Source organism: Prevotella sp. P4-67 (genome assembly GCF_002251325.1).
Classification (GTDB): Bacteria; Bacteroidota; Bacteroidia; order Bacteroidales; family Bacteroidaceae; genus Prevotella.
Map to the genome: position 1 here is coordinate 1 of NZ_NPJL01000057.1, position 230,686 is coordinate 230,686.

Annotated in this window: 194 protein-coding genes, 8 tRNA genes, 1 other RNA gene and 3 pseudogenes; 109 read left to right on the forward strand and 97 right to left on the reverse strand. The window is 45.5% G+C overall.

Going from position 1 to position 230,686, the window contains the following annotated elements; genetic code table 11:
- Positions 1-412, forward strand: a 412-nt coding sequence (locus CIK92_RS08880) for a transposase (protein ID WP_254046041.1), incomplete at its 5' end; no start/stop codon positions are given.
- 1,107 nt (positions 413-1,519) lie between these two features.
- Here the strand turns inward: CIK92_RS08880 and CIK92_RS08885 are convergent.
- Both CIK92_RS08885 and CIK92_RS13910 read right to left on the reverse strand, forming a co-directional pair.
- Complete coding sequence (locus tag CIK92_RS08885) at positions 1,520-2,437, reverse strand: FimB/Mfa2 family fimbrial subunit (protein WP_022311524.1); 918 nt, start codon at positions 2,435-2,437, stop codon at positions 1,520-1,522.
- 125 nt (positions 2,438-2,562) lie between these two features.
- On the reverse strand, positions 2,563-2,724 hold the full coding sequence (locus CIK92_RS13910) for a hypothetical protein (protein ID WP_173823503.1): 162 nt from the start codon (positions 2,722-2,724) through the stop codon (positions 2,563-2,565).
- Positions 2,725-3,064: 340 nt separating this feature from the next.
- Here CIK92_RS13910 and mtaB point away from each other — a divergent pair, with 340 nt between their 5' ends.
- From mtaB to CIK92_RS08900, 3 genes are read left to right on the forward strand one after another with little or no spacing between them, the layout of a single operon-like run.
- A complete protein-coding gene (gene mtaB / locus CIK92_RS08890) occupies positions 3,065-4,405 on the forward strand; it encodes a tRNA (N(6)-L-threonylcarbamoyladenosine(37)-C(2))-methylthiotransferase MtaB (protein WP_094388860.1) in 1,341 nt (446 codons plus the stop codon).
- Positions 4,402-5,895 (forward strand): glycosyltransferase, encoded by a 1,494-nt coding sequence (locus CIK92_RS08895; RefSeq protein WP_094388861.1) that lies wholly within the window; start codon positions 4,402-4,404, stop codon positions 5,893-5,895. Before mtaB ends, CIK92_RS08895 begins: the two co-directional genes overlap by 4 nt.
- Positions 5,896-5,907: 12 nt before the next feature.
- Positions 5,908-6,177: a PqqD family protein gene (locus tag CIK92_RS08900; RefSeq protein WP_022311521.1), complete on the forward strand. Its 270-nt coding sequence runs from the start codon at positions 5,908-5,910 to the stop codon at positions 6,175-6,177.
- A 108-nt stretch (positions 6,178-6,285) separates the two neighbouring features.
- Here the strand turns inward: CIK92_RS08900 and CIK92_RS08905 are convergent, their stop codons facing one another.
- Positions 6,286-8,490: a S9 family peptidase gene (locus tag CIK92_RS08905; protein WP_094388862.1), complete on the reverse strand. Its 2,205-nt coding sequence runs from the start codon at positions 8,488-8,490 to the stop codon at positions 6,286-6,288.
- Positions 8,491-8,583: 93 nt separating this feature from the next.
- Between CIK92_RS08905 and CIK92_RS08910 the strand changes: the two genes are divergently transcribed.
- Entirely contained in the window at positions 8,584-9,495 is a 912-nt protein-coding gene (locus CIK92_RS08910) for a TIGR01212 family radical SAM protein (protein ID WP_094388863.1), read from the forward strand.
- Here the strand turns inward: CIK92_RS08910 and CIK92_RS08915 are convergent.
- The 5 genes from CIK92_RS08915 to CIK92_RS08935 form a co-directional block, all read right to left on the reverse strand.
- Positions 9,474-10,277: a gldB family lipoprotein gene (locus CIK92_RS08915; protein WP_022311518.1), complete on the reverse strand. Its 804-nt coding sequence runs from the start codon at positions 10,275-10,277 to the stop codon at positions 9,474-9,476. The genes CIK92_RS08910 and CIK92_RS08915 overlap by 22 nt on opposite strands.
- Positions 10,278-10,428: 151 nt before the next feature.
- Positions 10,429-11,322: a hypothetical protein gene (locus tag CIK92_RS08920; protein WP_022311516.1), complete on the reverse strand. Its 894-nt coding sequence runs from the start codon at positions 11,320-11,322 to the stop codon at positions 10,429-10,431.
- 18 nt (positions 11,323-11,340) lie between these two features.
- Complete coding sequence (locus CIK92_RS08925; protein ID WP_022311515.1) at positions 11,341-11,811, reverse strand: hypothetical protein; 471 nt, start codon at positions 11,809-11,811, stop codon at positions 11,341-11,343.
- An 11-nt stretch (positions 11,812-11,822) separates the two neighbouring features.
- On the reverse strand, positions 11,823-12,686 hold the full coding sequence (locus tag CIK92_RS08930) for an RNA polymerase sigma factor RpoD/SigA (protein ID WP_022311514.1): 864 nt from the start codon (positions 12,684-12,686) through the stop codon (positions 11,823-11,825).
- 155 nt (positions 12,687-12,841) lie between these two features.
- Positions 12,842-14,299 carry a Do family serine endopeptidase gene (locus CIK92_RS08935; RefSeq protein WP_022311513.1) on the reverse strand — a complete coding sequence of 486 codons (1,458 nt, stop codon included), beginning with the start codon at positions 14,297-14,299 and terminating at the stop codon, positions 12,842-12,844.
- Positions 14,300-14,641: 342 nt separating this feature from the next.
- Here CIK92_RS08935 and rnpB point away from each other — a divergent pair.
- Both rnpB and CIK92_RS08945 read left to right on the forward strand, forming a co-directional pair.
- Positions 14,642-15,035: RNase P RNA component class A (gene rnpB / locus CIK92_RS08940), an RNA gene on the forward strand.
- A gap of 51 nt (positions 15,036-15,086) precedes the next feature.
- Positions 15,087-15,494, forward strand: a complete 408-nt coding sequence (locus CIK92_RS08945) for a YkvA family protein (RefSeq protein WP_094387478.1) — start codon at positions 15,087-15,089, stop codon at positions 15,492-15,494.
- A 550-nt stretch (positions 15,495-16,044) separates the two neighbouring features.
- Here the strand turns inward: CIK92_RS08945 and CIK92_RS08955 are convergent.
- The 3 genes from CIK92_RS08955 to CIK92_RS08965 form a co-directional block, all read right to left on the reverse strand.
- Positions 16,045-16,434, reverse strand: a complete 390-nt coding sequence (locus CIK92_RS08955; RefSeq protein WP_254046042.1) for a rhodanese-like domain-containing protein — start codon at positions 16,432-16,434, stop codon at positions 16,045-16,047.
- Positions 16,435-16,496: 62 nt separating this feature from the next.
- The gene (locus tag CIK92_RS08960; RefSeq protein WP_022311509.1) at positions 16,497-18,053 is read right to left on the reverse strand and encodes a DUF4301 family protein; all 1,557 of its coding nucleotides are present in this window, start codon (positions 18,051-18,053) and stop codon (positions 16,497-16,499) included.
- 145 nt (positions 18,054-18,198) lie between these two features.
- Positions 18,199-19,383 carry a sugar MFS transporter gene (locus CIK92_RS08965; RefSeq protein ID WP_022311508.1) on the reverse strand — a complete coding sequence of 395 codons (1,185 nt, stop codon included), beginning with the start codon at positions 19,381-19,383 and terminating at the stop codon, positions 18,199-18,201.
- A gap of 318 nt (positions 19,384-19,701) precedes the next feature.
- On the opposite strand from CIK92_RS08965, the gene CIK92_RS08970 reads away from it, so the two are divergent.
- Positions 19,702-21,912, forward strand: coding sequence for a bifunctional (p)ppGpp synthetase/guanosine-3',5'-bis(diphosphate) 3'-pyrophosphohydrolase (locus CIK92_RS08970; RefSeq protein ID WP_094388864.1), 2,211 nt, complete (start codon positions 19,702-19,704; stop codon positions 21,910-21,912).
- Here the strand turns inward: CIK92_RS08970 and CIK92_RS08975 are convergent.
- The gene (locus CIK92_RS08975; RefSeq protein WP_094388865.1) at positions 21,909-22,532 is read right to left on the reverse strand and encodes a TetR/AcrR family transcriptional regulator; all 624 of its coding nucleotides are present in this window, start codon (positions 22,530-22,532) and stop codon (positions 21,909-21,911) included. The genes CIK92_RS08970 and CIK92_RS08975 overlap by 4 nt on opposite strands.
- Positions 22,533-22,663: 131 nt before the next feature.
- Between CIK92_RS08975 and CIK92_RS08980 the strand changes: the two genes are divergently transcribed.
- Positions 22,664-24,955 carry an NADP-dependent malic enzyme gene (locus tag CIK92_RS08980; RefSeq protein ID WP_094387459.1) on the forward strand — a complete coding sequence of 764 codons (2,292 nt, stop codon included), beginning with the start codon at positions 22,664-22,666 and terminating at the stop codon, positions 24,953-24,955.
- A 60-nt stretch (positions 24,956-25,015) separates the two neighbouring features.
- On the opposite strand, the gene kdsB is transcribed toward CIK92_RS08980, so the two are convergent.
- Positions 25,016-25,774 carry a 3-deoxy-manno-octulosonate cytidylyltransferase gene (gene kdsB / locus CIK92_RS08985; protein WP_094388965.1) on the reverse strand — a complete coding sequence of 253 codons (759 nt, stop codon included), beginning with the start codon at positions 25,772-25,774 and terminating at the stop codon, positions 25,016-25,018.
- A gap of 98 nt (positions 25,775-25,872) precedes the next feature.
- On the opposite strand from kdsB, the gene CIK92_RS08990 reads away from it, so the two are divergent.
- Genes CIK92_RS08990 through CIK92_RS09000 form a run of 3 tightly spaced genes read left to right on the forward strand, consistent with a single transcriptional unit; the run spans position 25,873 to position 29,546 of the window.
- Positions 25,873-26,988 carry a phosphatidylinositol-4-phosphate 5-kinase gene (locus CIK92_RS08990; RefSeq protein WP_094388866.1) on the forward strand — a complete coding sequence of 372 codons (1,116 nt, stop codon included), beginning with the start codon at positions 25,873-25,875 and terminating at the stop codon, positions 26,986-26,988.
- 16 nt (positions 26,989-27,004) lie between these two features.
- Positions 27,005-27,454: a YhcH/YjgK/YiaL family protein gene (locus CIK92_RS08995; protein WP_094387461.1), complete on the forward strand. Its 450-nt coding sequence runs from the start codon at positions 27,005-27,007 to the stop codon at positions 27,452-27,454.
- Between the two features lie 4 nt (positions 27,455-27,458).
- On the forward strand, positions 27,459-29,546 hold the full coding sequence (locus CIK92_RS09000; protein ID WP_094388867.1) for an alpha amylase C-terminal domain-containing protein: 2,088 nt from the start codon (positions 27,459-27,461) through the stop codon (positions 29,544-29,546).
- A 91-nt stretch (positions 29,547-29,637) separates the two neighbouring features.
- Here the strand turns inward: CIK92_RS09000 and CIK92_RS09005 are convergent, their stop codons facing one another.
- The 4 genes from CIK92_RS09005 to rsmG are packed head-to-tail and all read right to left on the reverse strand — an operon-like array spanning position 29,638 to position 31,957.
- Positions 29,638-30,072: a hypothetical protein gene (locus tag CIK92_RS09005; RefSeq protein ID WP_254046043.1), complete on the reverse strand. Its 435-nt coding sequence runs from the start codon at positions 30,070-30,072 to the stop codon at positions 29,638-29,640.
- A gap of 54 nt (positions 30,073-30,126) precedes the next feature.
- The gene (gene ruvC / locus CIK92_RS09010) at positions 30,127-30,705 is read right to left on the reverse strand and encodes a crossover junction endodeoxyribonuclease RuvC (RefSeq protein WP_022311499.1); all 579 of its coding nucleotides are present in this window, start codon (positions 30,703-30,705) and stop codon (positions 30,127-30,129) included.
- The gene (locus CIK92_RS09015; RefSeq protein WP_022311498.1) at positions 30,702-31,343 is read right to left on the reverse strand and encodes an MBL fold metallo-hydrolase; all 642 of its coding nucleotides are present in this window, start codon (positions 31,341-31,343) and stop codon (positions 30,702-30,704) included. Before CIK92_RS09015 ends, ruvC begins: the two co-directional genes overlap by 4 nt.
- Positions 31,337-31,957 (reverse strand): 16S rRNA (guanine(527)-N(7))-methyltransferase RsmG, encoded by a 621-nt coding sequence (rsmG, locus tag CIK92_RS09020; protein WP_022311497.1) that lies wholly within the window; start codon positions 31,955-31,957, stop codon positions 31,337-31,339. Before rsmG ends, CIK92_RS09015 begins: the two co-directional genes overlap by 7 nt.
- Positions 31,958-32,066: 109 nt before the next feature.
- Here rsmG and CIK92_RS09025 point away from each other — a divergent pair, with 109 nt between their 5' ends.
- Positions 32,067-32,699 carry an HAD family phosphatase gene (locus tag CIK92_RS09025; RefSeq protein WP_094387464.1) on the forward strand — a complete coding sequence of 211 codons (633 nt, stop codon included), beginning with the start codon at positions 32,067-32,069 and terminating at the stop codon, positions 32,697-32,699.
- Complete coding sequence (locus CIK92_RS09030) at positions 32,669-33,844, forward strand: MFS transporter (RefSeq protein WP_144007796.1); 1,176 nt, start codon at positions 32,669-32,671, stop codon at positions 33,842-33,844. Before CIK92_RS09025 ends, CIK92_RS09030 begins: the two co-directional genes overlap by 31 nt.
- Before the next feature lie 64 nt (positions 33,845-33,908).
- On the opposite strand, the gene CIK92_RS09035 is transcribed toward CIK92_RS09030, so the two are convergent.
- Positions 33,909-34,292: a DUF1573 domain-containing protein gene (locus CIK92_RS09035; protein ID WP_022311494.1), complete on the reverse strand. Its 384-nt coding sequence runs from the start codon at positions 34,290-34,292 to the stop codon at positions 33,909-33,911.
- A 146-nt stretch (positions 34,293-34,438) separates the two neighbouring features.
- Positions 34,439-34,512: transfer RNA gene (locus CIK92_RS09040), tRNA-Asp, on the reverse strand.
- Positions 34,513-35,075: 563 nt separating this feature from the next.
- Here CIK92_RS09040 and CIK92_RS09045 point away from each other — a divergent pair.
- From CIK92_RS09045 to CIK92_RS09105, 13 genes are all read left to right on the forward strand, one after another.
- Positions 35,076-35,645 (forward strand): hypothetical protein, encoded by a 570-nt coding sequence (locus CIK92_RS09045; protein WP_094388868.1) that lies wholly within the window; start codon positions 35,076-35,078, stop codon positions 35,643-35,645.
- A 2-nt stretch (positions 35,646-35,647) separates the two neighbouring features.
- Positions 35,648-35,977 carry a helix-turn-helix domain-containing protein gene (locus CIK92_RS09050; protein WP_094388869.1) on the forward strand — a complete coding sequence of 110 codons (330 nt, stop codon included), beginning with the start codon at positions 35,648-35,650 and terminating at the stop codon, positions 35,975-35,977.
- Positions 35,978-36,075: 98 nt separating this feature from the next.
- Positions 36,076-36,636, forward strand: coding sequence for an ORF6N domain-containing protein (locus tag CIK92_RS09055; protein ID WP_094388966.1), 561 nt, complete (start codon positions 36,076-36,078; stop codon positions 36,634-36,636).
- A gap of 16 nt (positions 36,637-36,652) precedes the next feature.
- Entirely contained in the window at positions 36,653-36,886 is a 234-nt protein-coding gene (locus CIK92_RS09060) for a hypothetical protein (RefSeq protein ID WP_144289392.1), read from the forward strand.
- Positions 36,879-40,052, forward strand: coding sequence for a DNA primase (gene dnaG / locus CIK92_RS09065; protein ID WP_094388871.1), 3,174 nt, complete (start codon positions 36,879-36,881; stop codon positions 40,050-40,052). Before CIK92_RS09060 ends, dnaG begins: the two co-directional genes overlap by 8 nt.
- 1,077 nt (positions 40,053-41,129) lie before the next feature.
- Positions 41,130-41,747 carry an antirestriction protein ArdA gene (locus CIK92_RS09070; protein ID WP_254046044.1) on the forward strand — a complete coding sequence of 206 codons (618 nt, stop codon included), beginning with the start codon at positions 41,130-41,132 and terminating at the stop codon, positions 41,745-41,747.
- A 179-nt stretch (positions 41,748-41,926) separates the two neighbouring features.
- A complete protein-coding gene (locus CIK92_RS09075; RefSeq protein WP_094388872.1) occupies positions 41,927-42,430 on the forward strand; it encodes a hypothetical protein in 504 nt (167 codons plus the stop codon).
- Between the two features lie 36 nt (positions 42,431-42,466).
- On the forward strand, positions 42,467-42,874 hold the full coding sequence (locus tag CIK92_RS09080; RefSeq protein WP_094388873.1) for a hypothetical protein: 408 nt from the start codon (positions 42,467-42,469) through the stop codon (positions 42,872-42,874).
- Between the two features lie 85 nt (positions 42,875-42,959).
- Entirely contained in the window at positions 42,960-43,994 is a 1,035-nt protein-coding gene (locus CIK92_RS09085; RefSeq protein ID WP_094388874.1) for an ATP-dependent Clp protease proteolytic subunit, read from the forward strand.
- A gap of 39 nt (positions 43,995-44,033) precedes the next feature.
- Positions 44,034-44,996, forward strand: coding sequence for a hypothetical protein (locus CIK92_RS09090; protein WP_094388875.1), 963 nt, complete (start codon positions 44,034-44,036; stop codon positions 44,994-44,996).
- 38 nt (positions 44,997-45,034) lie between these two features.
- Positions 45,035-45,610, forward strand: a complete 576-nt coding sequence (locus CIK92_RS09095; protein ID WP_094388876.1) for a hypothetical protein — start codon at positions 45,035-45,037, stop codon at positions 45,608-45,610.
- Positions 45,611-45,708: 98 nt separating this feature from the next.
- On the forward strand, positions 45,709-46,365 hold the full coding sequence (locus tag CIK92_RS09100; RefSeq protein ID WP_254046045.1) for a phosphoribosyltransferase: 657 nt from the start codon (positions 45,709-45,711) through the stop codon (positions 46,363-46,365).
- Positions 46,366-46,411: 46 nt separating this feature from the next.
- Entirely contained in the window at positions 46,412-48,058 is a 1,647-nt protein-coding gene (locus CIK92_RS09105; protein ID WP_094388877.1) for a hypothetical protein, read from the forward strand.
- A gap of 275 nt (positions 48,059-48,333) precedes the next feature.
- Here CIK92_RS09105 and CIK92_RS09110 read toward each other — a convergent pair whose 3' ends face one another.
- From CIK92_RS09110 to CIK92_RS09125, 4 genes are read right to left on the reverse strand one after another with little or no spacing between them, the layout of a single operon-like run.
- Positions 48,334-49,629 carry a Y-family DNA polymerase gene (locus CIK92_RS09110; protein WP_094388878.1) on the reverse strand — a complete coding sequence of 432 codons (1,296 nt, stop codon included), beginning with the start codon at positions 49,627-49,629 and terminating at the stop codon, positions 48,334-48,336.
- Positions 49,630-49,650: 21 nt separating this feature from the next.
- Positions 49,651-50,049 carry a hypothetical protein gene (locus tag CIK92_RS09115; RefSeq protein ID WP_094388879.1) on the reverse strand — a complete coding sequence of 133 codons (399 nt, stop codon included), beginning with the start codon at positions 50,047-50,049 and terminating at the stop codon, positions 49,651-49,653.
- 2 nt (positions 50,050-50,051) lie between these two features.
- Entirely contained in the window at positions 50,052-50,489 is a 438-nt protein-coding gene (locus tag CIK92_RS09120; RefSeq protein WP_094388880.1) for a LexA family transcriptional regulator, read from the reverse strand.
- Positions 50,490-50,497: 8 nt separating this feature from the next.
- Positions 50,498-53,275: a UvrD-helicase domain-containing protein gene (locus CIK92_RS09125; RefSeq protein ID WP_094388881.1), complete on the reverse strand. Its 2,778-nt coding sequence runs from the start codon at positions 53,273-53,275 to the stop codon at positions 50,498-50,500.
- Positions 53,276-53,659: 384 nt separating this feature from the next.
- On the opposite strand from CIK92_RS09125, the gene CIK92_RS09130 reads away from it, so the two are divergent.
- The 9 genes from CIK92_RS09130 to CIK92_RS09170 are packed head-to-tail and all read left to right on the forward strand — an operon-like array spanning position 53,660 to position 67,944.
- Positions 53,660-56,527, forward strand: coding sequence for an ATP-dependent DNA helicase (locus CIK92_RS09130; protein WP_094388882.1), 2,868 nt, complete (start codon positions 53,660-53,662; stop codon positions 56,525-56,527).
- A 17-nt stretch (positions 56,528-56,544) separates the two neighbouring features.
- Positions 56,545-58,467, forward strand: coding sequence for a site-specific DNA-methyltransferase (locus tag CIK92_RS14195; RefSeq protein ID WP_094388883.1), 1,923 nt, complete (start codon positions 56,545-56,547; stop codon positions 58,465-58,467).
- Positions 58,468-58,472: 5 nt separating this feature from the next.
- Positions 58,473-61,115 (forward strand): TnsA endonuclease N-terminal domain-containing protein, encoded by a 2,643-nt coding sequence (locus CIK92_RS09140; protein ID WP_094388884.1) that lies wholly within the window; start codon positions 58,473-58,475, stop codon positions 61,113-61,115.
- A 15-nt stretch (positions 61,116-61,130) separates the two neighbouring features.
- Positions 61,131-62,075, forward strand: coding sequence for a DUF4268 domain-containing protein (locus tag CIK92_RS09145; RefSeq protein ID WP_094388885.1), 945 nt, complete (start codon positions 61,131-61,133; stop codon positions 62,073-62,075).
- A 14-nt stretch (positions 62,076-62,089) separates the two neighbouring features.
- Complete coding sequence (locus CIK92_RS09150; RefSeq protein ID WP_094388886.1) at positions 62,090-63,322, forward strand: DUF4433 domain-containing protein; 1,233 nt, start codon at positions 62,090-62,092, stop codon at positions 63,320-63,322.
- Entirely contained in the window at positions 63,322-63,993 is a 672-nt protein-coding gene (locus CIK92_RS09155) for a hypothetical protein (RefSeq protein WP_094388887.1), read from the forward strand. The genes CIK92_RS09150 and CIK92_RS09155 overlap by 1 nt, the downstream gene beginning before the upstream one ends.
- Positions 63,994-63,998: 5 nt before the next feature.
- Positions 63,999-65,579, forward strand: coding sequence for a hypothetical protein (locus CIK92_RS09160; protein ID WP_216822222.1), 1,581 nt, complete (start codon positions 63,999-64,001; stop codon positions 65,577-65,579).
- Between the two features lie 2 nt (positions 65,580-65,581).
- Complete coding sequence (locus tag CIK92_RS09165) at positions 65,582-66,274, forward strand: hypothetical protein (RefSeq protein ID WP_094388888.1); 693 nt, start codon at positions 65,582-65,584, stop codon at positions 66,272-66,274.
- A gap of 2 nt (positions 66,275-66,276) precedes the next feature.
- The gene (locus CIK92_RS09170; protein ID WP_094388889.1) at positions 66,277-67,944 is read left to right on the forward strand and encodes a hypothetical protein; all 1,668 of its coding nucleotides are present in this window, start codon (positions 66,277-66,279) and stop codon (positions 67,942-67,944) included.
- Positions 67,945-68,559: 615 nt separating this feature from the next.
- Here the strand turns inward: CIK92_RS09170 and CIK92_RS09175 are convergent.
- Positions 68,560-68,751 carry a hypothetical protein gene (locus tag CIK92_RS09175; RefSeq protein WP_094388890.1) on the reverse strand — a complete coding sequence of 64 codons (192 nt, stop codon included), beginning with the start codon at positions 68,749-68,751 and terminating at the stop codon, positions 68,560-68,562.
- 15 nt (positions 68,752-68,766) lie between these two features.
- Between CIK92_RS09175 and CIK92_RS09180 the strand changes: the two genes are divergently transcribed.
- The 11 genes from CIK92_RS09180 to CIK92_RS09230 all read left to right on the forward strand — a co-directional run bounded on the left by CIK92_RS09180 (position 68,767) and on the right by CIK92_RS09230 (position 74,950).
- Complete coding sequence (locus tag CIK92_RS09180) at positions 68,767-68,988, forward strand: hypothetical protein (protein ID WP_144289393.1); 222 nt, start codon at positions 68,767-68,769, stop codon at positions 68,986-68,988.
- A gap of 34 nt (positions 68,989-69,022) precedes the next feature.
- Positions 69,023-69,424: a hypothetical protein gene (locus tag CIK92_RS09185; RefSeq protein WP_094388892.1), complete on the forward strand. Its 402-nt coding sequence runs from the start codon at positions 69,023-69,025 to the stop codon at positions 69,422-69,424.
- Positions 69,425-69,785: 361 nt separating this feature from the next.
- Positions 69,786-70,700, forward strand: coding sequence for a YafY family protein (locus tag CIK92_RS09190; RefSeq protein ID WP_094388893.1), 915 nt, complete (start codon positions 69,786-69,788; stop codon positions 70,698-70,700).
- A gap of 52 nt (positions 70,701-70,752) precedes the next feature.
- The gene (locus CIK92_RS09195) at positions 70,753-71,823 is read left to right on the forward strand and encodes a hypothetical protein (RefSeq protein ID WP_094388894.1); all 1,071 of its coding nucleotides are present in this window, start codon (positions 70,753-70,755) and stop codon (positions 71,821-71,823) included.
- A gap of 8 nt (positions 71,824-71,831) precedes the next feature.
- On the forward strand, positions 71,832-72,062 hold the full coding sequence (locus tag CIK92_RS09200) for a hypothetical protein (RefSeq protein ID WP_094388895.1): 231 nt from the start codon (positions 71,832-71,834) through the stop codon (positions 72,060-72,062).
- A gap of 40 nt (positions 72,063-72,102) precedes the next feature.
- Positions 72,103-72,624 (forward strand): hypothetical protein, encoded by a 522-nt coding sequence (locus CIK92_RS09205; RefSeq protein WP_094388896.1) that lies wholly within the window; start codon positions 72,103-72,105, stop codon positions 72,622-72,624.
- A gap of 6 nt (positions 72,625-72,630) precedes the next feature.
- A complete protein-coding gene (locus CIK92_RS09210; RefSeq protein ID WP_094388897.1) occupies positions 72,631-72,906 on the forward strand; it encodes a hypothetical protein in 276 nt (91 codons plus the stop codon).
- Between the two features lie 32 nt (positions 72,907-72,938).
- Entirely contained in the window at positions 72,939-73,562 is a 624-nt protein-coding gene (locus tag CIK92_RS09215; RefSeq protein ID WP_094388898.1) for a hypothetical protein, read from the forward strand.
- Positions 73,563-73,572: 10 nt separating this feature from the next.
- Complete coding sequence (locus CIK92_RS09220; RefSeq protein ID WP_094388899.1) at positions 73,573-74,124, forward strand: hypothetical protein; 552 nt, start codon at positions 73,573-73,575, stop codon at positions 74,122-74,124.
- A gap of 2 nt (positions 74,125-74,126) precedes the next feature.
- A complete protein-coding gene (locus tag CIK92_RS09225) occupies positions 74,127-74,522 on the forward strand; it encodes a hypothetical protein (RefSeq protein WP_094388900.1) in 396 nt (131 codons plus the stop codon).
- A gap of 68 nt (positions 74,523-74,590) precedes the next feature.
- Complete coding sequence (locus tag CIK92_RS09230; RefSeq protein ID WP_254046046.1) at positions 74,591-74,950, forward strand: hypothetical protein; 360 nt, start codon at positions 74,591-74,593, stop codon at positions 74,948-74,950.
- 49 nt (positions 74,951-74,999) lie between these two features.
- Here CIK92_RS09230 and CIK92_RS09235 read toward each other — a convergent pair whose 3' ends face one another.
- Positions 75,000-75,860, reverse strand: a complete 861-nt coding sequence (locus CIK92_RS09235; protein WP_094388902.1) for an agmatine deiminase family protein — start codon at positions 75,858-75,860, stop codon at positions 75,000-75,002.
- A 124-nt stretch (positions 75,861-75,984) separates the two neighbouring features.
- On the opposite strand from CIK92_RS09235, the gene CIK92_RS09240 reads away from it, so the two are divergent.
- A complete protein-coding gene (locus CIK92_RS09240; RefSeq protein WP_094388903.1) occupies positions 75,985-77,142 on the forward strand; it encodes a hypothetical protein in 1,158 nt (385 codons plus the stop codon).
- A gap of 109 nt (positions 77,143-77,251) precedes the next feature.
- Complete coding sequence (locus tag CIK92_RS09245) at positions 77,252-78,595, forward strand: hypothetical protein (RefSeq protein WP_254046047.1); 1,344 nt, start codon at positions 77,252-77,254, stop codon at positions 78,593-78,595.
- Between the two features lie 63 nt (positions 78,596-78,658).
- Here CIK92_RS09245 and CIK92_RS09250 read toward each other — a convergent pair whose 3' ends face one another.
- Positions 78,659-78,880, reverse strand: coding sequence for a hypothetical protein (locus CIK92_RS09250; RefSeq protein ID WP_094388904.1), 222 nt, complete (start codon positions 78,878-78,880; stop codon positions 78,659-78,661).
- 52 nt (positions 78,881-78,932) lie between these two features.
- Here CIK92_RS09250 and CIK92_RS14240 point away from each other — a divergent pair, with 52 nt between their 5' ends.
- The 10 genes and pseudogenes from CIK92_RS14240 (at position 78,933) to CIK92_RS09305 (ending at position 93,723) form a co-directional block, all read left to right on the forward strand.
- On the forward strand, positions 78,933-79,658 hold the full coding sequence (locus tag CIK92_RS14240) for a hypothetical protein (RefSeq protein ID WP_371594171.1): 726 nt from the start codon (positions 78,933-78,935) through the stop codon (positions 79,656-79,658).
- Between the two features lie 514 nt (positions 79,659-80,172).
- Positions 80,173-80,436: a hypothetical protein gene (locus tag CIK92_RS09260; protein WP_144289394.1), complete on the forward strand. Its 264-nt coding sequence runs from the start codon at positions 80,173-80,175 to the stop codon at positions 80,434-80,436.
- Between the two features lie 1,102 nt (positions 80,437-81,538).
- Positions 81,539-82,609: pseudogene (locus CIK92_RS09265) on the forward strand (zincin-like metallopeptidase domain-containing protein); the annotation flags it as partial.
- Between the two features lie 140 nt (positions 82,610-82,749).
- A complete protein-coding gene (locus CIK92_RS09270) occupies positions 82,750-83,607 on the forward strand; it encodes a DUF6712 family protein (RefSeq protein ID WP_094388908.1) in 858 nt (285 codons plus the stop codon).
- 67 nt (positions 83,608-83,674) lie between these two features.
- A complete protein-coding gene (locus CIK92_RS09275; RefSeq protein ID WP_094388909.1) occupies positions 83,675-84,409 on the forward strand; it encodes a hypothetical protein in 735 nt (244 codons plus the stop codon).
- A 4-nt stretch (positions 84,410-84,413) separates the two neighbouring features.
- Positions 84,414-85,241: a hypothetical protein gene (locus CIK92_RS09280; RefSeq protein WP_094388910.1), complete on the forward strand. Its 828-nt coding sequence runs from the start codon at positions 84,414-84,416 to the stop codon at positions 85,239-85,241.
- Between the two features lie 18 nt (positions 85,242-85,259).
- On the forward strand, positions 85,260-85,505 hold the full coding sequence (locus CIK92_RS09285; protein WP_094388911.1) for a hypothetical protein: 246 nt from the start codon (positions 85,260-85,262) through the stop codon (positions 85,503-85,505).
- Positions 85,505-85,912, forward strand: a pseudogene (locus tag CIK92_RS14075) (N-acetylmuramoyl-L-alanine amidase); the annotation flags it as partial. The gene CIK92_RS09285 and the pseudogene CIK92_RS14075, both read left to right, overlap by 1 nt.
- 1,809 nt (positions 85,913-87,721) lie before the next feature.
- Entirely contained in the window at positions 87,722-91,918 is a 4,197-nt protein-coding gene (locus CIK92_RS09300) for a phage tail tape measure protein (RefSeq protein ID WP_094388914.1), read from the forward strand.
- Positions 91,915-93,723: a hypothetical protein gene (locus CIK92_RS09305; protein ID WP_094388915.1), complete on the forward strand. Its 1,809-nt coding sequence runs from the start codon at positions 91,915-91,917 to the stop codon at positions 93,721-93,723. Before CIK92_RS09300 ends, CIK92_RS09305 begins: the two co-directional genes overlap by 4 nt.
- A 125-nt stretch (positions 93,724-93,848) precedes the next feature.
- Here CIK92_RS09305 and CIK92_RS09310 read toward each other — a convergent pair whose 3' ends face one another.
- From CIK92_RS09310 to CIK92_RS09345, 8 genes are all read right to left on the reverse strand, one after another.
- The gene (locus CIK92_RS09310; RefSeq protein ID WP_094388916.1) at positions 93,849-95,003 is read right to left on the reverse strand and encodes a site-specific integrase; all 1,155 of its coding nucleotides are present in this window, start codon (positions 95,001-95,003) and stop codon (positions 93,849-93,851) included.
- A 413-nt stretch (positions 95,004-95,416) separates the two neighbouring features.
- Positions 95,417-95,490 (reverse strand) — tRNA-Asp (locus tag CIK92_RS09315).
- 73 nt (positions 95,491-95,563) lie between these two features.
- Positions 95,564-96,088: a GNAT family N-acetyltransferase gene (locus CIK92_RS09320; RefSeq protein ID WP_094387466.1), complete on the reverse strand. Its 525-nt coding sequence runs from the start codon at positions 96,086-96,088 to the stop codon at positions 95,564-95,566.
- Positions 96,069-97,250: a glycosyltransferase family 2 protein gene (locus tag CIK92_RS09325; RefSeq protein ID WP_022311492.1), complete on the reverse strand. Its 1,182-nt coding sequence runs from the start codon at positions 97,248-97,250 to the stop codon at positions 96,069-96,071. The genes CIK92_RS09320 and CIK92_RS09325 overlap by 20 nt, the downstream gene beginning before the upstream one ends.
- Positions 97,225-97,653 carry a hypothetical protein gene (locus CIK92_RS09330; protein ID WP_094387468.1) on the reverse strand — a complete coding sequence of 143 codons (429 nt, stop codon included), beginning with the start codon at positions 97,651-97,653 and terminating at the stop codon, positions 97,225-97,227. The genes CIK92_RS09325 and CIK92_RS09330 overlap by 26 nt, the downstream gene beginning before the upstream one ends.
- Positions 97,654-97,655: 2 nt before the next feature.
- Positions 97,656-98,267 (reverse strand): recombination mediator RecR, encoded by a 612-nt coding sequence (gene recR, locus CIK92_RS09335; RefSeq protein WP_094387469.1) that lies wholly within the window; start codon positions 98,265-98,267, stop codon positions 97,656-97,658.
- A 5-nt stretch (positions 98,268-98,272) separates the two neighbouring features.
- Positions 98,273-98,767: an outer membrane beta-barrel protein gene (locus tag CIK92_RS09340; protein WP_094387470.1), complete on the reverse strand. Its 495-nt coding sequence runs from the start codon at positions 98,765-98,767 to the stop codon at positions 98,273-98,275.
- Between the two features lie 7 nt (positions 98,768-98,774).
- Entirely contained in the window at positions 98,775-100,295 is a 1,521-nt protein-coding gene (locus CIK92_RS09345) for a carbon starvation protein A (RefSeq protein ID WP_094388917.1), read from the reverse strand.
- Between the two features lie 103 nt (positions 100,296-100,398).
- Here CIK92_RS09345 and CIK92_RS09350 point away from each other — a divergent pair, with 103 nt between their 5' ends.
- The 4 genes from CIK92_RS09350 (at position 100,399) to CIK92_RS09365 (ending at position 104,852) form a co-directional block, all read left to right on the forward strand.
- Entirely contained in the window at positions 100,399-102,045 is a 1,647-nt protein-coding gene (locus CIK92_RS09350) for a glycoside hydrolase family 10 protein (protein ID WP_094388918.1), read from the forward strand.
- 112 nt (positions 102,046-102,157) lie between these two features.
- Positions 102,158-102,763 (forward strand): DUF4840 domain-containing protein, encoded by a 606-nt coding sequence (locus CIK92_RS09355; protein WP_144007795.1) that lies wholly within the window; start codon positions 102,158-102,160, stop codon positions 102,761-102,763.
- A gap of 67 nt (positions 102,764-102,830) precedes the next feature.
- Positions 102,831-103,103, forward strand: coding sequence for a hypothetical protein (locus CIK92_RS09360; RefSeq protein ID WP_144289395.1), 273 nt, complete (start codon positions 102,831-102,833; stop codon positions 103,101-103,103).
- 51 nt (positions 103,104-103,154) lie between these two features.
- Complete coding sequence (locus CIK92_RS09365; RefSeq protein WP_022311485.1) at positions 103,155-104,852, forward strand: putative transporter; 1,698 nt, start codon at positions 103,155-103,157, stop codon at positions 104,850-104,852.
- Positions 104,853-104,879: 27 nt separating this feature from the next.
- Here the strand turns inward: CIK92_RS09365 and CIK92_RS09370 are convergent, their stop codons facing one another.
- The 7 genes from CIK92_RS09370 to CIK92_RS09400 form a co-directional block, all read right to left on the reverse strand.
- Positions 104,880-105,671, reverse strand: a complete 792-nt coding sequence (locus CIK92_RS09370) for a DUF4738 domain-containing protein (RefSeq protein WP_094387475.1) — start codon at positions 105,669-105,671, stop codon at positions 104,880-104,882.
- Positions 105,668-106,984: a UDP-glucose/GDP-mannose dehydrogenase family protein gene (locus tag CIK92_RS09375; protein ID WP_022311483.1), complete on the reverse strand. Its 1,317-nt coding sequence runs from the start codon at positions 106,982-106,984 to the stop codon at positions 105,668-105,670. Before CIK92_RS09375 ends, CIK92_RS09370 begins: the two co-directional genes overlap by 4 nt.
- Complete coding sequence (gene rfbC / locus CIK92_RS09380; RefSeq protein WP_022311482.1) at positions 106,984-107,532, reverse strand: dTDP-4-dehydrorhamnose 3,5-epimerase; 549 nt, start codon at positions 107,530-107,532, stop codon at positions 106,984-106,986. The genes CIK92_RS09375 and rfbC overlap by 1 nt, the downstream gene beginning before the upstream one ends.
- A gap of 437 nt (positions 107,533-107,969) precedes the next feature.
- Complete coding sequence (locus tag CIK92_RS09385; protein ID WP_094387476.1) at positions 107,970-108,293, reverse strand: hypothetical protein; 324 nt, start codon at positions 108,291-108,293, stop codon at positions 107,970-107,972.
- A 72-nt stretch (positions 108,294-108,365) separates the two neighbouring features.
- Positions 108,366-109,166, reverse strand: coding sequence for a hypothetical protein (locus tag CIK92_RS09390; RefSeq protein ID WP_094387123.1), 801 nt, complete (start codon positions 109,164-109,166; stop codon positions 108,366-108,368).
- A gap of 1 nt (position 109,167) precedes the next feature.
- Positions 109,168-110,451: a Na+/H+ antiporter NhaC family protein gene (locus CIK92_RS09395; protein ID WP_094388921.1), complete on the reverse strand. Its 1,284-nt coding sequence runs from the start codon at positions 110,449-110,451 to the stop codon at positions 109,168-109,170.
- A gap of 4 nt (positions 110,452-110,455) precedes the next feature.
- Complete coding sequence (locus CIK92_RS09400) at positions 110,456-111,523, reverse strand: LacI family DNA-binding transcriptional regulator (RefSeq protein WP_094388922.1); 1,068 nt, start codon at positions 111,521-111,523, stop codon at positions 110,456-110,458.
- Between the two features lie 168 nt (positions 111,524-111,691).
- Here CIK92_RS09400 and CIK92_RS09405 point away from each other — a divergent pair, with 168 nt between their 5' ends.
- From CIK92_RS09405 to CIK92_RS09515, 24 genes are all read left to right on the forward strand, one after another.
- Positions 111,692-112,717 (forward strand): sugar kinase, encoded by a 1,026-nt coding sequence (locus CIK92_RS09405; RefSeq protein WP_022311475.1) that lies wholly within the window; start codon positions 111,692-111,694, stop codon positions 112,715-112,717.
- 19 nt (positions 112,718-112,736) lie between these two features.
- Positions 112,737-113,408 (forward strand): bifunctional 4-hydroxy-2-oxoglutarate aldolase/2-dehydro-3-deoxy-phosphogluconate aldolase, encoded by a 672-nt coding sequence (locus tag CIK92_RS09410; protein ID WP_094387140.1) that lies wholly within the window; start codon positions 112,737-112,739, stop codon positions 113,406-113,408.
- Positions 113,409-113,438: 30 nt separating this feature from the next.
- On the forward strand, positions 113,439-116,954 hold the full coding sequence (locus tag CIK92_RS09415) for a DUF5112 domain-containing protein (RefSeq protein WP_254046048.1): 3,516 nt from the start codon (positions 113,439-113,441) through the stop codon (positions 116,952-116,954).
- 12 nt (positions 116,955-116,966) lie between these two features.
- Positions 116,967-117,689 carry a DUF5932 domain-containing protein gene (locus CIK92_RS09420; protein ID WP_094387126.1) on the forward strand — a complete coding sequence of 241 codons (723 nt, stop codon included), beginning with the start codon at positions 116,967-116,969 and terminating at the stop codon, positions 117,687-117,689.
- The gene (locus tag CIK92_RS09425) at positions 117,679-118,269 is read left to right on the forward strand and encodes an AbgT family transporter (RefSeq protein WP_094387127.1); all 591 of its coding nucleotides are present in this window, start codon (positions 117,679-117,681) and stop codon (positions 118,267-118,269) included. The genes CIK92_RS09420 and CIK92_RS09425 overlap by 11 nt, the downstream gene beginning before the upstream one ends.
- 99 nt (positions 118,270-118,368) lie before the next feature.
- Entirely contained in the window at positions 118,369-118,584 is a 216-nt protein-coding gene (locus CIK92_RS09430; RefSeq protein WP_022311470.1) for a hypothetical protein, read from the forward strand.
- 650 nt (positions 118,585-119,234) lie between these two features.
- Entirely contained in the window at positions 119,235-122,852 is a 3,618-nt protein-coding gene (gene ileS, locus CIK92_RS09435) for an isoleucine--tRNA ligase (protein WP_094388923.1), read from the forward strand.
- A gap of 70 nt (positions 122,853-122,922) precedes the next feature.
- Positions 122,923-123,303, forward strand: a complete 381-nt coding sequence (locus CIK92_RS09440; protein ID WP_094387130.1) for a molecular chaperone DnaK — start codon at positions 122,923-122,925, stop codon at positions 123,301-123,303.
- A gap of 1 nt (position 123,304) precedes the next feature.
- Positions 123,305-123,973 carry a lipoprotein signal peptidase gene (locus tag CIK92_RS09445; RefSeq protein WP_094388924.1) on the forward strand — a complete coding sequence of 223 codons (669 nt, stop codon included), beginning with the start codon at positions 123,305-123,307 and terminating at the stop codon, positions 123,971-123,973.
- 55 nt (positions 123,974-124,028) lie between these two features.
- Positions 124,029-124,913, forward strand: coding sequence for a DUF4296 domain-containing protein (locus CIK92_RS09450; protein ID WP_256387333.1), 885 nt, complete (start codon positions 124,029-124,031; stop codon positions 124,911-124,913).
- Positions 124,914-124,949: 36 nt separating this feature from the next.
- Positions 124,950-125,798, forward strand: coding sequence for a carboxylating nicotinate-nucleotide diphosphorylase (nadC, locus tag CIK92_RS09455; RefSeq protein WP_022311465.1), 849 nt, complete (start codon positions 124,950-124,952; stop codon positions 125,796-125,798).
- A 61-nt stretch (positions 125,799-125,859) separates the two neighbouring features.
- On the forward strand, positions 125,860-127,449 hold the full coding sequence (locus tag CIK92_RS09460) for a dipeptidase (protein WP_371591407.1): 1,590 nt from the start codon (positions 125,860-125,862) through the stop codon (positions 127,447-127,449).
- Positions 127,450-127,634: 185 nt separating this feature from the next.
- A complete protein-coding gene (gene ftsY / locus CIK92_RS09465) occupies positions 127,635-128,585 on the forward strand; it encodes a signal recognition particle-docking protein FtsY (protein ID WP_094387134.1) in 951 nt (316 codons plus the stop codon).
- Between the two features lie 16 nt (positions 128,586-128,601).
- Positions 128,602-129,912 (forward strand): 30S ribosomal protein S12 methylthiotransferase RimO, encoded by a 1,311-nt coding sequence (gene rimO, locus CIK92_RS09470; RefSeq protein WP_094388927.1) that lies wholly within the window; start codon positions 128,602-128,604, stop codon positions 129,910-129,912.
- Complete coding sequence (locus tag CIK92_RS09475) at positions 129,909-130,202, forward strand: HU family DNA-binding protein (protein ID WP_022311461.1); 294 nt, start codon at positions 129,909-129,911, stop codon at positions 130,200-130,202. The genes rimO and CIK92_RS09475 overlap by 4 nt, the downstream gene beginning before the upstream one ends.
- Complete coding sequence (locus CIK92_RS09480; protein WP_094388928.1) at positions 130,195-131,493, forward strand: HU family DNA-binding protein; 1,299 nt, start codon at positions 130,195-130,197, stop codon at positions 131,491-131,493. The genes CIK92_RS09475 and CIK92_RS09480 overlap by 8 nt, the downstream gene beginning before the upstream one ends.
- A 53-nt stretch (positions 131,494-131,546) precedes the next feature.
- Positions 131,547-132,191, forward strand: a complete 645-nt coding sequence (locus tag CIK92_RS09485) for a WG repeat-containing protein (RefSeq protein ID WP_022311459.1) — start codon at positions 131,547-131,549, stop codon at positions 132,189-132,191.
- Between the two features lie 74 nt (positions 132,192-132,265).
- Entirely contained in the window at positions 132,266-132,451 is a 186-nt protein-coding gene (locus CIK92_RS13460) for a hypothetical protein (RefSeq protein WP_144289396.1), read from the forward strand.
- A gap of 487 nt (positions 132,452-132,938) precedes the next feature.
- Positions 132,939-133,014: transfer RNA gene (locus CIK92_RS09495), tRNA-Lys, on the forward strand.
- A 29-nt stretch (positions 133,015-133,043) separates the two neighbouring features.
- A tRNA-Lys gene (locus tag CIK92_RS09500) sits at positions 133,044-133,116 on the forward strand.
- 115 nt (positions 133,117-133,231) lie between these two features.
- Entirely contained in the window at positions 133,232-135,796 is a 2,565-nt protein-coding gene (locus CIK92_RS09505; RefSeq protein WP_094388930.1) for an ATP-dependent Clp protease ATP-binding subunit, read from the forward strand.
- A 42-nt stretch (positions 135,797-135,838) separates the two neighbouring features.
- Entirely contained in the window at positions 135,839-136,726 is an 888-nt protein-coding gene (locus CIK92_RS09510; RefSeq protein WP_022311455.1) for an RluA family pseudouridine synthase, read from the forward strand.
- A 5-nt stretch (positions 136,727-136,731) separates the two neighbouring features.
- Positions 136,732-136,890: a hypothetical protein gene (locus CIK92_RS13915; RefSeq protein ID WP_173823497.1), complete on the forward strand. Its 159-nt coding sequence runs from the start codon at positions 136,732-136,734 to the stop codon at positions 136,888-136,890.
- A gap of 390 nt (positions 136,891-137,280) precedes the next feature.
- Positions 137,281-139,341, forward strand: coding sequence for an AAA family ATPase (locus CIK92_RS09515; protein ID WP_022311452.1), 2,061 nt, complete (start codon positions 137,281-137,283; stop codon positions 139,339-139,341).
- 7 nt (positions 139,342-139,348) lie between these two features.
- Here the strand turns inward: CIK92_RS09515 and CIK92_RS09520 are convergent, their stop codons facing one another.
- Positions 139,349-144,463, reverse strand: coding sequence for a DUF4062 domain-containing protein (locus tag CIK92_RS09520; RefSeq protein ID WP_094388931.1), 5,115 nt, complete (start codon positions 144,461-144,463; stop codon positions 139,349-139,351).
- Between the two features lie 179 nt (positions 144,464-144,642).
- Between CIK92_RS09520 and CIK92_RS09525 the strand changes: the two genes are divergently transcribed.
- Positions 144,643-144,978 carry a cupin domain-containing protein gene (locus CIK92_RS09525; RefSeq protein WP_094386873.1) on the forward strand — a complete coding sequence of 112 codons (336 nt, stop codon included), beginning with the start codon at positions 144,643-144,645 and terminating at the stop codon, positions 144,976-144,978.
- Here CIK92_RS09525 and CIK92_RS09530 read toward each other — a convergent pair whose 3' ends face one another.
- From CIK92_RS09530 to CIK92_RS09595, 15 genes and pseudogenes are all read right to left on the reverse strand, one after another.
- Positions 144,979-146,013 carry a hypothetical protein gene (locus CIK92_RS09530; RefSeq protein ID WP_022311449.1) on the reverse strand — a complete coding sequence of 345 codons (1,035 nt, stop codon included), beginning with the start codon at positions 146,011-146,013 and terminating at the stop codon, positions 144,979-144,981.
- Positions 146,010-147,152, reverse strand: a complete 1,143-nt coding sequence (locus tag CIK92_RS09535) for a glycosyltransferase (RefSeq protein WP_022311448.1) — start codon at positions 147,150-147,152, stop codon at positions 146,010-146,012. Before CIK92_RS09535 ends, CIK92_RS09530 begins: the two co-directional genes overlap by 4 nt.
- Positions 147,149-148,306, reverse strand: a complete 1,158-nt coding sequence (gene lysA / locus CIK92_RS09540) for a diaminopimelate decarboxylase (RefSeq protein ID WP_022311447.1) — start codon at positions 148,304-148,306, stop codon at positions 147,149-147,151. The genes CIK92_RS09535 and lysA overlap by 4 nt, the downstream gene beginning before the upstream one ends.
- Positions 148,307-148,341: 35 nt before the next feature.
- The gene (locus tag CIK92_RS09545; RefSeq protein WP_094388932.1) at positions 148,342-149,664 is read right to left on the reverse strand and encodes an aspartate kinase; all 1,323 of its coding nucleotides are present in this window, start codon (positions 149,662-149,664) and stop codon (positions 148,342-148,344) included.
- Between the two features lie 44 nt (positions 149,665-149,708).
- Entirely contained in the window at positions 149,709-150,428 is a 720-nt protein-coding gene (locus CIK92_RS09550) for a cell division ATP-binding protein FtsE (protein WP_022311445.1), read from the reverse strand.
- A 16-nt stretch (positions 150,429-150,444) separates the two neighbouring features.
- Complete coding sequence (hisIE, locus tag CIK92_RS09555; RefSeq protein ID WP_022311444.1) at positions 150,445-151,086, reverse strand: bifunctional phosphoribosyl-AMP cyclohydrolase/phosphoribosyl-ATP diphosphatase HisIE; 642 nt, start codon at positions 151,084-151,086, stop codon at positions 150,445-150,447.
- Between the two features lie 3 nt (positions 151,087-151,089).
- Positions 151,090-151,854, reverse strand: a complete 765-nt coding sequence (hisF, locus tag CIK92_RS13920) for an imidazole glycerol phosphate synthase subunit HisF (RefSeq protein WP_254046051.1) — start codon at positions 151,852-151,854, stop codon at positions 151,090-151,092.
- Between the two features lie 21 nt (positions 151,855-151,875).
- Positions 151,876-152,562 (reverse strand): annotated as a pseudogene (hisA, locus tag CIK92_RS14080) (1-(5-phosphoribosyl)-5-[(5-phosphoribosylamino)methylideneamino]imidazole-4-carboxamide isomerase); the annotation flags it as partial.
- The gene (hisH, locus tag CIK92_RS09565; protein WP_094386880.1) at positions 152,559-153,152 is read right to left on the reverse strand and encodes an imidazole glycerol phosphate synthase subunit HisH; all 594 of its coding nucleotides are present in this window, start codon (positions 153,150-153,152) and stop codon (positions 152,559-152,561) included. The pseudogene hisA and the gene hisH, both read right to left, overlap by 4 nt.
- A 78-nt stretch (positions 153,153-153,230) precedes the next feature.
- A complete protein-coding gene (locus CIK92_RS09570; RefSeq protein WP_022311441.1) occupies positions 153,231-153,764 on the reverse strand; it encodes an FHA domain-containing protein in 534 nt (177 codons plus the stop codon).
- The gene (locus tag CIK92_RS09575; protein WP_022311440.1) at positions 153,764-154,780 is read right to left on the reverse strand and encodes an SPOR domain-containing protein; all 1,017 of its coding nucleotides are present in this window, start codon (positions 154,778-154,780) and stop codon (positions 153,764-153,766) included. Before CIK92_RS09575 ends, CIK92_RS09570 begins: the two co-directional genes overlap by 1 nt.
- Before the next feature lie 328 nt (positions 154,781-155,108).
- The gene (locus tag CIK92_RS09580) at positions 155,109-156,410 is read right to left on the reverse strand and encodes a glycoside hydrolase family 28 protein (RefSeq protein WP_022311439.1); all 1,302 of its coding nucleotides are present in this window, start codon (positions 156,408-156,410) and stop codon (positions 155,109-155,111) included.
- Between the two features lie 54 nt (positions 156,411-156,464).
- Positions 156,465-158,801 carry a GH92 family glycosyl hydrolase gene (locus CIK92_RS09585; protein WP_094388934.1) on the reverse strand — a complete coding sequence of 779 codons (2,337 nt, stop codon included), beginning with the start codon at positions 158,799-158,801 and terminating at the stop codon, positions 156,465-156,467.
- Positions 158,802-158,840: 39 nt separating this feature from the next.
- Positions 158,841-159,311 carry a 23S rRNA (pseudouridine(1915)-N(3))-methyltransferase RlmH gene (gene rlmH, locus CIK92_RS09590; RefSeq protein ID WP_094388935.1) on the reverse strand — a complete coding sequence of 157 codons (471 nt, stop codon included), beginning with the start codon at positions 159,309-159,311 and terminating at the stop codon, positions 158,841-158,843.
- Positions 159,308-159,592, reverse strand: coding sequence for a DUF4491 family protein (locus tag CIK92_RS09595; RefSeq protein WP_094388936.1), 285 nt, complete (start codon positions 159,590-159,592; stop codon positions 159,308-159,310). The genes rlmH and CIK92_RS09595 overlap by 4 nt, the downstream gene beginning before the upstream one ends.
- A 122-nt stretch (positions 159,593-159,714) precedes the next feature.
- Between CIK92_RS09595 and CIK92_RS09600 the strand changes: the two genes are divergently transcribed.
- Positions 159,715-161,460: a phospho-sugar mutase gene (locus tag CIK92_RS09600; RefSeq protein WP_094388937.1), complete on the forward strand. Its 1,746-nt coding sequence runs from the start codon at positions 159,715-159,717 to the stop codon at positions 161,458-161,460.
- Positions 161,461-161,520: 60 nt separating this feature from the next.
- Here the strand turns inward: CIK92_RS09600 and CIK92_RS13790 are convergent, their stop codons facing one another.
- Positions 161,521-161,691 (reverse strand): hypothetical protein, encoded by a 171-nt coding sequence (locus CIK92_RS13790; RefSeq protein ID WP_158214773.1) that lies wholly within the window; start codon positions 161,689-161,691, stop codon positions 161,521-161,523.
- 122 nt (positions 161,692-161,813) lie between these two features.
- Between CIK92_RS13790 and CIK92_RS09605 the strand changes: the two genes are divergently transcribed.
- Positions 161,814-162,635, forward strand: coding sequence for an MBL fold metallo-hydrolase (locus CIK92_RS09605; RefSeq protein WP_094388938.1), 822 nt, complete (start codon positions 161,814-161,816; stop codon positions 162,633-162,635).
- Here the strand turns inward: CIK92_RS09605 and CIK92_RS09610 are convergent.
- The 7 genes from CIK92_RS09610 to mltG form a co-directional block, all read right to left on the reverse strand.
- The gene (locus tag CIK92_RS09610) at positions 162,610-163,491 is read right to left on the reverse strand and encodes a glycosyltransferase (protein ID WP_158214774.1); all 882 of its coding nucleotides are present in this window, start codon (positions 163,489-163,491) and stop codon (positions 162,610-162,612) included. The genes CIK92_RS09605 and CIK92_RS09610 overlap by 26 nt on opposite strands.
- Positions 163,492-163,495: 4 nt before the next feature.
- A complete protein-coding gene (gene uvrA / locus CIK92_RS09615; protein ID WP_094388940.1) occupies positions 163,496-166,309 on the reverse strand; it encodes an excinuclease ABC subunit UvrA in 2,814 nt (937 codons plus the stop codon).
- Between the two features lie 120 nt (positions 166,310-166,429).
- Positions 166,430-166,990 carry a pyridoxal 5'-phosphate synthase glutaminase subunit PdxT gene (pdxT, locus tag CIK92_RS09620; protein ID WP_094388941.1) on the reverse strand — a complete coding sequence of 187 codons (561 nt, stop codon included), beginning with the start codon at positions 166,988-166,990 and terminating at the stop codon, positions 166,430-166,432.
- Positions 166,987-167,862 carry a pyridoxal 5'-phosphate synthase lyase subunit PdxS gene (pdxS, locus tag CIK92_RS09625; protein WP_094386890.1) on the reverse strand — a complete coding sequence of 292 codons (876 nt, stop codon included), beginning with the start codon at positions 167,860-167,862 and terminating at the stop codon, positions 166,987-166,989. Before pdxS ends, pdxT begins: the two co-directional genes overlap by 4 nt.
- Positions 167,859-168,800, reverse strand: a complete 942-nt coding sequence (locus tag CIK92_RS09630; protein WP_094388942.1) for a bifunctional hydroxymethylpyrimidine kinase/phosphomethylpyrimidine kinase — start codon at positions 168,798-168,800, stop codon at positions 167,859-167,861. The genes pdxS and CIK92_RS09630 overlap by 4 nt, the downstream gene beginning before the upstream one ends.
- Before the next feature lie 109 nt (positions 168,801-168,909).
- Positions 168,910-171,714 (reverse strand): prolyl oligopeptidase family serine peptidase, encoded by a 2,805-nt coding sequence (locus CIK92_RS09635; RefSeq protein ID WP_094388943.1) that lies wholly within the window; start codon positions 171,712-171,714, stop codon positions 168,910-168,912.
- A 119-nt stretch (positions 171,715-171,833) separates the two neighbouring features.
- Positions 171,834-172,886 carry an endolytic transglycosylase MltG gene (mltG, locus tag CIK92_RS09640; RefSeq protein ID WP_094386893.1) on the reverse strand — a complete coding sequence of 351 codons (1,053 nt, stop codon included), beginning with the start codon at positions 172,884-172,886 and terminating at the stop codon, positions 171,834-171,836.
- Positions 172,887-173,093: 207 nt separating this feature from the next.
- Between mltG and CIK92_RS09645 the strand changes: the two genes are divergently transcribed.
- Positions 173,094-173,732: an HAD family hydrolase gene (locus CIK92_RS09645; protein WP_094386894.1), complete on the forward strand. Its 639-nt coding sequence runs from the start codon at positions 173,094-173,096 to the stop codon at positions 173,730-173,732.
- Positions 173,733-173,744: 12 nt separating this feature from the next.
- On the opposite strand, the gene CIK92_RS09650 is transcribed toward CIK92_RS09645, so the two are convergent.
- The 7 genes from CIK92_RS09650 to CIK92_RS09680 all read right to left on the reverse strand — a co-directional run bounded on the left by CIK92_RS09650 (position 173,745) and on the right by CIK92_RS09680 (position 180,943).
- Positions 173,745-174,347, reverse strand: coding sequence for a riboflavin synthase (locus CIK92_RS09650; RefSeq protein ID WP_094388944.1), 603 nt, complete (start codon positions 174,345-174,347; stop codon positions 173,745-173,747).
- A 299-nt stretch (positions 174,348-174,646) separates the two neighbouring features.
- On the reverse strand, positions 174,647-175,894 hold the full coding sequence (locus tag CIK92_RS09655; protein ID WP_022311424.1) for an NAD(P)/FAD-dependent oxidoreductase: 1,248 nt from the start codon (positions 175,892-175,894) through the stop codon (positions 174,647-174,649).
- Complete coding sequence (gcvPB, locus tag CIK92_RS09660; protein ID WP_094388945.1) at positions 175,881-177,338, reverse strand: aminomethyl-transferring glycine dehydrogenase subunit GcvPB; 1,458 nt, start codon at positions 177,336-177,338, stop codon at positions 175,881-175,883. The genes CIK92_RS09655 and gcvPB overlap by 14 nt, the downstream gene beginning before the upstream one ends.
- Positions 177,328-178,650: an aminomethyl-transferring glycine dehydrogenase subunit GcvPA gene (gene gcvPA / locus CIK92_RS09665; RefSeq protein WP_094388946.1), complete on the reverse strand. Its 1,323-nt coding sequence runs from the start codon at positions 178,648-178,650 to the stop codon at positions 177,328-177,330. Before gcvPA ends, gcvPB begins: the two co-directional genes overlap by 11 nt.
- Before the next feature lie 34 nt (positions 178,651-178,684).
- Complete coding sequence (gcvH, locus tag CIK92_RS09670; RefSeq protein ID WP_022311421.1) at positions 178,685-179,062, reverse strand: glycine cleavage system protein GcvH; 378 nt, start codon at positions 179,060-179,062, stop codon at positions 178,685-178,687.
- Positions 179,063-179,115: 53 nt separating this feature from the next.
- Positions 179,116-180,210 (reverse strand): glycine cleavage system aminomethyltransferase GcvT, encoded by a 1,095-nt coding sequence (gcvT, locus tag CIK92_RS09675; RefSeq protein ID WP_094388947.1) that lies wholly within the window; start codon positions 180,208-180,210, stop codon positions 179,116-179,118.
- 19 nt (positions 180,211-180,229) lie between these two features.
- A complete protein-coding gene (locus CIK92_RS09680) occupies positions 180,230-180,943 on the reverse strand; it encodes a lipoate--protein ligase family protein (protein WP_022311419.1) in 714 nt (237 codons plus the stop codon).
- A 659-nt stretch (positions 180,944-181,602) separates the two neighbouring features.
- Between CIK92_RS09680 and CIK92_RS09685 the strand changes: the two genes are divergently transcribed.
- The 3 genes from CIK92_RS09685 to CIK92_RS09695 are packed head-to-tail and all read left to right on the forward strand — an operon-like array spanning position 181,603 to position 183,683.
- A complete protein-coding gene (locus CIK92_RS09685) occupies positions 181,603-182,208 on the forward strand; it encodes a TetR/AcrR family transcriptional regulator (RefSeq protein ID WP_094386897.1) in 606 nt (201 codons plus the stop codon).
- Between the two features lie 42 nt (positions 182,209-182,250).
- A complete protein-coding gene (fabG, locus tag CIK92_RS09690; protein WP_022311417.1) occupies positions 182,251-183,009 on the forward strand; it encodes a 3-oxoacyl-[acyl-carrier-protein] reductase in 759 nt (252 codons plus the stop codon).
- Entirely contained in the window at positions 183,009-183,683 is a 675-nt protein-coding gene (locus CIK92_RS09695) for an RluA family pseudouridine synthase (protein WP_094386898.1), read from the forward strand. The genes fabG and CIK92_RS09695 overlap by 1 nt, the downstream gene beginning before the upstream one ends.
- Positions 183,684-183,702: 19 nt before the next feature.
- Here the strand turns inward: CIK92_RS09695 and CIK92_RS09700 are convergent, their stop codons facing one another.
- From CIK92_RS09700 to ppdK, 4 genes are all read right to left on the reverse strand, one after another.
- Positions 183,703-184,383: a tetratricopeptide repeat protein gene (locus CIK92_RS09700; protein ID WP_144008161.1), complete on the reverse strand. Its 681-nt coding sequence runs from the start codon at positions 184,381-184,383 to the stop codon at positions 183,703-183,705.
- Positions 184,384-184,400: 17 nt separating this feature from the next.
- Positions 184,401-185,906: a replicative DNA helicase gene (dnaB, locus tag CIK92_RS09705; protein ID WP_022311414.1), complete on the reverse strand. Its 1,506-nt coding sequence runs from the start codon at positions 185,904-185,906 to the stop codon at positions 184,401-184,403.
- A 399-nt stretch (positions 185,907-186,305) separates the two neighbouring features.
- Positions 186,306-186,812, reverse strand: a complete 507-nt coding sequence (locus tag CIK92_RS09710) for a hypothetical protein (protein WP_094421311.1) — start codon at positions 186,810-186,812, stop codon at positions 186,306-186,308.
- An 86-nt stretch (positions 186,813-186,898) separates the two neighbouring features.
- Positions 186,899-189,619: a pyruvate, phosphate dikinase gene (gene ppdK, locus CIK92_RS09715; RefSeq protein ID WP_094386901.1), complete on the reverse strand. Its 2,721-nt coding sequence runs from the start codon at positions 189,617-189,619 to the stop codon at positions 186,899-186,901.
- 199 nt (positions 189,620-189,818) lie between these two features.
- Between ppdK and rlmD the strand changes: the two genes are divergently transcribed.
- Both rlmD and CIK92_RS09725 read left to right on the forward strand, forming a co-directional pair.
- A complete protein-coding gene (rlmD, locus tag CIK92_RS09720) occupies positions 189,819-191,276 on the forward strand; it encodes a 23S rRNA (uracil(1939)-C(5))-methyltransferase RlmD (RefSeq protein WP_094388949.1) in 1,458 nt (485 codons plus the stop codon).
- 15 nt (positions 191,277-191,291) lie between these two features.
- Positions 191,292-192,404 carry a porin gene (locus tag CIK92_RS09725; protein WP_094388950.1) on the forward strand — a complete coding sequence of 371 codons (1,113 nt, stop codon included), beginning with the start codon at positions 191,292-191,294 and terminating at the stop codon, positions 192,402-192,404.
- 753 nt (positions 192,405-193,157) lie between these two features.
- Here the strand turns inward: CIK92_RS09725 and CIK92_RS09730 are convergent.
- The 3 genes from CIK92_RS09730 to CIK92_RS09740 are packed head-to-tail and all read right to left on the reverse strand — an operon-like array spanning position 193,158 to position 196,812.
- The gene (locus tag CIK92_RS09730) at positions 193,158-194,708 is read right to left on the reverse strand and encodes a peptide MFS transporter (RefSeq protein WP_094388951.1); all 1,551 of its coding nucleotides are present in this window, start codon (positions 194,706-194,708) and stop codon (positions 193,158-193,160) included.
- A 5-nt stretch (positions 194,709-194,713) separates the two neighbouring features.
- Positions 194,714-195,457 carry a porin family protein gene (locus tag CIK92_RS09735; protein WP_094385385.1) on the reverse strand — a complete coding sequence of 248 codons (744 nt, stop codon included), beginning with the start codon at positions 195,455-195,457 and terminating at the stop codon, positions 194,714-194,716.
- Positions 195,457-196,812, reverse strand: a complete 1,356-nt coding sequence (locus tag CIK92_RS09740) for a LysM peptidoglycan-binding domain-containing protein (RefSeq protein WP_094388971.1) — start codon at positions 196,810-196,812, stop codon at positions 195,457-195,459. The genes CIK92_RS09735 and CIK92_RS09740 overlap by 1 nt, the downstream gene beginning before the upstream one ends.
- 108 nt (positions 196,813-196,920) lie before the next feature.
- Between CIK92_RS09740 and CIK92_RS09745 the strand changes: the two genes are divergently transcribed.
- From CIK92_RS09745 to CIK92_RS09800, 12 genes are all read left to right on the forward strand, one after another.
- On the forward strand, positions 196,921-197,628 hold the full coding sequence (locus tag CIK92_RS09745; protein WP_094388952.1) for a gliding motility-associated C-terminal domain-containing protein: 708 nt from the start codon (positions 196,921-196,923) through the stop codon (positions 197,626-197,628).
- 19 nt (positions 197,629-197,647) lie between these two features.
- Entirely contained in the window at positions 197,648-200,476 is a 2,829-nt protein-coding gene (uvrA, locus tag CIK92_RS09750) for an excinuclease ABC subunit UvrA (RefSeq protein ID WP_094388953.1), read from the forward strand.
- Positions 200,477-200,618: 142 nt separating this feature from the next.
- Complete coding sequence (locus CIK92_RS09755; RefSeq protein WP_094388954.1) at positions 200,619-202,241, forward strand: ABC-F family ATP-binding cassette domain-containing protein; 1,623 nt, start codon at positions 200,619-200,621, stop codon at positions 202,239-202,241.
- A 48-nt stretch (positions 202,242-202,289) separates the two neighbouring features.
- Entirely contained in the window at positions 202,290-202,865 is a 576-nt protein-coding gene (locus tag CIK92_RS09760; protein ID WP_022311400.1) for a nucleotide exchange factor GrpE, read from the forward strand.
- 19 nt (positions 202,866-202,884) lie between these two features.
- Positions 202,885-204,033 (forward strand): molecular chaperone DnaJ, encoded by a 1,149-nt coding sequence (gene dnaJ, locus CIK92_RS09765; protein ID WP_022311399.1) that lies wholly within the window; start codon positions 202,885-202,887, stop codon positions 204,031-204,033.
- Positions 204,034-204,039: 6 nt separating this feature from the next.
- On the forward strand, positions 204,040-205,326 hold the full coding sequence (locus CIK92_RS09770) for a folylpolyglutamate synthase/dihydrofolate synthase family protein (RefSeq protein ID WP_094385391.1): 1,287 nt from the start codon (positions 204,040-204,042) through the stop codon (positions 205,324-205,326).
- Between the two features lie 177 nt (positions 205,327-205,503).
- The gene (locus CIK92_RS09775) at positions 205,504-206,595 is read left to right on the forward strand and encodes an aldose epimerase family protein (RefSeq protein WP_094388955.1); all 1,092 of its coding nucleotides are present in this window, start codon (positions 205,504-205,506) and stop codon (positions 206,593-206,595) included.
- Positions 206,596-206,629: 34 nt separating this feature from the next.
- Positions 206,630-207,946, forward strand: a complete 1,317-nt coding sequence (locus CIK92_RS09780) for an MFS transporter (RefSeq protein WP_094388956.1) — start codon at positions 206,630-206,632, stop codon at positions 207,944-207,946.
- A 44-nt stretch (positions 207,947-207,990) separates the two neighbouring features.
- The gene (gene galK, locus CIK92_RS09785; RefSeq protein WP_022311395.1) at positions 207,991-209,151 is read left to right on the forward strand and encodes a galactokinase; all 1,161 of its coding nucleotides are present in this window, start codon (positions 207,991-207,993) and stop codon (positions 209,149-209,151) included.
- 181 nt (positions 209,152-209,332) lie between these two features.
- Entirely contained in the window at positions 209,333-210,493 is a 1,161-nt protein-coding gene (locus tag CIK92_RS09790) for an aldose epimerase family protein (protein ID WP_094388972.1), read from the forward strand.
- 43 nt (positions 210,494-210,536) lie between these two features.
- Complete coding sequence (locus CIK92_RS09795; RefSeq protein ID WP_094388957.1) at positions 210,537-212,555, forward strand: transketolase; 2,019 nt, start codon at positions 210,537-210,539, stop codon at positions 212,553-212,555.
- A 4-nt stretch (positions 212,556-212,559) separates the two neighbouring features.
- Positions 212,560-213,003, forward strand: a complete 444-nt coding sequence (locus CIK92_RS09800; protein ID WP_094385399.1) for an RpiB/LacA/LacB family sugar-phosphate isomerase — start codon at positions 212,560-212,562, stop codon at positions 213,001-213,003.
- Positions 213,004-213,064: 61 nt separating this feature from the next.
- Here CIK92_RS09800 and CIK92_RS09805 read toward each other — a convergent pair whose 3' ends face one another.
- The 9 genes from CIK92_RS09805 to CIK92_RS09845 form a co-directional block, all read right to left on the reverse strand.
- Positions 213,065-214,099, reverse strand: a complete 1,035-nt coding sequence (locus CIK92_RS09805; protein WP_094388958.1) for an esterase-like activity of phytase family protein — start codon at positions 214,097-214,099, stop codon at positions 213,065-213,067.
- Positions 214,086-214,691 (reverse strand): 4'-phosphopantetheinyl transferase superfamily protein, encoded by a 606-nt coding sequence (locus CIK92_RS09810; RefSeq protein WP_094388959.1) that lies wholly within the window; start codon positions 214,689-214,691, stop codon positions 214,086-214,088. Before CIK92_RS09810 ends, CIK92_RS09805 begins: the two co-directional genes overlap by 14 nt.
- A gap of 2 nt (positions 214,692-214,693) precedes the next feature.
- Complete coding sequence (gene gldE, locus CIK92_RS09815; RefSeq protein WP_254046049.1) at positions 214,694-216,022, reverse strand: gliding motility-associated protein GldE; 1,329 nt, start codon at positions 216,020-216,022, stop codon at positions 214,694-214,696.
- Positions 216,023-216,039: 17 nt separating this feature from the next.
- Positions 216,040-216,456: a single-stranded DNA-binding protein gene (locus tag CIK92_RS09820; RefSeq protein ID WP_094388960.1), complete on the reverse strand. Its 417-nt coding sequence runs from the start codon at positions 216,454-216,456 to the stop codon at positions 216,040-216,042.
- Positions 216,453-217,016 (reverse strand): hypothetical protein, encoded by a 564-nt coding sequence (locus CIK92_RS09825; protein ID WP_094388961.1) that lies wholly within the window; start codon positions 217,014-217,016, stop codon positions 216,453-216,455. The genes CIK92_RS09820 and CIK92_RS09825 overlap by 4 nt, the downstream gene beginning before the upstream one ends.
- Positions 217,017-217,058: 42 nt before the next feature.
- Positions 217,059-217,131: transfer RNA gene (locus CIK92_RS09830), tRNA-Gly, on the reverse strand.
- Between the two features lie 22 nt (positions 217,132-217,153).
- A tRNA-Leu gene (locus CIK92_RS09835) sits at positions 217,154-217,237 on the reverse strand.
- A 28-nt stretch (positions 217,238-217,265) separates the two neighbouring features.
- Positions 217,266-217,347 (reverse strand) — tRNA-Leu (locus CIK92_RS09840).
- A gap of 36 nt (positions 217,348-217,383) precedes the next feature.
- A tRNA-Gly gene (locus CIK92_RS09845) sits at positions 217,384-217,456 on the reverse strand.
- Positions 217,457-217,870: 414 nt separating this feature from the next.
- Between CIK92_RS09845 and CIK92_RS09850 the strand changes: the two genes are divergently transcribed.
- Positions 217,871-218,962: a hypothetical protein gene (locus CIK92_RS09850; protein ID WP_022309601.1), complete on the forward strand. Its 1,092-nt coding sequence runs from the start codon at positions 217,871-217,873 to the stop codon at positions 218,960-218,962.
- A gap of 3 nt (positions 218,963-218,965) precedes the next feature.
- Here the strand turns inward: CIK92_RS09850 and CIK92_RS09855 are convergent, their stop codons facing one another.
- The 9 genes from CIK92_RS09855 to gyrA all read right to left on the reverse strand — a co-directional run bounded on the left by CIK92_RS09855 (position 218,966) and on the right by gyrA (position 230,539).
- Entirely contained in the window at positions 218,966-219,553 is a 588-nt protein-coding gene (locus CIK92_RS09855) for a YigZ family protein (protein ID WP_022309600.1), read from the reverse strand.
- Positions 219,546-220,796 (reverse strand): DUF1015 domain-containing protein, encoded by a 1,251-nt coding sequence (locus CIK92_RS09860; protein ID WP_094388962.1) that lies wholly within the window; start codon positions 220,794-220,796, stop codon positions 219,546-219,548. Before CIK92_RS09860 ends, CIK92_RS09855 begins: the two co-directional genes overlap by 8 nt.
- A 69-nt stretch (positions 220,797-220,865) precedes the next feature.
- The gene (locus CIK92_RS09865; protein ID WP_094385415.1) at positions 220,866-221,783 is read right to left on the reverse strand and encodes an NAD(P)-dependent oxidoreductase; all 918 of its coding nucleotides are present in this window, start codon (positions 221,781-221,783) and stop codon (positions 220,866-220,868) included.
- Positions 221,784-221,793: 10 nt separating this feature from the next.
- On the reverse strand, positions 221,794-222,861 hold the full coding sequence (serC, locus tag CIK92_RS09870) for a 3-phosphoserine/phosphohydroxythreonine transaminase (RefSeq protein WP_022309597.1): 1,068 nt from the start codon (positions 222,859-222,861) through the stop codon (positions 221,794-221,796).
- A 120-nt stretch (positions 222,862-222,981) separates the two neighbouring features.
- The gene (locus CIK92_RS09875; RefSeq protein ID WP_022309596.1) at positions 222,982-224,307 is read right to left on the reverse strand and encodes a DEAD/DEAH box helicase; all 1,326 of its coding nucleotides are present in this window, start codon (positions 224,305-224,307) and stop codon (positions 222,982-222,984) included.
- On the reverse strand, positions 224,304-225,497 hold the full coding sequence (locus CIK92_RS09880; protein ID WP_094388963.1) for a lipopolysaccharide assembly protein LapB: 1,194 nt from the start codon (positions 225,495-225,497) through the stop codon (positions 224,304-224,306). Before CIK92_RS09880 ends, CIK92_RS09875 begins: the two co-directional genes overlap by 4 nt.
- Positions 225,498-225,508: 11 nt before the next feature.
- Positions 225,509-226,324 (reverse strand): hypothetical protein, encoded by an 816-nt coding sequence (locus CIK92_RS09885; protein ID WP_158214775.1) that lies wholly within the window; start codon positions 226,322-226,324, stop codon positions 225,509-225,511.
- Between the two features lie 362 nt (positions 226,325-226,686).
- Complete coding sequence (locus CIK92_RS09890; protein ID WP_022309593.1) at positions 226,687-227,922, reverse strand: hypothetical protein; 1,236 nt, start codon at positions 227,920-227,922, stop codon at positions 226,687-226,689.
- A 28-nt stretch (positions 227,923-227,950) separates the two neighbouring features.
- On the reverse strand, positions 227,951-230,539 hold the full coding sequence (gene gyrA, locus CIK92_RS09895) for a DNA gyrase subunit A (RefSeq protein WP_094385424.1): 2,589 nt from the start codon (positions 230,537-230,539) through the stop codon (positions 227,951-227,953).
- Positions 230,540-230,686: the final 147 nt, after the last annotated feature.

Here is a 230,686-nt window from a genome sequence, read left to right on the forward strand (position 1 = left end):
CATGTTGCCGTGTGGCCTCATGGAGTGTAGAGTCCAGGTCGTGGAGTTCAGGAAACATATAAAGGGCGGAGAGAATATCAAACACAAGGCCCGTATTGTCACCTATGTCGATCCTGCGAAGAAAAAGGCGAAAGTCATATCGTTGCTCACCAACGACATGACCATGGAGGTGGAAGACATCATTGACATATACCGCCAAAGATGGGAAATAGAGTTGCTGTTAAAGCAGTTGAAACAAAAATTCCCGCTTAAATACTTCTATGGGGAGAGCGCCAACGCCATCAAGATACAGATTTGGGTCACCCTAATAGCCAATCTCCTTCTGATGGTCATAAAAAAGCGCATCAAACCCTCTTGGAGCTTTTCTGAGAATCATGCTCATGTATTATGTGAACTGCTATACTTTCCTTGAGGAACCAGAAAAAGACTGGGCAAAAATGGTTCAGGAGGCTCTGGAAACACCCCCTGAACCAAGCATTTTCAGAGGACTTCGGGAGGGGATTTGTGCTCTTTAGAGTTTTAGCGGACAGCAATAATATAGAATGAAGAGTTGATGTTTGACTTATCTCTTAAAAACCAAGTGATAACCTATGCCTCTATAGAGTTGGCTGTTAGAAGAATGAGCGCTTCTGGTTTCAGAAACTGTTCTTTGGATGAATAAAGTGCACTATATCGTCATTTGGTCGGGCGTTTTTTTACCAATTGCTTTGCGTTTTTTAGGCAATTATAGACATGTTGGCTAAGAATCATTGATTTATATGTATAACCAACTTGCTTTAGTGGGCTTTTGGGTGTAATTTTGCAATGTTTCAATAAGGCATAGTATTATGATAGATTTCTTCAAATTCAAGTTGTTCATTTCTCTCGTCAACTACTTCACTACTAAGGATTTTACTATATGTTCTAGCAGTCAATAGGTGCTGTTGACTATAGAGCTGTTAAAATTGGAATGGCAGCATAAGATATATATGAAATTCTCTTGTTACAAGAAAACTGCTGTGTTTTTGAATATTTTAAAGGGATACTAATGATAGTAAGTCATTTCGAACACGGATGGTAGCGTGAATTACTCTTTTTGAAGGCTGAAATAATGGTTGCTGGTATGTATTTTCATAATTCACGATTTGAATTCAGGAAATACGCGTGTCTGGAGAATGACAGTGTATGCCATCGAAAGATATGTTCTATGTAGTGTTATATAACCGTTATTATTGAGGTTGGTCCTTTGCGATGTGTTATGGCTTAAGTAGTGGTTAGACAAAAGGGACCAACCTCTTGGTAAACCTTGTTAGTTTAGAATCTTGGCACTGTATTGTCTTTTTTCGAAACAATCGGAAACGTAGTTCTAAGTACCATTAGAAAGATGATGAATGCGGCTTCTTTTTACAGGATTTCAGTTGCTTTCGAACGGACAAGGACAAAAGATAGGGCTGAATCCCAAGCGCGGAATCCAGCCCTATCATTAATGTATATGAACTTTAATCAGTAACTTATAGTCTAAAGCGATGATATTGGTGTGTTAGTAGCAGTTTGTTATATCAGTTATATTGCTACTATTGATGGGGATATGGATATCTGGTTTAACGTTTATGTTATCGTCGTTTCCCCCTCCAGTATTATCTCCTTTGAACAGTGTGGAGTTTATTATTATGCACGTGTTTTTGGAAATAGGTACGTCTTCGTATTGGATGCTTTTGACGGTTGATTTGTCTTTATCCAGAGCTTTAATGGTTAGTTTTACCTCTCCATTCTCGTCTCGTGGGAATGTGTATATATTAAATTCTGAATTTTTGCCAATCATATCATCGGTTACATTGCGGTATTCCGTCTGTCGAGAGTTGACTGACCCATATCCGGATAAACTGCTATAGGTTGAGCTTCCACCCGTGTAATAGAATTCCATCTGCTTCACCTCTTTGGGCATGGGATCGGGTATGGTAACACGTATGTTGGCCACAATACGTTCAAGTTCAACAGAAATAGTCTTATCTGATTCTACATCAATGTTGGTAGAATAGGCAAATGTGTCTGTAATTTTGTTGTCTTTGAACTTGATTTTTTCTTCTGACTCAACGCTGATATTGCCCAGTCCATTATGTGCAATAATCACTAAATGATATTGTCCATCTTCTATAGTAAGCGTAGGGGAGCCAAAGTCTTTGTCGGTGATACCTTGGTGCCTTATGGAATATAGTTTACCATTATTACTGAAAACACAATAGCTGATGCGTGTGCAAACTTGCTTCAGGTCAGTCAAATCATCAATTGTTGTGATATTGACTTTGACCTTTCGGCCATTTTGGATTTCTGTTCCAGGAGAGTCCTCTCCATTATTGGGGATATTTGCTTTTTCGCATCCAGCTAAAAAGAGCAACGAACATACAATCAGTATTTTTTGTGTTACCCAAGCATATATAAAAGAGGGTGGCTTGTTCATTTCGGCGGTTTTATAGTTGATAAACTGGTAGTAATGGTAGATAAGATAGTAGAAAAATAGGATAATGAACAAAAAAACCGCTTAGAACAATGTTCCAAGCGGCCATTTCCTTTAGTTCGTGCTAATTACTCAGCAACTACACTATCAGCAACTGCTGTATCAGCAACAACTGAGTCAACTACTGCAGTGTCAGAGTCTGCGTTAGCAACGGGCTCAGCAGTTTTGTTACCACAAGATGCGAAAGAGATAGCAGCGATAGCTACGAACATCAAAACTAATTTCTTCATTTTCTTTGCTTTTTAAATCTGTAAAACAATCATTTGTTTATTAAAACATTGCAAAGGTACATATTTTTTCAATAGGTTGTTCATCTTTTTGAGTTTTTTTTTAGTGTTAATTGTAACTTTTTTGAAAACAGCTGAAATACAGTTTATTACAAACTGTGAAATAAAGTTAATTTCCTGCGGGTTGATTCATGTCATCTAAAAAACCTTCTTTTGGAGCTGAAAAATGTGGTCTCGGTTACTGGATTATTGGCCAGTGTTTTGTATACAATCATTAAAATTGATGCCAAATCAGTCAAATAGCTCTAAAGTTTTTGCTAACTTTGCATTATAATTAATTAATATGATAGATACATCTGCATTCCAAGGGAAAAAGGCAGCTTACTATACTTTAGGGTGTAAGTTGAATTTTTCCGAAACGTCCACCTTTGCAAAGACGCTTGAAGCTATGGGTGTCGGTACTGTTGAAAAAGGTGAGCGTGCCGACATATGTCTCGTTAATACCTGTTCGGTTACAGATGTTGCCGATCGTAAGTGCCGTTCTATAATTCGTCGCATGGTAAGGGAACATCCTCATGCATTTGTGATTGTGACGGGGTGTTATGCCCAGCTTGAATCTCAAAAGGTTGCCAATATTGATGGGGTGGATTTGGTCTTGGGCATTAATGAGAAGGCAAACCTTGTGCAGTTCTTATCCGATGCATGGAGTAACCGGACGGATGGTGCACATTTACATATATATCATTCTGTCAAAACCAAGGATATCAAAACATTCCAGCCTTCCTGTTCGCGAGGAAACAGAACTCGCTATTTCTTGAAAGTCCAGGATGGTTGCAGTTATTTCTGTACGTATTGTACTATACCTTATGCCCGTGGTTTTTCGCGTAATCCTTCTATCGAATCTTTAGTGGAGCAGGCACGGCAGGCAGCTGACGAAGGTGGAAAGGAAATTGTGCTTACGGGTGTTAATATAGGTGATTTCGGAGCCACCACGAAAGAGCGATTTATCGATTTGGTAAAGGCCCTGGATAAAATCGAGGGTATCAAGCGATACCGTATCAGCAGCTTGGAGCCCGATTTGCTGGACGACGAACTGATAGAGTATTGTGCCCAAAGTCGTGCTTTCATGCCGCATTTTCACATACCCCTTCAGAGTGGCTCTGATCATGTATTGCGTCTGATGCATCGTCGTTATGACAAAGCACTTTTTGCGCATAAAATCAATCTTATCAAGCGACTTATGCCTGATGCCTTTATAGGTGTAGATGTGATGGTCGGATGTCGTGGAGAACATCCTGAACATTTTGAAGAGTGTTATGATTTTCTTGATGGATTGGATGTCACTCAGCTGCATGTATTCCCATATTCTGAACGCCCTGGAACTTCAGCGCTTTCGATTCCCTATGTGGTCGATGATGCTGAAAAGAAAAAGCGGTGTAACAGACTCTTGGCGCTGAGCGATAGCAAAACCATCGACTTCTATAGCCGAAACATCGGTAAGGAAGTTGACGTATTGTTTGAGAAATCCACTCGTGGCAGATTCATGCATGGTTTTACAGAAAATTATATTCGTGTAGAACTATCCCCCAAAGATGCTAAAGCCGAATATGACAACCAGATTCTGCGTGTGAGATTGGGTGATTTCAACCACGACAAATCAGCTCTAAAGGCGGAATTGATATGAAAATAGCCATTGTTATATTGAATTGGAATGGGCGGAATATGCTGAAACGCTTCTTGCCCATATTACAGTCCAATCTTATCGCCGATAGTGTCGTCTTTGTGGCGGACAATGCATCGAGTGACGATTCGCTTCAACTGTTGAAGAGCGATTTTCCAGATGTGCGTGTTATCGAATTGGATAAGAATTATGGTTTCGCTGACGGATATAATAAAGCTCTGCAGCAGATTGATGCTGAGTATTATCTCTTGCTGAATTCGGATGTCGAAGTGACATCTGATTGGATTGAGCCGATGTTGTGGTTTATGGAAGCAAATCATGATGTGGCAGCATGCCAGCCTAAAATTCTCTCTATCTCCGATCGTCATAGTTTCGAGTATGCGGGTGCTTGTGGCGGATTCATTGATAAGTATGGTTATCCCTATTGTCGTGGCCGCATATTTGATACGATAGAGTATGACAAGGGCCAATATGACAATCCTATGGAAATCCAATGGACAACAGGGGCCTGTATGCTTATTAGAAGCTCGGACTACTGGGCTGTAGGCGGCTTGGATGGTCGCTTCTTTGCCCATAGTGAGGAAATCGATATGTGTTGGCGCCTGCGATTGATGGGACGCAAATTGTATTGTATTCCACAGAGCAAGGTGTTCCATGTAGGTGGTGGCACTCTGAATAAAAGCAATCCCAGAAAGACATTCTTGAATTTCCGCAACAACCTTACGATGCTTTATAAGAATTTGCCCGACAAGGACTTAAGACATGTTATGGCTGTCAGATGGTGGCTTGATTACCTTGCTGCATTCCAAATGTTGATACTTAATCGTAGCTGGGGTGACTTCAAGGCTGTAGTTAAAGCTCGTCGTGCTTTTCACAAATGGAAGAAACAATTTCTTTCCGAACGTCAGGAAATTCAGCTTCGACAGGAAAGCGCTCCGGATGTCCAGGTGAGATCTTCTTATAGTATCTTGTGGCAGTATTATTTTCATCGTAAAAAAGAGTTTAGTAGATTGCATCCTTCTGTCAGCAAAGGAACAAAGCAGTTTCCTAATGTTGTTCTGCTACCACAAATAGAGGCGCTCCTTAATGAGGGGCATACGGTTACGCTACAATTAAGGGGTTACAGTATGCGCCCGTTCCTTGAAGACAATCGAGATAAGGCTTTGCTCATTAAGGCTTGTCATATTGCCGTTGGCGATGCAGTCTTGGCCAGGCTTCCGCAAGGAGGTTATGTCTTACATCGTATAGTAAAAATCAAAGGAGATGAAATAACCCTGCTGGGTGATGGCAATCTGGTGCCGGAACATTGCAAACGCAGTGATATCATTGGTTTTGCAGTCGGCTTCTATCGCAAAGGGCGCTCTGCCATCGACAAGACGAATGGCATCAAGTGGGGGCTGTATTCCATTATATGGATGCTGCTCAGACCATGTCGAAGATATCTGTTGGCTTTCTATCGGCGTGTTTGGTTGAAAATGTTTAAACCCATTTAAGAATAATTGCATATGAGAACAAAGAAAGGATTCAAGCTCCGCGAAGTATGTGGAGAGAAGATATTGCTGGCGGAAGGCGTAGAGAATATTGACTTTAGTGATATCATCAGTATGAATGCCAGTTCGGCATATCTCTGGGAACAGGTAGACGGAAAAGACTTCACGGTAGAGGAGATGGCCCGACTGCTCACGGAACAATATGAGGTTGAAGAAACTGTGGCGTTGGAAGATGCCAAGGAACTGGCCAATCAATGGTTCAAATGTGGTATCATTGAGATTTAACGCAATCAATGCCTTGGCTTTGAACTGACTGCCAGACAATAATAATGCCCGTTACAAGCGTTGAACGATGTAACGGGCATTTGTTGTCTATTGTCAGTGGTAATACTGTTACTTGAGATTGGTGATGAAGAAGTTGGCAATCTGTCTCATTAAGTGATTGCGCGTATTTCCACCATATATACTGTGATTGCGGTTGGTGTACAACAGTTCGGAGAAATCTTTGTCGGCTTCTATCAGCGATTCTGTGTATTCAAATGTATTCTGTGGGTGAACGTTGTCGTCGGCCAGTCCATGGCAAATCAGCAATTTGCCGTTAAGTTTGTTGGCCCATCCTATAGGTGAGTTGTCATAACCCTGCGGATTCTCTTTGGGAGTACGCATATAACGTTCGGTATAGATGGTGTCATAATATCTCCAGTCTGTAGGAGGTGCGACAGCTACGCCGGCATAGAAGACATTGCGGCCTTCACTCATGCTCATGAGGGTGTTAAAACCTCCGAAGCTCCATCCCCAAATGCCTATGTGCTGTTTGTCGATATAGGTTTGGTTGCCTAACCAAAGCGCAGTTTCTACCTGGTCCTTTGATTCAAGGACGCCCATCTGTTGGTAAATGCATTTTTCAAATTTGGCTCCTCGACCACCAGTGCCTCTGCCATCTACGCATACTACAATAAAACCTTGCTGAACAAGATATTGGTCAAATGCTCCGCCGTTGCCTAATGAACCGGCTTTCCAAGAATCAACCACTTGCTGGCTGCCTGGGCCACTGTATTGGAACAGGATAACGGGATACTTGTGAGATGGGTCGAAATTGTTCGGTTTTAGCATCCATCCATCCAGAGATATTCCTTCAGAAGTAGTGAATGTAAATGGCTCTCGTTTGCTCCATCCATATTCTGCCATTTTGTCCTTTAGCTTGCTGTTGTCGAGCAGCACGGACAAAACCTTGCCTTTCTGTGAACGCAATGTGAATGTATAAGGTGTGTTGTAGTTGCTCCATGTATTGATAAAGAACTGATAGTCGCCAGAGAAGATAGCGCTGTTCCATCCTTCCTGGTCGGTCAGTCTTTCTACTTTGCCGTTTTTATGAGAAACAAATACTTGGCGGTCGTGTGGATTTAATGCAGCTGCTTGATAATAAACATCTCCATTCTCCTCATTATATCCATATATGGAAGTAATGTCATGTTTGCCGTCACCGATTTTTCTTATCATTGTACCATTCTGATTGTAAAGGTAAATCTGCATATAACCGTCACGATCACTTGGCAAGAGGATAGTGCTCCGCCCAATGATAATATCTGCCATGGCCTGTTCTTGTATATAGCAATCTGCTTTTTCTTTAATAAGCAGCTGGGCTGTAGTGCTCCTCGGATTGACGGCATACAAATTCAGTTCATCCTGATGACGATTCATGGTGTATACAATTATCCGATGAGGGTCGTTGGTCATCTTTATTCTTGGCATGTAGCTGTCATTATCTGAAGGAACGTTAAGTCTCTTGGTTTGTCTGCTCTTTATGTCAAAGCTCCATGCACTGACAACAGAATTGTCTTCTCCGGCTTTAGGATATTTATATGAATATTCACCAGGATAGGTGCTATATTCATTACGAGTAGGATGTTTGCCCTTGAACATTTGCAGAGAGTATGATTTCACCTTGCTTTCATCGTATTTTATCCAGCAAAGCATAGTTCCATCCCCGTTAAAGCAGAAAGAGCGATTGTTGCCAAATTCTTCTTCGTTGACCCAGTCGGGGATACCATTGATGGTCTCGTTAAATTTGCCATCTTTTGTGACCTGGCTCTCCGCATTGTCGTATAGTAGCTTGATGAGGAACAGATTGTTGTCGCGGACGAAAGCAATCTGGTTCCCGTCAGGCGACCATAGGGGAACTTGCTGCTTGCCGCCGTCGGAAAGACGCTCCAGTTTTGTGGATTTTATCGTATAGATATAATAGTCTGCCTTGAAAGAGTGGCGGTACACTTTCTCGGTATTTGTCTGTATGAGAAATTTGTCACCCTTGGGCGATAGAATGTATCCGTCGAACTTTGTTATCTTTTCACCTATGGTCTTGTTGACATCAAAAAGAACGGCCGTTTGTTTGCCGGTCTTAAATGAGTTTTGTATAATCTGTTTGCCATCATCGCTGATGCGTGCATACTGGTCTGTACCAGGTATGGGGTCAATTCCATGGATGGTCTTTGCGGAAAAGTATCCAGATGCAATGGTTTTGATGTCCATCTTTTTTGAAGCGGTCAGTTCTGTACAAGTCAATGCAAGAACTGCAAGTATTAATAATTGTTTTCTCATATTGGTGATTATATGTATATGACTGTATGCAAAGTTACAAAATCTTCGTTATTATCAGTCCGAAATTGTTGTTTTTTTGTAATTTTGCATACTATGCAGCAGGCTTATAATGATTTCGGCGCTTGGATACGCCGCCGCTTCCCGTTTAGGGTTCAGAAAATATCGGTTGATGCAGGTTTCTCTTGTCCTAATCGGGATGGGAAGATTTCGCGTGGAGGTTGTACGTTTTGTGACAACCATACATTTAACCCCTCATATTGCAATAGCTGTAAGAGTATAACAGAACAGTTGGGTGAGGGGAAGGCATTCTTTGCCCGTAAGTATCCGGATATGAAATACCTTGCTTATTTCCAGGCCTATTCCAATACATATGCTCCTGTGCCAAGGCTTAAGCAGCTGTATGAGGAGGCTCTGAGTGACGAGGATGTGGTGGGTATTGTGATAGGAACTCGTCCGGATTGTTTGTCGCCAGAGATTTTGGACTATCTGGAAGAACTGAATAGGCGAACCTTCGTAATCGTTGAATTGGGAGTGGAGAGTGCTAATGACGAGACGCTATTGCTGGTCAATCGGGGGCATACCTTTGCAGATAGCGTCAATGCCATAGAAGCCGTGCATCGTCGGGGAATTCTTGTAGGTGTTCACATTATACTTGGACTTCCAGGGGAAGATAGGGAAGAAATCTTGCGACAAGCCTCCGTGATATCTAGCTTGCCTCTGGATATCCTCAAACTGCATCAGTTGCAGATTATCAAAGGTACATGTATGGCGCGACAATACTCAGAGGCTCCTTTTCATCTTTTCAGTGTCGAAGAATATATCGAATTGATAGGAGAGTACTTGCCATTACTGCGCAAAGATATAGTTCTGGAGCGCTTTCTTAGCCAGTCACCTGGCGAGATGCTTCTGGCCCCAAAATGGGGATTGAAGAATCATGAGTTTGTACATCTTCTTAACAAATATCTCGAGAAGAACAACATTTGTCAAGGAAGCAAGGTGGTGTAATCATCCTGACTGAGCAGTTGCTCGACAGTTCTGCTTCTGTGCTTGCGCATATAATTGTCAATCAGCAGCACATATTTCGTTTGGAAGATTTTCCGCTCGAGCGCCTTGTTCGTAATCCACATGATTTTTGCGATGTGTAAATCTCTTTCAAGCTGAGTGCGCTTGTCTATATTTGACAGGGGATAAAAACTGAGCAGGTAGAAAACCATTGCATCCGGTACAATGTATGCGCGGGTCATGCTTGTACGTTGTTGGTATGAATAGTACTTTTTGTACAATGGGTAGTTGATACCAAGATATTTGTCCAGACAGATACCGATACTCTTGTTGCCAATGATGACACTTTGGTCCAAAGCGCCTATTTGGGCGTAGACCTTGGGAAGTGGTATGTTGGGCAGGCTTTTACGTAGTCTGGAAAAACTCTTGCTGAAATCCTTGTTCAAGTCATCCATATCAGCAAACTCGGCTTCGGTGTCAGATATGAGAATCTGCAGTGTGGAGTCTTGGTAAAATCTTAGGTATTTGGAACTTATGTCAGGCTCAACCACCTCGCCAATCTGCAATACTTTTTCTATGAGAGTACGTGTCTCTACAGGGTATTCTGTGTTCATTTCCTGCAAGGCAGAATAATCACCGGTCGTGAGATACCGGCTTTGCAATCTGTCATATCTGGCAATCGTGATGTTGCCCTTTTGAAGGTCATCTTCAAAAGGTTTAATCTTTGGTTCGCATGAAACGAAGAGCAAAGCTGACAGTAATATGGTGGCGATACGGTTTCTCACTTGCTAATTCTCCCTTATTCACTTGCAAAAATAGTAAAAAAATGAATAAAACCAAAGGCAATGTATAAAAAATATAAAAAGCAGCCCAATAAATCTGCATATTTATTAAAAACCGTTATACTTCTGCGTGGTAAGTATGCCACGATTTATGCTAAGTGCGCGAAATGGTCTTGTTACAGATAACGGCAGCCTCTTTGTTGGGCAGGCAATGCAATATATAGAATGGCGTTTTTTCTATTACCTGGGTAATATTTTTTATAATGTCATCGTAGATATTCTCATCCCACCTGATGCTTGAGCATGCTGGGATAAAGTTTACCAGTGCATCTATAGGGGATAATCGGTCTATGCTGTTTTGCGGTGCACGGTCAATTTGAGTTATTGCTCCTAAATGGGCTTTGATATTGCGGTAGCATGGAGTCTTGCCACTCCAAGGACTTCCATAGATTACGGGAACGTTGTCTATAATTCTGATAATGGGGTTATCGTCATTCATCAGGTCGCAGTTTGGAAGGTGTTTGAGCCACATGCTGACCTGTGTGCTCTTTCCGGTACCGCTTTTAGCGATAAATGCATATCCATAACCGTTTTGCCTTACCAGGGATGCGTGTATTAATAAGGTGTTATATTTGCAACTGGCAAAAGCATAAGCAATCATGATGGCATTGTTCAGACCGAAACTACGCATGTCATAGTTGCCGTTGAGTGCGCACTGGCAGACGGAAAACTCTTTGTTGGCAATCAATAGGCAACAACTATTTCCATTAATGTCTTTGATGATAAACTGGTGTCTTCCATCATTTGTCTGGTCAACTATGATGTTGCCATTGCCAGTGTCAATGGTCTTTATGCGTACCCGTTCACTTTTTGCAATGGGTGCGGTCTTGTCATCTATGGTAAGCTCAAAGAGGTTGTCCTCTTTGGAGGGTTCGGCAATCTCAAATGGAGAAAAAGAGGGTAGTAGAGACAAATTATTAAGCCCATCCTCTTTGAAGATGAGCTTAATAGTCAGCTCGGCTATCGAGAACCAGTAGTTGCTGTTCATAGTTCGGGAAGTCGTACTTTATTTATCCTTTTTCTTGTTCTTCTTTGCTTTCTTTGTCTTCTTGGTTGGGCTTTCGGCCTGTTGCTCTTCGTCTGATTCTATTGCCTTGAATTGGAACTCGTTGGCGCCTACATATTTCAGTTCGTATTTCCCGTTCTTGGCATACTTCTTCTTGAGCTTGGTAAACTGCTTCTCTATATTCTTGAGTTTGGCATCAAAGAAAATTACGCACACTCTCGCAGGCATTCCTTGGTCCGAAAGGTGCTGACTCAACTGTTTTGAATATAAGTCCCGGTTCTCCAGAAAATGGCTTTTGTGCTCGATAGTTACATCTTTAACCAACTGTATATCTGTAAAATATACCGTTGAATCATTAAATGATGCCGAAAAACCAAATGCATAAATGTCACTCTTCTTGTTGGCAGCGCTTACATTACCTGAAACAATTGCGCATATCAGAATAAGTGTAATGGTAATAATTTTGTTCATTGTTCTTTCTTTTATCTTCCTAAATAACTCTTTAGAAGTTTACTCTTTGTATTATTTCTTAATTTACGTATAGCCTTTTCTTTGACTTGTCTTACCCTTTCACGAGTCAGCCCACACTTTGTGGCGATTTCTTCAAGGGTCTGTTCTGCTTGATTGATGCCAAAAAATGATTTGATGATGATGCGCTCCCTGTCATTGAGAACACTCAATGCTCTGCAAATCTCTTCTCTTAGAGATTCCGCAACCAGTTCATTGTCTGCTTCTGCACCCTCATCACTTGCAATAACGTCAAGTAGGCTGTTGCCTTCGTCGTCATTTATTGGGGCATCAACCGAAACGTGTCTTCTGGTTGCCTTGAAGGCATCTTCGATTTTATCTTCCGGCATATTCAGCTCATCGGCCATTTCATTGAGACTCGGACGGCGCTCGTGCTCTTGTTCGAAAACGCTGGATGCGTGGGATATTTTATTGACGGCTCCAACTTGATTGAGCGGGAGCTTTATCATATTGCTCTTTTCGGCTATTGCCTGCAGTATACTTTGTCTAATCCACCACACAGCATACGAAATGAACTTGAAGCCTCGGGTTTCGTCAAATTTTTCGGCAGCCTTGATGAGTCCCACATTGCCTTCATTGATAAGGTCGGGGAGACTCAGTCCCTGGTTCTGGTATTGTTTGGCCACAGAAACGACGAATCTTAGATTGGCTTTGGTGAGCTTTTCCAATGCTTTATGATCGCCCTTTTTGATGCGCTGAGCCAGCTCGACCTCCTCTTCAACCGTTAGCAATTCCTCACGGCCGATTTCTTGCAGATACCTGTCAAACGAGGCGTTCTCGCGGCTTGTTATTGATTTTGTGATTTTCAGTTGTCTCATAAAGCTATTGTTTGTCACTTTTCTGCAAATGTAGTATTTTTGCTTTATATATGCAAGTATTTTCGTTTTTATTTAACAAAATGGACGCAACTCTGAGCTTGTCTGGCTTGGAGTTGCGTCCATTATACTCGTTGGTAACTGAATTGTTATATATCCTAATTTACTTCTATTGCAAAGTAGTCACGTTTGCCAGTGGGCCATATACCTTTTATATATAGTACGGGGTCCTTGCTTGTCGATGCCTTCTTGACAGTCTCTTGCAGGTCGTTGATGGCCTTTATGGGAGTGTCATTGGCCTGAAGGATAATGAATCCTTTTTCAATTCCCTTCTTCTTCAGCGGACCATCGGTCACCTTGATTACTTCGAGACCATAGTTGATGCCAAGTTGTTCCTTTGTATCTTTGTTGACCGGTGCAAACGAACCGCCCAATACATCCAAGTCAGCAGTCTTTACCACTTTGGTTGTACCTTGCGCATTCTTGAGAGTGACGGTCTTGGTCACTTTCTTCTTCTTGTGAATGTAGGTTACGCTGAGCTTGTCGCCAGGACGCTTGTTGGCCATATGCTCCTGGAGTTCAGCCATCTTGCCAATCTTCTTTCCATCGATACTTATGATGACATCGCCTTCCTCAAGTCCGGCTTCGGCGCCAGCGCCGTCGGGATCCACCTTAGACACATAGACACCTTCGTTTGTGCCGAAATCAGCATCTTTGCCACTGTCTTTGAGCGCGTTGATCTGGTTCAGCAGGTCGCCACCGGTGATTCCGAGATATGCACGCTGAACGGTTCCATATTCTTTCAAGTCGCTTACCACTTTGTTCATGATGGTGGTAGGTATGGCAAAACCATAACCAGTAAACGAACCTGTCTGAGAATATAGCATGGCATTGATACCGACCAATTCTCCCTTGGTATTGACCAGGGCGCCGCCGGAATTACCGGGATTGATGGCCGCATCGGTCTGTATGAAACTCTCCACGCCATTCTGCTGGGCATACAGCGAGCGTGCCTTGGCGCTTACGATACCTGCTGTCACAGTATTGTTCAATCCATAGGGATTACCTACGGCTATCACCCATTCTCCCACCTTCAGCTTGTCGGAATCGCCAATGGGGAGGGTGGGTAAATCCTTGCCGTTGACCTTAATCAGTGCCAGGTCGGTAGAGGGGTCAGTGCCGATGATGCGTGCCGAGAACTCGCGGTTGTCATTCAGGGTCACAGTCAGTTCGTCGGCTCCGTTAACTACATGATTGTTGGTAACGATGTAGCCGTCGGAAGAGATGATGACACCAGAACCGGTAGCTTGCTTCTTAGGGGTTTGGATCTGCTGCTTGCGCTTGCCCCCGTTGCCCTGGCCGAATCCGAAGAAATCGCCAAAGAAATCATCGAATGGAGAGCTTGGAACTTCCACCGTCTGCACCTTGGAGTTCTGCACATATTTTATATGTACTACCGCCGGCAATGATTTCTCGGCGGCATAAGTTAAATCTACCGGCTGACCAGCAATGGCTACACTGGCAGGTGTGGCATAGGCTTTGATGAAAGAGCCAGCAGAGAGAGCTATGGCAACAATGCTCAAGGCCCCAAAAAGATACTTTGAATACGTTTTCATACTCGTTTGTTTTTAATCTTATGTTTATTTTGTTCTTTCTATTGGTTGAGGTTGTCAATCCTCTTTGTAATTATATCTGCAAATATACTCCCAAAGTTTGTGAAACTGCCATTTTGGCAGTCCGCTTTATTTCAATTTAACACTTTTATTTGCCCACTTAACGGCTATTAAGCGCCATCATCACGATTTTTACATCTTTTTATTATCCTTGTCAATGCTGTTTTTGGAGGGCTGGAGCATAAGAATGGCAAGCTATTTGGCTGATAAACGAGGTAAAAAGTGATTTTTTTGAAGTATAGTTGTGGTTTTTCATGAAAAAAATCTAATTTTGCAGAAAGAAAGGCAGTTTCCCGGCCCTGCCGCTGGCTCTCTTGCGAGGGCGAGAGGAAAGTCCGGGCAACGCAGAGCGCTCCACTTCCGAAAATAGAAGCTATTGGTGACAGTAGGGGAAAGTAGAAGAAAATAACCACCATGATACTATATGTTGTTTTGACAGCGTATGTGTCGGGAAAGGGTGAGAAGGTAGTGTAAGAGACTACCAGTCGGCGGGTGATCGTCGAGCTGTACTTCCTGGAGGTTGCAAGTTCATGTAAACCGTCGTCTGAAAGCTGCTCGCTTGATGTCTTTGACAACGGCGGAGGGTAGAATGCTTGAGCTGTGAGGTGACTTGCAGACTAGATAAATGACAGGGCTCCACTTGTGGATACAGAACCCGGCTTATCAGGAAACTGCCTTTCTTTTAATCTTTAGATTTATTACTGATAAAACGAACATTGATATGGCAAATATCGAACTTCCCGATTTCATGAGCTATAAGGACAAGTTTTCGAATAGCAAGTTTGTTGAAAAGATTCAGCGCGTGGCCAAGCGTGCCGGTGCCAAGTTGGTTTACGTGGCATTGATTTTGTTTTATACCTTGCAGAGCGATAAGGTGTCGCTCAAAGACAAGGCAATGATTGTCGGCGCGCTCGGATACCTTATTTCTCCTTTGGATGTGGTGCCCGACGCGATCCCTATAGCAGGATTGGGCGACGACCTCGTTGTGTTGCTCTATGTGCTTCATAAGATTTGGGGCGAAGTGTCCGAGGATGTCAAGGACAAGGCTAAGGCCAAGCTGGCTACCTGGTTTGACGGAGATGAAACCTCGAAGATTAACGACCTGTTCCGCGACGACCCCACAGATACTCCTGTATAGAATTATTTCAAACATCCATAGCCACAAGCCGTTTCCATGCTTGTGGCTTTTTTCTGTCCCTACGTTTGGAGTGGCATTTCGGCAAGGGCCATACCTTGTCCTTTTGACTGTAAGCCAACCTATCTGGCGTCGCTTATCTTGTCGATGGTTTTTCTTATGGGCAGATTATAGTTATTTGCAAGTTTTGAAACGGATGATTCGAACCTTGCAATGAACAGATCTAAGTCTGCAAAGAATAAATCAAGTCTTGCAATATAGATTTGTGTGATTATGGCCGTCTTTGACGGGTGGGAGAGTTGTTTCCACTCCTTGGGTGGTTTTTGGTCCATGGATTGTTGCTTCGATATGGGGCTGTTGATATCCAGGATGGCACGGACTGTTGGCGTATGAGGGCCTTGGGGAAAAATAAAACTCCTTATATGTGAATAAGGAGTTGTCTTGTGCTTGTCTGATAAAAGTGGTGTTGTGGCCTATCTTTATGGCATGCTGTCTTGGGGTGCTTCTGGCATGGCCGTAACTGTGAGCGGAATGGGGGAGTATGGTGGCCTTGTCATTTGGTAGTAACTGGCAGCTTGGCCTTAATCCATCCCAAATATCCCGAATCAAGTTCTATCACTTTGTAACCATGACCGGCTAATATCCGTGCGGCGGTTTTGCTGCGCTTTCCGCTGCGGCAGTTGACGGCAATGGTCTGACCTTTGGGCAACTGCTTAAGGGCTTGTTTCTCAAAATCGTCTTTGAGCACATCGATATTGATGGCATGTGCAATGTGGCCTTCGGCAAATTCGGCTGCAGTCCGCACATCCAATCTCACAATAGACGTGTCGGCAATGGCTGTTGCAAATTCTTCTGCGGGTAAACTGCGGAAGGTGCCGTTCTGGGCTTTACATCCCAACAGGCAGCATAGCATGGTCAGGAGTGTCATATATCTGTTCATCATTAATTATAGATAAATATGCGGCGACTATCTCTGTTGAAATAGTCGCCGCTAATGGTAGGTCTTTAATCGTGGTGGCAACTATGTGTTACTTCTCCTTCAGCAGGCTGGTGCTGCGGACGCAACAAGTCGTTGACGGTCTTTACGGGGTTGAATGTGTCGAGTGGGACTTCCACAAAAATTGTGTTCCAATCGCTCATAGCTCCATTCCAAAGGCCAGGCAATTCCAGTGCTTTCAGTTCGCGGCCGCCCTTACTCTTGCTGCTGATGAAGCCGGTGTTGTGGTCAACGTAGTCGGGCAGATGGAAGTGGTTGCCTTTATAGTCGCGGGTGGCACAAACCAAGTCAACTGGGTTGAAATGTGTACCCTCGGTAAACATCTTGACATACTCGGGGTTGGACTTGTCTATCTGGCTCGATTCCAATATCTGTAAACTTACGGTGCCGTCTTGGTTGTAAGCCAGGAAAGGACCACCACCAGGCTCGCCTACATTCTTGACTACTCCGCAGACGCGCATCGGGCGGTTGAGTTTGCTTCTCAGATAACTTACCAGTTCTGCATCTTCGAGTTCCTTGATATCGGCACGGCGGCAGCAAAGGTCGCGCTGTACAAAGCGGATGATTTCCTCAAGGTCCTTATGATTGTAGTTGCCGCTGTCGAGCAACTCAAGATATTCAAAAGCCCGCTTCTGGTTTTCAACCAGTACACCAGCCAATACATTTTTATAAAGTACGGTGTCGCCTTTGAGGCGGTCAGGCACAACATTGTCTATATTCTTGATGAATACAACATCGGCGTCAATGTCGTTGAGGTTTTCGATGAGCGCACCATGTCCGCCCGGACGGAAAAGCAATGATCCGTCATCGTTGCGGAATGGGGTGTTGTCTGTATTGACCGCAATGGTATCTGTCGATGGCTTCTGCTCAGAGAATGATACATTAATCTTTATGTCATACTTGGCTTCGTACTTTGCAATGCAATCTTCTACTTTTTTGCGGAAGAGCGGTAGGTGCTCGTGGCTGACGGTGAAATGGACATTGGCCTCGTCATTGCTTGCTGCATAGAGTGCGGCCTCAACCAGATGTTCTTCCATAGGTGTGCGAGCGCCGTCGGCATAGGCGTGGAACAAAAGCAATCCTTTGGGCAGTTGTCCATAATTCAGTCCCTTTTCCTCCAACAGATTGGCAACGACATCTTTATATTTCTCCTCCTTGAGCAGGGCACGTACACCCTTGCCATTATTCTTCTTGCATTGGTCGCACAGGGCTTCACGGAAAGCAAAGTGGGGAATGTTGTCAAAGAACTTGTGTTCAAACTCAGTGGTAGGAGTGTCATATTCGGCAGTAAGGAATCCGAAAAGGTCCTTAAACATGCGGCTGGCTGCACCGGATGCGGGCACAAATTTAACTACACGATGTCCGTGAGCCTTGTATTCGTCCCAAGATTCAATGGCATGCTGGCGTTCAACCTCGTCAAGGGCAAGAATGCCTTTTTCGATAGAGGCTGCGGCTTCTAATTTAAGAAATGGAAAGCCCTTCTCAAACTGGTGAAGTTGCCCCATTACTTTTTCTTCGCTTATCCCTCTCTGGGATATCTGGTTAAGATCTGTTTGTGTTAGCATTATCTTTGATATTTTAATAATTATATGACAAATTTAGGTACTTTATCTGATATGCCCAAGTGTTTTGGGCGTTTTTTTTCAGTATATTGACGGCTTATGTCGTAAAAACTATTTCTCTGGCGGGTGGTATCTTCATGGGCTGGAGTTATAACCTGGCGCTTTTTCTGCGAAGAATGAGCAGGCATACGACCAGAAGAGCGGGGAAGAATGTTGCGGCCAAAATGCCACCATGTATATCGTCGCCTGTAAAATGGGTACAAAGCCCCACAAGAGATGGCCCAAAAGTGCCGCCGGCATCGCCGGCAAGGGCCAGAAGGGCAAAAAGAGCAGTACCGCCGTTGGGTATCCGTGCCGATGTAAGACTGATGGAACCCGGCCACATGATGCCTACAGCCAGACCGCTGACCATGCAGCCGGCCAGACTCAGTAGCGGAACAGAGGCTAAAGAAGCTGTCAGGTAAGCGACCAGACTCAGAAGCCCGGCCCATGTCATATAGGCGGACAGGTCCAGATTCTGTCCCTTCTTGCTATACCATAGACGGCCGAGACCCATACAAAAGGCAAATCCACAGGGACCGGCCAGATCACCAATCGCCTTTTCTACTCCCAGAGAGGCTTCGGCAAAGGCCGATGTCCACTGTGCCATAGTGGCTTCTGAGGCTCCGGCAGCTACCATCAGCAGTAGGAATATCCAGAACATTCCATTGCGCAGCAGTTGACCCATGCTCATACTCTCGGCATCGGGCACAATGGGTTCAATAGGGCATGTCGCGAAATTGATGATGTTGTAGAGCGGTATCAATGCCCATAGGCAGGCCAGAAACCTCCAGTGGTCCAATCCGAATAGGGAAAAGAAAAGCGTAGAGCCGACTATCACTCCCACGGCTCCCCAACAGTAGAAGGAATGGAGCAGGCTCATCATGCCCTCCTTGTTTGGGAAAGGGCAAGCCTCGATAATGGGGCTGCACAACACCTCTATCAACCCGCTACCTATGGCATACACGCATACACAGAGGAGTATTCCCACCAGCGGATTGGGGAATAGTTCTGGCAGAAATGCCAGCCCCATCAAGCCTGTGGCTGATGTTATCCCAGAGATGATGATACTTTTGCGGTAGTTGATGTTCTTGAACTTGGCGCACAGCAAGTCTGTAATCAGTTGGATGATGTAGAATACAGCAGGAATCAACGCCAGACTGGCTATAGGTATCTTGTACTCATGGTGGAAGGCCATGAATAGTAGAGGGGTGAAATTGGCCACGATGGCCTGTGTTACAAAACCAAGGTAGCAAGCCCGTTTGGTCTTCCTGTAATCTTTTCCTTTCTTCATGTTTTTGTCTACTTGTTTTATCTTCCAATGTATTCCTGCTATATTGCATTCGTATTTCTGCATTTATATTAGGATAGCGATGATTTCTGACGTGTGCTGCAAAGTTAACTGTTTGTCGGGAGAAACAGACGAATTATATTAAGTTTTTTCCCTTAATCATTAACTTATGTCAAACAGCCGTAAAAAGCCTACGGTTTTGCTTTGCCGTTTCTGCTAAAAGACGTACCTTTGCACCCTATACTTTGGTGTGTTACAGGTGCATTGACAGCAGATATGGACACCATAAAGGATTACTAATTATATAGAGAAGACATACGTATGAACGATGTATTTGCATTTTCGGATAACGAGCGCAGCGCAGCGATAAAACTGATATTTCAGATACGGGAGGCCATAGCCGACTCGCTGGCTCCCGGTGACGAACAGCTGATGCGCCAGCATATAGAGCAAGCCATCAACAGCCAACGTATCCAGCGTGATATGTTCGGTCTCAACCCCATTCTGCATGCCCTACAGACGGCTTGGCTGGCCGTAACAGAGATAGGGCTTAAGCGTGATGGCGTATTTGCCATTCTGCTCTATGAGGAAGTGATTGGGGGTAACGAGGACATTGACCACCTTACCTCGCTCTTCGGTGATAATGTAGGACGCATCCTGCATGGTCTGTGCCGCATACATGACTTGTATAAGAAAAATCCTGTAATAGAAAGCGAAAATTTCCGTAATCTGCTGCTGTCTTTTGCTGAAGATATGCGCGTGATTCTCATCATGATTGCCGATCGCGTGACGTTGATGAGGCAGATTCGTGACAATTCTAATCTTGAAGCCAAACGCCAAGTAAGCGAGGAGGCCAGTTATCTATATGCGCCATTGGCTCATAAGTTAGGTCTGTATAAGCTGAAAAGTGAACTTGAGGACCTGAGTCTGAAATATCTTGAGACCGATGCCTATTATATTATTAAGGAGAACCTTAATGCCACCAAGCGTTCACGCGATGCTTATATTGAGCGCTTTATCTCCCCTCTCAAGGCTAAACTGGACGAGGCAGGTCTCGTCTATCATATGAAAGGTCGTACCAAGAGTATACATTCCATCTGGCAAAAGATGAAGAAGCAGCAATGTGGCTTTGATAAAATATATGACCTCTTTGCCATTCGCATCATCCTTGACTCGCCTTTAGACAAGGAAAAGATGCTCTGCTGGCAGACATTCTCTATCGTTACCGATATGTATCAGCCCAATCCCAAACGATTGAGAGACTGGCTGAGTATGCCAAAGTCCAATGGATATGAATGTCTTCATATCACGGTGTTGGGCCCAGAAGGCAAGTGGGTGGAAGTGCAGATACGTACTCAACGCATGGACGATATTGCCGAGCATGGTCTTGCCGCCCATTGGCGCTATAAAGGCGTTAAGAGCGAGGGCAATATGGATACCTGGCTTGCCAGTATCCGTTCGGCGCTTGAAGCCGGTGATGACCTGCAGGTTATGGATCAGTTCAAGATGAACTTGCAGGATGAGGAAGTCTATGTCTTTACGCCCAAGGGCGATCTGTTCAAGTTCTCACAAGGTGCCACCGTACTTGATTTCGCTTATTATGTACATACCGCTGTCGGTAATTCTTGCATAGGTGCCCGTCTTAATGGGCGCATCGTGTCTATACGCGAGACATTGCATTCCGGTGATACGATAGAGATTCTGACGCAAAACAATCAGAGGCCCAAGCCCAGTTGGTTGGGTATTGTAAAGACGCCAAAGGCAAAAGCCAAGGTCAAGTTGGCGCTCAAGGAGACTCAGGCTAAAGAGGGACTTCTCGCCAGAGAAATGCTTGAGCGTAGGTTCAAGAATCGTAAGATTGAGATAGATGAAACGCTTGTTAATATCCTTATCAAAAAGATGGGATTTAAGGAGCGCTCTGATTTCTATAGAAATGTGGCCGATGGGAAACTTGACATCAACACCATTATTGAGAAATATGTAGAGCTGCGCGACCATCAGTCTGCTATGGCGCAGCAACGCCAGATTCAGTCTGCGGAAGAGTTCAATTATGATGGTACTGATTTCAAGTCTAAAGGGAATGATGACGATGTTCTGGTAATTGACCGCAATCTGAAAGGCATAGAATATAGTCTGGCAAGATGCTGTAGTCCTATTTATGGTGATGATATTTTCGGTTTTGTCACCATTAATGGTGGTATAAAGATTCACCGCACAGACTGTCCTAATGCCCCTGAATTGAGGAGGCGTTTCGGTTATAGATTTGTAAAGGCGCGTTGGAGTGGAAAGGGCAACTCCCAATATAGCGTGACTTTACGTATTATCGGCAATGACGATATAGGTATAGTAAGCAATATTACTAATATTATATCAAAGGAAGAACGCATTGTCATGCGGAGTATCAATATAGACAGTCATGACGGGTTGTTCAGCGGCAATCTGGTCGTAATGATAGATGACACATCGCGCATGGCAAGCCTGATTAAGAAGTTGCAAACAGTAAAAGGCGTTAAGTCGGTGGCCCGACTTTAACGCCTTCGGCTTGATTTCTCATCCACAATTTGTATGCCTTTTTCCGTACACATACCGCGGATAAATACAAGAATGGTATTGTCGAAGATACTCTGAAAGGAGTATTTGTTGTACATGCCCGTTTCGATAATATATGTCATGGCGTTTTGTACAACTTCAGTGATAAGGGCAAAGTTGGTTCCTTGCCTGAAGTACCCGTCTTCAATGCCCCATTGGAAAAAATCACTAATGGTCTTTTCGCGCTCCTTACGTCGTTTGGCGTGCATCTCCATTACTGTCTTATATTTGGGTATGTCTATGAAAAACTGTGGATTAATGTGGGAGAATGCGTCAACTTGTATGTAATACGATTCCATCAGGATTTCGACGGCATTGCGCTTTCCTCCTTGGGCATAGTTAAGCAGGTAGGCGTCGATGTGTTCTTCGGTCTCTAATAGACCTTCGTATAACAATTGCTCTTTATCCTGGTAGATTTCATATAGCGTGCGCTTTGAAATACCAAGTATCTTGGCAATGTCATCCATCTTGATTTTCTTGATACCATGCAGGAGAAACTGCTCCATTGCGGTCTTGAGAATCTTGCCTTTAAGTTCCTTTCTGTAAATCGTTTCGTTTGCCATGATGACATTATATATTTTCTAAATGCAAAAGTATAAAAAAAAGATAAAAACTTGTCCTTGTTTGTGGGTTTTTTGTTAACTTTGTCACATTATTATTTCAGATGGTAACATAAATAAACTCTAAGATAAAGATGGTAAAGATTACGAAAGAGGCCGCTTTGGAGTATCACCAAAATGGCAGACCTGGAAAGATTGAGGTTAAACCAACCAAACCATTTCATACTCAAACTGATTTGAGCTTGGCTTATTCGCCAGGTGTAGCATTCCCGTGTTTGGAAATCCAGAACAATCCGGACGATGCATACAAATATACCGACAAAGGTAATTTGGTGGCTGTTATCTCTAATGGTACGGCAGTTCTTGGATTAGGAGATATCGGCGCCCTTAGTGGAAAGCCAGTTATGGAAGGTAAGGGATTGCTATTCAAAATCTACGGAGGTATTGATGTCTTTGATATCGAAGTTGACGAGAAAGACCCGGAAAAGTTCTGTGAGGCAGTTGAGCGCATAGCCCCTTCATTTGGTGGTATTAATCTTGAGGACATCAAGGCTCCCGAGTGTTTCTATATAGAAGAGCGTTTGAAGAAAAACCTTGATATCCCAGTAATGCATGACGACCAGCATGGTACTGCAATTATCAGCGCTGCGGGACTGAAAAATGCCTTGGAGGTTGCTGGCAAGGATATTGCCAAGGTAAAAATCGTTGTCAATGGTGCGGGAGCAGCAGCAATCAGCTGTACAAAACTATATGTTGCACTTGGCGCACGCCGTGAGAATATAGTAATGCTTGATTCAAAGGGCGTGATTACGACCGATAGAGAAAAACTGACTCCGCAGAAAGCATTGTTTGCAACCGAGCGCAGAGATGTACATACTCTGGAAGAAGCTATAAAGGGTGCCGATGTCTTCGTGGGACTGTCCAAGGGCAATGTGCTTACTCAGGACATGATACGTTCGATGGCGAAAAGTCCTATTGTTTTTGCTCTGGCAAATCCTGTGCCTGAAATCAGCTACGAAGATGCCATGGCAAGTCGTCCAGATGTGTTGATGTCAACAGGTAGAAGTGATTATCCTAATCAGATAAACAATGTAATAGGTTTCCCATATATATTCAGAGGTGCGCTTGATGTGCATGCGCGCGCCATAAATGAAGAAATGAAAATGGCTGCTGTACACGCAATAGCTGATTTGGCCAAGCAGCCTGTTCCTGATGTCGTCAACGAGGTATATCACGTAAACGAATTGGAATTCGGTCCTGATTACTTCATACCGAAGCCCGTTGACCCCAGATTGATTACGGATGTTAGTGCCGCTGTAGCTAAAGCCGCTATAGAAAGTGGTGTGGCCCGTCTGGAGATAAAGGATTGGGATGCATATAAGGATCATTTGCGGCAGATGTTAGGTCAGGAGACCAAGCTCACTCGTAATCTGCATGCCACTGCAGCTTTGCATCCTCAACGTGTGGTATTTGCGGAAGGTGGACACCCAACGATGATGAAGGCGGCAGTGCAGGCCCGTCAAGAAGGAATCTGCCAGCCAATCTTGCTTGGTAACCCTGACCGCCTGAATCGCCTGGCCAATCGCTTGAAGCTCGACCTTGCAAACATAGAGATTGTGGATATGCGCGCCGATAAAGAGCAGGGCCGCAGAGCTACTTATGCCAAGCATTTGGCAGAGAAACGTGCACGTCAAGGATATACTTTTGAAGAGGCATACGACAAGATGTATGAGCGTAATTACTTTGGAATGTCTATGGTGGAGCAGGGGGATGCCGATGCATTTATAACCGGACTTTACACCAAGTATTCCAATACTATCAAGGTGGCGAAAGAGGTTATTGGAATACGTCCCGAGTACAACACATTTGCCACTATGCATATTCTGAATACTAAGAAAGGTACGTATTTTATAGCTGATACGCTGATTAATCGACATCCGGACCAGAATGTGCTTTATGATATTGCTAAGTTGAGCGCTAATGCTGTTAAGTTCTTTAATGTAGAACCCGTCATTGCCATGATCAGTTACTCTAATTTTGGAACGGATGACGCAGGTAGTCCCCAGAAAGTTCATGCTGCAGTGGAGCAACTCCAGAAAGATTTCCCCAACTTGAAAGTGGATGGAGAAATGCAAGTGAATTTTGCTCTGAATAAGGAATTAAGAGATGACAAATATCCATTTACCCGTCTGAAAGGAAAGGATGTCAATACGCTTGTCTTCCCAAATATGAGCAGCGCCAATGGTAGTTACAAACTACTCCAGGCCCTTGATCCTGATGCGGAAATTATAGGTCCGATTCAGATGGGATTGAACAAACCGATTCACTTTACAGATTTTGAGAGTTCGGTGCGAGACATAGTGAATGTTACTGCGGTGGCAGTGATTGACGCGTATGTTCAAAAAATTATAAACAAAAACAAATAAGCAATTATCTTAGAATAAACGGTCATCTGCATTAACTTCAGATGGCCGTTTATGTAATAATTATCTGTTGTCTTTCTCGTGTTGGGCAAGGAATGCTTCTGCACGTTCGAGGTCTTCGGGTGTGTCTATGCCGACAGTCTCAACAGAGGTTGTTCCAACCTTAATCTTATATCCGTTTTGAAGCCATCTTAATTGTTCCAGACTCTCTGCGATTTCCAATGATGATTGTGGAAGTTTGGTTATTTGCGAAAGTACCTCTTTTCTATATGCATAGATGCCCAGGTGTTTTAAGAAGGGATAGCGGTTAATCCATTCCTGTTTCTCGACTCCACGGACAAAGGGTATAATGCTTCGTGAGAAATACATGGCATAACCACTATTGCTTACTACGATTTTGGGAGAATTAGGGTTCTCGACGGCTTCTATTGTAGTAAATGGTTTGCCAAGGGTGGCTATTTGGGTATCTTCATCGTCAAAGCATTTGCATAGAGTTTCAATTTGACTTTGCTGGATGAATGGTTCGTCACCCTGGATGTTAACAACGACATCGGCATCAATATTGATTTTGGTGAGAGCTTCCTGTATGCGGTCGGTGCCACTCTTATGGTCACTCCGTGTCATAATGGCATTTCCACCAAATTTAACTACCGTATCAAAAATGCGCTGGTCGTCTGTTGCCACGTATGCATGGGGCAATACAGATGTAACCTGTTCGTAAACTCTTTGAATAACTGGTTTTCCACCGAGAATTGCCAATGGTTTGCCCGGAAAACGGGTAGAGGCGTATCGGGCGGGAATGATTGCAATAAACTTTGTCATAATTTGGTTTTTTATAGATGCAAAGGTAGTGATTTTTAAGAATATATTTTGCCGTATCATCGTTTTTTGCTAATTTTGGCAATAAATTCTATTAATTTATGACTAAGAAAGCAATTGTTATATATATACTTCTATTATTTCCGTTATTCCTTTCTGCGCAGAAAGTTTATTTAGGTTCGTGTACAACTTCTGATGGAGGTCAATATAAAGGAGAAATGGTGGGTGGGAAGCCCAATGGTAAAGGTTCTGCAGTATATACAAACGGAGACACTTATGAAGGGGAATATGTAAAAGGAAAGCGCAATGGTTATGGCGTATACTCTTTCTCCGATGGTGAGAGATATGAAGGTTCGTGGTTTCAAAATCAGCAACACGGACGCGGAACTTATTATTTCCGTACCAACAATAAGTATGTCGGGCTTTGGTTTCGCGATGAACAGCAGGGCCATGGAGTTATGTATTATTATAATGGTGACAAATATGACGGCAATTGGCAGAAGGATAAGCGCCATGGCAAGGGAAAATATACTTTTGCAAGTGGTGCATATTATAATGGCAATTGGGATAATGATAAAAAATCGGGTAAGGGATTCTTTGATTGGGGAAATGGCACCACGTATGATGGTATGTGGCTTGACAATCAGAGATCTGGAAAGGGAACTTTCAGATATGCCGATGGGGATGTTTATATAGGTGAATGGAAAGACGATATACAGGACGGCTTGGGTATCTACAAATTCCAGAATGGTGATTACTATGAAGGAAAGTATGTTCAAGGAGAGCGAACAGGGGAAGGAATATTCAAGTATTCTAATGGTGACAAGTATGTCGGAAACTTTCAGAATGGAGAGAAAAATGGATATGGTTCATTCTATTGGTCCAATGGAGACACCTATACTGGATATTGGAGCAATGACCGTCAGCATGGCAAGGGTAAGCTGGTCAAGAAAAATGGCGATGTATTTGAGGCCAATTTCAAAGAAGGTTTGTTTGATGGGGAAGTGATAATCCATTTCGCAAATGGTTCGCGCTTTAAAGGAATGTACAAGAAAGGACTTCGTAATGGTCCTGCAATTGAAGAAGATAAAGATGGAAAACGCTTTGAGGGTGTTTATGCAGATGGTCTGCGGAATGGCCGTTTTTTGGAAAAAGACCGCAACGGAAAAATTGTCGCTCAAGGCAAATATGAACATGGACGAAGAATAGTAGATTAATTTAATAAACGAAATTATGATAATTGATAATTTGACTAATCTTACCAAGTATGTCGCTCTCAACCGTTCTTTTCAAACAGTCATTGATTATCTTAAAGCCAATGATTTGAAATCAATGGAGCCTGGTCATTATCCAATTGATGGTGACAATATATTTGTGAACATCCAAGAGGGCTTTGGAAAAACAAAAGATGAGGCCAAGGTAGAGTGTCATCATGAAATGATAGACATACAGATTCCTTTGACCGAAGTGGAGACATACGGATACATAGATATTACCTACAGAGATGTTAAAGGTTTTGATGCCGTTAATGATATAGGCTTTTTCCCAGACTTGACGCCTTTGTGTTATCCTGTGTGTCAAGTTGGTATGTTTGCCATCTTTTTCCCTCAAGATGGTCATGCACCTATGATAGGTGATACCGCCCGAAAGATAAAGAAAGCAATTTTTAAAGTAAAAATCTAAAGTTATGGTGACTTCAAGTAAAACTTGTAGAAAAGGCTTGAAAGTTGACTCTCCAGCAAAGCAGGCCAAGAGTCAGCGAGTTAAACATTTAGGAATCGTCAAGCGCGATGGCTATCTTGCTCCTTTTGAGGATGCTATTCGTGGCAGGCATGAACATGCTCAGTGGAAATATTCTCAATATACCGATAATGGCAAGTCCACATTATCAGACTTTGCTAATGGACATGAATATTACGGATTGCATAAACTTGAAAAAGGCTGGGTGTTCCGCGAATGGGCTCCCAATGCTACTGACATTTATCTGATAGGTGACTTTAATAAATGGAAGGAAAGTCCCAAGTATAGATGCAAGCGCATCAAAGGTACCGGCAATTGGGAGTTGAAATTGTCGGAAAACAGCATAAATCATGGCGACCTCTATAAGATGCATGTCTATTGGGAAGGTGGCGAGGGAGAGCGTATCCCGGCATGGACTCGTCGCGTCGTTCAGGATGAAGAAACGAAGATTTTCTCCGCCCAAGTCTGGAATCCGGAACAGCCTTACAAATGGAAAAAGAAATCGTTTGTACCTAAAACCAATCCACTCTTTATTTACGAGTGTCATATCGGCATGTCCCAGGATGCAGAGAAGGTTGGAACCTATGATGAGTTTAGACTCAATGTTCTGCCTCGTATAATCAAGGATGGCTATAATTGCATTCAGATTATGGCGATACAGGAACATCCTTATTATGGAAGTTTCGGTTATCATGTCAGTTCGTTCTTTGCTTCATCGTCGCGTTTCGGTACTCCGGAGCAACTGAAGCAGCTCATTGACGAGGCCCATCAGCACGGAGTGGCTGTAATCATGGATATTGTTCATTCCCATGCTGTCAAGAATGAGGTAGAAGGTCTTGGAAATCTTGCAGGTGACCCCAATCAGTACTTCTATCCGGGAGAGCGTCACGAGCATCCCGCTTGGGACAGCTTATGCTTTGATTATGGCAAAGACGAGGTCGTTCATTTCCTGCTTTCCAATTGTAAGTATTGGTTGACGGAATTCCATTTTGATGGCTTCCGTTTTGACGGAGTAACGTCCATGTTGTATTATAGCCATGGGTTGGGTGAGGCATTCACCAATTATGGAGATTATTTCAATGGGCATCAGGATGACAATGCAATTTGTTATCTTACATTGGCTAACATTCTTATTCATGAGGTAAACAAGCATGCGATTACTATTGCTGAAGAAGTAAGTGGCATGCCTGGCTTAGCGGCCAAATTCGCTGACGGTGGTTATGGCTTTGACTATCGCATGGCAATGAATATCCCTGATTATTGGATTAAGACCATCAAGGAGTTACGCGATGAGGACTGGAAACCAAGCTCCATTCTTTGGGAGGTTACCAATCGCAGGTCTGATGAGAAGACGATATCCTATTGTGAATCCCATGACCAGGCGCTTGTCGGAGACAAGACCATAATATTCCGTCTTGTTGATGCCGATATGTATTGGCATTTTAAGAAAGGTGATGAGAATATGTGCGCCCAACGTGGTATCGCTCTTCATAAGATGATTCGCTTGGTTACGGCCTCTACCATTAATGGAGGGTACCTGAATTTCATGGGAAATGAGTTTGGACATCCTGAATGGATTGATTTCCCGCGTGAAGGTAACGGATGGAGCCATAAGTATGCTCGCCGACAGTGGAACCTTGTAGACAATAAGGAATTGGATTATCACTATCTTGGCGACTTTGACCATGATATGCTTAGTGTATTGAAGTCAGAAAAGAACATCAACAAGACAGCTGTGCAAGAAATATGGCATAATGATGGTGATCAGATTCTCGCATATATGCGTGGGGATCTGGTATTTGTATTCAATTTCTCTCCATCCCGCTCATATTCTGATTATGGCTTTCTCGTGCCCGAGGGAGCGTATGAAGTGATGCTAAACACTGATTCTAAATTGTATGGAGGAAATGGATTGGCTGATGATACCATTACCCATTTCACCAACTCCGACAAGTTGTATGCTAAAGACCATAAGGGGTGGTTGATGCTTTATATTCCAGCCCGCTCTGCGGTCGTATTAAGACGAAAAGAGTAATACTTTCCTATAAAAAGAATGGCACTGTGGTTTTCCACAATGCCATTCTTTTTTATTTCATGACTGAGATTAAGCCCAGTCGTGTATTGGCTTAGTTGTTGCGGCGAACTTCTTCAAGTGCCTTAACCCAGTTTGTGTCCAAGGAGAATTGGGTAATGAAGTTGTCGTTGTCAACATAGGCATAAATAATGTCTTTGTCCATGTCGTTGAACAATGCGTTTTCGATAGTGACTTTTTTAAATCTGCTCATAATGATGTCTCGTTGATTCTTTTTCTTTTCCATTGACAGTCTCTTTATGTACAGATTGACAAAGTCTATCATTGCGCTCGTCTGGTTGCCTAATTCGTAGGCTGTTACATGGTTGTCGCCAGCCTTCACCATCATATAATATATGGCATCATACTTGAATGTTGCGATTTTCCTTTCGTCAAGCGTCTTCTTGGGATCCGACTTGATGACTTCTTGATTTTGCATGATGCGCTTAATCTCTTTGTAGATTTCCTGAGCGCTTGCGTTTGTTGCCATTGTCAATAGCAACAACATTGATACTAAAAATGTTCTCATATTTTCTTCTGCTGTTTACTTCAACTTTGATATATTGTTTATTCTGTCTTGGTTTCTTGTCGCGAAATCTTTCCAACTCCCGTATTTATGCTCGCTTTGTGGCGCATTCTGTTGCAAAAAATGACAATAAGCGACACCTAATGCGTCAGTTGCATCCATAAACTTGGGCATTTCCTTCTCGTCCATTTTGAGAAGTCGTTGTAGCATTCCTGCCACCTGCTCTTTGCTTGCCTGACCTTGTCCGGTTATGGCCATCTTTATTTTAAGAGGAGCATATTCATGGATAGGGATTTCGCGCCTTATAGCTGCGGCAATTGCCACTCCTTGAGCTCTTCCCAATTTCAGCATAGATTGGACATTTTTCCCAAAGAACGGAGCTTCTATAGCCATCTCGTCGGGCAGATATTCGTCGATAATTCCCGTAATCCTTTCGAAAATCTTGCCTAATCTTATGTAAGGGTCGTGCATTTTTCGTAAATCTATTACTCCTAAAGCCATAAGTTGGGCTTTATTGCCGACGGCTTTCAAGACGCCATAACCCATTACATTTGTGCCAGGGTCTATACCAAGAATGATGCGTTCATTATCTGTCATCTATCAAGATACGGGTTGCTGGCCAATTCATTGCCTATAGTAGTCGTTTCGCCATGACCAGGATATATTTTCGTAGTATCTGGAAGCTGGCAAATCATTCGAAGGCTTTGTATTATCTGGAACATTGAGCCTCCTATAAAATCCGTGCGACCAATGGCATGTCTAAACAATGTGTCGCCAGAGAAAGCAACGTTTTCTTCTTTGCAATAGAAGAACACGCTACCAGGAGAATGGCCGGGTGTTTCAATAATTGTAAACTCATGTGTTCCAAATCTGATGACATGATTCTCGTCAAAATACACGGGATTGGGCATCTGGTAGTCAAGGGTCACATTGACCAAACCTTCCGCTTGCTTGTCGAGCATTTCCATCAGTTGTTCGTCTTCCTTGTGCACTTCTGGCATTAAACCGTATTGCTCATAAATAGTATTATTACCGAAATTATGATCAATATGGCCATGTGTGGCAATGAGGTGCACCGGTTTGAGCTGCTGCTCTTTGATATAGTCTATTATGCTTTGGCGTTCATGTTGTGAGTATGCTCCGCAATCACAGATAACACACTCCTTTGTGTCATCGCTTATCACATAGCAATTCTCTTGCAACATGTTGCATGTAAATCGTTTTATTGTCAGCATGGAATGTATAATATGTTTTTTTCTTTGAACCATTCTTCTTCAAACCAATTACTGATGGGGGCAATTTCAGCAATATTGGAGTAGGGCTTTATCTCTGCTTGCAAGTCACCTCCTTTGAGGCAGATAATACCATTGGGGAGGGCATTGCTTTGTTTCTTGGAAATATTTTTGGCCACAATCTTGGCGAGGTCAGGTAGAGGCATGACCGCTCTGCTCACGACAAAGTCGAATTTTCCTTTTTCTTCCTCGCCGCGGAGATGGACTGCGTTGACGTTCTTCAGCCCTATTGCTTTGGCTACTTCTGTTGCCACCATGATTTTCTTTCCAGTTCCATCGATGAGCCTGAACTTACATTCGGGAAATAGTATAGCAAGAGGAATACCTGGAAAGCCGCCACCAGTACCAAAGTCAAGAAGGGTAGTACCGGGCTTGAAATGAATAAACTTTCCAATTGCGAGAGAGTGAAGAACGTGGTGTTCGTAGAGATTGTCAATATCTTTGCGTGATATTACATTTATCTTTGCATTCCAATCTCTGTATAAATCCTTGAGTTTGGCAAACTGTTGAATTTGTTCCTCACTCAGTTTGTTGAAGTATTTGGTTATAATCTGCATATAGTCTGATGACAATTAAACGGCTAATTATCAATTTCTTTTTGTTCCTTGCAAAGTTACGATAAAAATGTCGTAACTTTGCATAATAATAGTAATTATTTAGTGAATAATGATTAAAGCAGCGCTTTTTGACTTGGATGGTGTCGTATTTGATACCGAGCCACAATATACGCTCTTTTGGGGAGAGATTGGCAGGCAGTATCATTCTGATATTCCTGATTTTGCAAAGAGAATCAAGGGACAAACCTTGACTCAGATATTTTCGGCGTATTTTTCTCATCTTCAGTCTGAACAATCGCAGATTGTAAGTCGTCTTAATGAATTTGAGCGGAATATGCATTTTGATTATGTTCCCGGATTTCAGCAATTTGTTTTGGCATTGAAAGAGAAAAATATCAAAACGGCAATTGTCACAAGCAGTAATAATGAAAAGATGAGAAGTATCTACGCGGCTCATCCTGAGTTTCGGGATTATTTTGACGCCATTCTTACTTCTGAAGACTTCTCCCATAGCAAGCCCCATCCCGAATGTTACCTTAAGGGTGCCGAAGTCTTGGGTGTACTTCCTGACGAATGTATTGGCTTCGAAGATAGTTTTAATGGTCTGAAGGCGGCGCGTGCTGCCAATTTGTATGTTGTAGGACTGGCTACCACAAATAGTGCTTCAGCCATATCAGATTATTGTGATTTAGTAATCAATGATTTCTCAAATTGGACACACAGAATACCTCCATTCATCTGAGCCATTGGCATAAAGAATTCTGGTTTTTGGCTATAGCCAATTCTTTACTTTCAATAGGCGTATATATGTTGATACCTGAAATGTTGACATATATGCGAATCAATGGTTTCTCTTATCAGGCACAGGCTCTTGTAATGGGGGCGTATGTGCTGGGTCTATATGCTTTTGGGCCATTTGTAAGTTATTTGGTAGAGCGTTATCGTCGCAAAAGGGTGTGTCAATATGCGATTTTGCTGTTAATTGGCGATATCCTTATGATGTTGTATTTGCGCACGTCTCCAATGGCTGCTCGATTTGAACTTGTAGTGGCCTTACGATTCATATTAGGTGCCGTTTACGGGTTGGCACAGATGGTCTTGCTTTCTACTCTGGTCGTTGATTCTGTTCAGTCTTATTTCCGTACAGAGGCTAATTATCATATCAACTGGTTCGGTCGGCTTGCTGTTGCTTTGGGCCCGCTGATCTCTCTTGTGGTGGTTTCTCATGTAAGTCTTGAGCGCGCGTTTCTTTTATCTGTGCTGTTGTCAGTATTGGCCCTCTTGCTTATTTCGGTTATACGCTTTCCTTTCAAGACCCCTCCAGATAATATAGAAAGATGTAGCTTGGACCGTTTTCTCTTGCCAGGCGGAGTTATGCTCTTTGTGTGTTTGGCACTGATTATGGTAGTTGTAGGTATGCTTTACACCTTGCGGTTGCCTGCTGCTTTTTTTGCTTGGATGTTGTTGGGATTGTTTGTGGCAGTCCTTGTAGAGAGGATTGCGTTTGTCAATGCCGAGTTAAAGAGTCAAGCGGTAACAGCTCTTCTTGCCATGATTATAGCATTGTTTTTACTCATTGAGCGTTCTGGTTGTCATGAGGTCATATCTATTTCAGCCACATTGCTTGGGTTGGGAGTAGGGGTGATAGGTACGCGTTTTCTCTTGTTCTTTATCAAACTTAGTACTCATTGCCAACGTGGCACTTCTCAGAGTAGTTACTTTCTGTCTTGGGAGACGGGAATTGGACTTGGTGTAGTCGGTGGCTTGGCGGTATGTCACGGAGAGATGTATCTCACCTTATGGATTGCGCTTGCCATTAGTATTATGGCATGTATGCTATATGTATTCTACTTGCATCGTTGGTTTATGAAACACAAGAATAGGTAATAAGCAAAAAACTCATTCAAGACCTGCTTGAATGAGTTTTTTGCTTATCGTATAGGACTGTTTGTTACTCTTCTTTCATATCTCCTTCTATATATAGACGGACCATTTCTACTTTTCCGTTAGTCCTAATGGTAATCGATTTCTTGAAATGTCCAGGGAATTTGCCTTTCCCGTTATAGGTAACTTTTACAGTTCCCTTTTCGCCGGGCATGATAGGCTCTTTTGTATATGAGGGGATGGTGCATCCGCAACTGGCTATGGCCTGGTTGATGATGAGAGGGGCTTTGCCGATATTAGTGAATGCAAAAACGGCAGTCTGGACAGGTGTCTTTTCACTGAACGTGCCGAAGTTATGTACGGTCTTGTCAAACTTTATTTCTGGCTGTTCCTGCTGCGCGTAGGCGACAAGGCTTGCCAGCATCATTAACAATAAAAATATCTTTTTCATATCAATCATTATTTAATATTGTGCAAAGTTAGGGATAAATTATGAATATAGGCAGTTTTCGGCGGTTATTTATAATTTATTAATTAACTTAGTGTTTGTTTGCTATAAACGAAAAGAGTCTTAAGTAAGAACTTAAGACTCTTCTGCGGTGTGTACGGGACTCGAACCCGTGACCCCATGCGTGACAGGCATGTATTCTAACCAACTGAACTAACACACCTTGTTAGTTTTTTGCATCTGAAGAACTTGCGGTGCGTACGGGATTTGAACTCCTTTTGCACCTTATCTGTTATCCCTAAGCGCTTCAGCGACTTACAAGGGTAAAAGTCTTACTACCATATGTGTTTATGAAGCTGGTAACAAAATAGGAACAAATTTTGTTCTTCTTTTTTGCTTTATGTCACCTTACGAACTTCGGTAAAGTTCGGCGAGGAAACATTTGTCACCATCTCTTCAACTTTTTAGGAAACAGATTCCGCTTGGTTCTGGAATCGTCCCCATGACAGCTTTTCTCTAAAAGTTGCCAGCATTTTGATGTGTCCGAGGTTAAGATTTGTTAATCTTTTCGAGGTTGTCCTTCTATGTCCCACATCATGGGACAGACACCTATTTACCTTTGCCGGCCCGTTTTGGTAATTCAGAGAAAAAGACTACGTTTGATGTAGTTCTTAAACCCTTGAACATCGCAGCGGTTCATCCAAATGCGACGCAAAGGTACAAATAATTTCTGAAAGTACCTCAGAAAAACGAGAAAATTTAGCAAAAAGGACAAAAAAAGTTGCTATGGCAAGTAAAAAACTGAATTCTGAGCTGGAAAACTGGCTTTTTCTGCATTTCCCCGAGAAAACTAACAGGGAATTAGCAGACGCCTTGACGGACATGATCCGAAAGGAAAACGAGAAGCAACTGGCTCGACTGAGAAAACTTTTGGAGGAGGATTTCACTGATGCCGCAAGGAAAGTGATTACTCGCAAGATTGAGGCTATTGAGAAGTTTACCGGCGTGTCAGAGTCATTAGTAAAAAGGTACGCGCGTGAACTCCACTGCCCTCCCAAGTCAAGGAGGCATCTGGTGCTATGCAACCAGGAGAAGGCTAAAGCCACAAATCTGAAAAGGTGGTTGAAGAAAGCTGAGAAGGTGGAGCACATCATGGACTGGCTGCGTACCTTCGATGACAGAGACGTGCGCTTCTGCTTGGTTGACAGCGAGGGCCAGCTGAAAAGTTTCAGGGTTTCCATCAATAGGTTCAATCGCTATGAAGGATATAACAGAGGTGTGTTTCTGACTTCTCAGTTTATTCCTGAGGTCAACCTGCTCCGCGTAAATGGTAATCTTTATAGGACAACACTATAGTTATGGGACAGCAGCAGAGTGAAAGCAGTAAGGAGTTCGAACGGCGAATCCTAAAAATGCAGGTTAAGGAAGAGGTGATTGAAGAAGTTGAAGGTATCATCTCTGAGAAAGTGAAAGAGCTGATTGGCCCTGCTGTGGCCGATACGCTAGGGACAATTCTCGACTTCCCTCTCACCGTGAAGCAACTGGCTTCGATGACAGGGAGGACACAGGCTAATATATATAAGATGTGTCAGCGCGGACAGATACCTTATACCAAGGTGGGCACACAGATTCACATCAACATCAAAGATGTAAACGACCAGCTGCTGTGCCTTAAACGGCGCGAGTAAGTTGGCGCTCTTGATTATCAAAGTCCATCCCCTACCGTCCGGGAGGATCGTCTGGGATGGCAATTTTCAATGTCACACCTATTATAATATATATGTATATGGCTAACGAAATCATTAACTCAGACGTCGTGCAAGGTTTGATTATCTCCTTGCGTAATCAACAGGTGCTGCTGGACAGAGACGTGGCTATGCTCTACGGAGTGTCCACGAAAGTTATCAATCAGGCAGTAAAGAACAACCCCGAAAAATTTCCGGCAAGGTATCTTTTCACGCTGGAAGACAGGGAGAAGATTGAACTGGTCAAAAATTTTGACCGGTTCGAGAGTATGAAACATTCCACCGTCAATCCCACTGCCTTTACGGAACGTGGCTTATATATGCTGGCCACGATTCTGAAGTCCAAACGCGCGGTGCAGACTACCATTGCCATCATCGACACCTTTGCCCAGGTCCGTGAAATGGCACGGACGATGGAAGCTCTGCAGAAGGTGACGAATGACCGTGAGAAGCAAGCCTCACTGCTGCATCGCTCCGGGGAGTTGATGGGTGAAATCATCGGGCAGAATCTATCCACGAAGTCTGTAGAGACGGAGATTGAGCTGAACTTCGCCCTGGTCAAAATCAAGCATAAGATTATCCGTAAAGATGGGGAGGAATAGCATGGAACAAAAGAAAATGGAAACAAAGGAATGCCTCGTGCAACCGAAGATTGCTTCTAAGATACTGGAGCTGAATCAGGAACATGGGTTGCCCGTGAACATAGTCGTGGGTGGTGTCATTGAGGGCCTGAAGAAACTGACTTTTGAATATGAGCTGATTGACCATCATCTCGTGGCATGGCTTATCAATAAAGGTACGGCTTATTATACGGGTCTTCCCTATGAGGAGATAATGGACGACGATGATTAAACAACAGACCATAGACAGGGTTCTGGACTGCTGCAACATCCTCGATGTGGTGGGCGATTACGTCACGCTGAAGAAACGCGGCGTGAGGTACTTCGCCTGCTGCCCCTTCCATTCAGAGAAGACGGCTTCGTTTGCTGTGTTCCCCGAGACGGGCACTTACAAGTGCTTCGGCTGCGGGGAACAAGGTAACAGTGTGGGCTTTCTCATGAAGCATGAGAATATGACCTACCCCGAGGCCATCCGCACACTGGCGAAGAAATACAATATCGAAATTGAAGAATCGGAGCCATCTGCAGAGGAACAGGAAACACAGCGCAAGAAGGAAGCGATGTGGATTGCACACGACCTTCTTGCCAAGGAGTACCAGCGGCAGTTGCTAAGCCATAAAGCAGCACGCGATTATGCCTACCAACGATGGGGCAAGGAATACTGCGAGCTTCGGGGTGTCGGGTACTGCCCTGCAGATGCGCACCTCGTCGATGCGGTGCATATCGCTCCAGAGGTGGCAGAGGAGCTGCACCTGAAGAATCGTGGAGGATTTGATTTCTTCTGTGGCCGTATTACCATTCCCATCCGTGACAGACAGCAGCATATCATCGGCTTCACGGCACGGGCTTTCGACGATGCTTCTCAGGCTAAGTATATGAACAGCAAGGATAGTCTCATATACAACAAGTCGAAGTCTGTATTCGGCATCGATACGGCGTGGCGTGAAGCAGCACGGACGGAAAGGTTCTACCTCGTGGAAGGAGCACCGGATTGTATGCGGCTTCAGAGCATAGGCATTCATAATACGGTGGCTCCATTAGGTACAGCATGGACGGAGGAACACTTTACCCTGCTGAAACGCTGTGCCTCGCATCTGTGCTTCTTGCCGGATGCTGACCCACCCAAGCCAAACGAGCGTTTTGGTCCTGGCATCAAAGCAGTGATGAAGTCCGGAGAGCTGGCCATGCGACACGGGTTCTCGGTGTCAGTGAAGCAGATTCCCGTCACGGAGGAGAAACAGGATCCTGATACGTTCTGCACAAGCCGGAATATCTTTGCTTCTATCGAGGAGCAGGACTTCATCCTCTGGCTGGCGGCCTATCTCTTTGAGGAGGGCATGACCACGGAGCAGCAGGGTAAGGTCATCAAGCAGGTGGCTTCGCTCATGGCACTCATCGAGGATGACACCACGATTGAGATGTATATCGCCCAGCTGACACGCTTTGCTGCAGGGAAGTCGATGTGGAAGAAGGCGGTGGACAAGCAGCGGAAAGCAGCTGCAGAGGAGGAAGAGAAGGCAAAGGCGGAAAAGGACTCTGCCCTTTACCGGCAGTTCGGCTTCAACGTAGAGAAGGATAAGTACTACTACTCGATCTCTGAGAATGGCGGCTACTTCGAGTGGAGCAATTTCACAATGACTCCGCTTTTCCACATCAAGGACAGCGTCAATCCGAAGCGTATCTATAAGCTGAAGAATGTATTCGGAACGGAAGAGCTTATAGAAATGAAGCAGGAGGACCTGGTTTCTATCGCTAAGTTCAAGCAGCGCATCGAGGGATTGGGTAATTTCCTGTGGAAGGCCACGGAGCGCGAACTGACAAAACTGAAGGCGTTCCTGTATGAGAAGACGGAAACGGCCATCATGATTACGCAGCTTGGATGGCAGCGGCAAGGATTCTATGCTTTCGGCAATGGCATCTTCCATGACGGACGCTTCCTGAAAGTGGATGACTTCGGCATCGTGCGCATCAAAGATAAGGGGAATTTCTACCTCCCTGCGAACTCGAAGATTTACCGCGACGACATCAAACTGTTTCAGTTTGAGCGTCGCTTTATTCATATTGGGTACTCTTCGGTGCCGCTACGGCAGTTTACCGACCAACTGTTTAAGGTGTTCGGGAATAACGGACGCGTGGGGTTCCTCTTCCTCTTGGCTACGCTGTTCAGGGATGTGGTGACACGCTCCACACGCTCATTCCCTATCCTGAATCTTTTCGGCCCGAAGGGTTCGGGTAAGTCGGAGCTGGGCCACACGCTGATGTCGTTCTTCATCATCGAGAACGTACCGCCGAACATCCAGAACTCGACACTGCCGGCACTTAATGATACGGTGGCAGCGGTGGCGAATGCCTTGGTCCATATTGATGAGTACAAAAATAACCTGGACATCAACAAGCATGAGTTTCTGAAAGGCTTGTGGGATGGTACTGGACGCACACGCATGAATATGGACTTGGACAAGAAGAAAGAGACTACTTCTGTCGATGCGGGTATCATCCTCTCCGGTCAGGAGATGCCAACGGCGGACATCGCGCTATTCTCGCGTCTCATCTTCCTGTCGTTCTCTACTTCTACATTCTCGAACGAGGAGAAGAAGAATTATCAGGAGCTGAAGAATATACGCCAGCAAGGGATGTCTCATCTGACACTGGAAATCCTGAAACTACGCCACAAGATTGAAGCGGACTTCCCGGCCATCTACCAAAGGACGATGGACGAGGTTTCAGCACAGCTGGCTGACCTCGTGATAGAAGACCGCATCCTTCTGAACTGGGTGGCGCCGTTGGCGGTGTTCCACTGCCTGGAAACAGACCTTGATACATCACTCTCCTATAAGCAGATGCTGGAGATCTGCGTCGAGGGTATCAAGTTCCAAAATGCTCAGTGCAAGCAGAACAATGAACTGGCGGCGTTCTGGAACATGGTGCAGTATCTGATGAGCGAAGGGGAAATCATTGAAGGTGGCGACTTCCGTATAGAATACGTGCGCCACCTGAAGACAAACATCGCTAACGTGAACTGGAGCGAGACACGCCCCGTTCTCTATATTCAGAAGACACGCCTGTTCATGTTATATAAGAAGAACGGCAAGGCAGTTGGTGACACGCTGCTGCCGGAGGGGTCACTGAAATACTACCTCGAACACTGCCGCGAATATCTCGGTGAGAAGCCGGGCATTCGCTACAAGGTGTATCACCATGGCATCCTGCAATACCAAAAAGTGGGAGAACAAAGCAAGGAGGCTTCCACGGTGCAACGGTCGTACTGCTTCGACTACCGAATGCTGGCCGAGTCATTTAACATCAACCTGGAGCGTGCGTCGGACAATGCAGAGGACACGGCACACAAGGAAGATGAGGAAGATGCTAACCCCCAACAAGGGGAATTGCCGTTTTGAAAGGTTAAACAATATATATAGTCAATGATTTTGTAAGTCATCATCGCAGTACTCAAAGGCTTTCTTTTCATACTGCAAGGCAACCACCTGTCGGGAGACACGTGGTTGTTTTTTTGTTTTTGCGCTCTGCGAATTTTGGGATAGAAAAGTATGCAACATTTACAACAAATGCAACATACTATAAACAAAGGAGTTGGATGCTTTTATCACAGCAACATCTTGCAACATTTCGCAACAAAACTCCGGCTTTGCAACAAATGGGGATATTCTGCAACATTGTTTTGGGATTGTTGCAGAATTTATTCTTTCTATCTTATTGTTTATCAATAGAATAGAAAGCAAAGCCGTTTGTTGCGCTTGTTGCAGCTCAAAAGGTGTCTCGTGCGCGAGGAATTATTTTTTCCATTTCTACACCTCAAATCTCTTTGCCCATAGCCTTTATTCATGCCTGCCCTCTCGTTGTCACAGCTGATGTGCAATCTACCACACTGCCCTGCTTCGCACTTTCCAGTAGTCATGCCAAGGGGTTTCGTAGGCTTCCGTCATCGGCTGCGCTCATTCAGCATCCTCCATTTGCCCTCACAGAGATACAGCCTCTATCTTGCAGCACTGGCTTCATCGGCACGGACGGCAAGAGTGGTATCGTAACACCGAAACTGCCCTGCACCTACTACCTAATTTAATATACGCGCACGCGCACACACGCCCATCCACGTTATATAGCCTATCTCCTTATGGCATCTTTCACGCCATTCTCGGCGGTTCTCCTGGCTGCAAGCGGTCTGGGAACACATCTTGCTTCATTTCGCTCTTTAGTTTTGATTTCATGTCATACGTCCCCGAACGAGCCGGTAACATCATTTTCCGCTGCAAATTTAATGCGAGCCGTTTACGCCCAATACCAGTGCCTTATTTGCTGGCACAAAATCACAACACGCTTTCCTGATTTACTGCATAAATAAGGTTTTTCGTGATTTTGCTGGCAAATTCTTGGTTGTCTCTTTCCTCGCTAAATTCTTTAGGCACCGTAAAATAATCTTCCCTTCGGGGCATGTATAACAATCAAATTCTAAAGAAATGAAAGATTTAGTTTCCATTCAGACAGCTTCTCAGCAAGCACAGGAAGAACAGCCGATGGCTGAGGTGATGACATTACAGGAGATATTGGATGCCTACGGCTCCGAACTCGATGGTTCCCCGAGTGTTTATTGCGGCACGTATCGCAAGTATAACGAAGGTAGTATCTTCGGTGCATGGCTGGACATAGCCAAGTTCGATAGCTACGATGAATTTATTGATGTATGCCGTCAGCTTCATGCTGATGAAGAGGATCCAGAGCTGATGTTTCAAGATTACGAGGGCTTCCCTGAATCTCTCTATTGTGAGAGCTGCATGGGTGAGGACACCTTCGATAAGATTCTCGAATATGCCAGGCTGGAAGAGAATGACAGGGAGGCCTTCGATGATTACCTGGATCTCGGACATGATTACGATTTGGAGAAGTTCCGCGAAGCTTATTGCGGGCAGTTTTCTTCAAAGGTAGATTTCGCTGAGCACATCATCCATGAATGCTATGACATCGAGAGGACAATGGGCAGCTTGGCTTCTTACTTCGATTACGAAGCCTTCGCAAGAGATTTGTTTATGGGTGATTACGAAATGGGGTACAACAGTCATGTATTCCGGGTCTTCTGACTCGGAATATATTGATGTTGTCCAGGGGTGCGAAAAGCATCCCTTTTTTTATGCTCCGTGGACATGGTTTGACAGGTCGGAAAAACTTTATTAAAAAGAGTTATTTTCGCTCGTTTTCAAGCACTTGTCTTGTTCCATTCAAGTAAAATTTTGGTATCTTTGTCCCCTAAACAACGCCTATGGTCTATACTGTTTTTCTCTCACTTGAACCGTACCTCGCCCAGTGGCTCTGTCACCACCACGGAGGGGAATACCCCATTCGTATCAAACGGGGGTCTGCGGAAGCGGACCTGCTGGAGCTTTTCCTCAAAAAGCAACCGACAGACCCTGACTATCGCCCACAGACAAAACTGCTCCCCGGACAGGTGGAGATTGTGCTGCCTTATTTCAAGCATAAGGACATACGCACTTATAACTACCTGCCGCCGCGTGGGGAGGTGTGTCTTCATGCCTGCATCCGCAACCGCTTCAAGGTGGCGCTCTGGAAGGATCTGCACACCGTAGGAAATGTGGTGAAGCGGACGGACATCACTATCTCACAATGGATGGCGGATAACGGCATTCAGGATGATGATACGAACTGGAACACCATCGCGAAAATCTTACAGCGGAAAAGGGCTGTATATTGCCCGAATAACCGGCTGACAGACCGCAAGACAAGCAAACATCGCAAGAAAGAATGATATTTTTACACTACCTCAAACAGCTTTTGTCCACTTATGCATCAGTCCTTACCTAACATCGTCGGTATCTCCACCGTGCCATGCAGCGAACTTCCGCCGAACATCACCGAGAAGTTCATGGCTGGCATCCCTATCGGGGTATTCCCTATCCCAACGGCCATAGAGCACTATGGCACCGCAAAATGCGAGGCGGAACAGGAATACGTCAATGGTGGCTACTCGGAGAAAACGGTGCTGCAGTTTTCTTCTACGGCTGACATCAAGCAGTTTCCTCACCTGGCTTTCGTCATCAAGGATGCACAAGGGGCAACGTTTCTCATCGGGACACGGGAAGCTCCGCACCCGATGGTGGAGAAAACGGCTACGATTGACAAGGAAACGAACATCAAGGCTTACAAGGTATCGTTCACACGCAGAAAATCGCTCATTCCCTGCTCTGTATAAGGGTTTTCCACGCCTAACCCTGTCTTTTCCTACCTATTTATTAAGGAGTACTTTTGCATCATAACGCATAAGGTACTCTTTTTTTATGGCTAAATCAAAATACCACCTTCACCTCAAAGGGTATGTCGGAGGATATGACTTCGACAGCGATTATGTGGACTATGTCCTTAACCGCAATCCCGATACGGAAGTGCATGTGCTCATCGACTCACTGGGTGGGTCGCTGGCAACGGCACTTTCTATCGTGGCAGCATTCCGCAACCATGGTAACGTGCATGTGCATTTCGTAGGCATGAATGCATCGGCGGCTACCATCGCTTCACTCGGTGCCAAGCACGTCACCATCGACTCGTCGGCCATGTATCTCGTTCACAAATGCTCCATGGAGTTCTTCCGCTGGGCATCAGCGAACAGCGACAAGCTGGCGGACATCATCAAGGAAGCAAAGCAGATGAAGTCCGACCTGGAGAAAATGGATGCGAATGTCGCTCAGATGTATGCCGACAAGTGCAACAAGTCACAGGACGAACTGCTGGCACTGATGAAGAAAGGGGGATGGCTCACCGCACAGGAAGCACTGGAATGGGGCTTCGTGGATGAAATCACCCACTACGACGAGGATGCTGCACCGGTTATCACGGACAGCATCGCCGCAGACATGGCTTCGTCGGGCATTCCGGTGCCTGCACAACTGGCTTCGCAGGTGCAGCCTACACCTCTGCTCTCTCGCTTCATCGAGGCACTGACAAATCTATTTAAGTCTAACTCTAACTCTCAATCTGACATGAATCCAAACAACCAACAGCAGGAGCAGCAGCAACAGCAGGCTCCTGGAGCATCGGCACAGCAGGAAACAACAACACAGGAAAGCACACAACAGTCCGCCGAGGAGCGCATCACCGCTTTGGAACAGGCACACCGCGAGGCTCTGGCCGCTAAAGATACGGTGATTGCATCACTCCAGGCACAGATAGCGGAACTGAAGAAGGCTCCGGGCGATTCTACTTCTCACGTCGTAGAGGACGAGAAGAAGGAGAATAAAATGTCTGAGCGTTCTTCAGCTGAAGACTACTGCGACACGTTCAACCGCGCAAAGGCGCTGTTTGACTCCATCGGCTGACTCTATTCCCTAATCTCAAATCTATAATCATTCATCATCATGGCAGGAAAACTTCAATTTACGCCGGAGGAGTTCAAGGAAGCGGCAACCAAGTACCGCAAGGACCTCCTCATGCTGCCCATCATCGGTATTCAGGACACGCTGCAGTACATGACTGCTCGCCCTGGCATACGCTATAAGGAGAATGTGGGCGCTCTGTCCGGAGATGCACAGTTCGGCCCTTACAAGCCCTCGCGCTCCACGGACTTCAATCTCAATGTGGACTACCGCACCCTGGAGACATTCATGGGTAGTGTCGTGGCCAAGTTTGAACCGAACACCGCGGTTTCTACACTGCTCGGTCAAATCGGCGACACTAAGGGCGACGGGCAGATGAAGGCTCCCACAGCACTTCATGTACTGGCGCTTATCGCGCGTGGTCTCTCGGAACACCTCAATGCGGCTATCTGGGCTGGCAAACGTAACGCAGCCGGTGACACCACAATGGACCTCTTCGATGGCTTCGATACCATCACCAAGGCAGAGGTCACAGCGGGCAAGCTGTCCAAGGAAGAGGGCAATTACCTCAAACTGACGGACACCATCACCAAGGACAATGCGTGCGACATCGCAAAGGATATCCTCTTCTCTCTCGACCCGCGCCTGCGTGCAATGGATCTGAATATGTACTGCACTCAGGAGTTCGCGGATGCCTACAATGAGAGCTATCTGCTCAACCACGGGGGCGTCACCTACAACACGCAGTACCAGCAGACCACCGTCGAGGGCAGCAATGGCCGTCTGCATATCGTGCCGCTCTATAACAAGATTGGCTCTAACTACATCCATATCGCACCGAAGACAAACATGCTCGTGGGCTATGACCAGATGGGTGACGTCGAATCGGTGACCGTGGAGAAGTACGAGCCTTTCATCCTCTCTTACATCGCCACTATGTTCTTCGGCTGTCAGTTCGAGTCTATCGACAAGCGCAGAATGAAGGTCATTGAGCTGGCGGGCTAACTTTCAACTTTCATTTTTCAACTTTCAACTTGAATGTTATGGCTGTAGAATGTTCTCCCCTTCAAAAGTCGCTCGAATGGTGCATGGGCACGCCTGAGCTGCCTGGCATCAGAAAGCGCATCTACTATATCGCTAAAAGCCAAATCGCTAAATGGCCTCCCTATAGCAGGGAGGACAACCGCAGGGCGAATACGGCTGTTCTCTCAGGTAGCTTCACCCTCGTGGCTGATGCGAAATGGAAGTTCATCGACATCCTGGCGGATAAGTCGCAACTGACCTCGGAGGCACAGGGTGAAGTACCCTCGCAGACGCAGTTGAACAAACTGACTGCAGTGCATCCGGGCGTAGGTCCTGAAGCATCGGCTGCTGCTTGCTACCTCAATAACAGCGACAACGTGTTTGTCGTGGAGGATACCAAGGGCTATTTCCGCGTCGTGGGTAGCGAGAAGTGGATTACCAAGACGACCGTCGCACAGGATAACGGACAAGGCCCTACCGGGGCTACGTCCACCACTATCTCTGTGGAAGCTACGGACGAGGTTCCATCTCCCTTCTACATGGGTACCCTTGACACGGAGGAAGGGACTATCGACTGCAACGCTTTCGAAGAGTGATTCCCACTCAATAACGTGCTAAAAAATTTTTATACAGGATGCCCGATGGTGTGTGATACATCGTCGGGTATTTTAAGTTTGACTTTTTAACGCTCAGCATGATTGAAGAACTGCTCAATGAAATCCATTCTCCCGAGGACATCGGCTCGATAACCTCGGAGATTGTAGTGCCCGGAATGCCGGACTTCTCACTCTCTGAAAATGCCCCTGCTGGCAAGGACTTATTCAGCGCGAAGTCCCGAAAGGCATGGGATAAGTCGGAGGAGGCACGGTGTGATTTCCAGTACCACCTGCGCCTTACCCGACGGGCTTCCACTAACTTCATCACGATTTGGCAGAAGTCGGTGTTCGGACGTACCCTCACTGACATCAAATCGGATGACTCAATGGTGCCGTTCTTCATTGAGAACTTGGTGCCGGTCATTCACGAGATGATTGGGTTTCATCTCGGTAATGGCTCATGGGCGTTGGTGACAACACCGATGCGAAGGCACAAGGAGAGGAATTTTGCTTCGCGCATCGCAGAAGGTCTGGCTGCAGAGCTGGGCATTCCCTTTTACTTCGATTGCGCTCACTGCCGCTCGAAGCAGCGCATCGGGGCTGTGTTTGACGCAAACAACATCCCACACGAAGGGAATGTCATCGTGTTTGATGATTTTGTCACTACGGGTTCTACGCTCCAGTCGATGAAGAATCTGCTCCTCAAAGAGGGGAAGAATCCGATTTTCATCTGCGGAATCAATAATAAGCTCTAAAAATCACTGTTTTTCGTCACTACCTCAGAAGCATTTTGTCCACCTCATGAATAAAGTCTATTTCAACAAGCCACAGCGTCTGACGCAACTCATCGGAGCGAACATCTCGGTTATCGTGGCTGGCCGACGAACAGGAAAAACGGACTCTATAGCGGCTCCGTTTGTACTGCGCAACATGCAACGGATGCCTGGCAGCACAGGGGGCATCGTGGTACCGACATTCAAGCATGGCCTGACAAACACGCTGCCGGGGTTGTTCGCGGCATGGAAGCGATGGGGTTATATCCGGGGCGTGCATTATGTCATCGGACGGAAACCGCCGAAGACGTTTGCGAAGCCTATCATTGAGCCGGCGGAGTTTGAACATGTGATTTCGTTCTATAACGGCTCGTGTGCTGTGATTATCTCACAGGACAGGCCGGGCTCCTCAAACTCCCTGACCCTTTCGTGGCTGCTGATTGACGAAGCGAAGTTCATTGATTACAACCGCCTGAAGGACGAGACGCTTCCGGCGAATGGTGGTATCAAGTCACACTTCGGACGTCATTCGTGCAATCACTCTATCCTGATTCTCTCGGATATGCCGCAGACACAGAAAGGGTCTTGGTTCCTGCACTACAAAGAGAAGATGGACGTGGAGGTGATACGGGCCATTGAGGGGCTGGTGTATGACATCTGGAAGCTGAAGGAACGGATGAAGAAAGCCAAGGCTGATGGGCAGAAAATTCCTCGTGCCTGGATCTATCAGCTGCGGCACAAGGACAGGCAACTGAATCAACTGCGTTCTGTAGCGACATACTACAAAGAGTATTCTTCCATCGAGAACTTGCAGCTGCTCGGCGAGAATTACATCCGACAGATGAAGCGCGACCTTACGCCGCTGACATTCCAGACTTCCATTCTATGCCAACGCATAGGCATCGCAAAGGATGGCTTCTACTCTTCCATGAAGGAGCGGCATAAGTACGACGCTTCTAACTTTGAATACCTCGATGAGGTGGCGCAGTCGTTCTATGCCGAGAATGAGGCGCAAAGCTTTAGCGGTGAACTGGATTGCCGCGCTGACCGCGACTGCAACCCTCTCGCTCCTATCTGCATCGGCATGGACTATAACGCGAACATCAACTGGATTGTTGCAGGTCAGCCGTCGGGCAGAAGGCTGAACGTCCTGAAGTCGTTCTACGTCAAATTCGAGCGGAAACTTCCCGCTCTCATTGACGACTTCTGCCAGTACTACGCTTTTCACCAGAATAAGACGGTGATTTTCTATTATGACACTACGGCCCTGGGGTCAAACTATGCGGTCAACGAACAGGACTTTCGTTGGGTGATCATCCATGAGTTTGAACGCCATGGATGGACGGTCATTGACGTGTATCTCGGAAATCCGATGCGACATGATGAGAAATACTTACTCATCAACCAGGCTTTCGCAGGGAAGCAACGGCTCATGCCGTTCTTCAACCGCCAGAATAACGATGACCTTATCCTCGCTGTTCAGGCGGCGGGCGTTAGCCGTGGGCGCAATGGATTTCACAAGAACAAAGCCGGTGAAAAGCTGGCTGAGACGGAAGAGGACCTGCTTGAACACCGTACCGACGGCACAGATGCCTTCGATACGTTGTATATTGGTTGTGAGAAGTTCCCACAGAGTGATACCTTCAACACAGTAGATGTAGGAGGAGTGGTATAATGAATTCCACCACTGCCTCTATATCTAAGATGTTCTCCACTGCCCAAAAGATGGGTTCCCTGTACTTCCCCACGAAGCACATTGCGCTATTGTATGTTTGACGAATATGTAACATACAATGCGGGCAAAATGCTGTTTCAGGTTTACCCGAATGAAATCAAAGAAATTTGGCTAACTCTTTGCTTTATAAAGAATTAGCCAAATTCTGCTTCTTTTTCAGGCGTTTTATGTACCTTCAAAAGAATAAAGATTTATGTTTTATTAACGTAATTTGCTTATTTTAACTTTATAATATCACTCCACCTTGTAGTCGGATTCTTACTTCTGAAGTCATGTTTTATGGCGTTGGCAAAGACTTCGGCTTTACCCTTGCCGTCCTTCTGTGTGTACTGCTGACTACCAAGGACAATAGTCTCGGTACCATTGACTTTGTTGATGCGGTCGATGACTGCATCAAGCCGTTTCATCTTCTGAAACTGTTCGGCATTGTAGTCAAACAGGTCTAACTGCATGGGCGAATTGGGACCAATGCCCATGACGATGACACCGGCTTTCTTATAGTGATAGCCTTGAATGTAGATGCTCTCCAGCACTTCGTTGGCGGCTTTCACTATGTCAATGGTGCTGTTGGTGCCAACAGTCAGCCGTTTCTCCCTAAAGTTCCAATACTGAGGCAAGTCTTCACGAAAAGCATTGGTGTAAAGGAACACGCTGACAATACTGGCAACAGTGCCTTGCTGTCGCAGTTTCTCAGCACATCGCGCAGCATAGTTCGAGACATGGGTCTTCAATGTGTCAAGGTCAGTCACCATGCCAGTGAAACTACGGCTCGTGCAGATGCTTTTCTTCTTTGCCATCTCCTCATTGGGCACGGCATCCACACCGTTGAGTTCCTGCCATGTTCTATAGATGACAATGTTATTGAAGATAGTGCGCACCCAGCCCCCATGGTGCTCTGCAAAGTCGTAGGCCGTCTGCACTCCGAGGCTCTGCAGCTTGGCGGCATACCTCCGTCCGATGCCCCACACTTCATCTATGGGATAAAGTTTCAACGCCTTTTTCCGCTTCTCGTCGGTGTCGATGAGACAGCAGTGACGATAGCCAGGGTACTTCTTCGCGAAGTGACTGGCCATCTTCGCCAAGGTCTTTGTCGGGGCAAGGCCGATGCTGACTGGCATACCGACACTGCGCTTGATGCGCTTGTGCAGGTTCTCGCCCCATTCCTTCAGGTTTGCATCCGCAAAACCATCGAAATAGACAAAGCACTCGTCGATGCTGTAGCGGAAATAGGCAGGGGCTTCCTGACGGATAATCTCCACTACTCGCCCCGTGAGTTCACCATATAGCTCGTAGTTACTGGAGAACACGGCTATCTTCTGATTGGGGAATTGCTGGGCAAGCTGGAAATAAGGAGTTCCGGCTTTGATGCCCATCTTCTTTGCCTCGTTGCTGCGGGCCACTACGCAACCGTCGTTGTTCGACAAAACAACAACGGGTACTCCGTTCAGGTCTGGGCGAAAGACTCTTTCGCACGAGACATAGCAGTTATCGCAGTCCACGATGCCGTACATAAGTTCACAAATCTTGCATTATCACTTCTTAATACAATCTAATACCATGCCCAGCCATTTGCCATATAGAATATGAGGCGGTATTTCGAGAAGTTCACCTTTAAGGTGATTATATATGGGTTCTGCAAGAACTAAAAAATTGCCCATACCTAATCTTGCCCCCTTCCATCCTTTCGGTGTTTTTTCTACATCAAACATTCCAAATTTGCAATCTTTCAATGGAGGACAGACTTCAAAGCACATTTCAATTGTCATGTTCCCATAAACGTAATTCATGCTATAAACAAGTGCTTCTTTGGAAACAACCAAAATCTCCCCGGGGCTGCCCATGGCTCCCCCAAAAGCAAGAGAAAAGGCGACGATGTTTAGGTTTCGATAATCACCGTAGTTCTTCTCGTCGATGTTTATCACTTCATTCATAATTATCTTTTCCAGTTCTTAATAGTCCAAACAACTACGCCCCACACCTCGAATTTGGTGTTCTCGTCAATGCGGATAGGTTGATAGTTTTTGTTGGCCGGACGAAGTTCAATATAGCCTTCTTCCCTGTGAGTCAAGTCAAGAAACTTAATAGTGAACTCTCCATTGACATAGCCCACCACAACGTCCCCATGCTGAGGTTCTACGCTACGGTCAATAACAGCTATATCTCCGTTATTGATACCGGCATCCTCCATGCTGTCACCCTCTACCTTTCCGTAGAAGGTGGCTTCTGGATGGCGTATCAGGTCACGGTTGAAGTCAAGGCTCTCACGCAGGTAGTCCTCCGCAGGCGAAGGAAATCCGGCACGAATGCCTGGTGCTAAGAGAAGGTCAACCTTCTCTTCAAACTCACCCTTTATCAGTTTTATACTTTTCATTGTTCCTATTAGTTATCAAAAACATACTTTTGATATTCACATCCAGCTTGATAATTGCTGCATCGATACAACGTGTATGGAGTGCCGTTTTTCGCCACATTGCTTCTAACAGGTTCTAAGTGTCCTATCTTACAGACAGGGCAAACCTCCATTTCATCTGGAGTTACATCATATAATTCTTCGACAAAAATTGATGAATTGTTCTTTTCGTAAAGAACGTAAGTATCTTTGCGGCCTCTTGTTATTGCAACGTAAAACAGTCGTCGTTCCTCGGAATACTCATATTCGTCCTTATTGCTCAAAACATAGCGGAGTAATGGATCATCTTCAACCAATGAAGGGAAGCCGTACACTCCTTGATTGCAGTTCACCAAAAGAACATGATCTGCTTCAAGCCCTTTCGCTGAATGACAAGTTAGGTATTGAACTTTTCTATCTCCTATTTTGACGAATATGTTTTTTCTATTTACATCGTTCAAAGGAAACTCATACCCGATTGAACGAGCATCATAAATATATCTGCCAATAATCAATACTGACTCTTCTGCTGGAATGGTTGCAATAATCGAAGAAACAGCATCAAGCATTCCATCCTTTTCAACTTCTTTGAAATATAGGTTTGTTAAAGCATCTGCTTTACCCTGGCGCAAATTCTTTTTCTTTTGTATTGGATTCTTTTGGATAAATTCAGACGAAATATCCATAAGTGGGTTGCCAAAGCGGTATGTCGTTTCAATACGGCTTTCTTCTGTATAGCCAAAATAGCGTTGGAACTCATTAAAAAGCGACATGTCGCTTCCAGTGAAACGATATATTGACTGCCAATCATCGCCTACGCAAAAAAGTTTTGTCAAAGGGCGTTTACTCCTTAAAGCCTGTAAAAACCTGTATCTGTCGAGGGAAATATCTTGGAACTCATCCACCAAAATGTGAGAGTATTCTTCAAGCCACTTTCCTTCTTCACAAAGTTCTGTAGCTTCTATTATACAATCTGTGAAGTCCTTTTCACCACGTTTGAGCTTAATAGCCTCGTATTGCTCATAATATGGTTTAACAATTTCTTTAATAATGAAACGGTTGCGTTTCTCATCTTCGTTCTCACAATCACTGATGAGCTTATCTATATCTATCTGATTTGCTTTCAAAAGGTTTGCGAACGATGTTATCAGCTGAACTACCGATTTTTCAATCTGCTTACTACGGCTAACTAACATCGTGCGAAGTTCTTCACTGGTTCGTTCTTTAATAGGCACTCCAACACGTCGTAATTCATCAATCAGAACTTGCCTAATCCTTTTTTCATGAAAATCATAACTATGTGTCTTTATAAGAGTTGTTCCATGCTCTGCATGAAGCTCCTCTTTCCACAAGATGCCTTGATTATATATTCTATTTGCTTCTGTCCAGCCACCTTTTTTTCCTTCACCAAACCAGCGTGGTACTCTATTATTCTTGTCTATTGCATAATGCTCCAAATAAACGGTGTGCAGAAGTCCTGCTGAATCGGTCCAATAGATGGTAAAATCTGGGCGATATTGACGATGCTCTTTTGTGAAAGTCTTATAGATATAGGGCTTCTCATAAACATAAGAAACGCCTAACTCAGTCAGAAAAACGGCAATCTGATACTCTTCCTCACTTTTCGTGAAACTGATATCGCCCTGCATATCACGATATAGAGACTGTATGCCGTATTTCTTACGATCGGCATAATACTGTTCTGCGGTTTCATATTGATGGGCAAACAACATGAAACGCTGCATGTGGTTGATGTAATGTATTACAGCATCACGAAAATGCTCTGTTTTCATCAACCTATTGAAAACATTTAGTTTCAATCCCTCATCTGTTATAGATGGCTTCTCATCATTTACAATGGATAATATCTTGTAAGCTAATCCGTGAAAAGTGCTGCATTGAACATCTTCGTAACCTAAACGGTCTCGAAGTTCTTCTGCCGCTTTTCTCGTGAATGATATAAGCAATATCTTATTTGCTTCGATATGTTCTTGCTCGATAAGATATTTGCATCGTCCAATGATAGTACTTGTCTTGCCACTTCCTGCGCTACTGACAACCAATCCATTATCCTCCAGTTTTACGATTGCAGTTCTTTGTTGGTCATCAAGAGGGTAATCTAAAGCGTTATCAAAGAAATCTTTCCTCTCTACTAGCATATCGCGCACATAGCGAACATTATGCTGCTTCCGTATTTTAACAATGCCATCTATGGTTTCATTATACTTTTGAATATCATCAAGGTTCGTTACATACTCCTTCGCTTTTCTTAAAACCAAAGATATATCTCCCAACAAACTTCTCCAATCACTAAGGAAATCATCCTTCTCTGAACATGCGAAATAATGTTGTTCTGATAATAAGCTGTTCAACTGAGTTGAGCTGCGAGTAAAATCTCTTTTTATATTTTCCAATGCATGGAAACACTGATTATTTTCGTTAAATCTTGCTTCCATACCATCATACGCAATGATAAGATTTTCCAATTCTTCAGTTATAAGACTCTTAGGACAGTGAACAAGAGTGTCCTTCAATTCTTGAAGAGGTGATTTGTATTTCTCTTTGAATTTGAGAAATTCATCTTCGCCCAGTTCTTTTGTAGGGTTGCTTATCGAATTGAATTCTTCACAACCATTCTTCAAAACACCATGCAGCCTATCGAGTATGGCTCGATATTTTTTTACAGTGTTTTGTTTCCTTACTACAGTGCAAAGAATTGTCAACAATATAAGGAAGCCTGCTATGATGGCAGCTATTATGTAAGTCATCTAACTAATCCTTTTTAGAACGCAAAGGTACAAATTTTCGGGCACTTTTTCCCAGCGTAAAGGTACTTTAACGCGGATGCTATCCAAATTCCCTGTTTTTACCCTTCTTTATGCGTCAAAAAAGACGTTTTCCGGTCGCTAAGAGAATAAAATGCTACGGAAATACATAAAGAACGCTAAAATTCTAATCTCTTTTAGAGATTTCTCAGGGAAAATTTGTACTTTTGCAAGTTATACATGAGCGCACACGCACCTGCATACGCGCACATGCTCGAAAATAGACCTCAATAGCCGAAAGGCAAAACAATATAAAAGACTCCTCCGCAGTGTTATTAAGGGTTTGGTCGCCCGTCGAGACACTGTCGGGGGAGTTCCTTTTTGAATATGGAGTTAAATAAAGACCAGCTACAAATAGTTAACCAGACTGAAGGTCCTGTCCTCGTCATCGCGGGTCCTGGTTCAGGAAAAACCAAGACTCTCGTTGATCGTATAGTTAACCTTGTACAAAAAGGTGTGCAGCCTGAGGAGATTATGGTCGGTACTTTCACGGAAAAGGCCGCAAAGGAGTTGATAACTCGTATATCTAACCTCCTCTTGCAAAACGGCATTCAGGCAAACTTGAATGAAATGTACATCGGCACATTGCATTCTATTTTCCTCCGCTTTCTGGAAGAAAACCGTGAGTTCACACGCCTTAAACGCTCTTACCGCCTTTTTGACCAATTCGAGCAGGTCTTTACGATCTTCCGCCATATAAACGAGTTTATGGCTGTGGAAGATATAACTGAGTTAATAGGTGACCACCGCGTATCCTACTGGAGGAAAGCTGCAAGCATCGCTGAAAAGTTGAATACCGTTTCAGAGGAAATTCTTGATGTCGAACAACTGAAACAATCTGACTTTCCTTCTGTGAAGGCTCTTGCTGCTTGCTATTCTATCTATGAGCAAATCCTAGAAGAAGAAAACGCTCTCGACTTTTCTTCTATTCAGTTTGCTACATACCAGCTCTTCACCGAACACCCAGATGTCCTGTCTAAAATCCAAGACAAGGTGCGTTATTTCATGGTGGACGAGTACCAAGATACCAACACCATTCAGGAGCGCATCTTATTGATGCTTGCTTCAAAGAACAATAACATCTGTGTTGTTGGAGACGATGACCAAGGTCTCTATCGTTTCCGTGGTGCCACCATCCGAAATATCCTGGAGTTTGACAAGAACTTCCCGGAAGGCGAATGTAAGGTATTCTTCCTGCAAACTAACTACCGCTCTGACCCTCAAATCATCGAGTTTTACAATCGGTGGATGCAGAACCAGACTTGGACATTTAACGGCCAGACATTCCGTTTTGATAAGACGATCGTTCCTCGTGAAGATATTTTCCCTGATACTCCTACTGTTTTACGCCTAAGTGCGGAAAATGACACCGAAGAATACCATGCTGAAGTGCTGCGCTTCATTCGCTATCTGGAGAATGAGCACATTATCACCGACTACAACCAAATAGCTTTCCTTTTCCGCTCTGTCAAATCAGACAAAGCCAAAGCCTTGGCAGACTACCTAGAGGAAAACGGCATAAAAGTTTTCTCTCCTCGCTCTGACATGTTCTTTGAGCGTGAAGAAATTCGTCTCATGCTGGGATGTCTTGTGTCTCTCTTCCCACAAGTAGAAGCTCTCTTTGAGCAAGGTACTACTACTTCGGGGCTTTGTCTTCAATGGTCAGACTTCTTTATACAGACATTGCAGGAAGACCCGGAAGGTAACAAGGACCTTATCAGATGGGTGATGGCTACTCAGCAGAAACATGCTTTCCTTGATAAGGGAACGGACTACGGTATGACTTCTTTGGTTTATCGTATGTTCCAATATCCTTTATTCGCAAAATACCTAAAGGTTGATTTGGATGCAAACAAGACCGACCTCCGCGCTGCTTATAACATCGGTATGTTTACCAGCCTTGTGTCGAAGTTTGAATATCTCTATGGCATCACTATTTTCACGCCAAAGAACATCGAACAGGTGCTGAAGAATTTCTTCAACTACTACCTTCGTTTCTTAGTGCAAGGTGGTATGTCTGAGTTTGAGGACTTTGATGAAACGCTGCCCTCTGGTTGCGTCTCATTTATGACCATCCACCAGTCGAAAGGGTTGGAGTTCCCAATCACGATAGTTGGTTCGATGAATGCTGTGCCAACAAAGGGTTACACAGATTTAGACGAAATTCTGCAAACGCATTATTTTCATAAGCCTATATATGAGCCTTTGGATGAAATTAAATACTTCGATTTTGCACGTCTCTACTATACGGCTTTTTCGAGAGCACAGAACTTACTCTTACTGACTGGTTGCGAGCAGTCAACGGGTCGCAAGACTCCCTCTGCCTACTTCGCCCATTACTGGAACAATCTTCCTAAATGGAATGCCCCACAAGTTGATTTGCACAAGGTTGATTTGGCTAAGGTCAAGCCGACTAATGTAAAGCATGAGTACTCTTTTACTTCTCACATCTTGCTTTACGAGAACTGCCCACGCCAGTACGAGTTCTATAAGGAACTTCAGTTCGTGGAGGAGCGGAAGGGTTCTACCATGGGTGGCTCGCTGTTGCACCAGACCATCGAGGACATCCATAAAGCAGTCCTCAGAGGTGAAAGTAATTTGCTGACCAACGAAAATATAGAATCGTGGTTCAATACAAATTACCAGCTTCTCATAAAGCAGCTACATTCTTACTTGAATGAACCACAGCGTGAAGCCATCCTTCGACAAGTCTTGAACTATCGCGATGTGAATGCTGAGTTCTGGCATCGCATAAAAGAGGCAGAAGTGGATGTCTCACTTGTTAAGGAAGATTATATCTTGAAGGGTAAGATAGACCTGGTTGAGGGCGAAGATGGAACTGTGGAGCTTGTGGACTTCAAATCTGGTGACAAGCCGGATGTGAACACTCGCGACGAATACAAACGACAAATCCTGAACCAATACCGCCGACAACTCGAAATCTATGCATACCTTATTGAACAGCGTTATGGCCACAAGGTAAGTGCAATGCATCTGTACTATCCGAAAGTAGAGGATGGCAACCCTCGCATTACGTTCCGCTATCAGCAGCAGAACGTGGATTCTACCATACAATCATTCGAGGAGGTGGTCTCCAAAATTGAGAAGAAAGACTTCTCTATGGAGAATGTCAGAAGAAACGAGCGTCACTGCTCCGACTGTGACCTACGCTTCTTCTGCAACTTTAATTGTTAAACATAAAAATACAATATATGAACGAGCTTAATCTTAAAGCAGAGCAAAACATCGAGTCCGTAGAAGACTTCAAGTTTGAGCCAATTAAGGGGCAGCCGATGCTCAACTGGCGCGGCAAGCGTCCCTTTACTTCTACCCAGTTCTATCCGGCACAGCAGAAGGAATCTTTTGGAGAGGAAACAAACGGTTGGATAAATAAAATCTTCTGGGGAGACAACCTTCAAGTGATGTCACACCTCTTGAAGAAATACCGTGGGCAGGTGGATCTCATCTATATAGACCCGCCATTTGATTCGAAAGCGGACTACAAAAAGAAGATAGAACTTCGTGGGAAAAAAGCAGAAAACGACAAAACTGCTTTTGAAGAAAAGCAATATACGGACATTTGGAGCAACGACGAATATCTACAATTTATGTATGAGAGGCTAATTCTCATGCGCGAATTGCTTTCAGATAGCGGTACTATATATTTGCATTGTGACTGGCATAAATCTCACCTTTTAAGACTTATTCTTGATGAAGTATTTGGAGCAGAGAACTTTAGAAACGAAATTACATGGAGGCGACAAATACCAAGAGGTATGAAAGTCTATGCTGAGTATTATGCTTTTTCGTCAGATTATATTCTTATCTATTCAAAAAAAGCATCATCATCAACATGGCACAGGCAAGTAAAAATTAATAAAATCACACAAGAAGAAGCCGAAAAGAAATACCAAAAAGACGATAAAGGGTTTTTCAGAACATCAGACCCTGGAAGTTATACCTTTGAAAGCTTATATGAGTTGTATAACCAAGGGAGATTATATGCACCCAAAAATGGTGAGATTATTATTGACGAAGAAAATAAACGCGTTTATGCAAGTAAAGGAGGTAAGGTAGCAGTCAAATATTATAGAGATATAGATGAAAACGGACTTGTCAACGAAGAAATTACCGTTGATAATATTTGGAACGATATCCCGGGGATGGGTATTGTCTCATCTGAATATTTGGATTACCCTACCCAAAAGCCTGAAGCTTTACTAAGAAGAGTTATTTCTGCTTCAACAAATCCTGGAGACTTGGTTTTCGATTGCTTCATGGGAAGTGGTACAACGCAGGCTGTGGCCATGAAGCTTGGTCGTAGGTTCATCGGGGCTGACATAAACCTCGGTGCCATTGACACCACAGTTAAACGTCTTAACAAAGTAGCGAAAGAAATAAATGAGTCATTGCCCGATGAGGAAGCTCGTTACACCGGTTTTGAGGTTTGGAATGTCAATAACTACGACGTTTTCCGCAATCCTGTGCAGGCAAAAGACTTGCTGATACAAGCACTCGAATTGCAACCGCTCCCAGGCAATGACCTATACGACGGTGAGAAGGATGGACGTATGGTGAAAATCATGCCGATAAACCGTATAGCTACAAAAGCAGACCTTAACGAGTTAATCAATGGCTTCCCACGTGATAGGTTTGACAAACTAAAAGCTGAATCTCCCGGAAAGCCTGTCGAACTGGTTACGCTTATCTGTATGGGACACGAGCCTGACCTTGCTGCAAACCTGAAGCTGGCCATGCAGAATGAGGGGTACAAAATTGACGTGGAGGTTATAGATATCCTACGTGACAAGGTGAACTTAGAGTTCAGACGTGACTCTGAAGCAGATATTCATATCGAAGGTGACCGTCTTGTTATTCGTGAATTCTACCCGATGAATCTCTTGCAAAAGCTCTCTATCGAGAAGCAAGATGTTGATAACTGGAGGGAGTTAGTGGACTCCATCAAAATTGACTTCAACTTCGATGGCGCCGTTTTCTCGCCTTCGGTAATAGACATCCCTGAAGGCTCTACAACAGTGAAAGGCATCTACAACATACCTGCAGATGCGGGGACCATAAAAGTGAAGATTACAGACGTACTATCTGAATCGTGCGAAGTCGAAATTAACTCTTAAAAGTTATGGCGAAGAAAAGAAAAACTGCAACGATAGATTTTCCGTTCTACCAATACCTTCAGCTATTTGTTAGGTCGGAACATAGAAAAGTGTACGCTGCGTTCAAGCCTCTTTCTAAGAAGTTCTTAAACTTCAACAACCCGAAAGAGAACGCCAAAGCATACCTTCGCGTGCCTCAGTTTGAAGCACTTGAAATGTATGTTTTCCTGAAAGAGTTTTGTGAGAACGAAAAACTCTGGCAAATCTTCAACGAATGGTATACTAAAACTGGTAAGTTTGAAGGACGTACAACTGCAGGCGTAGAAAAGAGCGGTCAGCTATCTATGTTTGATGTTACTGAAATAGGACAAGACGAAACAAAAGGATACTTCCAACAAATCTTCGACCAGATTAAGGCTATGGAACAGGACTACCCTAACTACATCTTTGCCCTTACAATGGGATTAGGAAAGACAGTCCTGATGGCCACCTCTATCTTCTATGAGTTCTTGTTGGCAAACAAATACCCTCGCACTCCGCTTTATTGTCATAACGCTTTGGTATTCGCTCCGGATAAAACCGTTCTCGAATCCCTGCGTGAAATACAGACTTTCGACAAGTCTAAAGTCGTACCTGCAGAATATCTCTCGTGGCTTGATGCCAACTTGAAGTTCCATTTCCTTGATGATACTTCTACGCAACTATCTACGATAGATAACTCGATGTATAACATCATCATCACGAACTCACAGAAGATAATTCTTAAAAAAGAGCACAAACAAAAGTCTGCTGCTCAGACGCTCTTTGGAGAAGAAACAGGTAAATACACCGCACTTTCTCTGATGAGCAAATTCGCTGCCCTTGGAGAAGAAGCTGGAATCGAAGACATCGAGAATGAAATACAGCTGATAGACAACCACCGTTTCACAAAACTCTCGCGTCTGAAGCAGCTGGGAATCTATGTCGATGAAGCTCATCACGTCTTCGGCAACAAGTTGTCTGAAGACTTGATGACCACATCTAAGACTACAAGCCTTCGTGTTACTATCAACGAACTGGCGGCAAGCCTTGCACAAGCAGGATCGCGCGTCGTTGCTTGTTACAACTATACAGGTACTCCATACGTCAAAAACCGCCTCCTTCCTGAAGTCGTTTATGCCTATGGCCTTCGCGAAGCGATAGACCACGAGTACCTGAAGAAAGTTCTCCCGTTTGCTTACGAGAACATCCGGGAAAACGTACAGGCTTTCTGTCGGGCTTCAATCACCGACTTCTGGGAAAAGTGCGGTGAAAAACGTGTCGAGAATATGCTGCCTAAAATGGCTTTCTTCGCATCATCAATTGAAGAAGCCACTCACGAGCTACGTCCTGCAATAGAGGCAGAACTTATTCGTTTAGGAATCCCTACATCCCGAATTCTTGTGAATGTGGGTGACACTACCGTTACTTCTAACGATGACCTAAGAGAATTCAACAATCTTGACACACCACGCTCTGAAAAGCAATTCATCATCCTGGTTGGTAAAGGTAAAGAAGGATGGAACTGCCGTTCTCTGTTCGCCGTTGCAATGTACCGCCGTGCGAAATCTACTGTTTTCGTCTTACAGGCTACCATGCGTTGCTTGCGCCAGATAGGCGACTACCAACACACGGCATATCTCTACTTCTCGAACGAGAACATGGACATTCTTAACAATGAGTTGAAAGAGAACTTCAACATCTCTCTTGATGACATGGCTGGCACAAATGATTCGAACATCGCTGAAGTTCGTTTGGTTCCACCGCCCATCAAAGTGACTGTTAAGAAAATCCGCAAGCTCTATCAAATGAAAAAGAAAACGCTTGCAAACAACTTGGACCTTCAGCTTGAAACAGTTGATGTTGAGAAATACCGCATAAAGAAGACAAGGCGCTCTATCGACAACCTCTCAACTGTTGTCGGCCATGCTGAAGATATATCAGAAGTGAAGGACCAGCGTCACTTCTCACCTTTTACCCTTGTTGCTGAGATTGCAAGATACTTGCAGATGTCGCCTGTTGAGATTAAGGGCATCATGTCTTCAGCAAAAGAGTCACTTGAAGATGTTTGCACTCGCGTAAACGAGTTCAACGAACTGCTTTACGACGAAGTAATACCACGCCTTTTTAAAGAGTTATATGACATCGTAGAATTCAAGCACGAAGAAGACCAGGTGCTTGAACTCGTAAAAGACCCGAAGGAAAAAGGCATGGACTTCTACCAAGTAAAATATAAACACGGTTTGCTCGCTTCATACAACTCCGACGAGTACAAAGATTACAGAGAAAAGTCCTTCAATGTCGACAACTACTGCTTTGACTCGAAGCCTGAAATTGAAATGTTCTGGACGCTCCTCAAAGATGAGCGACTTACCAAAGTTTGGTTCACGGGTATGCTCACCGCAGGACAGACTGATTTTGCAATTAACTACATTGACCCGGAGTCAAATGCTGTCCGTTCTTACTATCCTGATTTCCTTATCCAAAAGAAAGATGGTTCTTACGTCATCATTGAGGTTAAAGGCGATCACATGATTGATGATGCTGTCGTTCAAGCAAAAAAGGAGTACGCTCAACAAATCGCATCTTCATCGAAGATGGAATATGTAATCGTGCCTGGAACCAAAGCCAAACAGCGATTAGTTTTATAAAGTCCTATACTATATATGAAGCAATTAGGTAAACTTGAAAAGATAGAAGATCTTCGCTCCATCTGGAAACATGAAGCGAAGGACTTCACACCATGGCTCGCTGAGGAAGAAAACCTTTCTATGCTCAGCGAGGCTATTGGTATTGACATCGTTCTTGAAGAGCAGGAATCAAACGTGGGAGAATTCAGTGTTGATGTTTTCGCTTCCGAAGAAAGTACTGGAAGGAAAATTATCATTGAAAACCAGTTGGAAGATACCAACCACGACCAACTCGGTAAGATTATCACCTATGCTTCAGGCAAGGATGCCGAAGTTATCATTTGGATTGTAAAGCGTGCTCGTGACGAACACAAGCAGGCTATCGAATGGCTGAATAATCATACCGATGATCAATGTGCCTTCTTCCTCATTGAAATTGAGCTGTGGCGCATCGGTAAGTCGGAGCCTGCAGTTAAATTCAATATCGTTGAACGCCCCAATGATTGGGCTAAGAGCATGAAGAAATCTTCTTCTCTTACGCAAGGAGGAGCTCAGAAGTTGGATTTTTGGCAACAGTTTATTGAGTACAACCAGGCAAATAACGGGATTTATGCTAAGTCGAGACCTACATCCGATGCATGGATAGGAAAATCTATCAAAGGTATTCCTGCCACAAATGTTAATCTTGTTATCACCAAAGACAACTGCCGCATTGAAGCATACATCAATTCCGGCAATCAGGAAAAAAACAAAAGTATCTTTGATGCTTTGATAACTCAGAAGGATGCTATCGAACAGGAATATGGTTCTTCTTTGACATGGCAGCGTCTTGATGACAAGGTAACTTGTCGCATATACGAGGACCGCCCTTTGTCATATATCAATGAAGATGATCGACAGGCCATTTTCCAGTTCTTCTGTGACGCCACTAACAGAATGCTTGCATCCTTCGGTCACCAAGCTAAATTATTCAAGAAATAAATAAAGCCATAGGCATGGGGTTTTTAGATAAATTAAAAAGCATATTCTTCGGACCAGATTACGACAAGGAATTGAGTGATCTGACAAAGCGCATATCTGAACTCAATGCACAGAAAAGAAAGACTGATGCTGAATTAGAGAAGCTAAAAAATCGAAAAGTAGAAATTCCGAGCTTTGAGATAAAAAGCCTCTCTGATATAAAGCCAATAGAAATCAAGCCTTTCAATCCACCAAAGAAGCGTCAGGTTCGAACAATGAAAGACCTGATGCAGAAACGCAAAGAGGAAGAGGCGGAAAGAAGAAGGCAACTACAGCAGCAAGTAGCCAAAAACTTTGATTCTGTTCGAGATTTCATAGAGGCTGAAGAACCTGAGCGAGCTGAAGATTTGCTTTTCAGTACTTCTTCAGCATTGCAAGAACTGAGAGATAATCAGTTGAGTAGCCTGTACGAAGAGCTTCTCAATGACATCAGCCTGCTTAAAGAAGAGCTGCGCCAACGTGAAATACGTCGACGTGAAGAAGAGGAAAGGCGTAGGGCTGAAGAAGAGGCTCGTCGGCTGGAACAGGAACGTATCAGAAGACAGCGCGAAGAAGAAGAAAGGCTTGAAAGAGAACGTAAAGCAAAAGAATATGAAGAGAAACTTGCCCGCGAAGAGCAAAAACGCCAACTCGAAGTTGAGCGTCTAACTGCTATCGTTACACAGAAGAAAGAAGATGGCGATTCCATCCTTCAGTACCTGAGGATGAAGGGTATAACTAGATTCTATCACTTCACCGATAAAGAAAATCTTTATCAGATTAAGAAATTAGGAGGGTTGTACTCATGGGAATACTGCGAAAATAACGATATAAATATTCCTAATCCTGGAGGAGACCCTGATTCACGGAGATACGACAGAAGACATGGTTTACAAGATTATGTGCGCCTAAGTTTCTGTGATGACCACCCAATGGCATGGAGAAAACATAATGAAGGTTCATCCTTAGTCCTATTATATGTAGATATAGAAGTTGCGGCATTCAAAGAAACTCTATTTACCGATAGGAACGCCGCATCTAGCTCATTCTCATGTGGTGGTGAAATTGAAGATTTACAGAGAGTAAATATAGCTGCTACTCAAAGAAATTATGTGAGCAGAGATGAAGGTGAAATATTCTTCCAGCATCAAGCTGAATGTATGATAAAAACATTTATTCCTTTGAGATACATCACAAATATAGACAACCCAAGAAAAATGAGATTCTGATGATATACGTTGAAAACAAAAAAAGGAAACTGGAAAAAATCCAGGAGCAATATCCAAATGCTGATATATTGGATATTACATCTGCATCTGAAAAGCGCTATGCTCAGATGCTAAGTCCTTTTTACCCTCATGGAAACATTCCTGTTCCATTTACTCCAGGAATGACTGCTACCTGTGTCGAAGCTATATGGCAAGGACTTAAGGTTTTCCAAACGGCTGATGTCGATGTGGAAATGTTTAAGAACGATACCATGAAGGGGCTTAAAAGAACAGTAAGACACTTTGGGCCACCTCTTGGGCATCGTAAAGGTGTCTATGGTAAAGAATTGCTTAACTACTTTGATGCGAGAATGCTTATCTATCTTCCTACTTACAAATGGGTGTTGGATAATGTTCCTGAAGTTCATGAGATAGTTTCTCGCATTGCGGAAAGAGCAAAAACGAATGACATCGTTTTCTTGGACTATAATACAAACATCGAGTTTAGGGATATTACTTCGCCTCTTTCACATGCTGGTTTAGTGAAGTTGTATATAGAAGGAAAATATCCAAATGAGAACGAAACTTATACCCCTCTAACGCCTGAAGAAGCAAAAGCTCGTAAAGACGCTTTGAAGGAAGAAAAGAAAAATAATAAGAACAATCATCAACAGCAACTTAATTTATTCTAAATAGTATGGAACCAATCACTATTTTCGGAATGGGACTTCTTGAATTTGTCCTTATCGTATTGGCAGTGGTCATCGTTACCGTAGTTTTATTTTATCAAAGTAAGTCTTTCAAAGAGACTAAGGAAAAAATCGCTCAGTTGGCAGGATTCTTCCCTAATGAAGCATCATTTGAGCTGGTACAATCATCTATTACCAAAGATATTCTTCAATCTAAGACAAAGCTTGAGCAATTTATCAACAATCCTCCCAAAAGGCATGTGCCAGAACCTCCTACCATACAATCAGTCAATGATGAAGATGACGAGGAGGAAGAGAGCTTCGAAGAAGTAGCACCTATTGAGAAAATTGAATATGCTGACGTTGATTTAATTAGAATCAAAAATAACGCGGGTAGTGCTGCATTCAGAGAAGTTATAAATGAAACGAACGCCTACCTTTGTAAGAATGTGGGAACATCTGCTGACTTCTCCATTATTCAAGATATTTGCGAAAGGAAGATAGACTCCCTTGAAACGCAAATTTCTAATACTGTTAATGTTCCTCTTTACCTTGGTCTAGCGGGTACATTCATAGGTATCATCACTGGTCTTGCTGGAATAGCATTTAATGTTGATGCATTATTCAACGCTGGTGAAATGTCACCATTAAGAAACCTTCTTATTGGTGTCGTTATAGCAATGGTAGCTAGCTTCGTTGGTCTTTATTTAATGATTCGGAATTCATCCGTTAATTACAAAAAAGCACTTATTGAATGTGATAAAAATAAAAACGGATACTATGATTTCGTGCGTAGAGAGCTGATGCCGGTTCTTTCTAACAGCATGGCTTCAAGTCTTAACTCCCTGAAGGGTGTCCTTGGAGAGTTCATTGGCAAATTTGGACATAATCTTGATGCCTATGCCAACTCTGCTGAACTACTCAATGATAACATTCAAAAGCAGCATCTTCTCTTAGTCGAAATCAATAAAATGGACCAAACGAGAGTTGCCACACAAATAGCTGAAACCTTCAATACATTGAAGGAATCTTCGGAGTCCCTTGACGCTTTCCATGGTTATCAAGATTCACTGAACACAACCATTCAGGAGGTGAATACAGCTGTCTCAAAGATTGATACTATCGTCCAGACTTTTGAAGATTTCTCTAAATCTCTAAAGGTGGTTGTAGAAAACCAAGAGACGGCAGGAAAGCTTCAGGAACAATTCAAATCTGCTATAGAGACACATTTCCCAACAGGTTCTGAAGCACGCGAAATGTGGAGAAAACAGTTTGATGAATTAACAACAGATGCTTCTACAGTTTCTGAAGAACTGAATGGTCAGCTTAGAGCTTCTACTGACTATATTAGAACATTCGTTCAAGACAACCAGGCCGCATTTACTTCTTTGTCTAAACTGAAAGACGTTCTCGATTCTCTCATTGAATACGCTAATGTTCAAGCTACCTGCTACAAAGATTTGAAACAGGAGATTCAAAACTTGAAACAGTCACAGGTCAAGGCTCAATCAGACAGTGCAAAGTTGAATGCAGACCTTCTGACTGCTGTGAAAGAAATGATTTCCGCTATTAAATCTATCAAGAACTAATCATGGCAAAAGGAAAACAAAAGGATCCGTTTTGGACCAGTTATTCTGACTTGATGACAAGTCTCTTCTTTGTCATGCTTGTCCTCTTCATTATATGCCTTGTTAAAGTAGGAGGTATGAATGGAGAGTTAAAAAGGGCATACAAGGAAGCTATAGCAGATAAACAAGACCTCGAAAACATCCTTCACCTTGAAGACCAATTCAAGGTCCTCAGTGAATCGTCTTCTTTGGAATATGATTCCATAAGAAAGATGTTTTACGCTAAGGACTTTCAAGAGAAAGAAATCTTCTACTCTAATGATGACAAGATCAAACCTGAGTACCTTGAGATTGTTGACACTGTTGGAAATGACATTTTACAGATATTGCAGTCCCTTAATGAGAACGAGAACTTCAATTATCAAATGGTTATTGAAGGTAATGCTGCGATTAAATGGCAAAATCTGAAAAGCGGAAACTACAACCCTGACAATGTGGAGATGTACCACTTAAGCTATAACCGCGCATTAGCTCTATACCTTTATTGGAAATCTAAGGGTATTGACTTTAGAAAGTACAATACCGAGGTTATTATAGCTGGTAGTGGATTTAATGGAATCAACCGCGACAACAAAGTGGAAGATTACAACAAACGTTTTATCATCCAAATCATACCGAAGATAAATAGACCTAAAGCAAAGAAACAGGCTGAATAGAAATGGCGATAAGCGACATCATAGCAATAGCTCTAATCGTTGCTGTAATCATTGCAGCGATAGTATATCTCATTATCAAATATAATGGGAAAAAAAGTCGTGTTTGTTCTATATTGAAATCGCATCCATTCCTAACTAAGGTTTTACTGGATTGCGAAAAAGTTCATTCCATCTCTTCTATAACAGATGAGCAGTCTAAAAAATTGCTCTCCTTATCTGATAGTGACTGGGAGGAATGGGAATCCTTAGCCAAAAGAGTAAAGAATCTCGCTGATAAATATCCTCAAACATTGTTCGAGTTTATTGGCGAATCTTTCCCGAAATGCAAGGATAGAGTTAATTACAAAAGTGGTATAAAACTTTTCATGCCCATTCCTCAAAAGGTAAAGATTGCAGTAGCATCCTTATTATTAGATGAGTTAAGGCAAATAGATGCTGACTCTGAGGAGGTATGGAAACAAAGAGACGACCTTCGTATTTTTGCGACCAAAATCAGGCAGAAATACCCTGAAGGGTATAAAACATATTGTCTTGTTCATAAAATCAGAACACCGAAAGATAACGAAGTCGTCATTAGCAAAAAACATATTGCTGAATTGCAAAAATTGTACGACGAAAGCAAAGGTTACGAAGGGTGGGAAAAGAAACAAGACGATTTCTCTTCTGAATATTGGCAAATTCTCAAAGACGTTCGTTCAAATGACGGACGGTACGTCTATAATGTGCATTTCAACAAACCAAACCGTTTGGGTTCCTATGTAGATTCAGAGTTCAAAGTTTGGCAAGGATTCTGCGAAAGCTTTAGCTCTTTCCTAATGGATCGCCAAACTGATTGGTTAAAATCAAAATATAGAAAAATTTCTGAATTTAGAAAGCGTACAAGATACTTCTATGATAGTGTCTATGACCAAATTTTTGAGATTATCTCGAAATTTGACGAACAGGTAGAAAAGGATTTATATGTCATTCTGATAGATAAATGTAAGCGTAACTGGTCTAAGTTGACATACGATTATCATTACAGACGTATTAGAGAGCAGCTTGATGATAATGAAGTTAAAAGAATCGATTTTAGTGCCCTGCCCTCGATTACTGACAATGGTAATGTTGGTGGCATATTCATTTTGGACTTCATTACATCTAATGAAGAGTTAAAGAGTAATTGTAAGCTCATTATCGAACATTTCAACAAATCAGTTCCACTTATAGGTTATTATTCCTTAATAAAAGAATATGATGAGGAAGAATTATTAGAAATAGCAAAGAATAATGATGGATACCTGACTTCAGAAGAAAATGATATAGAATTTATAAAGAATTGTTTGCTTCAAGTTAAGAAACATTCTTTCTTTTCATATATTGCAATTCCAAATACATGGATAGGAGAAGCTGGTCAAGCCGAACAAACCAAAAGAACATGGTTGGAAAATCCTACAATGTATGATTTTAAGACTAAAAAGGAAAAGGGATGTATTTCTGGTGAATATTCTATAGACGGGGGCATGAATTATGAAGACATATCAATAGAAGGAGACGGTTTTGATATTGATGACACGGCTAAATTCACCTACCTTTTATTCAAAAAGATGGGAGTACTTGCCCGATTTAAGGAAGAAGGTCACAACGCTATAGAATATATGAATGAACATGATATTCTTACATACCACTAATTTCGTCACTTCCGAGCCGTGAGGCTCCATCAAGCGCGGACGTTTGCACTTATTCATCGGTATTCTTCTTTGAATTTGCACGTTTCTGACGCTCCGAATAACTGCTGATGCTGAGGGCTGCCGTGAGGGTGGCCCTCTTTGCTTTCCCCATCGAGAGGCGTGGCTTTGTTTTGCGCTGCGCTGTCAGCATTGGCAGAAAGCCGCATAGCCCGAGCACGCTTGTTCTTGTACTTCCTTCTTATCACTGGCACCGCCCATTACGTTCTCTTGATTTGCACGAACACTACGAGGATAGAAAGTTGCCACAATGATTTTTCCTTTGTTCTATATCATTGGCATCTGACACCCTTCGCTGAACGTCTCACCATGCAGCGAGGCTTTCACGGCTTGCTTTATCCGAGGCCGGCTTCCTCTTCATCTTCATTCTCCTGCCCTCCCCCAAGACAACAACAGAGATTGGGGCTGCTCGTCACATGCGTACCACTGCCGTCATTTTCCCATTGCACGATGTACCTTTTTGCCTTTCAATAAGATTTCCACTACTGCGGCTTCTTTATTTTTCCTTTGCAAAGATAGCCCAGCCCGTGCCCTGCAAGTACCGTTGCTGAAACAGGTTCATTCACATATCTCTGCACAAAATTTCAACACGCTTTCCGCATTTTCTTCTTCACGCCATGCCGTACCGTGGCTAAACAAAATGTGGTTTTTCAAAATTTTCCTGGATATTCCTTGCATTTCGCACTTTCCACTGTTGGCTCCTATATGCACGTAAAAATTACAAAAGCCCAGTGCTTCAATCTTTAACATTAAAATTCAAAAATTATGGTACACGTTACATTGGAATCGAAAATGAGCTTCGGCAGCAGAAAGCATAGTTATATGACAAGCAGCAATCTCTATCGCGTTGTCGTCAATGGCGAAGAGGGAGAATACTACGAATACGAAGTGGAAGCTGATTCGTTCTCGGATGCAAGCCGTCAAGGTGAAAGTCTCGCTGCTGGTATGGTGGATGTTCAGTATATCGAAGTTTATCAGATAGCTTAATCAATATATGTCTAACAATAAAAATCTTACAATTATGGCAACAACAAATTCAATCCTCGTTTCAAGTGTTCGCTCGAACAAGTCTGAGAACAATGTATGGGCAGTGTATGTCCAGGGTCAAGAAGAAAACAAGAGCTACTGCAAGAGTGCTTACAAGGCCATGCGTTACGCTTTCTACCTGAAGAAGCTGACAGGATGCCGCATCGCGGATAACAGCCTCGCTATTCTCTCGATGGAGATAAAGCGCATCAAGGAGGCTGCTCTCACTGCGGAGCAGAAGGCAGCAAAGGAGCACCTCGATGAAGTGGTAGAGCAATTCGTCGAAGAGCACAGTGTAGATAACGTCCTCGCCAAGGCTGAGGAAGAGAAGAAGCAAAAGGCTGCGAAGAAGCGCAAGCCTTCTGCAAGGAAAGCAAAGAAAGAGGTGGCTGCATAAGCCCCTCTTTCTGCTTTCTTTTCGCGCTTTTCAATGGCTCGGTTGCTCGCAATCGGGCTATTTTTGTGCTGTTTGCTATCTGAACTTGCTGAAAGTTTGACTTTTTGAGCGTTATTCTAAGATTTTTCAGTACCTTTGCACTTGCATTCAGCGCTTTGTGCTGTCTGTATGAAGCGTTTTGCCCACCTGAACTCAAATTCCTAAAACCAACACAGGGGAGGCATAAGCAGGACGCTCGTGTTGTATATAAGCTAAATTGTATACGGCATGAGTGGATTGTTTTTGTCTGTCCCCGAAGGCCCTAGGAAGCCTGAGTTCGCAGCCTTGGCATGAAACTCATGCTTTTTTATATATAGAGAGTATGGTTTCAATATATCAAATCAGACGTTACGCCTGGGTGGTCGACTTTCTGATGAGACGGAAATCGGCTACTATACAACAGATAAACGAGGCATGGCTTCGCTCGCCTCTAGCAGAGAATGACAAGGAAGCACCCAGTAGAAAGCTTTGGTATAGGTGCTTTGAACATATCGCTATCATATACGGCATCCTCATTGATGCAGAGAAACGGGGGGAACGTTCACGATGGCGCATCACAAACCCGGAAGCCATACATCAACATGATATTGAGAAATGGATGCTGGCTTGTGTGTCGTACCGCAACCTCATCGAGGAATGCCTGGATCTTCACCAGAGAATTGACATCGAGAGCTTCCCTTCGGAAAACAACCGACTGCGACCCATCGTAAGGGCGATGCACGAAAGCGTTCTACTTGAAATTGGATACCGGAAGTATGGCTGTGATGATATCAAATTCTTCCGAGTAGCCCCATACTTCATCAAAACATACAAACATCGGTTCTATGTCCTGTGCCAGAATGGTACGGGGCTTTTTTGTATGTTTTCTTTGGACCGTATCGTGAATATCTCCTGTACCACGGAGAAATTCGTGTTTCCACAGGATTTTACAGTGCATGACTTCTTCGCACACTCTTATGGTGTGATGCTGCCGCCGAAAGGAATGGAGGTGGAGGAAATCATTGTTCGCGCACGAGGCGACGAACAGTGTTACCTACGTGATGTGCCGCTGCATAAGACGCAGGTGGAGCTGGAGGCGCATGAGGACTACACGGACTTCATGGTTTCTATCTATCCCACAAATGACTTTATCGGGGATATTCTGCAGCAACAGACGCGACTTGAAATTATCAAGCCGGAATGGTTGCGCTCGAAAGTGAAGTCCTGCATCGAGAAGATGCGACTGCTGTATGCGTAGTGTCTTTCCTGCATCCACTCGCTGAGCCTATCTTTGCAGAAAAATTCTGCAAATGATAAATCTCTATCTCAGTGACTATTCCACGCTGTATGAGGTGCCGGACTACTTCACCATTACGCAGGTGGATAAGTACGTCGATGTCACCATCCGCGTGCAAAACCAGGATATCTATTCCACGACATTGTATGAGGACGGCAATGGAAAGGCGTACTTCTATGGCTTCCGGCAATTGCTGACACAGAACATGGAAGGACGTTACCTGACACTGGCTTCACTGGCGGTCTATGCCGCGCATGAGGACGGCATGGAGTCCTACGAGGATAAGTATATCCTCTTTTCAAAGGTGTTCTTCTATGAGGATTCGAGTGGTTACATGAAGAATATCTTCCTGAATACGCGCTCTTACTATGTGGTGCCACGCTCCGAGTACATGCCGCTGTCGCTCTTCATGGATGGCTCAGAAGTGCCTGGACTCTCAGGCACGGCGGTATTCAAGATGGAGGATGGCAGGATATATACCTATGACTTTACGCGGACTACGTACAACTACAACCTTCCGCACATCTATTACTTCTATCTCTGTGCGGATGCTATTCAAAGGCAGATTGAGCAGGCTGAGGGTGCAGACAGCGGCGAATTGGGCACACTGGTCTCGTTCTCTGTTCGCGCAGGGAAGCGGTCTGTCACCATCTATGTGACGGATGAGGAACCGGCCATCTACTTCGACTTCCGAAATGCTTTCAACGTGGATGAACGTATCTTCATCTATGGCTCCATGAAACTGAAGACTTCCTTCGACCGCAAGGAGGCTTCCTTGGGTGGGAACACCACTTTCTATAACATGTCGGAGGAACGGAAGTATGAGGTGGAAACGGTGCCTATGTCCATGGAGGAAGCGGAATGGTTTAATGAGTTCCTTGGCTCACACTACGTCGAGCGGGAACTGAACCAGGACTGGCAACCGACCGTGCTTATCAGTGATATTTCATCGGAAATCAGTGACAGCGCAAAGGATCTTATCAAGATGAAGTTCTCTTGGCGCTATCAGATTAACGCTCGGTGGATAACTACAGACCGTTACCCACAGCAGTTCACCGCTCCATTTAATGATACGTTCAAATAGATAATCCCATGCAAGCTATTCATCTTTCTACGGCAAGGCGCATACTGCAAGCGCCGGAACCCGTCTCACTGCGCGTCTGGGCGAAGGACGGACGCATACTGGAGTTCAATAACGCCATTCCCCTGCGATACAACTTCTACGAAGGTACGCAGCAGTTCAAGCTGTTGGCTTCTCAGCAGATACGCACTATCCGCTTAGCCTGCCTCTTTGAACTGAATGGAATGACCGTGTTCCTGTAGCGTCTTTTCTGCGCAGCGCCTGGCGTTGTACTTTTGCATTATGAAGCGAACGACATCCATAGAGAATATCTTCCGCCCGCTCTCGGAATGTACCGTGCAGTCTGCCCTAACCAATGAGGTGCAGATTGCGGACATCCTGGAATGGGTGCTGAAACAAGTGGGCACATCTGAGGTGTGGCAGACATCGTTCTCTATCAGCGAGGAGTTCTTGCGCCGACTGTACTTCATCACTCGTGATGGTAGTGCATCGGCTATTCACCTGGTACTGGATTTCAAAGCAACCAACAAGACGCTTTCGCTGTGGTGCTTCATCAATCAGGTGATTGCTTCTACCTTCCTCGCTGACAACCACTCCAAGATTCTGCTCATCCGCTCCGAACGCGGGGATAAGGTGTCTATCATCACATCGCAGAACTTGACACGAGGCAACCGTAATGAGTCGTACATCATTACTACTGCCCCGGACGTGTTTGACAAGTTCCTGGCTGAAGTACAGGACTTGATTAAGAATCATGCCGTCCCACTGTCAGAGATACTAAATCAACGTATAACCAAAGAATAATTCACTATGACATTTTCAAAAGAACAACTGGAAGAAATCGAGAAGTGGGCTTCTATCTATCTGCCTATCTCGGACATGGCTACACTCATGGGGATTCCGGCGGATATGCTCCGCGACGAAATCCGTAACAAGAACACGGACGTTTCTAAAGCCTACCACAAGGGTAAAGCTGCGTCGCGTGTGAAGCTGCATCACCAGGAGATGCTGCTGGCGCAGGTGGGGTCGCCTGTCGCAATAGAGAATGCTCACCGCAATTTGCTCGACATGGAAGATGACGAGTAAATCGTTCTTCTCTCTTAACTCTTAACTCCCTCATGCCTTTCCCTTCTATCCACGAAATAGTGCAGTCCGACTTCTTCGCGCCTGAAGACGTGCTGAGAGATAAATTCCCAGCAACTTCAGTCGAGCGCGTACTGCGGCTCCGGGCTCTTTACAACTGGGTTATCTCTAACCCCGACTGTAAAGACAAGGAGTTCGTGGATGAAGCCATCTGTCGATACGCCATCAGCAAGACGCTGGCTTACGATGACCTCAAAATCATTAAGTCGGTGTTGCCGCATATCACCGAGGCTTCACGCGACTACCACCGATGGAAGTACAATGAAATGATTTTGGAGACATACCAGATGGCAAAGAAGCGAAAGGATACGAAGACAATGGAGCGTGCGGCTACGTCTTATGCCAAGTTCAATAACGTGAACGTGGAGGATGAGCAGTCTGTCCCCTACGACATGATCGTGGTGCAGCCATTCACCGCGACGGATGACCCGTCGGTGCTTGGCATCCAGCCGATACCGAACATCGAGAAGAAGATTGCGGCACTCATTGACAAGTATCGCGCGGAGTCCATGGACATCGACGACATTGAGTTTGAAGATGCGGACATCATCGATCCTGCATTTGAGGAGATTGCGGAGTCGGACTTCGATAACAATTAAATCGTTATCTATGACTATCATCAAAAACATAAACTGGGATGCCACGCCGTTCTTTGAGCGTCTGACAGCGCAGAACAGGCTGGCACGACAGGAACACTTCACCTTTCATCGGGTGAGTGGACTGGAGGGCTTCGAGGAAGCACTGCATACCCTTCAGTCGTGTACGGCCTTCGTCTGTGTCTCGGACATCGCTCAGGGCTACACGGAACTGAATAACACACCGCACACGCGACGCGTGAAGACGGTGTTCTTCGCTATGCGTCACGCGCTCGATGACATGACAGCCAGGCAGGAGTGCATGGATATCATGCGGGAATTGTTCCGGCAGTTTATGTCTGTCCTCATGCAGGAGAAAGTGCGCATCGAAAGGGAACATATCTATCTCGACCCGCGTATCTCGTTTCAGGAGATTGATACGTTCTTCTTCTCGGGCTGCGCCTGCGCTTTCTTTCAAGTGGCCACGGATGTTTATACCGACCTTCGGTTTAACATCAATGAATGGGAGGATGATGTGACATCGGACCGCATCTTCAATGATTGTTTCACTAATCAATATGCCTAATCATGGATATAAAGGAAATCAAAGCTCAGTTGGCTGAGTTCAAGAACATCAAAGCAAAAGGTGCCATCACGCCGGAGTCTTTGGGCGCTTTGCTGGAGAATATGCTTGCTGTACTGTCTAACCCGCAGGCCACCGCAACGGTGCTGCAGGTGAATGTTTTCGACAGCAAGACGAAGTTCGTGCAGGATGAAAACTTGACATTGGTACTGGAGAACCTGGAGCAGCTGCAGAACTTACGTATTGCCGTGCATGTGAACTACGCTTCGGGGTCTAAAGTTCTCTTTCACGCTACCTGCGTGAAACCGAACTTTATCAGCCTACACGCGAAGGCTGGCTCTTGTGAGCTGCACCTGGCTCCGAATGGCTCGTTCACCATCAGCGGCACTAATCTTTGGTGATGGAACAGCGTACCGAACAACAGGCCATTGATGAGCGCGGTAAATATGTCCGGGCTTTCAATGACACAATGATTAAAATCTGGAAGGAGCAGATTACGCTGCTGCATGTCATCGACACGCAGCGGCTGCTCCGTTCTCCCATCGCAATAGGTATGAATGCTGATGGGAAATTCTCGGAAGTGCACCTCTCTCAGGCGTTCCTCGAATATGGCCTATGGCAGGACTATGGCACGGGAAAGGAGGTGCCACGAGGGAACAGTGGCGACCTTGGCCGTCCGAAGGTACGCAAGGAACGCCACTGGTTCAGTCGCAAATACTATATGTCTGTCATGAATATCAAGGAATTCATGGGCGACAGCCTCGGTAGGCAGTTCCAGGGCATCATATCTGATGCGCTGGACCAAAAGAAGTTCAGCAGAAATCATTAGAAAAGGCCGTGCGGTTGCACGACCTTTCTATTTAATTATTGTTCCTCTATTAAGGGCAAGCCACATCCTTCTTCTCTATATATTCCCAAGTTACGCAATGTAAAGCACCACCTTCCTTTATAAGAGGCTGTGCAAAAATTTGTATTATTGTATTCCCTGGGAATAACTTTTCAAATAATTCCTTTGCTGCTATATCACTATCGCAATCAAAATTTTCAGATAAACATGGAAGCAGTAAGCCATTGGGAACTTTAAGAAAATTGAGATAGCACCAGGAATCATTAAGTTCCTTACATCCATAATCCAGTTCTACTATATCGAAATGGGCTTCCAATATCTTCAAGAGTCTTCTATGAAACGACTTAGATTTATCTCTCCAACAACTATTCAATAGTATTCTTCCATCTTCGAGAGGTGCGACCATTCCATCAGAATGACCGCAGAAGTCTTTCATATCCCAAGGTAATAACACAATGTCAGCGCATAATGCATCCCTTAGACGCTGCAAAAGTTCATGCACCGGCCATTGAGGATTTTCACTGAAAATCTTATCTGTCATGATTACCTTATTGCCACATCTCACATAATTCCCTCCATCAAAAATTATACCCATATTTGTAGGAGTGAATAAGGACAGCTCTTTGCAGGCTTCATCCTGATTCGTAATGGTTTTTTGATAGGTTTTATATTCGACCAAGTAATCTGGCTTATATTCAAATTTTGAATATGTCCCATCAGGGAATACCATCACGGGCATATAGTCACGGCACCAATAGTTGTTGGTATTCTTCAACTCACGATGTTCTATATGCAATTTTTCTTTAAGCGCAGTATGGATGGAATTTGCAATATGCGCTGTCTTCGGATTTATTCTTAGACGCTCAGACGTGTATATAACAGGGGTTCCCATGACTGAAATGTTTAATTATGTCTACAAAGGTACGAAATTTCTACCGTTGTTCTTCTATGGTCTGTGTTAAACTGTCTTTTCAGCCCTCATTTCTTGACTGTACCTTTGCCAAAAAATCAAAGTCATGGATATTACTACACTCACTTCTCTCATCAATACGTTTCGTGCAGAGACGAAGCAGGACAGCATCACACCGGATTCGCTGGGACAGCTGCTGCAGAAAATCGTGAACGTACTGGAACAGGCCAGTGACACGGCTACGCTTCAGCTAATCGTTCAATGGAAGAATTTGATCACTGCCATTGGTTCCGTACTGAAGAGCATTTCGCTCGGTTCGGATGACAGGAATAATGTGTATCTGAATATCGAGAGCATCAACACCACAAATGGCATGGGACAGGTGAGCATATTCACCATCAGACAGGCCACCACGGAACGAGCGGGTGCCATGCGTGCCCAACAGGTCACCGACCTAAACAATGTGCGCAACAAGATGAATCATGTAGCGCAGCTGGAGCTGAAAGTGGAAGCTACGGCTTCGTCGGTGCTCCTTGCACTGCATGACAAATATAATGATGTTTTTAATGACCCGTCGCTGCTTCAGAAGGAGTTGCCGCTTGTTTCGGCTTCGCAAGCTGGGGTACTGTCTGCGGCTGACTACAGGAAGTTCAGCGAGGCTTCAGAGGCTACACCGGCCACGGCGCATCCTTTCTATCATATTGAATGTGACTCGAAGAATAATGTGCTCTATGTGAAGTTTCCGTCGCAGCTGATTTCGGAAGGATATGTGCCGTATCTGCTTCGCTATTCCAAGAAGCGACCGCGCTACAGACCTGCCGAGGACAGACAGGCGCAAAGAACGTATGGCCCGACAATGAAGGGATGGCATTTGTTCTATGACCAGAACAAGATAAAGGTAGGGCTGCATGGTTTGGTGCAGTTCGGCTATAATACGGGGTCGGATGAAAACCCGGTGTGGGAGTATTCACAGGATATCCGCTATACCTTCGGCAATATCCGCAGGGTACTTAAAGGTACGCCACCGAAAAGGACATTGGTGGGCTATAAGATTGGCTTCGGATGCCGCACTCATCTGATAAAAACCAGACGGCGCTTCCACTTCGGGATTGTGTTTGCTCCGCCCATCACAGCGAAAGGCAACCGCTCCTTGGATTTCTCAAAGGCGGTGTCGAACATCGCTGAGTTTCAGGTTCACTTTGAAGTGAAAGAGACGGAGAATTCAAAATATGGAGAGTATTACAATATAGTGGTGTCCCTATAAAAAGAGCGAGCGGCCCCGAAGGGTCGCCCGGCACACAAAGGTAGTTAGCCGACGCCAAACAACCATAAGGAGAGTGCAATCGCGCCACACCCGATGCAAAAGTACAACTATGGGTTCAAATCACAAAAGACAACAGATAACGGAGGGGATTTGTTTCTCTTCCGTGGAAATGATGCCGGACGCGAAAGGCTCGGCATTGTTCATCACAGACAGTAGTAAGGTGTTCAAGGATGACATCGACATCAGTCCGGTGTCGCTCACCGACGGCACGCAATACATGCCGTGGGGTGGCGACAACCTCATGCCGTATCACATTCTTGACATGATCGAGAAGGACGAGACCTTATCGACATGCCAAATGTTCAATGCCGAAGTTTGCTACGGCTCAGGTCTGGTGTATAACACGGCCTCCTGCGCCGCGAAAGTCCGCGAGGAAGTGGAGGACTTCTTGCTCGCCAACTCGCTGCCGTCGTACTTCCTCGGGGTATGCCAGGACTTTAAGCACTTCGGCTGGTGTGTCTCTGTCATCATCCTTGACAACGAGGGGAAGCGCATAGTGGCGCTGCACCGCAAAGAGGTGTGCTACTGCCGCTTCTCGCCAGCGGACGACAAGGGGCGTATTGAATATGTGTTGTACGCCAACTGGAACAAGTCCATTGCCTCCGTCAAAGAGGTGGAGAAAATCCCACTGCTTTCTCTTGACAGCCCTTGGGTGGATCTGCAAGAGCGGATGAAAAAGAAGAATACGCAGCGTAAGTTTGCGGTGGTGTGCCGTGTGCCTACGCCTGACAGCACATATTATCCGATACCATACTACGCTGCGCTGTTCAGGGGTAAGTGGTACAACATTAAGCAACTGATTGGCTTGGCCAAGGAAGCAAAGCTGAAGAACTCGGCTCCACTGAAATACCATATCGAGGTGTCGCAGCGGTACTGGGAGGGCATCTTCAAGCGGGAACGCATCACGGACTTGAAGAAGCAGCAGGAGCGTGTCGTGAAGGAGAAGCAGCAAATTATTGACTTCCTCACTGGTGCCGAGAACAGCGGCAAGGCGCTCTTTTCTACATTCTACATCACACCCAACGGGGAGGAGCAGCATGATGTGCGTATCTCTCGTATTGATGACACAAAGGAGGGCGGCGATTGGTCCACTGACATTCAGGAGGCAGTGAACATGGTATGCTTCACCATGCGCGTCCACTCTAACCTCGTCGGCTCTGTGCCGGGCAAGTCGCAGTCGAATAACAGCGGGTCCGACAAACGCGAACTGTACACGATTGCACAGGCACTTCAAAAGCCGTATCACGATTTGCTCTTTACCGTGCATCGCATCATCATGAAATTCAATGAATGGAAGAATGCCTACCCGGAATGCCCGTTCATTCAACTGACCACCCTGGACGAGAACAGGGATGCAAAACAAGTATCTGCCGACACGCCTCCTAATGATTAGGGGGCGTTTTGCATCGCTCTTCTCGTCGCTGACCGCTACGCATTCTGTCCTCTTCCTTCACTGTCATCTGTTTGCTTCCTCTGATTGTCCCTCATTCCTCCAGTTCCACGACAATGTTTCATTTACTTTTTCCTTCACAAAGGTAGCTGGGCGGCTCCAGTCAAGGGTTTCCAGATATTTTTCTAAAAAAGAGGTTCCCTTCGGCGTCGGAGCTGCCACTTTTTTTGAATAATACCCGGACATCCTCCCTTGACAACAGAAGCCTGTCTCCCTGTCGCTCTTCATTGTTCGTAAAAAATAAATAACATTTATGTTTCACCTTCAAAATTTCAAAACAATGAAAGCAAATGTTCAGATTTCCGTAGTGAAGAAAGAGTTCAAGAATGGTCAGCAGGGCTGGCAGGTGTTTGTAGATGGCATGGAGGGTAGGCTCCGTTGCGAAATGAATTTCAAGGATGCACTCAAGGCAATGCGTTATTGTTTCCTGCTCTCGAAGCGTTTGGAGTTGCAAATCAATGATATTCAGCTCGCGGCTCTCTCATTGTCGTACCAGCGTGCGAAAGATGCCCTTGCTCAGGTCGTCGAGGATGCAGCACAGGGTGCTGAAGAGGTGGCCGCTACAGCTGGAGCGGTTCAAGATGAGCCTGCTGAAGAAAAGTCAGAGGCTGCTCCGGAAAAGGAGCTGGTTCGCACGCCCAACAATACCCTTATCTCTCAATACGAGGAATTGAAGCGGAAACATCCTGATGCGCTCCTCCTCTTCCGTTGCGGTGATTTCTATGAATGCTATGATGAGCACGCTGAAAAAGCTGCGCAGGTTCTCGGCATCACACTGACAGTGCGCAATAGCACTGGCCGCAAGATGGCTGGCTTCCCATACCACGCTCTCGACACGTATCTTCCGAAGCTTATCCGCGCTGGTGTCAGAGTGGCCATCTGTGATCAGCTGGAAGCACCGAAAGGCCACGCTAAGGTTTCGGAAGTCGTGGAGCCTGCTTCAAAGAAGCGTTCTAAGAAGTCCGAACAGTCGGACATGTTCAACAATACATCGGAGGCTGAATAAGCCCCGATGTTTGTTCAATGTATGGCTCACGGGTTAATGCCCGTGAGTTTTTTTGTGCTAAAAAGGATGAATGATAAATTTTCTAAGGTGCTGAAATCAGCACGGCCATCCTCGCACCCTAATCACCTACTGCGTAAGATGAGTGTGCCGGATGGGTTTGAATAAACACACCGTGCACGTCCTTAACGTCCCAATCACTCTGATAAGAGATTCGTAAGCACAGGACTTGGATTTCTTTTCTCTCATCTTTCATCAAAAATCACTTACTAACGAAGATTTTTGCTGTTCAGATGTATAATTTCCGCCTTTTTTCGTACCTTTGCAGAAGCATCAAGAGCAGGAGCCTTAGGCTCACTCACCAACCGAGCATTAGGATGCCACGGTGGTCAAGGCTGCGATTAAGCGAACACAGAGAAATGTATTTCTATGTTGAGCGAAAGCAGGCTCGCCAATATAATTGGCAGGGTACGATGCGGAAGTCAAATTAGTTATTCACTTCAAAATGATCCTAAGTATGGAAACAATTGATTTTTATGCAAAGTACGCAGCGGAGTTCCGCGCTGCTTCTACCCAAAGTTTAGTTGAAACATTCAATAAATCCGTAGGCAACTACGGATGGTCTTCGATGCGAGCCACATACCATGCGGCTCTGATTGATGAATTTGTCCGCCGTGGAATAGACATATCTGCTATTCACGACGGCAAATCCACGTCGTTCGCACACAGAGTTGTTCTAAGTAATGAGCAAAATAAATTGGTAATTGCCGAAGGGAAGTAACCCTTCTGCTCTTACATCCTCAAAGCCTTTCCTGTCGTCTGCTCTTGACGGGAAGGGCTTTGTCTTTACTGGGCATCGTCTTTCAGAGAGCTATGATTTGAGTGGGCTAACCTTATACTTGTCCGAGTATTGTACCACGCCGCTTATTCGCCGCTCCTGCATGGCACTCACTTCCGAAGCGGATGCTCTGACTTCTCCGCTCCTGTGTTGTGGCCGCTTCATGCTGTGCCACGAGTCCCTATTCTTAAACAGCACTCGGTCAATTTCCTTCTGATGCTGTGCAGTCCCTATGCTACCGGGTGACAGGACACGCCATAAACATCTTACACCAGTGCGTCCCCTCGTAATGTCTGGCTTTCCACCGCGCATTCTCCCATCTTCGCGTAAGCCGTGCCCCTGTTGTTGGTCTGTGTACACGCCAAGGCACTGCATCTTCAGACAGCCATCTGTGCCATCATGCTTGTACTTGTTTCCTCTTCCTTAATCTCTTTTCCCCTTTGTGTCCTACGCCCTACAGGTAAGGGGTAAGCATTTCTCACTCTTCACGGACACACGCTTCACCCTCTGCCGTCTGGCACATCCCGTCCCACCTCCGGCTACTTCATCCCCATCTCCAAGGTGCAGGGATATTTGTTGCCTTTCACGGTGCGAGCATCTGCCCAGCCATTGGTGCTGCCGTATTCCTGAGTTCTTCAGCCGGCATCCTTCCGTCGGCTTTTTACCGCCATAATGGACAATCTTTTACATCATTTTCCTCTCTGCGTCAGTGCTCCTTTCCTACGTGCGCATCTGGCACCTGCTGGGTGCTTGCAGCATACTCGTGTCTGTCTCGTACATTTTGATATTGTCATACTGCAGCCCGCCTTATTTTTCCTTTGCAAAGGTAGTGCAAGCGCAATTTGGCAAGTACCAGTCCCAAGTTCTTATTACCGAACTTTTTTCAAAATCTTTTGGGACAAGCCGCAAAACATTTACTATGTCCTGAAGGTGAAAAAAGTGCGCTAATTCCTTGCCGTTACATTGCTTCTCCTTGCTTACTCTTTTATGCACGTAAAAATTAAGGCTCCTAAGCCTGCAGTATTAACAATTTAATCTCAAAATTATGAGTACTACAACAAAGACACGTAGAGCGTATGCTAAAAAGGCAAGCGCAGGTTCCCAGGGCGAAAGCGCACAGGAAAGGGCACTGAATCTCTTCGCAGAGATGATGATTGAGAAAATTGAGTCCATCATGGGTGATTGGCAAAAGCCGTGGTTCACGGATGGAGGCCTTTCATGGCCGAAGAATCTCAGCGGCAGACACTACAATGGCATGAATAGCATGATGCTCTTGATGCACTGTGAAAAGGAAGGCTACAAATATCCTGTCTTCTGCACCTTTGACAGAGTGATGGGGATGAATTACAATCGCTCGTCGGTGGGCAATGTGCCAGCCGTGGATGCAGAGGGCAATAAGCGTCCGATGGTGTCCGTCAAAAAGGGTGAGAAGAGCTTCCCAGTTTTCCTTACCTGCTTCACGGTCGTTAATAAGGACACGAAGGAGAAGATTAAGTACGAGGAGTACAAGCAGCTTTCCGAAAGCGAGAGGGCACAGTATGATGTCTATCCGAAGATGCAGGTGTACAATGTCTTCAACATTGATCAGACAAACATCAAGGAGGCTCGGCCTGAAATCTACGAGAAGATTGTCCGGGAGAATGGCGGTATGAAGCCCGAACATGAGGGGGAAATGAATCATTTCGCACCGATGGATAAGATGATGGCTGAAAATCGCTGGATTTGTCCTATCACGCAGAAGCATGGGGACAATGCTTTCTACAGTATCTCAAAGAAGGAAATCATACTGCCCGAGTTCTCGCAGTTCAAGAATGGGGAGTCGTTCTACGGCACGGCATTCCACGAAATGGCCCACAGCACGGGAGCGGAGGAGCATCTGAATCGCCTGAAGCCAGCTTCGTTCGGAAGTGCTGAATATGCCAAGGAGGAGCTGGTGGCTGAATTGACAGCGGCTATGGTGGCACAGTACTTCGGTATGGACAAGTATATCAAACAGGATAGCGCACCCTATATCAAATCATGGCTCTCTTCACTGAAAGAGGATGCGCAGTTCATTAAGACAATCTTGCTCGATGTCAAGCGTGCATCGGCAATGATTACGAAAGCGATTGAGGAATGTTCCGAACAGGCAGCGAAAGCTGCTTGATTCGGTTCCTCACCGCTGAAAGGCCTGGAGCTTCGGCTTCAGGCTTTTTTCGTGTCTTTCCGTACTGCTGTTTTAAGCGGTATTTTTGCCATGTCAAAAATGGATTGCCTATGAAGCTCATTACATCAAACGAACAACTCTTGTCGCTTCTACCTAACATGGTGACCACCGTGAAGGGAGAAGCTTTGCTCTTCGACAAGATGACCCCATTTCTCAGCGCAACTGAGAAATGGCTGGAGGATAATTTCACCTCGGAGGAGGTGCTGTCGGCCATCGCTGATTTGGAGGCTTCGCATACGACCCGTATGCTCGCCTGCCAAATCGCTGCTTACGATGCTTTCCACCGTGCTATCCCGCACTTGGATGTCATTCTTACGCCTAACGGCTTCGGCATCGTCAGCAATAGTAATATCGCTCCGGCAAGCAAAGAGCGCGTCGAAAGGCTGATGGCTTCGCTGCTGGAGCATCGCGACCGCTTGCTCATGCAGTTTCAGCCTTTACTCACAGCCTTTAAGGGGTGGACAGAATCGGTGCAAGGGCGCTTCTTTTCTGCCACGATGTTCCCTAACATGGATGTCACGCTCCGCTTCCTGAAACCTTCGGGAAGTCGCTGGGAAAAATTCCTTGCGCTTCGCAGTGCAGTCATTCCGGTGGAAGAGTTCTTTGCCAGGCAATACCTTTCCAAAGAACAACTGGAGGTGTTTCGCTCTGAGGTACTGTCAGGGCAGTACCGCTCAACACGCCATCAAAGTATCTGTCGCATTCTCCAAGCGGTAGAGGTGCGCTGCTTGTTAAACAGCGACCCTACCGCGTCGATGCACTTTGAACATGATGCACTCTTCGACATAGTGAACACCATCCGAGACAACCCGGAGGAGTTCCCTGAATGGCATTCGTCGGCGACCGCCGAACTCTATGCCCCTGCTGTCTTCGAGAATAAAAAGGAGAGTCTGGGCTATTGGTTCTGACACTCCTTCTGTCTTTTCCTCATACAGGCCGTTTGTCTACCTTCGCAGCAGATAAACGGCTTTTTGTATGCGTCAAATACTAAATGTAATCATTCCGAAGTCGTGGCAGGAACTGCCCGACAAGGAGCTTCGCTTTGTCTTCCGGTTACTGCAAGGCGAGTATTCACTGACACAGATAAAGACCTTATGCTTGCTTCGCTGGGGACAGCTGAAAGTTGTCCGCAGGGAAGGCGCTGTCTTTATCGTGCGTCATCATAAGAAGAATTATCCCCTTACTACACTGCAAATCTGTGAAAGCACTGAGGCATTGGCATGGCTCGGTGATTTCCCTCAATACCCAGTCCGTCTGTCGCGGATTGGGATTTACCGCCCTGTCAGGGCTGATTTTCAGAATGTCAGTTTCGGGGATTTCCTGGCACTTGATAATCTCTATCAAGGGTATCTCCAGACACAGCGCGAAGAGCTGCTGCATGACATGGCACTTGTCATGTATCAGACGAAGCATATTCATCTTTCAAAGGTGGAACAAATCAACATCTTCTATTGGTTCACATCGTTGAAACGATGGTTCGCCAATATGTTCTCGCACTTCTTCAAGATGGAGAAGTCGGACGAGAACGGTTCCACCATGCTTTCGTTCAAAGAGCTTCAGCAAAACATGAATACGCAGATCCGCGCCTTGACGGGCGGGGACATCACCAAAGAAAAAGAGGTGCTGCAAATGGACTGCTGGCGTGCGCTCACAGAGCTTGAAGCCAAGGCAGTCGATTACGAGGATATGAAGAAACATTCTAAATCATAATCTTATGGATAAACAGTTTACACTCAAATTGCAGGAGTGGATGGCCACACCTGCCGAGAAAAGGGATTACGAACAGGGGGCGTTGTTCCTCCTACAGTTGACGAACAACAAAATCCTCTATCGGAACATCAGCCGCGACCCCAAGCGGCACGCTGATTTCATAGAGTTCAAAATCAATCGCTATCTCCAATACCGACTGCAAGACCTTACTCACGAGGAGGTACAGGACATGCAGCGGAAAGTCGATAGCATAGCGGTAGAGCACGCTCTGGATAAAGCACCTGCTGCCACCTCGGAGCAGGGCTACACGCCCAGCACGGAGGCGGAGCAGTTCAGAGCCGGCAAGCGTGCCGACCATGACACGCTGCCTGCTGAGATTCAGGCACTCTTCGTTGAAAATGCGGACATCATGCGCAAAATGCGCGAACTGCATCTGCAGCTGCGCAATCTCTCAACAGCAAATGCCACCTGCCCGGATTCCGACCGCTATCCGTTCCTCAAAGAGTTGATTGAACTGGATAAGCGGTATCACCGTAATTGGCAGGCGTATGATAACTTCAAGCCGGAGCACACGGAAAGCAGCGCAACTGCTTCCCTTGGACAGGGAGGTGTTGCAACCACCTCGCTGCCCAGTGCTCAGGCTGAAGTCGTCATCAACGAAGAAGCGCGGCAGCTCCAAAAGAACATCCTTCGCCAGATAAACCTGGCTAAGGGTCGCTATAAGAAGCAGCCTTCAGAGAAACTGAAGGCTTCCATCGCTGACCTGTACGGACAGCTTACCGCTCCATCGGATGCTCTTTCCACCGAACTCAAAGAGTTGGGCATTATCTAATCATCAATTCTATGCCTTATGAAAACATCAGCTAAAATTCAGTACTTCATCGCCGTGGCTGCTTTCATTGCGGCCATTGGCTTCGGCATCGCGGGGTTCTGCACCCCTCCTCCTGGTGAGGTACATGACTCTGTCTTGTACCTCATAGCTCAGTTCCTGCTGCTCACGGCATCTATACTGGGTGTAGGTGCCATGTTCACATCGCAGAAGATTTCTCTGCAGAAGAAACTGCAGAACATGAATGAAAAAAAGGAGGAAGAGTAATGCGCTCCATAAATGAGATCATAGTTCATTGCTCGGCTACGCCGGAAGGAAGAGATTTCACCATTGCGGACATCACACGCTGGCACAAGGCACGCGGCTTCCGGACGATAGGTTACCACTTCGTGGTCTATCGCGACGGAAGCGTTCACGCTGGACGTCCGCTGGAACAGATGGGAGCGCATTGCCTGAAGCATAACAAGCACTCCATAGGGGTATGCTACATCGGTGGCTGTGCCACTGATGGGCGTACTCCCAAGGACACACGAACTCCCGAACAGAAGGAGGCTCTCGTGAAACTCCTGACGGAACTTCACAAACGCTTCCCTCATGCCACGATACACGGGCATCGGGATTTCGCTGCTAAAGCTTGCCCTTCTTTCAATGCCACGCTGGAATACAAGAAACTGACAATGGTCATACTTCTTGTATTTGCTTGCATCTTCCTCTCTGCGTGTAAATCCACGCAGCGGACGCTCGTAGAAAAGGTAGATAGCACGAGGCTGGAAACAGCTTCTACATCTACCACTTCTCTCGCTACTGACAAGTTCCTGCAGAGCCTTGTCCTGAATATCGACAGCATCGTGCTTACGTCGCTGTCTATGCCGCAAATGTTGGAAACCGCCGATGGAGCAGGCTGCATCGAGCGGACTTCCAACATCAGCGGCAGTGGAGCTTGCTCGGGAGCAACCCTCGCAAATCCTGCGCTTCAGCGCACGGGGACATCGCTACCGCGCCTTACTCCTACGCATCCGCGCATTAATGGTACTAAAGTAATTATTCATGGCTTGCGCCTTCAGTCGAACACTGCCGACAGCAGTAGCGTTATCACGGTTAGCACCGACAGCAGCACGCAACATTCCAGGCACACCTCGAATGTAAAAGCGAAAGAGAAGAAGGTGCCATCTGCTCGATGGCCACTATCTTTAATAGCCATAGCCGCCATCGTCATAGCGGCACTGGCTTGGCTTATCCGTAAAGGGATGATGTCTTCATAGCAACCCTCCGCTTGTTCGCCTACGGCTGCAAACAGGAAGATGTACCCTTAGTAAGTGTTGGCTCGCTTCACGGCGAAGAGGATATGGGGCTGTATCACATTCGGTGACACGTCATCGAACAAGATGCAGCCCTTTTCATATCCTTTCCGCTGTGGCTCACTGGCACACACACTATGGGTACCGCTGCGCTCATCTTCTTGTTTGACTGCCTCCGTCTCTCTGCACTACTGGCGCTATGGGCATCATCTTTTCCTTACGGTTCCTCCCTTAGTGCCGTAACACCTTCCCGTGCTATGGATTGCATCTATACGCAGGGGAAGGCATTACCGCACATCGGGGCTATCACGCGCACACGCGAGATATAATAAGGTACGGGCAAGTATGAAAGTGCAGGTAGCAAGGTATTGCTATCAACACTTTCACACACGCCCGACAGCATCTTACCGCCCGATGAGGGCGAGGGGTACATAGCGCACTCCTAAAGTGCCGTAAACCTTTGCCCTTTTCGGGCGATAGTGGCAAAGCAAAGGCAGTCAGCAAAAGCAGAGACCCTAAAGGCTTGCAGAGATTAGAAACCCTTTGCCCTTTTCGGAGGTGGGCAGTATCACAAAGGCAGTCAGCAAAGGCAGAGACCCTAAAGGCTTGCAGAGATTAGAAACCCTTTTCCCTTTTCGGGCGATATGGCAGAGCAAAGGCGGTCAGCAAAAGCAGAAACCCTATAGGCTTGCGGAGATTAGAACCCTTTGCCCATTTCGGGCGATATGGCAGAGCAAAGGCGGTCAGCAAAAGCAGAAACCCTATAGGCTTGCGGAGATTAGAAACCCTTTGCCCTTTTCGGAGGTGGGCAATATCACAAAGGCAGTCAGCAAAGGCAGAGACTTTTGCCCTTTGTGGCTTGATGAGACTTTTCGCGCTTTCGGAAGGCTTTCGGCTCACGCATAGACTACATATTCCGCACGAGACGAGGGGCAGAGGAAGCACACACAACGCAGGGCGGTCGGGGGCTGCTCTCGCGGAAACAAGGGGAAAATCCTTTTCCCCTTGACCCCATTGTATTGATACACAGCCATTTCGATTTTTGAGTCCTTGAAAAACTCAAAAATCTCTTAAAGCCCTGCAAATTCTTACGCTTTTGTGGTCTTTTCTAAGCCGTTTTACGTCTTTTCCTGGCTGTTTCTGAAGCGGTATTTTTGCGCCATAAACAAACTTTATCAGCGAAAAATGAGTGATTTGACATCGAAAGCAACTGTGGAGTTGCAGATAAACGGGCAACAGGCGCAACAGACACTTTCACAACTGCGGCAAAATGCCTTGCAGTTGGAATCGGCTATCGCCAAGGCTGCTGCCACGGGCAACAAAACCGACCTGAAGCGCCTGCGTAAGGAACTCACGGACACCAAACGGCAAATCCGTGAGATTGAATCGGCAACACAGCAGGTGGAGCATGTCATGCGTAATCTTGACAAGGCTACACCGCGTGAGCTAAACAAGGCACTTCAAACGCTCAACCGCCAGCTGGACTACATCGAGCGAGGCAGTGAAGCGTGGAAGGCACAAACGGATAAAATCAAACGGGTGAAGGCGGAGCTTAAAGCGGTGAACGACCAACTGCGGGACAGTGAGGGGTTCTGGGACCGCTTTAACCGAAAGATGAATGACTGGCAGACGACACTGGCTGCAGGTGCTGCTGCCGTGACGGGGCTTGTCATGGCGGGGCGCTCTGCCGTGAAAGCGTATGCGGACATGGACGCAGAAATGGCGAATGTCCGCAAGTTCACAGGAATGACTGCGGAACAGGTGGAGCTGCTGAACGAGGAATTCAAGAAGATTGACACACGAACTGCCCGTGAGGACTTGAATAAACTGGCTGAAGAAGCAGGTAAGCTGGGTAAGACTTCACAGGAGGATGTCTTGGGATTTGTCCGCGCTGCCAATCAGATTAACGTGGCTCTTGATGAGCTTGGAGATGGGGCTACACTGACGCTCTCGAAGCTGACTAACATCTTCGGCGACGAGGAACGCTTGGGCACGGAGAAAGCTTTGCTTGCCGTGGGTTCTGTCATCAATGAACTTTCGCAGAACTGTACGGCATCGGCTCCGTACCTCGCTAATTTCGCACAACGAATGGCGGGTGTCGGCGCACAGGCGCGAATGACAATACCTGAAATCATGGGGCTTGCTGCCGTGCTGGACTCACAAGGTCAGAAGGTGGAAATGTCTTCTACTGCCGTGTCGAAGGTGATTATGGACATGTTCAAGCAACAGGACCAAATCATCAAGGCTACTGGGCTGAATGCACAGAAATTCAAAGAGACGGTCACACGGAACACCAATGAGGGCCTGCTGATGCTCCTGGAGCAATTGCACTCCTTGGGTAACATCGACGTGCTGGCTCCTGTCTTCAAAGACATGGGCGAGAATGGTGCCCGTGCAGCTCAGGTGATTTCTGCACTGGCTGGTAATCTGGAAATGATACGCTGGGAGCAGGAGGAAGCGACTAAGGCTTTTGAGGAAGCGAACTCGGTCACGGAAGAATACAACGTGCAGAACAATACGGTGCAGGCTGGACTTGACAAAGCTCGCAAGCGTGTAACGGAAATGGCGGTAGAGCTGGGTGAGAAGCTGCAACCGGTCATGAGACATGTGCTTTCTTCTACCACGCTCTTACTGCGCTTGCTATCTACCTTCGTGGACTTCGTTGGTAAATACAAGGTGGAAATCATTTCGGCAGCGGTGGCCATCGGTGTGTATAATGTGGCGGTGAACTTGGCCACGATACGCACAAAGGCACTGGCTGCTGCTCATGCGGCATGGAACTTGATAGTCCGCACTGGAAATGTGCTGCTGCCTATCTATAACGTGCTAGTATTGGCTACATCGGTCGCATATAACAAGGTGGCTGGCAATGCGACTCGGGCAGCTGCTGCCACGCGCTTGCTGAATGCGGCCGTAAAAGCGAATCCGTTTGGATTATTAGCTACGGCTCTCGTGGCAGCGGTGGCGGCAATAGCGGCATGGCAGTCCCGTATGCGCTCTGCCCGGGAGGAACAGGAACGACTGAAGCGTGAATCTAAACAAGCGGCTACGGAAATCAAGGCGGTGGAAGGGAAAATCGGGGAAGAGACATCGGCTGTAAAACGTCTGAAGGAGGCGATTGACAGCGAGAACATCGGCAGCAAGAAACGGAATGCGCTCATCAATGAGTTTAATTCACGCTTTCGCCCGTATCTTTCACATCTGCTGACTGAGAAATCAACGGCGCAGGATCTGGCGAATGCCTATGCTGAGGTAGTACGCAATCTTCGTTCGAAGTTACTGCTGGAAGCCAAAGAGAAGGACTTGAAGGAGAACGTGGGTGTACGCTATGGCTGGGAAGCACAGCGACTGGCAGACTATGACAAGGTGGCACGGGAAAAGGGTACGGCCATGACTGGTGCCTGGCTGAAAGCTGCCGTGGACGAAGAGTATTCCAAGGGGAACATGAACGTCAGGTCACTACAGGATGCTGTTTTCAAAAATCATATCGGACCGCAAAGGCAAAGGGAAGGATATTATAACAGTGTGGAGAACCAGTTAGACACGTCATTAGGCGACCTTTCTACTGCCTACATCCGTCAGTATATCAGTACGCGCGTGCATGAGCAACGGGTGAATCGTAAATGGCAACCGTATCAGAAGGATATCGACGCGGCCATAGAAGCAGGCATGAATGTGGATGATGGTGGCGGCGGTGGCACAGGGAATGTGCCTACTCCTACGCCCACTACGGACACCGGTGGCGGCTCTACCGATAAGTTTCAGGCAGAAAAGGACTGGAAAGCAAGGGAGGAAGCCACTAACCGCATCGCTTACGCTACAGGCGAGAAGGACTACATAGCCTATACCAAGCGGATGCTGGAGATTGAGGTGGACTTCAACAAGAAGAAACTGGAACATACTGACCTCTCTTCGGATGAGCGGCTTTCCATTCAGGCTGCTTACTACGAGGCGGTGCAGAAGCAGACTGAGAATAACAATAAGCTGACCATCGAGGAGGAACAGGCTGCATACAATGAGAAGGTGGCGATTGAAAAGCAGAGGTTCATCGACGGAGAGGTGTCTTCAGCGGTGTATCAAGAGACATTGGAGCAGATGGAAATGGACCACCTGCGCAAGATGGCTTCGCTGTATGCAGAGGGTTCCAAGGAGCAGCTGCAAATCCAAAAGCAGTTGCAGGATAAACTGGTGGCTAATCAGCAACGGCATCAGCGTGAGACGGAGGCTGCGGAGAAAAAGCATCAGGACGAGCTGGCAAAGATGAAGGACAAATACTTCGGGGACAATCCTTCGGAGCGTCAGGCGAAGTATGCTGCCGACCTCGCCCTGCTGACTGAGGTATATAACCGTGAAATCATCGCTGCCGGAAACAATGCCAAAGAGAAGCTGCGCATCGAAGAAGCATATCAGAAGGCACGGCTGGCCCTCATGGAGCAGTATAACATCGAGGGGGCAGAAAATAACAAGGGATGGCTCCTGCAATGGAACGAGGACATGATGGAGTTCCTGGAGTCGGACTTCGGAAAGGCGGTGAGTGGCACGCTCGATGTGTTCACGTCGTCAATGAGCAGCGTGTTCCAACAGCTGACAACGATTGTTCAGGCAGAACTGGAGATACAGACAGCAGCCATCAATCGCAAATACGACCGTGAGATTTCGCTTGCAGAAGGGAATAACTACAAAATCAAACGCCTGGAGAAGCAAAAGGAGAAGGAGATTGCCAAAGCGAAGAACGAGGCAAACAAGAAGATGTTTGCTATGCAGGTGATCCAGGCTGTGGCGCAGACGGCTACGAATGCCATCAATGCGTATGGCTCTGCAGCGGCAATCCCTTTGGTGGGTTTCATCATGGCTCCTATAGCAGCGGCAGCAGCAGTGGCAGCGGGTATGTTACAGGTAGCAGCCATTAAGAAACAGCAGCAGGCTTCGGAAGCACAGGGCTATGCCTCTGGTGGCTTCACGCCTGAAGGTCGCGTTGATGAGCCGGTGGGTGTCGTCCATGCCGGGGAATGGGTGGCTTCGCAACGATTGGTGCACAATCCAGCTACACGGCCCATTCTTGAAGCACTGGACTATGCGCAGCGGACGAACACCATTGGCTCACTCTCGGCAGCGGATGTGTCTTCGTCGATTACGGCTCCTGCGGTGCTGGCAAATTCTGCTGTGCGCTCGCAGTCGGTACCGCAACAGGTGATTGTGCAGAACGTGCCAGAAGCTCCTTCTGACAATGGGCTGACAGAGACAATCCGACTGCTCCGTGAGCGTCTTGATGAGCCGTTCCTGACTGTCAACAGCGTGACAGGGGAAACAGGCATCAAACAGGCACAGGATGAATATGAAAAGCTGATTCGTAACAAAACACCAAAATCTCGTAGGACATGACTATCATCATAAACAAAAAGGAGGCAGTGCTGAAGAAAGGCACGTCGTTTGATTTCATCATGGAAAACCGCTTCTTCACGGGAGCTGACAGTTATACGCTGTCGATTACGTTTCCACTGAAAGGATGTGCCAGGAACATTGACATATTCGGGCATATCTACCGCAAGGACAGCAATCTTGACAAGCTGCTGCTGGAATGTGAGATTCACGATGCAAACTTCCATAAGTACGGAAGTGTGTCAATCGTGGAAATCTCAGAGCTGGAGGTGAAAACGCAATTCCTTGAAGGGCGCTCAGAGCGGAATTACTATTCTTCCTTCGATGACATTTATATCAATCAAATCCCGATGTGGAACGTGCATGACTTCGCGCATTGGTCTGCAGACTACTACATGCGTTCCTATGACAAGATAAAGGAGGACTCGGAAGAAGATGGCATTGGCGAGTATGAAGGATATGTGTGCCTGCCGTGGGTGAACAACACGACGGGGAACATGCAGAACAAACTGACGGCACAGACGACACCGGGTATCTATTACTACACGGAGGGTAGCCGCGATTATGATGCGTCCATCGTGGGGATGCCGTATCTGCTGAATGTACTCAAAAAAATCTTCAAGTACTTTGGCTTCACCTACGATTTCAGGGCATTGGAGCGGACGCAGTGGCGGCATATCATCATCTGTAACGTGCTGCCGATGGTGTGGCAGATACGTAATTTCCAGTCGGTGCTCCCGCATTGGACGGTGACGGAGTTCCTGGAACAGGTGGAGCTGTTCCTGAATGGGGAGTTCCACATTGACGAGAAAGGGAAGTCAGTATGGTTCTCGCTCAACTCGCAGACGTTTGACCAGATGAATACGGTGGTCATTTCGAACGTGGTGGAGGAACATCAGGTTGAGATTTCCAGTGAGGAGCAGTCAACGAATGACAACTATATCGAGCAGAAAAACCTGGCATACGCGGAGTGCAGCCATCAGATGTGGAAGTACTATTCATGTGACTGGGCAATAGGACAGCTGCCGAAGGTGTCGTGGACGAATATCGCTGCCATGCAAAGTGGCTTGGCTTCGTACATGGACTGCGCAGGGCCTTATAACCATAGATACTACAACTCACTGCACGTCTGCCGAGCGGAGAGCAGCTACTATGTCTTGAAGTGCTACAGGACGCAGACGATTAACAAGGTGATACATCACTATATGCGTCTGCAGCCCGTGAATATGTTCGGGCAGAAAATCGTCAACCGCAGTGAGGACGCACAGGTGGAAGAGTTGCGCATCGTGCCGGTGTGCATCGACCATACGGACATGACACGAGGGGATGTTATATTCATGGAATGTGGCACGCTCGGCGACGATACGGAAGATGCGGAGGATAAGGATGAGAACCAGACGCAGGCGGTGAACACGATTTCTGCCGGGGAGAAGGAGAAGAAAGAAGAGTTCTTCGATAAGATTTATGTGGGCTTCTGGGATGGCAACCTCCGTCGTACATGGCCACAGATGCCGATACCAATCATTGACCCGTACATGATGGATCAGTTTAATCTGCTTATCCAGGCGCATTACTCCATGCGGCTGACTGGAGCAGAGAAGCCTGAGACACGCACGAATAACTACCACATAGACCAGTCCGTCAAGTTCACATTCAAGTTCCTTGTCAAGGACGGGGCTATCCCGGACGTGCGCAGCATCTTCTACATCCACGGCAAAAAGTACATGGCAGAAAAGATAACTGCGACGTTCTCTGCCGAAACAGGAATGTCGCAGCTACTGAAGATGGTGTGCTATCGGGTGCTATAGTGGTAACAAAAAGGCTGGATTTTGTGTTACTAAAGTCGTTCGGTAACAAAAATCGGTAACATAAACTAAACAAAAGAAGAGCGTAACAGTCTGAACTGCAACGCTCTTCTTTGTTTTGTTACCACTTACTTGATGACTGAGGCGAGATTCACGGAATGCCTTTCGACAGTGGTCTTCAGGATTTTGGCATACACCTGTGTTGTCTTTATGTTGGTGTGGCCCATCATACGAGCTACATTCTCGATAGGAATGTCATATGAGAGAGCAAGCGTAGCGAAGCTGTGTCTGGCAACATGGGTAGTCAACGGCTTGTGTAGCTTACATAGCACCTCAATGACATGCAGGTAGTCATTGGCTTTCTGATTGCTGATGTGAGGCAGCTTGTAGTTGTACCTCTTCAGCACTTCCATGGCAGGGGGAAGGATGGGGGTGAAGAAGTTGCAACCTGTCTTCACACGCTTGCCATCAATGTAAGCCTGGCCGTTGACGATTTCTGTCATGGTCTCAAAGTCGAAGTTCTGACTGTCCACATAGGCAAGGCCAGTGTAGGCGCAGAACACGAAGAGGTCACGAACACGCCCTTCTTTTTCGCCCATCTTTTGCTTACGCAATACAAGCAGCTCATCTTCTGTCAGCGGACGGCGAACTTTGTACTTGCCACGCTCAAACTTGCAGAGGGGGCTTTCGTAAGGATCCATAGGGATGTAGTACATCTGTGCAGCCAACCGCGTGTACATCTTCAGTATCTTATGATAGTTGTGAATGGTGGGCTGTGTACGATTGCATTCAGTGCGCAAGAAGTCGTCGAAGGCCTTCACGTTCTTTGGGGTGATGTCTGCGAAGCTGTTCAACCTACCGAAGCGCTTCATGGCATCCATCGTGACACGCTTGCGCTGCTGAGTGGCTGCTACAATATCTTCCTTGGCAATCTGCTCAATCATGAAGTCGATGAAGCCAGTCTTAGAGGCTTTTCTTTTCTGCATGTCACGATTTTCCTTCTTCTTGGCTGTATCCTTGCCAATATGAAGGTCTATGTTCTCAATGGTCAGCTCTTCACCATTCTTTATCATGGCTTCTACAACGTGCCTGTAGATGCTAACCTGTGTCTTTAACTCCTCACTGTACTGAAGCTCCTTCCACTCAAAGGGGTCACAGCTGCTGACGGTTACATACTTCCGAACACCATTGCCGAGGTAGATACGGATTTCGACCTTGCCGCGTCCGGTTTTTGCTACTTCCTTCTTCCTGTCATAGATGACGGTAACAAAATCTTTTTTCATTTGCCTTTTACTTTGCGCGGGGTGGCAGACGCAGGAAAACGAGTCGGGATTGTGGTAATCCTCTTTCTCTAAGCGATTTAAGCCGTTTGTCAGTACTTGTTTCCGCTTCTCAGTGATTTTTGTTACCACATTCGGGGGCAGTCCCAAAATCCCGTTTTTGGGTGGTTGGTAACAAAAACTGAGGTTACTTTGGTAACAAAATCGGTAACAAAATGTCCAATCATGTCCTTTTTCGCTTTTTTGTCCTTTGTCTGCATTCTCGCAGGTTGAACATTATTTTTCACCCTGCTGGCCGTGAAGCGCAAAGTTGGCTCTCTTGATTATCAGTTACTTACACCTTATGAAGGGGTAAAAAAATAAGAGCGTCCGACTTTGTAAGTTGAACGCTCTCGATACATGGGGATAATTTTTTGCGGTGCGTACGGGACTCGAACCCGTGACCCCATGCGTGACAGGCATGTATTCTAACCAACTGAACTAACGCACCAGTTACCTGTTCCTTATTTGCGAGTGCAAAGGTAGTAATATTTTTCTAATCCACCAAATACTTGCGCATATTTTTATAAAAATAATTGCATGGCATATGCGTCTGCAAAACCGTTTGAAGTGCGGAACCAATCTTTAAGTATTGTCCCTTTGACAAAGCCGACATATTCATGCAAAGACACAGAACGTTCATTGTCAGTATTTATGAGTGCATAAAGTTGGCGAAGGTGTAGCACACTGCCAGCATAACTGATCAGCTGTAGCAAGGCTGATAAGGCATACTTGTTTCTTCTGTATTTTTTAGCAATGACGATTCCCGTCTCGGCTCTTGAGTGATGTGGGTCAAAATTGGTTAGGTCTATCATGCCCACAACCTCGCCTTCTTCGTTTTCGATGGCCCACCTTACTTGGCCGTCTTTATATATGTCGCATGTACTGTTGGCAATAAAGTCATGCAGGACATATCGTGAATACGGGGTCGTATAGTCGCTCACATCCCATAACTCGGGATCATTTTCTATACTATAGAAGAACTCCAAGTCTTCTGGCTCTAAAGCTCTTAGCTTGACTGTTGGCAGGCTATTGGTCATTGAATACATTTTTTTCGGTGATAATCGTATGCGACAATGGGTTGAAAAAGCCCATCTTCACTCTTGGGTGGGCAGACGATGTCGCACTCTTGAATATCTGCTGAAGGGCAAAGGCAGACACATCATATATAATATATGTAAGGGCTGTCTCGTTGAGTTCGTTATACTCTATGTCATCTAAATCTGTAATGTAGTTTGGGTCTAAGCCGTTTGCAGATGCGATTTTATTACACAGTTCTCTATTCTCCATGGGTACGACACAAATGTAGCTTATGGGGGCAGCCACTTTGAGCTTCTCGTTTTTGAAGGTTGAATAGAATTTGCTCATTTTGACACTAATCAGAGTAGATAGTGCCTTCGAGTAAATTGCCATTTGTATGGGAAGAGAGAAAAGAAAACTCAGGTGGGAATAATGCTTGTTGAAGAATATAAGCATTGCCTCATAAAACACGTGCACATAGCGAAACGATGTTTTTTGCGTGCTTTCCCCCTTGTAGTGGAGTATTTCTGTCGGGTAATACCATACATCCCATCCTTTGTTATGTATGCGATACGACAAATCTATGTCTTCTCCATACATGAAGAAGTCTTCATCGAGCAGGCCTACATCTTCCAGCGTAGATTTGCGCAGCAGGCAAAACGCACCGCTTACAATCTCTATTTTGGAAGCCTCGTTCCATGGGAGGTAGCTCATATAATAGTGGGCAAATGTCCGGTTAGCTGGAAAGCGTTCGCACACCCCGCACATCTTGTAGAAGGCAGTGGCAGGCGAGGGTATGCCTCTACGTGATTCTTTGGCCACGCTGCCGTCTGTGTTTAGCATCTTGACTCCTAAAGCACCAGCCCGCTCATGACTGTCCATAAACGCGATAGTTTGGCGAATGGTGTCTTCGCCTACCATTGTGTCCGGATTCAGCAGGAGCACGTACTTGCTTTGGGAGCGCCTTATGGCTATGTTGTTGGCGCGTGAGAACCCCAGGTTCTCTTGGTTTTGGATGAAAACAACGTCATCAAAACGCGGCTTGAGGTAATCAATGCTGCCGTCATTCGAACAATTGTCGACAACACATATTTCGGCATCTATTCCCGTTAGCGCTTTGCGCAACGAGTATAGGCACTGCTCCACATAAAACTTTACGTTGTAGTTAACTATTATGACCGTCAGTTTCATTGTAACAGCGCGACAATGATGGATATACGAAGAATAGGCTCAGGAACAGGATGATGGCAAGATACCCAAAGCCGGCACCGACAAAAAGGTAGTAGCATACCAGATTGATTACCATGGGCACGTTAAGCAGGCATAGTCGTACAATTCCCCAACGCTCGAAATGAAGCAAGGTGTCAGAAGCCAGTTTGTTGGCGATGGCTTTGAACTTGAAGAGTTTCAAGGCTACAGGAATCGCAATAATCGTGAGAATCTCCATCATTGACATGATGACAAACTCCACTTGCTTGTCATTGGCCAGGATGCCATTGGGTATGATGTCCAACTCGCCTGATACAATTATGATTGCCGAAAGTGCGATTGGAATCCAAAATATGAGTTGTAATTTCTTCTGAATAGTTTCCATTTTTATTTGCTGAAAGGAATACGATTGAGTATAGAACGGCCCAGTGTCACTTCGTCGGTATATTCCAATTCGTCGCCGATAGAAATGCCTCGTGCGATGACGCTGATATTCACATTTGTGTGTGCCAATTTTCTGGATATATAAAAGTTGGTTGTGTCGCCCTCCATTGTGGGGCTGAGTGCCAGGATGATTTCGCCTATATCGTCACGCTCCACGCGTTCTACGAGCGAAGCTATCTCTATATCTCCAGGGCCGATGCCGTCCATCGGGGATATTATGCCACCTAAGACATGGTATAGTCCCCGATATTGCTGAGTGTTCTCTATCGCCATCACGTCGCGGATGTTTTCCACTACACATATTGTCCTTGTGTCGCGATGTGCATCAGAGCATATCGGACAGATGTCAGTATCGCTGATGTTGTGACACACCTTGCAATACTTTACATTATGACGCAAAGTGCCGATGGCGCTGGTGAAACCGTCAACGCTTTCTTCGCTCTGCCGTAAGAGGTGCAGTACAAGTCTTAGTGCTGTCTTGCGCCCGATACCTGGTAGTTTGGAGAACTCGGAGACGGCTTTTTCCAATAGGGTCGATGGATATTGCTGTTCCACCGCGATTAATCGTCAAACAGGTAAACGCCGATGCCCACCTTAAGTCCGATTGTGGAGTGGTCGCTATCCTTGAATGAATGTTTGTAATACACTGAAGGCTCGATGGTTACCGAGCGGTTGATGAAGAAGGCATAACCAACTTCAGCACTGGGCATAATGTCGTTGTAGTTATGATTGCTGTGCACAAAATTGCAATTTGCGCCGAGGAAGAGACCGTTCTGGATGATGTAATAACGGAATCCCACGCCTATTGCTGCCTGGTCAGCTATCTTGTCTTTGCCATAGTGGTCATAGCCTACCTCGCCCAAGAGCATCCAATTGTCTGCAAACAGGTAACCTGCCTTGGCCTGTACGCCGAGGTTCAATCCGTTCTCGCTGTTGTATGATAGGTTGAGTCCGCTAAGCGAAGCGCCTATATATCCTTTACCTTGTTGAAACTGTGCGCTGGCTGTCAGTGCGACAACAAGCATCGTTAATGATAATACTATTTTCTTCATAATGCAAATGTTATCTTTTTGTTGTTTGTTTCTTATAACATATTATATATATAATCGTCAACGCAGCGGTAAGCAGCCCTCCTAATGTGTAGCTTAAGCCAGCTGGGAGATGCAGGGCTTTGTCGCTGATGAGGATGTAAGTCGTACATACCATTGTCATGAATGCCGCTGGCACAAATGTGAACCAGTGACACTTATGCTGCTTGGCCAGATATACCGTGATAGTCCATAAGGCAAAGACTGCCAGAGTCTGATTTGACCATCCGAACCATTGCCAGATGGTGTTGAAACCGTCTTTGTTTTCTATCTGCCATACGAGCAAGCCCAGTCCGACGGCAAATAATGGCAAAGCAATCATAAACCGCTTGCCCAATTGCTTCTGGCTGGCATTCATTGCCTCTGCTATGATGAGTCTGGCTGATCTAAAAGCGGTGTCTCCACTGGTGATTGGAGCGGCGACCACTCCCAGCAGGGCCAGCAGTCCTCCTATTACTCCCAGCCAGCCCGTACAGATATTGTTGACTACGTCGGGAGCGGTGAAGTATTGTATCAGTGATTTGCTGTCAGCATCGTTTGCCTGTGCCAGGAAATCACAGATAGTCTGCGGGTCAACCACCTCGCGCCAGCCGCCATAGTAGAAGAAGTATGAAGATACTGCTGCCCAAATCAAGGCCACGATGCCTTCGGTTATCATAGCACCGTAAAATATGGGGCGTGCCAAACGCTCAGATGTGATGCAGCGCGCCATGAGCGGACTTTGTGTGGCATGGAAGCCGCTTATAGCTCCACAGGCAATAGTTAGGAATAGGCAAGGAAACAAGGGGTTGTTGCTGAAGAATGTATCTGTGCCTAACAGCGAGGTAGGGGTGTTCCTGTTAGAGGCTTCCAGATCGCTCCATATCTCGGGTAAAGCCGGCATCTTGACAAATAGCATGACCATAAGTGCAAATGCCATGAATATGAGCGAAATGGCAAATAATGGATAAATCTTTCCTATTACCTTGTCAATGGGAAGGATTGTCGCCAGAATGTAGTAACCGAAGATGATGATGACCCACCATGTGGTGGTGAGGCAGTAATTCTTCAGAAGTAGAGCCGGGCTATATACAAACACAACGCCGACCATGAGCAACAGGAAGACAGAGAAGACGAGCATTATCCTTCTGGCTGTTGTTCCCAGATAGGTGCCCACCAATGCCGGCATGTTGGCACCGCCGTGGCGTATGCTTAACATTCCCACAAAGTAATCGTGCGTGGCGCCTGCAAAAATACAGCCAAATACTATCCAGAGATAGGCGGCTGGACCATACCATGCACCCATAATGGCACCAAAGATAGGACCTGTTCCGGCGATGTTTAGAAATTGTATCATAAAAACCCGCCATGAAGGCATGGCGATATAGTCAATGCCGTCAGCGTGGCTGATGGCTGGGGTTGGGTTGTCGGTGGGACCGGCCACGCGCTCGACGATACGCCCATAAATACAATAGCCGAGTATGAGGGCTATCAAGGCCATTATAAAAGAAATCATCTTTCCGCTAATTTAGCTTATATTTGTTGCAAAGTTAATAGATTTTGTTCTAATCGCAAACTAAATACAAAAAAGTTAAGTATCTTTGCGGAAAAATTGAACAATGAAAGTTAGATTACTTCTTTTATATCTCCTGATATCCATATATACGCCGTTATTAGCCCAGTTCAATCAGCCTTCGCCCAAGTATGAGGCGCGGGCAGTCTGGCTTACCACTATCGGAGGGATAGACTGGCCGCACTCTTATGCCCAGACTCCATCTTCGATAGACAGGCAGAAGCGGGAACTGGTTGCCATCTTAGACAAGTTGCAAAAGGCGGGTATCAATCAGGTGTTGTTGCAGACGCGTATTCGTGCCACCACTATTTATCCTTCAGTCTACGAGCCTTGGGATGGTTGTCTGAGCGGTCGGCCTGGCAAGAGTCCCGGTTATGATGCTCTTGCCTTTGCAATCGATGAGTGTCATCGTCGTGGCATGGAACTGCATGCCTGGGTGGTGGCCATTCCTGTTGGCAAATGGAATGGAGCCGGTTGCCGCAATTTGCGCAAGCGAAATCTGAAGATGCTGAAGAGGATAGGGGATGAGGGTTTTCTCAATCCCGAGATGCCACAGACGGCCGGCTATATTGCAGACATCTGCGAGGAGATAGTCAGAAATTATAATGTTGATGGAATCCATCTCGATTATATCCGCTATCCTGAGAATTGGAATATCAAAGTCACGCCTACTCAGGGCCGCAGTTTCATTACTCGTATCGTCAAGGCGATACATGACCGTATAAAGCCCATTAAACCTTATGTCAAACTGAGCAGTGCGCCCATTGGCAAGCATGATGACCTGACCCGATATCAGAGTTATGGATGGAATGCCTATAGGCGCGTGTGCCAGGATGCACAAGGATGGCTGCGGGATGGGTTGATGGACCAGCTGTTTCCGATGATGTACTTTCAGGGACGCCAGTTCTTTCCATTTGCCATCGATTGGAGCGAAAACAGCTATGGGCGCATCGTCACTCCTGGCTTGGGCATCTATTTTCTGTCACCCAAGGAGAAAGATTGGCCACTGGAGATTATCTCGCGCGAGATGCATGTGCTGCGCCAGTATGGTTTGGGGCACGCCTTCTTCAGGAGCAAGTTCTTTACAGACAATACCAAGGGCATTTACGATTTTACATTAAAGCATAACGCCTCACCGGCCCTTGTGCCGCCAATGACATGGGCCAGCAGCACTGCACCCGCTGCCCCTACATGCTTGGCTCTTGGCCGCAATCATGTCCTGACCTGGCAGAAGACGGTAACAGGTGGGGATATATATTATAATGTGTATTCGTCTCCCTCCCATCCTGTAGATATCACAGACGGACGCAATCTTATAGCTGCCCGCGTTAGCGGCAATGCGGTAAAGGTGGGCAACTCGGACCGGTTGTATTATGCTGTGACGGCTATGAATCGATATGGTGTAGAGAGTGGCGCTCTGCAAATGGAGCCTCGGGGCGATTTGTCCTTTGCCAATCCTTCTGCGGCACTCAGCTGTGATGGGCGCAAATTGATTTTGCCACATTCACAGGAAGTTTGGGAGCGCAATGTAGTGTTGCTGGTGACCGATGTTCTGGGCAATCCTGTCCTGACAAGCGCCTGGAAGGGGCAGACTCTGGATGTGAGCAAGATTGCTCCTGGCGTGTACCACCTCTATGTCTTGACAAGTAGGGGCGTGAGACATCGCTGTGGCTATTTCGTAATCCGCCGATAGTGCGAGGAATGGCGCGGTTAACGTTGTTTAACTGTTTGCCGTGCAAGATTTCCCTAAAGTCGCATTTACAAAGCGAAAAAGCTATATTTATAATTATCAACATAACAAGAAAATGAAAAGAAACAGAAAGACAGCCGCCGTCTTGGCGGGTTTTATCATGATGGCCTTGATGATGGTATCATGCAATGAAAGCAACTCGTACCGTGAACTTACAAAGCAGGAAATCCAAAGTGCTTTCTTGACCGTGAGAGGATATCATACAGGCAAGATGGTATATCTGAAGAATATCGGAAACTATCAGACCAAAACCGATACTGTAGATATCAGCTGGACGATTGATACCGACAGCACGCTGACCATACATAACTTTGCCGTGGAGCCATTTGCCGAGTTTATTACCGACAACGAACTCAAGGAAGCCCTGTTGCAGCAGCCTTACCAGGATGTGAAGTGCAAAATCCATTTCGTTGGCTTGTCACCAGTCCTTTTCTACGTCGGTGTTGATGCGCCTGCATACAATATCACCTATGGCGGCCAAAGTCACAAGGTTCAACTGGCGTTTTATGGTAATGCCAATTCGTGCGGAGTATATGATGTGCCAACCCAAAGGATGGAGATACACCTCGTCGGTGGTGGTATCTACGAGGATGGAACCTATAAGGAAAAATATCTTTCTACTACCAACATTCCGATGCTGTTGTTTGCGCCTAATAAGTAGCAGCACGTTTGTCGCTGTGTAGATGACCGCGGCGGTAGAAGATAGGGGAGGGCCGTAACATTCCAGTGTGAGTGTTACGGCCTTTCTGATGTATAGAGGCGATGTCTCCATCAAGAGTGGCGGCAAGGCAAAACCAGTTGCGATGGTGCTGGCGATAGTTTCAAAGTCTGAAATAAACTATTCAAAACATGAATTGATAATATCAAACCATGATTTTATCAATTCGCGCTTCGCTTTTGGGATATATTTGATTAAAGTGAATATAAATGCAGGAAACAACAGTCTGGAATGGATCTGCGGAGCAGTGAAAGTTAAAAAAAAAACAATTATGATACAATGAAAATGAAAAAAATGCAGTAACTTTGTAGGAAAATAACAAATGATATAATTTATGGATTGGCTCATTAACCTTTTTACACAGCAAAATTCGGTTGCCCACATAGTCCTTCTGTTTTCGATAGTGATTGCAGTAGGCGTGTTGTTGGGTAAAATCAAGATTTGCGGCATTTCTTTGGGTGTAACCTTTGTTTTGTTCGCAGGTATCATTGCTGGACATGTCGGCTTTACGGCTCCCGTCGATATCTTGACGTTTATTCAGGACTTCGGTCTCATCCTCTTTGTGTTTATGATTGGTCTGCAGGTTGGCCCTGGCTTTTTTGAGAGTTTCAAGAAGGGCGGCGTTACTCTCAACCTCTTGTCCACGGCAGCTGTCCTGCTTAATATTGGCGTGATGTTTGCCTGCTATTATCTCTTTTTCGATACTACGGATGTCAACAATCTGCCGATGATGGTCGGAACGTTGTATGGCGCGGTAACCAATACACCTGGTTTGGGTGCAGCCAATGAGGCCCTTACTTCGGTCTTCCCTGCAGACAAGGTGCCTTCCATCGCTTCGGGATATGCCTGTGCTTACCCCTTGGGTGTACTTGGCATTATCGGTGCTACCATTGCCATCCGCTACATCTGCAAGATACGTCTGGAGGATGAGAATGAGCAGCTGCAGGCGTTGGAAAATGAGAACCCTCACGAGAAGCCGTTCTCTATGCACCTGAAGGTGAGCAACTCTTATCTTGCAGGCAAGAAGCTGCAGCAGATTTCCGAGTTCCTCAATCGTGATATCGTGTGCTCGCGTCTGCTTCACAATGGCGAGGTCGTGATTCCTAACAAGAATACTATTCTCGATTTGGATGATGAGATGAATATCGTGTGTGCCGAGCACGATGCCGAAGCTATCCGCGCGTTTATCGGCCCTGCTATCGACAATCCGTTCCCTGAGGATAATGAGAAGCAGCCTCTGGTGTCTAAGCGTATTGTAATTACCAATCCCTCGATGAACGGTAAGACCCTGGGCAAGATGCACTTCTCCAGTGTACATGGCGTCAACGTTACCCGTATCACCCGCCAGGGTATCGACCTCTTTGCCAGTCGTCGTCACCACTTCCATGTAGGCGACCGCATCATGGTTGTCGGTCCCGAGGACAATGTCAATCGTGTGGCTGAGCTGATGGGTAACTCTATCAAGCGTCTTGATGCACCAAATATTGCGACCATCTTTATCGGTATCATTGTAGGTATCGTCTTCGGTAGCCTCCCATTCGCCATACCAGGTATGCCCGTGCCTCTCAAGCTGGGTATTGCCGGCGGACCTCTTATCATAGCTATTCTTATCGGTCGTTTCGGTTATCGCATGCGACTGGTTACATATACCACGACATCGGCAAATATGATGTTGAGAGAGATAGGATTGGCATTGTTCCTTGCAGCCGTTGGCGTCAAGGCTGGTGCCCACTTCTGGGATACTGTAGTCCAGGGCGACGGTCTCAAATATGTTTATACCGGCTTCCTGATTACTATCATCCCTATTCTTATTATAGGTACTATAGCACGCCTGAAGTATAAGTTCAACTACTTTACCATTATGGGTATGCTGGCTGGTACGTATACTGACCCACCTGCATTGGCTTATGCCAACTCGGTGTGCTCGAAGGAGGAACCCTCGGTAGGCTATTCGACCGTTTATCCGTTAAGTATGTTCTTGAGAATTTTCACAGCCCAGATTATCGTGCTGTTCTGTTGTGGAGGTTTCTGATAGATAGCAAAAAGAAAAATGCAGGTTTCAATCGAAAACCTGCATTTTTCTTTTTCCATTATTGTATATAATCACTTTTATTTGGAACGACGTCGAAGCGTCGGGGATGGCCAGCGAAGCGATGAATATCATACTGTCTGCGGTGGACTTGTAGAATGTGATGTCGCTCAGAATACTCTGCGAAAGATACTCCTTGGGAACCAAATCGGTGAAATCACCCTTAGCAAAGTTGCTTGAATAGATGCGCTTGGCTCCTTGGTAAATGCTCAGGTGGACAATGTTGTCGTAATACACATTGTCGACACCTACACCTTCGTCATTATAAGTAGTCTTGACCACTTTATACGTTGTAGGGTTTACCTGCACATAGTAATGGTACTGGAGTTCGCCAGCCTTGATGACACTGTCGCGCTTGATAAGCTGTCGCTGGTTGAGCGCAATGGTTTTGCGGCTGCCGAAGTAGTAGATGTCCGAGGCATCCTCGCTCTTGGTCAGGGTGATGTGCTCTCCAGACTGGTTCTCGAAGACAAACAGATGCTCCGCTTGTTTCTGGATGTGATATTTGGCCTCCTTGGCACCATGCAGTACCAGCGTGTCGTCGATAATCTGGAAATAGACAGGCAGACTTGTTGTGTCGGGGTAGAAAATGGTATCACCCTTAACCCGGAAGGCAACGTCTTCTCCGTCCTCGTTTATCCAGATTCCCTGTAGCATCCTTTTGGCAGCCCTGTCTTCCTGTATAATCTTTTTGGTGTGCGGCTGTTGGCTGCACGACAAGATTAGCAGCAAGGTAGCTGCAAAGATTGTAAACTTCTTCATCGTCCAATGCAGTGATAAACAAAGCCAGCTGCTTCAAGTTCGCTGGGTTCGAAGATGTTACGACCATCAAGCAGTATGCGGCGGTTCATAATCTTGCCTATAACGTCCCAATTAGGCAGACGGAATTCTTTCCATTCGGTAAGTAACAGTAACGCGTCTGCACCATTGGCGGCGTCATACATATCTGTAGCGTATTCAACGCTGTCGCCAATTCTTCGCTGACATTCATCCATAGCCACAGGGTCATACACCTTGATGCGGCAGCCGGCTTCCTGCAGTTTCTTGATGATTACCAGTGAGGTAGACTCTCGCATATCATCGGTCTCGGGCTTGAACGAAAGGCCCCACAGGGCAACAGTTATGCCCTTGAGGGATTCGCCGGAAAAGACAGATGTGAGCTTGTCAAACAAGACACGCTTCTGTTGCTCGTTGACACGTTCTACGGCTTTGAGTACTTCCATGGAATATCCGTTGTCGTCGGCGGTCTTGATAAGGGCTTTGACATCTTTTGGGAAACAGCTTCCGCCGTATCCGCAGCCTGCGTAGAGGAATTTACGACCGATACGCGTGTCGCTTCCTATGCCCGCTCTGACCATATTGACATCGGCTCCAACTTTCTCGCAGAGATTGGCGATGTCATTCATAAAAGAAATACGTGTAGCAAGCATCGAATTGGCGGCATACTTGGTCATTTCGGCGCTGGGAATATCCATAAATATGACGCGGAAATTGTTGAGCAGGAAGGGCTTGTACAATCTTGTCAGAAGCTCCTTGGCCCGGTCGCTTTCTACGCCTACCACTACACGGTCGGGGCTCATGAAGTCTTTGATGGCATTGCCCTCCTTGAGAAACTCAGGATTGCTGGCCACATCAAAGGTAATGTCTACGCCTCGGCGGTCAAGTTCTTGCTGGATAGTGGCTCTGACTTTCTTGGCAGTGCCCACGGGCACTGTGCTCTTGGTCACCACTACCATATATTTATTGAGGTTTTCGCCAATGGTCTTGGCCACCTGAAGCACGTACTTCAAATCGGCGCTGCCGTCCTCGTCGGGTGGGGTGCCTACAGCCGAAAAAATAATCTGCTGGTCATTGATAATATCTGCCAATGATGTCGAAAACTTCAATCTGCCTGCTTTGATATTCTTTGTTACCAGTTCATCCAATCCGGGTTCGTAGATAGGAATCTGTCCGTTCTTCAGGCGTTCAATCTTCTTGGCATCTACATCGACACATGTAACTGTAGCGCCCGTGTCTGCAAAGCATGTGCCTGACACAAGACCTACATAACCTGTTCCAACTATTGCTATATTCATTATTCAAATAATTTAGCTTCCTTAAATGATTTGCCCGCCAAGTCCTTGGCGCTTGTTATCACCTTGTCAGGGTCAATTGGCCATTCTATTCCTAATGTTTCATCATTCCATCTTATGCTCGCCTCGTGTTGGGGGGCATAGATGTTGTCCACCTTATAGGTAAAGATTGCCTCTTCGCTAAGCACAAGGAAACCATGTGCAAATCCGCGGGGAATAAAGAGCTGTTGTTTGTTTTCTTCGCTTAGTTCCACCATCACATGATGGCCGAATGTCGGTGAATTCTTACGCAAGTCAACGGCAACATCTATCACTTTGCCCTTAATTACTCTTACCAGCTTGGCTTGCGAATACTCGCCCTCCTGGTAATGTAAACCACGGAGAATGCCGTATCCCGATTTGGACTCATTGTCCTGTACAAAATTGATTTTCCCGACATTCTGCTCAAATTCATCTTGCTTCCAAGCCTCGTAGAAATATCCTCGAGCGTCAAAAAACACCTTGGGCTTAATAATATATACACCTTGAATTTCGGTTTCTATATATTCCATAGTCTGTTTGTTGCTTATTATTCTTTTTTCTTTTATCGCAAATTATTGCTATCGTGTGATAGTTGCGATATCTATGCAAAGGTAAAGATAAAAATAGACAATATGCTAACTTCGGTCCATTTTTTTACACAATTCATAACTATTGTTGTTAATATATATAGTCAAACAGAGCTGAAACATCCAATCCTATTGCGTGGCAATAACAAGAAAGCACGCCTTGGTATGCGAGGCGTGCTTGAAGGTAGTGCTTGTTGTTAACTTGTCAATCCCACTCTGGGTCATTGTTGTCTTCCGAATGGTGATGGAGTGGAGCGCGTGCATTTCCTGGGCTTGCGCTTACTCCAGACGAAGTGGCAAAATTTTGGCCCAATAAATCGGATGGCAATGTAATGCGAATTATCTCCGGATGTATATATTCTTTTTTCATAGATGTGAATTTATTTGATAATGAACTTTTTGCCGTTTCTTACGTAGATGCCAGAAGGTAGGTTGGTGGTATCGTTTATCTTTATGCCTTGCAATGTATACACTCCATTGGCTTGTTTCTCGGTATAGGTGTTGGGGTGGATGGCTGTAGGTAAGTCCAAGCCTATGCTTTTGTTAACCTGCTGCGAACCAGATGGGAACAAAAAGTAGCAGCGGGTACCTTTGAGTGTGCCGGTTTCACTGACATTTGCAATCACAGTACCGTCATTACCGCCTAACAATCTGTATTTGTCATCGGCTTCGATTTCTGTTGCGCTATATGTGCCAACAAACATTGCGGTTGAGCATGATGTTTGCCCATTTATTAAGATTCTCCTTTAATATGGGGTGCTATTTACGAACTTGTTCTACTCCTCAACTTCGGCAATAGAACGCGCCATTGATAGAAATAGATAGCTAATGGTCTCTAATGGCGCATAACGCATATATCTTGTACACCGACGCACCCTGCGCCAAAGTGCTTTGGGGTTGTTGCGTATGAAGAGAGGTTTGGTGTCGCTGAGATGCCAGGCTTCGTACTCGTGCTGTCCATGGGACAGGGCGTAGTCAAGCAAGAATTCTGCCCGGGGCTCCGAAGAGTGAACAAATGGCAGCTCATCGGGTTCAAAGCCCATTGCCGTGATAAGGAAACTGCCTTGTAATGCTGCTGCCCTTGTCACATGAAGTTTCTGCAACCAGCGGTCAAGTTTGACAAAATCGACCTTGTCTCCCCTTGTACGAAGATAGACGGCAAGTTGCACGAGATGTCTGAGTGACGCATCCTGTCCCATCATTGCTGTAATGGATGAGAGTAGAATATCAAGTATCTGCAAGGTATCTACTGATGTGTCTATAGCATGTCGCTCTGTGTTGCGTATTCTTTTAAGTTGGTGGTTAAGCCATAGGTTTGCCATGGAGGCTTGTCGCATGGGAATGGCAGTCTGCGCCGAAGTCACTTCGCCATCGCCCAATTGTAGTGAAGGAATTCCCAACCCCTGATCATACTGGTGGTGTCTCAGTCCGAGGGAGACGGTAGAAGCCACACCACGGCTAAGTGCCATATCTCCCAACTTCCTCCACTTGCAAGGAGTCATTGGTTCAAGTCTGGTATATTCACCTAATGCACCAGAGCGTATGAGCGCAAAGAGATTTCGTTTTACTATATCCATATCAACTGTATTTTCGAGGATATCGGAAGATGATGGCTCCGAGAGCTACCACTCCTATAGCCATGGGATAATATAAATAAGGTATAATGGACATCGGGCTGATATGAGCCAGTCCTGCTGCGAGCAGCATCTGCACGCCATAAGGAAGCATGCCCTGTACCATACACGAGAACGTGTCGAGTATGGATGCTGCCTTGCGATTGTCCACTCCAAATCTGTCACCTATACGACGGGAGATATCACCTACGGTGAGTATGGCTATAGTATTGTTGGCGGTACAGAGATTGACCATGCTCACCATGGCCGCAATTGACAGTTCGGCGCCGCGCTTGGTGTGCACCTTGGCAGTAAGTCGGTCTATAAGATAGGAAACTCCGCCCATTTCACTTATGATTTCGAGCAATCCGCCTGCCATCATAGCAATAATGACCAGTTCGCCCATAGATGTGATACCGCTGCCCATAGCATCAAGGAGTCCGAAGAAGTCGTAGGCTCCCACTGCGATTCCGATGATAGCACAAAGGGCTATGCCCAGGCTTAGTACAGCCATAACATTCATTCCAAGCAAGGCCATAACCAGTACGGCTACATAGGGTACTATGCGTATCCAATCGATGGGTTCAATGGCTGATGGAGACGCTATGCCACGTCCCATAAAACCATAGACGGCCAGCAGTACAATTGCCGCAGGCGCCACAATACGCAGGTTGACTCTGAACTTGTCGCTCATCCTACAGCCTTGGGTCTGTGTGGCTACAACTGTAGTGTCAGAAATGAACGAGAGATTGTCGCCGAAATAAGAACCTCCAACGATGACAGCCACCATAAGCGGTACGGAAGCCCCCGTATCGAGAGCTATTCCCGCCGCCACTGGTACAAGTGCCACGACAGTACCAACACTCGTGCCAATAGAGAGTGAGATGAAACATGCCGCAACAAATAGTCCCGGAAGCAGCAAGTTGGAAGGAAGTGCATGGAGCGCCATAGCCACAGTGGCATCGATGCTGCCCATGGCCTTGGCAGACGAGGCAAAAGCACCGGCTAATACATATATCCATAGCATGAGCAGCAAACGTCCGGAACCAGCTCCACGGCTATAGATATCAATACGTCCCTGTAGCGTATGGCCGCCCGAAATACATACGGCATAGACGCTCGCCACCATAAACGCCACCGTAACAGGCACGCGGTTGAAGTCGCCCGCCAGAAGAGATAGCGAGAGGTAGAACGTGATGAACACTACAAGGGGCGAAAGTGCCAGCAGGCCTTTTTTATTACTTGTCATGATACTAAAGGCTGCGTCGGTAAAAATCCATATTCTCGCGTGTAATCAACTCTATCGGCATATAGTTGACAGTCGTTACCTCCTTGTGGAGCACTACCGATTGGAACAGCGTTTCTACGCAGAGACTGCCTTGCAGAAAGGCATGTTGGGCGATAAGGAAAGAGATAGTGCCTTCCCTCAGGCACATCGCATTGCGGTTGACCATGTCGTATCCCATAATCTGGACATCCTTGCGATGCGTCGCCAATAGGTAATCGGCTACTATATATGCCTTGGAGTTGAATGTGATGCAGTGATGGATGTCTGGATGCAGGGCAAAGAATGAATCTATCATGGCCGTATAGAGCTCATGGTCGTCGCGGTGCTCAATGGGAAGGTCGAGGTAACTCACGCGCACATTGGGAAACCGTTTTTGCATATAGCTCATAAATCCTACGGCGCGGTTTTCCTGCTGACGACTTACTGCGCGCCCGGCTTTCAGCAGTCGCATAAGCATCACCTCCTTCTCTTCACGCGCTATAAGCATAAGCATCTTGGCGGCAAAATAGCCACTGCAGAAAGAATCCTGGCCAAAGAAGGCGAGGGGTTTAAGGTCGGGAATGAAAGAGTCAAGCAAAACAAATGGGATGTCCATCGAATGAAGGCTATCGGTAAACGCTCGTGTTGTTTCCTCGTCCATCGGGACGATTATAAGTCCATCGGGGCGGGCAGAGAGGCAATAGCGGCACTGCTTGACATAAGACTCACTGGAGAAACGGTCAAAATAAACTATCTCGAGACTTATGTGAAAGTCGCGACGGGCATCATTGGCTTTCACGGCTCCCAGCTCAATTTCTTCCCAATAAGCCTCGGACTCATACTCTGGCATGAGCAGGATAAAACGATAGGAGCGGTTGCGCGCCAGGGCACTGGCATAGACATTGGCTTTGTAGTCCAACTCCTTGAGCACTGCGTCAACTTTGGCTTTTGCAGATGGCGACACGTTGGGACGACCGTGCAACACCCTGTCAACCGTACCAACCGACACACCGGCACGCTCGGCGATATCCTTGATTCTAATCTTCTCTGACATGTTATAACGATTAATCATTGCAAAAATAACAATAATAACCGAATTGTGTAAACACACAGCTCTAAAAAATGGCATCATTAGTTTTTTTTTCTTCAATTCTTTCCTTATTATATAAATTATGTGTACTTTTGCTTGATGACAATAAACAGATAATCTAAAATAAGAAAAATGGCAAAAATCGTAACAATGGGCGAAATCATGCTTCGTCTCTCGTCACCAGGACAGAAACGTTTTGTTCAGAGTGATTCCTTTGATGTAGTATATGGAGGCGGCGAGGCCAATGTGGCAGTAAGTTGCGCCAACTATGGACACGAGGCTTATTTCGTTAGCAAACTTCCCGAACATGAAATTGGCCAGTGTGCCCTTAACGCCCTCCGACGCTATGGGGTACACTGCGATTATATAGCCCGTGGTGGCAATAGATTGGGTATTTACTATCTGGAAAGCGGAGCATCGATGCGTCCCTCCAAGGTAATCTATGACCGTGCCGGAAGCTCAATGGCCGAGGCTACTGCCGAGGACTTCGATTTTGATGCGATTATGAAAGACGCCGACTGGTTTCACTGGAGCGGCATTACGCCCGCCATCAGCGACAAGGCTGCCACGCTTACCCTTATGGCATGTCAGGCTGCCAAGCGTCATGGTGTGACCGTAAGTTGCGACCTCAATTTCCGCAAGAAGCTGTGGACATCTGCCAAGGCACAGCAAGTGATGCGTCCACTCATGCAGTATGTAGATGTGTGTATAGGTAATGAGGAAGATGCAAAGCTCTGTTTGGGCTTTACTCCCGACGCAGATGTGGAAAAGGGTCAGACTGATGCTCATGGATATTATGGCATATTCAAGGGAATGATGCAAGAATTCGGATTCAAGTACGTAGTGAGTACATTGAGGGAAAGCAAATCGGCATCGCACAATGGATGGAAGGCGCTGAGTTATGATGGGCAGCAGTTTTATGAAAGCAAGCACTATGACATACTTCCCATAATTGACCGCGTGGGTGGAGGAGACTCGTTCTCGGGTGGATTGATACATGGCCTCATTGCATATGACGGAGACCAAGCGCGTGCTTTGGAGTTCGCTGTAGCTGCATCAGCCCTGAAGCACACGATACCGGGCGATTTTAATATGGTAAGCCGAGAAGAGGTGGAGAACCTTGCTGGTGGCGATGCTTCTGGAAGAGTGCAGCGATAAAAACAAAAAAAATACAATTATGGCAAGATTTAATAAAGTTCAAGTGATACAGGCCATGCATGATACCGGTATGGTGCCTGTTTTTTACAATAGCGACCTAGAGATATGTAAGCAGGTAATCAGTGCCTGCTACAAGGGAGGGGTAAGAGTATTCGAGTTTACCAATCGTGGTGATTTTGCCCATGAGATATTTGGAGAACTCGCAAAATGGGCTGCTGCAGCCTGCCCGGAAATGATTTTGGGAGCAGGCACTGTAATAGATGCCCCCACTGCAGCCCTGTATATGCAACTTGGCGCCAATTTCATTGTCGGCCCCAATTTCAACGCTGAGATAGCTACTGTCTGCAACCGTCGCCTTGTCCCTTACAGCCCCGGGTGCGGATCGGTAAGTGAAATCAGCAACGCCCAGGCTGCTGGCTGTGATGTGACTAAGGTGTTCCCCGCAGGAAATGTGGGCGGACCGTCGTTCGTTAAAAATGTCATGGCGCCTTTGCGCTGGAGTAATATCATGGTGACAGGGGCTGTAAGTCCCGAAGAAGACAACCTCACCGCATGGATTAAGAGTGGGGTACTCTGTGTCGGCATGGGCAGCAAGCTCTTTCCAAAGGATGTGATAGCCCAAGGCAATTGGCAGGCTATTACAGACAAATGTGTTGAGGCATTAGGTTATATCGCCAAGGCGCGCCAATAACCAAATATCCAGCCAGTATAGGCTTACGCAATGAATAGCAATGACGACATAAAGGCAAACCCAAAGTATGCTCGTTTCCTGAAAGGCTTTATTATATCGCTCGTCGGTATATGGAGCCTTTCATGGCTTATGTCGTGCACAAATCCCACGGCAGGACGCATAGACGGTCTCAACTCGCAAGCCTATGCCTACCATTATCGTAACCTGGACAGCACGGCCTACTATGCACGCCAGGCCCTGCAGCTGTCGTCTGACTACCCGGACGGAAAAGCGGAAGCCCTTAATCATCTTGCCTTTGTCAGTATGGCAAAGATGGACTATGACAGTGTGAAAACGCTCATTGGAAACCTCGACAGGATAACTAACAATCAGGTGGAATTGCTCGTTGCTGACGTGCAGATGATGCGCCTCTGCCAACGTAAATCCTATAACAAGGATTTCTATGTTTATAGGGAGAGGGCTCTTGGTCGGCTGCACCGGATAGAGGAGGAAAGCCGTCTGCTTAACTCACACCAGCAACATCGTTTTGCTTATGCCTGTTCAGAGTTTTACATCGTTGCCTCGGTCTATTTTTATTACATGGGACTGCCCAACCAGTCGCATGACGAACTGGCCCACCTTTCCCAGAGCGACTATCTTAAAGAAGACACCCTACAACTTCTCAATTATTTATATAATGTAGGTTCGGGAGGTATCATTCGTGCGCGGACTCAGGAGAAAGTCGAACAACTTGAATTCGAAAGTCTTATCAAGTGTTATGTCCTTGCCCGCCAAGAGGGTATCCCATTCTTTGAAGCTCAGGCTCTGCAGGGCATGAGTGAGCACCTCGTAGATACCCGTGCACTCTCCAGACTTTTAGATAATAACCAGCCTGCGATGAGTTATATCAACAATGATGATATGCCCGATTCGCTCTTTGCAGGAAATCTCGCGCAGCGTGCGCTGCATATTTTCCAGCATTATGGTGACGTCTATCAGACTGCAGGTGCTTATCGTACTCTTGCAAAATGTTATTGGGCACTCAATGATTACCGCTCGTCACTCATTTGTCTGCATAACGCTCTTGAGGAAGACACAGTTATAGAGCGCGCCCCTGACCTGGTAGCCTCTATTCGGGAACAACTGTCACTGGCTTATTCTGCCATCGATGACAAACCCAACAGTGATTATAACCGCAATATCTATCTCGACATGCAGGAGAAAACGCGACAAGACCGGCAGCTTGAGGCGCGTGCCGAGCAGTTGGACAAGTCGGCCAAACTGCTCAACTCGATGATAGCAGCTATACTTGTAGTGCTTGTAGTATTGGTAACCCTGCTCATAGTCCTTTACCTGAAGAGAAAAAAAAACGACCGAAGCAGTGATATTGAATCGTTGCTTATGTCCCTGCGTAAATGGAAAGAACTCAATGACCGACAAATGAATCGGCAGATGGAGAAGAGCGACGAGATATGCGAAATGATAGAGATAGAAAAGTTGCACCTGACGCAGAACCGTCGCCGCAATCTCGAACAGAGGGCCAAGTTATCTTTGGTAACCAGCATAACACCCTTTATCGACCGCATGCTTCATGAAGTAAGAATGCTACGCAAGGTAGGTGATACCAACAACGAACGAATAGAGTATATCGCTGAACTCACAGACCAAATCAATAAGTATAACGAAGTGTTGACCGATTGGATAAGACTGCGCCAAGGCCAACTCAATCTACACATCGAAAGTTTTGCCCTCCAATCATTGTTTGATATCGTGGCCAAAAGCAAGATGGGATTTCAGCTTAAAGGAATCTCTCTCGATATACAAAAGACCGACCTGACGGTCAAGGCAGACAAGACCCTCACGCTATTTATGATAAATACGATGGCGGACAATGCACGTAAATTCACTCCCGAAGATGGGCATGTGGAAATCTATGCAATACGCCATGACACTTATGCCGAAATCAGTATTTGCGACACTGGACCCGGGATGAGTGATACTCAGTTGAAGCATCTCTTTGACCATAAGCCGATAGTAGATACCTCCGGCGCTGTGCAAGACGGAAAAGGGCATGGGTTTGGACTGATGAATTGCAAGGGAATTATTGAAAAATACAAGAAGGTAAGTCCTATCTTCGCCCAATGTGCAATCGGGGCAGAGAATACCGGCACGGGTAGCAGATTCTGGTTCAGACTTCCGATGGGTGTTGTGAGATTGTTTATAGGACTTTTTATGTCTTTGACAGTATCTACCACATTCGGGCACGACATGTCTGATAAAGTTCGCAAATATGCTGACTCCATCTATCAATGCAATGTTGACGGACGCTACCACCAAGCACTCGTTATGGCCGATAGCTGTATGCAAGCACTTAATGGCAGACGGGGTTATACGCATAAGCACCAGACTTCTGTCGATTTGATGGCTATTTATGACAGTACAGGCAAAGAGGCGGCTGAATTAAAGTGGTTCCGGAGTGGGGTAGAGGCTGACTATACTACTATTCTAAATATGCGCAATGAGATAGCGGTAGCTGCCTTGGCGCTGCACAGATGGAAGCTCTATGAATACAATAACCAGGCATATACCCAGCTGTTCCGCCTGCACAGTGCCGACCAGTCGCTGAGCAACTATGTGCAGGTTATGCAGAAGGCAGAAACAAACAAGAATGTTGCTATTATCATTCTGATACTCTTGCTGCTTGTCCTTTTTCCTGCATACTACATATTCTATTATCGTTATAGGCTGATGTATAGGCTTTGTCTGGATAGACTGAAACTCATAAACAACCTGCTGATGGAAGATGAACGGCCGGAGAATAAGTTGCTAAAAATCAGTAAAATCTGGGTGATGCCTAAAGTTTTATTTGATAATGATGTCCGGCAGCTTGACCGTCTTGTAGTACAGATTTGCAATGACCTTCGGCAGCAGGTGGTCTATGATGAAAAGCAGCGGGATGCCATTGAAATGGAAACGGATGAGCTCAATCGACGCCAATACGAAGTGGCGCGTCTGCACGTAAGCAACAGTGTGCTCGACAACTGCCTTTCCACCCTTAAGCATGAGACGATGTACTATCCCTCGCGTATCAGGCAGATAGTGGATACCAGACCTATAGACTGCGATGCTCTCGACGAGGTGACCGGATACTATAAGTCGCTTTATGACATATTGAGCCAGCAGGCATTGCGACAGACAGAGACGCCTATGCGCATAGATAGTGAAATGTGGGAAATGCTGTTGGATATATTGTCCAGCATTAATCAGGCTCGCGTAACATGGACTGCCCATACAGGTGACGGACAATATCAGACTGTGCGGATACCCATGCCTAACGTCAAGCTGACAGAGCAAGAGTGTCGGCAGCTCTTTACACCATCGACCAAAGATGTGAGATATCTGATGTGTCGACAGATAATAAGGGAGCTCGGCGAAGTAAGTCAGGCTCGCGCGTGTGGTATCAAGGCAAGCCCCGCAGAGGCAGGCATTCTGGTGATGCTTGTGATTCCGCGAAACACCTCATTCTTTGCCAAACAGCAAGGCGTACAATCTCAACCAGGAACGTAACAACTTACAGATATGGAAAAATTTCAAGTAGTCATAGTAGAGGATGTTCCTCTCGAACTCAAAGGAACAGAAGGTATCTTCAAAAATGAGATTCCCGAAGCCGTAATTATTGGAACTGCAGACAATGAGCAGAACTATTTTAAGCTCATGAAGCAGCATCAGCCCGATTTGGTGTTGCTCGACCTGGGCCTTGGTGGCTCTACCACTGTGGGCGTTGAGTTGTGCAGATATACCAAAGAGAATTATCCAGGGGTTAAGGTCCTTATCTTTACAGGAGAGATACTTAATGAGAAACTCTGGGTGGATGTGCTCGATGCTGGTTGCGACGGAATTATTCTGAAGAGTGGCGAATTGCTCACCCGAGGTGATGTTGCCAGCTGTATGAGCGGTAAACGTCTGGTTTTCAATCAGCCCATACTCGAGAAGATAGTAGAGCGATTCAAACATAGTGTCGGGAGTAGCCTTATGCGTACCGAGTCGCTGATTGACTATGAGATTGATGAGTACGATGAGCGTTTTCTGCGACATCTTGCCCTGGGGTATACCAAAGAGCAAATTACCAATCTGCGCGGTATGCCTTTTGGCGTGAAGAGTTTGGAAAAGCGTCAGAATGAGCTGGTACAAAAACTCTTCCCCGACGGAAACCGTATGGGAGTAAATGCCACGAGACTGGTGGTAAGGGCTCTCGAGCTGCGCATACTTGACATTGATAACCTGCATCCCGATGAAGAATAGACTCCCTCAGACGGCGTTGACTTTGTTGGTGGCTTGGATAATGCTTGTGCTGCTCTCATGGATACTTACAGCACTAAATCCCACGGCAGACCTACGCTCGCTCCTGAGCGCAGAAGGCATACGCTGGTTGTTCGGCAGGTTTGTATACACCCTCTCGTCGCCTTTGCTTATCTGGCTCGTGTTGGGTGTTATGGCATATGGCCCTTTGACAGAGAGCCAACTGTTCAGGCTCCGCCGTCCGCTTGGAGTAAAAGAACGGTTTGCCCTGCGCGTGGTAATGCTCGAATTGACCATTGTCGTAGTGATAATGGCCCTTCTTACCCTTTTGCCTCAGCCCTTGCTGCTTACGGCTACGGGTACTGTCAATCATAGTAGTTTCCTTCATTGTCTCGTGCCGGTCACTTGCGTGACATTGATTATATCAGGGCTCACATTTGGAGTAGGGGCGGGAAAAATAGATGGACTGGCGGGCGCCTACAATTCGCTGGTAGCAGGATTTAGAAGTGGTGGACATCTTTTTGTTTTCTACGTGCTCATCGTGCTGCTTTGCTCTACGATAGGCTACGTATTCGACCTATAAATGGCAAATGTTTGAGTGATGATAAAAATTAAGGTCAAAACGCCTTTAGTTTCAGTATTATTTGTTAATTTTGCACCTATAAAAAACAGATAGACAAATATGAATGTATTTTTTTGCGTATTAGCATTGTTCGTTGTGGCCCTCATTGGTTGGGCTGTAGCCGAGTTTAAGGGCAAGTTCTTTGGATACACCGTGTCTGAAGAAGAAATCGAAGCCGCCCATCATGAGGCAGCTCACCGTAGCCCAGACGGCAAGGAGATGGGTATCAAGGAAGTAATTGAAACCATTAGCACAAAGGGCTATAAGTCTGTATAGGCCAGCTGAAAAGTATGGAATTGCCGAACTGTGTGTCGGCAGAAATTAGTATTGGGCAAAGTGCATCGAGACATGCATTTTGCCCAATTGTTTTTTGCAGACAACTCGAATTTGACGCATTGTTTATGACATTAAAATGGAGGAAACATCGTTAAGGACGTTTTCAAATGCAAATTGCATCGTGAATCGATAATATCCAAGTCTGAAATAGTGGTTGCCAATATGTATTTTTTCAATTCGTGATTTAATTGCTAAAAGAAACAGTATCAGGATTATTTGTGGGCCCTGTTTCGGTCTTTGTGTCCCTATGAGGTAGCTTTCAAACGTTTCGCGCGGTTTCTGAGAATCACTGCCATTCTGCTTGCTATCATTCAGAATGAAGGAAACCTTAAAACAAATTCTTTGTAAATATACTTGGAACTTTGGCAGATTGTCTTTTTCCGTCTAATACAACTTACGCTTATTGTACAAAGGACTATTGATAGACAATTGGTGCCGTTCCCTATTGCCGAACCTGCACTAAATGCTTGTTTGTGATAGCGCCATACATAAAAAACCTCTAAAATTGTGCATATCATCGATTTTTTTGTGTAACTTTGCCAAATTAAAAAAAACAGGTATAATAGGTATTAAACGCAAACATAGGTAATATGGCTAAGAAATTTGCCGAACACAATGGCTTGAATCTTGTTGAGGTTAACAAGAGCGTATTGGAAGAGTGGAAGAAGAATGATATCTTCCACAAAAGTATTGATGAGCGTGATGGCAATCCCCAATTTATATTTTTTGAAGGTCCTCCTTCAGCCAATGGTCACCCTGGTATCCATCATGTTCTGGCACGTGCCATCAAGGATACATTCAATCGCTATAAGACCATGCAGGGAATGCAGGTACACCGCAAGGCAGGATGGGACACTCATGGACTTCCTGTAGAATTGGGTGTGGAGAAAGAACTTGGTATTACCAAAAAAGATATTGACAACAAGGCATCGGACAAGTATATCTCAACGGAAGAGTACAACCATAAGTGTCGTGAAAACGTAATGAAGTTTACCGCTGAGTGGCGTCAACTTACCGAGGAGATGGGATATTTCGTAGATCTTGACCATCCCTACATCACTTACGACAACAAATACATTGAGACCCTTTGGTGGCTTCTCAAGCAGCTTTATAATAAGGGACTGCTCTATAAGGGTTATACTATCCAGCCTTACAGCCCCGGTGCCGGAACCGGTCTTTCGAGTCATGAGCTCAATCAGCCGGGATGCTACCGCGATGTCAAGGACCTTACCGTAACAGCTCAGTTTGAAATCGTCAATCCTAAAGAGGAGTGGACCAAGTGGGGAACTCCATACTTTGTGGCATGGACTACCACTCCATGGACATTGCCCTCCAATGTGGCGCTCTGCGTAGGCCCCAAGATTGACTATGTGGCTGTGGAGACATATAATCCCTATTCGGGCGAGCCTATGACCATGATTATGGCCGAAAACCTCGTGACTTCATACCTCAAGGCCGATCATGAAGCCAAAGAGGGAGAACTGCCTGCATTTGACAAAGACAAGAAGATATGCCCTTGGCGCATCGTGGACCGCATGAAGGGTACTGAACTTGAAGGATACCACTATCGCCAGCTCATGCCGTGGGTCAAGCCTTGCGAGAAACTTAATGATCTGTCACCCGCCTTTGTAAGCGATTATGCCGAGGCTCATCCGGAAAAGGTTTTTGCCAGCGAGGATGGTCGTGACCGTTTTGTTGAAATGAATGACCAGGCTTTCCGCGTAATCTTGGGCGATTATGTGACCACAGACGACGGTACTGGCATTGTTCACATTGCTCCTACGTTCGGTGCCGACGACGCCAAGGTAGCCAAAGATGCCAATATTCCGGCACTATACCTTATTAATAAAAAGGGCGAGACTCGTCCGATGGTAGATTTGCAGGGTAAGTTCTATCTCATTGAAGACCTGGATACTAACTTTGTCAATGCTTGTGTGGACAAAGATTTGTATGCTAACCATGCGGGTGATTATGTCAAGAATGCTTATGATCCACGCTTCAACGAGAACGGAGTATGGGACAAGGCTGCATCCGACAAGGCCGAAGACCTGAACGTGGTATTGTGTATGGAACTCAAGATGGAGGGTAAGGCTCTCCGTACAGAGAAGCATGTGCACAATTATCCTCACTGCTGGCGTACGGACAAGCCAATTTTGTACTATCCTCTTGATTCTTGGTTTATCAAAGATACCGCTGCTAAAGAGAGAATGGTGGAACTCAACAAGACCATCAATTGGCAGCCCGAGTCAACAGGAAGTGGACGCTTTGGCAACTGGCTGGAGAACCTCAACGACTGGAACCTTTCGCGTTCTCGTTTCTGGGGTACGCCGCTCCCTATTTGGCGCGATTCCAATCGTAACGAGAAGTGTATCGGTAGTGTCGAAGAACTCTACAATGAAATTGAGCGCTCGGTAGAGGCTGGCGTGATGAAGAGCAATCCTCTGAAAGACAATGGATTCGTTCCTGGAGATTATTCTCAGGAGAATTATGACCGTATAGACCTCCACCGCCCTTATGTGGACAATATCGTGCTTGTCAATGCCGCAGGTAAACCAATGTATCGTGAAACCGACCTGATAGATGTTTGGTTTGATAGTGGCTCTATGCCCTATGCCCAGCTGCACTATCCATTCGAGGGAGATATGGCACGCGGTACAGAAGCCGATCGTCAGGCTATGATACACTCTGATTACGAAGGAACGCCAATACCTCCAGCCTATTTCCCAGCCGACTTTATCAACGAAGGAGTCGACCAGACTCGAGGATGGTTCTTCACGCTTCATGCTATTGCTACAATGATATTCGATAGTGTAGCATTCAAGAATGTTATTTCTACCGGCTTGGTTCTTGATGCCAAAGGCAATAAGATGAGTAAGCATGTGGGCAATGTGACCAATCCATTTGAAATGATGGAGAAGTATGGTGCTGACCCTGTACGCTTTTATATGATGACCAACAGCGAGCCATGGGATAATCTCAAGTTCGATCCTGAAGGCGTGGATGAAGTTCGTCGCAAGTTCTTCGGTACATTATATAATACATATAGCTTCCTGGCTCTTTATGCCAACGTTGATGGTTTTGACCCAGAGACCATGCTCAACCAAGGCAATCTGGCAGAACGCCCAGAGATTGACCGTTGGATTATTTCCAAGGCCAATTCCTTGATTATTAATGTCTGCAAGCAGTTGAATGATTATGATCCAACAAGAGCAGGCCGTTTGATAGACAATTTCGTCAACGATGATTTGAGCAACTGGTATGTACGCCTCAACCGTAAACGCTTCTGGGGCAAAGAAATGGACAGTGACAAGCTCAACGCCTATCAGACACTTTATTCATGTCTGATGACTGTAGCCAAGCTCGTTGCGCCTTTTGCTCCGTTCTATGCGGACCGTCTCTATCACGACCTTGGTGGAAAGATGGAGAGTGTGCATCTGGAGAGTTATCCAGTGGCTGATACCGAGGCCATCGATGCCGAACTTGAAGCCCGCATGGATATCGCTCAGAAGATAACATCCATGACTTTGGCTCTCCGTCGTAAAGTTAACATCAAGGTTCGTCAGCCTTTGGCCCAACTGATGATTCCTGCCATCGATGACAAGCAGAAGCAGCGTATCTGCGCTGTCAAAGACCTTATTAAGAATGAGGTGAATGTCAAGGAGGTCAACTTTGTAGAGAATTCTGGATTCCTCGTGAAGAAGGTAAAGTGCAACTTCCGCGTGATGGGCAAAAAGTTCGGCAAGCTGATGAAGAGTGTAGCTGCCCATATGGATGGCTTGGATCAAGACGCGATAGCATTGTTGGAACAGAATGGTAGCATTTCGTTTGATATCGATGGTGCTCCTGTCACCGTTGATGTGGCAGATGTCGAAATTATCAGCGAGGATATCCCTGGATGGCTCGTTTCCAATGATGGAAATCTCACTGTGGCATTAGAGGTTGAACTGACCGAAGATTTGCTCAATGAAGGTATGGCACGTGAACTCATTAATCGCATTCAGAACATGCGAAAGGACGCTGGTCTTGAAATTACTGACCGCATAGCCATAAAGGTCAGTCCTAATGACAGTATTGCCAAGGCTATTGCCAACTACGAGGATTATGTGAAAACTCAAGTTTTGGCCGATAGTATCTCTGTGGAGGACAATGCTGGGACAGATGTAGAGTTCGATAATTTTGTCGTTCGCATACAAGTAACTAAAATTTAATAATAATAATCCAACCATGGCGCAGTTGTCAAGCGATGTCTGCGTCATGGTTAACCTAAATCACCGATGCATGGAAACTAAGGTACGTTACAGCGATGAAGAGCTCCAGGAGTTCCGCGCTATTATTAATGACAAACTGGCAGTTGCACGTGAGAGTTATAACAAGGTAATGCGTAGGCTGATGAATCAGGATACCAATGATGTTGATGATACATCTCCTACATATAAGGCATTGGAGGAGGGCAGTCTTACTCAATCCAAGGAACAGTTGGTGGAGATGGCGGCACGGCATCAGAAGTTTATCCAAGGTTTGGAGGCGGCATTGATTCGTATAGACAACAAAACCTATGGTATAGACCGTATGACAGGTGAGCTTATACCAAAGGAGCGTTTACGCGCGGTGCCCCATGCCACTCTGAGCGTGGCGTCAAAAAATGCTCGCAAGCAATAAAATGAAGGATATTAGAAATGTTGTGACCCGAGGACGTCTCTCGGTTCTGCTTATTGTGGTGCTATTGGTTATTGACCAGATTATCAAGATTCTGGTCAAGACTAATATGTGCTTGGGTGATGCCATCCATATAACTGATTGGTTTTATATCGATTTCGTGGAAAACAATGGTATGGCGTATGGCATGACGTTTATCAACAAGTTCCTGCTTAGCCTATTGCGTATAGCTGCTATCTGCATTATAGGTTGGTATATTCATCGCCAGATAAAAGTACGTGCCCGCTATTGTTATATCATTTTGTTGTCTATGGTATTTGCCGGGGCTGCAGGAAATATATTTGACTCTATGTTCTATGGGCTTGTCTTCGATGCTTCAACCCCATTTGACGTTTCCTCTCTTGTTCCCTTTGGCACTGGATATGCTCCATTCCTGATGGGAAAGGTGGTAGACATGTTCTATTTCCCAATCATCGTAACGACGTGGCCTTCATGGGTTCCAATGGTTGGCGGCTCTGAATTCATTTTCTTCTCACCCGTGTTCAACTTTGCTGATGCTTGCATTAGCGTAGGTGTGGTTATGTTGCTCTTAGTTTGTCGCAAAGAGCTTGAGACCTTATCTCTTTTTTCCCAATCTAACAAGAAGGATGTTGATAATTCAGAACAAAAATAAAAGGATGTTAGGTAAGGTGCTCTCCTTTATATCCGTTTCATTTCTGCTTATATTTATGCAAGGATGTAAGCCATCCTTGCCTTCAGACATTCTGTCACGTGGAGAAATGGAGGATGTTATGTACGACTATCATCTTTCTAAGAGTTTGGCTTCTCAGCAGGGGAACCCTGGAGAATGGGAGCGTATTTATGAGGATGCGGTTCTTCGCAAACATGGGATTACACAGGAGCAGTTTGACCGTTCGCTGACCTATTATATGCGTCATACCGACGAGCTTTCTAAGATATATGACAAACTTGAGGACCGCCTGCGCGCTGAGGCAGGCTCTTTGGGAGTGTCGACATCAGAGTTGGGCAGTCTTGGCACATTGGGTGCGACAGGAGATACTGCCAATGTATGGAGCGAAACGCGTTCTCTTACACTTATTCCCCAAGCTCCATTCAATCAGAAGAGCTTTGTTATAAAGTGTGATACCTCATATCATGCTGGCGATGCCTTTGCATTGGCATTTAATTGTAATTTCATCTATCAAGACGGAATGCGCAATGCTTGTGTGCTTCTTGCTATCACATTGGCAAATGACAGCATCGTTTCTTCTTTCACTCAAGTTTCTATGCCATGTCATCAGACGGTAAACTTGTCTGATTATGGGCGGGTAGGCATTAAGGAGATTCGTGGCTACTTTATTTTGAGCAAGAGCCAAAGCCAACTGGAGTCGGCTACTACTTTGCAGCTTATGTTTATCAATAACATACAATTGGTAAGAATGCACTCCAAGCCACAGCCGGCTACATTACCGAATGATGCAGACACATCGGAAATACGTCCGGTTAATGTGCCCCCAATCCCCCGCAAACCTTTGTCCCTCCCACAAAGCGCTTCTGGGCAAGTGCAGCAAATTGATAGGACGTTGAAGGTAGAGCCCACAAAGTTGAAATAACTCATTAATTTAGTGTCAAATAAAATTATTCAAGTCATGCAGAGTGTTAACGAATTAATAGACAGACTGATTGATTTGTCTTTTGCAGAAGATATTGGTGATGGTGACCACACCACACTATGTTGCATCCCTGAAGATGCTATGGGTAAGTCTCATCTCCTCATCAAGGAAGATGGAATCCTTGCCGGTGTAGAAATTGCCAAGGAAGTTTTTGCCCGCTTCGACCCAACTATGGTTGTAGAAGTACTCATCAATGATGGAGCCAAGGTTCATCGTGGCGATATCGCAATGGTTGTAACTGGCAAGGTAAGGTCTTTGTTGCAGACCGAGCGCCTTATGCTCAATATCATGCAGCGTATGAGCGGTATTGCCACAATGACCCATCGTTATGTAGAACGTATAGAAGGTACTGGTGCACATGTTCTCGACACACGTAAAACCACTCCTGGTATGCGAATGCTTGAAAAGATGGCAGTCAAGATTGGCGGTGGCGTAAACCATCGTATCGGTCTTTTTGATATGATATTACTCAAGGACAATCATATTGATTTTGCTGGCGGTATTTCCAACGCTATCAACCGTTGTCATGCTTATCTTAAGGAACGCAACCTTGACCTGAAGATTGAGATTGAGGTTCGTAATTTCGATGAGCTCAATCAGGTCCTTGAATGTGGCGGTGTAAATCGTATCATGCTTGACAACTTTACTGTGGCAGATACTAAGAAGGCTGTAGACCTCATCAATCATCGTTATGAGGTTGAATCGAGTGGCAATATAACCCTTGATACCATTCGCAGCTATGCCGAGCAAGGTGTAGATTATGTTTCTGTCGGTGCTCTTACTCATTCTGTAAAGGGCCTTGATATGAGTTTCAAAGCCTGTTAATCTTTCGCCTATGTATCGTTATATCATAGCATTCATCTTCTCATTGGTGAGTGCAGGCAGTATGGCCTGTACCAATTTTATAGTGGGAAAACAGGCTTCTACCGATGGTTCGGTCATCTGCACTTATAATGCCGATGATTATGGCATGTTCATCAATCTTGCCCACTATCCTGCGGGAATTCATCCCAAGGGAACTATGCGCCAGATTTATGATTGGGACAATGGTGAATATCATGGAGCCATCCCCGAGGCACCTGTTACATATAATGTGATTGGCAATATCAACGAATATCAGGTTACTATTGGCGAAACCACCTATGGTGGACGTGAAGAGATGATAGACCCTACCGGTATTCTTGATTATGGTAGCCTTATATACATCGCGCTTCAGCGTAGCCGTACGGCCCGCGAAGCTATTGAGGTAATGACTACGCTGGCAGAGACTTACGGCTTCAATAGTAGTGGCGAGACATTTACCATCTGTGACCCCAACGAGGCCTGGATTATGGAGATGATGGGCAAGGGACCTGGTTCCAAGAGCGTGGTTTGGGTGGCTATGCGTATTCCCGACAATGCCATTTGTGCCCATGCCAACCAGAGCCGCATAGGCAAATTCAATATGAAGGACAAGAAGAATGTCCTTTATTCCAAGGATGTAATCAGCTTTGCTCGTTCTAAGGGATGGTTTACTGGCAAGGACGCCGATTTCTCTTGGAAGTGGGTATATGCAGCTCCCGATTTCGGCGGGCGCCGATTCTGCGACGCACGCGTTTGGAGTTTCTTCCGTCATTTTGACAAGGGCTTCGACCGTTATCTCCCATGGGCATTGGGTAAAGATAAAGATGCCGAAGATATGCCTTTGTGGATTGTTCCCGACCACAAGGTCTCTGTCCAGGAGGTGCAGGCATGTATGCGAGACCATTACGAAGGCACTCCTCTTGCCACCGATACTCTTGATATGGGTGGCGGTATCTGGCAGATGCCTTATCGTCCCACTCCGTTGTCATATACGGTTGATGGCGTCAAGTATTTCAATGAGCGCCCGACCAGTACCCAGCAGTCTGCTTTCAGTTATGTCAGCCAGATGCGCTCGTGGTTGCCTCGTGAGATTGGAGGCGTTATATGGTGGGGTAACGATGATGGCAATATGATAGCCTATACTCCCATATATTGTGGCAATACCGTGCAGCCCGAGTGTTATAATACGCCTGGAGCTGATGCTGTTACATTCTCAGACCGCAATGCTTATTGGGTTTGCAACTGGGTAAGCAATATGGTTTATCCCCGTTATAGCCAGATGTTCCCCACTTTGCGTGAGGTGCGTGACAGTTTGGAGAATAGTTATTTTGCTCAGCAAAAGAGTGTTGAAGACGAAGCCCTCACCTTATATAATAAGGATAAGGCTGCTGCTCTCAAATATCTCAACGATTATAGCAACACTCAGGCTCAGAACATGCTTGCTACATGGCGTGAACTTGCTACTTTCCTCATTGTTAAATACAATGATATGGTTGTCAAGCCCACCGAAGGACGTACTTTCCTGCGTACCAAGACAGGATTGGGAGCCCGTGTAAAGCGAGAGGGTTATCCTGAACAGTTTGCCCGCCAGTTTGTCAAGACTACAGGGACGAAGTTCCAGTCTCCAGAGTAGTCTGATAAAAAAATCATATAACCTTGCAATTGTTACAGATTGCAAGGTTTTTTATTTCATTATGTTCATATTCATTTCTTCCATGTTTATTTTTTTATCAGCTGTTAAAGAAATGAAAACATTGCTTCGCCTAATTGGAAAAAATACCGTAACTTTGCAAATATATAATAATAAACAAGTTACTCATGGGTATTTTTGATTTTTTTAGCAAGAAGAAGAAGGAAACACTGGATCAGGGATTAGAGAAAACCAAGCAGAGTGTCTTTGAGAAGATTTCGCGCGCCGTTGCCGGAAAATCCAAAGTTGACGACGAGGTTCTCGATGATTTGGAGGAAGTGCTGATAACCTCTGATGTGGGTGTCGATACGACCATTAAGATTATTGACCGCATCCAGCAGCGTGCCGCACGCGACAAGTATGTCTCTACCTCCGAACTGAATGCCATCCTTCGTGACGAAATCGCAACTCTGCTTGCTGAGAATGATAAGGATAGTTTTGCAAATTGGGATCTTCCTGGCGACCATAAGCCCTATGTTATTTTGGTTGTCGGAGTCAATGGTGTGGGCAAGACCACTACCATAGGCAAGTTGGCCTACCAATTCAAGCATGCTGGCAAGAAAGTTTATCTTGGTGCTGCCGATACGTTCCGTGCCGCTGCTGTTGAGCAGTTGCAGATATGGGGCGACCGGGTAGGAGTTCCTGTTATCAAGCAGCAGATGGGTGCAGACCCCGCTTCCGTTGCTTTCGACACTCTTCAGAGTGCCAAGGCCAACGATGCCGATGTAGTGCTTATTGATACGGCAGGCCGCCTTCACAATAAGGTGGGCTTGATGAACGAGCTCAAGAAAATCAAGGACGTAATGAAGAAGATTCTTCCCCAGGCACCCGACGAGGTAATGCTTGTCCTTGACGGAAGTACAGGTCAGAATGCCTTTGAGCAGGCTAAGCAGTTCAGTGCGGTCACCCAGATTACCAGCCTTGCCATTACCAAACTTGACGGCACAGCCAAAGGTGGCGTTGTTATAGGAATCTCAGACCAGCTCAAAGTGCCTGTGAAGTTCATCGGACTTGGTGAGAAGATGGAAGACCTGCAACTATTTGACCGTAAGGAGTTCGTTGATTCTTTGTTTAAGTAAAACAGGCAAGAGTAACATGAAAAAGAATCATATCGACTTCATCACCATGGGATGCTCCAAGAATCTTGTAGATTCAGAGAGCCTGATGCGTCGGCTGGAGTCCAACGGCTATCATTGCACGCACGACCCTAAGCATCCTTCGGGCGAGATTGCCATAATCAACACTTGTGGCTTTATTGGCGATGCCAAGGAAGAGAGCGTCAATATGATATTGGAATATGCCCAGCGTAAGCAGCAGGGTAAGTTGTCACGCCTCTATGTCATGGGCTGCCTTTCGCAGCGATATCTGGATGACCTTGAGGCCGAAATACCTGAAGTGGACAAATATTATGGCAAGTTCAATTTCAATCAGTTGATTGCCGACTTAGGTCCGGCAGAGGGTTCTGTTCAGGCTGGTCCCGATTCGCTTCCGGTTCGCCATCTTACCACCCCTCACCATTATGCTTATGTCAAGATAGCCGAAGGATGCGACCGTCGTTGTGCCTATTGTGCTATCCCGCTTATTACCGGCAAGCACCATTCGCGTCCTAAGCAGGAAATCTTGGATGAGATACGTTCGCTTGTTGCCGGTGGCACCTGCGAGTTTCAGATTATTGAGCAGGAATTGACTTATTATGGCGTAGATATCGATGGCAAGCGTCATATTGCAGATTTGATAGAGGACATTGCCAATATCAAAGGCGTCAAATGGATTCGTCTCCATTATGCCTATCCCAATCAGTTCCCAATGGAGCTGCTTGATGTGATGGCCCGCCACGACAACGTCTGCAAATATCTCGATATCGCCCTACAGCATATATCCGACCACATGCTTGAGCGCATGCACCGCCATGTCTCCAAGCAGGAAACCATCGACCTCGTGAAGGCCATCCGCCAGCGCGTGCCTGGTATTCATTTGCGTACCACGCTCATGGTCGGATTTCCAGGTGAAACCGATGAAGATTTCAATGAACTTGTCGAGTTTGTGCGTTTGGCACGCTTTGAAAGGATGGGCGCCTTTGCTTATTCAGAAGAAGAGGGGACATATAGTGCCCAGCACTATGCCGACGATGTTGCACCAGAGGTCAAGGAGCAGCGACTTGCCCAGCTTATGGCCGTGCAGCAGGATATAAGTGAAGAGATTGAGGCCGCCAAGGTTGGACGTGTCATGCAAGTGATTATTGACCGCAAGGAGGGTGGCTATTATATAGGCCGCACAGAGTTCTGTTCGCCCGAAGTTGACCCCGAAGTTCTCATTCGTGCGTTACGCCCATTGCGTGTAGGCCGTTTCTATCAAGTAAGAATTACAGACTCCGACGAGTTTGATTTGTATGGCGAAGTAGTATGAACAACAAGGAATTTATTGCAGCTCTGTCACAACGCAGCGGATATACCCAGACCGATACACAGCGGTTGGTTAATTCGCTTATTGACGAGATGGCCAACTGTTTTGGCGAAGGTGAAGTCGTTTCCATTCCGTTTTTCGGGTCGTTTGAGGTAAAGAAACGTTTGGAGCGCGTTGTTGTCAACCCTTCGTCGGGTGTGCGCATGCTGGTTCCCCCTAAACTTGTTTTGGGATTCAAGCCCGCTGCATCGGTTAAGGAACAATTAAAATACGGAGGAGGAAGCGATGAGTAAAGTTGGCATAAAGGAGCTGGCAACCATTCTTGCCAAGAAGCGCAAACTTGATTCCGAGGCAGCTCTTGCGTTTGTCGAGAGCTTCTTTGACGTCCTCTGCGACAGCCTCCGTGATGAAAAGATGGTAAAGGTCAAAGGGCTTGGCACATTCAAGGTGGTGCCAGTCAGTGCCCGCAAGAGCGTTGATGTCAATACTGGCGAATCTATCGAGATTTCCGGCCGTGACAAGATTTCCTTTACCCCAGATACAACCCTTCGAGATTTGGTTAACCGCCCATTTGCGCAGTTTGAAACCGTGATGGTCAATGAAGGAGTTGACTTTACCGCTATAGACGAAGCCGCCAATATGTCACAAAGCGAGGCTGATGTGGATGAGCCTGAAACCGCTGCACATAGCGTAGAACCTTTGCCTGTTGAGACCCAATCACAGGTAAATCCCGAGGCCGAAGAACCAAAGACCGTCGCAGAACCGCAAACTCCGCAGATTGACGAAGTGATAGAAGGTGCCGAGCAAGCGGTGGAAGAGGCAGAGGAAGTGGGAGAAGATACCTCTGAGTCCCAGGAGGCAGCCCCTGCTTGTCAACCGGAAAAGGAAGATGCCAAGGCAGAAAACATAGAAACTGTTCCCGAACCTGTAGAGGTACCCGCCGTTGAAGCGGTCGAGCCTACGCCCATGCCCGTCACTGGGGTTGATGACAGTGCCAAAATGCTTAGCGAAGTCTTGCGCAAACAGAACGAACAACTGTCTGAAGCTAACGACCTCCTGCGTGAACAGTTGGAACGTTCCCATCACCTTATGCGCCTGATAGGCATCGCCGTCGTGGTCGTATTGCTTTTGGTCCTTGGCGGTGGTTATTATATATTTACCAACTTCAGTTCTTTTGCTCGTCTCGCCAATACGGCCACGACGCCTCAGGTTGCCGTTGTTGCCAATCCACAATCCACAGCCAAAGATACGGTTCCCGTCAAGGTTGTCGAGCAGCAGCCAGCGGTCGATGTGCTGCATAAGGACACCACCAAGCATGTGGCTGCAAAAAAAGAAGACAAGCCTGCAGCTGAGCCTCAGCCCATGACCGAGTATAACAATGATGCCCGAGTGCGCACTGGAGCTTATAATATAATAGGTGTAAAAACGACCGTAAAAGTTCGTGCTGGGCAGAGCCTCGCATCGATTAGCAAGTATTATCTTGGTCCGGGCATGGAGTGTTATGTAGAGGCGATAAATGGCACGCGTGAAGTCAAGGAAGGACAGATGATTAAGATTCCCGAGCTTAAAATAAAGCGGAGATAGTTTGCTCCTTACAAAAATTATTGGTAATTTTGATGAAACTTAGTGTATAGAATATGATAACTCAAGAGAATTTTGAAAAGCAATATAGCGACCCCATTGAGCAGCAGCAGATAGACAAGTTCGTCTGTGTCGAGATGGGACGCCAGATACACCGTTACATCAAAGGTATGTCTGGCACGCTTGCCATGATGCATCGCTTTGAAGAGCAGCTGGCCCACCTCAATACCGAACAACGCGAACAGGCTATAGCCCGATATATAGACCTGAACCGCAAGGTGCTTGACGGCCTCGATCTCAAGGTCGTGCTGGCAAGAGCCATTGCCAACTATTGCGACACGTTCAGCTATATGCTCGAATTTATCAACGACAAACAAAGGGTGAACTTCTATCTCGCCCGTATCAAAAGCAAATATATCCAGTATCATCAGATATATGAAGAGAATGGCAAATATGGCATTCTTGACCATACGGGTAAGGTGATATTGAAGGCTCAATATGATTTCTTGCGTACTCCTTACGTCTATGTAGATGATTTGCGCACAATGCCTATTATAGCCCAGAAAGACGGCAAGATGGGTTTGGTGCTTCCAGACCGTAAAGATACCATTTATGCCGATTTCATCTACGATGACATTACCCTCCGCGAAGAGCCTCCGTACTTTGAGGCTGTAAAGGATGGCAAGGTTACCTTATTATAATACGGCTGGCAGCTGTTTCGCCGATTTCATCGGCATCGTGACTATCAACTATATATTTTAGGCCATAGATCTGTATGCCTGAATATATAGTTGATAATTTTATATCGGGCAAGGTCGTTTTCTGGATTATTGTCAGACCGACCGTTGTCATCGTGATTCGTCGCATCAGTTTTGATGATTGCAACGCCGAGCTATTCCACTATCGCATCGCGGTAAAAGGACTGCTTGCGCCTGGTTTCTCCTTCGCCCTTGTTCCATAGTATGTCTCTGCCGGTCGGTAGCGACTTGTGCCGGAACGGTTGGAAAAGTGCCGTGATGATATAATCTCCATGTTCGAGGTATGAAACCATAAAATCAAAGTTCGATTTTATCATTTCGCACCTTGATTTGTTAGTTTCAAACTTTGAAACCAAGAAAAACATGCATTTGGGAGAGATGACGTAGGATAGGGGAGCCGGGTGGTATGGCCAGGATGTTGTCTATGTCTTTATAGCAGTGCCGAATGTGACTTTTATGCAGCCTATGGTAAGCATTGTGCCTGCAGACGAGGTTTGGTGGTGTCTAACAAATTAATTATTAATATGTTCGCATGATAATGGCATCCATGTATGCCAAACGCACAATGATATAATGCAGCCCAAGCCTCACGAATACTGATATTTTTTCAAAAATATGTTCTGAAAAATTTTGTGGTTACCAAAATAAGTCGTACCTTTGCACTCGCAAATAAGGAAAGTCAAAACATGAGCACCCTTAGCTCAGTTGGTAGAGCAACTGACTCTTAATCAGTGGGTCTAGGGTTCGAATCCCTAAGGGTGTACCACAAGACAAATCATTTTGCACTTTCCACTTGCACCCTTAGCTCAGTTGGTAGAGCAACTGACTCTTAATCAGTGGGTCTAGGGTTCGAACCCCTAAGGGTGTACAAAAGAGATAATCTGACAAAGATTATCTCTTTTTTTTGGTACGCTTTTTGCATATTCAATAATGAATGTGTAATTTTGCATAACAATTAATAAAAAGGGAATCGAAACGCATATATGAATAATCTGTTTTCACAAAAAGTATCTGATTTATTGGTATTTGCTCGCAAGGAGGCTGACAGGCTTTCCAGCCAGGCCATCTGTCCGGAGCATATACTGTTGGGCGTTTTGCATGACGATAGTGGTAAAGCTGCAGAATTTCTGAAACATCTCAATATAAACTATACATCTTTGAAAGAGACTGTTGAGCATCGCATCATTGACGAGTATCGCTACGAGTCAGCCTCAGACAGCGAGATATCGCTCACCGAGCAGGCCAGTAATATATTGAGGTTGGCTGTCTTGGAAGCCCGCTTGCAGCATAGCCAGATGGTGGATGTCCACCATGTGCTGCTTGCTATCCTGCATGACAAGGCTCACACTGCTGCTAAGGAAATTCTCAATGACAACAATATAAAATACGAAGATATGCAGAACTATTTGGCTCAAAAAACCAATAGTGGTCCTGTAGACGGACTTTTCATGTCTGATGACGATGAGGGAGAAACTCCAGAATACGACAATCGTTCTGACCGTGACACGGCTGCTGCCACCAAGGGCAAGGACGCCCCGGGAGGCACTCCCGTCATAGACAACTTCTCTGTAGACCTGACCCGCGCTGCAGCCGAGGGCAAACTTGACCCCGTGGTAGGGCGCGATGAGCAAATTCTGCGCGTCACCGAAATTCTCTGTCGGCGTAAAAAGAACAATCCCATACTCATCGGAGAGCCTGGCGTGGGTAAAAGTGCCATCGTAGAAGGCTTGGCACAGATGATAGTCGAGCAGAAGACTTCGCCGCTGTTGTTCAACAAGCGTCTGATTAATCTTGACTTGACCGCAATCGTAGCCGGAACCAAATACAGAGGTCAGTTTGAAGAACGCATCCGCGCATTGCTGAAGGAACTGGAGAACAATCCAGACATAATCGTCTTCATCGACGAGATACACACGATGATTGGCGCGGGCAGCACACCGGGTAGCATGGATGCTGCCAACATCATGAAGCCGGCATTGGCGCGCGGCACCATACAGTGTATCGGCGCTACCACCTTTGACGAATATCGCAACTCCATAGAGAAGGACGGAGCCTTGGAGCGCAGGTTCCAAAAGGTTCTGGTTGAGCCGACCTCTGCAGAAGACACCCTGTGTATCCTGCAGAATATCAAGTCTCGCTACGAGGAGCATCACCATGTCGAATATACCGACGAGGCTCTCAAAGCGTGTGTCCGTCTTGCCGATAGATATATAAGTGACCGTAGTTTCCCCGACAAGGCAATCGATGTCTTGGACGAGGCCGGTTCCCATGTGCATCTGTCCCATGCCACCATCCCTGCCGAAATCCGACAGGCTCAAAAGGAGCTGACCGAGATTAAGGACAAGAAGCAGAGTGCTGCCAAGAAGCAGAACTTTGAGTTGGCAATAAGCTATCGTGACCGGGAACTGGTCTTGGAAAAGGAATTGGCGGATATGCGCAGCAAGTGGATGTCTGGAGAAAGCGAACAAAGGGAAAAGGTAAGCGAAGCAGACATCGCAGAGGTTGTCGCCACGATGACCGGTGTGCCCGTTCGGCGCATCTCTGAAGGCGAGACCGCACAGTTGAAGACGCTGGCTGCCACACTCAAGCAGACCGTAATAGCGCAGGATGAAGCTGTGGAAAAGGTTTCCAAAGCCATCATGCGCAATAGGGTGGGGCTGAAGTCGCCCAACCAGCCTATTGGCGTCTTTATGTTCCTCGGTCCAACCGGTGTCGGCAAGACCCATTTGGCCAAGAAGATAGCTGAGCACCTGTTTGGTTCTACCGACTCTCTCATACGCATAGACATGAGCGAATATGCCGAGAGCTTCACCACTTCCAGGCTGGTTGGAGCTCCTCCCGGATATGTAGGTTATAATGAGGGCGGCCAGTTGTCCGAGAAAGTGCGTCGTCATCCCTATTCAGTCGTTTTGCTCGATGAGATTGAAAAGGCCCATTCCAACGTTTTCAATATGTTGTTGCAGGTGCTCGACGAGGGTCGTCTTACCGATGGCAATGGTCGTCTCGTAGATTTTCGCAATACCATTATTATTATGACCTCAAATGCCGGAACGCGCCAACTGAAAGACTTCGGTCGTGGCATTGGCTTCTCCAAGCGCAATATCTTGGGCGCTGACCTTGACGAGGATGATAAGAGGTATGCGCGCGATATCATCATGAAGAGCTTGAGCAAGCAGTTTGCCCCCGAGTTCCTCAATCGTCTTGATGATGTCATCACCTTCGACCAGTTAAGCATTGAAGCTCTCGAGAAAATCGTTGACATTCAGCTTGCCGACTTGTCTGAACGCCTCCTGTCAATGGGCTATCGTCTTAGCATAACCGATGAAGCCAAGTCGTTTATCGCCAACCATGGATATGATGTGCAGTTTGGCGCACGCCCATTGAGACGAGCCATACAGACCTATATAGAGGACAAACTGTCGGAAGCGTTGATTTCAGAAGAGTTCACCCCCGGTCAGACGATAGTCATAGACAAGATTACGGATAAAGATGAGCTCTCGTTTACGGTCGAAACCGAAAACAATGCAGATACCGCGCAGCCATCATAAGCGCACCGAATATTGAGACATTAACTGTTCAAAAGCAAACAGATGATAAACAATTATAACAAGAAGAACGATTATGCCCAATATGTGGCGCAAGAAGATGATACGTTGCTCTCATGGCTCCTTGCCAACCTTAAAGAGAGCCGCTCTAAAGTCAAGGCGACTCTGCAGGGGCGTGGCATAAAAGTCAATGGCAAGCAAGTAACCCAATTTGACTTCCCCATCCATAAAGGAGATAAGATTTCAATCAGCCGTTCAAAAAAGAACGACCAGTTCAAAAGCCGCTATCTCAGTATCGTCTATGAAGACAAGTACCTTGTCGTGATAGAGAAAAACGTGGGCATACTGAGTATGGCAGCTGGTCATTCTTCGCTCAATGTCAAAACAATATTGGATGATTATTTCCGTCGTACACGCCAACGCTGCACTGCTCATGTCGTCCATCGACTGGACCGTGATACATCTGGTCTGATGATTTATGCCAAAGATATGCAGACGGAGCAGATACTGGAACATGATTGGCATAATATCGTATATGACCGTCGCTATGTTGCTGTCGTTTCTGGTGAGATGGAAGACAACGAGGGTACTATTGCCAATTGGCTGAAGGACAACAAGAACTACGTGACCTATTCATCGCCTACCGACAATGGTGGTAAATATGCTGTTACCCATTTCTATGTATTGAACCGTACTACTGAACATTCTTTGGTAGAGTATCAATTGGAGACAGGGCGCAAGAATCAGATCCGTGTTCACTCTGCAGACATGGGGCATCCGGTATGTGGCGATGTCAAATACGGTAATGGCGACGACCCGCTCGGCCGATTGTGTCTTCACGCTTACGTACTGTGCTTCTATCATCCCGTGACACACGAGCGGATGGAGTTTGAAACAATGATACCCACACAATTTAGAAAACTCTTCAAATAAACGATATGGATATTAATTTCACCTATTTTATCTTCATTCTCATTGCTGTAGTAGTGGGCGTGATAGTAATCAAAAAGATAACAGGTTGTCTAATCAAGACAGCCATTCTGGCAATAATCGTAGGCATTCTGGCTTATATCTATTTTGCCTACTTCAGGTCATAGGTGCCTAATTGTAGGTTTATAGGTTATCATGCATAATGTGGGCATGTCCATTGTTTGGGCACACCCACATTATTTATTATTAGGGGGCTCATCCTGTGTTCTGTGCAAAAATATACTGAAAATATTTGGCAGTTAAACAAAAATCATTACCTTTGCAACGAATATTGACGGTAAAGTCAAAAAACACAATAACAAAGATTAAAGATAAATCAATGCAAGCAAACATTCTATTCGGTTTCTCGTGGCCATGAATATGAAGTAAAATTCATATAGGTCCAGATAACTGAAAGGGATTGTTGTACGCGTTCATTGGTTTATTGATACACCATGAAACGGAAGGCCGTTTCATATTTTATAAATTTCACTTTATTCATTTAATCATTTGTTATTATGACTGATATTGTATCTGTTAGAGTCGTATTATCCGACTCCTTCCATGTTTATTATGACATTACGTTTGCCTCTCATCTCAATAGAGGCGACAAGTATTCAATCTCTAATTATGACCATACACTTATGTGTTATGTCAACGACTTCCAGCCTCAGCGCATTGGTATAAAGCGTAACCGTCTGCTCATCCGATGTGAGTCGCGATATGCCATGCTATCAAACGATTATTTTGCAATCTTGACATGCAATGACCGGGCTGTGGCCAAAATATCCTACAACCTGTCTGCCGATGACAGCGTAAGCAATCTTACGACCACTACGCTTACCCATGCCATGATGGAAAGTATAGTCGTAGAGCAGCTCTCGCGCAAAGAGTTTTACCAGTTGGAATGGGATAAACTTGGAGATTATCCTGGGATAACTCCAATCAAGCAGCGTGCCATAGAACTGTTTCGATGGAAAATGTTCAATGAGCGTCGTTATATCATGAATCTGAAGGATGTGCGCCCTTGCCTTAACTTTACAGTGAGCAGCGATGATGCTCAGTATCTGACAAATCCTTTGCAGAACTTTGCTAAGATTGTAGACATGACATGGAATGTAAGCGATGTCGATTTGTCTTCTGTCATTGAAGAGGGCAATGGCTCCAATTTATTTCAAACCGCTGATAAGTATTTTGAATCTAATCAGACTTTCTATATTCTGCACCACATCGGCAGTCTGCTCTGGGGAGCAGGAGCGTCTTTAGCCAAAATGATAGAGTCGCGTATGAAAGTGAATGGCGACATTGGCTTTATCTTCGTTGGAACGAAGGCAGAAATTACCCTGCTTGGTGAAAAGTATCCTACGTTGATTGCCAAAATCGATGAGCAAAACCACTTGGAATTGCAGCCCATGAACGTTAAAGAATTCCTGTCGGGAGTGCAATGCGAACTGAGGAAAATGGACTTGCGTTTGTCTTCAGATGCATTGAATGAATTGAATATAGGGCTGCTGCTTCGGTCATTACAGAACACTCTACCCAAGTTGTCGCTATCTATGCTTTCGCGCTTTGTCACAAAGGGACTGGCGGAGCGTTTTGTCAAGCGTGTAGCAAATACAGATAGCGTTGTTGAGCCACAATCGGCTATGCAACTGCAGATGATAGATAGCCGCGATATTGACTGGAGTATGTTCGAGACAGCCAGCCTGAGTGTTGATGACGTCATGCATTCTCTGTCCAGTATGGTCGGATTGACTTCTGTCAAGAAGGTTGTCGCAGATATGGCCTCTCTCGAACGTTATGCCCGTCTTTGTCAACAACAAGGAATCAATATTTCCTGTGTTTCTAATCACCACATGATATTTACGGGTAATCCAGGTACTGGCAAAACCACTGTGGCCAAGAAAATAGGTCAACTATTCCACTCTCTTGGCGTGCTGTCCAAAGGTGATGTCATAACAGCAGAACGCGGAACCATAGTTGGAAGATATTTGGGGGACACCGAAAATAACATGCAAAATCTGTTTGCGCAAGCAAAGGGCAATGTCTTGTTTATAGATGAAGCCTATTCTCTGAATACCGGAGCAGGCGATAAAGCGGATTTCGGCAATAGAGTGATAGAGTGTCTGCTAACAGTCTTGGCACAGCCCAACCCTGATATGATAATTATTATGGCTGGCTATCAGAACGAAATGGACAAGATGCTTGATAGCAATCCTGGACTGAGAGGACGATTTACCCACTATCTGCATTTTGAGGATTACTGTTCAGAGGAACTGCAGGAGATTGCTCAAATGAGAATTGCTTCAAGAGGATTGAAACTGTCTCTCAGTGCCAATGAAACCTTGGCTGACGCTATTGGCAAAACCCTGAGGGATAAAACCAATGGATTTGCCAATGCGCGATGGGTTGAGCAGTTTGCCGATAAGGCCATCTGCCACACTGCAAACAGAGTCCTGGCTTCTCACCTGTTTACTCAAGACTATCTGGTAACCATTACCTCAGAAGACATTGAAGCCGCCTATAATGAATTGACTATCGGTAACAATTATGCGAAGCCTAAAATTGGCTTCGCATAATCTGTAATCAGATGCCATCAATGAGTCTCATTCTGTTCTGGCATATCCCACTATTGCAATTGCTCATGAATTTAAGAGCCTTAGCTTTGGCTTGTTTCGCAAGTCTGTGCTCGTTGTTTTCAATCAACGCAAGGGCTGTTTCAATATAATATAGAGCGCAGTATTGAAGCACGGCATCGTCTTGACATTCATTGTTCTCCTTACCGTCTTCGATGTTTGCTTCTTTGGCAGCCTGTTCAAAGAGTGATTGCGCATCAGCCATCAGATGGCGGTGTACATAGGCGATGGCCTCAACAATCTTTATACATGCGAGACCATCATCAGAGGGATATGACGTAGTAGGATTGTTTATTAATTTGATAGCCTCTTGCTCTTTATTGCAATAAATGAGGCATAATGCTTCGTCTCGAATAGTATGATCCCAATCACTAAGGTCATTTTCGCCATCATTTTCTTCTGCTATCTTGTGTATATACTGATAGATGTTTAATGCCTCTTGGTATTTTGCCTGCTGGAAGAGGCATTGTGCCTTGTCATATTCGGCATCGGTGATGTAGCTGGTAATGAAGTCGGCATGATGTTCGTTGGCTCCATAATCATTACAAACCGACAATGCTTCTTGATAGTGGCCACGATATATCAATTCTTTCCGTAGCTTTTCGGCAACTTCTCGTTGCACATAATATTCAAGATGAGACTTTTTCATCTGGTTATATTTGCCTATAACGGCGTCTATGTCATTATAGTCCTCATCGCGTATAGGTAGCACTATAGGCAGCCCGCATAGATTGTAAAGGTGGGTCAACATCTTCATGTCATTGATATCCATATTGTATATCAGTTGCATGATGACCTGACCAACGGTTCGCTTGTCTTTAACTGTTGTGTCGGAATATTGGCGAATTAGTTTTGCCGTCTTTTCAATAAATAGTATGAAGATATCCGCTGACGATGAGTGGCTTACTTCATCAATCTTCCTGATGACTTTGGCAAGTTCTTCCTCACAATGAGGAGATTGGGTAATGGCTTCGATGACGGCACGGACAATGGTCTCAGTCCATTCTTCGTATCTACACAAACGGAATATAGCCTTGCTTATGGGATAATCAGGCAGAATCTGCCTTATCTCAGACAAGTATTGAGTAACACATTCGTCTATATTGTACCTGCCATTTAGTATTATGCATCTAATCTTGATATGCAGCTTTATATAGTCGGTAGTCTGTCTTTCATCAAACGCTTGAACGGAGGACAGATATTTTACCCAAACTTCATCGTATGTCTCTGTAGGTTCAGGGTCGCTAAGAATATAGTGGTCAACACACTGCATATAAAGCAGACCTGCCAAAGAGATATCATTGTCTTCGATGAGAGGTAAGGCTGTATAGAAATCTTCTTTGGTGATGAATTGAAAATAGTGTCGGGTGTAGTGTTCTAACAGTTTTGTATCAACTGGCTTGGTATAGTTGTTGTTAACCAAGTGGATAAATCTATCCAAAAGATACTCAATGCCCTCCTTCTTGACTCTCTTGTCTGTACTCTTGGTTTTGAGCTGGGCCAATCTGGTTTCATCAAATGCTCCTTCCTGCATTGCCTTGGTTCCTGTCAAGATGGCTTCCTGATTATTTCCCTTCAATGTCAATAGTTGGCACTTGTTTGTATAGTAACTCTCTGCGTCTTTATCTTTTATCTTCTCATTGTATGCTTCCAATGTGTCAAGTTGGGAAGCAGTAGCATAATCGGGATATTCTATCAGGCAATTGACCAGATTGAAAGCAATGGTTTTTGCAGCCTCATCATCAAGAGCAGCCAATTCGTAACTTTTAAGAAAAGCTTCAAAGGCCTTGTCGTAATATGCTTTGGACTTATCACCACTCACCTTGTTTATCATGTTATAAGAGCAGAGGCCAATAATATTATAAAAGTCTTCAGCGTAGTGAGATGCATTCACTGTCTTGGTTTCCAGTGATTGTTCACAGAGATTGATACAATCTACATAATGGGCTCCAAGATATAATTGCCTGACTGCCTGATAGGAGCAATGGTGGTATTTGGAGTTATTATGAACTGCCTTATATGCGTCAGCAGCATTTGTATAAGACTTATATGCCTCGTAATATTCTTTGTCGGAATCGAAACAATCTGCAGCCTGCGAATAGAAATATGCATTCAGCTCTGGAGAAGAGGGGGAGATGTAATTGTTAAGTTCAAGGTAAGCTGTAGCCGCAAGGTAATATTCCCTGAATATCAATAACTGTTCTGCCAATTGCTGGAGTGTGCCGATTTCGTTGGCGTAGGTGCATGATGATAAAAGATTCCACATCCGCTCCATACATTGATGGACATCTGGGCTCTTGCCTAATTTGACTTGAAGGATGAACATATAGCGCTCACTATCTACTTTTTGTGTTGACTGTTCGATGGTGCCATCACGCATACTCATAATCTTATCCTCTATCTCTTGGGCATTTGTCAAATCGTTAAAGGTCAAATCAAATAGTATTTCAATTCTGGTTATAATAAAGGCATACTTATCAATATATGCCACTGTGTCAAGCATGTCTTCTGCTTCCTTTCTATTCTCCAATCGTATATAGCATTGGGCTGCTATAAGTTGAAAGAGAGTTTTTTCCATATCGCCGTCTTCATAATGGTCTAACATCATGTTGGCCTGTTGTAGTATATGCTCAACGCGGTTCGTATCCAATATTGTCTCTATACTATTGAGCAGAAGCGGCGTCTGTACATAATCTATTGTGCGTCCTGGACTCCATGTGTCTTCAATATTAATATCGTCGTTGAAGTGTTGTCCAACAGCATAATTTCGTAGGTTATTCTTTATTTCTCTCTTCATTCCCCATGGGAGCAGAAGTACCCAATTGACATTACGAACAATCCGGTTGATTTCACGGGTGCGTATGTCTTCTGGCAGAAGCATTGAGGGTAACGTGATAGCTGATATTAATGTCATAAATTGAGATCGGTAATTCTCTGGGGAAACAAAAAACGATAAAAGTATCAGACGGTATAATGACCAACACGAAAGCTGGCTGGATATGACATGATAGCCAGCTTTGTACAATTCAGGATAAAGGCCATAGAGTTCGGTAGGAGGAATGTTCAAATCAGATAAAGCGGTTATCGAACGGATGCGTTGATATAATTTCCCCCATTCCTGGGTCTCAGCGTAGAGCTTTACCAGTTCAGTGTTATTGCGGCGAATGGAGTTCTGGAAATGTTCTTCGATAGTGTTGGCAAACAACAGATTGATGAGAATGAATCCCAAGAAGCCATTGTGGCGTTTTGTCAGTTGGCGACTTTGCCTATCCAAGTTGTTGGTTTCTTTCTCCAATAGTTTTATGGCTTGGCGCATAAATGATTCTTTCTTAGCTCTATCGTCGATGTAACGTTGAATGACAGCTTTCTGCAAAGATTGATTGGCGAGCATAATATGCCCGTCGATGTCAATGGTAAGCAACCGCAGCGCGCCATAAAGACTTGCCCATTCTATAGGAGGCAATGACAAATGGCTGGCCAACAGATTTTCGGCCAGACCAGTTTGGGTAACGGCAAGAAGACATAAAATTTGCGCAGTCAAATCGCGTCCGTGCTCTTCTTCAACTCCTTCAATAATAAGGTTATAAAAGTCGTTTTCATCACGTGCAGACAGGTAATGGTCAATGTATTCGTCAACTCTTTCGTAAATGCCAAATTCTTGAAGTTCATTTAGAAACATTATCAGTAATGAGGGATTTCTTAGTATGTTGCATCGGGCAATGTGCAGATACTGATTGTCTACGAGATGTTTGGCTTTGATGGCAAGATAACGTTTGGTTATCTCTATGATATCCGTAGAAGATAAATCGCATAGTTCATAGTGCTGCATTGAACGACAGGCTTGTTTTATTTTTTCGTCAGTAGCCGTGACCACAAGACTGATTTGGTTGGGCAGTTGGTTAACCCATGCCATAGAGAGGTCGTCATCTCCAATAAGACGGTCAACTCCATCAAGCATCCAAAGGATACGCTCGTTATAGTGTGCATTTTCAAAGATGTCTTTAAGCGAAATGGGTGTCTCATCATACAAGTCAATGTCGGCAAAAGTTGGACAAGTCTGCCCAAGTTTCTTCAAGAACATGCGATAGCACTTATCAACGGTGTTGATGTCGTTATCTATATAGGTGCGAATAATGGGTACAAATCGTTCGGTGTATCCTTCTTCGTGTGTTCTTTCGTCATTTACATAACCAAAGCCATATTCATCTTCTGCCAAATAAATTCCTTCAACTCCACCCTCGTTGGTAGTATCCGCATAATAATTCGCAACAAATGCACTTTTTCCCATTCCGTTTTTACCGATAACAAGACGATGTGTGTCGAAATCAGCTGCAGTTGTAAACAAAGCAGGAATACGCCCATTAATATAGACCTGTCTTAACTCATTTTCCTTAGCTCGCTGTAGCTTATCGGCAATCGAATAGAAATCCAGATTCTCGTCAGGGTAGAGGTCATTGATTTTGGCCATTAGCTGATTGTATATTCTGCGCCCCAAATCCTTTGGAGTAGTATATGATGTAGCACTGCAGAGTCCTTTACTTTCGGCTTCTGCAATGCAGGTCTTTAGTCTTTTGAGCTTCTCGATCTTTACTTTATCGGTTTCTCGTTTTTGCTCTGGTATATAGTTGTCTTGTCTGATGAAGAACATTGCATTGACGGGCGTCTTGCTCTTCAGAGCCCCATATTGCATCTCTATTTCGGTAATCGACATATTGCTATTGAGATACTTCTCTATCCATGGGTATTTCTGCAAGAGACGGTTGTTGTCTCCATATCCGTTGGCACCTGGAATCCATCCATATCTTCCGCCAATCATTCCGATAAAGAATGGGCGTGTATGCTCTATCTCATCAATACATATTTCTATTACTTTGCCGCTTTTTGAATCTTCTTCAGTAACGCCCCATCTCAAATCAATAACAGAGAAATTGACGTTACGGCGATGACATTCGGCCTTTATCATGGGGAATACTTTTTTTACAAGGTAGTTGCGTTCGTCCTGCATATCTGCAAAGGTGGATGACAAGAAAACGCGAATCTGTCTTTTGGCAGTATTGGTGCTCATACAAATGATGTTGGTTTCGGTAATAAGTAAACTTTCATTACAAAAATACTTATTTATTCTGAAAACCGAAAATGATTGATGCTATTTCTTCGGTGCAATTCCAAAAAATATGGTCAACCATTGTGTTGACTACATACATTTTTATAACTTTGCATCAAAATCTTATTAATAGTTGCAGTATGGTAATTGACTTTGATGACATTAAAGAATGTCGTACGATGAATTTCAAGGGCGGTAAGGGGCCTTTGGATTCTCGAAGTTTTTCAGATGATAATGTAAAAATAATGTATTCTACTCTTCGTCCTGGCTCGTCTACTGGTTTGCATACCCACAATGGCAACAGCGAGGTAATCTATATTTTAAGTGGTGAGGCTACTTTCCACTATGATGATACAACGGAGGTGGTAAGAGTAGGACAATGTCATTATTGTCCAGAGGGACATTCGCACTATATGGAGAACCTAACCGATCACGATTTGGTGTATTTGGCCATAGTGCCACAGCACAACAAGTAATTAGTTATTGGGTACAGAGTAGAGAAGCGCAGGGATAAAACCTTCGCTAAGACCGGTTATCTCTTGCATATCGGTCATAAGTTTTTTGGCCTTTTGAAAGAGGTGATTGCGTTTAAGCATCTCTACCAATTTGTCCTCATCATAATCTGCGTTATGTAATAATTTATAACATGAAGCATAACGGGATAGGAGAGGGCAGCCCCTTTTCTTGTCTTCTATAATTTTAGATATTGTGGCATAGACAATGTCAGTAGCATTTCCAGTTTGGATTGTTTCCTCATTGCAATCTGCCTGCCTAATGCTATTGTCAAATGTTTTTATCTGTCTGATGTCCATTAGGGGTATGCGTATCTGTAGCCTCTCCAAGGCGTTGTGTATGTAATCTATTATACCTTGGTCATAGGAATAAAGCATAATATGGCGCCATTGCTCTTCTGAAAATGTCTGTATTCTTGAAGTGACACCTCCAATGAATGGTTTGTCTTGTAGTAAATTATAGTCAAGGCCAATCTGAAGCAATGAATAGACGTCTTGGCGCAAACCGCGGTCTATAGCCATTTCAACATGTGTGTCTATTATCTTCTGGTAAAGTTTAATAAACTTGTCACACATGTCTTCTTTGCTAATGGTTCGTGTTACAACTGCATTGGGAATAAATACCAAGTCAACGCATTGAAGGATACGTTCCAAGTAATTCTGCTCTGTTCTGCTCCAAGCATGGATGGCTTGAGATGATTTCATCATGCTTTTTTGTAATACAAACCGCATAGATGATTGAGTGTTGGTCCAAGGAAGGATTTCGCCCAAAGGGGAATATAGAGATGGAATGTGTTTGCTGGCTGTCGTAGAAATGAGTCTACAAGAATAAAGGTCATTTCCTCCCAAAATATGAACAAGGTCTAAGGTGGGGTCCAACTTGTCATGACGGGTCAGTGTCTGGACTCTGTTGCCCAAACCTTCACTCAACAGGTTGGCAAATGCATAGGCCAAAGGATCCTTTGCACAGCTGGAGGAAATATAAAGACCAATCTTCATAATTTGTGACAAGTAAATTCAATTTTATCAGTAAACTTGTGCAAAAGGGCAGTCATCGCATTGTGCCAGATGATACGAAGTTCATAGATGGGAATAAGAAAAGTATTTATCTTGATATCCAATTGCCTAATAACTTTTCGGGCCTGGATAATGCGTGTAAAGAGTAAACACAAAAACAGAAAGGCTGCAACTCCTAATGAAATCCAATGCTGTGTAATTCCGCTTGCAACTGCCAAACCTATGAGGGCGATATAGGAAAGATGGAGTACAATCTGATCAGTGATATAGGTCAAGCGAGTAATAAAACCATGCTTAAGATGACGGCGAATTTCCCATGCAGCAACTGCACGGTTACGCCAAATATGGCGCGATGGCGTTTGCTGGATGAGCTGCGCTTTAGGATTAACAAATACGCTTGTCTCTTCTCTTGTGGCATATCGATTCGTGAGAATCTCATATTCTCCACCTATAAGGTGTAGGCTTCCTAAGAAGCCTTGACCTTGCATGAACATGTCTTTACAGAATAGCAGGCTGTTAGAATTGGAACCATAAGCGGCACCACTTACGGCAGAATGCATATAGTAAAGTGAACGATGTAGATGCTCAAACTGATAAAAGCCTTTGCATGGCTCTTGGTAATGGGATAGAGGCATGACCATGGTGCAGGAAGATGGGTTGTTGGCCTGTACCAATAGTGCCAGGGTTAAATCCGAAGCAGGACTACAATCTGCATTGACAAGCATTACCATTTGATGATGTGCTGCTTTTACACCTAAAGTTACAGCCAGTTTGGTTCTGCTCATGTAACGTGACGTTTGGGGTACGAAGGTTCTGTGAATATCATGCGTTGTAGCAATGCGTTTTAATACATCGTCAGCATAATGGTCACCCTCGTCGGTAACAACGATTATTTGCAAATCTGCGTTATACCGTTGAGTTAACCATAATGGGAGATTTTCCTCCAATGCTTGGGCATTGCCTTGAGTTATGATGACAAGCGACAATGGGGGATTGTCAGTAGCGTCTTCATTAGCTTCCGCATTGAAAATTCTTCGGCGGAATGGGTTGAAAAGCCATGCGAGAAGCAGAATGAACAACGCGACCAAACTACATACTATAGAAAATGTGTCGAATATCATAATTCTTCAGAGATATATCCTTTAGGTAGTTGTCGGCAATTATAATGGCTTGCCATAGCTTCCCCATAAGCTCCCGCGCTACGGATGGCGATGAAGTCACCACGATGAGCACTATTGATATCAATGGATTTCGCAAAAACGTCGCTTGATTCGCAGATGGGGCCAACAACATCATAGGTGGCAAGAGGAGCTTCGCTACTGATGTTTTCTATCTTGTGATAAGCCTGATAGAGCGCAGGGCGGATTAAATCGGTCATTCCTGCGTCTACTATTGCAAACTGTTTGTGTGTCCCTTGCTTCACATAAAGGGTTCGAGCTATGAGAGTTCCACATTGCCCCACGACCGCACGTCCCAATTCAAAATGAAGATGCTGATATGGCCGTAGCTTGAGATGTCGGGCGTAACATTCAAAATAGGCCTTGAAATCAGGGATAGATACGCGGTTGGGGTGGGCATAGTCAATGCCCAATCCACCTCCAACGTTAATTACGTCTATGCGTATATTATGCTGCTCCATTTGCTTCTGGATGTCGTTGATGCGATTACACAAGGCTTCAAAATCGCCCATGTCAAGTATCTGGGAGCCGATATGGAAATGTAATCCCATTATATGTATATGGGACATAAGATGCGCCTTCTCAATCACGTCCATCATATCGCCTAAGGCAATACCAAATTTGTTTTCAGCAAGTCCTGTGGTGATGTTGGCGTGGGTATGTGCGCCTACATCGGGGTTGATGCGAAGACAAATATTTGCCTTCGTGTTCATCTCCGCAGCAAGCTGCTGGATAATTTCAAGTTCGGCCAAGCTCTCAACATTAAAGCAAAATATGCCTTTCTCCAAGCCCAAACGAATTTCCCAATCGCTCTTGCCGACTCCCGCATAAACAATCTTGTTTGCAGGAAAGCCCGCTTTACTTGCTGCCTCTATTTCACCGCCGCTTACACAGTCTGCTCCTAATCCTGCCTGACAAATGATGTTGAGCAACTTGGGATTGGCATTGGCTTTTATCGCATAGTGTACTTCAAACCGCTCATAACGTTCAACCTCTTTGTGTATTACATTCAAGGTGCGCCAGAGCAGTTCTGTATCATAATAATAGAATGGTGTCTCAATGCTTTGAAACTTGTCTATTGGAAATGTTCCTTTCACTTATCCTGATTTTTTTCAATATGTCCTTTAACTACTTATGCTTGTTTGAAGAGTTCTTTGCTAAGGTTCTGCAGAGCTCTCTTCTTGTCAGCTTCCTTGATGAGGAATGAAATGTTGTAATTGCTACCGCCATATGAAATCATGCGTACAGGAATATCCTTCATTGCATGAGTTGCTAACGACTCGAATCCCAAGTTGTTCCAGTCCAAATCACCAACGACACATATGATACACATGTCTGAATCAACGGTTACGGTACCGTATTTCTTAAGCTCATCTACAATTTCCATAAGATGCGCGGCATTATCAATGCTCATTGACACGCCTACCTCACTGGTGGCAATCATGTCAATAGGAGTCTGGTAGCTTTCAAATATTTCGAACACTTTGCGGAGGAAACCTGTAGCAAGTAACATTCTCGATGATTTGATTTTTATGGCTGTAATGTTATCTTTTGCTGCCACCGCCTTTATCTTGCCATGCATGATTACATTGTCAATGATGGTTCCGGGAGCATCTGGATCCAATGTGTTCTTCAGACGAACAGGAATACTTGCGTATTTGGCTGGTTGCACACAGGTAGGGTGGAGTATCTTTGCGCCGAAATAAGCCAACTCTGCGGCTTCTTCAAAGTTGAGCTGAGGGATGGCTTCCGTGTGCTCAACGATACGTGGATCATTATTATGCATGCCATCAATGTCGGTCCATATCTGAATCTCTTCTGCGTTAAGTGATACACCTATCAGTGAAGCAGTGTAATCACTACCTCCTCTTTGGAGATTATCTATTTCTCCGTATGCGTTACGGCAGATAAAACCCTGTGTGATATATACTTGATGACCTTGATGGTCATTCATGATATCCGTTAGCTTCTCCTTGATATAATGTGGGTCTGGCTCCACATTTTTGTCGGTACGCATAAAGTCCAAGGCGTTAAGCAGGTATACGTTGAATCCTTGCTCCTGCATATAGTTGGCAACCATATTGGTGCTGATGATTTCACCTTGAGCGACGATGGACTTCTCTTCAAATGAAGTAAACAGGTCTTTGGTGAAAGAACGCAGATAGTTAAACTCTTCACGAAGGAATGAACGTGTTTTCTCTTTATACTCTTCTGTAGAATAAAGGGTTTCCACATGGCGCATATATGTATTTTCGAGAGCATTAATATGCTCGTTGGCCCCTTCAGGATTTTTCTTATAGAGGTAGTCGCTGATTTCGACTAAGCTATTGGTGGTCCCACTCATTGCTGAGAGAACTACAAATGTCTGATCATTTGACTTTGTGACAAGTTGTGCAACATTCTTCATTCTTTCAGGAGAGCCTACTGATGTGCCTCCAAATTTCATTACTTTCATAATACTGTGTATTGAATTGAAAAATATGTTTATACTTCTATTACTTAATCTGTTGTCTGGGCATCTTCACTGAGATCCATACTATTATATTCGCTTGTTACGTCCTTGACGCTTCCATCGTGGCAACGATATACTATGCCGGGGAATTTGTCGAGCATTTGTATATTGTGAGTTGACATAATCACTGCCGTTCCGGTTAAGGTGATATCCTTGAGTAAACGTACTATGTATTCTGCTGTCTCGGGATCCAGATTGCCCGTCGGTTCATCTGCGATGATGATGTCGGGATGATTGAGCATCGCACGTGCAACAACGATGCGCTGTTGTTCTCCTCCAGACAGTTCGTGTGGCATGCTGTTCTTTTTGTCAGATAAACCAACAGTTTCCAGAACTTCATCTATACGTGCTTCTACTTTCGCCTTGTCTTTCCAACCAGTTGCTTTCAGAACGAATAAAAGGTTCTGATATACAGAGCGGTCATGAAGCAATTGGAAATCCTGGAAGATAATGCCCAAATGGCGTCGTAGTTCCGGAACATCCTTGCGGCGTAATGTTAACAGGTTGCGGCCAAGTATTTCTGCTTTTTCGCAATCTTCACTGTAGAGGTCGAGTTCGCAATAGAGAGACTTGAGCAAAGAACTTTTGCCCGAACCTACCTTACCGATGATATAGGCAAATTCACCTTTGTCGATGCCAAAATTGACATCTTTAAGAATGACAGTATCTTGTTGGTAGATGTTTACGTGATTATATTCTATTAGCATGATATCTTAATATGTTTTATTTGTTAGCCTTGTCTATGCGACGTTGCCGGTCCCATTCGGGGTCATGTCGTTTCTTCAGTTCTATGGCCACATCATTCAAACTTAACCCTTTGCTGGTGAGAAGTACTATAAGGTGATATAGCAAGTCTGCAGATTCATAAACAAGATGCTCGTTAGTCCCGTTGGTTGCTTCAATTATGGTTTCGCATGCCTCTTCGCCGACCTTTTGCGCCATCTTGTTTATGCCTTTCTTGAAAAGGCTTGTGGTATAGCTCCCTTCAGGCATCTGCTTAAACCTGTTTGTAATAAAATCTTGCAACTCGGAGAGAAACAAGATTGGGTCGGCTATATTGTCTTCGCCCCAACATGTGTCAGTACCTTTGTGGCATGTAGGTCCCAATGGGTTGGCTTTGACTAACAGTGTGTCGCAATCGCAATCGAGTTGCATGCTTACCAGCTCAAGGAAGTTGCCAGAAGTCTCTCCTTTTGTCCACAAGCATTGGCGGGAACGGCTCCAGAATGTTACCTTCCCAGTGTTGATGGTCTTCTCATATGCTTCGTTGTTCATAAAGCCAAGCATAAGCACTTTACGAGTCGTTGCATCTTGTATTATGGCAGGAACCAGTCCGCCCATCTTGTCGAAGTCAATATTTGTCATTGTTTACAATCTCACGTTTATATGTTGACCATTAAGATATTGTTTAAGTTCAGGTATGCATATTTCTCCAAAATGAAAAACACTTGCAGCCAGAGCAGCATCAGCTTTTCCTCTCTTAAACACATCACTAAAATGCTCTGGTCTTCCAGCGCCACCACTGGCAATTATTGGAATCGAAAGTATCTCAGAGAGATGTGAAAGTGCATCGATGGCAAAACCATCTTTAACCCCATCATGGTTCATGCTGGTGAAAAGTATTTCACCAGCCCCTCTGTATTCTACCTCACGTGCCCAGTCATACAGGGTTAGAGATGTACGTTCTCTACCTCCTTTGATATAACAATTCCATTGGCCTTCTTCATATTTGGCGTCGATTGCACAAACGCATACTTGAGAACCGAACTTTCCAGTAATGTCATTGATGAGTTGGGGATTTTTAATTGCTGCAGAATTAACACTCACCTTATCAGCACCGGCATAGAGCAAGCGTTCAACATCATCAATGGTATTGATGCCTCCTCCTACAGTGAAAGGAATATTGATTTCTGATGCTACCCGAGTTACCATTTCTGTGAACGTGTTACGTCCTTCTGCACTGGCGGTTATGTCCAAATATACCAATTCGTCCGCCCCCGCCAGACTATAAGACTTGCCCAGTTCAACTGGATCGCCAGCATCGCGCAGGTTAATGAAATTTGTACCCTTGACAGTCTTGCCATTTTTTACATCAAGGCATGGTATGATACGCTTTGTGATTCCCTTTGGAATAAACAGACTATGAGTGTCTATACGCCCTTCATAAAAAGCTTTTCCGAATACCACGGAAGGAATGCCCGCTTTGGCAAGGTTATGGATGTCTGCAGTCGACGAAACACCACCGCTGGCTATAAGGTGCAGGGTGGGGTGGCGTTTCATGATATCTGCATATAGTTCGATGGCAGGTCCGGAAAGGGTTCCATCTTTGCTGATATCCGTACACAACACTTGTGTTACACCTTGGTTGATGTATTGTTCCAAGAATGCAAAGAGGTCTATCTCTGAGTCTTGTTTCCAACCGTTGACAGATATTTTTCCATAACGTACGTCTGCGCCGAGGATTATTCTATGTGCTCCGTAATGGTTGAGCCACTCAACAAAAAGCTCAGGCTGGGTAACGGCTACACTGCCAATGGTTACCATAGAAGCACCAGCTGCAAAAGCCTTTTCTATATCCTCCTGCGTTTTTATCCCTCCGCCAAAATCTACTTTTAATCGAGTCTGGCTTGTGATATCTTTGAGCACGTGTTCATTGACAATGTGGTGTGACTTCGCTCCATCCAGGTCTACGACATGAAGACGCTTAAATCCGAGACTTTCAATATGTTTCGCCACATCAGTTGGATTTTTGCTATATACGGTTTGAGCATCGTAATCACCACAAGTGAGTCTTACGCATTGACCATTGATAATGTCTATGGCAGGTATAAGTTCTATCATAGGTTCAAGAAATTATTAAGAATGATTTCACCTGTTTTCCCACTCTTTTCCGGGTGGAATTGAGTGGCATAGAAATTGTCTTTGCAAAGGCATGCGCTAAATGGAAGTATATGATATGCCTCTGCCGTAGTCCATTTACATGTTGGCACGTAATAGCTATGTACGAAATATGCATAAGATTGTTCGCCGAGACCTTTGAGCAGAGGGTTGTCGCTAACAATATTAAGTTGATTCCAACCCATTGCAGGAACTTTGTCTTCTTTATTTTCAGGGTGGAACCTCTCTACATCAATAGGAAATATGCCCAAGCAATCTACGTCACCTTCAGCCGAACGGCGACACATAAGCTGCTGGCCTATACATATCCCCAAAACTGGCTGGGTAAGATGGACAAGAACTTCGTCCAGGCGATGTGCTCGGAGATAGGACATCGTAACACTTGCTTTTCCCTGTCCTGGGAAAAGAACTTTGTCGGCAGATGCTAATTCTTCAACGTCATCTGTGAGTATAGGGTTAACACCTAATCGTTTCAGTGCGTTTTCTACAGAGAATATGTTGCCGGCGTTATATTTAACTATCGCAATTTTCAATATCGTTACACTTTAGCAATTTCTGCAAGTGCAAAGATACAATTTTCTTTTGAAATATGGGAGGTTTAGTTATATTTTTTACGCATCATCGCCATCAGGAGTCTTGAGAATGATACTTGTGGCTCCAATGGTGAAAAGTGTACCGTTCTGTATGACTCGACGTTCGCGGTCGCCAAGGATTACGTTGTCAACAAATGTGCCCGTATAACTTGGTCCATCACGGAGTATATATTTTAATGCTCCATTTTTGTCACGTTGTACAGTAATAATACAATGGTGCATATCTATGCTCGGGTCGACAGTTTCAATAGGACAGTTTATGCCAGACCCTTTCATGTATCTGCCTATTATGTTTTCTCCCATATGGAGAGGGATAATCTGCTTATAATGGAAAATATTCTCGATTACCACAATCGAACCGAAGGTGGTATCCTCTACCTCTTCTTCGGGATTCTCATCACGTTGAAGTCGTCGTAATTTGGAAACTCCCATACGTATTCCAAACTGTTTTCCACACCTGTCACATACAAAAACAAGTGATTGACCTTCTGTATATTTGGTTTCGTCAAATAGTATATATTGATCGCATTTTGGGCATCTTACTCTTTTCATCAGTCTTTCATTTTAGTTACCCAACAATCAGAGATGCCAGTATTCTTCTGGATGCGAATTGCCTCTAAAGAGGCTTCTCTTTCAGATAAAAAGCGACCTAAAACCACTTTGGTATAGTTTCCTTGCGTTGTCACTCGAGCCTCCATGAGTCCTTGCCTGTGTAGCTGCTCAACATATGTGTTCGCATTTTTAACTGTTACACGGCTACATAATACAATAGTATAATAAGGACTGTGGCTAATTGTGTCTGATGATTCTGCCATGTTGTTCTTAACGGCCTCAACGGAATCTTTATTCTCGACGTCTAACTTTAGTTGAGCCTTTTCTATATTCTCGCATCGTGGCATAATTCTTAGGAGCATATCAGTATTGATACGTGCTTCGTTAGAATTCAAATCAGAATTATTTATAGGTGATGAGATAAAGAAAAATGCGATGATGGTTATGCATGCTACGGCAATATTGCGCAAGGTGCTCAATTTGATGGTACGCTCCTGTTCCTCTTCTTTTTCGTCGCTATCCATCAAAATGTCAAATGGGCTTACCTCTTTATCGGGTTTGTCAATAGCTGCCGGAATGGTTTGGACAGATGAAGATGCTGTCGGCTTCATTATGAATGAACTTAACCCATACAATTCAGGAGTAAGAATTCCTGCTTCACATGGCTCAAATTCATATTTTCCATACTCGTTCAGGCGAATAATACCTAAATCATATAGCTCGTAACTGCCATTACACTCAATATGCTGACGCAGTTCTCTTACCTCGTCCTCTATACGGCGCAAGGCTTCTGGATAACTGATGTCGTATGCTTCGATGTATGATTGAGCCAACAAAGAATCATTCAGCGTCAACTGAGGGTTGAAGCCAATAGTGCGCTGCGGTGGCAAGAAGAGATTTTCCTGTTCGTCGTAACGTGCATCTACATGATGAGCCATGAAGCCCCCAAAACCAGGGACTATCACACAGTCGTTGCTCAAAAGTAGGATTTCAATATGTCTTTCGAGTTCAATCATTATTTGCAAAGTTACGGATAATTGACCGATATACCAAATAAATATTATTAATTATTTCAACATTTTTTTAGTGTCTTTCGTATGCTCTTTATTTACAGTTGTTTGCAATTTTGAGCTGTTTTTTTGAAAGATTTTGTTCTTTCGCAACTTTTTTTTGAAAAAGTTAAAAGAATTATTTGGCAGTTAAAAAAAAAGGCGTATCTTTGCAAATGTTATCCTGAAAACAATCTTTTTACCTTAGAATAGCTAATACCTATTGAAGAGTGAAAGTGGTCGCTGTGAAGCTGACCGCTTTTTTTATTTTAATACCATATACATTGCCAATCATTTACTTGGCGGTTTTTGTGATGATGTTGCAAGCTGATGTTGATGGCTTTTTATGTACGTTGTCATAGATGATGGGTGTGCGATAATCCTTTCCTTTCAGCTGGAGGGTAACGTTCTTTAGTTTTACTTGTCCAATATTTCTAAAATACATGCCCCAACATGGGAATACTGGCCATTCGCTGAAATCTTTCCCGTCAAACCAAGAGGGAAGGGTAGGGTCATCTTTTCCCACGAACTCCATATGCACATTGCGCATGCAGACTAAATCAGTGGGAGCGCTTCCCCAACTTTTTACTGATAATGCCATATGGTTGACATTGGTGGCCTTGACGTCATCAATGACGATTGTACCAGCTGTGTTGTCTTCACTTAAAGTGACAGAGATAGGAGTCAGTACATTATTTATAATACAATGCTTTATATATATACCATCCAATCGTCCGGGAGCTTTACCCCATCCTCCGGGTTGAATGTTGATTGCAGACTCTGTCGCTGTGCGGCCCGATGTAATGTGTGGATAGACACCTGGACCTTCAAATCGGCAATGAGATACATGTACATTGGTCGATGGCATTATCATGCGTATACCATTGCAAGATGAGTTGAGCGTGCAATTGGTTATCTGTGCTTTTTCCCAATAGCCACCAGCCAAAGCATCGTCGCCGGAATGAATGTTACAGTTGCTAATATGGAGACGCTTGGCTCCGCGCACATGGATTCCATCCCATCCGCCATTGATTTTGATTCGTTCGTAGCGGGTGCTTTCTATCTGATAGGCCAAGAATGCATAATTGGCCGAATGATTAACTGTGAAATCGCAGAAACTCATGTCCTTACAGCCCGCCAATAGGACAGTGTGAGGACCACGCATGTGTTCTTCACCTTTTGGATTGCGTACATTGTCGCCGTCTATGGTTCCTTCGCCACATATTCCTGCATTATGTACACCTATGGCAAATATAAGCGAGCGCGACCATTCCGGGTCTGTAGCGCTGTTATAGTTTACCGTTCCTTCACCGCTTTCATATTTAGACAAATCAAGTGTTGTCTTTAGCGATTGATAGTCTTCAAGGCGTGGGGAGCCTTTCAATACTGCCCCCTGTTCCAGAACAAGCATGACATTGCTTTTGAGGTAAATGGTGCCAGTCACAAATGTACCTGCAGGAACCACGACCTTTCCGCCTCCCTTTTCGGCCGCAGCTTCTATTGCCTTATTGATTGCCTGCGCGTTGTTGGTTTTAGCATTGTCTGCCACGGCGCCAAAGGTAAGGATACTGATAATGGTTGATAGTAATAAATTCATCTTTTGTATATTAAAAATGAGGGGACACGATGACCGTGCCCCCTCTTGTTATTATTATTTGGTCATAGAATATGGCTTGTCCGTAGCCTTCAATCCTCTGCTCTTGTTGGGCTTGGAGGTCATGTCAAACTCGATAGTAGCTCCATTGACCAGCTGGTCATGTGTAAAATAGAGTTTGGTGTAAGGACGGCCATTTATGCGGACGTTGCGGATATAGCGATTGCGATCGCTTACTCCAGGAGCCTTGATAGTGACGGTCTTTCCATTGGGAAGATTAATCTGCATATAAGGCAGGAAAGGAGCGCCAATGACATACTGGTCGCTACCAGGGCAGACGGGATAGAAACCCATGGCAGAGAACAGATACCATGCCGACATCTGGCCGCAGTCATCATTACCGCTCAAACCACGGATATTGTTCTTATACATCTGATCCATAATGGTACGCAGACGCTCTTGAGATTTCCATGGAGCTGAAGTCCAGGCGTAGAGATAGGGAATGTGGTGGCTGGGCTCATTGCCATGTACATAGCCGCCAACCAGTCCCTCTTCGGTAATGTCTTCGTTGTCCACATAGTACTTCTCTGGCAAGTGCATCTGGAACAATTCGTCAATACGTTTTTGGAAAGCCTTGTCGCCTCCATACAATTTCATGAGACCATTGACATCCTGAGGAGCTTGGAAGGAGAAGTTCCACGAGTTGCCCTCAATGAATCCCTCGTCATAAGTCTGGTATGGATCCAGGTCTTTCTTGAACTCGCCGTTGGCATAACGTGGAGAGGCAAAGCCTATCTTCTTGTCAAAAGTATTGCGATAGAACAAGGCACGCTTGGCATATTTGTCCGCAATGTCTTTGCGTCCCATTTTGAGAGCGGCGGCATAGATGGTCCAGTCATCGTATGAGTACTCGAGTGTGTTGGATGCTGCTGTCTTGTCTTTGTCGTATGGAGCATATCCCAATTCCTTGTATTTGTCAACGCTTGGGAAGTAAGAGCAGTTTGCGGTCTCGTCCATAGCGCGGAGAGCTTCGTCGGCATTGAGAGCGGCGCCCTTGACGAGAGCGTCGGCTACAACCGTAACAGCATGGTATCCCGTCATGCACCAGCCTTCATTGCCCATGAGGCTCCAAACCGGCAGCATGTGCAGGCGATTCTGCTGCTGGTGGGCTATCATAGACTTTACCATGTTCAGGTTGTGCTTTGGCTTTACCAACTGGAGGAATGGATGTTCTGCACGATAAGTATCCCAAACCGAGAAGATAGTGTAATTGTCAAAGTCCTTGGCTTCATGGATGTTGCCATCTACACCACGGTATTTTCTATCCACGTCCATGTAGATGGAAGGGTTAATCAGCGTATGATATAAAGATGTATATATCATAGCCTTCTGGTCTTCGCTTCCTTCGACATCAATACATGCAAGCTCCTTTTCCCACAGAGCCTCATTCTTGGCACGGGCCTGTTCGAATGTCAAACCTTCAGCTTCGGCTTTGAGGTTCTTGAGTGCGCCCTCGGTGCTGACAGCAGAAAGCGCAACCTTTACGGTGATAGGTTTGCGGTCGGTATTGTCAAAGTTGAAATAGGTGACAACGCCCTGGCCGGCAATCTCGGGGAAATTGTTGTATATGTCAAACTTGCGCCAGAAGCCACGGTACTTCAGTTGCTTCATGTCGCGATAGCCATAGGTCTTGATAGGCTTGCTCAGACTGATGGCAAAATAGGTATAGTTGGCTCTTGACCATCCATTGGTGATGCGATAACCAGTGAGCAGCGTGTCATTCTCCACGCGCAGCGTGCTCCACAGCACCTTGCCGTCGTAATTGTAGATGCCGTGCATGAGGTCAATTATCAGGCGGGCCTCGCTTACATCGGGGAATGTATATTTATGTACGCCCACGCGGGGAGTGGTGGTAAACTGCGCACGTACATTGTTGTCGGCAAGAGTCACCTCGTAATAGCCTACCGATGCCTTTTCTGTCTCATGTGAATAGCGTGAACGGTAGCCCGAGTCGGGGTCCTTTGCAGTACCGGGGTTGAGCTGCAATTTGCCAGTCTGTGGCATGATGAGAATGTCGCCCAGGTCACTGTGGCCAGTGCCGCTCAGATGGGTGTGGCTGAAACCTACGCTTGTCGGGTCGTCATATTGGTATCCGGCGCAATAGGAATAAACCTCCGTTTGATACTTGCCATCCACATTCTGTGGAATGGTGTCGGTCTCGGGACTAAGCTGCACGATACCGAATGGTGAACAGGCACCTGGAAAGGTATGGCCCATACCGGCTGTACCAATCATCGGGTTAACATAACTCGACCTTGTGCGTTGCTGCGCTTGGGCTAATGCACACATGGCCATCATTGTGATAGCTGATAAAAGCAGTACTTTCTTCTTCATGATTATATTACTGATATTAGTTATTATTCTTGTTGTCTATTATTCATGGTGGTATGGCTCACCTTTTATTATAGTGCAAGCACGATAGAGCTGTTCGGTAAATACCAGACGCACCATCTGGTGCGAGAAGGTAAGTCGCGAGAGGCTCAGCTTGTCGTTGGCTCGTTGATAGACATCGGGAGAGAAACCGTAGGGGCCACCTATCACAAACACCAAGCGGCGCGATGTCTGCTGTCGCTTTTCGAGCCATTGGGCCAGTTCTATGCTTCGCAACTCTGCTCCATGTTCGTCCAGGAGCACCAGCGTATCTGAGGCTTGCAGCTGTTTTAGTATCAGCTCGCCTTCACGCTCTTTCTGCTGCTCTTCAGAGAGGCTCTTGGTGTTCTTGATTTCTGGTATGGTGATTATCTCAAAGGGCATGTAGTGGCCGATGCGCTCGGTATAGTCCTTGATGCCTGCCGCAAAATGCTTGTTCGTGGTTTTGCCAACCAGAATTAATAATGACTTCATTGGCGATTCTTGTTTTTAGGAAACCAACCTTTGTCTACACGTTTTTTCTGTTCAAACAGTTCGCCTATTGACCATAGGCAACTCGCCCCAATCACTCCCAGAAGACTGGATAGGATAACCTGGGCTATGCAAAGCGAGGCTATTATGGCGCCAATCCCCAACACCAGGAATACCCACCATGGGCCGGTACCAAAATAATATTCAGTCTTGATTACTATCGGATGGAATACTCCGATAATAAGAAAAGTGCCGAAAGCGATTATCAAGCCGGTGAAAAACATAATAAATACACGTTTATTGATTATTGCTTGCAAAAATACAAAAAAAAATCGTCTAATTGGCGATTATCACGGATATAATTTGTTATCTTTGCATCAGACTATAACAATTTATTTAACGTAATATGGAAAATAATGCACAATTGATTGCTCAGTGTACAGAAAAGGCACAGCAATGGTTAACTCCTGCTTTTGACGAGGCTACTCGTAAGGAGGTAGAAGCGCTCATCGCTTCGGAAGACAAGACCAATCTCATCGAATGTTTCTACAAGGACCTTGAATTTGGTACCGGTGGTCTTCGTGGTATCATGGGTGCAGGTAGCAATCGTATGAATATCTATACAGTTGGCATGGCAACACAAGGATTTGCCAACTATCTTAAACTGAACTTCAAGGACAAGGAGCAAATCTCTGTTGTAGTATGTCATGACTGCCGCAACAACAGCCGCCTCTTTGCCGAGAATGTAGCAGCTATCTTCTCTGCTAATGGTATCAAGGTATATCTCTTTGACGATATGCGTCCTACTCCAGAGTGCTCTTTCGCAATCCGCCATCTCGGATGCCAGGCAGGTGTTAACATTACTGCCAGCCACAACCCCAAGGAGTACAATGGCTATAAGGCTTACTGGGAGGATGGAGCCCAGGTGCTGTCACCCCACGATACTGGAATCATCGACGAAGTCAACAAGGTTACTGTAGCCGACGTGAAGTTTGCTGCCAACAAGGACCTTATCCAGATTATCGGCGAAGAGATTGACAAGGCATACCTCGAGAAGATACGTACTGTATGCATCGACCCTGAAGTGATTAAGCGTCAGAAAGACCTGAAGATAGTTTACACTCCTCTGCATGGCACTGGTATGATGCTGATTCCCCAGTCACTCAAGTTATGGGGCTTTGAGAATGTACATTGTGTCAAGGAGCAGATGCAGCGTAGTGGCGATTTCCCAACAGTGGTTTCTCCTAACCCCGAGAATGGCGAGGCGCTGACTCTGGCTCTGAGAGACGCCAAGGAGATTGACGCCGACATCGTTATGGCCAGCGACCCCGATGCCGACCGCGTAGGTATGGCCTGCAAGAACGACAAGGGCGAGTGGATACTTATCAATGGCAACCAGACCTGTCTGCTCTTCCTCTATTACATCATTACCAACCGCAAGGCAATGGGCAAGATGAAGGACACCGACTTTATCGTCAAGACTATTGTTACCACCGAGGTTATCCGCAAGATTGCTGAGAAGAACCATATCGAAATGCGCGATTGCTACACAGGCTTCAAGTGGATTGCACGTGAGATTGCCATCTCTGAAGGCAAGCAGCAGTTTATCGGTGGTGGCGAAGAGAGCTACGGCTTTATGGCCGAAGACTTTGTTCGTGACAAGGACGCCGTTTCTGCATGTTCTCTCTTGGCAGAGATTTGTGCTTATGCCAAGGACAAGGGAAAGACTCTCTACGAACTGTTGATGGAAATCTATCTTGAGTATGGTTTCTCAGAGGAATTTACCATCAATGTGGTTAAGCCTGGCAAGACAGGTGCTGACGAAATCAAGCAGATGATGACCAACTTCCGCAACAATCCTCCCAAGGATCTCGCAGGAAGCAAGATAGTATGTTCTAAGGACTACCAGAGCCTGACCCAGACCGATAGCGAGGGCAATGTCACCAAACTTGATATGCCTGCTACCAGCAATGTGCTGCAGTGGTTCTGCGAGGATGGCACCAAACTTAGCGTAAGACCGTCTGGAACCGAGCCTAAGATTAAGTTCTACTTCGAGGTCAAGGGCACTATGAAGTGCGCAGGATGCTATACCCGTTGCAAGGAGGAAGGTATGGCCAAGATAGAGGAAATCAAGAAGCAGCTGGGTCTCTAACGCAATGCTACTATAGCCAATAAATAGATTTAGGTGTCTGATTGTCGTCATGTTGACCAATCAGACACCTTTTTTATGTGCTTGAATCTCGTCAGTGATTATGTTGATTTCTTTTCCAACCATGTTGAAGGTAATTTCAAGGTTTGAAATGACGGTTTCGTGGTTGGCAATAGATTTTTCACGGTTTGATTTCTGCAACTCGTAGTTCGCAATCATTTTGTAGGTGGTCATGGGGTAGAATGAATCAGACAGGGGCTTGGCGGAATTAAGAACCGGCTTGAAAAAAGTGTAGGTAAGTTTTGTAATCTCGCCATTTTTGAGTAGTTTTGCATTTCAAAAAAGACAAAACGACAATGCTCAATTTTATATCTTTCGGAAGCGGTAGCAGTGGTAACTGCTATTTTTTTTATAATGACACTGACAATCTGATGGTTGATGTCGGTGTCGGCATACGAACGCTGAAGAAACACTTCTCTAATTATGGTCTTTCTCTGTCGCAGATACAGAATATCATCGTCACCCATGACCATGCCGACCATATCAAGTCTGTGGGCTGTATCAGCAAGGACTTCCATATTCCGGTCTACGCCACGGCCACGGTCCATCATGGCATTGAGCGAAATTACTGTGTAAGGGCCAAGGTTCCGGTTGGCAACAAGCATGTGATAGAAAATGGCGTCATGCAGAAGTTGGGCAATTTCAACATTACCTCATTCCATGTGCCTCATGATAGTATGGACTGCGTGGGCTACCAGATAGAGCATGAGGGTATGACTATAGTTCTGGCAACCGATGTGGGTGAAATTACCGATGAAATCAGAAAGGCTATCAGCGTCGCTGATTACCTGATAATTGAGGCCAATCACGATGAAGCCATGCTGATGAGCGGCCCCTATTCGGCCTATCTCAAACAGCGGGTGAGTGGTCCCAACGGACACCTCAGCAATAAGAATTGTGCCAAAGTAATAGCCGAAGAGGCTTCAGAGAAGCTGAAGCATATATGGTTGTGCCATTTGTCTGAAGAAAACAATCATCCGGAACTTGCACGCATAACCATAGAACAGACATTGGCAGAAGCCGGAAAACCGATAGGAGGCAGTTTGAAACTGGATGTACTGAAACGCAAGATACCGACAGGTGTATTCAAACTTACTTCTGACAACGAGCAAGATTAATATAGTACCCAATCTTATATAACGTGAACAACATCAAGCGGGGGCAGGTCACAATCTGTCTCCGCATTTTGTTTTGTACCAATCGGAACAATGCTCCAGCCAGATGATGCAGGTGTATGCGTTCGACAACTGCCGTTACGGCGATGATGCGGGAATAGTCTTTCAGTTGGGAGCGGTGCCGGTACAGGGTCAACAGGCTCTCTTCTACTTTTAGCATATATGATTCGTTGGTCTCAAAATCATAATAACCCACGGGATTGTCAATATGCTGAATGGGAATGCCTGCTCGGCAGAACTGGTCGCCATACGCCACGTCTTCATATCCGTAGCCTTCGTAGGAAACGTCTAATGGGTGGGCGATAAAGATGCTTCGGTCTATGCAGAAGTTGGAGGTGTGAAAGTCTTTATAGCAGTTCCGTTGTCTCACCGAGGCCCGATGACTGTGCTCGGCTTGGCGTTCATACTCATAGCGCAGATTGCCCGCATGATTTCCCACGATACTATAGCCGCCATATATTACAGGGGCTGAAGATGCAAGGTAGGTTTTCACAAAGTCTTCGGACACGATGCACATATCTGAGTCGATGAAGAGCAGGCGGTCGTATTGCGCTTTCTCGGCAAGGAAGTTGCGGATAGCCGCACGACCCATATTCTGCTCGTTGCGGATGAAGGTGCAATTGTCCCAGGTGCCGATGATGCGATTCTGATTGACGGCTGTCTCATCGATAGAACCATCGTCTGCAACGACAATCTCCCAAGAAGGCAACTGGGCCGAGGCGCATTGGCGGTGCAAATCGCGCACAAGCTGGGTGCAGTCGCAATTGTATTCAGGTATCAGTATGGACAGTCCTTTCATATCTTTATGCTTCTTTGAGTTTGTCTGCCAGATACTTGCCGGTAATGCTTTCCTTGCATGTCGCCAGATTTTCTGGCGTTCCCTCAAATACCAGGCCGCCACCTTTGTCTCCGCCATCGGGTCCGAGGTCGATGACCCAGTCGGCACACTTGATGACCTCCATATTGTGCTCGATAATCAGTATGGAATGACCTCGCTTGATAAGCGAGTCAAACGAGTGGAGCAGTTTCTGGATGTCGTGGAAATGCAAGCCCGTCGTAGGCTCGTCAAAGATAAATAGGGTGGGGTCGGCTTTCTCTTGCCCAATAAAGTAAGCCAATTTGACACGCTGGTTTTCGCCTCCCGACAGCGTAGAAGAGCTCTGCCCCAACTTGATATAGCCAAGTCCGACATCCTGAAGAGGCTTCAGGCGGTTGACAATGACTGGTTGGTTGTACTGGGTAAAGAAGTCGATGGCTTCGGATATGGTCATGCAGAGCACATCGTAGATGTTCTTGTCGTGGAAGGTAACATCGAGGATGTCTTTTTGGAACCGCCGGCCGTGGCAGGCTTCACACTCGAGCACCAGGTCGGCCATGAACTGCATCTCTACCGTGATGACGCCTGCGCCCTTACATTCCTCGCATCGTCCGCCCTCGGCGTTGAACGAGAAGTATTGGGCAGTATACCCCATCTGGCGCGAAAGGGGCTGGTCGGCAAACAACTGCCGGATGGCATCGTATGCCTTGACGTAGGTGGCAGGATTGGACCTGGTGGATTTGCCAATAGGATTCTGGTCGACAAACTCGACGTGCTTGATGGAATCCACGTCGCCCTCGAGGGACAGATACTCTCCTGGCAAATCGGCAACCTCATCGAGTCTGCGCTTCAGTGCGGGATAGAGTATACCCTTGATGAGAGAACTCTTGCCCGAACCCGACACACCGGTGACGACGGTCATGACATTGAGCGGTATCTGTACGTCTATGCCTCTGAGGTTGTTCATGCGGGCGCCCTTGACCGTCAGGGAGCGATTCCATGGACGGCGCGATGCGGGTATGGCTATTGTCTCTTCACCGGTAAGATATTTCACGGTATAAGACTGCGGATAGTCCTTGACGGTAGCCTTAGACAGCTGGGCCATATCGCCTTCGAAGACGATGCTTCCTCCATGCTGGCCTGCATCGGGCCCGACATCTATCAGGTAGTCGGCGGCACGCATGATTTCTTCGTCGTGCTCTACCACTATCACGGTATTGCCCAACTGCTGCAGTTCTCTCAGAACTTTTATTAACCGCTGGGTGTCGCGACTGTGAAGTCCGATGGACGGTTCGTCAAGGATATAAAGAGAACCCACAAGCGAACTGCCGATGGCGGTGGTAAGGCTGATGCGTTGAGATTCGCCTCCAGACAGACTGTTGGACTGGCGGTTCAGCGTGAGGTATTGCAGCCCAACCTGACACAGGTAATCCAGGCGATTGGTAATCTCTGTCAACAGGCGTTTGCTTACTTTCTGCTCGTACTCGGACAGTTGCAGATTCCTGAACCATTCCAGCAGGTTGCCAATAGGCATCTGTACGAGGTCGGTTATGCTTCGCCCATTAATCTTTACCCAGTTGGCCTCCTTCTTAAGACGTCCGCCACGACAATCTGGACACGTGGTGCGTCCACGATAGCAACTCAGCATCACACGATATTGTATCTTATACTGGTTGTCTTTGACCATCTGGAAGAAAGAGTCGATGCAAACCTTGTCATGAATGTTCATGTGTTGCTCGGATGGCAACCCATGCCACAGCATATCCTTCTCGGCTTGGGTCAGGGCATTGTAGGGGGTGAAGATGGGGAAGTTGTCTTTCTGTGCGCGACGGCAGAACTCTTCCTTCCAAGCCTTCATCTTCTCTCCATGCCAGCATTTGACGCATCCCTCATAGACACTCAGCGTAGAATTGGGGATAACCAGTTTCTCGTCGATGCCGATGATGCTTCCAAAGCCCTCGCAGGTAGGGCAGGCCCCTACAGGAGAGTTGAAGGAGAACATATTGTCATTGGGCTCTTCAAAGGTTATGCCGTCGGCCTCGAATCTTGTGGAGAACTCGTAGGACAAGTTGGACGGTATGAATACCAATACGCAGGTGCCGTTGCCTTCGTACATGGCGGTCTCTGCCGAATCGACCAGGCGTGACACCTGGTCATTCTCTGCCGAAACGGTAAGGCGGTCGACCACTATATATACATCTTTGGCATCGGGTAGGGGCTCGGTGCTTGCGAGAAGGTCGTCCAGACGCTGCACCTCCTTATTGACATACAGGCGCTGGTAGCCTCCCTGTCGGTACATTTCCAACTGCTGAGCCAGAGTGCGGTTTTCGGCCACATGGACAGGGGCCAATATCAGAAAGCGGGTACCCTCGGCAAACTGGTGGGTGCACGCTATGATGTCTTCTGTAGAATGACGCTTTACCTCCTGGCCGCTAATCGGAGAGAAGGTCTTGCCTATACGTGCGAAGAGCAATCGAAGATATTCGTAAATCTCTGTAGATGTACCTACGGTAGAACGCGGGTTGCGCGAAATTACACGCTGCTCAATGGCAATTGCAGGAGGAAGTCCCTTGACGAAGTCATACTCGGGCTTGCTCATTCTTCCCAAGAACTGACGGGCATAACTGGAGAGAGACTCTACATAACGGCGCTGTCCTTCGGCATAGAGCGTATCGAAAGCCAATGAACTCTTGCCCGAACCACTGACTCCCGCTATGACAACAAACTTGTTGCGGGGGATTGATATATTGATATTTTTCAGGTTGTTGACCCTTACGCCTTTCAGTTCTATATAGTCCATAAGAAGAATAATTGGTAATGCTTAAGTAATGGTGATTGGGAAAAAAACAATCACCTTGGGTATGCTAAAGATTACCATTTGTAATGCCCAAGATGATTGTGTTAGAATATTATGATTATCTTAGAGGCTGAGGAACAGTCTGTGTATCTCTTCCGAGTCATTGAGCTCGGGATGGAATGAGGTAACAAGCTGGCTACCTTGGCGTGCGGCCACGATATTGCCATCGACTGTTGCTAATACTTCTACTCCCTCGCCCACAGACTGGATGTATGGAGCACGGATGAATGTCATAGGTATCGGATGGTCGATGCCCTTGAACTCAGACTCGGTATAAAAGCTGCCCAACTGACGTCCGTAGGCGTTGCGACGCACGGTAATATCCATGGTGGCAAGTCCGGTGTCGGTCTCGTTCTCGATGTGTTGGGCGAGAAGTATCATTCCTGCGCATGTTCCAAAGACTGGCATTCCGTCAAGGATGCGCTCGCGGATAGGTGTAAAGAGCCCTGTATCCTTGAGCAACTTGCGCAATGTGGTGCTTTCTCCGCCCGGGATAATCAGACGGTTGATGGGTTGTTGGAAATCTTTTAACTGTCTGATTTCAAATGCTTCAACACCTATGTGCTGAAGCATCTGTTCGTGCTCGATGAAGGCTCCTTGGAGAGCTAATACACCTACTCTCATTTGCCACGTTCTGCCATAAGCAGTTCAATCTCCTGCTCGTTGATACCAACCATAGCTTCGCCTAAGTCTTCGCTCAGTTCTGCCAGTTTGACGGGGTCATTGTAATTGGTAACAGCCTGTACGATGGCGGCTGCGCGCTTTGCAGGGTTGCCACTCTTGAAGATTCCGCTTCCAACAAATACGCCTTCAGCACCCAACTGCATCATGAGGGCGGCATCGGCAGGTGTGGCAACACCACCAGCGGCGAAGTTTACTACAGGGAGCTTGCCATTCTCGTGAACATAGACTATGAGGTCGTAAGGTACCTGGAGTTGCTTGGCAGCTTCATAGAGTTCATCCTTGCTCATGCTGGTAATGCGACGGATTTCGCTCTGCATCATGCGCATGTGACTAACGGCCTGAACGACATCGCCTGTACCGGGCTCGCCCTTGGTACGTATCATGGTAGCGCCTTCGGCAATACGACGGAGGGCTTCTCCCAGATTCTTGGCACCACATACGAAGGGCACGTCAAACTGGGTCTTGTCGATGTGATAGATATTGTCGGCAGGAGAAAGTACCTCGCTCTCGTCGATATAGTCAATCTCGATAGCCTGCAGAATCTGTGCCTCGGCAATATGGCCGATACGGCATTTAGCCATTACAGGAATGCTGACAGCCTCCTGGATTCCCTTTATCATCTTGGGGTCACTCATACGTGATACACCTCCGGCTGCGCGGATGTCCGCAGGGATTCGCTCCAATGCCATTACGGCACAGGCACCAGCTGCTTCGGCGATACGTGCCTGCTCGGGGGTTGTTACGTCCATGATTACACCGCCTTTGAGCATCTGAGCCAAGTTGCGGTTCAAAATTTGTCTTTCTGTTGTCATTGTATATGATTTTTACGATAATTACTTGGAGTATATCCAGTGATACGTTTGAAGAACTTGGTAAAGTGAGCCTGTGAAGAGAACTGGTATTCATAGGCTATTTCCTGAATAGTCTTCCCTGTGTTAAGAAGTTCGTTGCAGATTGCGTCTTCCAAATGCTGCTCTATGATGGCTTTGGGTGTCATGCCGCTGATGCGGTTTGTAACCTGGGCCAGATAGCGCGGGGTGACATTCAGGAAGTCGGCATAATAGGCTACATCGCTCCGCTGCTTGAGGTAGGCGGTTATGGCCTTGGTGAAATCGCGGTAGAGTTCGGTGCTGCGGTTATGCGAACTGTCTTCGGGAGAAACGTGGATGCGCAGATACTCGGATGCTTTCTGCATGGCCTCGTTTATCGAGTTGCCTTGCGAGAGATAATAAGTAATGGCGGTGGAAAGCAAGTTGGAATATCCGTGAACAGGGGTGTCGTCGAGCAGTGAGACATTGTCTGGGGATGTATTGCCTAATACCAGCGTAGACTCCTTCCTTCTGAGAAGTATCAGCGAACAAAGGGGCAGGAGATGCTGGCGTATCATACCTATGAGATGGCTTTCCATCAGCAGGTCGCCGTTACTGGAAAAGACGACGGGGTCATAGATAACGTATGAAGGCTTGTATCGGCGGAGGTAATTGATGATGACCGATAAGGTCTGGAGATTGCGCACCATTCCAACCTTGACGATGGGGGGCTGCATATCATTCCCAATGGCTTCAATCTGGTCTGCAACTACTTGGGCGGGTATGTCATAAAACTCCTGAATACCAAGCGTATTCTGGATGGTAATACAAGTGACTACAGAAACCATGCGGCCTCCAAGTTCAGTAATGGCTCTGATGTCCGCCTGAACACCAGAGCCTCCTGTATTGTCTGAACCTGTAATAGTCAGTATTGTATCCATTGCTCGTCTGCCTTTTGCTATGCAAAATAACGTATTATTTCTGACATATCAAAGAAATGTTCTTGAAAAGACAATAAAAACGAGCAATTTAGCAAAATCTTTGTCGCTGTTAATAGAGCCTCTTGGCCTGGCCGTTGATGATATAAGGCGTGTCGGGCTTCATCCAGTCAGGGAGAGGAGCTCCCTTGAGATAGTGGTTGAAGAAATCAGACAGACGTTTGCTCAGGTCTTTGGCATTCTTACGATTGGAGAGATTATGGGCCTCTCGGTTATATTCAAGCAACCAGGCGGGTTTGCCCAAACGGCGGAGTGCCATAAACATCTCAATACCCTGATAATAGGGGACGGCACCATCAGCATTGTTGTGCATGATGAGCACAGGGGTCTTTACCTTGGGGTAATCGAAGATGGGAGAGTTCTCTATGTAGAGGTCGAAGCCGCTCCAGAGGTCTTTGCCAATACGGCTCTGTGTCTGCTCATACTGGAATTGGCGGCTTATTCCTGTGCCCCATCTGATGCCTCCATAAGCACTTGTCATATTGCAAACGGGAGCACCGGCTCCACCTGCAGCAAACATATCAGTGTGGGCTATGAGATAAGCTACCTGATAGCCACCCCAACTTTGACCCTGGATGGCCATGTGGGAACTGTCCACCCACTTATTGGCTGCAAGAGCTTTGGCGCCGGCCACAATACAATTGTAAGCAGATTTGCCAGGATGACCTACCTTATAAACCACATCGGGAACGAAAACAATGTATCCGTTGCTTACAAAGTAAGGGATGTTAACGATGCTGCGGCTGGGCGCAGGACTGAAGTAACGGTAGAGTGACTCGCTATTGCGCTCATAGAAATAGACAATGACCGGATATTTCTTGTTGGGATCAAAGTTGTCTGGCTTATAGAGCACACCGTCGAGTGGGGTGCCGTCAAATGCCTTCCACTGGAAGAGCTCGGGCTTACCCCAAGCATAGTCTGCCTGCTGGGGATTGATGTTGCTCAACTGAGTCCACTTGTCGTTGACGAGCCAAAGATTCATAGGAACTTCAAAGTTACCCTTGCATACCATGAACGTGTTGGCAGAATCGGCCTTGCACAGGCTGGTATAAGTATACTTTCCATATTCGAGTTGCTGCAGGTTGGCATTCAAATCTGTCTTTGCGAAGCCGTTCTCCTTGGTGCGGTAGTTGTATACCGAAAGATATATAGGCTGGCAGGCGTCGAAGCCAACTTTGTCTGTAGAAGGCTGAAGGTTGCGGAAACGGTATTGTATGCTATCCTTGCGTCCGTTGCCCTGAGTGAGGTTAAGTGGTTTGTTGCCGTCGAGAGGGATATACCATAGGTCGAAACGGTCGGTGAGAATCATACCACGATTGTCGGAAGTCCATACAACGCCGGCGTAGGGAGCCGCTTCGCTGGGGGTGTCTGTGTCTTCGTTGTAGAATGGCACCTTGAGTGATTCTGTAATGTTGGCAATCTTATGGGTAGAGGTGTTGGCAAGCATCCAGTGATGCTTTTCCAAGTCAAACCATGCGGCGTGTTTGCCATCAGGTGAAATGGTTTCGCCCGCAGTTTTGCAGTCGGCAATCTGGGTGCGCTTACCTGTATAGGTATCTATGACAGAGATGCGCTTCTTGGTCTGAATATCCCATTGCTGCTCGAGTATGCGTCCTGTATTGTCCACGGAAAGGGCCGTATTTGTAACACTGAGGTCGGGGAATAGCAGTCGGTCGTAGTAAGACTGCCCAAGACGGATGAAGTTGCCTTCGTTGTCAATGGTGCATGTTACCTGCGAGGTGCCGTTCTTCAGTTCTCCTAATTTGAACATCGGTGGAATCAGGTCGGCATCATAGCGCCAAATGCTGGGCTCGGCGGTCTCGAAGTCATACTTGGTTTTGTCGTCTGGAGCTACATAGGGCATAATGCCAACCATAATGCGATTGCCGTTACGGGTGTAGTATGGATTTGACTTGTCGGTAATTCCCCAACCATCAATGAGTTTTGATGAATCATCACTGCTTACAACCGTACGGAGTCCTCCCTGAAGACGGTATTCATAGAGTGAACAGTGGCGGCTACCAGAGGGTATGGTATCTGTGGCTGCCATAAACATAAGTCTGTCGCCTGTCCAGTTGAATTTTGGCGATGACATGAATGTGGCTTCTGCCGAGACGCTCCGAATATCCAGGTTCGACAGATTGGCGAGTTTCATGATATTATGGTTCTTCTTGTCGCGGGCAACGTATGCCATCTGTGAACCTTGGGCATTGATTTCGTAACCAGCTACACAGCGCATACGCACGGTGTCGCCTGTGGCAAAGGTGTAGAGCAACATGTCATTGGCAGCATCCTTGTCCACCTTGGCCTTGGGAGCCTCATCCTTTGTCTTTTTGTTCTTTTTCTTCTTTTTAGCTTTCTCCTTTTCGGCTATCATAGATGGCTCTGGAGTCTTATAGGTCAGAGCAATGGCAACTACAGGCTGCTCTACTCGTCCCATGCTATATCCGCTGACGTTGGCGATTTTCTTAATGTTTCCATCATTGATGTCTATGATAGCCACAGAATCCTTGGGCATATCGGCTGCTTTCTTCTTCTTGATTTTAGCATCACGTGTCTGCGAGAACAATGGCTTAATCTGCGCCACTACATATTTCTCGTTTGAGGTGATTCTTGCTCTGTAGCCTCTGGGGAGTGTGATGAGGCGACCGTTGCGGTTGTCGCGGATGTAGAGTGTGCCGTCGCCTTGTTGTGGATTAACTTCCCATAGGCTTACATTGCCTTTTGAGGAAAGAAAAGCAGATTTTACGCTCTGCCAAGCATCATACACATCGTGGGTAAGGGGCTTCTTCTGAGCCCAACCATACTGGATGGCGAGAGCCATCAAGATTAAGAACAACAGTGATTTCTGTTTCATTGGGTATTAAATGAAGTTAGAGTATTAGTAGCCATTCCCATCGGACGAAGTAATCATAAAGACTGATGCAACATGCGGATAGGGGATGGCCACATTGATTGTTAATAAATAGGTGAATTCTACTTTATGCCTCTTGCATTGAGGGCTTTGCTATACTTGGCAGCATTGGCCTGATGGTCCTTATAGTTGCTGGCAAAATTATGAGTACCACTGAAGTCTTCCTTCGCGCACATATATATATAATTATGGTGTACCATATTGAGTACTGCGTCTATGCCTGCCACGGTAGGAATGCGGATGGGGCCTGGAGGCAGACCTGTGTTGACGTATGTGTTGTATGGACTTTGCGTTTGTAGCATATTGTGGTAAATGCGTTTCAACGCAAACTGCTTGAGCGCGAATTTGATAGTAGGGTCGGCCTGCAGCGGCATGCCATTTGGGTATTCTCCATCGCGCATCATCAGGCGATTGTAATACATACCAGCCACCATGGGCTTCTCGGCATTGTTGGCAGTCTCTTCGTCTACTATACTTGCAAGGGTGATAACCTCTATGGGTGTTAGTTTCAGACGCTGCGCCTTAGCCATACGGTCTTCATTCCAGAATGAATCACTCTCCTTCTTCATGCGCTTGAGGAGTTTGGAGAGAGATATGTTCCAGTAGACCTCATATGTATTTGGTACAAACATACATGTGATAGTCTCAGGTGTGTAGCCGTAAGTCTTACAGGTATCTGGGTTGACAAGGGCCGCATGGAGTGTGGCACTGTCAAGCATGAGCTTGGTTGTGAGCTCTTCTGCCAAATCTTCCACCGTACGTACCGAGGGGACTGTGAGGTGCACGGGAGATTGCATGCCTGCTTTGAGTCTTCTAAAAAGCTGGAATGCCCCTATTGATGTGGTTATCTCGTAGCGTCCGGTCTTAATGATTTCTGGGTAATCGCTGTGTCTTACAAGCGTGCTCAATCCTTGCATACCGTGACGCGAGGCTATCGGGGTAAGTTTGGTGAATACCGAGTCGATGTTATCGTCCTGGTCTATGTACAGATATTCTGTTGTGGAAGAAACGGAGAAGGCCGAGAAGAAGTAGTAATATGCAAATCCCGACATGACCGCAAGGCAGGTCAATGCCATGACGATATACTTCTTATTGCTTTTTGTAAGTGGTTTCATCTTTATACTAATTAGTTTCATGCAAAGTTAGCGAAAAGCCATTGGAGAACAAAATAAAATGATTTATTTTTTGCCCGTGAGAGTAGCTGTTTCCCGTGGTTTGCCATAAAGATAAGGATAAGGCCAATAATTAGCATTTTTTATAGTTGCTCAGGATAGATGAGTGGGGAATAATTGTTACCTTTGCCGATGTTTGGAGGATATACAATGGAATATCAGACATATATTTTTGACCTTGATGGTACGCTGCTCGATACATTGCATGACTTGGCAGCGAGTACCAATTATGCTCTTCGTACTTATGGCATGCCCGAACACAGCGAAGATGATGTAAGAAGATTTGTAGGTAACGGAGTGAAGAAACTTATGGAGCGGGCTATACCCGAAGGGACGGATAATCCGCTCTTTGACGATGCCTATGCCTGTTTTCGTCAGCATTATCTCAAGCACAATCTCGACACCACGGCGCCCTACGAGGGAGTGATGCCTATGCTGAAAGAACTCAAGAAACGTGGAAAGAACATTGCTGTGGTGAGCAATAAGTTTTATGCCGCCACACAAGAGCTATGCCGTCATTTTTTTGGCGAATATGTAGCGGTGGCGATTGGTGAACGCGAGAATATTCGTAAGAAACCTGCTCCTGATACGGTAGAGGAGGCCCTAAGACAACTTGGGGCAAGTAGGGATGGTGCAGTGTATATTGGCGACAGTGATGTGGATATTGAGACCGCTCGCAACTGTAATATGCCTTGCATCAGTGTGCTGTGGGGATTCCGTTCTCGCGATTTCCTCATCGAGCATGGTGCCCAACGCTTGGTAGAGACGCCAGAAGAAATTCTATTATAAAAAGATTGCAATCTATTGGAGAGATTGCAATCTTGCGATGTATTTTCCGAGAATATCAAACTCTATATTGACCGTAGAGCCTACTGTGATTTCACCAATATTGGTATGCTCGCGTGTGTAGGGGATGATGGCAACGCGGAAACTGTTGTCCGTGGGCTGACATACAGTAAGTGATACGCCATTGACTGTTACTGAGCCTTTGTCCACAGTAAAGTAGCCACGATGGGCCATAGCCCTGTCGTAATGGTAGGTAAAATCGTAATAGGTACTGCCGTCGGCATCGGTCACGGCAGTGCATTGTGCGGTTTGGTCCACGTGTCCTTGTACGATATGCCCATCGAGGCGTCCGTTCATGAGCATCGAGCGTTCTATGTTAACGTGGCTGCCAACGGTAAGCATACCTAAATTAGAACGATCGAGTGTCTCTTTCATCGCGGTGACCGTATAGCAATCACCATCGATAGCCACTACTGTAAGGCAGACGCCGTTGTGGGCTATGCTTTGGTCTATCTTGAGCTCAGCGGTGAACGAGCATCTCAGGGTGATATGTATATTCTCTTGTTCTCTGACGATGGCTGTGGCTGTGGCCATCTCTTCTACTATTCCACTAAACATGCTGTAATCGTATTATTGGGTAAAAAAATAAAGAAGGGGTTGCACGATGATGTGATGATAAGTCCGAGTAAATAAGATTTGAGTGCCCTCCGCCTTTGTAATCCACCGGTCTTTCGACTTAGTTCCCATGAGGGAGTTTATATGGCCCGCCATTGACAAGAGGAGCTTTCTCGGTAATTGTTTTAAATGTGATGACTATCCCGATCGAATCGGTGCAACCCCTGTTTTGTGCATGCAAAATTACAACATATCGCTCATTTTACAAAACTATTGTCTGACTTTTTTCGTGTCAGATTAAATCAACTGTTGATAGCGATGTCCTGGATGATTTCGCCCAAAGTGGGGTGGATGTGCACAATATCAGCAAGTTGTGCAAGCGTGACATCCTGGTTCATGAGGGCGGCTATCTCCTGTACCATATCGGCTGCATGGGCACCCAGAATGTGGCAACCTATTATGCGGCCCTCGTCATCTGTTACAATTTTGGCCAGACCTTCGGTTGCTTCATCTGCCAGAGCCTTACCGTTGGAGCGATAGAACCCTTTGTGCACTTTGCATGTAATACCCTCCTTCTTGCAGGCATCATCAGTAAGTCCGACGGTAGCGACTTCCGGGTCTGTAAATACCGCGGATGGCATGATGTCAAGACGGATAGAGTCTGCCCGTTGAAGTATGTGGTTAACTGCACGGAACCCCTGGAATGTGGCAGCGTGGGCGAGCAAAGCCTTACCGTTGACGTCGCCGATGGCATAGATACCTGTTACCGATGTCTGCATATTGTTGTCGGTGACGATACCTCTGCGGTCATACTCTATGCCCAATGCCTGCAATTCGTCTTCATCAAGATTGGGTTTGCGACCAGTTGCCACTAACACGGCGTCGGCTTGAAGAGATGCAATGCTCTCTACACTATAACCCATGTTGAATTTGATACCGTCTTTTTCCATCTTCTTGCGGAGGCGCTTAGCGAGGTCCTTGTCTATCATAGGCAGACATTCCTTGAGGAATTCATAGACTTCCACCTCTACACCCATACGATGAAAGATGGCGGCAAACTCCATGCCTATCACGCCTGCTCCTACTACGGCAAGGCGCTTGGGGAGCGACTTTAGTTGTAGCAGTTGGGTAGATGTCATCACTTCTGGTCTGTCGATGTCGCTGATGGGTGGCATCTTGGCGCTGCTGCCAGTAGCGATGATGATGTTGTCGGCGCTATAGGTCTCTGTTCCTGCCTCTACAGTGCCGGGGGCGGTGATACGGGCATGGGCCTTGACCATTGTGACATGGGGCTGCGACATGAGTATCTCCACTCCCTGACGCAGCTGTGCGCTAACTTCCTCCTTTCGTAGCATGGCCTGCTCAAATGGGGTGCCTTTGAGGGAGTCGTGAACCAGGCATTTGGTGGGTATACATCCCTCGTTAAGGCACGTTCCTCCGGCCTGACGGTCTTCAAAGATGATGACTTCCAGTCCGTGCTGTGCTGCATATTGGGCGGCCCGGTAACCTCCGGGGCCGCTTCCAATGATAATCAGATCAGTCTTTGTCATTGACCAATTGTTTATAGGTGAGTATAGGATGCTTGGCAGCCAGAACGTCGTCAACACGAGAGATTGGCGCATTGTGGGGAGCTGTCTTCACCACATCTGGGTTTTCCTTGGCTTCCTGTGCAATCTGTCGCATCACGTGGATGAAGCTGTCGATAGTCTGTTTGCTCTCATTCTCTGTGGGCTCAATCATCATAGCCTGATGGAAGAGGAGTGGGAAGTAGATAGTGGGAGCGTGGTAGCCATAATCAAGCAGACGCTTGGCCACATCCATCGTGGTAACATCGGTAGATTTGTCCTTGAGTCCGTCGAATACGAATTCGTGCTTGCAGAGTCCCTCAATGGGTAGCTCGTAGACGTCTTTGAGACTTTCCTTGATGTAGTTGGCATTGAGGGTGGCCAAAGGACCAACCATCTTGACATTCTCGTGACCCAAAGTAAGTATATAGGTATAGGCGCGCAGAATCACTCCGAAGTTTCCAAGCCATGCTCCTACATGGTTGTGGCTATCGTTTGTAACAGTGAACTTGTCGCCATGCTTAACCACGTGGGGCGAGGGAAGGTATGGCTCCAGTCCGCTGCGCACACCAACGGGGCCGCTTCCCGGACCACCGCCTCCATGGGGCGTAGAGAATGTCTTGTGGAGATTGATGTGCATAACGTCAAATCCCATATCTCCAGGGCGGCATGCACCGAGCATGGGATTGAGGTTGGCTCCATCATAGTACATCAGTGCACCGCAGTCGTGTACCAGTTTCGCAATCTCAGGTATCTTTGTTTCAAAAAGACCAAGTGTGTTGGGATTGGTCATCATCATTGCAGCAATGTCATCTCCCAATAGTGGCTTGAGGTCTTCCACGTCAACCACGCCTTCGGCTGTACTCTTGACTTCCACAATCTCCAGTCCGCATACAGCTGCTGATGCAGGGTTAGTACCATGGGCTGAGTCGGGCACGATTACCTTCTTGCGCTTGGTATCACCACGTTGCTGGTGATAGTTGCTGATAATCATCAGTCCGGTGAGCTCTCCGTGAGCACCGGCAAAGGGATTCAGAGTGAAGTCAGCCAATCCGGTAAGTTCGGCAAGCGACTGCTGTAGGTTGTATTCTACCTCGAGGGCTCCCTGGCAGCTATCTGTAGACTGGGCGGGATGGAGGTTGGCAAACTGTGGGAGGTTGGCTATTTCCTCATTGATGCATGGATTGTACTTCATCGTACAACTGCCGAGAGGATAGAAACCATTGTTGACGCCAAAGTTGTTGCCGCTAAGATTTGTGTAGTGTCTTACAACGGTCAGTTCGTCACACTCGGGCAATTCTGCATCGTGCTGACGGCGCTGGCTGTCAGGGAGTGCATGATGGCCGAAGTGGTTGCGGGGCAGGCTGTAGCCTCGGGTGCCGGGGCGTGACAGCTCAAATATGAGGTTTCCGTATAATCTACTGTTCATGACACAAACTAATTAAAAGGTCAACTTCTTCTTTGGTGCGTTTCTCCGTTACGGCCATCATGATGGTATGGTCACCGATTTTGATACCTCCCAAAATGCCATTTGCTTCGAGTCTGTTCAGGAGTTGGTCTACATCTCCCTTGTAATCGATGCAGAACTCATTGAAGAAAGGCTGGTCGAAAGTGGGGGAGAAGCTATCGCTCTTGAGCAGATTGTCGTAGAGATAGTGGGCTGCGTCATAGGAGAGTTGGGCAGCTTCTTTCAGACCTTCCTTGCCCATCAAGCTCATGTAAATGGTCACAAAGAGAGCCATGAGTGACTCGTTGCTGCAAATGTTGCTGGTGGCTTTCTGACGGCGTATGTGTTGCTCGCGAGCCTGCAATGTGAGTACGAAGGCGCGTCGTCCGTCGTGGTCGGTGGTCTTGCCAACGATGCGTCCCGGCATCTTGCGCATCATCTTCTCTGTACAGCACATGTAGCCTACCGAGGGGCCTCCGTAGGTCATTGGAATACCGAGTGACTGTCCGTCGCCTACAGCAATGTCAGCGCCCCATTCTCCTGGGGTCTTGAGGAGGGCCAGGTCGGTTGCAATACTGTTGATGATGAAGAGGGCTTTATGGTCGTGACAGAGGTCAGCCATACCTGTAAAGTCTTCGATGATGCCATATCGGTTGGGCTGCTGTACTACTACGCCTGCCACGGGAGCTTCGTCAACGAGCGAAGCAAGGGCTTGGCGTGAGGTCACTCCGTCTTGAGCGGGAATCGTAACGAGTTCCACTCCGTGGTAATGGGCATAGGTGTCCACTACACTGCGAGTTTTGGGGTCGAGTGTCTCAGATACGAGCACACGGTTCGATTTCTTGCTCGAGGCGTTAGCCATGAGTACAGCTTCCGCTGTAGCAGTGGTGCCGTCATACATTGATGCGTTGGAGATTTCCATTCCGGTGAGTTCGCTCATCATCGATTGGTATTCGAAGATGTAGTGGAGGGTACCTTGTGAAATCTCGGCCTGGTAGGGGGTGTAGCTTGTAAGAAACTCGGAGCGTGCTATCAGTGAAGGAATGGCTGACGGGGTGTAGTGGTCATAGATTCCGGCTCCGGCAAAGCATACAAGCTGCTTGTTGTTCTGTGCCAACTTGCCTATAAACTGGCGTACTTCCACCTCGCTCATTGCGTCGGGCAGTCGGTATTCGCCTTTATAGCGTATTTCGTCGGGCACTTCCGCATAGAGGTCATCCAGCGAGCCCGCGCCTATCTTGGCCAGCATTTCGCGGATGTCTTCCTCTGTCTGTGGAAAATATTTGTATGCCATAACTTGAATGGTTGTGTCAGTGTGATTAAACCTTTTATTTGGTCATTTCGGCGTAGGCCTTGGCGTCCATAAGATTGTCGAGCTCCGATGGGTCGCTGAGCTTTACTTTTATAATCCAGTTGCCGAAGGCATCTTCGTTGATTTTCTCGGGTTGGTCTTCGAGCTCTTCGTTAACTTCTACCACAGTTCCGCTGACGGGGGAGAGCAAATCAGAAGCAGCTTTGACGCTTTCTACAGCACCAAATTCTTCGCCGGCAGTCACTTCGTCGTCAACTTCGGGCATATCTACATATACTACGTTGCCCAATTCGTGCTGAGCATAGTCTGTGATGCCTACGTAGCCGAATTCGCCTTCTACTTTTACATACTCGTGTGACTCTGCATAATAGAGTCCTTCCATTACTGTTGCCATAGTTTTTTTCTTTAATAGTGATTATTGATTTTTGTGTTGTTGGGGTGGGGTGGTTATGCCTTGTGGTAGTGCTTCTCGTAGAACTTCTTCTTGACAACCTTACCGGGGAAGGTTTTCTTGCGTATTTGAACTTCTACGGTGTCACCCATCTGGATGCTGCTGTCGACAAGAGCTACGGCGCAACTCTTATCAACGGAAATCAGTCGGTAGCCTGTAGTCACTTCGCCTACTTCCACACCATCTTTGAGCACCTTGTAGCCATGTCGGGGCACGGCGTGTCCCTCGAGTTCTATTCCGCGAAGACGCTTACTTACTCCTTCGGCTTTCTGTTGTGCCAGGGCTTCGCGACCAATGAATTCTTCTTTGTCGAGTTTGCAGAACATGGAAAGGCCGGCCATGACGGGAGAGATGTCCTGACTGAGCTCGTCACCGTAGAGTGGCAGTCCAACCTCGAAGCGGAGTGTGTCGCGACAACCCAGTCCGCAAGGTTTGCACTGGCCACTTTCAATCAGTTTGTCCCATGCCTGACGTATATAGTCGTGGCTTCCGTAGATCTCAAATCCATCTTCGCCGGTATATCCGGTACGTGATACGATAATCTCTTCTCCATCAGCCAGAGTAATGGTCTTGACGGTGTAGAAAACGAGGTCATTGCAGTCGAGGCCCAGAATGTCGAGCATCACCTGTGGCGATTCAGGACCTTGCACGGCCAGCTGGCCATAACGGTCAGAGCAGTGGTCGAGTGTGATGGCAAATCCCTCGGCGTGGCCTTTCATCCATTCCACATCTTTGTCAATGTTGGCAGCATTGATGACGATGAAATAGTCTTGATGTCCCATCTTGTAGACGAGCAAATCATCTACGGTGCCACCGTTGGGGTAGCACATCATGCCATAGTATATTTTGCCCTGTGGGGCGTCCTTGATGTCGTTGGTGAATATGTGGTTTACATATTTTTCGGCGTCTGGACCGCTTACGCGTACTTCGCCCATGTGTGACACATCGAATACACCGCAGTGTTGTCTTACTGCCTGATGCTCATCGATGATGGAGCTGTACTGTATCGGCATGTCAAAACCGCCGAAGGGAGAGATGAGTGCGCCCAGCGCTACATGTTTGTCATAGAGACACGTTTTCTTGTTTTCCATATCTTGTCTGTTAATGTTATTAGTCTGCGATTCCGATAAACTGCGGGTCAAGGTATTCGAGTTCTATCTCTCTCACCTTTTCGCGGTCATGCTCTGTCAGCGTATAGGTCGTTTGACAGAGGTGCTGGCGTATCTTTGCGCGTATATCTGCAAAGGGCAGTGGAGTATAGTCTTTAAGCAGGCAGATGCGTTGACGTACACTCTCTACGCCATGACGGTCGAGCTTCTGCCGTGAGGGGGTAATGGCGTGCATCATATGCTCCATATCTGTATCGTAGAGCAGAGTGCCATGGGCGATGATGCTGCCTGGCAGCCGGTAGATGGCATTGCCCGACACCTTGCGGTCGCCAATCATGATGTCGTTGTGGTCGTTGGGATGAGCGTCGATACCTATTTCCTGCAGAGTGTCGGCTACCATTCGCATATATCTGCTGAACGTATCGGTCACATTGGCGTCAGGAGTTATATAGGAGAGCATCACGTTGCTTTGGTCAGCATAGACACATCCACCTCCGCTCTTGCGGCGGTAAGTTTGTATGCCATGCTCGATACAGTATTCTATATTTACCTCGTTCTGAGGAACCTGATTGCGTCCGAATATTACGGAGGGCTCCACTTGCCACATGAAGAAGCAATCGTCTTGATGTAACAAATGGCGTGCTATATATTCTTCCATGGCGAGATAGAAACTCAGCCGGTGGGTCTGTTCATCGCCTGTTTCGATATAAGTCATTGTCTATATTTCTATATCTTGTTGTCTATATTCTATATCTTGTTTAATCAGTTGCAAATATAGTAATAAAATGCTGAAAAGAAAAAATAAAATGCTGAAAAGAAAAAGGAAAGTCATGAAAAAAATAAATTAAAGCACGCACTTCACTTTATCTTCATAAATTTGTCACAAATACCAAATATAAACCAAAATGTGAATAGATAGAAAAATAATATAATCGCCATTATGTTAAATAAATATTATGACTGCATGTCCTATTCTTTTCTCGAATACTGCGGAATGGCAGAAAATAACAGTGCTCTCATTTAATACATTCTGTTTGTTTCGCTTCAGTTCTGATTTTTGTTGCTTCGGGCGTAGTAAATATGAATGTGTAGTCTTTTTTAGTGGTTAAACTTTTAGCCGTGTTAGTTTCACTTGATGGCAATTTGTCATTCCATGTTATCAATGCCTCTGTAATTTTTCGATTAATCAATGTGGCCTATCTCGAGTTTATTTCCTAACTTAGTATTGTGACTATAGCTGTCGTGGAATTAAAGTTTTTTAATACTTCTCTAAAAATTGGGAGCGAATTGTTTGTATTATTCCCTAAAAGTCCCTACTTTTGCACAATAAAATTGGCATGTGCAATTTTGTACGCCTTTAGATTGTTATAGATTATGTCCATATCCAAGACAAGACAGATGCTGGTTGACGTAGCTCGTCAGCTGTTTGCCAAGAAAGGTATAGCTAACACCACTATGAACGACATTGCAGTCGCTTCAGGCAAAGGTCGCCGAACCCTCTATACATACTTTAATCGTAAAGAGGAAATCTTTTCTGCTGTCATTGAGTCTGAATTGGAGCGTTTGTCTGAAAAACTTGATGAAGTGGCAAACAAGAAGATTCCCCCACAGGAAAAAATCATCGAACTTATATATACACATCTCAGCATGATACGCGAAACGGTTGTACGCAATGGAAATCTGCGTGCAGAATTCTTCCGTAATATATGGATGGTCGAAAAAGTTAGAAAGAATTTTGACGAATACGAGATTGAGCTCTTCCGTAAGGTTTATTCTGATGGTAAGGCTGACGGAGAGTTTGATATAGACAACGTGGATCTGGTCGCAGACATCACGCACTATTGTATCAAAGGACTCGAAGTGCCTTTCATATACGGACGATTAGGCCACGGTCTCAACGTGGAAACAAGCAAGCCGCAGGTGGCAAAGGTGGTATATGGAGCCTTGGGTAAAAGTCGTGAATTCATGGATAAGCGATAGATTATAGGAACATTATAAAATTTACTTTAATATTAGATTAACATGGGATTATTAACAGGTAAAACTGCTCTTATCACAGGAGCAGCACGCGGCATCGGAAAAGCTGTCGCAATGAAATTTGCCACAGAAGGCGCAAACATCGCATTTACCGACCTCGTGCTCAACGACGATATGGCCGCTGGACTCGAAGCAACACGTAAGGAAATCGAAGCTCTGGGCGTAACATGTCGTGCATATGCTGGCAATGCCGCTGATTTCGAGGAGACAGAAAAAGTAGTAAAGCAGATTCATGCTGATTTCGGCAGCATCGACGTATTGGTCAACAATGCTGGTATCACTAAGGATGGACTGATGCTCCGTATGTCGGAAGCTCAGTGGGATGCAGTACTCAATGTAAACCTTAAGTCTGCATTCAACTTCATCCATGCTTGTGCCCCCATTATGTTGCGTCAGCGTGGTGGTTCAATCATCAACATGTCTTCTGTAGTTGGAGTTCATGGTAATGCTGGCCAGTGTAACTACTCTGCCTCAAAGGCGGGTATGATTGGATTGGCAAAGTCAATTGCACAGGAACTTGGACCTAAGGGCGTTCGTGCAAATGCAGTAGCACCAGGTTTCATTGAGACACCTATGACAGCTCAGCTTTCTGAGGATATCCGCAAAGACTGGATGAAGAAGATTCCTCTGCGTCGTGGCGGACAGACCAACGACATTGCTAATGTATGTCTGTTCCTCGCTTCAGACATGTCATCATACGTAAGTGGCCAGGTAATACAGGTTGACGGCGGCATGAATATGTAATGGAAGTAGTATACGAAGACAATCATATCATTATCGTCAACAAGCAGAGTGGCGAGATCGTTCAGGGAGATAAAACCGGCGATCGCCCTCTCTCGGAGACGGTGAAAGAATATATTAAGGTGAAGTACCACAAACCGGGGAACGTATTCCTCGGTGTGGTGCATCGCTTAGATAGACCTGTAAGTGGGTTAGTTGTCTTTGCTAAAACATCTAAGGCTCTTGCACGTCTCAATGAAATGTTCCGCAAGGGAGACGTACACAAAACCTATTGGGCAATAGTGAAAAACACACCAATACAGAGTGAAGCCGAACTGAATAATTGGATAGTGCGTAACGAGAAACAAAATAAAAGCTACGCCTATGATCACGAAGTAAAGAACTCTAAGAATGCCTGTTTGCGGTATTCCGTGCTGGCAAGAACAGACAGATACACCTTGCTTGAAGTGCATCTTATGACTGGAAGGCATCACCAGATAAGATGTCAGCTGAGCCATATGGGCTGCCCTATCAAGGGCGACCTGAAATATGGTTTTCCGCGATCTAACCCTGATGGCAGCATTTCCCTCATGGCCAAGCGTATTGAGTTTGTTCATCCGGTATCTAAAGATACAATACAGGTGGAAGCCCCTACCCCATCTGATGCTTTGTGGAAGGCATTGGCCGAAAGCATTTGATCAAGAATGTCGTTATAGGCTAACGCTTTAGCCGTTTGTACTGTTCCAACAGAGCTGCACGTGGTACACCGTGGACTACCATCCAATCAAGATCGGCTTTGGCAGCATCTAATTTACCCAAGCGGATATACAAATCTATACGATTCAGACGGTAATCAGTGTTGCCCGGAGATTTCTTCAATGCCATCGTGTAATCGTCTAATGCTAAATCATACATTCCTCGCTCAATTTCCATACCGCCTCGGGCAGCATACGCAAGTGCACTGTCGGGATATTGGCTAACAAGGCGATTAATTTGGTCAAGGGCCAGCGTGTATCTTTTGTCCTTTTGATTGAGAAGGGCTAAGCCGAGTTGCGCTTCAAAGTTTCCGGGTACAAGTAGAAGTAGGTTTTCATAGTCCATACGGGCAAAGTTGTAACGTCTCAACTGCTCGTTGACATATGCCCGGTAGTACAGGCCTGCGATATTGGTGGGTTGGAGCGCCAACACCTTATCATAAGCATCTTTGGCATAATTCCACTCACCCAACTCGATATTCCAGGCAGCTTTCTTGAGCAGCAAGTCTATCGAATCGGGATGGAATGCAAGTTCGTTGACGGCAATCTTCAAACTGTCTCGCAGCGGATTGGTCTTTTGTGCATAACCCATGTCGCAGATTATACAAAGGGCAGCCGTCAACAATAGTTTTGATACTTTCATAATTAAAGTTTTATATCTTAGAATGGCATGTCTGGCGGTGGAAACGAAGTGTCATCACTCAACGGGTCATTCATGCGACTGCCGATAATTTCCCCGTTGGGACCTTGAGGTTCAGGACCATTCTCGTTTTCTGGGTTTTGAAAGCGTGTAAACTCGCCCTTGAAGGTAAGAAGCACATCACCAGTTGCTCCTTTACGGTGTTTGGCAATGATAATCTGCGCCATTCCATGCAGGTCGCGTCCCTTGTCATCCTGGAAGATATGATAATATTCAGGACGATGTACAAACATTACCATATCCGCATCCTGCTCAATGGCTCCCGATTCACGCAAGTCGCTAAGTTGTGGACGCTTTCCCTCGACTCCTTCACGACCTTCTACAGTACGGTTGAGCTGAGAGAGAGCCAAAATGGGAATGTCCAATTCTTTAGCCAGACCCTTGAGTGACTGCGATATTTTGGCAACCTCCTCTTGACGGCTACCGAAACGCATACCATTTGCGTTCATCAACTGTAGGTAGTCAATCATTATAATCTTCACCCCTTTTTCGCGTACCAATCGCCGAGCTTTGGTTCTTAATTCAAAGATAGACAATCCGGGTGTGTCATCGATATAGATAGGTGAACCCTGGAGTTTTCGTATGTCCTTGTCAAGACGCTCCCACTCGTCATGGGACAATTGACCGTTAAGCATTTTGCTGCCCGAAATGGAGCAAACGTTGGAAATAAGGCGGTTGACAAGCTGGACATTGCTCATTTCAAGTGAGAAGAAAGCAATGGGGAATTTATAGTCTACAGCAATGTTTTTGGCAAGTGACAGAGCGAAAGAAGTTTTACCCATTGCAGGACGTCCGGCTATGATGACAAGGTCTGATTTCTGCCAGCCACTGGTCTTCTCATCAAGTTTGGTATAGCCTGTTGGTACTCCAGTAAGACCTCCTGTGGTTTCGGCGGCCTTCTGAAGCATTTCGATAGCCTTATTGATAACCGGATCAACCTGTACATAGTCCTTCTTCATGTTATTCTGCGACAACTCAAACAGGCTTCCCTCTGCCTCCTGCATCAGTTCGTTGACATCAATGGACTCGTCAAAGGCTTTGGTCTCAATGTTGCCTGCATAAGAAATAAGTTGGCGTGCCAAGAACTTTTGCGCCAGGATATGTGCATGGTATTCAATATGAGCAGACGAAGCCACGTCATGGCTTAACTGGAGTACATACGAGGGACCTCCGATGTCATCAAGAGTGCCTTCGCGTTTTAATTCTTCTATAACTGTAGAGATATCAACAGGATGCTCATCCACATTAAGCGTTTGGATAGCTTGATATATTTTTTGGTTGCGTGGTTCATAAAACGTCTGAGGTTTTAAAAACTCAGAAACTACTGAAAATGCATCTTTGTCTATCATCAAGGCGCCCAATACCAACCTTTCCACATCCAGGGCTTGGGGCTGCAAGTGACCATACGAGGTATCAATTGTTGTCGAAGACGCTTTGCGGCGAGTAGAATTATTATTATCTGCCATAATCAAAAATTTGGGATTGCAAATGTACGAAAAGAATTTGAGCTGACATAACAAGATGTTTCTTTTTAGATAGATTTAACGCTATCGCCATCTATCCTCCCGACCGATATCCTTACTCTGGTTGTTCTTGTAACGCATATGGAAAATCTCCCGAATGTTATGGGCAAAAAAAAGATTGATTGTCTCACGACAACCAATCCTTCTAAACCTTAATAATCTAATACCATGAAAAACACACTGCAAATTTAATAATTATCATATATTTATGCAAGTATTTTTGCGCAAATTTTGTTCTGTTATAACATCTTTTAACCATAATGTGGCCATTGTGGTGACATTATTCACAAATTTTACGCTTTCAGCTGTTGCCTGTGCGTTTTTTAACATGAGATTTATGATTTATTTCTTTATTTTATGAAAGGCACCGAAGCGAAGTTCGGTCATCCAGCGACCTTCTCTACGCTGCGTATAAATAGTAAACAGAAAGCCGATACTCTCTGGAGATGCGCCGCCTTTATAGAATTTGTTTCCATTTTCCTCGTAATCGGTGCTGATGCCGTAACCATACTTATGGGCCATTACTCTGGCTATAGAGTCGCGCTGTACAACAGCATGGTGTCTTGCGTGGCGGGCAATGAAGAAGCGAGCCTGATTGAAATGATGGTCATCGCTCTTGTTTTCAAAACCGATAATAATCTTGTTGAACCTGAAGCCACGATAGTCTTTATTCAGAAAGACGATGGCTTCATCGTTAACAATGTCGGGTTGGCCCCACATTGTAATAAAGTGTTCAGTTGCTTCCTTTTTAGAAGTTCCAAAATCTATAGTGACGAAACCTTCTCCTAATGCTTCTGTCAATGGCAGAACGCAAAAGATAAAGGATAAAAGAATCTTGATTATCTTCACTCTTATATGTATATATATAATAATGTATTAAATATAAAGAGGTGGAGAATATTATCTCCACCTCTTTTATAATTAAGAATAATGAATTATTCCTCAACAGCAGCCTGCGCGGCAGCAAGACGGGCTATTGGCACGCGGAAAGGTGAACAGCTGGCGTAGTTGAGGCCAATCTTGGCACAGAACTTAACTGAACTGGGTTCGCCTCCGTGCTCACCGCAGATACCGGTAAGCAGGTTTGGACGTACGGCACGACCCTTTTCTACAGCCATCTTAACCAACTGACCAACACCAGCCTGGTCGAGAACCTGGAAAGGATCGACCTTCAGAATCTTCTTCTCAAGATATACGGGCAAGAAGCTGGCGATGTCATCGCGGCTGTAACCGAAGGTCATCTGAGTAAGGTCGTTGGTACCGAAGCTGAAATACTCAGCCTCCTCAGCAATGCGGTCTGCTATTAGGGCGGCACGAGGTATCTCAATCATTGTACCGATTTCAAAGTCAATCTTCTCGCCATACTCCTCGAATACTTCGGCAGCGGCTTTGAGGATAACACCCTTCTGCTGCTTAAACTCGTTGAGTGTACCGATAAGAGGTACCATAATCTCTGGCATAGGATTCTTGCCTTCCTTTTTCAGTTCGCAAGCGGCAGAGAGGATGGCACGAGTCTGCATGGCAGTAATCTCTGGGAATGTGATTCCCAGACGGCAACCACGGTGACCAAGCATAGGATTGTTTTCTGCGAGGCTCTCAACGCGACGCTTGATAGCAGAAACATCCACGCCCATTTGTTTTGCCATAACTTCCTGGCCAGCACGATCGTGGGGAACGAACTCGTGGAGAGGTGGGTCAAGCAGACGGATGTTGACGGGGCAACCATCCATAGCCTCAAGGATACCCTTGAAGTCTGCTTTCTGATAAGGCAACAGCTTGTCAAGAGCGTTCTTGCGTCCCTCGGCACTGTCAGCCAAAATCATTTCACGCATTGCAACAATCTTCTTGTCTTCGAAGAACATGTGCTCAGTACGTGTAAGACCGATACCCTTGGCACCGAATGTGCGGGCTACGGCTGCGTCATGAGGAGTGTCTGCGTTGGTGCGAACCTGCAACTTGGTATACTTGTCGCAGAGGTCCATCAGCTCCTTGAAGTCTCCGCTGAGCTCAGCAGCCTTGGTGGGAACTTCGCCTGCATAAACCTGACCGGTTGAACCATTGAGAGAGATATAATCACCCTCCTTGTAAACGACTCCGTCGATTTCTACAGTTCTTGTCTTATAATCTACATTGATGCTACCTGCACCAGATACACAGCACTTACCCATACCACGGGCAACTACGGCAGCATGGGAGGTCATACCTCCACGAGCGGTAAGAATACCCTCGGCAGATGCCATACCAGCCAAGTCTTCTGGGCTTGTCTCGATACGAACCATAATTACGCGATGGCCGTCGGCGTGCCACTTCTGTGCATCGTCAGCATGGAATACAATCTGGCCACATGCGGCACCGGGAGAAGCGGGCAGACCCTGGGTGATAACCTTAGCCTTCTGAAGCTCAAGTTTGTCGAATACAGGGTGAAGCAGTTCGTCCAGCTTCTGAGGCTCGCAGCGCATGATGGCTGTCTTCTCGTCAATCATACCCTCGTGCAGCAGGTCGATGGCAATCTTAACCATTGCGGTACCGGTACGCTTGCCGTTACGGGTCTGAAGGAACCACAGCTTGCCCTCCTGAACAGTGAACTCCATATCCTGCATATCGCGATAGTGGTGCTCAAGCATATCCTGGAGTTCATTCAGCTGGTTGTAAATCTCAGGCATAGCCTCTTCCATAGAAGGATATTTGCTGACGCGCTCCTCTTCGCTGATACCTGCACGCTCAGCCCAGCGCTGAGAGCCAATCTTGGTAATCTGCTGAGGAGTACGGATTCCTGCAACAACGTCCTCGCCCTGTGCGTTTACGAGATACTCACCATTGAAGAGATTCTCACCGTTTCCGGCATCGCGGCTGAAGCAAACGCCAGTAGCACTGGTTTCACCCATATTACCGAATACCATGGCCATAACGCTAACAGCGGTACCCCACTCGTCTGGAATTCCTTCCATCTTGCGGTACAGGATAGCACGCTCGTTCATCCAGCTGCGGAATACTGCGCAGATGGCACCCCAAAGCTGCTCGATAGGATCATCGGGGAAATCTTTGCCAGTACGTTCCTTGATAGCGGTCTTGAACAGTTCAACCAGTTTCTTCAGTTCCTCTACAGACAAGTCCTTGTCGAGCTTGATACCACGTTCAGCCTTTACGCTTTCAATAATTTCCTCGAATGGGTCGATGTCTTCCTTGTTTACGGGCTTCATCTCGAGAACTACGTCACCATACATCTGTACGAAGCGACGATATGAGTCATATACGAAATGAGGGTTGTTGGTCTTGCGAACCAAACCTTCTGCTACCTCGTCATTAAGACCCAGGTTGAGGATGGTGTCCATCATACCAGGCATAGATGCGCGAGCGCCAGAACGTACACTTACCAACAAAGGATTCTGGACGTCACCAAATTTGGAGTTCATCAGCTCTTCAATGTGCTTGACAGCAGCTGTTACTTCATCGTTCAGAATTTCCTTGATTTTCTCCTGGCCCACCTCGTAATATTCATTACAGCAACCAGTGGTAATTGTGAAACCGGGAGGAACTGGAACTCCGATAAGGTTCATCTCGGCAAGGTTAGCACCCTTGCCGCCGAGTTCCTCTCTCATTTTTGCATTACCTTCGGCTTTACCATTGCCAAAAGTATAGACTCTTTTCTCACTCATATTATCAAATTTATTCAAAAATTATTTAGTTTTTCTATTATTGCAAAGTTACTTCATTTTTAGAATATCTCCAAGTAAATTATTGAAAAATTGACATGTGGAGTTTACATTTTGTGTTTTTGGGTTTGGGCAGCATATTTTCTACAAAAATTATTTACAAATACCTAATTTATTTGTAACTTTGCCCTTAAAAAGAATTATGACCCGTAAGCGTAAACCCTTACCCATATTGGAAAACGTGACCATCGAAGCTGTGGCAGCCGAAGGCAAGTGTGTTGCCCATGTCAATGAGATGGCCGTATTCGTACCCTTTGTAGTACCTGGTGACATTGTTGATTTGCAGGTAAAAAAGAAGAAACACAAATATTGCGAAGCCGAGGCTGTCAGATTTATTGAATACAGTGCATTGCGCACTCAGCCCATGTGCGACCATTTCGGCATTTGCGGAGGTTGTAAGTGGCAGAATCTTTTGTATTCGGAGCAGCTAAAAGCCAAACAACAGCAGGTCTATGACCAACTCTCGCGTATCGGGAAAGTTGAATTGCCCGAGTTTATGACCATTCTGGGTTCAGAAAAAACATGCGAATATCGCAATAAACTTGAATTTGGCTGCGCTAACAAGCGTTGGTACACCAAAGAGGAGGTAGCTGCATTGCCTCCAAGGACCGAAGATGGCCCAAGCAACTTGAGCGAACCGGCAATTGGATTTCATATTACTGGCGCTTTTGATAAGATTTATCCCATCTCCAAGTGTCATCTGATGGATGACTTGCACAATCAGATACGCAATGAGATACGCGATTTCACGCTTGCCCATGGTTATACCTATTATGATATACGTAATCAGGTAGGATTGCTGCGCGACATGGTTTTCCGCAACTCCAATACCGGCGAATGGATGCTTATTCTGCAGTTCCATTACGACGAGGAGGGCGACGAGCAGAAAGCCCTCTTACTGCTTAATCATATTGCAGACAAGTTCCCTCAACTTACATCCATATTCTATGTAGACAACCAGAAGGGCAACGATACGTTCAACGATTTGGAACTGACGCTGTTCAAGGGAAAGGACTTCATTTATGAAGCCATGGAAGACCTCAAGTTCAAGGTAGGCCCCAAGAGTTTCTATCAGACCAATACCGACCAGGCTTATCACCTCTACTGTGTAGCCCGCGACTTTGCCCAATTGTCTGGTAACGAGCTTGTTTACGACTTGTACACGGGAACGGGAACCATTGCCAACTTCGTAGCCAGACGTGCCCGCAAGGTGGTCGGCATCGAGTATGTTCCCGAGGCAATTGCCGATGCAAAGGTCAATAGCAAAATCAACAATATCGACAATACATTGTTCTATGCCGGTGACATGAAGGACATCCTTACCGATGATTTCGTTAAGGAGCATGGACGTCCAGATGTGATTATCACCGACCCGCCACGCGCAGGAATGCATCCTGATGTGGTAAATGTGATCCTTAACGCGTCGCCCGAACGCATTGTCTATGTAAGCTGCAACCCCGCAACGCAGGCAAGGGACTTGGCGTTGATGGATGCCGAATACAAAGTGGCCAAAGTTCAGCCTGTAGACATGTTTCCTCATACGCCTCATGTGGAGAATGTTGTTCTGCTGGTCAAGCGCACTTCTGAGAATAATAACTAAAATACTTAATATAAAATGAAGAAATCAATAATGCTGGCTATGGCTTTGATGACCGCCTTTGCCAGCTATGCGCAGAACAAACCTGCTTCTTGGATTAACAATGTAAAGCTATCGGGTTATGGCATCGTACAATACCAAAGTAGCAGCAAAGTTAATGACAAGTCCAACTCTTTCAACTTGAGATTGGCACGTGTCAGCCTCGATGGCCGTATACTTGATGACTTTTATTGGAAAGCCCAAATTCAGTTTAATGGCAACACCACGGATCTTGGCAATTCTCCCCGTGTAGTTGACCTTTTTGCGGAGTGGCAGAAATATGGTTATTTCAAGATAAAGGCTGGACAGTTCAAGCGTCCATTCTCTTTTGAGAATCCCATGCACCCAGTAGACCAAGGGTTCATGAGCTACAGCCAGATTACTTCCTCCATCGCAGGTTTCAATGACCGTGCTGGTGCCCACGCCAGCAACGGCCGCGATATCGGTGTCCAGTTGCAGGGCGATTTCCTGCCCAATGCCAACGGCCGCAACCTGATTCATTACCAGGTAGGTGTATTCAATGGACAGGGTATCAACGTTAAAGATGTAGACCAGCGCAAAGACATCATCGGTGGAGTTTGGGTTATGCCTGTTGCTGGTATGAGAATCGGAGCTTTTGGTTGGACTGGCTCGTATGCCCGCAAACGCACAGTTGATACTGACCACGGTAAAGTCACAGAGATTTTGAGTTTGCCCCAACGCAGATATGCTCTGTCTGCAGAATATGTAACCAACGACTGGACATTCCGCTCTGAGTATGCCCACAGTACTGGTTTGGCTTTCAAGACACGCTATCAGAAGCCAGAGAATGCTACCGACTTCGAGCTTAGCAAGAACGGTGACAAGGCGCAAGGTGTCTACGCTCTGGTTATTGCCCCAATCATCAAGAAGAAGATGCACGCCAAAGCCCGTTATGATATGTATCAGCCCTCAGGCGATGCCTCCAAGCAGAAGACATTCTATGAGGTGGGCCTGGACTATGAGTTCTGCCGCAATCTCAAGTTGAGTGGAGAATATGCGTTTGTCAATGACCGCAGTCTGACCAAACATAATTATAATATGGTAGATGTAGAACTGGCTTTCCGTTTCTAAAGCCATCATTCCTACCATCCCGACCAGGAGGAAAGCATCGTTTGTTTTCCTCCTGTTTGTTTTCTTTCACCACTACCCTATTCTTCCTCTCGTTGTTCCTTGTGTCGAGGCTCACGCCCGGTTGGCTCATTTAGCCTGGCACCATGCCATACCAGTCGTTTCTTGTCGACATGTGACAGGTTGGCTATCTGGGGCAAATTGCGAGGCATGAAATGGCTAATGCGAACTATGATTCTGATAATTCCAAACTTGAAATATCTGTTTTGTAGTTTGAAGTCATTTAGTATTTGACCTCTGGATAATTGTGGGTTACGGTTACACTTATGGCCTCAATGCGGGAATTAGTATTGTTAAAAAATAGCAAAACAATCACTTTTGCCTTTGATTTGTTTGCTAAATCAATTATATTATCTACTTTTGTAATCTAATACATTTAGACTTAGACAAAACTACCAATAACACATAAAAACTTTATACATGACTACGAATAACAATAGACATCATATCCATCATCACGAGCATTTGGATGAAGCCGAGATCTATAAAAGAAAGAACTTGAGTGCTGCTCAGCGCCGCAAGAAGTTAGCTAAAATTCTGTTTAGAGTCTTATGCGTGATAGCTGTCGCCATCACCTGTCTTGTCATCTACGTATATACTCATTAAGCAAGCATCTATCTTTGCCCTGTAGATATAATTAAAGGCTGATTTCTATACGTTTAGAAATCAGCCTTTAATAGTAAATAATCTATCTGCCTATGCTGTCATTTCCTTCAGCTTCTTGAGCAATGCAAACATTACCAATGCGCTGACGAGACAAAGCGCGATGAGGATACCCCAGTTGTACATCAGTGGTATTCTGTTCCACAACATAGATGGGATTGAGCTCAGGTAGTTACCAATGGCTGTGGCAACAAACCATCCACCCATCATAAGGCCCTTATACTTAGGAGGTGCAACCTTGGAAACAAATGAGATGCCCATAGGCGACAGCAACAGCTCTGCCAGTGTAAGGGTAAAGTAGGTAGAGATGAGCCATCCTGGAGACAGTATGCTCTGGGTCTTGTCGCCCAATGACATCGGCGAAATAAGGTCGGTAGATGCCATGGTGATGACGCCAAATCCAAGAGCGGCCACAAGCATACCCCATGCGATACGGGTTGGCGCGCTAACCTCTTTGCCCTTGTTGGCAAGAGCGCCGAAGAATGCCATGCTGAATGGGGTGAGTGCTACTACGAAGAATGGATTGAACTGCTGGAAGTCTGATGGCTGTGCGTATGTAGGATTGTCCATTACTGCATAGAGAGCGTAGGCTCCAGAGAGCAGCAGAACGGTAGCGACACCACAGATAGCACGACTGCGAGTAGACTTGGATTGGAATGTTGCAAAACCGGTATAAACAGAGATGGCGATAAGAGCCAAACTGAAGATGTTGAATCCGATGCGCATAGTGCAGCTAACAGTCAAGTCGGTATACTTCTTCGCAAAGAATGTAAGAGCCGAACCGTTCTGGTGGAATGCCATCCAGAAGAAGATAACCACGGCAAAGACGAGCAGCAATGCCACGATGCGGTCTTTGGTCTGCTTGGGAGTCAACTCCTCTACGGCTACAGCCTGCTCCTTGGCCTGCTTGGCAGTGACATCGGCATGCTTGAACCATCCGCGGAAGGCGAAATAGATGACAGCTGACAGAATCAGAGAGATACAGGCTACACCAAAGCAAAGACCGTATGCGCCAGAGAGGGCCTGGAGATAACTGGGGTCAGTGTTTGCTGCGTTATATTGTAAGCCATAGTGAGACAGATATACGTTGGTAATCCATTTAGCCATTGAGGGGGCAAACATTGCACCGATATTGATAGCCATATAGAAAAGGCTGAAGGCCGAATCACGACGTGATGAGTACTTGGGGTCGTCGTAGAGGTTACCTACCAATACCTGGAGATTGCCTTTGAACAAGCCGGTACCCAATGACACGCAAGCCAGTCCGCCAAACATGGAAATCTGTCCGATAGTATCGGCCTCTGTGGGGATGGCAAGACCCAGATAGCCGAGGAACATTGTGGCAAAACCAATGGTTACGCACTTGCCATAGCCAATCTTGTCGGCTATCATACCGCCAAAGAGCGGAGCAAAATAAACTACTGCCAGGAATATGGCATAAACCTGTCCGGCTTGTGACTCTGTCCATCCGAACTTAGCCTGCATAAACAGGGCAAAGATGGCAAGCATGGTGTAATAACCGAATCGCTCGCCGGTGTTGGCAAGAGCCAACGCATAAAGACCTTTAGGTTGTCCTTCAAACATAATTATTATTTTTTGGTTTTGGTTATATCAAACAGATAAGCAGCCTTGATGATTATATTGCCAAAGTTGGAACTGCCAAAGTAATCGCGCTTGGAGTCGCCGTATATGTTGCCGAGTCCATAGTAGTATCGGGCCTCTATCAGGAAATGCCCTACCTTGGGCACGGTGTACTCCATGCCTGCTCCGACGGCAATGCCATAATCAAACTTGTTTTCTACGGCCATTGTATCTTGTGCAACCACGGTCGAAACGCGGTCATTCATATTGCAATCCTTAACATTAAAGTTGCTTTTGGTCTTCTCGCTGAGATAGAACCCAAATTGTGGACCCAAATTCACAAAGAAACTGACGCCCTTGTATTCCTTTCCCCATGCCAAATGGGCCAATATGGGGACCTGTACATAGTTGATAGTACGGCTATAGTTTTCTGCCAATCCTGTGACGGGATTGATTACAGCCTGGTTGTTGATGTCAAGAATATCCTCCTTCCATCCCAACTGCGAATAGTTGACCTCTGCATATACTGAAGCAATGGTCTTGAAATATTTTTCGCATACATAGCGCATGGACAAACCACCTGTAAGGCCGCCATGATAACCTTGAGTCACCTTAGGGGTAAAACTGACATTGCTCAGGATATATCCGCCATTGACGCCCAATGTGAAATCGTTCCGATGTTCGCCTATCTGCGACATGACGGAAAGAAACGGCATCATGGCTAAACTTAAAATCAAATATAACTTCTTCATTAATATGTTATAGATTCTATCGTTTGGTCGTTTTTATAGTGAATTAACTGGAAACAGGCATTCTCCATACCTCCGTTAGTGTTCTTGTCAAAGTACAACTGTGTCTGAATGGGTTTCATGACTTGTTGCTTTTTTGTTCCGGAAAAGCTCTGTCCGTATTTGTGCAATCCATTGATGAAATATATGGCATGGTCGTAACCGGTCAAGGCAAACTTGGGGAGTGCCTGGATGGTCTCGGTCTTGAACCACTGTCGATAAAGGGCTTCTATCTGCTGGGTCGATTCGGACAAAGGATTGTAATAGAAAGTGGTAGGGATATATGCATCAAACTGATAATAATTGGCAAGATTGTATTTGGTGTACATAAGCCACTCAGTATAGCCAAAGACGGAAATCTGGACATTGGGTGCTTTCATCTTCAGACCATTGAGTTTGGCAAAAACAACATTAAGTTCTGGAGACCGTCCCGAATTAAGTACAACTACATTGGGGAGAGTACGGCTGAATGCCTTACCGAACTGCTGTTCAGATGATTTGATATTGGTAATGCTGTACTTGATGCCTTTGCTATCCAGCTGCTTTCTCAAACCGAATGTGAAAATGCCCTTCTTGCTGGTGCTGTCATTGCAATCTACAAAAATGGCGTGGTGCTTGGGGAAACGTTCCATAAAGGCATAGATAGCCTTCTCGTTGAGACGCTCGGGCGACTGGTAAACTTGGAAAATCTGGCTATTGTGTTTCACCTCGTCGCCAGTGATGGAAAATGGGATAACCATCTTAATCTTATATGTCTTGCAGAATTCGGCAAGATACTTGACCTGATTGGAATACAGCGGGCCAAAGATGATATCACAATTCTGGGCGCCCTTGTCGAGCAAAGTCTGGCGTATATCCGCATCTATCGGTACATTCCATGCGTGGATATCAACTGAGATATTTTGGGCTTTCATCTGCTCGCATGCCAAAAGGAAACCTCGGTAATACTCAGTCATGCGTTTGCCGTCGCCATCAACATTGTGCAGAGGCAGCATCATGCCTATTCTAATGGCTCTCGAGCGTATATCGATGTCTTTCTCGGTGCTCTTCTTGGATGGTTGCTGTACCTCTTTGGGCTGTGATACAAAGGGGATGAACACAATGTCGCCCTTCTTCAACTGATAGCCGTCCTTTTTCATGTCAGGATTGGCCTCCATCAGCTGGTCAACGGTGATGCCGTATTTATGGGCAATGCCATAGATGGTATCTTTCTTCTTGGCCTTGTACAAGTCTTGCCAATTGTTTATCTGGGCATCGCAGACGGCACACGCCATAAGGAGCATGGGCAGCAAAATATAGCGTAACAAACGTTTATTCATTATCTTTATGATTATTTCCATTTGCAAAAATACAAAAAAACTATTACTTCACTCCCAAAACTCTAAACTTTTTGTTAACTTTGCTATCTATTTTTAAGTTCATACACAATGAAGATAGCAAAATTAGTTTTTTTATTGCTAACACTTGGCATATTTGGTCCCGTCTATGCTACACCAGGAATGCCATCAATCGCCCCTTCGGTTGTATTTACAGATGCTGCTGGCAACGAGAGTACGGACAGTTATTTCTCTGGTTCGGCGCCTATAAAAGCGACCTTCAAGCTCAACCCCTCTGATGCGGATGGATGGACGGCGCATTACGAATGGCGCTTCTTCAAAGAAGGTAAAGAGAATGAGCCATATCTTGTGAGATATGAAGAAGATACAGAATACATATTTGCCGAATCGGGAGTCAATCATGTGGTATGCTACACGGTGTTTACCCTCGGGGCAGACACGGTCAGATACGAAGCTGACTATTGGCGTGAGGCCCGCTTCACGGTAACCGTCTACGAAAGCAAACTCGAATTTCCAAACGCTTTCTCTCCCAATGGAGATGGTATAAATGATATCTATCGCGCCAAACCTGGATATCAGAGTATTGTAGAGTTTAAGGCCATTATCATCAACCGTTGGGGCCAGAAAGTGTATGAATGGAACGATCCGGCAGGTGGCTGGGACGGCACATTCAAAGGAAAGGATATGAAAACCGGAACATACTACTGCGTCGTCAAGGCACGTGGTGCAGACGGCCGCGTATTCAATATCAAGAAGGATGTAAATCTCATGCGTGATTACATCGAAACCGAACGTTAAAGAAGATATCTTCAGACCGATGAAAGATAAGAAAGAAACTATAAATGTATGGGGTGCACGCGTGCACAATCTCAAGGATGTGGATGTCACAATTCCCCGCAACTCACTCACTGTAATAACAGGCTTGTCGGGTTCTGGCAAGTCTTCGTTGGCCTTTGATACCATATATGCAGAGGGTCAGCGGAGATATATCGAAACCTTTTCGGCATACGCACGCAATTTTTTGGGCAATATAGAACGCCCCGACGTGGATAAAATTACCGGTTTAAGCCCTGTAATCAGCATTGAGCAAAAGACCACCAACAAGAATCCCCGCTCAACGGTCGGAACTACTACCGAAATATACGATTATCTGCGTCTGCTTTATGCAAGGGCTGGTACGGCATATAGTTATTTGTCGGGAGAGAAGATGGTAAAATATACAGAGGAGCAGGTGCTGGAAATGATACTTGACCAGTATATCGACCATCGCATCTTCATCCTCGCCCCTTTGGTCCGTCAACGCAAAGGACATTATCGCGAACTCTTTGAAAGCATGCGGCGTAAAGGATACCTCTATATACGCGTAGATGGAGAGATAAAGGAGATTGAGCGTGGTATGAAGGTTGACCGATACAAGAATCATAACATCGAGGTGGTTGTTGATAAACTGAAAGTACGTGGTAAAGACGACGAACGGCTCAAGAAAAGTGTGCAGATAGCGATGCGCCAAGGCGACGGCACGCTAATGATTCTTGACGAACACGATAATAGCATCAAGAATTACTCCAAGCGTCTTATGGACCCTACAACCGGGTTGTCGTATGGTGAACCGGCTCCAAATATCTTTTCGTTTAATTCTCCGGAAGGCGCCTGCCCGCGATGCAAAGGTTTGGGTGTAGTCAACGAAATTGATATAAACAAGGTAATACCCGATGACAAGCTGTCTATCCGTGATGGAGCAATATCTCCCTTAGGCAAATATAAGAACCAAATGGTATTTTGGCAGATTGATGCTATCCTGCAAAAATACGACTGTAACTTAAAGACGCCCGTATGTGATGTCCCACAGGAAGCCATGGACGAAATTCTCTATGGAACAATGGAAAACCTGAAAATTCCTAAAGAAGTGGTTCATACATCGAGTGATTACTTTGTCACCTTTGATGGTATCATCAAATATCTGCGTGACATCATGGATAATGATGACACATCGGCAGGACAAAAGTGGGCTGAACAGTTCCTGGCCACAAACGTATGTCCCGAGTGTCATGGATTAAGACTCAAAAGGGAATCCCTCTCATACAAGATTGGCGACCGGAATATCTCTGAAGTCGCCAATCTGGATTTGAATGAATTGGCTGAGTGGCTATCTAATATGGCTGAGGGTCTGTCGACAAATCAAAAAATAATAGCCAGCGAAATAATAAAAGAACTACGTACACGTGTTGGCTTTTTATTAAATGTGGGCCTTGACTATCTGTCGCTTAATCGTCAGTCGGCAACCCTCTCTGGTGGAGAAAGCCAGCGCATAAGGCTGGCCACGCAAATTGGAACAAGGCTTGTCAATGTTCTATATATCCTTGATGAGCCAAGTATCGGCCTTCATCAGCGTGATAATCAGCGGCTCATCAATTCGCTTAAAGAATTGCGTGATCTGGGGAATACTGTAATCGTTGTCGAGCATGATGAAGATATGATGAGAGCGGCTGATTGGATAATTGACATCGGTCCCAAAGCTGGGCGTAAGGGTGGCCAAGTGGTGTTTCAGGGTACGCCCGAAGAAATGCTTCACCGCGATACAATCACGGCCAATTATCTGAATGGAATCCAGAGTATACAGATACCTGCTCAACGTCGTCGGCCTAATGGCAAGGCGATAGTATTGCACGGATGTACTGGCAACAATCTGAAAAATGTTGATGTCGAGTTCCCTCTGGGTGTCCTTACTGTTGTTACCGGTGTCAGTGGTTCCGGTAAATCTACACTGGTAAACGAGACTCTTCAACCCATATTGGCGCATCACTTTTATCGGGCATTAAAGAAGCCGATGCCCTACTCTTCTATCGAAGGGTTGGAATACCTGGACAAAGTGGTAACCGTAGACCAAAGCCCCATTGGTCGTACACCGCGAAGCAACCCGGCGACTTACACTGGTGTATTCTCCGATATCCGCACCTTGTTTGTGGGGCTCCCCGAAGCTAAGATTCGTGGTTACAAGCCTGGTCGCTTCTCATTCAATGTTAAAGGCGGCAGATGTGAAACTTGTGGAGGAAATGGATATAAAACAATAGAAATGAACTTCTTGCCAGATGTGATGGTGCCATGCGAGACCTGCCATGGCAAGAGGTACAATCGTGAGACTCTGGAGGTAAGGTATAAGGGCAAGTCCATTGCAGATGTTTTGGATATGACCATAGGCCAGGCGGTGGAGTTCTTTGAGAACGTTCCGTCCATTTTGCCTAAAATTAAGACGCTGCAAGACGTCGGACTGGATTATATCAAGTTGGGACAGTCAAGCACTACCCTCTCTGGTGGAGAGAGCCAGCGTGTTAAACTCGCAACCGAGTTGGCTAAACGGGATACTGGAAAAACTCTGTATATATTGGATGAGCCAACTACCGGATTGCATTTTGAAGACATCCGAATATTAATGAATGTAATAGAGAAACTTGTCGACAAGGGTAATACAGTTATAATTATCGAGCATAATCTTGATGTCATTAAATTGGCTGATTATATAATCGATATGGGTCCTGAAGGTGGTCGAAACGGAGGCAGGGTGCTCGTAACCGGAACTCCCGAACAAGTGGCAGATTGCAAATTAGGATATACTTCAAAATACTTAAAGCCGGCATTGGCAAAATGACAAGTGCTGATCGAATGGGATTTGTGGTCGTTTTTAACACGTTGCATGTGGGTCGTTATAAAAAACGAGCATATATATTTTGTTCTACCCAAGAGTTTTTGTAATTTTGCACACTAAATTATAAATAAGGTATATACAAAAGATGATAACGCTTACCAACCTTGCCATTCAGTTTGGCAAACGAGTATTGTACAAAGACGTCAATATCAAATTTACTCCAGGAAACATTTATGGTGTTATTGGTGCCAATGGTGCCGGCAAGTCAACGCTGTTGCGCGCCATCAGCGGCGATTTGGAGCCCAACAAGGGAACTGTAGAACTTGGTCCTGGTGAACGCCTCAGCGTTCTTGAACAGGACCACTTCAAATATGATGACTACAGCGTAATGGACACTGTACTCATGGGGCATCAGCCCCTTTGGGAAAACATGAAAGAGCGTGAGCGTCTCTACTCTAAGCCGGAAATGACAGAGGAAGATGGCAATAAAGCAGCTGATCTGGAATTGAAGTTTGCTGAAATGAATGGTTGGGAGGCTGAATCTGATGCGGCTCAATTGCTCCAGAACTTGGGCATCAAGGAAAACTTGCACCAAAAGCAGATGGCCGAACTTGCCAATAATGAAAAGGTAAGAGTTATGTTGGCTAAGGCCTTGTTTGGCCATCCTGAGAATCTTCTTCTTGATGAGCCTACCAATGACCTCGATTTGGATACTGTAGAATGGTTGGAAGACTATTTGAGCGAAATCGACGAACGTCAGACAGTCTTAGTCGTATCGCACGACCGTCACTTCCTTGACTCTGTCTCAACTCAGACTATAGACATTGACTTCGGTAAGGTTACCGTTTTCTCTGGTAACTATAGTTTCTGGTATATGAGTTCACAGTTGGCTCTTCGCCAAGCCCAGAACCAGCGCATGAAGGCTGAAGAGAAAAAGAAGCAGTTGGAGGAGTTCATCCGTCGTTTCTCCGCGAACGTGGCCAAAAGCAAGCAGACTACATCACGTAAAAAGATGCTTGAAAAACTTAATGTGGAGGAAATCCGTCCTTCAAGCCGTAAATACCCAGGTATCATTTTCCAGATGGAACGTGAACCCGGAAATCAGATACTCGAAGTCGAGGGACTGAAAGCTACAGACAACGATGGTAACGTGTTGTTTGACAATGTCAGCTTCAATATAGAAAAGGGCCAGAAAGTTGTGTTCTTGTCACGCAATCTGAAGGCAATGACTGCGCTCTTTGAGATTGTAAACGGTAATAAAGAGGCTGATGCAGGTACTTTCAAATGGGGCATCACGATAACAACAGCCTACTTGCCCTTGGACAATACCGAATACTTCCAGAGCGATATGAATTTGGTGGACTGGCTGTCGCAGTACGGACCTGGCAATGAGGTTCAGATGAAGGCCTATTTGGGAAGAATGCTGTTCTCTGGTGAAGAAGTAATGAAGAAGGTAAATGTTCTTTCGGGAGGCGAAAAGATGAGATGTATGATTGCACGCATGCAGTTGCGTAATGCCAACTGTCTCATACTTGACACACCTACCAACCATTTGGACCTTGAGAGTATTCAGGCATTTAACAATAATCTTACTTCGTTCAAGGGAAATATCATTTTCAGTTCACATGACCACGAGTTTATTGAAACTGTAGCTGATCGCATCATTGAACTTACACCTAATGGAATAATAGACAAACTGATGAGCTATGATGAATATATTCATGATGAGCAAATCAAAGAACTCAAGGCAAAACTCTACGCAGAGTAGTGTTTGGCATGCTTTTTGTTATTCCAAAAGTAATAAAAGATAAGTATTATGAGTGAAGTAAAAGAAAACAAAGTTAACGAAGAAACGTCATCAGAGGCTAAAGATACCATCTCTTCTCAGGCTGCTGATGACTCTAAGAATACCTCAACAGAGAGTTCTGAAGAAGATGCAAAAGAATCTTTAGATGCTCTTAATAAGGAACTGGCCGAAACTAAAGACAAATATCTGCGTACCTTGGCCGAATTCGAGAATTATAAGAAACGTACCATCAGAGAGAAAGCTGAATTGATTCTTAATGGTGGAGAAAAGGTTATCACTGCAATTCTTCCTGTTCTTGATGATATGGAAAGAGCTATAACCAATGCTACCAAAATAGAAACTAAAGAGGCTCTTGAAGAAGGCTGGGAACTTATCGACCAGAAGCTGCATAAGACTCTCGAAGGGCTTGGTCTTAAGCGCATTGAAACGGAAAACTCTGATTTTGATGTGGATTTCCATGAAGCTATAGCCAAAGTCCCTGGTATGGGCGATGACAAGAAGGGTAAGGTCGTTGACTGTACCCAGACTGGCTATATGCTGAACGATAAAGTGATACGACATGCCAAAGTTGCTGTTGGCGATTAATACATTATTATATTAACGTATGGCAAAGCGCGACTATTATGAGGTGCTGGGCGTTAGCAAAAACGCAACTGAAAGCGAGATTAAAGCCGCTTATCGTAAGTTGGCTATAAAGTATCACCCCGACAGAAATCCAGATAATGCTGAAGCTGAAGAAAAATTCAAAGAAGCGGCAGAGGCTTATGATGTTCTTCACGATTCACAGAAGAGACAACAATACGACCAGTTCGGATTTAACGCACCTGGTGGCGGATTCGGAAGTGCCGGAGGATTCGGTGGAGGATTCTCTATGGATGATATCTTCTCTATGTTTGGCGATGTGTTTGGAGGACATGCCGGCGGCTTTGGTGGATTCGGTGGAGGTCGTCCGCAATACAGGGGTACTGACTTGAGACTCACTGTAAGGCTTTCGCTTCTGGAGATATCGACAGGCGTAACAAAGAAGTTCAAGGTAAAGAAGGACATTACATGCAGCCATTGCCATGGAACAGGCGCCGCGGATGGAAGTGGCAATACGACTTGTCCGACTTGTCAAGGTCGAGGCTATGTCGTAAAAACAGTTCGTACGATGCTGGGCATGATGCAGACCCAAACGGACTGCCCAACATGTCATGGCGAGGGTTCTGTTATCAAGAATAAATGTAAGGCATGTAACGGCACCGGCGTCGAAAAAGGCGAAGAAGTCGTTGAAATCAACATCCCTGCAGGAGTCGCAGAAGGAATGGTCGTAAATGTCTCTGGTAAAGGAAATGCCGGTCCACATAATGGAATAAACGGCGATATTCAAGTCTACATCAAAGAAGAGGAAAACGATACATTCGTCCGTGACGGTCAAGATGTCATCTATAACCTTCTGCTCGATTTTCCTACAGCTGCACTTGGTGGTGAAGTCTCAATCCCTACTATTGAAGGAAGTAAAGTAAAAATCAAGATTGAGCCTGGTACCCAGCCAGGTAAGACACTGCGCTTGCGCGGGAAGGGACTGCCTCATGTACAAGGATATGGAACAGGTCATGGCGACTTGGTTGTCAATATCAGTGTTTATGTTCCGAAAGCCTTGAGTAAGCAGGAACGCGCTGCAATTGAAAGTATGCGTGACAGTGATAATTTCAAAGGAGACGCAAGTACTAAGAAATCGATTTTTGACAAGTTCAAAAACTATTTCAGTTAAGGTGTTATGAACTATCGGGAAACTGTTAATTATCTATATGAATGCACCCCTGTTTTCGAACATGTGGGTGCATCTGCATATAAAGAAGGTCTGGATAATACTCATGCGCTTGACAAACACTTTGGTCACCCGCATCAGCACTATAAGATTATTCATATTGCGGGAACTAACGGTAAAGGTTCTTGTTCTCATACGCTTGCTGCAATATTGCAAGCTATGGGATATAATGTCGGACTATATACATCTCCGCATTTGGTAGATTTCAGAGAACGTATCCGGGTAAATGGCGAAATGATACCCGAAGAGTATGTGGTGGACTTTGTCGACAAGGAAAAGAATTTCTTCACACCCCTTCATCCTTCGTTTTTCGAGCTAACCACAGCAATGGCCTTCAAATACTTTGCGGAGAAGCATGTTGATTACGCCGTCGTCGAGGTAGGCCTTGGTGGGCGTCTTGATTGTACAAATATAGTAACTCCAATATTGTCAATCATTACTAATATAAGCAAAGACCATACCCAATTCCTTGGTGAAACATTGCCTCAGATTGCAGCGGAGAAAGCGGGGATAATCAAGCCCAATACGCCTGTCGTCATAGGGGAAGCAATCCCTGAAACGCGTCATGTTTTTGAACACAAAGCAATCGAAACACACTCCAAGATTATTTTTGCAGAAGACGCTTGCGAAGTTGTCTCGGTTGATAAATCTCAGGGTGGTGGTATCTCCTATCAAACGGTTAACTATGGCGTCGTTACGGGTGCTCTGATAGGAGAATATCAAATAAAAAACACAAATACAATCCTATGTGCTATCCGAGAATTAGGCATAACGGATGTTGAGGCTGTGAAGAAAGGATTCCTCAATGTTGTTCAGCTGACTGGCCTCATGGGAAGATGGCAAATATTGTGCAACCAGCCATTGATAGTATGTGATACAGGACATAATGTTGGCGGTTGGAAGTATTTGTCAAAGCAAATTATCCACCAAGAATGTCATCAAAAGCACATTGTATTCGGAATGGTTGATGACAAGGATATTGATTCTGTTATGGAGTTGTTGCCCAAAGATGCTATTTATTATTGGTCACAGGCAACTACGCATCGAGCTATTCCAAGTCAGGTTGTTGCTCAAAAAGGGCTTGCTCACGGACTTGTTGGTCGTGTTTACGATAGCGTTGAGAGCGCCTATATGGCTGCGCTTGCAATTGCCGTCCCCAATGATTTCGTTTTTATAGGTGGAAGCAGTTATATTGTGTCTGATCTGCTTGCCTGTCTCGCGACACCAAAAGAATAATTGTCTTTTGGTGTCGTTTTCTTTATATATAGCGGTACATTTCGCCAATCGTCTATTGCCATAGTGCTTTGTTAATTGTTTTTAACGCAACAAACGCGATAATAAATGGCGTGACTTTTGTGGTATTCACTTTTTTTTATTTACTTTGCAAGTACATAAAGTAACTAAAAACTTTTTATGATGAGCACAACAGAAACAGAACACATCTGTGGCCTGAGACGAGAAGACTTTCAGGCCACAATCAATGGAAAGAAGACAGACTTATACTTCCTGAAAAATAATCGTGGCAACGTGGTGGCTATTACCAATTATGGTGGCGCATTGGTTGCAATTATGGTTCCTGATAGAAATGGTGTAAAGGCCAATGTCATACAAGGACATGACAATGTACAAGATGTCATCAACAGCCCGGAACCCTATCTTTCGACCCTCATTGGTCGCTACGGAAATAGAATTTGTAAAGGCAAATTCCAGTTGCATGGCAAAGAGTATCAATTACCCATAAACAATGGTCCCAACAGCTTGCATGGCGGAAAGAAAGGATTTAACGCCAAAGTATGGGATGCCAGACAAATGAATGAACACTCTTTGGTTCTTGAATATACCAGCCCTTATGGCGAAGAGGGCTTCTCAGGTGAAGTTAAAACTACTGTTGTTTATAGTTTTACTGATGATAACGAACTTGTTATCGATTATATGGCTACTACAAATAAGAAAACCATCATTAACCTTACAAGCCACGGTTTTTTCTCTTTGTCGGGTATTGCTAATCCAACTGCAAGTATAGAGAACCTTATTTGTCAAATAAATGCTGATTACTATCTTCCAATTGATGAAACGAGTATTCCTACCGGAGAAATTCGTTTTGTAAAAAATACTCCATTTGACTTTACCTCACCTAAAGCTGTTGGCAAGGACATAGACGCCGATGATGAGCAAATAAGGAATGGAGCTGGCTACGACCATTGCTTTGTTCTTAATAAGAAAGAAGAGGGAGAGCTTAGTTTTGCTGCAAAAATCGTTGAACCAGTGAGTGGCCGTACTATGGAGGTTTATACAACAGAGCCAGGTGTACAGGTCTATACAGACAATTGGGCTGATGGCTACAAGGGACAGAATGGAGCTACATTCCCCCGTCGTAGCGCAATCTGTTTTGAAGCTCAGCACTTCCCCGATTCCCCAAATCACCCATATTTCCCATCTGTCGTGCTTAAACCTGAAGGTAAATATACGCAGAAGACCATATACAAATTTAGCGTAGAACAATAGAATAATCATAATAACATCATTAATAACAAGTAAAATGGAAAAATTAGAAAAGAAACAAGGTAGTATTATTGCCATTTTGGCAATGGTCTTCCTTTTTGCGATGATTGCGTTTGTGACTAATCTCTGTTCGCCGATGGCAGTTATTCTGAAAAACAATTTCTCAGTAAGCGAATCGCTTGCCCAAGTTGGTAACTATGGCAACTTTGGTGCCTACCTCCTTATGGGTATCCCCGCAGGATTGCTTATTCAGAAGTTTGGTTATAAGACTACTGCATTGGCTGCTTTGGTTGTAGGTATTGTTGGCTTACTTGTACAGTGGCTTAGCGGCTCTGTCGGTTGGTCTAGTGGTACAATTGGATTTGTTGTTTATCTTATTGGTGCCTTTGTATCAGGACTTTGCATGTGTATGCTTAACGCTGTAGTTAATCCAATGCTTAATCTGCTTGGCGGAGGCGGTAACAGAGGAAATCAATTGGTTCAGATTGGTGGAGTCTTCAATTCTGCCGCAGCCGTATGCGTTTACATCCTTATGGGTAGCCTTATCGGCGATGCTGCTACAGCAAAGGTTTCAGACGCCCAACCTGCATTGTTTATAGCCTTGGCAATCTTCATATTTGCCTTTGTCGTAATATTCTTTACTAAAATCCAAGAACCACAGCAAGCAGCGAAAGCTAAAGAAGCAAAAGACGAGCACAGTTGCTATTCTTTCCGCCATTTCAAACTCGGTATGTTGGCTATTGCTGTTTATGGTGCAGTAGAGGTATGTCCTCCTACTTACATCTTCTCTTATCTTACCGCTGCAAAAGATGCTACTAATCCTGGATTAGGAATGGATGCCGGTTATTGCGGTACACTGGGTGCTGTTTACTTTATCTTTATGCTGATTGGTCGTTTCGTTGGTGGTATGATAGGTGGTAAGATTTCTGCAAAGTCCATGATTTCTACCGTCAGCATTGCGGCTATCATCCTTACAGCAGCAGGTATGCTTTTGCCCGAGACCATGATGGTAAAATGTCCTGGTATCGACTATACCCATCTTACTTTGGTATGGGGTGAGATACCCGTCGGCATCTTTGCATTCCTGTTGGTGGGCCTTTGTGCTTCTGTTATGTGGGGTGGCATCTTCAATCTTGCCACAGAGGGACTCGGAAAATACACAGCTGCTGCTTCCGGAGCCTTCATGATGATGGTTGCAGGTTTTGCTGTTATGATCTTTATCCAGGCTAAGGTTATCGACTTTACTCACAACTACATCTCCAGCTTTATTGTAGTACTGCTGAGTGCTGTATACATTTTATATTATGCACTTCTCGGCTCAAAGAATGTGAATAAAGACATTCCTGTAGAATAACATTACAATTATTATATTGTCTAACCTTTTTGAATTTACAAACTATGGATATTGAAAAAGTAAGAAGCCGCTTCATCAAGCATTTTGATGGCAAAACTGGTAACATTTATATGTCTCCAGGTCGTATCAATCTTATTGGTGAGCATACTGACTATAACGGAGGTTTCGTCTTCCCAGGAGCTGTAGATAAAGGTATTATGGCAGAGGTGCGCCCTAATGGTACTGATACAGTCATGTGCTACTCTATTGACCTTAAGGATCGCGTAGAATTTAAGGTTAACGACCCCGTAGGTCCTCGCACTACTTGGGCAAGATACATTTATGGAATCGTGCAAGAAATGAAGGCCCTCGGTGTGGATGTTAAGGGTTTCAATACTGCTTTCTACGGAGATGTACCACTTGGTGCAGGCATGTCTTCTTCTGCTGCTTTGGAGAGTTGTTTCGCATTTGCGCTTAATGACCTTTTTGGTGACAATAAAGTTTCCAAATGGGATTTGGCTCTCGCCGGACAAGCTACGGAGCATAAATATGTCGGTGTAAACTGTGGTATTATGGACCAGTTTGCAAGTGTATTTGGTAAGGAAGGCAAACTTATGCGTTTGGATTGCCGTTCTCGAGAATTCGAGTACTTCCCTTTCAACCCAGAAGGCTACAAATTGGTGCTGCTTGATTCCAAAGTTAAGCACGAACTCAAGGGCTCACCATATAACGACCGCCGCAATAGTTGCGAGAATGTAGTAAAACACATAGCCGCCAAACATCCAGAGTCTCATTTTGAGACACTTCGTGATTGTTCTTGGGAGCAATTGGAAGAGGTAAAGGATGAGGTAGGAATGGAAGACTACACTCGCGCACACTTCGTTCTTGGAGAAAAGGATCGTGTACTTGCTGTATGTGATGCTTTGCAGAAAGGCGATTATGAGACCGTAGGCCAAAAGATGTATGAGACCCATGACGGCCTTAGCAAGGAGTATGAAGTTTCTTGCGAGGAGCTTGACTATCTCAATGAGTTGGCTAAGGAAAATGGTGTCACTGGAAGTCGCATCATGGGCGGTGGCTTCGGAGGCTGTACCATCAATCTGGTAAAGGACAGCATCTATGACTCATTCATTGCCAATGCAAAGCAGAAATTTGCCGAGAAATATGGTCATGAGCCAGCTGTATACAACGTCGTTATCAATGACGGTGCTCACAAAGTATGCTAATTTAGCATAGGTTCTTACGGCAAATAATATCATCTAATAATTATAAAAAAGCCATTGTTCTATACGGACAGTGGCTTTTTTTGTATCCATTAGAAAATAATCATTGCAAATGGCCGTTTATCTAAAAAAAAAGATGTATATTTACACCCAAAAAGGAAATAATACTAAAAACAACGAAATAATGAAAAGAGTCAGAAATCTAACATTATGCATTGGAATTATAACCGTTTTCCTCTGCGCTTGCTCAGGTGGTGGACAGCGTACTATCTCTGGACTTAACCCTGCTGATTTTGATACCATAATCAACAACAAAGCCGTAAAGCTGTTTACCTTGACCAATGAAAGTGGTATGGAAGCCTGTATCACCAATTATGGTGGAAGACTCGTTTCATTGTGTGTACCCAACAAAGCTGGACAATTGACAGATGTGGTCTTGGGTTTTGACAATATTCATCAATATGCTGATACGGTCAATACTCCCAGTGATTTCGGCGCATCTATTGGCCGTTATGCCAATAGAATCAATAAGGGACAGCTTAAAGTTGGCGGAAAAACAATTCAGCTACCGACCAATAACTTTGGTCACTGTCTGCATGGCGGTCCGTCTGGATGGCAGTATCAAGTATATGATGCGGTTCAACCGAATGACAGTACTCTGCAATTATCAATTGTATCTCCCGATGGAGACAACAATTTTCCTGGAACGGTAACCGCTAAAGTCATTTATACATTAACAAGCGATAATGTATTGGATATCAAGTACGAAGCTACTACTGATAGAGAGACTGTAATCAATATGACCAACCATTCTTATTTTAATCTGACCGGCGATATGAGCCAGGCAGGTACAAATATGGTTCTTTATATTAATGCAGACAATTATACCCCAATTGATTCGACTTTTATACCCAATGGCAAGGTCAAGTCTGTCTATGGCACTCCATTGGATTTTACCAAACGCCATGCGCTTTATGAAACGATTGGTGATACAAGTTTTGCGCAAATCAAGTATGCCAGAGGCTATGACCACAATTGGTGCCTGAACACATATACCAAAGGCAAAGGTAACGACAAAATAGTTGCAGCAAGCCTTTATGCTCCCAATACAGGAATTTGTCTTGAAATGTTCACTACCGAGCCTGGCGTACAAGTATATACAGGCAATTTCCTTGATGGTAAAGTTAAAGGAAAGCATGGCATTGCTTATCCCAAGCATGCGTCGGTATGCCTGGAAAGCCAGAAATACCCCGATTCACCGAACAATCCTAATTTCCCATCTTCATATATCAAACCTGGCGAGACATACATTAGCCATACAGCATACAGATTTAGAGTCAAGTAGTGTGCCGACAGATATAATGAGGACCATATAATTTTATTATATAATGAACGAAACGAAAGTTATGAACCGTACAGCCGACAATATCCGCATTTTGGCTGTTTCTATGGTAGAGAAAGCTAATTCAGGCCATCCTGGAGGTGCTATGGGCGGAGCAGATTTTATTAATGTGCTTTTTTCCGAGTATATGGTTTATGATCCAGATGATGCAACGTGGACAGGACGTGACCGCTTCTTCCTTGATCCCGGGCACATGTCGCCCATGTTATATTCTGCACTTGCCTTACAGGGAAAATTTACAATAGACGAGTTGAAGCAGTTCCGCCAGTGGGACTCTCCTACTCCAGGTCATCCAGAACGTGACATCTGCCGTGGTATTGAGAATACATCAGGTCCGTTAGGTCAGGGACACACATTTGCAGCGGGTGCTGCAGTTGCCGAAAAGTTCTTGGAGGCACGTCTCGGGAAAACCGTTATGCAGCATAAGATTTATGCCTATATTTCAGATGGTGGCATAGAAGAGGAGATTTCCCAAGGTGCTGGTAGATTGGCCGGACTTCTCGGGCTCAACAATCTTATCATGTTCTATGATTCTAATGATATTCAGCTTTCTACCGAATGTAAAGTCGTAATGCAGGAAGATACCAAAGCAAAATACGAAGCATGGGGTTGGAATGTTATTACTATCAATGGAAATGATGTCGACGAAATTCGCCATGCACTTGACATGGCCAATCTTGAGCAACACCGCCCGACTCTTATTATCGGCAAAACCATTATGGGTAAAGGCGCCCTCAAAGAAGATGGCTCAAGCTATGAAAATACGATTAAGACTCATGGCGCACCCCTTGGCGGGAATGCTTACCGCAATACGGTGACTGCTCTTGGGGGAAATCCTGATGATCCATTTGTTATTTTCGACGAAGTAAAAGCTCTCTATGCCAATCGTGCCAATGAATTGAGAACAATCGTTGCCGAGCGTAGAAAGGCAGAAAAGAAGTGGGCAGAAGAAAATCCAGATAAGGCTCAGCTTAAGGACACTTGGTTCTCGGGCAATGCTCCTCAGATAGATTGGAGTGGTCTTATTCAAAAGCCAGACATCGCTACTCGTGCAGCATCGGCGGCTTGCTTGGGCGTTCTTGCCGAACAGGTTCCCAATATGATTTGTTCCTCTGCCGATTTGTCTAATTCCGACAAGACCGATGGTTTCTTGAAGAAGACACATGATCTTAGCAAGGACGATTTCACAGGTGCGTTCTTTGAGGCAGGCGTCAGCGAGCTTACTATGGCTTGCATGTGTATAGGTATGTATCTCCATGGCGGAGTCATTCCTGCATGTGGAACATTCTTCGTATTCTCTGACTATATGAAGCCCGCTGTCAGATTGGCGGCATTGATGGAAGTGCCAATCAAGTTTATCTGGACTCATGATGCGTTCCGTGTCGGTGAAGATGGACCTACTCATGAACCAGTAGAGCAAGAGGCTCAAATCAGACTCATGGAGAAACTGAAAAATCATCACGGCAAGGATTCGGTTCGCGTATTCCGTCCTGCTGATGCCAATGAGGCTACAGTATGTTGGCAGATGGCAATGGAGAATATGGATACGCCGACAGCATTGATATTCTCACGTCAAGGAATCAAGAATTTACCCGAAGGCAACGATTATCAGCAAGCTCGCAAGGGTGCATATATCGTGGCTGGCTCAGATGAGGCGTTTGATGTGGTGCTGCTTGCAAGCGGTTCTGAAGTTTCAACATTGCAGGCCGGTGCAGAACTTCTGCGCCAAGATGGCATTAAGGTTCGTATCGTGAGCGTGCCATCAGAAGGATTGTTCCGTCGACAGAGCAAAGAATACCAGCAGATGGTTCTGCCCGCAGGTGTCAAGCGCTTTGGTCTCACAGCCGGACTTCCTGTCACTCTTGAAGGCCTTGTAGGCGAGAATGGCAAGGTATTCGGTCTTAATAGCTTCGGATTCTCTGCTCCTTATAAGGTATTGGATGAAAAGTTAGGCTTCACAGCCCAGAATGTATATAACCAAGTTAAAGAACTTCTAAACAATTAAAACTATGGACGTAAAGACAGTAGGAGTCGCTTGCGATCACGCAGGCTATCCATTAAAGCAGTTTGTTATCGATTATCTTGAGAAGAAAGGTTATTCTTACAAAGATTATGGTACATATAGTGACTCAAGTGTTGACTATCCTGATTTCGCTCACGAGTTGGCTAAAGGTATAGAAAGTGGCGAAGTTTATCCAGGCATTGCTATATGCGGCAGTGGAGAAGGTATGGCGATTTGCTTGAACAAGCATCAGGCAGTTCGCGCAGGATTGGCATGGTGTATTGAGATTGCCGGCCTTATTCGTCAGCACAACGATGCAAATGTATTGGTTCTTCCTGGTCGCTTTATAGACAACAAGACGGCTGAAGCCATAATGAACAAGTTCTTTGCAACCACATTTGAAGGTGGTCGTCATGAGCGCCGTGTCAAGAAGATTCCTGTTCAGGATTAAGTAAATTACAACTAATATTAAAGTGCCATTGCTTTGCATTGGCACTTTTTTATTTTACTGTCTATTTTATGACAATGGTTTTGAACCAGTCCTTTAGTGTATTCGCATATTGCCCCTGTGAGTCTGACACCAAGACTACAACTTGCGAGCCATCGGCAAGTTGTGGGCCCAAGCACATGCCTTCATAATTGGCAATATTTCGTTTGAAAAGTCCTATGTTAGTTTTCCATTCCGCCAAAAGGAATTTATCCATAACAGGTGTTTCGTCTGCTGTGATTTCTTTATCATGCGTTATAGGCATTGAGGGCCAGGCTTGATAAATCTTGCAGTTTACAAAACTACCCATAAGCATTGGGGGAACGTAGAATTCTCGTTCCAAAACAAGCAGTGACCCGTCGGCAAGAGGTGTTATGGCCGAGACGCCCATGGCATAATACTTGGAAGGTTTTCTGGCAATAGGTTTGTCCATTTTGTAAACGTATTGCTCCATAGCCTTAAGAGAGTCACTGAAAGATTGAAAACGTAATCGGTTTTCAATCGGGTTGTTGACTTCAGCCCTACCCCCATCTCCATTCAATGGGCTTTCATTACAGGTCCATAAGCGATGCGTAGACTCGGAATATCCCAAGGCTTCAAACCCCATGTTTGCAGCAGAATTCATGAAGATTTCTGGTATTTCGGCCTCTCGTCCGGTAGGTGTTCCATCCAGACTATATTCCAAGATTCTATTAACAGCCTCTCCGCTTATCAGTACCGAATTGAACGACTTGATATAAGCTATCCCCTCACCGTCTCGGTTGGCCATGCCCGATGACACAAAACCATGATTGGATACATACAGAATATTTCCGGTCAAGCTATCTATCTCTATAGTAAACAGATGGAAACCATCTGATGCTGATTTGTCATCGACAACGAGATATTCATTGTTGCCCAAATAGGTTATGCCACTATAGTTACCTGCTTTGACAGATAAGGGGAAGGAATGTTGCGGATTTATACGGATTATTTGTATAGTATCCCGGCTTTCCGCATGAGTGGCTATTGATGTCAGAAGAAGGTAAATAGCCAGACAGAGTTTTCTAAATCGCTGCATAGGTAAGCACATATTTGTCATTGCAAAGATAATGCACCGACTGTTTCTTTTCTATTTTCAGGTCATCTACCTTGATATCTCCTTCTTCCCGCTGATCAAATGGGGCGATTCGCATATCAAAGAAATCCAAGTTTTCGTTAGCAAATAGCTTATAAATCGTTTCCTTTGCGCTCCAATGGATGAGTTTCGCATAGAGAGAGTCTGCCACCTCATCATTTCTGATGAACTTGGAAGCGACACGCTCTACTCTATTGCTGATGAATTCGATGTCTATAGCCACCTTGTGCCGAGTTGAGAGCAGCAGTGCCGCATAGCCACGGGTATGGCTTATGCTGACATGATAGCCGTCGATTACTGGTCGTGACAAATCGTCATGCTCAATACGTAAACAGGTATTGTCTGTCATGGCAAACAATAATCCATAGACGGCCAGCACTTCTTTGCGTCTTGATTCTGAGTGGAAATGCTCAATCTTATCAACCACGCCAGCCAACCGATTGTCAGTTGCTATTATATCGTCTATGGTGTCTTCTATCCGCCACAATCCCAAATGGCATTGAGGTGCGATTGCGTCAATACTTATAAGTGGCATGGTCAATTATTGTGCAAATCGTGTACGATAACCTTTACCCTACTGATGCGTCTGCCCTCCAGCTCCATTACCTCAAAGGTGTAATTCTTGTAGTCTATGCGTTCATGCAGGCTAAGGAAGTCTCCCTTGATTTCGAGCAACATTCCTGCCAGAGTATCAGCATCGCCTTCCACATCGCTGAAGGCGTCGTCATCGACATTAAGAATTCGGCTCAAATCACTTAGCAGTGTTTTTCCCTCAAAGAGATAGGTATTATAATTAATCTTGGAATACGTTTTTTCGTCATCATCGTATTCGTCATTGATTTCGCCTACTATTTCTTCCAGAATATCCTCAAGTGTAACCAAGCCGCAGGTGCCGCCAAATTCATCTACCACAATGGCAATATGGATTTTGTTTTCTTGGAATTCGCGCAACAAGTCGTCTATCTTTTTGGTTTCGGGGACAAAATAACCCGAGCGAATCAGACTCTGCCATCTGAAATTGGCCGGCTTGGAGACGTGAGGCAGCAGATCCTTGATATACAAAATACCGCGTATGTTGTCATCATTGTCCTGATAGACAGGAATGCGACTATAGTTGTTTTCCAGGATACATGACATCACTTCAGAAAACGAGCTACGAATGTCTATATCGACAATGTCCTGTCGGCTGGTCATAATTTCCTTCGCCGTCTCATCGCCAAAGCGGATGATGCCTTGCAGGATGCTCTTTTCGTCCTTGATTTCATTCTTGTCAGTCAACTCCAATGCCTGTTCCAGGTCATCCATGCTCAGATGCTGGTTTTCCTTGTGTACCATCTTCTCCAAGAAAATGCCGCTCTTGATCAGTATCGTTTCGAGCGGCCAAAAGAGCCGGCGCATGAACATTATTCCTCCAACTGATACTCGGCAATATGCTAAAGGATTCTGCCGACTGTAGACCTTGGGTATAATCTCGCCGAAAAGGAGCAACAGGAATGTAAGGATGACAGTAAGGCTCATAAACTGCAGCCAATAAGCCTTGGCGCCAAAACTGATTAAGTTGCCAAAAGCATAGTTGCATAGCATGATGATGGTAACATTGACGAAATTGTTACCGATAAGGATGGTTGCCAGTGTGCGCTCATTGTCTTCGCGCAACATACTTATATGCTTGTCCTTCTTGGTCTTTGACTGCTCGAGTTCAGATACATCAGAAGGAGACAAACTGAAGAATGCTATCTCGGAAGCACTGGCAAACCCAGATACAAACAACAGCACTATTGCCATGAAGAAGGCAAAGAGTACGCCAAAGGATGGCGCATTCAAGTGTACATCGCTTAATGTTTCAGATAGAAATGTAATGTCCAATGTTAGTATAACCTTAATTAAAACGGAAGTACCTTGTTGTTTTCGGCAGAGGCAGTGCCACCATCAGTCTTGCCCTGTTCGGTTGTGGGCGTGGGCTGAGATGTAGCTTTCGGGGTAAGCATTTCCATATTCTCCACTAAAATCTCCGTTAAATATCGTCGGTTGCCCTGCTTGTCATCATACGAACGGTAACGTATGCGTCCTTCTATATACAACTTGTCACCCTTCTTGACGTATTTTTCGACAATTTTGGCTAAGTTGCGATAGAAGACAAGATTGTGCCAGTCTGTATGGTCTGGCACCTGTGTACCATTCTGAAGTGTGTAACCGCGCTCGGTGGTTGCAAGTGATACTTGGGCTACGGCCTGGTCAGCCTCATAGTAGCGCACATCAGGATCTTTGCCCACATTGCCTATCAACATTACTTTATTCATAAGTCACATTCCTCCTTCCATCTTCCTAAATAAGAGAACTTAAAGTTTTTACCCTTGGCAGAAGGGAATTGGCTGCGAGCGTCGACGCGCTGGCGCAGATATTCTACCATCCGGTTATAGCAGTCCATGCCCGACACGGCTTTGCACCTTACCTCAAAATGGGTATCTCTATATTCGTGCTTGCCGGTATTGGGAACCATTACAACGCGCTTGAAATCCAAACTGCCCTCATACCATCCTTCGCAAATCTCAGTAAGTTTAGTGGTGACAGAGGCTATCAAGTCGCGGCGGTCATTCATACCTGGAACCAATGGGCGTACAGCTTTCTTCTGCTTGAAATCATCCATGTTTTGAGCGGTCGTCTTTATCATTATAAAATATACGCGCGGACGAACCTTATATCTCTTCGGGAAAAACATATCGTTGCTTGCAAACTCACGTATGTCTTTCTCCATACTGGGGGTAATATCAACTTCTGGAATAGAACGAAGAAAATCCAATGCTTCTTCAACGCTATAAACAAGAATTTCCTTATCGAAATATCTAATGTATAAATTCATTTAATTTTGATGTTTCTCTATAAATAAAAAGTACAAGAAAAGAGCGGCAAACGAGACTCGAACTCGCGACCCCGACCTTGGCAAGGTCGTGCTCTACCAACTGAGCTATTGCCGCACAAGAAATAATTTTTTATTTGTGAAGAGGAGGAGACTCGAACTCCCACGACATAATTGTCACTACCCCCTCAAAGTAGCGCGTCTACCAATTCCGCCACCCCTCCAACAAATAAATATCTCAGATAAAAACCGTGCCCAGAACAGGACTCGAACCTGCACGCCTTGCGGCACACGCACCTGAAACGTGCGCGTCTACCAATTCCGCCACCTGGGCATTGAAAAATTCTCTATTGGCTTTATCCAAAATGTGAGCGGCAAACGAGACTCGAACTCGCGACCCCGACCTTGGCAAGGTCGTGCTCTACCAACTGAGCTATTGCCGCATAAATCCTTTTGTAAGGAGCATTTCTCTAAATGCGATGCAAAGGTAGTGCTTTTTTGTTATACCTGCAAGTCTTTCCAAGATTTTTTTCATAAAAACATCGATTTTTTCTATTCTTCTGCTCATATACGACAAAGCCACCTTATTATATTATATAAACAGCAAATTCGAGCCTATTTTGCCCGAAACCGAAAAATACTAAAATTACAAGTGGGAAATGCTCAATGCGAGATTTTATCTGACAATTTCAAGTCATGATTTGAATAAATTCAACTTTGAAATGATAAATAATTGCTGTTTTGGACATTTAGTTTTGGATGGAAAAACTATATTTTAATGAATAACCAAGATAAAAATGCTCAGTTCCCTTTTGGTATAACAATAAAAAGCACTATCTTTGCTATAAAAATAAGCAATGCTAAAACGACTATATCTATTACAAGCTGCCTTATTGGTAGCGATGACAATATGCGGACAAAACCTTGAATACAAACAAATCAAGGCTACCAGCGGATTGAAAGATGGGCAAGACTGCTTTGTTACTGGTGAAAGACAGACTAAATTGTATGATTTGGTTCTTAGTAGAGATGATAGAAGTGATGTTGTCTATGACTTCAAAGGCACAGCTACGTATAAGGAAATTGATAAGTTAGCTGCAAATACTCAAATGTTTAAGGTAAAACTGGTCGAAGATAAGTTCTACCTATATTTGCCTGAGTCAAATGCATTTGTATCTATAGTCGATAATAGTATTTCATCTAACAATGTTTTGCAGTTCATGTTTGCCCTTACTGCCGACGCGCGTAGCCCCATTACCTTTGAAACCGCCAATGGCGTGACTGATGTCAAGGTGGGGAGCAAGTTCATGCGCTTTCATCGTACTGCATATACCTATCGCCTGATTAACAAAAGCTCTACTGATTATCTTCCTATCAAATTTTATGTAGTCCAAGAGAAGGGCGAGGACCCTGTGCTGGAGCTCAACGGTAATACCGACTTGACGAATACAAAGTTTACGGGTACCATCAAGTTCGATAGAAAATTTGAAGTGGGTTATTATAACACGTTGGTGCTCCCCTTTACCATTGATGACCCATGGGAAGTTTTTGGTGAAGGAGTTGAAGTTTATGAGGGTGTCTCTGGAACTGCAAACGAAGTGGGTTTCAAGAAGCTGAAAAAGGGTGACAAAATGACAGGTTACAAGCCATATCTCATTGGTGGCACTTGGAAGGAGGCTCCTTATTATATCAAAAATGTCACTCTTACCTACAATTCTGTTGGCACGAGACTCAAGACGACTGTGGGCAACCAAACCCTGCATAGCGTCTTCCAAAAGGCGCAAATGGGTAAAACGGGGAACTATGTACTCTATAAAGATCAGCTGCGCAGCTGTAAAAATGTTCAGTCGCTGTATATAGAGCCATACAAGTGGTATCTGATGACTCCTAAAACCAAATCCAGCGCAACGCAATGTGAGAGAATTATCTTTCTTAATACCGACAATTAGTGGTTATTCGAAAGATAATTTCTCAAGTCTGTCGCGCAGAACCGGGGCCATTTCTTGCCGTATCGACATAGAAATGGAACAAGTGTTGTCAAAAGTCTGCGATACAATGCGCGGCTGCATCTCTTTGATGACACGCATCACTGCATTCATCATAGGGTATGGGAATGAATAGGTTATGACTTCCTCAACCAGGCGGGTTTCGATGGTCGCGTGGTCCAAGGCATCGGCGGCTGCAGTGCGGTATGCGACAATCAGGCCGCCGGTTCCCAAGTTGACACCGCCATAATACCTGACCACAATTACCAGCACATTGGTCAAGTCATAAGAATTAATCTGTCCCAATATGGGCTTGCCTGCCGTGGACGAGGGCTCTCCATCATCATTGGCTCGGAAATCGGCCTTGTCGGCACCAAGCACATAGGCATAGCATACGTGTCTGGCGTCATAATACTTTTTACGGTATGACGCCAGAATGTCCTTAATCTCATCGATGGTCTCTACATGATGAGCAAAGGCGAGAAATTTACTCCGTTTCTCCGAGTAGAATCCCTCGCCTATTACTTCTGTTATTGTCTTATATTCGTCAGTCATCAAGTTTGTGTATAACCAATCCGCTTCTCAATTTAGGTTCAAACCAAGTGGCCTTGGGAGGCATGATTTTGCCGCTGTCGGCAATATCCATAATCTGTTGCATGGTCACTGGATAGAGGGCTAATGCCATGCGCATTTCTCCAGAGTCAACACGGCGTTTGAGTTCGCCCAATCCACGAAGACCGCCAACGAAGTCGATGCGCTTGTCGCTGCGCAAGTCAGTAATATTGAGAAGTTTATCCAGTATCAATCGAGAAGAGATGTCAACATCCAAGACGCCGATGGGGTCATTGTCATCGTAGGTTCCTTCTTTGGCAACAAGACTATACCAAAGTCCATCAAGATAGAGCGAGAACTCGTGCAAACGGGCGGGATGATATTCCTGCTCTCCCTTCTTCTTTACGATGAAATCGGCTGTCAGCGCATCCAAGAATTCCGCTGACGACATACCGTTCAAATCCTTGACGACTCTATTGTAATCGAGAATGGTAAGCTGGGATGCCTGGAAGCAAACCGCCATAAAGTAGTTGTATTCCTCGCTTCCTGTATGATTGGGATGCTTGCCTGCCTTTTCGGCACCTACAAGCGCTGCTGCTGCTGAACGATGGTGGCCATCGGCAATATAAAGGCTCGGCATCTTGGCAAACTCGGCCGTGATGGTCTGGATGTCTGCAGCGTCAGACACAACCCACAACTGATGTCTGAAGCCGTCAATGGGGGCTATGAAATCATATTCAGGTTTGGTCGCAGCATATCTTGACAGCAATGCGTCAAGCGTCTGATTGTCAGGATATGCAAAGAAGACAGGCTCCATATTGGCATCACAGATTCTGACATGCTTCATGCGGTCTTCTTCTTTGTCTCTACGTGTCAATTCATGCTTCTTGATAACGCCATTAAGATAGTCATCTACATATGCTCCAACAACAATACCATATTGGGTTTTGCCATTCATTGTCTGGGCGTATATATAATAATGTTCCTCGGAATCCTGAACCAGCCATCCATTCTTCTGGAAAAGTTCAAAATTCTCTTTGGCACTTTCATAAACACGTGGGTCGTATTCGGAAGTGCCTGGCTCAAAATTAATTTCCGGTTTGATGATATGATAAAGACTCTTCTCGTTATCCCCTGCTTCTATTCTTGCCTCTTCTGAATCAAGAACATCATAAGGACGAGATTCTACATCCTCGACATATTGCTGAGGAGGACGAACACCTTTAAAGGGTTTGATGATTGCCATAATTAAGTTTAGGTTTGTTAAGAGAAAACATCCCCTCCACCAATGGCGGAGGAGATGATCTTTTATAGATTATTTGTTCACTTGATACTTGGTGTCACCCTTTTCAAAGAAAGAGTTAATCTGACTCGCTGCGGCGATACCTGCATTGATATTTGCCTCAGCAGTTTGAGCGCCCATCTTCTTGGGAGTGGCATAATAGCGTCCTTCGAACTTTGCGAAATCCTCGTCGGCATCGGGCTTGATGTCTGATATGTATTTCATGTCAGTACGCTCTGCCATGAGCTTCAGCAGTTCGGCCTCATTGATAACCTCCTTACGGGCAGTATTGATGAGGATTCCTCCCTTAGGCATCTGGTTGACCGTGCGATAGTCGATGCTATTGATTGTCTCAGGGGTAGCAGGAATATGCAATGAAACCACATCATTGTTCTGGAACAACTCATCCACGCTGCTACATGCATGCACGCCTGCTGCTTCTATTGCTTCTGCAGGACAATATGCATCATATGCAGATACTGTCATACCAAATCCCTTTGCAATGCGGGCAACATTACGGCCGACATTACCAAAAGCCAAGATACCTAATCGCTTGTCTTTAAGTTCTGAACCGCTTTTACCGTTATAAAAATTACGTACAGCGTATACCAACAGACCAAAAACGAGTTCTGCTACTGCGTTGGAGTTCTGGCCTGGAGTGTTTTCTACAACTACGCCTTTCTCCTTGGCATAGGCGCAATCAACATTATCATATCCTGCACCAGCACGAACTACAATCTTGAGGTTCTTGGCTGCATCGAGAATTTCGGAAGTAACCTTGTCTGAACGGACAATCATTGCATCTATGTCAGCAACGGCCTCTAACAGCTGGCTCTTTTCTGTATATTTCTCAAGAAAAACAACCTCGTTTCCAGCGGCTTCCAACTCATTCTTGATACCTACAACCGCAGGTGCTGCAAATGGTTTTTCTGTTGCAACTAATACTTTCATATCCAATATATTAATGTTGATTCTCAAAATCCTGCATGGCCTTAATCATGGCCTTAACACCTTCGATGGTCTGTGCGTTATAGCATGACGCTCTGAAACCTCCAACAGAACGGTGGCCCTTAATGCCCACCATGCCGCGCTCAGTAGCGAAATCAAAGAAGTCCTTCTCCAACTCTTTGTATTCTTCGTTCATGACGAAGCAAATGTTCATCAATGAGCGGTCTTCCTCCTTAACTGTGCCATGGAACAGCTTGTTGCGATCGATTTCTGAGTACAGCATATCAGCACGCTCTTTTGCACGGCGATCCATTTCTGCGACACCACCCTGGGCTTTCACCCAACGCATAGTTTCCATCAATGAATAAATGGGGACAACTGGAGGAGTGTTGAACATAGAGCCCTTGTCTACATGTGTACGATAATCTATCATTGTGGGCAATTCGCGGGGAGCTTTACCAAGCATATCGTCTTTAACAATAACCACGGTAACGCCGGCCATGGCCATATTCTTCTGGGCGCCAGCATAAATAGCCGTATATTTAGACACGTCTATCGGGCGGCTCATAATATCTGAACTCATATCCGCGATAAGTGGAACGTCTACATCGAAGTCCTTGCGGTATTCCGTTCCATAAATCGTATTGTTGGTGGTAACGTGCAGATAATCAACGTCAGCAGGAACCTCAAAATCCTTAGGATAGTAGGTGTAACCTGCATCTGCAGACGAGGCGACTTCTACAACTTCACCAAAAAGTTTTGCTTCTTTCTCTGCCTTCTTTGCCCATGTTCCAGTGTTCACATAAGCTGCTTTCTTGAGCAAGAAGTTGGCTGGAATCTGCATGAACTGCAGAGAAGCGCCGCCTCCAAGGAAAATAACCGAATATCCGCTTGGTATATCAAGTAATTCCTTGATAAGAGCAACACTCTCATCTACTACAGGCTGGAAGTACTTAGCGCGGTGGCTAATCTCCATCAAAGACAAACCACAACCATTGAAATCCAACATTTGCTTGGCTGTGTTCTCAATCACCTCTCGTGGCAACATAGAGGGACCTGCATTAAAGTTGTATTTTTCCATACGAATCAATATTGATTAAATAGTTAAGTTGATTTATATTGCGAAAATACGAGATTTATTCGGCATGAACAAATAAATACCTAACAATTTTTGATAAACCTTTAATTTTTGTTCATTTTCTCATTTTAGGGGCTCAAAACGCGTCTTGACGCCTTTGATTTTCTCTCCAGCCAAGCGTTGTAGAACTCTCGATAATTTCTGCGAAGGAACGGCAACGTAGGAATAATAATCCTTGACATCAATACGACCTATCTCATTGTTTTCAAGCTCTGCCTTTTTGCACAACAGACCGACAATATCACCTTTGGATATCTTGTCTTTTTTACCCTTGCCGATATAAATCGTGGCCATTGTCGGCAGAGGTATGGTGGTGATGTCGTCTTGCAGGGTAAATTCCTTTATCTCAGCTTCCACATATTCCGGGATGCTTTCTTCTGGTCCCAGAACGAAGTAACTGTCACCCATAGCATTCCAGCGAGCCGTGCGCCCTACCCTATGCACAAAGGCATCTTCAGTATCGGGAAGATGATAATGAATTATATTCTTGATATTGGGAATATCCAGACCGCGAGATGCCAGGTCAGTACTTACTAGTATATTGGAAGAACCGTTAGAGAAACGGTAGATTGCTGCTTCGCGCTCTTTCTGCTCCAAGCCACCATGATAATAACTGACAACAAAGCCGCAATCCTTCAAGTAGTTAGCAGTACGCTCCACGCCATCCCTGTAGTTGAGGAAGACGATAGTACTGTCTGAGCCTAATTGACAAAGAAGTTTCCCCAAGACTTCCAATTTGTCCTTTTGAGGACTACGCACTTGGTATATACTTACTCTGTCGGAAATCTGTTCGTCTTTGGGAATGAAGTCCATCACCTTGAAATTGCTTTTCAAGATGGTCTGGTGGCGCATTTCTTCAGCTGGGGTTGCTGATAGAAGTATCTGCCGTGCTTTGAAGGGCAGACGATTGATAAGATAAGACATTTCCTCATGGAAGCCCATTTCGAGGCATTTGTCAAACTCATCTATTATTATCCACTTGACGCTGTCGACGTCCACATTGTCTTTGTCGATGTGGTCGTTCATTCTTCCTGGAGTAGCAAATATGATATGGGGCTTGAGCTGACGGAGCTGACGGTGTTCATCCATCGTAGGTCTACCACCATAGCATGCATAGCCGCGAACATCGTTGCCGAGACTGCGCAACACATTCAAAGACTGCAGAGCCAATTCGCGTCCAGGGACAATGACTATCGCTTGCAAGTCATCCGAAGCCGTGTCTACCATGCATACCAATGGCAAAATATAGGCCAATGTCTTGCCTGAGCCAGTTGGTGACAAAACCATAATGTTGTCAGTTGTATGCTGAATAGCCTTGACTACAGTACCCTGCATCTCATTGAGATGATTTATACCGATTTTTTCGGTAAGTTCATTGATTGTTTTCATTTTAAGAGTTTGTCTATTTCATCAAATTCTTTGCCCATATTCAGGTTCAAGTAAATGGTATATAGAGGAAGCCCCCATAGACCCTTCTCGTCAGGAACCATCTTCCTGTATTTTTCCAGGTATGGCAACGCCTTTTTATATAACTGTATGATTTCTTTCTTTTGTTTGTCAGTTTGTTTCAGAGCTTTGTCTGCTTCTACTGCTTGGTTGAAGTAGGACAAACCTGCATTGAGATATGCACCAAGGATAGTGCTGTCTTTTGCAATGACGCTATCGCAGAGGTCGATGCACTCTTTATAGCGTTTCAAGCTAAGCAACACCGAGCTTTTGGTGAACTTGAATAGATTGCTGCTATCATTTACTTGCAAAGCCTTATCACAAAGAGAAAGCGCAGAGTCATATTGTTCATTTTTGGTATAATATTCAATCAGACGCGGGAAAAAGAACGGGAAGCGGGGATACTTTTTGAATCCTTCTTCCAAGACACTTACATATCTCATCGAGTCTTTCTCCATTTTATAAGTCTCGGCAAGATACTGTAGCATATATTGATAATGTACCGTATCCTTTAATGCCCAATATGCATAATGAAACGTAGCTTTCGGGTCTTGGAGTTTGTAACCGCAATAGACTGCCCAATAAGCAGCCGAAGGCATATTTTTGTCGGTTTCACCGTATTTGTAACCGGTGAACAGCGGCTGGATACTACAGTTGAGGTACATATCAAAGAAATTGTATGCCTCCTTGAAATTCTGCTTGTTTACAAAGTAGGCGCCACCATTGTAGAGATTTCTGCGATGTACGTCGAGCATAGCGGCATGCTTTTTGCGATAGACGAGTTTCACTCTACCCTTCTTGTCGGTCTGGGCGTCCACAGAGTCGAGCCCTTCAAGAGTCTGGAACATCTTTTTGACCGACAAGAATAACTTGGCTGTATCGTAATCTTGCTTCAGATACAACTTCTCATTGCCTTGTTCATATTGTTTCTTCTGGGCCTCATAGAGTGTGAGCCATATCTTCTCATTGTTTCTATTGGCCGAATCTTTCAGGAGATTAGCCATGCTACTCTCGGCCTGCTCCAGGTTGGTTCCTTTCTTGATATTGTCTTTGGCCAAAGATATTTCTTTCTTCTGCGCATTGATTTGCAGACAGATACATATTATGCATAATAGTAATGTTATCCTTTTCATCGTGCTTATGTTTAGTATTTAATCAATTTCTTTATATTTTCGGCGCGTTTATCGTTGAGCGCATAATAAATCTGATACAAAGGCGGAGCCCAGTCCACCGTATGCCTTGCCGGGTCCAATTCTTTGGCGCGCTCGAGATATACCTTGCCCTCTTCAAGCAGGGAGTTTATTGAGTCTATCTGCACTTTGTCTTTATCCTCTTTGTGCTTGTCGCTCAACTGAATGGCTTTGGATGTATAGCAGATACCTACGTTATAAATAGCAGGGAGAAACAGCGAATCTTGGGCAATTGCGCATTTGAACGCATCTATTGCAGTATCCCACTGATGGAGTTGCATGTGTCTTTCGCCTTTCAGAGCCCAAAGCATCTTGTTGCGCGGAGAGTTTTCCAGTTCGTGGTCAACAAAATGAGCCAATTCATCGGCAAGACCCTTGTCGGAATAATACTGTATAATCAATTCCACATAGTTTTGATTAGATCTGTCTTTCTCGTGAAGCGCCAAGAGAGAATTGATGTAGATTACCGCATCCTTTTCCGTCTTCATCAGCATCTTCATGCAATATATTTTCAGTTGGGCAGCGTCCTTGGCGGTCTCTATATGCTGTAGAGCCAAATCTGCCATACGTTCCGCTTTGCTGTAATCCTTTATACCATAAGCCATCTTGCCGGCACACAATGCCGCCGGACCAATCTCTTGCTTTGACTTATCGAATAAGGGATGATGCTGTGTATCAATGTACAACTGCAGCAAAGCCAGACCTCTGACCGGGTCCTTCCCCTGATAATATATACCACCATCAACCAATTTGCGTCTGAGTTTACCCACAACGGATGAATTTGTGTGACGATAACGCGGCTTCACCTTTCCCTTGGCATTGGGTTGACAGTCCAGACTGTCGCACTCTATACTTTTTTCTACTATCTTCTCGATAAGACTATAATAATAGGTACTGTCGCGGCATACGGGCAACTTGGCTACAAGCAACTGCAACTCTCTGTTTGCCTTGTCTGCCTGTGCTGCATGATTTACGTTATCTCCCCAGATGCTGCCGACGCAGCAAGAAAGGAACATCATAATCATTATATACGCATTTGTCCTATTATCTCTAATCATATCTTCAAACAATAAAAGGGTTGGCAACCTATTGATTAGGCGACCAACCCCGGTATTTATCAGTGATTAAACCTTTACTTAGTCAGTGCCTCAATTTCCTTTGTACGAGCGTCATCGGCTCCATAGAGCGTATAATAACACTGGTAGAGAGGATAGGTCCAGTTGGCGCGCTCACGGTTGGGGTCCAACTCACGAGCCTTCTCCAGGTAAGTTACACTCTCCTGGCAAAGAACCTTCTGCTCATTGGCGTTCTGGCATGCAGCAGCCTTGGCATTGATGCTGAATGCAAGATAGGTATAAATCAGCGCGTCGTCATTGGGCTTGATAGCGATGGCCTTCTTGAAGTTCTCAATGGCTACATCATACAATGCAGGATCCTGTGTGGCAGCATTCATGGCGTTCTGAGCCTTGAGAGCCAAAGCTGAATAGTCATTGGGGTTCAGAGCAAGGCGAGACTCGATGAGCTTGCTTGCACCGTCCTTGTCGCCCAAAGCCTGCAGTACAGCAGCGAGCTGGCTGAATACCATATCATTCTTGGGATCCTTCTCGTTGAGAGTCTTCAGAGTGTTGGCAAACTTGACAGAGTCCTCCTTGGTCTTCAGGTCCTGCGATGAGAGATAAATCTTGAGATTGAGGGCTTCCTTATAAGAAGCGGTGTCGTTGAGAGCGATGTCAACATATTTGTTGGCATTGTCCATATCCTTGTTCTGGAATGCAAAGACGGCAGCAACACGTGCAACCTCACCGAGATACTTATCGGGGTTGGCAGTGCGGTCAACCTCCTTGAAGAGAGGATGAGAGTAGCTGTCTACATAGAGAGAGAAGAAGTCAAAAGCAGCCTTCTTGTTGTCTGCGGGCTGCAGCTGGCCGGCGTTGATCAGCTCAGTACGCATGTTGACCAGCTTGTTCTGGTTGGCCTGATGGAACTTGGGCTTGATTTTACCCTTCTCGTTAGGCATATTGTCCCACTTGTCACACTCCATGGCATTGGTAAAAGCCTGCTCAAGAGCTTTGTAGTAACCCAGTGTGTCATAAGCCTCATACTTGCCTGTATTCAACTGCTGCTGCAACTGATTGGCTGCGATGATTTCCTGCTCGTGATTCACCTTCTTCATGGCGAGGTCTACCAGGTAATTGTAAGCCTTGGCCTTCTCTGCTGCGTTGGCGAGAGAGTTCACGCTTGACTTTACCAGGCTTTGTGCCTCGTCGTAGGTCTTGGCCTTCAAGATTGCCTTCAAAGCCTCACTGTCGCCTGCAAATACTGTGGATGTGCCCAGCATCATCAACACAGCGATCAATAGTTTCTTCATAAAATTTAATTTTTAGTTTGTATTTGTTTTATTCTTCTGTAGGTTCACCATTTTCGATTTCATCGACCGGCATAGAGGTGTTGTCGCTCATGATTTCATCGTTCTTCTGCGACCAGGCAGCGCGGCTTTCTTCCTCGACAGTTGCCTCAAGTTCAGAACTCATTACCTTGCAAACGCTTGCAATGATGTCGTTCTTCTTGGCCAGGTTGATAAGTCTCACGCCCTGTGTGGCACGGCCCATTATGCGTACATCAGCCACAGCCAGACGTATGGTAATGCCGCTCTTGTTGATAATCATCAGGTCGTTTTCATCGGTTACATTCTTGATGGCAACCAGACGGCCGGTCTTCTCAGTGATGGCGAGGGTCTTGACTCCCTTACCACCGCGGTTGGTGATGCGATAGTCGGCCACCTGCGAACGCTTGCCGTAACCATTCTCGCTTACTACCATTACAGACTCCTTGTCGGCATCGTTGACCACAATCATTCCGATTACTGCATCGTCATCACCGTCGAGACGCATGCCGCGTACGCCGGTCGATACACGACCCATAGTGCGGATTGCATTCTCGTTGAATCTTACGGCTCTACCATTGCGATTGGCCAGAATGAGCTCGTTATGGCCATTGGTCAGGCGAACATCAACCACCTCGTCGCCCTCAGTGATGTGGATGGCGTTTACACCATTTGCACGAGGACGGCTGTAGGCTTCCAGACAAGTTTTCTTGACTGTACCGTTTGCGGTGGCAAAGACAACGTAATGGCTGTTCACAAACTCGGCATCCTCCAGACCACGACCGCGCAGACGCAGGAAGGCGTTCACAGCGTCATCGGGCTCAATGTTGAGCAGGTTCTGGATGGCACGACCCTTGGAGCTCTTGTCATACTCGGGTATCTCATAACACTTCAGCCAGTAGCAACGGCCCTTCTTGGTGAAGAAGAGCATGGTCTGGTGCATAGTGGCAGGATAGATATATTCGATGAAGTCCTTGTCGCGTGTCTGTGCGCCCTTGGCTCCTACTCCACCACGAGCCTGCTCGCGGAAGTCACTGAGCGGAGTACGCTTGATGTAGCCCAGGTGGCTCACGGTGATAACCACGGGGTCATTGGGATAGAAATCCTCGGCATTGAATTCGTGCTCGGCAGGAATAATCTCGGTACGGCGATTGTCGCCATACTTCTCCTTGACCTCCTGCAGCTCGTCCTTCATCACCTGTCTGCACAGCGAGTCGTCGGTGAGAATGCGGTTGAGGTAGTCTATCTGCTTCATCAGCTCGTTGTATTCATCGTGCAGCTGGTCGACGCGGAGGCCGGTCAACTGTGACAAGCGCATGTCTACGATGGCCTGAGACTGCAGCTCATCAATCTCAAAGCGCTTCTCCAGGTTGACTCTGGCTTCGCTGGGAGTCTTGCTGGCACGGATGATGTGTACGACTTCGTCAATGTTGTCGCACGCGATGATAAGTCCTTTTAATATATGTGCACGGTCCTGGGCTTTCTTCAGCTCAAACTTGGTACGGCGGATGGTAACATCGTGGCGGTGTTCAACAAAGTAATGTACGCACTCGCGCAGCGTAAGCAGGCGTGGACGTCCGTTGACCAAGGCGATGCAGTTGACTGAGAATGAACTCTGCAGGGCTGTCATCTTAAAGAGTTTGTTCAAGATGACTTTGGCATTGGCGTCGCGCTTTACATCGACAACGATACGCATACCCTGACGACCGGTTTCGTCGTTCACATTAGAGATGCCATCTATCTTGCCCTCCTTTACGAGGTCAGCGATATACTCTATCAGCTGCTGCTTGTTGACACCGTAAGGAATTTCGGTTACTACAATCTTGTCATGACTGTCATCGGTCTCTATTTCAGCTTTGGCGCGCATCACGATGCGGCCACGGCCGGTCTCATAAGCCTGCTTGACGCCCTCCAAACCATATATATAGGCACCTGTGGGGAAATCGGGAGCAGGGATATACTTCATCAGACCCTCGGTGTCTATATCTGGATTGTCGATGTATGCACAGCAGCCGTCGATGACTTCGCCCAGATTATGTGTGGGGATATTGGTTGCCATACCTACGGCAATACCGTTACCGCCATTGACGAGCAGATTGGGTATCTTGGTGGGCATAACCGAAGGTTCGACGAGGGTGTCGTCAAAGTTGTTGGTCATGTCTACCGTGTCCTTGTTCAGGTCATCCATCACGTGCTCACCCATTTTGGCAAGGCGGCACTCGGTATAACGCATAGCTGCAGGAGAGTCGCCGTCTACGCTACCAAAGTTACCCTGACCATCAATGAGCTTATAGCGCATATTCCATTCCTGGCCCATTCTGACGAGGGCGCCATAGACCGAGCTGTCTCCATGAGGGTGGTACTTACCCAACACCTCACCAACAACACGCGCACACTTCTTGTAGGGCTTGTCGCTGGTATTGCCGATGCCAAGCATACCATAGAGAATACGGCGATGTACGGGTTTGAAACCATCGCGCACATCTGGAAGGGCACGAGCTACGATTACCGACATTGAATAGTCAATGTAGGATGACTTCATCTCTTCCTCAATGTTGATCTTGATTATTCTATCATGATCGATTGTCTGATTTTCGTCCATTTACTTACTTATATTTATTCTAATTGTTTTGCTGACTTAAAATGGTCGAAATCGCATTTAAGGGCATTTATTTGCGTTCTAAGCGATTTTCCTATATTTTATCAGAGTTCAAAAGTACAAAAAAATATCTTTCCGTGAAAACAAATT

Bases quoted from the DNA above. Each gene is read 5' to 3' on its own strand.
- CIK92_RS09185 (WP_094388892.1), top strand. From the start codon at position 69,023: ATGGCAACAACAAATTCAATCCTCGTTTCAAGTGTTCGCTCGAACAAG.
- CIK92_RS09865 (WP_094385415.1), bottom strand. From the start codon at position 221,783: ATGAAAGTATTAGTTGCAACAGAAAAACCATTTGCAGCACCTGCGGTT.
- dnaG (WP_094388871.1), top strand. From the start codon at position 36,879: ATGATTAAACAACAGACCATAGACAGGGTTCTGGACTGCTGCAACATC.
- CIK92_RS09860 (WP_094388962.1), bottom strand. From the start codon at position 220,796: ATGGCAATCATCAAACCCTTTAAAGGTGTTCGTCCTCCTCAGCAATAT.
- rlmH (WP_094388935.1), bottom strand. From the start codon at position 159,311: ATGAAGTCATTATTAATTCTGGTTGGCAAAACCACGAACAAGCATTTT.
- CIK92_RS09405 (WP_022311475.1), top strand. From the start codon at position 111,692: ATGGCAAAAATCGTAACAATGGGCGAAATCATGCTTCGTCTCTCGTCA.
- CIK92_RS09095 (WP_094388876.1), top strand. From the start codon at position 45,035: ATGGCTGTAGAATGTTCTCCCCTTCAAAAGTCGCTCGAATGGTGCATG.
- CIK92_RS09160 (WP_216822222.1), top strand. From the start codon at position 63,999: ATGGAACCAATCACTATTTTCGGAATGGGACTTCTTGAATTTGTCCTT.
- CIK92_RS13460 (WP_144289396.1), top strand. From the start codon at position 132,266: ATGCCTGAATATATAGTTGATAATTTTATATCGGGCAAGGTCGTTTTC.
- CIK92_RS09770 (WP_094385391.1), top strand. From the start codon at position 204,040: ATGAACTATCGGGAAACTGTTAATTATCTATATGAATGCACCCCTGTT.
- CIK92_RS09745 (WP_094388952.1), top strand. From the start codon at position 196,921: ATGAAGATAGCAAAATTAGTTTTTTTATTGCTAACACTTGGCATATTT.
- ftsY (WP_094387134.1), top strand. From the start codon at position 127,635: ATGGGTATTTTTGATTTTTTTAGCAAGAAGAAGAAGGAAACACTGGAT.
- CIK92_RS09300 (WP_094388914.1), top strand. From the start codon at position 87,722: ATGAGTGATTTGACATCGAAAGCAACTGTGGAGTTGCAGATAAACGGG.
- CIK92_RS09115 (WP_094388879.1), bottom strand. From the start codon at position 50,049: ATGAATGAAGTGATAAACATCGACGAGAAGAACTACGGTGATTATCGA.
- CIK92_RS09090 (WP_094388875.1), top strand. From the start codon at position 44,034: ATGGCAGGAAAACTTCAATTTACGCCGGAGGAGTTCAAGGAAGCGGCA.
- CIK92_RS08965 (WP_022311508.1), bottom strand. From the start codon at position 19,383: ATGAAGAAAGGAAAAGATTACAGGAAGACCAAACGGGCTTGCTACCTT.
- gcvT (WP_094388947.1), bottom strand. From the start codon at position 180,210: ATGGAAAACAAGAAAACGTGTCTCTATGACAAACATGTAGCGCTGGGC.
- CIK92_RS09575 (WP_022311440.1), bottom strand. From the start codon at position 154,780: ATGATTGAACTCGAAAGACATATTGAAATCCTACTTTTGAGCAACGAC.
- CIK92_RS09650 (WP_094388944.1), bottom strand. From the start codon at position 174,347: ATGTTTAGTGGAATAGTAGAAGAGATGGCCACAGCCACAGCCATCGTC.
- CIK92_RS13915 (WP_173823497.1), top strand. From the start codon at position 136,732: ATGGATATTAATTTCACCTATTTTATCTTCATTCTCATTGCTGTAGTA.
- CIK92_RS09190 (WP_094388893.1), top strand. From the start codon at position 69,786: ATGGTTTCAATATATCAAATCAGACGTTACGCCTGGGTGGTCGACTTT.
- CIK92_RS09140 (WP_094388884.1), top strand. From the start codon at position 58,473: ATGGCGAAGAAAAGAAAAACTGCAACGATAGATTTTCCGTTCTACCAA.
- CIK92_RS09385 (WP_094387476.1), bottom strand. From the start codon at position 108,293: ATGTTTGTTGGCACATATAGCGCAACAGAAATCGAAGCCGATGACAAA.
- CIK92_RS09355 (WP_144007795.1), top strand. From the start codon at position 102,158: ATGAAAAGAAACAGAAAGACAGCCGCCGTCTTGGCGGGTTTTATCATG.
- CIK92_RS09180 (WP_144289393.1), top strand. From the start codon at position 68,767: ATGGTACACGTTACATTGGAATCGAAAATGAGCTTCGGCAGCAGAAAG.
- CIK92_RS09220 (WP_094388899.1), top strand. From the start codon at position 73,573: ATGACTATCATCAAAAACATAAACTGGGATGCCACGCCGTTCTTTGAG.
- rsmG (WP_022311497.1), bottom strand. From the start codon at position 31,957: ATGCAGATTATAACCAAATACTTCAACAAACTGAGTGAGGAACAAATT.
- CIK92_RS09120 (WP_094388880.1), bottom strand. From the start codon at position 50,489: ATGAAAAGTATAAAACTGATAAAGGGTGAGTTTGAAGAGAAGGTTGAC.
- CIK92_RS09240 (WP_094388903.1), top strand. From the start codon at position 75,985: ATGGATATTACTACACTCACTTCTCTCATCAATACGTTTCGTGCAGAG.
- CIK92_RS09035 (WP_022311494.1), bottom strand. From the start codon at position 34,292: ATGAAAAAGATATTTTTATTGTTAATGATGCTGGCAAGCCTTGTCGCC.
- rimO (WP_094388927.1), top strand. From the start codon at position 128,602: ATGAAAAAGAATCATATCGACTTCATCACCATGGGATGCTCCAAGAAT.
- CIK92_RS08975 (WP_094388865.1), bottom strand. From the start codon at position 22,532: ATGGCAAACGAAACGATTTACAGAAAGGAACTTAAAGGCAAGATTCTC.
- CIK92_RS09305 (WP_094388915.1), top strand. From the start codon at position 91,915: ATGACTATCATCATAAACAAAAAGGAGGCAGTGCTGAAGAAAGGCACG.
- CIK92_RS09325 (WP_022311492.1), bottom strand. From the start codon at position 97,250: ATGAAACTGACGGTCATAATAGTTAACTACAACGTAAAGTTTTATGTG.
- CIK92_RS09060 (WP_144289392.1), top strand. From the start codon at position 36,653: ATGGAAACAAAGGAATGCCTCGTGCAACCGAAGATTGCTTCTAAGATA.
- CIK92_RS09235 (WP_094388902.1), bottom strand. From the start codon at position 75,860: ATGGGAACCCCTGTTATATACACGTCTGAGCGTCTAAGAATAAATCCG.
- CIK92_RS09285 (WP_094388911.1), top strand. From the start codon at position 85,260: ATGAAAACATCAGCTAAAATTCAGTACTTCATCGCCGTGGCTGCTTTC.
- CIK92_RS09570 (WP_022311441.1), bottom strand. From the start codon at position 153,764: ATGAAAAGAGTAAGATGCCCAAAATGCGATCAATATATACTATTTGAC.
- CIK92_RS09145 (WP_094388885.1), top strand. From the start codon at position 61,131: ATGAAGCAATTAGGTAAACTTGAAAAGATAGAAGATCTTCGCTCCATC.
- CIK92_RS09175 (WP_094388890.1), bottom strand. From the start codon at position 68,751: ATGTTAAAGATTGAAGCACTGGGCTTTTGTAATTTTTACGTGCATATA.
- CIK92_RS09645 (WP_094386894.1), top strand. From the start codon at position 173,094: ATGGAATATCAGACATATATTTTTGACCTTGATGGTACGCTGCTCGAT.
- ruvC (WP_022311499.1), bottom strand. From the start codon at position 30,705: ATGACAGATAATGAACGCATCATTCTTGGTATAGACCCTGGCACAAAT.
- CIK92_RS09535 (WP_022311448.1), bottom strand. From the start codon at position 147,152: ATGATATTCGACACATTTTCTATAGTATGTAGTTTGGTCGCGTTGTTC.
- CIK92_RS09475 (WP_022311461.1), top strand. From the start codon at position 129,909: ATGAACAACAAGGAATTTATTGCAGCTCTGTCACAACGCAGCGGATAT.
- CIK92_RS09700 (WP_144008161.1), bottom strand. From the start codon at position 184,383: ATGAAAGTATCAAAACTATTGTTGACGGCTGCCCTTTGTATAATCTGC.
- CIK92_RS09400 (WP_094388922.1), bottom strand. From the start codon at position 111,523: ATGTCAGAGAAGATTAGAATCAAGGATATCGCCGAGCGTGCCGGTGTG.
- fabG (WP_022311417.1), top strand. From the start codon at position 182,251: ATGGGATTATTAACAGGTAAAACTGCTCTTATCACAGGAGCAGCACGC.
- pdxS (WP_094386890.1), bottom strand. From the start codon at position 167,862: ATGACAACAGAAAGACAAATTTTGAACCGCAACTTGGCTCAGATGCTC.
- ppdK (WP_094386901.1), bottom strand. From the start codon at position 189,619: ATGAGTGAGAAAAGAGTCTATACTTTTGGCAATGGTAAAGCCGAAGGT.
- CIK92_RS09150 (WP_094388886.1), top strand. From the start codon at position 62,090: ATGGGGTTTTTAGATAAATTAAAAAGCATATTCTTCGGACCAGATTAC.
- dnaJ (WP_022311399.1), top strand. From the start codon at position 202,885: ATGGCAAAGCGCGACTATTATGAGGTGCTGGGCGTTAGCAAAAACGCA.
- CIK92_RS09800 (WP_094385399.1), top strand. From the start codon at position 212,560: ATGGACGTAAAGACAGTAGGAGTCGCTTGCGATCACGCAGGCTATCCA.
- ileS (WP_094388923.1), top strand. From the start codon at position 119,235: ATGGCTAAGAAATTTGCCGAACACAATGGCTTGAATCTTGTTGAGGTT.
- CIK92_RS09825 (WP_094388961.1), bottom strand. From the start codon at position 217,016: ATGAATTTATACATTAGATATTTCGATAAGGAAATTCTTGTTTATAGC.
- gcvPA (WP_094388946.1), bottom strand. From the start codon at position 178,650: ATGGCATACAAATATTTTCCACAGACAGAGGAAGACATCCGCGAAATG.
- CIK92_RS09685 (WP_094386897.1), top strand. From the start codon at position 181,603: ATGTCCATATCCAAGACAAGACAGATGCTGGTTGACGTAGCTCGTCAG.
- gyrA (WP_094385424.1), bottom strand. From the start codon at position 230,539: ATGGACGAAAATCAGACAATCGATCATGATAGAATAATCAAGATCAAC.
- CIK92_RS09425 (WP_094387127.1), top strand. From the start codon at position 117,679: ATGAAGAATAGACTCCCTCAGACGGCGTTGACTTTGTTGGTGGCTTGG.
- CIK92_RS09395 (WP_094388921.1), bottom strand. From the start codon at position 110,451: ATGACAAGTAATAAAAAAGGCCTGCTGGCACTTTCGCCCCTTGTAGTG.
- CIK92_RS09875 (WP_022309596.1), bottom strand. From the start codon at position 224,307: ATGAAAACAATCAATGAACTTACCGAAAAAATCGGTATAAATCATCTC.
- CIK92_RS09595 (WP_094388936.1), bottom strand. From the start codon at position 159,592: ATGTTTTTCACCGGCTTGATAATCGCTTTCGGCACTTTTCTTATTATC.
- CIK92_RS09270 (WP_094388908.1), top strand. From the start codon at position 82,750: ATGAAGCTCATTACATCAAACGAACAACTCTTGTCGCTTCTACCTAAC.
- CIK92_RS09085 (WP_094388874.1), top strand. From the start codon at position 42,960: ATGGCTAAATCAAAATACCACCTTCACCTCAAAGGGTATGTCGGAGGA.
- rlmD (WP_094388949.1), top strand. From the start codon at position 189,819: ATGACCCGTAAGCGTAAACCCTTACCCATATTGGAAAACGTGACCATC.
- CIK92_RS09170 (WP_094388889.1), top strand. From the start codon at position 66,277: ATGGCGATAAGCGACATCATAGCAATAGCTCTAATCGTTGCTGTAATC.
- CIK92_RS09195 (WP_094388894.1), top strand. From the start codon at position 70,753: ATGATAAATCTCTATCTCAGTGACTATTCCACGCTGTATGAGGTGCCG.
- CIK92_RS09310 (WP_094388916.1), bottom strand. From the start codon at position 95,003: ATGAAAAAAGATTTTGTTACCGTCATCTATGACAGGAAGAAGGAAGTA.
- CIK92_RS09775 (WP_094388955.1), top strand. From the start codon at position 205,504: ATGATGAGCACAACAGAAACAGAACACATCTGTGGCCTGAGACGAGAA.
- CIK92_RS13910 (WP_173823503.1), bottom strand. From the start codon at position 2,724: ATGAAGAAATTAGTTTTGATGTTCGTAGCTATCGCTGCTATCTCTTTC.
- CIK92_RS09280 (WP_094388910.1), top strand. From the start codon at position 84,414: ATGGATAAACAGTTTACACTCAAATTGCAGGAGTGGATGGCCACACCT.
- CIK92_RS08885 (WP_022311524.1), bottom strand. From the start codon at position 2,437: ATGAACAAGCCACCCTCTTTTATATATGCTTGGGTAACACAAAAAATA.
- CIK92_RS08930 (WP_022311514.1), bottom strand. From the start codon at position 12,686: ATGAGACAACTGAAAATCACAAAATCAATAACAAGCCGCGAGAACGCC.
- CIK92_RS08935 (WP_022311513.1), bottom strand. From the start codon at position 14,299: ATGAAAACGTATTCAAAGTATCTTTTTGGGGCCTTGAGCATTGTTGCC.
- CIK92_RS09025 (WP_094387464.1), top strand. From the start codon at position 32,067: ATGATTAAAGCAGCGCTTTTTGACTTGGATGGTGTCGTATTTGATACC.
- serC (WP_022309597.1), bottom strand. From the start codon at position 222,861: ATGGAAAAATACAACTTTAATGCAGGTCCCTCTATGTTGCCACGAGAG.
- CIK92_RS09260 (WP_144289394.1), top strand. From the start codon at position 80,173: ATGGAAACAATTGATTTTTATGCAAAGTACGCAGCGGAGTTCCGCGCT.
- CIK92_RS09635 (WP_094388943.1), bottom strand. From the start codon at position 171,714: ATGAAACAGAAATCACTGTTGTTCTTAATCTTGATGGCTCTCGCCATC.
- uvrA (WP_094388940.1), bottom strand. From the start codon at position 166,309: ATGGACTATATAGAACTGAAAGGCGTAAGGGTCAACAACCTGAAAAAT.
- nadC (WP_022311465.1), top strand. From the start codon at position 124,950: ATGCAGAGTGTTAACGAATTAATAGACAGACTGATTGATTTGTCTTTT.
- CIK92_RS09630 (WP_094388942.1), bottom strand. From the start codon at position 168,800: ATGGATACAATACTGACTATTACAGGTTCAGACAATACAGGAGGCTCT.
- CIK92_RS09515 (WP_022311452.1), top strand. From the start codon at position 137,281: ATGACTGATATTGTATCTGTTAGAGTCGTATTATCCGACTCCTTCCAT.
- kdsB (WP_094388965.1), bottom strand. From the start codon at position 25,774: ATGACAAAGTTTATTGCAATCATTCCCGCCCGATACGCCTCTACCCGT.
- CIK92_RS09375 (WP_022311483.1), bottom strand. From the start codon at position 106,984: ATGAATATAGCAATAGTTGGAACAGGTTATGTAGGTCTTGTGTCAGGC.
- CIK92_RS09790 (WP_094388972.1), top strand. From the start codon at position 209,333: ATGAAAAGAGTCAGAAATCTAACATTATGCATTGGAATTATAACCGTT.
- CIK92_RS09880 (WP_094388963.1), bottom strand. From the start codon at position 225,497: ATGAAAAGGATAACATTACTATTATGCATAATATGTATCTGTCTGCAA.
- CIK92_RS09655 (WP_022311424.1), bottom strand. From the start codon at position 175,894: ATGACAAAGACTGATCTGATTATCATTGGAAGCGGCCCCGGAGGTTAC.
- CIK92_RS09050 (WP_094388869.1), top strand. From the start codon at position 35,648: ATGGGACAGCAGCAGAGTGAAAGCAGTAAGGAGTTCGAACGGCGAATC.
- CIK92_RS08955 (WP_254046042.1), bottom strand. From the start codon at position 16,434: ATGATGAACAGATATATGACACTCCTGACCATGCTATGCTGCCTGTTG.
- CIK92_RS09410 (WP_094387140.1), top strand. From the start codon at position 112,737: ATGGCAAGATTTAATAAAGTTCAAGTGATACAGGCCATGCATGATACC.
- CIK92_RS09210 (WP_094388897.1), top strand. From the start codon at position 72,631: ATGACATTTTCAAAAGAACAACTGGAAGAAATCGAGAAGTGGGCTTCT.
- CIK92_RS09320 (WP_094387466.1), bottom strand. From the start codon at position 96,088: ATGTATTCAATGACCAATAGCCTGCCAACAGTCAAGCTAAGAGCTTTA.
- CIK92_RS09850 (WP_022309601.1), top strand. From the start codon at position 217,871: ATGCTAAAACGACTATATCTATTACAAGCTGCCTTATTGGTAGCGATG.
- CIK92_RS09015 (WP_022311498.1), bottom strand. From the start codon at position 31,343: ATGCTGACAATAAAACGATTTACATGCAACATGTTGCAAGAGAATTGC.
- mltG (WP_094386893.1), bottom strand. From the start codon at position 172,886: ATGAAACCACTTACAAAAAGCAATAAGAAGTATATCGTCATGGCATTG.
- CIK92_RS09810 (WP_094388959.1), bottom strand. From the start codon at position 214,691: ATGCCACTTATAAGTATTGACGCAATCGCACCTCAATGCCATTTGGGA.
- CIK92_RS09125 (WP_094388881.1), bottom strand. From the start codon at position 53,275: ATGACTTACATAATAGCTGCCATCATAGCAGGCTTCCTTATATTGTTG.
- CIK92_RS09155 (WP_094388887.1), top strand. From the start codon at position 63,322: ATGATATACGTTGAAAACAAAAAAAGGAAACTGGAAAAAATCCAGGAG.
- CIK92_RS09045 (WP_094388868.1), top strand. From the start codon at position 35,076: ATGGCAAGTAAAAAACTGAATTCTGAGCTGGAAAACTGGCTTTTTCTG.
- CIK92_RS09200 (WP_094388895.1), top strand. From the start codon at position 71,832: ATGCAAGCTATTCATCTTTCTACGGCAAGGCGCATACTGCAAGCGCCG.
- CIK92_RS09605 (WP_094388938.1), top strand. From the start codon at position 161,814: ATGCTCAATTTTATATCTTTCGGAAGCGGTAGCAGTGGTAACTGCTAT.
- dnaB (WP_022311414.1), bottom strand. From the start codon at position 185,906: ATGGCAGATAATAATAATTCTACTCGCCGCAAAGCGTCTTCGACAACA.
- CIK92_RS08960 (WP_022311509.1), bottom strand. From the start codon at position 18,053: ATGCTAACACAAACAGATCTTAACCAGATATCCCAGAGAGGGATAAGC.
- CIK92_RS09795 (WP_094388957.1), top strand. From the start codon at position 210,537: ATGAACGAAACGAAAGTTATGAACCGTACAGCCGACAATATCCGCATT.
- CIK92_RS09205 (WP_094388896.1), top strand. From the start codon at position 72,103: ATGAAGCGAACGACATCCATAGAGAATATCTTCCGCCCGCTCTCGGAA.
- pdxT (WP_094388941.1), bottom strand. From the start codon at position 166,990: ATGAGAGTAGGTGTATTAGCTCTCCAAGGAGCCTTCATCGAGCACGAA.
- CIK92_RS09370 (WP_094387475.1), bottom strand. From the start codon at position 105,671: ATGAAGAAGTTTACAATCTTTGCAGCTACCTTGCTGCTAATCTTGTCG.
- CIK92_RS09580 (WP_022311439.1), bottom strand. From the start codon at position 156,410: ATGAATTTATTACTATCAACCATTATCAGTATCCTTACCTTTGGCGCC.
- CIK92_RS09530 (WP_022311449.1), bottom strand. From the start codon at position 146,013: ATGAAGATTGGTCTTTATATTTCCTCCAGCTGTGCAAAGGATCCTTTG.
- CIK92_RS09250 (WP_094388904.1), bottom strand. From the start codon at position 78,880: ATGAAGAGCGACAGGGAGACAGGCTTCTGTTGTCAAGGGAGGATGTCC.
- CIK92_RS09485 (WP_022311459.1), top strand. From the start codon at position 131,547: ATGATAACTCAAGAGAATTTTGAAAAGCAATATAGCGACCCCATTGAG.
- hisIE (WP_022311444.1), bottom strand. From the start codon at position 151,086: ATGACAAATATTGACTTCGACAAGATGGGCGGACTGGTTCCTGCCATA.
- CIK92_RS08920 (WP_022311516.1), bottom strand. From the start codon at position 11,322: ATGAACAGCAACTACTGGTTCTCGATAGCCGAGCTGACTATTAAGCTC.
- CIK92_RS09525 (WP_094386873.1), top strand. From the start codon at position 144,643: ATGGTAATTGACTTTGATGACATTAAAGAATGTCGTACGATGAATTTC.
- CIK92_RS09805 (WP_094388958.1), bottom strand. From the start codon at position 214,099: ATGCAGCGATTTAGAAAACTCTGTCTGGCTATTTACCTTCTTCTGACA.
- CIK92_RS09755 (WP_094388954.1), top strand. From the start codon at position 200,619: ATGATAACGCTTACCAACCTTGCCATTCAGTTTGGCAAACGAGTATTG.
- CIK92_RS09450 (WP_256387333.1), top strand. From the start codon at position 124,029: ATGCAAGGATGTAAGCCATCCTTGCCTTCAGACATTCTGTCACGTGGA.
- CIK92_RS08905 (WP_094388862.1), bottom strand. From the start codon at position 8,490: ATGAGAAAACAATTATTAATACTTGCAGTTCTTGCATTGACTTGTACA.
- CIK92_RS09520 (WP_094388931.1), bottom strand. From the start codon at position 144,463: ATGAGCACCAATACTGCCAAAAGACAGATTCGCGTTTTCTTGTCATCC.
- mtaB (WP_094388860.1), top strand. From the start codon at position 3,065: ATGATAGATACATCTGCATTCCAAGGGAAAAAGGCAGCTTACTATACT.
- CIK92_RS09080 (WP_094388873.1), top strand. From the start codon at position 42,467: ATGCATCAGTCCTTACCTAACATCGTCGGTATCTCCACCGTGCCATGC.
- CIK92_RS09890 (WP_022309593.1), bottom strand. From the start codon at position 227,922: ATGAAGAAACTATTGATCGCTGTGTTGATGATGCTGGGCACATCCACA.
- CIK92_RS09680 (WP_022311419.1), bottom strand. From the start codon at position 180,943: ATGACTTATATCGAAACAGGCGATGAACAGACCCACCGGCTGAGTTTC.
- CIK92_RS09460 (WP_371591407.1), top strand. From the start codon at position 125,860: ATGGCCTGTACCAATTTTATAGTGGGAAAACAGGCTTCTACCGATGGT.
- CIK92_RS09215 (WP_094388898.1), top strand. From the start codon at position 72,939: ATGCCTTTCCCTTCTATCCACGAAATAGTGCAGTCCGACTTCTTCGCG.
- CIK92_RS09780 (WP_094388956.1), top strand. From the start codon at position 206,630: ATGGAAAAATTAGAAAAGAAACAAGGTAGTATTATTGCCATTTTGGCA.
- CIK92_RS08990 (WP_094388866.1), top strand. From the start codon at position 25,873: ATGACTAAGAAAGCAATTGTTATATATATACTTCTATTATTTCCGTTA.
- CIK92_RS08980 (WP_094387459.1), top strand. From the start codon at position 22,664: ATGGTAAAGATTACGAAAGAGGCCGCTTTGGAGTATCACCAAAATGGC.
- CIK92_RS09545 (WP_094388932.1), bottom strand. From the start codon at position 149,664: ATGAAAGTAATGAAATTTGGAGGCACATCAGTAGGCTCTCCTGAAAGA.
- CIK92_RS09230 (WP_254046046.1), top strand. From the start codon at position 74,591: ATGATTAAAATCTGGAAGGAGCAGATTACGCTGCTGCATGTCATCGAC.
- CIK92_RS09550 (WP_022311445.1), bottom strand. From the start codon at position 150,428: ATGCTAATAGAATATAATCACGTAAACATCTACCAACAAGATACTGTC.
- CIK92_RS09110 (WP_094388878.1), bottom strand. From the start codon at position 49,629: ATGTACGGCATCGTGGACTGCGATAACTGCTATGTCTCGTGCGAAAGA.
- CIK92_RS09725 (WP_094388950.1), top strand. From the start codon at position 191,292: ATGAAGAAATCAATAATGCTGGCTATGGCTTTGATGACCGCCTTTGCC.
- CIK92_RS08925 (WP_022311515.1), bottom strand. From the start codon at position 11,811: ATGAACAAAATTATTACCATTACACTTATTCTGATATGCGCAATTGTT.
- CIK92_RS09130 (WP_094388882.1), top strand. From the start codon at position 53,660: ATGGAGTTAAATAAAGACCAGCTACAAATAGTTAACCAGACTGAAGGT.
- CIK92_RS09730 (WP_094388951.1), bottom strand. From the start codon at position 194,708: ATGTTTGAAGGACAACCTAAAGGTCTTTATGCGTTGGCTCTTGCCAAC.
- CIK92_RS09365 (WP_022311485.1), top strand. From the start codon at position 103,155: ATGGATTGGCTCATTAACCTTTTTACACAGCAAAATTCGGTTGCCCAC.
- CIK92_RS08970 (WP_094388864.1), top strand. From the start codon at position 19,702: ATGAACGATGTATTTGCATTTTCGGATAACGAGCGCAGCGCAGCGATA.
- CIK92_RS09105 (WP_094388877.1), top strand. From the start codon at position 46,412: ATGAATAAAGTCTATTTCAACAAGCCACAGCGTCTGACGCAACTCATC.
- CIK92_RS09000 (WP_094388867.1), top strand. From the start codon at position 27,459: ATGGTGACTTCAAGTAAAACTTGTAGAAAAGGCTTGAAAGTTGACTCT.
- CIK92_RS09585 (WP_094388934.1), bottom strand. From the start codon at position 158,801: ATGAAGAAGAAAGTACTGCTTTTATCAGCTATCACAATGATGGCCATG.
- CIK92_RS09510 (WP_022311455.1), top strand. From the start codon at position 135,839: ATGATAAACAATTATAACAAGAAGAACGATTATGCCCAATATGTGGCG.
- CIK92_RS08995 (WP_094387461.1), top strand. From the start codon at position 27,005: ATGATAATTGATAATTTGACTAATCTTACCAAGTATGTCGCTCTCAAC.
- CIK92_RS09005 (WP_254046043.1), bottom strand. From the start codon at position 30,072: ATGGCAACAAACGCAAGCGCTCAGGAAATCTACAAAGAGATTAAGCGC.
- CIK92_RS09820 (WP_094388960.1), bottom strand. From the start codon at position 216,456: ATGAATAAAGTAATGTTGATAGGCAATGTGGGCAAAGATCCTGATGTG.
- CIK92_RS09420 (WP_094387126.1), top strand. From the start codon at position 116,967: ATGGAAAAATTTCAAGTAGTCATAGTAGAGGATGTTCCTCTCGAACTC.
- CIK92_RS09430 (WP_022311470.1), top strand. From the start codon at position 118,369: ATGAATGTATTTTTTTGCGTATTAGCATTGTTCGTTGTGGCCCTCATT.
- CIK92_RS09415 (WP_254046048.1), top strand. From the start codon at position 113,439: ATGAATAGCAATGACGACATAAAGGCAAACCCAAAGTATGCTCGTTTC.
- CIK92_RS09505 (WP_094388930.1), top strand. From the start codon at position 133,232: ATGAATAATCTGTTTTCACAAAAAGTATCTGATTTATTGGTATTTGCT.
- CIK92_RS09350 (WP_094388918.1), top strand. From the start codon at position 100,399: ATGAAAGTTAGATTACTTCTTTTATATCTCCTGATATCCATATATACG.
- CIK92_RS09055 (WP_094388966.1), top strand. From the start codon at position 36,076: ATGGCTAACGAAATCATTAACTCAGACGTCGTGCAAGGTTTGATTATC.
- CIK92_RS09740 (WP_094388971.1), bottom strand. From the start codon at position 196,812: ATGAATAAACGTTTGTTACGCTATATTTTGCTGCCCATGCTCCTTATG.
- CIK92_RS09735 (WP_094385385.1), bottom strand. From the start codon at position 195,457: ATGAAGAAGTTATATTTGATTTTAAGTTTAGCCATGATGCCGTTTCTT.
- CIK92_RS09100 (WP_254046045.1), top strand. From the start codon at position 45,709: ATGATTGAAGAACTGCTCAATGAAATCCATTCTCCCGAGGACATCGGC.
- CIK92_RS14195 (WP_094388883.1), top strand. From the start codon at position 56,545: ATGAACGAGCTTAATCTTAAAGCAGAGCAAAACATCGAGTCCGTAGAA.
- CIK92_RS09760 (WP_022311400.1), top strand. From the start codon at position 202,290: ATGAGTGAAGTAAAAGAAAACAAAGTTAACGAAGAAACGTCATCAGAG.
- CIK92_RS09695 (WP_094386898.1), top strand. From the start codon at position 183,009: ATGGAAGTAGTATACGAAGACAATCATATCATTATCGTCAACAAGCAG.
- CIK92_RS09855 (WP_022309600.1), bottom strand. From the start codon at position 219,553: ATGACTGACGAATATAAGACAATAACAGAAGTAATAGGCGAGGGATTC.
- CIK92_RS09610 (WP_158214774.1), bottom strand. From the start codon at position 163,491: ATGAAAGGACTGTCCATACTGATACCTGAATACAATTGCGACTGCACC.
- CIK92_RS14240 (WP_371594171.1), top strand. From the start codon at position 78,933: ATGAAAGCAAATGTTCAGATTTCCGTAGTGAAGAAAGAGTTCAAGAAT.
- CIK92_RS09345 (WP_094388917.1), bottom strand. From the start codon at position 100,295: ATGATTTCTTTTATAATGGCCTTGATAGCCCTCATACTCGGCTATTGT.
- CIK92_RS09600 (WP_094388937.1), top strand. From the start codon at position 159,715: ATGGAAAATAATGCACAATTGATTGCTCAGTGTACAGAAAAGGCACAG.
- CIK92_RS09165 (WP_094388888.1), top strand. From the start codon at position 65,582: ATGGCAAAAGGAAAACAAAAGGATCCGTTTTGGACCAGTTATTCTGAC.
- CIK92_RS09225 (WP_094388900.1), top strand. From the start codon at position 74,127: ATGGATATAAAGGAAATCAAAGCTCAGTTGGCTGAGTTCAAGAACATC.
- CIK92_RS09070 (WP_254046044.1), top strand. From the start codon at position 41,130: ATGAAAGATTTAGTTTCCATTCAGACAGCTTCTCAGCAAGCACAGGAA.
- CIK92_RS09245 (WP_254046047.1), top strand. From the start codon at position 77,252: ATGGGTTCAAATCACAAAAGACAACAGATAACGGAGGGGATTTGTTTC.
- CIK92_RS09440 (WP_094387130.1), top strand. From the start codon at position 122,923: ATGGAAACTAAGGTACGTTACAGCGATGAAGAGCTCCAGGAGTTCCGC.
- uvrA (WP_094388953.1), top strand. From the start codon at position 197,648: ATGAAAGATAAGAAAGAAACTATAAATGTATGGGGTGCACGCGTGCAC.
- CIK92_RS09330 (WP_094387468.1), bottom strand. From the start codon at position 97,653: ATGGAAACTATTCAGAAGAAATTACAACTCATATTTTGGATTCCAATC.
- CIK92_RS09075 (WP_094388872.1), top strand. From the start codon at position 41,927: ATGGTCTATACTGTTTTTCTCTCACTTGAACCGTACCTCGCCCAGTGG.
- galK (WP_022311395.1), top strand. From the start codon at position 207,991: ATGGATATTGAAAAAGTAAGAAGCCGCTTCATCAAGCATTTTGATGGC.
- CIK92_RS09445 (WP_094388924.1), top strand. From the start codon at position 123,305: ATGAAGGATATTAGAAATGTTGTGACCCGAGGACGTCTCTCGGTTCTG.
- CIK92_RS08900 (WP_022311521.1), top strand. From the start codon at position 5,908: ATGAGAACAAAGAAAGGATTCAAGCTCCGCGAAGTATGTGGAGAGAAG.
- CIK92_RS08895 (WP_094388861.1), top strand. From the start codon at position 4,402: ATGAAAATAGCCATTGTTATATTGAATTGGAATGGGCGGAATATGCTG.
- rfbC (WP_022311482.1), bottom strand. From the start codon at position 107,532: ATGGAATATATAGAAACCGAAATTCAAGGTGTATATATTATTAAGCCC.
- gcvPB (WP_094388945.1), bottom strand. From the start codon at position 177,338: ATGAACAGTAGATTATACGGAAACCTCATATTTGAGCTGTCACGCCCC.
- CIK92_RS09480 (WP_094388928.1), top strand. From the start codon at position 130,195: ATGAGTAAAGTTGGCATAAAGGAGCTGGCAACCATTCTTGCCAAGAAG.
- gcvH (WP_022311421.1), bottom strand. From the start codon at position 179,062: ATGGCAACAGTAATGGAAGGACTCTATTATGCAGAGTCACACGAGTAT.
- CIK92_RS09390 (WP_094387123.1), bottom strand. From the start codon at position 109,166: ATGGATATAGTAAAACGAAATCTCTTTGCGCTCATACGCTCTGGTGCA.
- CIK92_RS13790 (WP_158214773.1), bottom strand. From the start codon at position 161,691: ATGACCACCTACAAAATGATTGCGAACTACGAGTTGCAGAAATCAAAC.
- CIK92_RS09275 (WP_094388909.1), top strand. From the start codon at position 83,675: ATGCGTCAAATACTAAATGTAATCATTCCGAAGTCGTGGCAGGAACTG.
- CIK92_RS08910 (WP_094388863.1), top strand. From the start codon at position 8,584: ATGCAGCAGGCTTATAATGATTTCGGCGCTTGGATACGCCGCCGCTTC.